The organism is Sphingobacteriales bacterium (genome assembly GCA_016700115.1).
Lineage (GTDB): Bacteria > Bacteroidota > Bacteroidia > Chitinophagales > UBA2359 > UBA2359.
This window is the reverse complement of record CP064999.1, coordinates 1-230686: the sequence shown is the minus strand read 5'-3', so window position 1 is coordinate 230686 and position 230686 is coordinate 1. Positions and strand designations below refer to the sequence as shown.

At 40.6% G+C, this 230686-nt stretch carries 171 protein-coding genes, 7 tRNA genes and 3 pseudogenes (1 of these 181 cut by a window edge); 95 read left to right on the top strand and 86 right to left on the bottom strand.

Annotated features, from left to right (window positions below):
• Positions 1–203, bottom strand: partial view of a hypothetical protein gene (locus IPM47_00905; protein QQS29540.1) — the 5' portion only. 100 nt of this gene lie to the left of the window's left edge; 203 of the gene's 303 nt are visible here — the first part of the coding sequence; its start codon is at positions 201–203; its stop codon lies off the left edge, out of view.
• Between the two features lie 1019 nt (positions 204–1222).
• Here IPM47_00905 and IPM47_00900 point away from each other — a divergent pair.
• The 7 genes from IPM47_00900 to IPM47_00870 all read left to right on the top strand — a co-directional run bounded on the left by IPM47_00900 (position 1223) and on the right by IPM47_00870 (position 8468).
• Complete coding sequence (locus IPM47_00900; GenBank protein ID QQS29539.1) at positions 1223–4237, top strand: CHAT domain-containing protein; 3015 nt, start codon at positions 1223–1225, stop codon at positions 4235–4237.
• A 307-nt stretch (positions 4238–4544) separates the two neighbouring features.
• Positions 4545–4733, top strand: coding sequence for a transposase (locus IPM47_00895; GenBank protein QQS29538.1), 189 nt, complete (start codon positions 4545–4547; stop codon positions 4731–4733).
• Between the two features lie 324 nt (positions 4734–5057).
• Positions 5058–5912, top strand: a complete 855-nt coding sequence (locus IPM47_00890) for a hypothetical protein (GenBank protein QQS29537.1) — start codon at positions 5058–5060, stop codon at positions 5910–5912.
• A 265-nt stretch (positions 5913–6177) separates the two neighbouring features.
• On the top strand, positions 6178–6510 hold the full coding sequence (locus IPM47_00885) for a winged helix-turn-helix transcriptional regulator (GenBank protein ID QQS29536.1): 333 nt from the start codon (positions 6178–6180) through the stop codon (positions 6508–6510).
• Positions 6511–6574: 64 nt separating this feature from the next.
• Positions 6575–7411: an arsenite methyltransferase gene (locus tag IPM47_00880; protein QQS29535.1), complete on the top strand. Its 837-nt coding sequence runs from the start codon at positions 6575–6577 to the stop codon at positions 7409–7411.
• Between the two features lie 8 nt (positions 7412–7419).
• Positions 7420–7833 (top strand): arsenate reductase ArsC, encoded by a 414-nt coding sequence (locus IPM47_00875; GenBank protein ID QQS29534.1) that lies wholly within the window; start codon positions 7420–7422, stop codon positions 7831–7833.
• On the top strand, positions 7830–8468 hold the full coding sequence (locus IPM47_00870; protein QQS29533.1) for an MIP family channel protein: 639 nt from the start codon (positions 7830–7832) through the stop codon (positions 8466–8468). Before IPM47_00875 ends, IPM47_00870 begins: the two co-directional genes overlap by 4 nt.
• Positions 8469–8621: 153 nt before the next feature.
• Here the strand turns inward: IPM47_00870 and IPM47_00865 are convergent, their stop codons facing one another.
• The 4 genes from IPM47_00865 to IPM47_00850 all read right to left on the bottom strand — a co-directional run bounded on the left by IPM47_00865 (position 8622) and on the right by IPM47_00850 (position 15843).
• On the bottom strand, positions 8622–11039 hold the full coding sequence (locus IPM47_00865) for a TonB-dependent receptor (protein QQS29532.1): 2418 nt from the start codon (positions 11037–11039) through the stop codon (positions 8622–8624).
• Between the two features lie 342 nt (positions 11040–11381).
• The gene (ybeY, locus tag IPM47_00860) at positions 11382–11813 is read right to left on the bottom strand and encodes an rRNA maturation RNase YbeY (GenBank protein ID QQS29531.1); all 432 of its coding nucleotides are present in this window, start codon (positions 11811–11813) and stop codon (positions 11382–11384) included.
• 111 nt (positions 11814–11924) lie between these two features.
• Positions 11925–12362: an ATP-binding protein gene (locus IPM47_00855; protein QQS29530.1), complete on the bottom strand. Its 438-nt coding sequence runs from the start codon at positions 12360–12362 to the stop codon at positions 11925–11927.
• Positions 12363–12495: 133 nt separating this feature from the next.
• A complete protein-coding gene (locus tag IPM47_00850; protein QQS29529.1) occupies positions 12496–15843 on the bottom strand; it encodes a DUF4175 domain-containing protein in 3348 nt (1115 codons plus the stop codon).
• Between the two features lie 367 nt (positions 15844–16210).
• Between IPM47_00850 and IPM47_00845 the strand changes: the two genes are divergently transcribed.
• A complete protein-coding gene (locus IPM47_00845; GenBank protein QQS29528.1) occupies positions 16211–16849 on the top strand; it encodes an O-methyltransferase in 639 nt (212 codons plus the stop codon).
• 57 nt (positions 16850–16906) lie between these two features.
• Complete coding sequence (locus IPM47_00840) at positions 16907–17737, top strand: DUF4476 domain-containing protein (GenBank protein ID QQS29527.1); 831 nt, start codon at positions 16907–16909, stop codon at positions 17735–17737.
• Between the two features lie 14 nt (positions 17738–17751).
• Here the strand turns inward: IPM47_00840 and IPM47_00835 are convergent, their stop codons facing one another.
• The 3 genes from IPM47_00835 to IPM47_00825 all read right to left on the bottom strand — a co-directional run bounded on the left by IPM47_00835 (position 17752) and on the right by IPM47_00825 (position 22486).
• Complete coding sequence (locus IPM47_00835; GenBank protein ID QQS29526.1) at positions 17752–18306, bottom strand: PepSY domain-containing protein; 555 nt, start codon at positions 18304–18306, stop codon at positions 17752–17754.
• A 100-nt stretch (positions 18307–18406) separates the two neighbouring features.
• Positions 18407–19663 (bottom strand): 2-oxoglutarate dehydrogenase complex dihydrolipoyllysine-residue succinyltransferase, encoded by a 1257-nt coding sequence (gene odhB / locus IPM47_00830; protein ID QQS29525.1) that lies wholly within the window; start codon positions 19661–19663, stop codon positions 18407–18409.
• A 60-nt stretch (positions 19664–19723) separates the two neighbouring features.
• Entirely contained in the window at positions 19724–22486 is a 2763-nt protein-coding gene (locus tag IPM47_00825) for a 2-oxoglutarate dehydrogenase E1 component (protein ID QQS29524.1), read from the bottom strand.
• A gap of 543 nt (positions 22487–23029) precedes the next feature.
• Between IPM47_00825 and IPM47_00820 the strand changes: the two genes are divergently transcribed.
• From IPM47_00820 to IPM47_00785, 8 genes are all read left to right on the top strand, one after another.
• Entirely contained in the window at positions 23030–23398 is a 369-nt protein-coding gene (locus tag IPM47_00820) for a hypothetical protein (GenBank protein QQS29523.1), read from the top strand.
• Positions 23325–23828, top strand: coding sequence for a transposase (locus IPM47_00815; protein QQS29522.1), 504 nt, complete (start codon positions 23325–23327; stop codon positions 23826–23828). The genes IPM47_00820 and IPM47_00815 overlap by 74 nt, the downstream gene beginning before the upstream one ends.
• A gap of 2 nt (positions 23829–23830) precedes the next feature.
• A complete protein-coding gene (locus tag IPM47_00810; protein QQS29521.1) occupies positions 23831–24373 on the top strand; it encodes a hypothetical protein in 543 nt (180 codons plus the stop codon).
• A 421-nt stretch (positions 24374–24794) separates the two neighbouring features.
• Positions 24795–26912, top strand: coding sequence for a hypothetical protein (locus IPM47_00805; protein ID QQS29520.1), 2118 nt, complete (start codon positions 24795–24797; stop codon positions 26910–26912).
• 89 nt (positions 26913–27001) lie between these two features.
• Complete coding sequence (locus IPM47_00800) at positions 27002–27658, top strand: hypothetical protein (protein ID QQS29519.1); 657 nt, start codon at positions 27002–27004, stop codon at positions 27656–27658.
• A complete protein-coding gene (locus IPM47_00795) occupies positions 27658–28551 on the top strand; it encodes a hypothetical protein (protein ID QQS29518.1) in 894 nt (297 codons plus the stop codon). The genes IPM47_00800 and IPM47_00795 overlap by 1 nt, the downstream gene beginning before the upstream one ends.
• A 90-nt stretch (positions 28552–28641) precedes the next feature.
• A complete protein-coding gene (locus tag IPM47_00790) occupies positions 28642–29286 on the top strand; it encodes a hypothetical protein (protein ID QQS29517.1) in 645 nt (214 codons plus the stop codon).
• 150 nt (positions 29287–29436) lie between these two features.
• On the top strand, positions 29437–30105 hold the full coding sequence (locus tag IPM47_00785) for a hypothetical protein (GenBank protein ID QQS29516.1): 669 nt from the start codon (positions 29437–29439) through the stop codon (positions 30103–30105).
• Positions 30106–30406: 301 nt separating this feature from the next.
• Here the strand turns inward: IPM47_00785 and IPM47_00780 are convergent, their stop codons facing one another.
• On the bottom strand, positions 30407–31075 hold the full coding sequence (locus IPM47_00780; GenBank protein QQS29515.1) for an FMN-binding negative transcriptional regulator: 669 nt from the start codon (positions 31073–31075) through the stop codon (positions 30407–30409).
• A gap of 467 nt (positions 31076–31542) precedes the next feature.
• On the opposite strand from IPM47_00780, the gene IPM47_00775 reads away from it, so the two are divergent.
• The 4 genes from IPM47_00775 (at position 31543) to IPM47_00760 (ending at position 37340) form a co-directional block, all read left to right on the top strand.
• Positions 31543–32211, top strand: a complete 669-nt coding sequence (locus IPM47_00775; protein ID QQS31356.1) for an SAM-dependent DNA methyltransferase — start codon at positions 31543–31545, stop codon at positions 32209–32211.
• Positions 32192–33697: an Eco57I restriction-modification methylase domain-containing protein gene (locus tag IPM47_00770; GenBank protein ID QQS29514.1), complete on the top strand. Its 1506-nt coding sequence runs from the start codon at positions 32192–32194 to the stop codon at positions 33695–33697. Before IPM47_00775 ends, IPM47_00770 begins: the two co-directional genes overlap by 20 nt.
• A gap of 122 nt (positions 33698–33819) precedes the next feature.
• Positions 33820–34818 carry a virulence RhuM family protein gene (locus tag IPM47_00765; GenBank protein QQS29513.1) on the top strand — a complete coding sequence of 333 codons (999 nt, stop codon included), beginning with the start codon at positions 33820–33822 and terminating at the stop codon, positions 34816–34818.
• The gene (locus IPM47_00760) at positions 34815–37340 is read left to right on the top strand and encodes a GIY-YIG nuclease family protein (GenBank protein ID QQS29512.1); all 2526 of its coding nucleotides are present in this window, start codon (positions 34815–34817) and stop codon (positions 37338–37340) included. The genes IPM47_00765 and IPM47_00760 overlap by 4 nt, the downstream gene beginning before the upstream one ends.
• 618 nt (positions 37341–37958) lie before the next feature.
• Here IPM47_00760 and IPM47_00755 read toward each other — a convergent pair.
• The gene (locus tag IPM47_00755) at positions 37959–39185 is read right to left on the bottom strand and encodes a hypothetical protein (GenBank protein QQS29511.1); all 1227 of its coding nucleotides are present in this window, start codon (positions 39183–39185) and stop codon (positions 37959–37961) included.
• Positions 39186–40084: 899 nt separating this feature from the next.
• Here IPM47_00755 and murB point away from each other — a divergent pair.
• On the top strand, positions 40085–41098 hold the full coding sequence (gene murB, locus IPM47_00750; GenBank protein QQS29510.1) for a UDP-N-acetylmuramate dehydrogenase: 1014 nt from the start codon (positions 40085–40087) through the stop codon (positions 41096–41098).
• Between the two features lie 316 nt (positions 41099–41414).
• On the opposite strand, the gene tatC is transcribed toward murB, so the two are convergent.
• On the bottom strand, positions 41415–42263 hold the full coding sequence (gene tatC / locus IPM47_00745; GenBank protein QQS29509.1) for a twin-arginine translocase subunit TatC: 849 nt from the start codon (positions 42261–42263) through the stop codon (positions 41415–41417).
• Between the two features lie 225 nt (positions 42264–42488).
• On the opposite strand from tatC, the gene IPM47_00740 reads away from it, so the two are divergent.
• The 3 genes from IPM47_00740 (at position 42489) to IPM47_00730 (ending at position 46364) form a co-directional block, all read left to right on the top strand.
• Positions 42489–43307: a hypothetical protein gene (locus IPM47_00740; GenBank protein QQS29508.1), complete on the top strand. Its 819-nt coding sequence runs from the start codon at positions 42489–42491 to the stop codon at positions 43305–43307.
• A 133-nt stretch (positions 43308–43440) separates the two neighbouring features.
• Positions 43441–44583, top strand: coding sequence for an acyl-CoA dehydrogenase family protein (locus tag IPM47_00735; protein ID QQS29507.1), 1143 nt, complete (start codon positions 43441–43443; stop codon positions 44581–44583).
• Between the two features lie 86 nt (positions 44584–44669).
• Positions 44670–46364: a T9SS type A sorting domain-containing protein gene (locus IPM47_00730; protein ID QQS29506.1), complete on the top strand. Its 1695-nt coding sequence runs from the start codon at positions 44670–44672 to the stop codon at positions 46362–46364.
• Positions 46365–46447: 83 nt separating this feature from the next.
• Here the strand turns inward: IPM47_00730 and IPM47_00725 are convergent, their stop codons facing one another.
• Positions 46448–47218, bottom strand: a complete 771-nt coding sequence (locus IPM47_00725; protein ID QQS29505.1) for a biotin--[acetyl-CoA-carboxylase] ligase — start codon at positions 47216–47218, stop codon at positions 46448–46450.
• A gap of 109 nt (positions 47219–47327) precedes the next feature.
• Here IPM47_00725 and rsfS point away from each other — a divergent pair, with 109 nt between their 5' ends.
• From rsfS to IPM47_00710, 3 genes are all read left to right on the top strand, one after another.
• On the top strand, positions 47328–47708 hold the full coding sequence (gene rsfS / locus IPM47_00720) for a ribosome silencing factor (GenBank protein QQS31355.1): 381 nt from the start codon (positions 47328–47330) through the stop codon (positions 47706–47708).
• A gap of 14 nt (positions 47709–47722) precedes the next feature.
• Positions 47723–49714: an ATP-dependent zinc metalloprotease FtsH gene (gene ftsH, locus IPM47_00715; GenBank protein QQS29504.1), complete on the top strand. Its 1992-nt coding sequence runs from the start codon at positions 47723–47725 to the stop codon at positions 49712–49714.
• A 271-nt stretch (positions 49715–49985) separates the two neighbouring features.
• The gene (locus IPM47_00710; protein QQS29503.1) at positions 49986–52619 is read left to right on the top strand and encodes an AAA family ATPase; all 2634 of its coding nucleotides are present in this window, start codon (positions 49986–49988) and stop codon (positions 52617–52619) included.
• Between the two features lie 224 nt (positions 52620–52843).
• On the opposite strand, the gene htpG is transcribed toward IPM47_00710, so the two are convergent.
• A complete protein-coding gene (gene htpG, locus IPM47_00705) occupies positions 52844–54748 on the bottom strand; it encodes a molecular chaperone HtpG (GenBank protein QQS29502.1) in 1905 nt (634 codons plus the stop codon).
• A 451-nt stretch (positions 54749–55199) separates the two neighbouring features.
• Here htpG and IPM47_00700 point away from each other — a divergent pair, with 451 nt between their 5' ends.
• On the top strand, positions 55200–56534 hold the full coding sequence (locus IPM47_00700) for a citrate (Si)-synthase (protein QQS29501.1): 1335 nt from the start codon (positions 55200–55202) through the stop codon (positions 56532–56534).
• Positions 56535–56745: 211 nt separating this feature from the next.
• Here IPM47_00700 and IPM47_00695 read toward each other — a convergent pair whose 3' ends face one another.
• The 14 genes from IPM47_00695 to IPM47_00630 form a co-directional block, all read right to left on the bottom strand.
• A complete protein-coding gene (locus tag IPM47_00695; protein ID QQS29500.1) occupies positions 56746–58266 on the bottom strand; it encodes a T9SS type A sorting domain-containing protein in 1521 nt (506 codons plus the stop codon).
• 72 nt (positions 58267–58338) lie between these two features.
• Positions 58339–59301 (bottom strand): T9SS type A sorting domain-containing protein, encoded by a 963-nt coding sequence (locus tag IPM47_00690; protein QQS29499.1) that lies wholly within the window; start codon positions 59299–59301, stop codon positions 58339–58341.
• Entirely contained in the window at positions 59255–59860 is a 606-nt protein-coding gene (locus IPM47_00685; protein QQS29498.1) for a hypothetical protein, read from the bottom strand. Before IPM47_00685 ends, IPM47_00690 begins: the two co-directional genes overlap by 47 nt.
• Before the next feature lie 72 nt (positions 59861–59932).
• A complete protein-coding gene (locus IPM47_00680) occupies positions 59933–61195 on the bottom strand; it encodes a T9SS type A sorting domain-containing protein (protein ID QQS29497.1) in 1263 nt (420 codons plus the stop codon).
• Positions 61192–61479, bottom strand: a complete 288-nt coding sequence (locus IPM47_00675) for a hypothetical protein (protein ID QQS29496.1) — start codon at positions 61477–61479, stop codon at positions 61192–61194. Before IPM47_00675 ends, IPM47_00680 begins: the two co-directional genes overlap by 4 nt.
• A 72-nt stretch (positions 61480–61551) precedes the next feature.
• On the bottom strand, positions 61552–62559 hold the full coding sequence (locus IPM47_00670; GenBank protein ID QQS29495.1) for a T9SS type A sorting domain-containing protein: 1008 nt from the start codon (positions 62557–62559) through the stop codon (positions 61552–61554).
• The gene (locus IPM47_00665; GenBank protein ID QQS29494.1) at positions 62532–63107 is read right to left on the bottom strand and encodes a hypothetical protein; all 576 of its coding nucleotides are present in this window, start codon (positions 63105–63107) and stop codon (positions 62532–62534) included. Before IPM47_00665 ends, IPM47_00670 begins: the two co-directional genes overlap by 28 nt.
• Positions 63108–63175: 68 nt before the next feature.
• Complete coding sequence (locus tag IPM47_00660) at positions 63176–64699, bottom strand: T9SS type A sorting domain-containing protein (protein QQS29493.1); 1524 nt, start codon at positions 64697–64699, stop codon at positions 63176–63178.
• 72 nt (positions 64700–64771) lie between these two features.
• Positions 64772–66331: a T9SS type A sorting domain-containing protein gene (locus IPM47_00655; GenBank protein QQS29492.1), complete on the bottom strand. Its 1560-nt coding sequence runs from the start codon at positions 66329–66331 to the stop codon at positions 64772–64774.
• 69 nt (positions 66332–66400) lie between these two features.
• On the bottom strand, positions 66401–69907 hold the full coding sequence (locus tag IPM47_00650; GenBank protein QQS29491.1) for a T9SS type A sorting domain-containing protein: 3507 nt from the start codon (positions 69905–69907) through the stop codon (positions 66401–66403).
• Between the two features lie 731 nt (positions 69908–70638).
• Positions 70639–72768 carry an elongation factor G gene (locus tag IPM47_00645; GenBank protein QQS29490.1) on the bottom strand — a complete coding sequence of 710 codons (2130 nt, stop codon included), beginning with the start codon at positions 72766–72768 and terminating at the stop codon, positions 70639–70641.
• 226 nt (positions 72769–72994) lie between these two features.
• Positions 72995–73067 (bottom strand) — tRNA-Gly (locus IPM47_00640).
• 23 nt (positions 73068–73090) lie between these two features.
• A tRNA-Leu gene (locus IPM47_00635) sits at positions 73091–73176 on the bottom strand.
• Between the two features lie 41 nt (positions 73177–73217).
• Positions 73218–73290 (bottom strand) — tRNA-Gly (locus IPM47_00630).
• Positions 73291–74212: 922 nt separating this feature from the next.
• Here IPM47_00630 and IPM47_00625 point away from each other — a divergent pair.
• Complete coding sequence (locus IPM47_00625) at positions 74213–74629, top strand: hypothetical protein (GenBank protein ID QQS29489.1); 417 nt, start codon at positions 74213–74215, stop codon at positions 74627–74629.
• Between the two features lie 185 nt (positions 74630–74814).
• Positions 74815–75396 carry a bifunctional (p)ppGpp synthetase/guanosine-3',5'-bis(diphosphate) 3'-pyrophosphohydrolase gene (locus IPM47_00620; GenBank protein ID QQS29488.1) on the top strand — a complete coding sequence of 194 codons (582 nt, stop codon included), beginning with the start codon at positions 74815–74817 and terminating at the stop codon, positions 75394–75396.
• 88 nt (positions 75397–75484) lie between these two features.
• Here the strand turns inward: IPM47_00620 and IPM47_00615 are convergent, their stop codons facing one another.
• Positions 75485–77017 carry a trypsin-like peptidase domain-containing protein gene (locus IPM47_00615; GenBank protein ID QQS29487.1) on the bottom strand — a complete coding sequence of 511 codons (1533 nt, stop codon included), beginning with the start codon at positions 77015–77017 and terminating at the stop codon, positions 75485–75487.
• 522 nt (positions 77018–77539) lie between these two features.
• On the opposite strand from IPM47_00615, the gene IPM47_00610 reads away from it, so the two are divergent.
• The 5 genes and pseudogenes from IPM47_00610 to tnpA all read left to right on the top strand — a co-directional run bounded on the left by IPM47_00610 (position 77540) and on the right by tnpA (position 82763).
• Entirely contained in the window at positions 77540–79774 is a 2235-nt protein-coding gene (locus IPM47_00610) for a bifunctional (p)ppGpp synthetase/guanosine-3',5'-bis(diphosphate) 3'-pyrophosphohydrolase (protein ID QQS29486.1), read from the top strand.
• Positions 79775–79869: 95 nt separating this feature from the next.
• On the top strand, positions 79870–80370 hold the full coding sequence (locus IPM47_00605) for a transcriptional repressor (protein ID QQS29485.1): 501 nt from the start codon (positions 79870–79872) through the stop codon (positions 80368–80370).
• 110 nt (positions 80371–80480) lie between these two features.
• Positions 80481–80837, top strand: a complete 357-nt coding sequence (locus tag IPM47_00600) for an STAS domain-containing protein (protein QQS29484.1) — start codon at positions 80481–80483, stop codon at positions 80835–80837.
• A 37-nt stretch (positions 80838–80874) separates the two neighbouring features.
• Positions 80875–82161 (top strand): adenylosuccinate synthase, encoded by a 1287-nt coding sequence (locus IPM47_00595; protein ID QQS29483.1) that lies wholly within the window; start codon positions 80875–80877, stop codon positions 82159–82161.
• A gap of 164 nt (positions 82162–82325) precedes the next feature.
• A pseudogene (tnpA, locus tag IPM47_00590) lies at positions 82326–82763 on the top strand (IS200/IS605 family transposase).
• Between the two features lie 222 nt (positions 82764–82985).
• Here the strand turns inward: tnpA and IPM47_00585 are convergent.
• Positions 82986–85109 carry a PD40 domain-containing protein gene (locus IPM47_00585; GenBank protein QQS29482.1) on the bottom strand — a complete coding sequence of 708 codons (2124 nt, stop codon included), beginning with the start codon at positions 85107–85109 and terminating at the stop codon, positions 82986–82988.
• Positions 85110–85150: 41 nt separating this feature from the next.
• On the bottom strand, positions 85151–85807 hold the full coding sequence (locus IPM47_00580; protein ID QQS29481.1) for a 7-carboxy-7-deazaguanine synthase QueE: 657 nt from the start codon (positions 85805–85807) through the stop codon (positions 85151–85153).
• 201 nt (positions 85808–86008) lie between these two features.
• Here IPM47_00580 and IPM47_00575 point away from each other — a divergent pair, with 201 nt between their 5' ends.
• Both IPM47_00575 and IPM47_00570 read left to right on the top strand, forming a co-directional pair.
• Positions 86009–87016, top strand: coding sequence for a membrane protease subunit, stomatin/prohibitin (locus IPM47_00575; GenBank protein QQS29480.1), 1008 nt, complete (start codon positions 86009–86011; stop codon positions 87014–87016).
• Positions 87017–87023: 7 nt separating this feature from the next.
• Positions 87024–87974 (top strand): sugar kinase, encoded by a 951-nt coding sequence (locus tag IPM47_00570; GenBank protein ID QQS29479.1) that lies wholly within the window; start codon positions 87024–87026, stop codon positions 87972–87974.
• A gap of 62 nt (positions 87975–88036) precedes the next feature.
• Here IPM47_00570 and IPM47_00565 read toward each other — a convergent pair whose 3' ends face one another.
• The 5 genes from IPM47_00565 to IPM47_00545 form a co-directional block, all read right to left on the bottom strand.
• Positions 88037–89791, bottom strand: a complete 1755-nt coding sequence (locus tag IPM47_00565; protein ID QQS29478.1) for a PKD domain-containing protein — start codon at positions 89789–89791, stop codon at positions 88037–88039.
• A 140-nt stretch (positions 89792–89931) separates the two neighbouring features.
• Positions 89932–90624, bottom strand: a complete 693-nt coding sequence (locus IPM47_00560) for a T9SS type A sorting domain-containing protein (GenBank protein QQS29477.1) — start codon at positions 90622–90624, stop codon at positions 89932–89934.
• A gap of 334 nt (positions 90625–90958) precedes the next feature.
• Positions 90959–92719 (bottom strand): T9SS type A sorting domain-containing protein, encoded by a 1761-nt coding sequence (locus tag IPM47_00555; GenBank protein ID QQS29476.1) that lies wholly within the window; start codon positions 92717–92719, stop codon positions 90959–90961.
• Positions 92720–92791: 72 nt separating this feature from the next.
• A complete protein-coding gene (locus IPM47_00550; GenBank protein QQS29475.1) occupies positions 92792–93487 on the bottom strand; it encodes a T9SS type A sorting domain-containing protein in 696 nt (231 codons plus the stop codon).
• Positions 93488–93815: 328 nt separating this feature from the next.
• Complete coding sequence (locus IPM47_00545) at positions 93816–94202, bottom strand: hypothetical protein (GenBank protein ID QQS29474.1); 387 nt, start codon at positions 94200–94202, stop codon at positions 93816–93818.
• Positions 94203–94428: 226 nt separating this feature from the next.
• Between IPM47_00545 and ruvA the strand changes: the two genes are divergently transcribed.
• A complete protein-coding gene (gene ruvA, locus IPM47_00540; protein QQS29473.1) occupies positions 94429–95022 on the top strand; it encodes a Holliday junction branch migration protein RuvA in 594 nt (197 codons plus the stop codon).
• A 383-nt stretch (positions 95023–95405) separates the two neighbouring features.
• Positions 95406–102944, top strand: a complete 7539-nt coding sequence (sprA, locus tag IPM47_00535) for a cell surface protein SprA (GenBank protein ID QQS29472.1) — start codon at positions 95406–95408, stop codon at positions 102942–102944.
• 203 nt (positions 102945–103147) lie between these two features.
• Here sprA and IPM47_00530 read toward each other — a convergent pair whose 3' ends face one another.
• The 4 genes from IPM47_00530 to IPM47_00515 form a co-directional block, all read right to left on the bottom strand.
• Entirely contained in the window at positions 103148–104131 is a 984-nt protein-coding gene (locus IPM47_00530) for an MBL fold metallo-hydrolase (GenBank protein ID QQS29471.1), read from the bottom strand.
• Between the two features lie 45 nt (positions 104132–104176).
• Entirely contained in the window at positions 104177–104404 is a 228-nt protein-coding gene (locus IPM47_00525; GenBank protein QQS29470.1) for a helix-turn-helix transcriptional regulator, read from the bottom strand.
• Between the two features lie 3 nt (positions 104405–104407).
• Positions 104408–104893 (bottom strand): DUF2975 domain-containing protein, encoded by a 486-nt coding sequence (locus tag IPM47_00520; protein ID QQS29469.1) that lies wholly within the window; start codon positions 104891–104893, stop codon positions 104408–104410.
• Between the two features lie 243 nt (positions 104894–105136).
• A complete protein-coding gene (locus tag IPM47_00515) occupies positions 105137–105775 on the bottom strand; it encodes an MgtC/SapB family protein (GenBank protein QQS29468.1) in 639 nt (212 codons plus the stop codon).
• A gap of 108 nt (positions 105776–105883) precedes the next feature.
• On the opposite strand from IPM47_00515, the gene IPM47_00510 reads away from it, so the two are divergent.
• From IPM47_00510 to IPM47_00495, 4 genes are all read left to right on the top strand, one after another.
• A complete protein-coding gene (locus IPM47_00510; protein QQS29467.1) occupies positions 105884–106663 on the top strand; it encodes an enoyl-CoA hydratase/isomerase family protein in 780 nt (259 codons plus the stop codon).
• Between the two features lie 45 nt (positions 106664–106708).
• On the top strand, positions 106709–107455 hold the full coding sequence (locus tag IPM47_00505) for a shikimate dehydrogenase (GenBank protein ID QQS29466.1): 747 nt from the start codon (positions 106709–106711) through the stop codon (positions 107453–107455).
• Between the two features lie 57 nt (positions 107456–107512).
• The gene (locus tag IPM47_00500) at positions 107513–108619 is read left to right on the top strand and encodes a DNA recombination protein RmuC (protein ID QQS29465.1); all 1107 of its coding nucleotides are present in this window, start codon (positions 107513–107515) and stop codon (positions 108617–108619) included.
• Between the two features lie 157 nt (positions 108620–108776).
• Positions 108777–110003 carry a hypothetical protein gene (locus IPM47_00495; protein QQS29464.1) on the top strand — a complete coding sequence of 409 codons (1227 nt, stop codon included), beginning with the start codon at positions 108777–108779 and terminating at the stop codon, positions 110001–110003.
• Positions 110004–110160: 157 nt separating this feature from the next.
• Here the strand turns inward: IPM47_00495 and IPM47_00490 are convergent, their stop codons facing one another.
• The gene (locus tag IPM47_00490; protein QQS29463.1) at positions 110161–110676 is read right to left on the bottom strand and encodes an RNA polymerase sigma factor; all 516 of its coding nucleotides are present in this window, start codon (positions 110674–110676) and stop codon (positions 110161–110163) included.
• Between the two features lie 667 nt (positions 110677–111343).
• Here IPM47_00490 and IPM47_00485 point away from each other — a divergent pair.
• Entirely contained in the window at positions 111344–112762 is a 1419-nt protein-coding gene (locus tag IPM47_00485; GenBank protein QQS29462.1) for a c-type cytochrome, read from the top strand.
• Positions 112763–113332: 570 nt separating this feature from the next.
• Here the strand turns inward: IPM47_00485 and IPM47_00480 are convergent.
• From IPM47_00480 to IPM47_00470, 3 genes are all read right to left on the bottom strand, one after another.
• Positions 113333–113776 carry a hypothetical protein gene (locus IPM47_00480; protein ID QQS29461.1) on the bottom strand — a complete coding sequence of 148 codons (444 nt, stop codon included), beginning with the start codon at positions 113774–113776 and terminating at the stop codon, positions 113333–113335.
• A gap of 608 nt (positions 113777–114384) precedes the next feature.
• Positions 114385–114768: a VOC family protein gene (locus IPM47_00475; protein QQS29460.1), complete on the bottom strand. Its 384-nt coding sequence runs from the start codon at positions 114766–114768 to the stop codon at positions 114385–114387.
• A 114-nt stretch (positions 114769–114882) separates the two neighbouring features.
• Positions 114883–115419 (bottom strand): hypothetical protein, encoded by a 537-nt coding sequence (locus IPM47_00470; protein QQS29459.1) that lies wholly within the window; start codon positions 115417–115419, stop codon positions 114883–114885.
• Between the two features lie 466 nt (positions 115420–115885).
• Between IPM47_00470 and IPM47_00465 the strand changes: the two genes are divergently transcribed.
• Complete coding sequence (locus IPM47_00465; GenBank protein QQS29458.1) at positions 115886–116830, top strand: T9SS type A sorting domain-containing protein; 945 nt, start codon at positions 115886–115888, stop codon at positions 116828–116830.
• 665 nt (positions 116831–117495) lie between these two features.
• Here IPM47_00465 and IPM47_00460 read toward each other — a convergent pair.
• Together IPM47_00460 and IPM47_00455 are read right to left on the bottom strand one after the other, a co-directional pair.
• Entirely contained in the window at positions 117496–119103 is a 1608-nt protein-coding gene (locus tag IPM47_00460; GenBank protein QQS29457.1) for a T9SS type A sorting domain-containing protein, read from the bottom strand.
• Between the two features lie 256 nt (positions 119104–119359).
• Positions 119360–119433: transfer RNA gene (locus IPM47_00455), tRNA-Ala, on the bottom strand.
• 203 nt (positions 119434–119636) lie between these two features.
• Here IPM47_00455 and IPM47_00450 point away from each other — a divergent pair.
• The 8 genes from IPM47_00450 to IPM47_00415 all read left to right on the top strand — a co-directional run bounded on the left by IPM47_00450 (position 119637) and on the right by IPM47_00415 (position 128289).
• Positions 119637–120692, top strand: coding sequence for a nucleoid-associated protein (locus IPM47_00450; GenBank protein ID QQS29456.1), 1056 nt, complete (start codon positions 119637–119639; stop codon positions 120690–120692).
• A gap of 271 nt (positions 120693–120963) precedes the next feature.
• Positions 120964–121254 carry an integration host factor subunit beta gene (locus tag IPM47_00445; GenBank protein ID QQS29455.1) on the top strand — a complete coding sequence of 97 codons (291 nt, stop codon included), beginning with the start codon at positions 120964–120966 and terminating at the stop codon, positions 121252–121254.
• Positions 121255–121356: 102 nt separating this feature from the next.
• The gene (locus IPM47_00440) at positions 121357–122238 is read left to right on the top strand and encodes a tetratricopeptide repeat protein (GenBank protein QQS29454.1); all 882 of its coding nucleotides are present in this window, start codon (positions 121357–121359) and stop codon (positions 122236–122238) included.
• A gap of 624 nt (positions 122239–122862) precedes the next feature.
• A complete protein-coding gene (locus IPM47_00435; protein ID QQS31354.1) occupies positions 122863–124413 on the top strand; it encodes an Rne/Rng family ribonuclease in 1551 nt (516 codons plus the stop codon).
• A 343-nt stretch (positions 124414–124756) separates the two neighbouring features.
• Positions 124757–126070, top strand: a complete 1314-nt coding sequence (locus IPM47_00430) for a glycosyltransferase (protein ID QQS29453.1) — start codon at positions 124757–124759, stop codon at positions 126068–126070.
• Positions 126071–126138: 68 nt separating this feature from the next.
• Entirely contained in the window at positions 126139–127251 is a 1113-nt protein-coding gene (locus tag IPM47_00425) for an undecaprenyl/decaprenyl-phosphate alpha-N-acetylglucosaminyl 1-phosphate transferase (GenBank protein ID QQS29452.1), read from the top strand.
• Positions 127252–127294: 43 nt separating this feature from the next.
• Positions 127295–127660 carry a fluoride efflux transporter CrcB gene (gene crcB / locus IPM47_00420; GenBank protein ID QQS29451.1) on the top strand — a complete coding sequence of 122 codons (366 nt, stop codon included), beginning with the start codon at positions 127295–127297 and terminating at the stop codon, positions 127658–127660.
• Positions 127661–127668: 8 nt separating this feature from the next.
• Positions 127669–128289, top strand: coding sequence for a hypothetical protein (locus IPM47_00415; GenBank protein QQS29450.1), 621 nt, complete (start codon positions 127669–127671; stop codon positions 128287–128289).
• Between the two features lie 11 nt (positions 128290–128300).
• Here the strand turns inward: IPM47_00415 and IPM47_00410 are convergent, their stop codons facing one another.
• Both IPM47_00410 and IPM47_00405 read right to left on the bottom strand, forming a co-directional pair.
• Positions 128301–128816, bottom strand: a complete 516-nt coding sequence (locus IPM47_00410) for a hypothetical protein (protein ID QQS29449.1) — start codon at positions 128814–128816, stop codon at positions 128301–128303.
• 11 nt (positions 128817–128827) lie between these two features.
• Positions 128828–129574, bottom strand: a complete 747-nt coding sequence (locus tag IPM47_00405; GenBank protein ID QQS29448.1) for a TlpA family protein disulfide reductase — start codon at positions 129572–129574, stop codon at positions 128828–128830.
• 433 nt (positions 129575–130007) lie between these two features.
• Between IPM47_00405 and IPM47_00400 the strand changes: the two genes are divergently transcribed.
• From IPM47_00400 to IPM47_00390, 3 genes are all read left to right on the top strand, one after another.
• Entirely contained in the window at positions 130008–131852 is a 1845-nt protein-coding gene (locus IPM47_00400; protein QQS29447.1) for a 2-oxoacid:acceptor oxidoreductase subunit alpha, read from the top strand.
• An 11-nt stretch (positions 131853–131863) separates the two neighbouring features.
• Complete coding sequence (locus tag IPM47_00395; GenBank protein ID QQS29446.1) at positions 131864–132886, top strand: type IX secretion system membrane protein PorP/SprF; 1023 nt, start codon at positions 131864–131866, stop codon at positions 132884–132886.
• Between the two features lie 118 nt (positions 132887–133004).
• Positions 133005–134354: a hypothetical protein gene (locus IPM47_00390; protein ID QQS29445.1), complete on the top strand. Its 1350-nt coding sequence runs from the start codon at positions 133005–133007 to the stop codon at positions 134352–134354.
• Between the two features lie 65 nt (positions 134355–134419).
• Here the strand turns inward: IPM47_00390 and IPM47_00385 are convergent, their stop codons facing one another.
• Complete coding sequence (locus tag IPM47_00385) at positions 134420–135223, bottom strand: IS4 family transposase (GenBank protein ID QQS29444.1); 804 nt, start codon at positions 135221–135223, stop codon at positions 134420–134422.
• An 11-nt stretch (positions 135224–135234) separates the two neighbouring features.
• Positions 135235–135720, bottom strand: a complete 486-nt coding sequence (locus tag IPM47_00380; GenBank protein QQS29443.1) for a DUF4372 domain-containing protein — start codon at positions 135718–135720, stop codon at positions 135235–135237.
• A 245-nt stretch (positions 135721–135965) separates the two neighbouring features.
• On the opposite strand from IPM47_00380, the gene IPM47_00375 reads away from it, so the two are divergent.
• Positions 135966–136823, top strand: coding sequence for a helix-turn-helix domain-containing protein (locus tag IPM47_00375; GenBank protein QQS29442.1), 858 nt, complete (start codon positions 135966–135968; stop codon positions 136821–136823).
• Positions 136824–137045: 222 nt separating this feature from the next.
• On the opposite strand, the gene IPM47_00370 is transcribed toward IPM47_00375, so the two are convergent.
• A complete protein-coding gene (locus IPM47_00370; protein QQS29441.1) occupies positions 137046–138521 on the bottom strand; it encodes an SUMF1/EgtB/PvdO family nonheme iron enzyme in 1476 nt (491 codons plus the stop codon).
• A 256-nt stretch (positions 138522–138777) separates the two neighbouring features.
• The gene (locus IPM47_00365; protein ID QQS29440.1) at positions 138778–139800 is read right to left on the bottom strand and encodes a PorP/SprF family type IX secretion system membrane protein; all 1023 of its coding nucleotides are present in this window, start codon (positions 139798–139800) and stop codon (positions 138778–138780) included.
• Between the two features lie 192 nt (positions 139801–139992).
• Here IPM47_00365 and porU point away from each other — a divergent pair, with 192 nt between their 5' ends.
• A complete protein-coding gene (porU, locus tag IPM47_00360) occupies positions 139993–143874 on the top strand; it encodes a type IX secretion system sortase PorU (protein ID QQS29439.1) in 3882 nt (1293 codons plus the stop codon).
• 49 nt (positions 143875–143923) lie between these two features.
• Here the strand turns inward: porU and IPM47_00355 are convergent, their stop codons facing one another.
• The 3 genes from IPM47_00355 to IPM47_00345 form a co-directional block, all read right to left on the bottom strand.
• The gene (locus IPM47_00355; GenBank protein QQS29438.1) at positions 143924–145174 is read right to left on the bottom strand and encodes an HlyC/CorC family transporter; all 1251 of its coding nucleotides are present in this window, start codon (positions 145172–145174) and stop codon (positions 143924–143926) included.
• Between the two features lie 1033 nt (positions 145175–146207).
• Positions 146208–146672: a hypothetical protein gene (locus IPM47_00350; protein QQS29437.1), complete on the bottom strand. Its 465-nt coding sequence runs from the start codon at positions 146670–146672 to the stop codon at positions 146208–146210.
• 67 nt (positions 146673–146739) lie between these two features.
• A complete protein-coding gene (locus IPM47_00345) occupies positions 146740–146982 on the bottom strand; it encodes a hypothetical protein (protein QQS29436.1) in 243 nt (80 codons plus the stop codon).
• Between the two features lie 716 nt (positions 146983–147698).
• Here IPM47_00345 and IPM47_00340 point away from each other — a divergent pair.
• The 3 genes from IPM47_00340 to IPM47_00330 all read left to right on the top strand — a co-directional run bounded on the left by IPM47_00340 (position 147699) and on the right by IPM47_00330 (position 151259).
• Positions 147699–149639, top strand: coding sequence for an OmpA family protein (locus IPM47_00340; GenBank protein QQS29435.1), 1941 nt, complete (start codon positions 147699–147701; stop codon positions 149637–149639).
• Positions 149640–149741: 102 nt separating this feature from the next.
• Positions 149742–150566, top strand: coding sequence for a purine-nucleoside phosphorylase (locus IPM47_00335; GenBank protein QQS29434.1), 825 nt, complete (start codon positions 149742–149744; stop codon positions 150564–150566).
• A gap of 117 nt (positions 150567–150683) precedes the next feature.
• Positions 150684–151259, top strand: coding sequence for a rhomboid family intramembrane serine protease (locus tag IPM47_00330; protein QQS29433.1), 576 nt, complete (start codon positions 150684–150686; stop codon positions 151257–151259).
• Positions 151260–151665: 406 nt separating this feature from the next.
• Here IPM47_00330 and IPM47_00325 read toward each other — a convergent pair whose 3' ends face one another.
• The 3 genes from IPM47_00325 to IPM47_00315 are packed head-to-tail and all read right to left on the bottom strand — an operon-like array spanning position 151666 to position 154561.
• Positions 151666–152493, bottom strand: a complete 828-nt coding sequence (locus IPM47_00325) for a hypothetical protein (protein ID QQS29432.1) — start codon at positions 152491–152493, stop codon at positions 151666–151668.
• Positions 152494–152498: 5 nt separating this feature from the next.
• The gene (locus tag IPM47_00320) at positions 152499–153530 is read right to left on the bottom strand and encodes a DUF58 domain-containing protein (protein ID QQS29431.1); all 1032 of its coding nucleotides are present in this window, start codon (positions 153528–153530) and stop codon (positions 152499–152501) included.
• 20 nt (positions 153531–153550) lie between these two features.
• Entirely contained in the window at positions 153551–154561 is a 1011-nt protein-coding gene (locus IPM47_00315; protein ID QQS31353.1) for a MoxR family ATPase, read from the bottom strand.
• Positions 154562–154720: 159 nt separating this feature from the next.
• Here IPM47_00315 and IPM47_00310 point away from each other — a divergent pair, with 159 nt between their 5' ends.
• Positions 154721–156910 carry a peptidase domain-containing ABC transporter gene (locus IPM47_00310; GenBank protein ID QQS29430.1) on the top strand — a complete coding sequence of 730 codons (2190 nt, stop codon included), beginning with the start codon at positions 154721–154723 and terminating at the stop codon, positions 156908–156910.
• A 13-nt stretch (positions 156911–156923) separates the two neighbouring features.
• Here the strand turns inward: IPM47_00310 and IPM47_00305 are convergent, their stop codons facing one another.
• A complete protein-coding gene (locus IPM47_00305) occupies positions 156924–159170 on the bottom strand; it encodes a carbohydrate binding family 9 domain-containing protein (GenBank protein QQS29429.1) in 2247 nt (748 codons plus the stop codon).
• Between the two features lie 124 nt (positions 159171–159294).
• On the opposite strand from IPM47_00305, the gene IPM47_00300 reads away from it, so the two are divergent.
• Positions 159295–159846, top strand: coding sequence for a hypothetical protein (locus IPM47_00300; protein ID QQS29428.1), 552 nt, complete (start codon positions 159295–159297; stop codon positions 159844–159846).
• A 51-nt stretch (positions 159847–159897) separates the two neighbouring features.
• Here the strand turns inward: IPM47_00300 and IPM47_00295 are convergent, their stop codons facing one another.
• Positions 159898–161871 (bottom strand): acetyl-CoA carboxylase biotin carboxylase subunit, encoded by a 1974-nt coding sequence (locus IPM47_00295; protein ID QQS29427.1) that lies wholly within the window; start codon positions 161869–161871, stop codon positions 159898–159900.
• 196 nt (positions 161872–162067) lie between these two features.
• Positions 162068–163105 (bottom strand): hypothetical protein, encoded by a 1038-nt coding sequence (locus tag IPM47_00290; protein QQS29426.1) that lies wholly within the window; start codon positions 163103–163105, stop codon positions 162068–162070.
• Between the two features lie 168 nt (positions 163106–163273).
• On the opposite strand from IPM47_00290, the gene IPM47_00285 reads away from it, so the two are divergent.
• Positions 163274–164296 (top strand): homocysteine S-methyltransferase family protein, encoded by a 1023-nt coding sequence (locus tag IPM47_00285; GenBank protein QQS29425.1) that lies wholly within the window; start codon positions 163274–163276, stop codon positions 164294–164296.
• Between the two features lie 53 nt (positions 164297–164349).
• On the opposite strand, the gene IPM47_00280 is transcribed toward IPM47_00285, so the two are convergent.
• On the bottom strand, positions 164350–168129 hold the full coding sequence (locus IPM47_00280; protein ID QQS29424.1) for a fibronectin type III domain-containing protein: 3780 nt from the start codon (positions 168127–168129) through the stop codon (positions 164350–164352).
• Between the two features lie 377 nt (positions 168130–168506).
• On the opposite strand from IPM47_00280, the gene IPM47_00275 reads away from it, so the two are divergent.
• From IPM47_00275 to IPM47_00255, 5 genes are all read left to right on the top strand, one after another.
• The gene (locus IPM47_00275) at positions 168507–168680 is read left to right on the top strand and encodes a type II toxin-antitoxin system HicB family antitoxin (protein ID QQS29423.1); all 174 of its coding nucleotides are present in this window, start codon (positions 168507–168509) and stop codon (positions 168678–168680) included.
• 80 nt (positions 168681–168760) lie between these two features.
• Positions 168761–169333, top strand: coding sequence for a hypothetical protein (locus IPM47_00270; GenBank protein QQS29422.1), 573 nt, complete (start codon positions 168761–168763; stop codon positions 169331–169333).
• A 158-nt stretch (positions 169334–169491) separates the two neighbouring features.
• Positions 169492–169653: a DUF4372 domain-containing protein gene (locus tag IPM47_00265; protein ID QQS29421.1), complete on the top strand. Its 162-nt coding sequence runs from the start codon at positions 169492–169494 to the stop codon at positions 169651–169653.
• A 78-nt stretch (positions 169654–169731) separates the two neighbouring features.
• Positions 169732–170211 (top strand): transposase, encoded by a 480-nt coding sequence (locus IPM47_00260; GenBank protein ID QQS29420.1) that lies wholly within the window; start codon positions 169732–169734, stop codon positions 170209–170211.
• A gap of 23 nt (positions 170212–170234) precedes the next feature.
• Positions 170235–171134, top strand: a complete 900-nt coding sequence (locus IPM47_00255) for an OmpA family protein (protein ID QQS29419.1) — start codon at positions 170235–170237, stop codon at positions 171132–171134.
• Positions 171135–171150: 16 nt separating this feature from the next.
• Here the strand turns inward: IPM47_00255 and IPM47_00250 are convergent, their stop codons facing one another.
• Entirely contained in the window at positions 171151–171795 is a 645-nt protein-coding gene (locus tag IPM47_00250; protein QQS29418.1) for a hypothetical protein, read from the bottom strand.
• Between the two features lie 161 nt (positions 171796–171956).
• Between IPM47_00250 and IPM47_00245 the strand changes: the two genes are divergently transcribed.
• Together IPM47_00245 and IPM47_00240 are read left to right on the top strand one after the other, a co-directional pair.
• Positions 171957–173330, top strand: coding sequence for an FAD-dependent monooxygenase (locus IPM47_00245; GenBank protein ID QQS29417.1), 1374 nt, complete (start codon positions 171957–171959; stop codon positions 173328–173330).
• Between the two features lie 615 nt (positions 173331–173945).
• Positions 173946–176285 (top strand): hypothetical protein, encoded by a 2340-nt coding sequence (locus IPM47_00240; GenBank protein QQS29416.1) that lies wholly within the window; start codon positions 173946–173948, stop codon positions 176283–176285.
• Between the two features lie 126 nt (positions 176286–176411).
• Here the strand turns inward: IPM47_00240 and IPM47_00235 are convergent.
• Positions 176412–176485 (bottom strand) — tRNA-Leu (locus IPM47_00235).
• Between the two features lie 186 nt (positions 176486–176671).
• Positions 176672–179110 (bottom strand): T9SS type A sorting domain-containing protein, encoded by a 2439-nt coding sequence (locus tag IPM47_00230; GenBank protein ID QQS29415.1) that lies wholly within the window; start codon positions 179108–179110, stop codon positions 176672–176674.
• A 201-nt stretch (positions 179111–179311) separates the two neighbouring features.
• Here IPM47_00230 and IPM47_00225 point away from each other — a divergent pair, with 201 nt between their 5' ends.
• Positions 179312–181312: a glycosyltransferase gene (locus IPM47_00225; protein QQS29414.1), complete on the top strand. Its 2001-nt coding sequence runs from the start codon at positions 179312–179314 to the stop codon at positions 181310–181312.
• Between the two features lie 35 nt (positions 181313–181347).
• Here the strand turns inward: IPM47_00225 and IPM47_00220 are convergent, their stop codons facing one another.
• Positions 181348–182814, bottom strand: a complete 1467-nt coding sequence (locus IPM47_00220) for a hypothetical protein (protein QQS29413.1) — start codon at positions 182812–182814, stop codon at positions 181348–181350.
• Between the two features lie 197 nt (positions 182815–183011).
• On the opposite strand from IPM47_00220, the gene IPM47_00215 reads away from it, so the two are divergent.
• The 4 genes from IPM47_00215 (at position 183012) to IPM47_00200 (ending at position 189511) form a co-directional block, all read left to right on the top strand.
• Complete coding sequence (locus IPM47_00215) at positions 183012–185471, top strand: tail fiber domain-containing protein (GenBank protein QQS29412.1); 2460 nt, start codon at positions 183012–183014, stop codon at positions 185469–185471.
• Positions 185472–185540: 69 nt separating this feature from the next.
• Positions 185541–186407, top strand: a complete 867-nt coding sequence (locus IPM47_00210; protein QQS29411.1) for a hypothetical protein — start codon at positions 185541–185543, stop codon at positions 186405–186407.
• A 230-nt stretch (positions 186408–186637) separates the two neighbouring features.
• Positions 186638–188026, top strand: coding sequence for an aminotransferase class I/II-fold pyridoxal phosphate-dependent enzyme (locus tag IPM47_00205; protein QQS29410.1), 1389 nt, complete (start codon positions 186638–186640; stop codon positions 188024–188026).
• A 102-nt stretch (positions 188027–188128) separates the two neighbouring features.
• Positions 188129–189511 (top strand): aminotransferase class I/II-fold pyridoxal phosphate-dependent enzyme, encoded by a 1383-nt coding sequence (locus IPM47_00200; protein ID QQS29409.1) that lies wholly within the window; start codon positions 188129–188131, stop codon positions 189509–189511.
• 331 nt (positions 189512–189842) lie between these two features.
• Here IPM47_00200 and uvrC read toward each other — a convergent pair whose 3' ends face one another.
• From uvrC to IPM47_00185, 3 genes are all read right to left on the bottom strand, one after another.
• A complete protein-coding gene (uvrC, locus tag IPM47_00195; protein ID QQS31352.1) occupies positions 189843–191636 on the bottom strand; it encodes an excinuclease ABC subunit UvrC in 1794 nt (597 codons plus the stop codon).
• Positions 191637–191719: 83 nt separating this feature from the next.
• The gene (locus IPM47_00190) at positions 191720–192271 is read right to left on the bottom strand and encodes a hypothetical protein (protein ID QQS29408.1); all 552 of its coding nucleotides are present in this window, start codon (positions 192269–192271) and stop codon (positions 191720–191722) included.
• Between the two features lie 207 nt (positions 192272–192478).
• On the bottom strand, positions 192479–194008 hold the full coding sequence (locus IPM47_00185) for a 2,3-bisphosphoglycerate-independent phosphoglycerate mutase (protein QQS31351.1): 1530 nt from the start codon (positions 194006–194008) through the stop codon (positions 192479–192481).
• Between the two features lie 246 nt (positions 194009–194254).
• On the opposite strand from IPM47_00185, the gene IPM47_00180 reads away from it, so the two are divergent.
• The 5 genes from IPM47_00180 (at position 194255) to IPM47_00160 (ending at position 198116) form a co-directional block, all read left to right on the top strand.
• Positions 194255–194638: a DUF4783 domain-containing protein gene (locus IPM47_00180; protein ID QQS29407.1), complete on the top strand. Its 384-nt coding sequence runs from the start codon at positions 194255–194257 to the stop codon at positions 194636–194638.
• Positions 194639–195052: 414 nt separating this feature from the next.
• On the top strand, positions 195053–195730 hold the full coding sequence (locus IPM47_00175; GenBank protein ID QQS29406.1) for a response regulator transcription factor: 678 nt from the start codon (positions 195053–195055) through the stop codon (positions 195728–195730).
• Positions 195727–197013 (top strand): HAMP domain-containing histidine kinase, encoded by a 1287-nt coding sequence (locus tag IPM47_00170; protein QQS29405.1) that lies wholly within the window; start codon positions 195727–195729, stop codon positions 197011–197013. Before IPM47_00175 ends, IPM47_00170 begins: the two co-directional genes overlap by 4 nt.
• 83 nt (positions 197014–197096) lie before the next feature.
• The gene (locus IPM47_00165) at positions 197097–197546 is read left to right on the top strand and encodes a PepSY-like domain-containing protein (protein QQS29404.1); all 450 of its coding nucleotides are present in this window, start codon (positions 197097–197099) and stop codon (positions 197544–197546) included.
• A gap of 129 nt (positions 197547–197675) precedes the next feature.
• Complete coding sequence (locus IPM47_00160) at positions 197676–198116, top strand: PepSY-like domain-containing protein (protein QQS29403.1); 441 nt, start codon at positions 197676–197678, stop codon at positions 198114–198116.
• Positions 198117–198902: 786 nt separating this feature from the next.
• On the opposite strand, the gene IPM47_00155 is transcribed toward IPM47_00160, so the two are convergent.
• The 5 genes from IPM47_00155 to IPM47_00135 form a co-directional block, all read right to left on the bottom strand.
• Positions 198903–199535, bottom strand: a complete 633-nt coding sequence (locus tag IPM47_00155; protein ID QQS29402.1) for a hypothetical protein — start codon at positions 199533–199535, stop codon at positions 198903–198905.
• A 162-nt stretch (positions 199536–199697) separates the two neighbouring features.
• Entirely contained in the window at positions 199698–200798 is a 1101-nt protein-coding gene (locus IPM47_00150; GenBank protein QQS29401.1) for an anhydro-N-acetylmuramic acid kinase, read from the bottom strand.
• A 214-nt stretch (positions 200799–201012) separates the two neighbouring features.
• On the bottom strand, positions 201013–202074 hold the full coding sequence (locus tag IPM47_00145) for an NAD(P)-dependent glycerol-3-phosphate dehydrogenase (protein ID QQS29400.1): 1062 nt from the start codon (positions 202072–202074) through the stop codon (positions 201013–201015).
• 335 nt (positions 202075–202409) lie between these two features.
• Complete coding sequence (gene moaA, locus IPM47_00140) at positions 202410–203390, bottom strand: GTP 3',8-cyclase MoaA (protein ID QQS31350.1); 981 nt, start codon at positions 203388–203390, stop codon at positions 202410–202412.
• Positions 203391–203408: 18 nt separating this feature from the next.
• Entirely contained in the window at positions 203409–204260 is an 852-nt protein-coding gene (locus tag IPM47_00135) for an alpha/beta hydrolase (GenBank protein ID QQS29399.1), read from the bottom strand.
• Between the two features lie 117 nt (positions 204261–204377).
• Here IPM47_00135 and pheS point away from each other — a divergent pair, with 117 nt between their 5' ends.
• From pheS to IPM47_00105, 6 genes are all read left to right on the top strand, one after another.
• On the top strand, positions 204378–205421 hold the full coding sequence (pheS, locus tag IPM47_00130; protein ID QQS29398.1) for a phenylalanine--tRNA ligase subunit alpha: 1044 nt from the start codon (positions 204378–204380) through the stop codon (positions 205419–205421).
• Positions 205422–205468: 47 nt separating this feature from the next.
• The gene (locus IPM47_00125; protein QQS29397.1) at positions 205469–206338 is read left to right on the top strand and encodes a 3-hydroxybutyryl-CoA dehydrogenase; all 870 of its coding nucleotides are present in this window, start codon (positions 205469–205471) and stop codon (positions 206336–206338) included.
• Positions 206339–206406: 68 nt separating this feature from the next.
• Entirely contained in the window at positions 206407–207546 is a 1140-nt protein-coding gene (locus tag IPM47_00120; protein QQS29396.1) for a LegC family aminotransferase, read from the top strand.
• 204 nt (positions 207547–207750) lie between these two features.
• A complete protein-coding gene (gene cysD, locus IPM47_00115) occupies positions 207751–208656 on the top strand; it encodes a sulfate adenylyltransferase subunit CysD (protein ID QQS29395.1) in 906 nt (301 codons plus the stop codon).
• A gap of 125 nt (positions 208657–208781) precedes the next feature.
• On the top strand, positions 208782–210047 hold the full coding sequence (cysN, locus tag IPM47_00110) for a sulfate adenylyltransferase subunit CysN (GenBank protein ID QQS31349.1): 1266 nt from the start codon (positions 208782–208784) through the stop codon (positions 210045–210047).
• 57 nt (positions 210048–210104) lie between these two features.
• Positions 210105–210193 (top strand) — tRNA-Ser (locus IPM47_00105).
• A 236-nt stretch (positions 210194–210429) separates the two neighbouring features.
• Here the strand turns inward: IPM47_00105 and IPM47_00100 are convergent.
• The 11 genes from IPM47_00100 to IPM47_00050 form a co-directional block, all read right to left on the bottom strand.
• The gene (locus IPM47_00100; protein QQS29394.1) at positions 210430–211368 is read right to left on the bottom strand and encodes a T9SS type A sorting domain-containing protein; all 939 of its coding nucleotides are present in this window, start codon (positions 211366–211368) and stop codon (positions 210430–210432) included.
• Positions 211369–211471: 103 nt separating this feature from the next.
• Positions 211472–212353, bottom strand: coding sequence for a helix-turn-helix domain-containing protein (locus IPM47_00095; protein ID QQS29393.1), 882 nt, complete (start codon positions 212351–212353; stop codon positions 211472–211474).
• A gap of 520 nt (positions 212354–212873) precedes the next feature.
• On the bottom strand, positions 212874–213521 hold the full coding sequence (locus IPM47_00090) for a hypothetical protein (GenBank protein ID QQS29392.1): 648 nt from the start codon (positions 213519–213521) through the stop codon (positions 212874–212876).
• Between the two features lie 6 nt (positions 213522–213527).
• Positions 213528–213869 (bottom strand): hypothetical protein, encoded by a 342-nt coding sequence (locus IPM47_00085; protein ID QQS29391.1) that lies wholly within the window; start codon positions 213867–213869, stop codon positions 213528–213530.
• Positions 213866–214591 (bottom strand): TIGR04255 family protein, encoded by a 726-nt coding sequence (locus IPM47_00080; protein QQS29390.1) that lies wholly within the window; start codon positions 214589–214591, stop codon positions 213866–213868. The genes IPM47_00085 and IPM47_00080 overlap by 4 nt, the downstream gene beginning before the upstream one ends.
• A gap of 151 nt (positions 214592–214742) precedes the next feature.
• Positions 214743–215270 (bottom strand): CopD family protein, encoded by a 528-nt coding sequence (locus IPM47_00075; GenBank protein QQS29389.1) that lies wholly within the window; start codon positions 215268–215270, stop codon positions 214743–214745.
• Positions 215271–215288: 18 nt separating this feature from the next.
• Positions 215289–215699: a hypothetical protein gene (locus IPM47_00070; GenBank protein QQS29388.1), complete on the bottom strand. Its 411-nt coding sequence runs from the start codon at positions 215697–215699 to the stop codon at positions 215289–215291.
• A 79-nt stretch (positions 215700–215778) separates the two neighbouring features.
• Positions 215779–215851, bottom strand: a tRNA-Phe gene (locus tag IPM47_00065).
• 219 nt (positions 215852–216070) lie between these two features.
• Complete coding sequence (locus tag IPM47_00060; GenBank protein QQS29387.1) at positions 216071–217729, bottom strand: DUF1501 domain-containing protein; 1659 nt, start codon at positions 217727–217729, stop codon at positions 216071–216073.
• 53 nt (positions 217730–217782) lie between these two features.
• On the bottom strand, positions 217783–218985 hold the full coding sequence (locus tag IPM47_00055) for a DUF1800 domain-containing protein (GenBank protein ID QQS29386.1): 1203 nt from the start codon (positions 218983–218985) through the stop codon (positions 217783–217785).
• The gene (locus IPM47_00050; GenBank protein QQS29385.1) at positions 218967–219131 is read right to left on the bottom strand and encodes a hypothetical protein; all 165 of its coding nucleotides are present in this window, start codon (positions 219129–219131) and stop codon (positions 218967–218969) included. The genes IPM47_00055 and IPM47_00050 overlap by 19 nt, the downstream gene beginning before the upstream one ends.
• 626 nt (positions 219132–219757) lie before the next feature.
• Between IPM47_00050 and IPM47_00045 the strand changes: the two genes are divergently transcribed.
• From IPM47_00045 to IPM47_00025, 5 genes are all read left to right on the top strand, one after another.
• Complete coding sequence (locus IPM47_00045) at positions 219758–221092, top strand: choice-of-anchor J domain-containing protein (GenBank protein QQS29384.1); 1335 nt, start codon at positions 219758–219760, stop codon at positions 221090–221092.
• Positions 221055–223151 (top strand): hypothetical protein, encoded by a 2097-nt coding sequence (locus tag IPM47_00040; protein QQS29383.1) that lies wholly within the window; start codon positions 221055–221057, stop codon positions 223149–223151. Before IPM47_00045 ends, IPM47_00040 begins: the two co-directional genes overlap by 38 nt.
• 218 nt (positions 223152–223369) lie before the next feature.
• Positions 223370–224062, top strand: coding sequence for a hypothetical protein (locus tag IPM47_00035; GenBank protein ID QQS29382.1), 693 nt, complete (start codon positions 223370–223372; stop codon positions 224060–224062).
• 20 nt (positions 224063–224082) lie between these two features.
• Complete coding sequence (locus tag IPM47_00030; GenBank protein ID QQS29381.1) at positions 224083–224535, top strand: hypothetical protein; 453 nt, start codon at positions 224083–224085, stop codon at positions 224533–224535.
• The gene (locus IPM47_00025) at positions 224469–224804 is read left to right on the top strand and encodes a membrane dipeptidase (GenBank protein QQS29380.1); all 336 of its coding nucleotides are present in this window, start codon (positions 224469–224471) and stop codon (positions 224802–224804) included. The genes IPM47_00030 and IPM47_00025 overlap by 67 nt, the downstream gene beginning before the upstream one ends.
• Before the next feature lie 454 nt (positions 224805–225258).
• Here IPM47_00025 and katG read toward each other — a convergent pair.
• Together katG and IPM47_00015 are read right to left on the bottom strand one after the other, a co-directional pair.
• Positions 225259–227213, bottom strand: a pseudogene (gene katG / locus IPM47_00020) (catalase/peroxidase HPI).
• Positions 227214–227965: 752 nt separating this feature from the next.
• Complete coding sequence (locus tag IPM47_00015) at positions 227966–228148, bottom strand: hypothetical protein (GenBank protein QQS29379.1); 183 nt, start codon at positions 228146–228148, stop codon at positions 227966–227968.
• A 761-nt stretch (positions 228149–228909) separates the two neighbouring features.
• Here IPM47_00015 and IPM47_00010 point away from each other — a divergent pair.
• Complete coding sequence (locus IPM47_00010; GenBank protein QQS29378.1) at positions 228910–229179, top strand: DUF559 domain-containing protein; 270 nt, start codon at positions 228910–228912, stop codon at positions 229177–229179.
• A 309-nt stretch (positions 229180–229488) separates the two neighbouring features.
• Positions 229489–230254, top strand: a pseudogene (locus IPM47_00005) (PD-(D/E)XK nuclease family transposase).
• Positions 230255–230686: the final 432 nt, after the last annotated feature.

Below are 230686 nucleotides of genomic sequence, written 5' to 3'. Positions count from 1 at the left end.
ACATCTAAATAACGGAGCTGCTTGGTTATTTTTTTGAGTTTGGGTTTACCGTAATAGGCTTTAATAGCAAAAAAATCATCTAACGTACCTAAGTGCATCACTCTTTCTACAATAAAAGCAGCATGTTTTTCGGGATCAATCGAGTTTTTATCTACATCCCAAAATAATGAGTCTGAAAGAGGAAGTAGGGTTTTTCGGGGCATCAGATATTTATTTGTTATAGTAGTATAGTAATCTTAACATTACAAATGCAAATCTACGATTTTAGCGACTATTATCAGGAAATTAGTTTAAGCCTTAGAAGTAGCGGATTTTCTTAATTGGCTATCTGATACTTTGTTTACTTTATCGTAAATTGTCCCATTATACAAAATGCAAATCAACCCAATACCCTGTTTTCGTCCTGCCAAAATCTTGTTTCACTATTAGCTAACATCTTCAAAGAAAGAAAAAAGCCAAGCCCGAAAGGCCTCAATACGAATAACCACAGGTGCAACCTGTGGACAACATGCACATCAATCCAAACCAACCTGAAGGGAGTTTTCAGGGCTGTAGCTTTTTGATAATGAAAATAACCCTATTGATAAGCAGCATTAAAACAAGCCTATAAAGACGGGTATTTACTGTAGGAAACACTTTTTCTTTTTATGGAAGGTTGGGAAGGGATATATAGTTTTGATTGTATCGTATTGATATGAGAAAGAATATCCCGTAGAGATACAATATCGGAATCAAATCATCAACACAAACCAAGAATCCCGTAAGGTTTCAACAGTGATTGAGGGAAGATATCTAAAACTTTACCGCTAAAGTCATTAAAATAGGTTGAATGTCTATGACATTTTATATGTTTGTTTCGAGTGTGTTACCGATATTTAATACCTACGGTATTATGTTTGTGCATTATAGGCAACTAAGTAATTAAGTCTTTAAAAATTCGTACATGCTTTACATCGGCATTGCCAACAACTTCCGCTTTGTTAACTTAATGCTGTCGGGATAAGTATGAGTTTTAAATAGGAATAGAGAATCTTGCAAAATACAACGACCACAAATAAATTGGAAGATGATTGGTTTAGCGACATTAAATCGCTTTATTCATGATTCCCAAAATGCTAAAGAGAAGATGATACAGAGTAAGGTAAGAAGGCAGAATCTTGACATCAAATTTCAAACTCACTTTTAAAAGTCTAACTTTGCCGGACACAAACAAAAGTCAAAGATGTTTTCTATTCCAAACGAAGAAGAGCAGGTTGAAGTATTAATGAAAGAGGGTAAATATTCCGATGCTATAATAGTATTGGAACAGATACTCCCTCAATTTAAAGCAAACGAAGCATGGGAAGCGTATGTAAAGCACTTAAATCTCTATAGTCAAAGTTTGTGGAGGGACAGGCAATTAGATAAAGCTCTTAAAGAATCGGAAAAGATATTGACAGTTTGTATTTCCCTTTTAGGTGAACAGCACCCGGAAACTGCTCAATGCTATAATAATTTGGGTGCATGTCAGTTTATTTTAGGAAATCTTAAACAAGCAATAAACTATTATGAACAATCCTTAGCCATACGTTTAGTTGTTTTAGAGAAAAACCATTATGATACAGGGGTTAACTATAATAATTTAGGTTTATGTTACAACAATTTTGGAGATTTTAAAAAAGCTATTGCATTTACAGAACAAGCTTTGATCATCTTTTTACAAGCATTGGGCGAAATGCATCCTTATATTGCCGGCTGCTATAGTAATTTGGGAATTTTATACGAAGAACAAGGCAATCATGCCAAAGCAATTGCTTATTTTCAGAAATCTTTAATTATTAAATTAAACATTTTAGGAGAACAACATCCTGATACAGCATTAACTTACAATAATTTAGGAGCTAGTTATAATTCATTAAGAAAATATAAAAATGCAATCTATTTTACTCAAAAAGCATTAAACATTAGATTAAAAATTTTAGGAAAAGATCATACAGATTTAGGATTTAGTTGCAATAATTTAGGCCTATTGTATATCATTACTGGAAATTACAAACAAGCCTTTAACTATTTGCAACAAGCTATATCAATTTATTCTGCTCAACCAGAAAGTTTTCATCCAAAAACAAGTAGCATTTACATAAATTTGGCAGATTGTTATCAACGACAAGGAAACGAAGAACAAGCCTTAGCTTGTTATAAACAAGCTTTAGAAATAGATTTAGCAATTTATGGCGAACAAAACTATTCTACGGCAGTAAGTTATTTAGGTTTTGCAGTTTATTATCAAAGAAACTGCCAAGCTAATCTTGCTTTACAATATTCGCAAAAAGCGCTGCAAGCCTTAGCCTTAATTACACCGGATTTTGACGAATATCTGTTGCCTGAAATTAAAGATTACAATGGAATATTGGAACTGTTAGATATCTTAGTTTATAAAGCCACAGCATTCTTTTTAAAATATCAGCAAACACTTAATCCTAAAAACTTAGCCGCTTCATTAGCTTTTTTTCAATGTGCCGACCAACTGATAGATCAATTTAGACACAGTTTTAAATTCGAAGGTAGTAAACTGATATTGGCCGAGAAAAGTAAGCAGTTTTTGTGTGATAAAGGTTTGGAAACAGTTTGGTCGGCAGAGCAATATTTCCAAAGTAATGGACAAGATATTTACCAAAAAAATGTTGTCTCTTATAACCAATTGCTCAATTACCGATTATTAGACACCCCCATTGAAAAAGCATTTTATTTATCAGAAAAAAGCAAAGGAATGCTTTTGTTCGCTGGCATGAAAGATGTTGAAGCAAGGGGGAATAGTCAACTTCCATTAGAATTGAAAGAGCAAGAATATTGGCTGCGTATTGACTTGACCAATTTGGAGCAAAACATCATAGAGGAAGAGAGTAAGCATAAGGATAATCAAGATAAAGATATGTTGACCGGATGGCAAAATTCATATTTCGATTGTAAAGTCAAATACGATGCTTTGATTGAACAATTAGAAATAAAATATCCGCACTATTATCATTTAAAATACGACCTCAAAGTTGCCGATATTTCCCAAATTCAATCCAAGCTTTCTCCGCAAACAGCGATGATTAGTTATGTGGTGAGCGACAAATATTTATACAGCATCGTCATCACTTCCCAATCTGCTAATTGGTTGCAGCAAAATATACCGGACGATTTCGAAGGTTTGGTAGATGACCTGCTCTTTTCATTCGAGCCTTTCGGTAAGGAGGACTACATCACCTACGCCCACAATATGTACCGCATCTTACTGCAACCTTTGGAGCAAAACGGTTGGTTAGAGGGCATCGGGCGGTTGGTTATCATTCCCGACGGCATATTGTCGCGCATCCCATTCGAGGCATTGCTCACCCAATCAACCTCTGCCGCCACTCCTTACAACCAACTCAATTACCTCCTGCATCAATACGTCATCAGCTACCACTATTCCGCCACCCTTTGGCTCGGTCAGCAAACGATGGATGCGCATTTGCCCGAAAGCGAAACGAGTTTCCTCGGCTTTGCTCCGGTTTACAACGACAACATTCAACCGGCCAAAGAGCACGATATAGATTTATCGTTAGACGTTGAATTGCTTGCGAATCTGGACATTGAATTAGAAGAAGTGAGCCGAAGGACACGATACGCTGAGTCGGAAGGGGTAACAAGGGGAAAGGTAGAAGGAAAAGAGTATGCCGAATTGCACTACACCGAAAAGGAGGTGCAACAAGCCGGACGCGCTTTTGCCGAAAAAGGCCATGCCTCGCGGGTGTTGTTGCATCAATCGGCTACCTTAGACGCTTTTAAGCAATTGGCCGGAAGATATCGCTACCTGTTAATCGCCGCACATGCCGACATGGACGACGAGCATCCCGAACAAACGGGCATTATCTTTTCGCCCAACGAAGAGGACGGCAGGGGCATTTTCTATATGGGAGATGCCTACAACTTACCTCTTCAAGCGGAATTGGTGGTGTTAAGTTGTTGCGAGTCGGGGTTAGGAAAAATCAACAAAGGTGAAGGCACGATGGCGCTCAACCGCGGATTTCTCTATGCGGGCGCAAAAAATGTGATCTTTACTTTATTTAAGGTGTACGACAGGGAGTCGTGCGAACTGACTACGGTGTTTTTTCAACAATTGCTATCAGGTTTAACCTGCGCCGAAGCCCTGCACAGCGCAAAACTGCAACTCGCCGAACGGGGGTTGATGCCGTTGAAGTGGGCGGGATATGTGTTGGTGGGGAAATAGGGGGATTAGTTATGAGTTAGTTGTCGCTTAAGAACATGTTAACGCCTTAAAAATAAGGCAAAAAGTGTCTAAAAAGTTATGAAATAATTGCAAGATTGCGTAAATTTAGAAGTAAAAACTTGCAATTTATGTTGTCCAAAAAGTTAACTCTGGAGAGGGTAACCTATACTTTTCATTGAGAGATATGCTCAATGACCGACAACCTTTGTATGTTTTATCATCTGTTATAAATCGGGAGGTGTTAGAGCGGTAGTTTAGTCCTATATATTCAAATGATATTGGCCGACCTGCCAAACCAATTCGTCTGATGGGCGGACTACTTAAACTTAAACGCAACTTGTCAGACGAATCCGTAGTGGAACAATGGGCTGAATACCTTTACTATCAATATTTTTGTGGGATGAAGGATTTTGAACATAATCCTCCTTGTGAGGCATCAGAATTAGTTTATTTTCGCCATAGGATTGGAGACCTGGGAATAGAGTTGAAAGCATAAGTAGCTAAGACAAACAATTACAAACTGACAAAAAAACTTGACCCCTTACTTTTAAAGGGCTTAGGCTGTTTTTATTTTATTGTTGTTTTGTGTTACATATCGTTTGTTTATCAAAATTTTGTACCTTCGCTGTACCTTGATATGGGTGGAGATGCTAATATTTGCCTTCTTCCAAACATAAGCCATCGGCAAATTACCCAAACCAAATATTTTGATGCTATGAATAGAAGTTCAACCATAAAAACTTTTTTCAACGAAAAACAAGTTCTTGAAATAGATAGTGCAAGCAACTATTCCAGGTCGCCTTTAAAACCAAAGCTGCTAATGGAATATTTAAAAACCAATGAATTGATAAGTTACTTTGAAATAGAGAAAAATTTCATGCCGTTTAGCCATGAAGATTTTCTGATTGCACATCATGGCAATTATGTAGAAGCAATGTTTGCGGGCTTGAAGCCATTTTGTGAATATAATGGGTTAACATGGAGTGAACAGTTTTTAGAAAGTTTGACTTATACCAATTCTTCTCTTTATCACGCAATCAGGCAAAGCATTTTAGAACCTCAGCAAATCACCTTTAGTCCTACCAGCGGATTTCATCACGCCACACCGTCAGGAGGGCGTAGCTTTTGCTCTTTTAGCGGCCAGGTCATTGCCTCTATGAAGATTTATTCTGAATTTGGTTTTAGTGGTGCTTATTTGGATTTAGATGGACATTATGGCAATTCAATTCCTGATAGCTATAGCTATGTAAAAGATTTAGACAAAGCTATTCCGGTTGGTTGTAATGTCAATCTTTATGGTTATGGTAAAAATTATATTACTGATTTAGAACGCAATTTGGAATTTTTAGAGCAGAAAATCTTAAAAGATGAACTTCACTACCTTGTGTTTGCACACGGCGCTGATAGTCATAAAGATGATGATTTAGGAGGTCAGGTAAATACAGAGGAATGGTTAGAATGCTGTCATATTTTTTACAAATGGATAGGGCAACTTGATAAAAAACTAAAACGTCCAATACCCCTGACATTATCTCTGTTTGGAGGCTATCGCAAAGATGATTATGAAAGTGTACTTTCTTTGCACACTTCAGATTTGGTAATCTGTTTAAGCACTTTATGTGGTTCAGATATTCGATATCAATCAAAAGTTAAACCAAAAAATAATTCAATCTGATTGAAACACAAGAGCAGGCAGTAGTATTTAGTGCTTGCAAAAACTACATAGAATCAAACAAGATCTGCCAACGCTTAGGGCGGCAATGGACTGACACACCAAATCTACAAAAAAATGCAGTGCCTTCGTAATAATGTATGTGCCTGATATTCAACGATTTGTGACTAAAAATGTATGAACATGGAAAAATTTTTTTTGTAAACAGGAAAATAAATTTGGTTAGTTTAAAAACCCATCGTAATATTGCGATAATATTCTCAAACCTATGGGTGTAACAAAGTCAGAAGTGTTTTCAGTAAATGATAACAGCGTAGCAAAATACGCGAAGGCCTTGTCGCATCCGGCAAGAGTGGCTATTTTGAAATTGCTCATACAAAAGCAATCATGTATCTGTGGCGATATTGTGGACGAATTGCCGCTGTCTCAGAGTACAATATCCCAGCATTTGAAAGAATTGAAGAAAGCGGGGATAATTAAAGGCGATATAGAAGGTGCTAAAGTTTGTTATTGTATTGATGAAAAAGAGTGGAATTTAGCTCAGTCCAAATTGAATGAATTATTTGTAAGTTTTCATATATCAGCAGCTAAATGTTGCTGATATTTTTTTGCCAAAAATCATCGGCATATTACGATAATATTTTTAAACAAAAAAATCACAAAACATGCAAACAGAAGAACAAACCAAAAAAATGGTAAGACAGAAATACAGTGAGATAGCCTTACAAGACAAGGAAACCAACGAATCATCCTGTTGCGGATCCACTTGTTGCAGTACTGAAGTGTACAATATCATGAGCGATGATTATACCACGTTGAACGGTTACAATCCCGAAGCCGATTTAGGGTTGGGTTGTGGCTTACCCACCCAGTTTGCCAAAATTCAAAAGGGTGATACGGTCATAGACTTAGGCAGCGGAGCAGGAAATGATTGCTTTATTGCCCGGGCAGAAACCGGTGAAGCAGGCAAAGTAATTGGTATTGACTTTACCCCGGCCATGATTGAAAAAGCTATAAGCAATGCAGTGAAATTAAATTTTAATAACGTTGAATTTATATTGGGAGATATTGAAAACATGCCGGTAAATTCAAACGTTGCAGATGTTATAGTAAGCAACTGTGTTTTAAACCTGGTGCCCAACAAAGACAAAGTGTTCAAAGAAATATACAGGGTGTTAAAGCCCGGGGGGCATTTCAGTATTTCAGATGTGGTGTTAATTGGCAACTTACCTGATGTATTGCGCAAAGACGCTGAAATGTATGTTGGATGTGTTTCAGGGGCAATACAAAAAGAAACCTATCTGGAATTGATTGCTGCAAATGGTTTTACTAACGTAACAGTTCAAAATGAAAAGCCGATTATAATACCTGATGATATTTTAAATAACTACCTGAACGAAGAACAGGTTGAAAATTTTAAAACAGGTAACACCGGCATATTCAGCGTAACCGTATATGCAGAAAAACCAAAAAAATGCTGCGGTTCTGATTGTTGCAGCTAAAAATTACCATGAAAAGAGTTTTAGTATTGTGTACAGGCAACAGTTGCCGCAGTCAGATAGCAGAAGGTTATCTGAGATACTTTGCCGGAAACAAAGCAGAGATTTACAGTGCAGGTGTAGAAACGCATGGCGTAAATCCCCGTGCCATAGTCACCATGAAAGAAGATGGCATTGATATTTCAGAGCATACTTCAAATAACCTTGAAGAATACCGGCACATTGATTTTGATTTTGTCATAACAGTTTGCGACAATGCAAAAGAACGTTGCCCCTTCTTTCCATCAAACGCCAAAAAATTCCATTGCAATTTTCCTGACCCGGCCAAAGCACAAGGTACTGAAGAAGAAATTCAATTGCAATTCAGAACAGTCAGGCAAATGATTAAAACGTATTGTAAAACATTTGTTGACGAAAATCTATGAAACAATGTATAGCTGAAGCTATAGGAACTTTTGCCATTGTGTTTTGTGGCACAGGAGCCATAATCATTAACCAGCAATCAAATGGAGAAATCACCCATACAGGGATTGCTATTACGTTTGGTTTAATCGTTATGTCCATGATTTATGCTTTAGGAAATATCTCCGGAGCTCATTTTAACCCGGCGGTAACAATTGCATTTGCCTTTGCCAAAAAATTTGAGGTAAAAAAGTTGATACCATACATCACAAGTCAGATTATCGGAGCAATTACAGCAAGCATCTTACTTCGGTTTCTGTTTCCGGACAACCGGCTATTGGGTGCATCGCTTCCGGCAGGCAGTGAAATGCAATCTTTTATTCTTGAGTTTATTCTCACTTTCTTTTTGATGCTCGTAATACTAAATGTATCTCACGGCTCAAAAGAACAGGGGATGTTTGCAGGATTGGCTATCGGTGCTGTTGTATTATTGGCAGCAATGTTTGCCGGTCCAATATGCGGGGCATCTATGAATCCTGCACGGTCGTTAGCTCCTGCAATAGTTTCAACACATGTGGAACATTTATGGCTCTATTTGTTTGCCCCTGTAACCGGAGCGGCAACGGCCGTTATAATTTGGAAATACCTTAGTAAGTAGTTTGTTTTTTTTCATAAAAGTGGTAAAGCAGATAACTCTTTGCTACCCAAAGGGGATGAGGGTAGCAAAGAGTTATGTTCGAGTTATATTATTTCGGGAATAAATTTCCTTAAACCTGAAAATGAGGTAAGGGGGATTATATGGTTTAACTAATTATTTCACCCGGTTCTTTTCGTCTTCCAGCCCGGTTTTGCGTTGTCCGCCGTTTTTAAGTTGGTTGTTGCCAAACAGGTAACTAAAGTTCAGACGCAATTGTCTGCTTTCCCAACCACCTCTTGCGTCAACATAGAGACCTGCGAAATCGCTGATTCCACGCCAACGCATGGTTTGAAAAATATCGGTCAGGCTGAGTTTCAGATTTCCTCGTTCACTAAACATTTTTTGTTGCCAGCCGATGTCCATTCCCCAAAATCGTCTGTTTCTGAAAGTGCCCCCCCAAATAGAAGGAGAGTTGTAAAAACCTGAAAGTTCAATAGAAGCTTTAGGGGTAATGGTAAAAGTATGTTGCATATAGACTGAAAAGGCGTTGACTTTTTCGTCTATTGTTTTTTCCGAGCCGAAATCGGCCAGGTATCTGTTGGTATAGCCGTTTAGATTTGCAAAACCGCTCCACCATTTAAACAACTCAAAGGGATAGCTGATGTTGGCGCTAAGGGTTTGTAAACTACCCAGATTCCTTGTGGTGATAAAATTTCGGTTGGTTTCGGTAGTATCTGTAATTTCTGTAAAATAGTCTTTTGTGTGATTGTATGACAATGATGTGTTCAGGGTATAGTTAAAAGTATGGTTAACCGATACGCTGTTGGTGTATTGAGGGCGTAAAAATGGATTGCCCTGTTGATAGGTAAGCTCGTCTAATTTGCTTTGAAACGGATTTAAATCCTGATAAGTAGGCCGATCAATTCGGCGGCTATAATTTAGGCTAAGCGAATTTTTCTGATCGAGTTGATACGAAATTCCTCCAGAAGGGAAAAAGTCAATATATTGCCGGTCAACATTGTTGTTGTTGTTGGGTTGAGACGCAGTCAGTTCGCCCTTTGAATTCGTTTGTTCGGTTCTCAATCCAGCTTGCAAATTCCATTTGTCAATTTTCCGGGAATAATTGATATAAAGCGCATTGATGTTTTCGGTATAGATAAAATTATTGCTTCTGTCAGGATTAGGATAAAACACATCGTCATAAATGTCGAAGAAGTTGAAGCCGTTTTTTGTTTTTACCAGCGAAAACTTAGCGCCAATACCCAAAGTGCCTTTCCAAAGAGCTTGCTCATAATCGGTTTTAAAGGTATAGATGTCAATATCCGTTATTGTATTCATCTGATAAAGCCTTTCCGTAAGAATAACCGATTCGTCGGAATTTGTATAATAATTGGGCTGATAGGTTTTGTTACTGTTTCTGAAAAAAGCATAGTCGGCATCTAAACCAAGACTACGACCGGTAGTATCGGCAAAACGGTAGTTGAAATTAAACGAGGCATTGTTGCGCCGGGTGTCGGTTTTGTTTTCTGCTAAAAGTTTTCCAAGTACGATATCTGTGATCATCGGTGAAATATCGGTTATGGCATCACTGTTAAACCGGTTTTTGGTAATAAAAGCAGAGGCAACTGCACCAAGAGTATGGCGTTTGTTGAGATACCAATCAACCCCGGTTTTAAGGTTATGGGTTTGAAGGCTGTCAATCATAACAGATCGCTGATCATAAGTGGTATCAGCTTGTTGTCTGTAGAGATCCATGAAATTTTCGTTTTTGGCAAAGTTATTTCCGTAACTGCTAAAAATATTAAGGTCTTGATTGCGATGATTAAAACTTAACGAATTTTCATTTTTAAAAAACTTGCCATAGCCAACACCGGTATTCAGTGTTAGGTTGGTGCCAAACCGGCGATCTTTTACCAATTTAATATTTATAATACCTGCGTTACCGGCAGCATCAAATCGAGCAGATGGGTTGGTGATGATTTCTATATTTTCAATCTGTGAAGAGGGCAGATTATTGAGCCAAACGGCCAAATCCGGTCCGCTAAGTGGCGAGGGCTTGCCATCAATATAAATTTGTACGCCTTCTTTTCCCTGCAAAATGATGTTGTTGTTGCGGTCAACCACAACCCCCGGTGATTTTCGGAGCAATTCCAGCGCGGTTACCCCTGTTGTGGCAATATTGTCTTGTACATTAAACACTAATTTATCGGGCAACACCTCTATGAGCGGTTTTTTATACACTACTTCAACAGCATTGAGGGTTTGGGTTTGCTGAACAAGGGTAATATCGGGCAACCGGAAGGCAGAGGTTGATTCGGTCAATGAAACGGTTTCGGAGTAAAACTTTTCGTATCCCAGATAACTAACTGTTACACGATAATTGCCGGCAGCAATATCGTTAAATTCAAAAATCCCCTGTAGGTTAGAGATGGCACCTTTTACCATCACCGAATCCGGAAAGGATAACAACACTACGGCCGCTCCTACGGCATCTTCGTTATCTCCCGTTAAAATTTTTCCGCTCAGGTTGTTTTGGGCTTTCAGGGTTGTTAAAAACAGGAGCGCTGAAAGAAAGTAAAGAATGTGTTTCATAGCTATATTGGTTTTTAAGAGAGTGGCGTGGGTATTTATGGTAGATAGTTTTCAGTAAAAAAATGCTCTTACTAAAGAGGGATTATCAAAATCTGTGCAAATTGCTAATTTAGTGGGCATTATTCGGTTTTTATGCAAAAATATTTTGCAAAGGTCGCGCAAATGACACGAACTCTTATCAAAAAGCTGATATTGTGTTTTATAACCTAAGTGGTGTAAAGCCGGCAATAGTGAAGCAAAGTACTTAAGCAGGCAATTAAAAAGGGTAGGGTTGACATAGTAGTTTAAAGGAGTTGACGAAAAAGAAATTTGCCGAATTAGTAGTCCAAACAGGCCAACTTGTTACAAAAGGCTTTTAAAAAGTAACAGACATTCTTCTTCTTTTTGTCGCATCAGCGCTTGTTCTTCGGTTTTTTTGTCTTTAAAACCGAGCAGATGTAAAATGCCATGAGCAACCACTCGTCTTAACTCTTCGTCCGGTGAAACCCCGTATTTTTTTGCATTATCAACAACTCTTTCAATGCTGATAAAGATATCTCCTTCTATGATGCCGGGGTTGTCTGAATTGTCAAATGTAATGATGTCTGTATAAGTATTGTGTTGAAGATATTCCATATTGATTTGATACAGATATTCATCCGAACACAGGATAAAACTGGTTTCGCCTAAAGATTTATGGTGGTTTTCAACGATAGTTTTGATCCAGCGCTTGAGTTTAGCGCGGTCAGAAAGCCGGAATTGTATGGGTGGCATCAAATGGAAACTAACAGCCATAACCTTGACAACAAAGAAAATGCATTTAAATCGAAACAAGCGACTGCCCGTTCCGAAACAGGTAAACCCAATTAATTAAGAAAAATCAGAGAGGGAATATACAAGGAGCAATCAGGCATTTGTGAGGTTAAACCTGATTTCTACTTTTTTACCGTCATCCGAATATTGAAGTTGATCGGAAAGTTGTTTCATTAAAAAAACGCCCCGCCCGTTTGGATTGCAGATACAATCGGGAGTGGTGGGATCGGCAATTTTATCGGGATTAAAACCGCATCCTTCATCAGATACGGTAAAAGAGAGTGAAGATTTGGCAGGTTTGGCCTTTACAACTACCCTTTTGCAGGGGTCAGCCCCATTGCCGTGAAGAATAGAGTTGTTTACCGCTTCGGTCAGTACAAGCAGCATATTGAAGTACACTTCATCGCTCAGGTTATACTGCTTTTTAAGTTGTTGCAAAAACGGTTCTACTTGGGTAATACTATCCGGAACTGAATTGAGTTTTAAGGTAAACCGGCATTTTTGCTGCATGTTGTGTAACAATTGGTGCATGTAATGAATTTAAGTGAAGCAGGATGTTTTAAAAAATTTATCAAGCGGGTATCCACGGCAATATAGTACCGGAGATACCCGATTTTTTGTTTTATGAATTAAATAACGTTTAAAACGTCTTAAAAGTTACATTTTAAAAACTAATTGCTTTAAAATATCGCTCAACCAATGATTTGTAATAAGGTTTCAGTGAAGGCGGCACTGTTTTATACAAATCAATTTCTGATTGTTTCTTTTTTAAGTACTCTTCTACTTCGGGCGGAATTTGCCTGTTTTTTTCTTTTGCGGTTTCGGCAAGACGTTTTTCATCCCAATCTTGTTCCCGTTCGGCATCAGCTGCCCGCAACATCCGGTTCAAAATTTCCTGCTGTCGTTTCAGCATTTCGGCAGTCAGGCGTTTGTTGACCAAATCGGTTTCCGTTTGTTCCATTTGTTTAGGCAGGTCGCCAATGCCGTCTCCTTCTTTTTTTCCGTCTTTACCCCGTTGCTCCTGCATTTGTTCCATTGCTTTGCGAATAGCGGCTTGTTTGGCGGCCAACTCTGCGGCTTCCCGGCTCATTTGTTTGCCATCAGATTTGCCCTCTTTCATACCTTGCTGAAGTTTGGTAATCCGGTCGTTCAGTTGTTTTTGCATCTGACTCATCCCTTTCATTCCTTTAGGGTTATTGCCGGGCTTTTGACACATTTGATTTCCCTGCATCTGCTGCGCCATTTGCTGCTGCATTTGTTGCATAGCTTCGTCCAACATCAATGCCAGATTGTTGACACTTGTCATGATATATTGCTGGTTGGTTGCTGCAGGTGCCGGTTTCCGGTCGGCCAATTGTTCCAAAGCAGTGCCCATATTGCGGTTTATTTCTGTCAGTTCTTTGGTTATAAACGATTCTAACTGGAAAACCCTTCGGCTGAGTGCCATCAGGCTGTCTTCTATCAATCTGGCATCGTCTTTCAGTTTAAACTGATCCCGAACCAACGAAGTATAAAGCGGCGTGTTTACATCTATTTGCTGCATATTTTCCATCACATCTTCCTGATCCATTGACAGTTTTACGAGATTTTCGAGTAACTGCCGGATGGCCTGCATATCTTCTTCCATTTGTTGCTGTTGTTGCTGCATTTGCATTTGCTGCATATTTTGCGCCATTTCCTGCATCTTTTTAGACGCGTTTTTCTGGTTTTTGCTGGCGTTTTGGGATTTTTGTTGCTGCATTTGCTGCATACTTTGCTGCATTTCTTCGCTGATGTCCTGTTGTTGTTTTTCAGTTTCTTTTTGCAACTCCATATTATTATTCAGGTCATCGCTCATTTTTTGAAGTTCTTGCATGTCTTTTTTGACATCTTCAAACTTCTCGTTGATTTCCTCTTGCTTTTCCTGTTGTTTGTCTAAATTGCTGCCTTCGGGCTGTTTTTGAGTTTCTTCGCTGAGTTTTTCCTCTTCTTTGGCCAAGTCGTTGAGTTTGTCAATGGTCTCATTCATTTTTTGCTCAAACTCTAATTGTTTAAACAATTCCAACATCCTGTCCATTTCTTTTTCCAACTGCTCGCTGTTCATTTCAAAGTCTTTGAGTTGGTCTAAAGTCTCCTCTTTGCCCAATTTTTCCATCAACTCCTTCAATTTTTCGAGCATTTCTTTCATCTCGTCTGTCAGAAGTTCGTCCATCAGTTTTTGGAGTTGTTCTTGTTTTTTCTGCATGTCTTCAGAGAAGTTTTTAAACTCTTTCTGATTTTCCATATTTTGTTTAAACTCCTCCTGCATCTCTTTGATTTCTTCCTGCATTTCTGAATGTTTTTGCAGGAGGTTTTCTATCCGCTCCTTGTCTTCCCAGGAGGGTTCTTTTTTCTGCAATATTTTTTCCTGAACTTTTTTAAACTCGTCTTTCAGCTCATTGGCTTTGTTTTTCATTTTTTCCAAATCGCTTTTAATCTCTTTGTTTTTGGTATCGGCTTGAGCATCCATTTCCTCTAAGGTTGGAATTTCAAAACTCATCATTTGAGATCTGGATGATTTACTTCCGTTCACCCCGTCGTTATCCCAAACTTCAAAGAAATAAGTAAGTCGGTCACCGGGTTGAAGCCCTAACAGGTCGGTATCCCACATATAAGTGAAGCTTGCTGCCTTTTTGTCGGTACCCCCAAGATCAACTAATTTGGTGAAATAGCCCGAATCTGAAGAATAATTTTGGTCTTTTGGATCAACTTTAAATTTGAATTCGAGGCGGCGCAATCCGTAATCATCCGCAACATCTCCAAAAAAGTAAAAGTATTTTTCATCAAGGCTGTCCCGTCTTTCATTGGCGCTGATGATGGGGTATAAATCGGGCACCACCGAGATATTATAACTGATGGAATCGCCATTTGGAATTCGGGCGTTTGAGAGATACACCGTATAGGAAGCATCTTTAAACAATCGTTTGGTCAAAGAAAACTGTCCGTTTTGGTTGTTTTTGGCGGCTACAGGCTCGGTACCATCAAATTTGACGGCAATGTCATCAGTGTTCTGAGCTTCAAAATTCCACGTAACGGTAGTACCTGCCGGAACGACCATATCGCCTGAATTGCGAAGTTTTTCAGATTGCTGACCCGTATATGCGGGATATTGCACGTCAGTATAGAAACTGACTATTGCCGGTTTTGGAATAACTTTAAGGGTGTATTCTTTAGATTTAACATTGTTGGCTTCAAAATAGAAGCTGATATCTTTCTGAACTTTGCTGAACCTGTAGCTAAATTCGGTAGCGGAATTTTTTTTGAGTTTGTAGGGGAAATTATTGACCACAATAAACGCTTCGCCGGGCAAAACATCGCCCTGAACGTTGACCACTACATCATAATCGCTGAATTGTACGGTTTCCAATTCGGTAGTAACCAAATTGAATTGAAAAGGAGCCGGTGGTTCGAAGGTTTGGTTGTTGTTAATCAACCTTGTTGCGCTGCTTGGCAATAAATTTGGTGCTCCGATAAGGATGGCCAACAACAGCAAAACCGGAACAACAGCATATTTTGCATACTGGCGGTTGTTGCGAAGATCTATCGCATTGGAAAATGGAACCGGCTTAATTTCTTCAATTTTTTGATTGACACTCGCTTCAATCAGAGAGGCATCGGCTACACCTTTGGATTGCTCTTTGAGTTGTAAAATATTGAGCAACTTGTCTTTTACATCAGAAAAATGGGCCCCGACAATTTGTGCTGCCTGTTCGTGAGAAATAATTTTTCCTAAATGGAAGTAGTTAAGCAGAGGAAGCAAGACCAATTTTACCAAAGAAAAAATGCTTGCTCCAATAAAACCGTAAAGCATCACCTTTCTGAGAGTAGTAGAAAGGTAAAAATAGTATTCCAGAAGATTGATGACTAAAAAAGAAAGCAATATAAATCCGGTGCTGTATAACAGCCCTCTGATGAGTTTATTGACGTAGTACTTTCTGATAAACTGGTCTAACTTGGATATGAGTAGTTGGTAATTGCTCATGTTTCCGGTCATAATATATTTATATATTTATCTTTCTTTAAAAAATGGTAAGGCAATAACAGATTGATATGCCATAAAGTTTGGAGCGACCAAGTTACCTAAATCTTTGATAAGGCGACTTGTTTTACCCCTGATTCGATACTTTTTAACATTCTCTAATCCACTATTATATCTTTACTACACAGAGATGGCTGCAGAAAATTTCGATTGTTAAAACGTATTTTGATTAAATTTGCAGGAGGTCTGTAAAGAGGCACTCAAAGCAACATTTTTTTACACGGTTTTGAAACGGCTAATTTTTAGGTAACGCATACTGAAAGGCATATAGTACATAAACAGAAAAAGATAGCCATCATCCACAAAAACAACCGGAAAATCCATGAATTTTTTATCCGAAGAAATCAGTAAATATGCAGAAGCCCATACTTCCCCGGAATCATCGGTATTGCATAGCCTTAACCGCGAAACACACCTGAAAGTTTTGATGCCTCAAATGTTGTCGGGATATCTGCAAGGTGCATTTTTAAGAATGGTCAGCCAAATGGTTCAGCCTAAATATGTGTTGGAGATAGGCACCTATACCGGATATTCCTCAATTTGTCTTTGTTCGGGGTTGAAGAGTAATGGTCATCTGCACACAATAGATATCAATGAAGAACTCTGCGACATTCAGCAGCATTATTTTAAAGCTGCCGGATTAGAGCAACAAATAACTGCTCATGTCGGAGACGCAATTGACATTATTCCGATGTTGGAAGAAACCTTCGATCTGGTTTTTATTGATGCCGATAAGCTTAATTACAGCAATTACTACCATCTGGTGTTTAACAAAGTGAGAAAAAACGGGTTTATTCTGGCAGACAATGTGCTTTGGAGCGGTAAAGTGCTGCATCCGAACAAAGATAAAGACACACAAGGTATCTGTGAATTTAACGAACTGGTTCAAAACGACAAAAGAGTTGAAAATGTGTTATTGCCGGTCAGGGATGGAATTATGATGATACGTAAACTGGTATAAAGCTTGTTTAAGTTTGGCGTGTTTTCTTTTAAAAACCAGCAGAATAAAGAACCCCCAATGAATGTTTTGCACATATTCTATAAGTCGTTACTTTTTTGTTGCCTGTTCCTATCCATTACTTCTGTTGCTCAGGTCGCCCCTGCTTCATCAGACTTGATTATTTATTCAAAACAGAGCAGTATAAAGTTTCTTGTGGGAGTGAACGGGATTCAATATCATGCAAAACCGGTTTCCGGCATCAGGATAACCGAAGTTCCGGGACCTCTTTGTGTCATTCAACTAACGATTGTTTTTCCCAAAGCCGACACATTAGCCTGCAATATTTATCTCAAAAACAGCGGTAATTACTATTATGCTGTTGATACAGTTTCAAACAATGGCAAATTAGCGGTCTTATACGAAGCCGAGGATCTCGCCCCAAAGCAGATAAAAGGGTTTATCAACAAAACCTTTCTGCCTATTTCTTTAAAACATGTAGTTATTGATACAATTGCCTCTTACAATGTAAGGGGGAATGCCGTTTTTTCAGAAGATTCCAAGCCGGTAGCCATCCGTAAAAGCTGGATGAACAAAGCCAAATGCCATAAACCGGAAAACGACAACCTGAAAGTAACTTCGATTAAAACTAAGCTATCGGAAAGAAGTTTTGAGAGCGATAAAATGAAAATCGCCAAACAACAAATCAGCGCCGGATGTTATACGGCTGCACAAATCAAGGAGTTGTTGTTTCTGTTTGATTTTGAACGGGTTAAACTCGATTTGGCAAAATTCGCTTACCATTATATTTCGGATACAGAAAACTGCGGTCAAATTTCTGATGTGTTTGAGTTCAACCGGAGTATCAAAGAGTGGGAACGTTATATTGCTGAAATACAATCTAAAATGTAAAAGGAAGGAGGGACTTACTTATTTCCTTTTTTTATTCTGATGGGATTGAACCACAAAAAGAAACCGCTCAAAGAAAGCAGCATTAACCCCACTGAAAGGGTAAAAGTATAAACTAACTTAAATTGCTCGTTCTTGGTATTGATGAGAAAGTCAAGTATAGAGGCATCGTGAATTTTTTCGATGATGTCTGAAGTTCGGGTTTTGACCGATAAAACACTGCCTGTTGTACAGTCTAACTGCAATTCGGTAAAATGATCGGCATATACAATTTTTGCAATTCCTTTCCCCGGTCTTATATCAATACGGTCTATACTGCCCGATTTTTTTAAGGTTGATTGGGCATAATTTCCGGCAATTATAACCAAACTGTCCACCGGCAACCATTGTTTGCTGTCGGCACTTATTCCTTTTAAAGTAGGGGGAAGCAAACCGGTATGTTTTTTTAAACCCAAAAGAAACCCTGTTGCTCCAATCAGAAAAAAGAAAACAAGCAATGGAATGGCAACCCATTTATGTAATTTCCGGTAAAATCGGGTGGTTTTTGCTATCCGGCTGCTTGTTATTGACACTATTCTGTTTTTGAATGAATAAATATGTAGTAAACGCTCTCAATATGCAGAGGTTTTTTGATTGCTAAGTCTCTATAAGTTTACCCCCCAAAGAACAAACTTACAAGTTAAGAAACAACTTCATGGGGTCTTCCAATAGTTCTTTAACACGCACTAAAAAACTGACCGCTTCTTTACCGTCAATAATGCGATGGTCATAACTCAGGGCAAGATACATCATAGGGCGGGCAAGAATTTGTCCATTCACAACCATAGGTCGTTCCTGAATTTTATGCATCCCTAATATTGCTGATTGAGGCGGGTTGAGGATGGGAGTTGACAATAGAGAACCAAAAACTCCGCCATTGGTAATGGTAAAAGTGCCACCGGTCATATCTTCCATTGTCAGCAGACCATCGCGGCCTTTGATGGCCAAATCTTTTACGGCAACTTCTATTTCCTTCAGCCCCATTTCCTGAACATTGCGAATAACAGGAACTACCAGACCTTTGGGAGTTGAAACGGCGATAGAGATGTCCACATAATCGTGGTATTCGATAAAATCGTCTATTATATAGGCATTCACCCCGGGAAAATCGAACAGAGCAATGGAACAGGCTTTTGAAAAGAACGACATAAATCCAAGTCCAATTCCGTGTTTTTTTTCAAACACTTCTTTGTAGCGACTTCGAAGCGCCATCACCTCTGTCAGATCCACTTCGTTGAAGGTGGTCAGCATGGCAGTATTGTTCTTTGCTGAAACCAAGCGTTGAGAGATGGTTTTTCGAAGCCGGGTCATTTTTTCGCGGCGGTCATTTCGGTTACCTGCCGATACTGCCGGGGCAATTTCAGTACTAACAACCGGAGGGACCTGGGTTTCCGGACTTTCGTTTGTTTGTTTGGCCGTATTAGTTTTTTGAGCTTCCAAAAAGAGCAGCACGTCTTGTTTCGTGATTCGCCCGTCGGCACCGGTACCTTTGATATCGCCTGATTTTATGTTATTTTCTTCCATTAATTTCAGGGCAGCGGGCGAAGGATGCCCCTTTGCATAACTATTGTCGTCGGCTTCTGTCTGTTCAGAAACAGGTTTCGTACTTATTTTGGGCAATTCGGCAGCGGGCGGGGTTTCCTGTTGTCCGTTGGAAAGGGTGTTTATCGTTCCGATTACGGATCCAACGGCAATATCATCTCCTTCCTTAACATTCAGAGTCAATATTCCGGCAGCTTCGGCACCTACTTCCAAAGTGGCTTTATCCGATTCTAATTCGCAAATCACCTGATCTATGGCGACTGTTTCCCCGTTTTGAACCAATATTTTGCCGATGGTTACTTCAGTTACAGATTCCCCCGGAGATGGTACTTTTATATCAATTATCATGAATATTGTTCTTTATTGTGGAAGAAGTTTAAGCGGTGCAAAAATAACAAAGCAACTTGGTTAAGTCAGGGAAAAAGCCCGGTCAATCAGTTCTTTTTGTTCTTTTTCGTGTTGTTTTTTAAATCCGGTGGCCGGCGAAGCGCTTTCTTTTCTGGCCACATATCCGGCAATGACATCGGGCAGACGATGTTTGATATGCCAAAGCGCACCCATATTTGCAGGTTCTTCCTGTACCCAACATACCTGTGCATTTTTGTATTTTTCCAGAATACCGGCAATTTGGGTGCGGCTTAACGGATAGAGTTGTTCGAGTCGGACAATGGCAATATCGGTAATATTTTCGGTTTGCTGTTTATTTGCCAGATCATAATAGACTTTTCCGCTGCACAGGAGCAGTTTTTTTACCTTTTTGGGGCTTTTAACAAATGGGTCGTCAATGATTTCCCTGAAACAGGTATTTCCGGTGATGTCTGAAACCGGAGATTGCGCAGACCGGAGCAGGGATTTGGGCGACATAATCACCAAAGGTTTACGGAAAGGCCAGGACAACTGACGGCGAAATACATGAAACAAATTGGCAGGTTCGGTAATATTGACCACACATATATTTTGTTCGGCACAAGCCTGCAAAAACCGCTCTAAACGAGCGCTTGAATGTTCAGGACCCTGACCTTCATAACCATGGGGCAGTAACATGACCAAGCCGTTCATCCGTTGCCATTTGCTTTCTGCGGCCGAAACAAACTGGTCAATAACAATTTGAGCACCGTTGACAAAATCGCCAAATTGTGCTTCCCAAAGCACCAAATTTTCGGGAGAAGCCATGGCATATCCATACTCAAATCCTAACACTGCATATTCTGACAACAGAGAATTGTAAATCAGGAACCGCCCTTTTTGATCGGGGATAATATGATTGAGGCGGTTGTAAGATTTGCCTTCCTGTGTTCGGTCATAGACAACGGCATGGCGGTGTGAAAAAGTACTCCGTTTGACATCTTCTCCACTCATCCGCACATGTTTGCCTTCCAGCAATATAGAGCCGTAGCTGAACAACTCTGCAGCACCCCAATCGAGAATTTGTTTTTCTTTAATTCCAAGTGCCCGCTCTTTAATCATTTTTTGCGCCTTCACCGTAGGTTGAAACCCTTCAGGCAATTTGCCAAGCCCTTCTATCAAGAGGTTGACCTGTTCTGTGGAAATACCGGTTACGGGGGATTTTTCAAAATCGGCAGGGGTTGCTTTGCGAAGGGCTTTCCATGCCAGTTCAGGCTCCTGATATTTATAGGCAAGCGGTTTTTGTTTTACCATATCCAACCGCTCCTGAAGCTGAGTCCAGAATGCTTTTTCCATTTGTTCGGCCAAAGCAGCTTCGATTTCCCCTTTTACATTGAGTTGTTGTGAATATATTTTTCTGACACTTGGGTGCTTTTCGATAATTTCGTACATGAATGGTTGGGTAAACTTGGGATCATCTCCTTCATTATGTCCGTATTTTCGATAACAAACCATGTCTATAAATACATCGTTGTTAAACTTATGCCGGTACTCAACCGCCAGAATTGCCGCAAAAACAACCGCTTCCACATCATCTCCATTGACATGAATTACCGGTGCTTTGACCATCGCAGCCAAACTGGTACAATAGTCAGACGAGCGGGCATCGTCAAAGTCGGTGGTAAACCCAACCTGATTGTTGATGACAAAATGGACAGTTCCTCCTGTCTGGTATCCGGCAAGTTTACTCATTTGCAACACCTCATATACCACTCCCTGACCGGCAACTGCGGCATCTCCATGAACAATAACCGGAAGAATTCGGCTATAATCTGAATTGTAGATTACATCGGCTTTGGCACGGGTAAAACCTTCAACAACCGGATTGACTGCTTCGAGATGCGAAGGGTTTGGCGCTAATTTGATATGAAGCTGTTTACCTTCCGGAGTTTTGACCAATGACGAATAACCCAAATGGTACTTCACATCCCCGTCTCCCATAGTCAAATCGTCAGGCAGAGTGTTTTCAAACTCACTGAATATCTGTTCGTATGTTTTTTGCATGATATTGGCCAATACATTCAGCCTTCCTCTATGCGCCATTCCAATCACCACTTCCTCTACCCCAAACCCTCCGGCACTGTTAATAATGGCATCCAAAGCGGGGATCGTTGTTTCGCCCCCTTCGAGCGAAAAACGCTTTTCACCCTGATATTTACGGTGCAGAAACTCCTCAAAAACGGCAGAGTCGTTCAGTTTTTGCAACATCCGCCTTTTTTGGTCAATACTGAAACCAAAATTGTTTTTCATCCCTTCAATCTTGCTTTTTAACCAGGCAAGTTGTTCGGGATTGGTAATATAGGTGTATTCAAAGCCTAAAGAACCGCAATAAACCGTTTTTAAACGTCCGGTAATTTCGCGCAAAGTGGAGTTTGGCAATCCAATCTCACTGCCAACGTAAAAAGTTTTGTCAAGGTCAGCCTCCTGCAATCCAAAATCGGACAATGCTAAATGGGCAAACCGGTTTTTCCGGGGCTTAATCGGATTGGTTTTGGACTCCAAATGTCCTTTGTTCCTAAAAGCAGTTATCAGGGCATACACTTTCAACTCGGTTTGAACATCAACCGATTCGGCAGAAACAGAAACCGGTTGCCCATTGTCTGCACCATTTTGAGAAAGCGCAGAGGAATTTTTCAGCGCATAGTCAAACCCTTCAAAAAACTTTTGCCAGTAGGCATCAACCGTGCCCGTTTGAGAAACATAATCTTTATAAAGGGCTTCAATAAAAGCCGGGTGCGCATTTGAAATGTATGAGTAGGTGCTCATGATGTTTGGAAATAAATAATAATTTACGCTGTATAGATTAAAGGGTTGGAGACAAATGCAAACGTTCAGACCATTCAGGTTTTTACCACTTTAGATAATAGCCTTTGGTTAATACAAAAAAGTTGTGTCATAAGTTTTTAAATCAACCAATATCAGGGATCGCTCTTATAGACCCCGAAATTGGAAGTTTCCCGTTTGGGGCTGCAAATTTCATAAATAAAAATGAATTTTTTGGTGTAATATTGAAGGTTGGAAAACCTAAGCCGGATAATCCGGAATCAAATAGGTTAATATGTGCCCGGCACAATGTTTTTTATTTAACAACAGTTTGGCTGAAAACTTGCCGGTAAGCTACTAATACCGTAGCTTATAAATATCGGTAATCATTAAGATACGGTTGTTGAATTATACCGTAAGTATCATACCGTAAGATTTGGAATTAAATCAGGCTAAATCATAGCAACATGGCTGCCACACATTAAAAAAAAGAAGGGAGGCGATATCTTTGTAATTTTGCGAATTGCAAACCCAAAATCAAAGTATATGCCTCCCAACATTCTGCCTTTAGAGTTATATAAAGACATCCTGTCAGTAGCAAAGATATTACAATTAAGGGATTTTCTGTACTGTTTTATGTGTATTCGATATGGAGTAAGTGTACGGAGTTTATGCCGCTATAGTAACTACTCTGTTCGCACTTGGTTTCGTTTTATGTCAGAGGACTACCTGTGGGAGCGCATTCGTATGAAGTTGTTTTTGAAGTGGGTGTATCAACCGGAGGAGAATTATATTATAGCCATAGACGAAGTGGTAGAAGGGAAAAGTCGGGACAAGACCTATGGTTTGTCGAAGTTTTGGAGCAGCATTCAGAAATGCCCCATATTCGGGATTTGTTTTTTTGTGCTTCTCTGATAGCTGTGGGGAAACGGAAATCATATCCGATGGTGGTAGAGCAAGTCGTACAGACAGAGGGGGACAGGAAGCGGATAGCGGAACAGAAAAAGAAGGCATTAGCTGGCAAGCGACGCAGTGCCGAAGGCAGATGTTTGGTTCGTGGCAGGAAGCAAGGCAGCAAAACCGACCCAAGCAGCCCAATCCTACGGCATCCTTTCGGGCATTCACCGCCTTGTTAAACAAGTTGCTTTCGTGCTTACCGGGCATCAACCTGACCTATATGGTAGCAGACTGTGCTTATGCCTCGGCAGATTATTTCTCTGCGGTAACAAAGACCGGACTTCACCTGATTACCCGTTTGCCTGTAAATGCCGCCCTCGTCTATGCCTACTCAGACCCAGTAGCCCCAAAACATCGGGGAAGACCCAAAAATACGGAGAAAAAGTAGATTTGAACAACCTTGATAACCAAGAACTGAAAGACACCAAAACCGAAAATGGTCTCCTTACTCAGATATGGCAACTGCCCTGTTACAACAAATCCTTAAGCAAAAACCTGTTAAATGTGGGGATAGTAAAAATAACCAATTTGAAAACCCAAAAAGTAGCCTTCTCTAAATTTTGCACCACCGACCCTAACCTCGACTGGCAAACTATGATAGATTATTATAGTTTGCGTTTTCAGATTGAGTTTGACTTTCGGGATGCCAAACAATTTTTCGGACTATCCGATTTCAAAAACTACACCTCGAAAAATCTGACCAATTTTGTTAATCTATGCTTTACCGCTACCTTGACGGCTAAAATTTTGCAGGCACAATATCAGGTTAAATACAATAACCCTAACTTTAGCATTTTAGACCTCAAAATACTCTGTAATACGCGTTTTACGGTCAAAACAGTTATTAAATTGGTACGAAAATCGCCCGATTCAATTTTTAATACTCAATTCGCAGACGGGTTTATGCCAACAGATTTGGTCAATGTCGCTTAAATATCTATAATATAGAAGAAAAAACACGACCGTCTTATCTTATATTTGTGGCAGCCTTGTTGTCATAGGGGTATGATAAAAAAAGTTTGTAAAACTCTGCGTCTTACTTTGTGTTCTTTGCGATAAAAAAAACGTGGTAACAATAGTCAGTTTGTTGCCGTCAGGCACAAAACCAATGCAAAGAAACGCTTAAATACCTTTCTTTTTTTGACTTAACAGCACTTAAGGCTTTGTAAAATAGGTTCCTAATTTCCAACTACACATTGTTTTAATATCTGAAAGTTTCTGAAATGCCTCGTAAATTATATTTAATCCCTCATCACCAAGTTCTGACAGAATAAATATCCAATAAATCTCAAAATAATCATTATTTTTACATCTGTCTTTCCCTTTTGTTTTTAAATCTAAAATCAGTCTGCTTATGAAAACAAAACTGTTTCAAATGATCATTGCCGGTGCATTGCTTATGTTTGGAACATTCGCCTGCAACAAAACAGATGACCTTACTGAAGAACTGCTCAATTCATCGGATGCTGCATCTACCGTAATTATGCGGGGGGGGGGGAACTACCGCTATTCAGATGACGACCGCCCCATTGTGTTAGGCAACCAACTGCTCAACCCATACACAACAGAAGTAATGACCACCGCATACAACCGCTTGTACGAACCCGATGTTGCCGAACTGCCTCCTACCCACCTCTATGTGCGCTGCCTGCCCCGAACTTTGGAAGAAGCCGCCCTGTTAGAAAGCCTGCCCCTCGATTGGTTTGATACCCCCTTAGATTATGAAATTGCACAAATGGGAACCTACTACCAAGACCCTACCGTAAACAACCCGCTATATACCTGGCTCTATACCGTAATACCCGCCGCTTATACCCTGCCCAGCGGCATACATCAGGAAACCCTTGCCGGACTGCTCATTGCACCCTACCGAAGTTTTCTTACCCGCGAAGCTTATAGCTTGGTTGGAGCACCTTATAACGACGACTGGAGTGCTGCCTACAGAATAGGCGATTGCATACCCGAATGTGAGAACTACCCCGACTGCCTGCTCGATGCCAATATACCCTGTAACCCTCAAACTCCGCAACCGCCCGGCAGTAGCCCTACACCTGTAGAACCACCCTGCCATCCGGGTATGCCCAACTGGCCCGATTGCCTCATAATACCTGTTAATGAAGAAACTACACCGGGTGTTACCGCCCCACCACCGGGCAGTTTATGCCAATGCCCCCTTAACAGCAACCCGCGAAAACCCAGCGGCCGGGTGCAGGTGCAAGATACCCAAATTGGCAACAGCGGCTGCATGGCAGGCGTGCGGCAGGTAAAAATACGCATCATGGAAAACCTGTTTCAATGGCAGCATGTTTACACCAACGACCAAGGATGTTTCACTTCGGGCAACTATGTAAGCGGCGGGCTGTTTTTTAAAACCAGAATTTGGGTAATCTTTAAAAACGACCGCGCCGCCGTGCGGGGCTTGCGCAACGCCAACCTCTTAGATTACAGCCACCCCGTAACTGATTTGGTAGGCCAGTTTAGCCATACCGACAACCTAAACAACCTGCAAATTATATACGGCAACTCCACCAATAATTCTACTAAAGCCAAAATGTATTGGGCTGCCGCCCATGCCAACAACGCCGTGCACGAATGGCACGACTACGCAGCCGAAAGCGGCATAGACCCACCGCCCAACGGGTTAAAAATATTGTGTACGCCGTTTGCAAGTGCAGCAGCAGCTCCTATGTTTCATCAAATATTTGGCATTTCGTTGCCTTTTATTGGAGCAGCGGCAGGTAATGCTTTAGCAGCAGCGGGTATTTCCATAGCAGGTTTTATACAATATTTGTTTCCCGAAATTCCGGCTGCATCGGGTCTTATACAGGCGGCAAGCATTACCCTGCCTTTTCTTACTACCTACTTTACTACTTTTTTGCCCGATGTAGTGTTAGCAGTTACAGACAACCCATCAGACAGAGTAAATCGTACCACATACCACGAACTTGCCCATGCCGTACATTACCGAAAAGTGGGAAACGGTTACTGGATTGCAGAAGTAGCCTACACCATAGCCCATTTTGGTTACGGAGATGGAACTGCCCCCGGAGCCGACAGGGTAGAAGTGGTAGAAACATGGGCAAATGAAATGGGCTACTATTTGGCAGACCGGTATTATGGGTTGAATCATAGTAATACTACAACTAGTCAGTTGGATAGATATCGACATTATTATTTGCTAGAAAATGATAAATTCAAATATCACCCACCTGATAATATCATTGATTATATTCCTTGGGCATTATTTCACGATTTGGTTGATGACAATAACTTAAATCCGTTGGGGGTATCAGAGAATCCAACTGTTACCGACAATGTAAAAGACTTAACACATTTACAGTTATACCATGCACTCACCTCAGATGTTACAAGCATACCCACCTTTAGAACCCAGTTGGCTGCCATTGTACCCGGTTTAAATAGCAACACACAAACAGATTTCAATGCATTGTTTAGCAGCTATGGCTACTAAACATGGTTACAAAGGTTTGCAATCAGGTACTGGTAGCAGCGCCTGATTGCAAACCTTTCATTTTTTGTAAAACAATTAAAGTACAAACCATGAAAAGTATAGTTTCTAAAACAGCCATTTTGTTTTTCTTCGTTTTATTGTTTAGCAGTTGCAGGCTTTTTTTTGATATGGATTGCATTAATGGCGATAAAAACAATTACGAATTCTACCTGCCCTTCACCCTCTACCCAGCACAAGACACATTTCATATAAACGACACTATATGGTTACATGCCGATTTTTCTGACGAATTACTTGATTCCAATTCATTAAATTACTACAAAGTAGAAAATCAAACGTTTAGAAGCTCCTTATTTTTTGAGAGAATTGACACTTCCCCACGTCTTGATGCAAATCCCGACTTCCTTCTTCTTAATGATACCGGCTATATTAGTTTTGTTCAATTTCCAACAGCATCTAGTTTTGACATTGCCTATTTATATGTAAACAGTCGTTACAAACTACATGCAGGCTTTGTACCCGGCAAAACCGGTTTATATGCGTTTAATTTGGGGGCTGTCACATATCAGGAAGTAGATTTTCAAAAAAGATGCCCGGGAGAATTAATGAATGTTTTATTTAACTTAAACAGCGGTGCTGAAAATAACTATCCATTTATGGCACTAAGCCCCGATACTTTGATAAACAGTTATCCGTATAATAAATTCACTTATAATGGGTATTATTGTTTTTACGTTGTAGAATAATGTGGTTTCTTTTCGTTCACCCTTTGTTTCCACTGCCCAACGGGTTAAAAATATTGTGTACGCCGTTTGCAAGTGCAGCAGCAGCTCCTATGTTTCACCAGATATTTGGAATTGCGCTGCCTTTTATTGGAGCAGCGGCAGGTAATGCTTTAGCAGCAGCGGGTATTTCCATAGCAGGTTTTATACAATATTTGTTTCCCGAAATTCCGGCAGCATCGGGTCTTATACAAGCGGCAAGCATCACCCTGCCTTTTCTTACTACCTACTTTACTACTTTTTTGCCCGATGTAGTGTTAGCAGTTACAGACAACCCATCAGACAGAGTAAATCGTACCACATACCACGAACTTGCCCATGCCGTACATTACCGAAAAGTGGGAAACGGTTACTGGATTGCAGAAGTAGCCTACACAATTGCCCATTTTGGTTATGGGGATGGAACAGCCCCCGGAGCCGAAAGGGCAGAGGTGGTAGAAACCTGGGGAAATGAAATGGGCTATTATCTGGCAGACCGGTATTATGGGTTGAATCATAGTAATAACTACACCCCATACCCTATAAATCAAACGCCAATGAGGCATTTGTACGGATTGGAAGACCAAAAATATTATGATTCGCCTAATGAGTTCATTCCTGTTGGTTTGTTTAGAGATTTAGTTGATGATAATAGCCAAAACCCGCTATCGGGACCTAACGGATTGGTTGGTGTTTATGAGAACCCAACTGTTACCGACAATGTAAAAGACTTTACACATTTACAGCTATACCACGCGCTGACCTCAGATGTGGAAAGCATACCGGCCTTCAGAAACCAGTTAGCTGCCATAGTACCCGGCTTAACCGGAAACGCACAAACAGATTATAATGCATTGTTTAGCAGCTACGGCTACTAAACATGGTTACAAAAACTTGCAATCAGGTACCGAAAGCAGTACCTGATTGCAAACCTTTCATTTTTTTGTAAAACAATTAAAGTACAAACCATGAAAAGCGTAGTTTCTAAAACAGTCATTTTGTTTTTCTTCGTTTTATTGTTTAGCAATTGCAGGCTTTTTTTTGATATGGATTGCAATGATAATTACGAATTTCACCTTCCTTACACAGTATATCCTGCACAAGACACCTTCCACATTAATGATACACTTACGATATATGCCAATTTTTCGGACATGCTGCTCGATTCTAATTCATTAAATTACTACAAGGTAGAAAACCTTCCGTTATATAACTTTTTATATATGGCAAAGATAGATACTGTTCCTTCTCCGCAGGGATTTCAGAACTTTACTTTAATTGCCGATACGGGTGCTGTTTTTGATAGTTCTGACCCTGGACATGTATTGCGGCATATCGTTTTTTTGTACCAAAATAGCAGATATCAGTTTAGTCTTCGGTTAATTCCACACAAGGTAGGTGTGTATTGGTTAGGTTTGGGCGCAACTCCAAATCAGGAGGTTGATTTCCAAAAACGATGCCCGGGCGAGTTGATGACCCAATATTTTACTACCAACGGAGGCATCAATAATAACTACTACCTGTTAACTTTAAGTCCTGATTCATCATACAACATTATATCGGAAGCGGCATTTAATAAAAGTGGAAGTTTCTGTTTTCGGGTGGTAGAGTAGGGTGTATATTTTATCAAGTCACTTGCGCAAACTATAGCTTCGTGAGTTGAGTAATCTGGCCAAGCTATGGCTCATAAAATCTGAAATGTATGTTTTGTAAAAGGAGCAACCTTGTCTAATTCATTATACGATCCTAACCTTCACACAAGCATGGTCTTACAAGCGGCAAGCATCACCCTTCCCTTTCTTACTACCTACTTTACCACCTTTTTACCCGATGTAGTCTTATCTATTTCAGATAATCCATCAGACATAGTAAATCGTACCACATACCACGAACTTGCCCATGCCGTACATTACCGAAAAGTGGGAAACGGTTACTGGATTGCAGAAGTAGCCTACACCATAGCCCATTTTGGTTACGGAGATGGAACTGCCCCCGGAGCCGACAGGGTAGAAGTGGTAGAAACATGGGCAAATGAAATGGGCTACTATTTGGCAGACCGGTATTATGGGTTGAATCATAGTATTGCCGGCACTAATGCTACTACAGCCGATATAGAAAGATTAAGACATGGTAATTGTTTAGAACCTCATCACTTTAAATATAGCCCTCCCGATGATCCCATTAATTTTATTCCATGGGGTTTAATGCATGATTTAGCTGATGACAACAACTCTAACCCGATTGGCCTTTTGGAACATTCAAGTATTACCGACAATGTAAAAGACTTTACACTTTTACAACTATACCACGCGCTTACCTCAGATGTTACAAGCATACCTACCTTCAGAACTCAATTGGCTGCTATTGTACCCGATTTAAATAGCAACACACAAACAGATTTCAATGCATTGTTTAGCAGCTACGGCTACTAAACATGGTTACAAGGGTTTGCAATCAGGTACTGGTAGCAGCACCTGATTGCAAACCTTTCATTTTTTGTAAAACAATTAAAGTACAAACCATGAAAAGTATAGTTTCTAAAACAGCCATTTTGTTTTTCTTCGTTTTATTGTTTAGCAGTTATGACTTCTGATACTCTTTAATAGGGTAGAGCATATTGCATTTATGTGTATAGGTGCCCTTGAAGCTACTACTAAACGTTTAAAAACAAATTCTCTCAGTTTTATTGTCAAACCTGATTGAATTCATAAAATAAAAAGCCTGTAAATCATCTCAGGATAAGAACTTATTGCTGTCCCATTCCACATCAGGAGGGAAAAGTTTTTCCTTTCGTTTTTTCATTTGTTCTGCAATCAGCGCACTATCTCCGCCCAACTTTTCGAGTTGGGAAATAATGTTCAGGTAGCTATTTTCATCTCTGTTCTGACTGAGTTTGAAAACATTTTCGATTGCCTCTACTTTTATTTCAAAAGCAACTATTGCAGGCAGCATCTTTTTTAAAAACTCAACCGGAAGATTATCATAAATGGTTGGAGAAGTCAGGTTGTTGTTTTCAAACCGCAAGGTTAGTTTTTTCAGGAGGGAAATCAAGGCTTTTTCATCCAAAAAGCGGATATTACCTTTCAGGTGAACGCTCATGTAATTCCATGTTGAACCTATTTGGGGATTTGAATACCAAGAAGCACTCACATAAGCGTTTGGCCCGGTGAATACGGTAAGTGCTTGAGGGTTTTCAATAAACGCTTTATGATGGTCTGTTTGTCGCATAATGTGGCCTTGGAGAATTAAACAATCATCCTGTTCTTCAACGAGTATTGGAATTTGTGTAGCTACTTGTTTTCCGTTTGCAAAGCTGCCTGTAAGAAATGCAAACGGATATTCATTCAGAAACTGTAGCAAGATTTGTTTGTCTTCTTCTTTAAAATACGGAAGGTTATACATTTCGGAATGTTTAAAAGTATTTCAATTTAAGTTTTACCAATCGTTATTTTTTGTTGTTTTTTATTGATGAAAACTGCGTTTTGTTTTCCATATTTGAAACGCAATTCAGTTTGATGTTATTGAAGTGAAAAAAGAAAAGAGCAATGAATAAGTAAAAGCATTAAAATGGTGTTAGAAATCCTTTACTGTTATTTTGGTGAGGGATTTTTTGTGTTAGTTGCTTTAATTATGTTGTATATTAGCGGGTAATTTATTTGGGTTAATGCGGGTTGTTTAGGTGTTTGTGAGCAATTTGTTGTGTTTAAGGTAAATGTTGTGCGTCAGTGTAAAAAGTCCAACCGACCCGAAATCGGCACATTGGGTTTTGCTGACACATGAGCTAACCCTCTGACAGACCAACAGACAGAAAAAACTAAATTTACAGACTGAGAATTTTTGAAAATAAAGTGAAAGAATTGACAGACGAAATAAAGACAGATAAACAAGTAAAATCTAAAAAGCGGGTTGCCGACCACGGTGAAGTGTTTACGAACGAACGTGAAGTAAACGCTATGCTTGATTTGGTAAAGCATGAAACAGAACGAATTGACTCTACCTTCCTTGAACCTGCCTGTGGTAACGGAAATTTCTTAACCGAGATATTAAGAAGAAAGTTAAAAGTTGTTGCCGACAGGTACAAGCATAGCCAAATTGAATTTGAAAGATATGCTTTTCTGGCAGTTAGCAGCATATATGGTATAGACTTATTGTTAGACAACGTTGTTGAGTGCAGACATAGGTTACTGCAAATTTTTTGTCAGTTTTATAACAGCCTCTTTCAGCCCGATGCCAATTCTAAAATTATAAAATCAATTCGATATGTTTTATCGAAAAACATTATTCACGGTGACGCACTAACCCTTAAAACCGCAGGGCTAATTAAAGACTTCATTGTTTTTTCTGAATGGAAACTGATTTCGGGAAACCTTGTAGTAAGACGGGATTTCAAATTTAAATCCTTATTAGAAAACAGACCTTTAGAAACCCCGAATTTGTTTTCTGACCTTGGTGAAGATGCTTTTATACCAACACCCGTACAAACATTTAAGCCAATTAGTTTATATCAAATAGCTACTGATGAACAACTTGAACTATAACCCTGATGTACTTACTTGCCTGGCTAATCTGAGCAATGACGAAGTTTTTACCCCACCCAACTTGGTAAATGATATTTTGGACTTGCTTCCTGCCGAGTTGTGGAGCAACCCAAACGCCAAGTTTTTAGACCCTGTTTCTAAGAGTGGTGTGTTTTTACGGGAAATGGCAAAGCGACTAATGGTAGGTTTGGAAACCCAAATTCCCGACAAACAGGAACGTATAAACCACATTTTTAGCCAACAGTTGTATGGCATTGCCATTACCGATTTAACGGCCTTGCTATCTCGCAGAAGCGTGTATTGCTCCAAAACTGCCAATGGTAAATACTCCATTTGTGACACATTTAATGATGAACAAGGAAACATTCGCTACAAACGAATGAAACATACTTGGCAAAACGGAAAATGCACCTATTGCGGTGCAAATCAAGAATCATATGACCGTGATGATGCCTTAGAAACATACGCTTACAATTTTATTCACACAGACAAACCAGCAAAAATATTCAATATGAAGTTTGACGTTATCGTTGGAAATCCGCCATATCAAATGAGCGATGGTGGTGGTCGTGATTCAGGTGCAATTTCACTTTATCACAAATTTATAGAACAAGCAAAAAAACTAAATCCAAGATACCTTTCAATGATTGTTCCTGCAAGATGGTATTCAGGCGGAAAAGGACTTGATGAATTTAGAGATGAAATGCTGAAAGATAAAAGATTGGCTCAGATACACGATTTTCCAGAAACGTCTGACTGCTTTCCCGGTTTGAATATTCGTGGTGGAGTTTGCTATTTTCTTTGGGATAGAGAAAATAAAGGAGATTGTACAATTACGAATTACAAAAATGGGGCAGTTTTAAGTACTTCAAAAAGACCGTTATTAGAGCCAAAGTCTGACGTCTTTGTAAGATACAATGAAGCCATTGAGATACTTAGAAAAGTGAAAAAGTTTAATGAAAAGACATTTGATGAAAGTGTAAGTGCAAGAAAACCATTCGGACTTGATTCTAATTTTTCAGGTTTCAAAAAGAGTAAAACGGATAAGCATAATATCCTGCTATATAGATTTGGAGATAATGGATTTGTAAGCGAAGAACAAGTGATAAAGAATAAGCATTGGGTTAAAGAAATAAAAGTCTTGGTTTCCAAAGCCAGTCCAGGTGGAGACTCATATCCTCACCAAATAATTAGTAAACCAATTGTTGCTGATAAAATGTCTTGTAGTACAGAGACATATCTAGTTGTTGGAATTTACAAAAACAAAAAAATTGCAGAGAATGTGGCAAAATATATGCAAACGCGTTTTTTCCGATTTATGATGTCGCTAATCAAAAACACACAAAATATTTCTAGGGGAGTATTTGCTTTCGTTCCTATCCAAGATTTCAACGAAGAATGGACTGATGAGAAATTATTTGCAAAATATGGCATCACAGACAGTGAAATTGAGTTCATTGATACCTTAATAAGACCAATGGAATAATATGAGTAAAAAAGAATTCTTTCCACCCCGTCCGTCCACCAATCCCACCATTTATGCTTATGAATTGGTGGGGGTGAGTAATCCTATAAACCAATAAACCCAGTAAATGCTAATGCAGACAAATGAAAGAACAACAAAACATACTCATCTACCAAACCGAAGACGGTAACACCAAGATACAAGTTCAGTTAACCGAAAACACCGTTTGGCTTACCCAGTCAGATATGGTGGAGCTGTTTCAGTCATCCAAATCGAATATTAGCGAACATATCAAACACATTTTTGAAGAAGGCGAATTGCAGGAAAATGCAGTTGTTCGGAAATTCCGAACAACTGCAACAGACGGTAAAAACTACGATATAAACCACTACAACTTAGATGTCATCATATCAGTAGGTTACAGAGTGAAATCGCTTCGGGGCACACAGTTTCGCATTTGGGCCACCGAACGCTTGCGGGAGTATTTAATCAAGGGCTTTACCATGAACGATGACTTGCTCAAACAAGGAGGGGGCTATTTCGAAGAATTGCTCGACCGCATTAGGGACATTCGTTCATCTGAAAAGGTTTTTTACCGAAAAGTGCTTGAAATTTATGCCACCAGTATGGACTACGACCCGCGAGCAGGTATTACTCAACAGTTTTTTCAAACGGTTCAAAACAAATTGCATTGGGCAGCCCACGGGCACACAGCAGCCGAAGTCATTTTTCAACGCGCTAATTCCGCTTTGCCCTTTATGGGCTTAACGGTATTCAAGGGCAAGAAGCCTACAAAGCAAGAGATAGGCGTGGCAAAAAATTATTTGTCGGAAGAAGAGTTGGCTATTCTCAATCGCCTGGTTTCCGCTTATTTGGATATTGCTGAAATCAATGCCATGCAGCGCAAGCCCATGCACATGAAAGATTGGATTGAAGTGTTGGACGGATTCATAAAAATGAGCCGACAAGAAGTACTTAGCCATGCAGGAAAAATCTCGGCAGAAATCGCACAACAAAAAGCTCTGGCAGAATATACGAGCTATAAAAGCAAATCAGCATACGAACTATCCGAAGTGGAGAAACAATTTATAGCGAGTATTGAGCAGGCTGAAAATCAATTGAAAAAACTGAAAAAGAAATGAGTAAAAAAGAATTTTTTCCACCCCGCCCTTCCACCAACCCTACCATTTATGCTTATGAGTTGGTGGGTGTGGCTACGCACAAGGGTTTGCTCAAAATAGGTTATACCGACCGTGATGCACAAACACGTATCAAAGAGCAGTTAGGGACGGCAGCTATTTCCTATAGAATTGTATTTGAAGAATCGGCAATGAAACGTGATGGCAGTTCTTTTACCGACCACGATATTCACCGTCATTTACGAAAGCAATGTTTTGCTAATCCTGAAGGTGAATGGTTCAAATGCACCTTAAACGATTTACGCAAAGCCATTTGGGAAATCAAAACTGGTGGATGCACCGAAGCCAACCGAACGCTTACTTTCGGTATGCGACCCGAGCAGGAAGAAGCGGTCAATAAATCCATTGCCTACTTCAAAAGTTTCAAAAAAGAAAATAAAGACAAAACCCCGCACTTTTTGTGGAATGCCAAAATGCGGTTCGGAAAAACCTTCGCCGCCTATCAGATGGCAAAAAAAATGGGCTGGACAAAAATATTGGTACTGACTTTCAAGCCGGCTGTTGAAAATGCTTGGGAAGAAGACCTAAAAACCCATGTAGATTTTTCCGGTTGGCAGTTCATAACCACTAAAAAAGACGGGCATTTAAACTATACCGATGCCAATATAAGCAAACCCATCGTTTGTTTTGGTTCGTTTCAAGACTATTTAGGCAAAAACACCAGCACAGGCGGAATCAAAACCAAAAACGAATGGGTACACGCCACCAATTGGGATTGTGTAATTTTTGACGAGTACCACTACGGCGCTTGGCGAGAGAACGCCAAAGAGCTTTTTGAAGCCGAGGGCAAAAAAGAATTGGAATTTGGCGAAGGTGAAGGCATAGAATACTTTGACGAAGAAGCCATGCCCATCACTACCCATCATTATTTGTATTTATCAGGTACGCCATTTAAAGCCATTGCTTCGGGTGAGTTTATAGAAGAACAAATCTTCAACTGGACGTATTCGGACGAACAAAGAGCCAAAGCTGAATGGGACGATTCCAAAGGGACTAATCCTTATGCTTCCTTACCCCGAATGGTTATGATGACTTACCAATTGCCCGATTCTATCTGTAAAATTGCAGAATTAGGCGAATTTGATGGGTTTGATTTAAACATATTCTTTTCAGCAGAAGGCGAAGGCTCAAAAGCCCGTTTCAAATACGAAGACGAAGTTCAAAAATGGTTGGATTTGATTCGGGGTTCAATCAGCGAAACCACAGTTGACAACTTGAAAATGGGTGCGAAAAAGCCGCCTTTGCCGTTTTCACACGCTCCATTACTCAATGTATTAAATCATACGTTTTGGTTTCTGCCAACCGTAGCAGCTTGCCACGCAATGGCAAATTTGCTCAAACAGCGCCAAAACAAGTTCTACCACGACTATACCGTAGTGGTTGCAGCAGGTACGCAAGCAGGCATTGGCGTTCAAGCCTTACCACCTGTTTTAGATGCAATGACCGACAATCCATTGGAATCAAAAACCATTACGCTTTCTTGTGGTAAACTCACCACCGGAGTTTCAGTGAAACCGTGGACGGGTATTTTTATGTTGCGCAATTCTTCCAGCCCCGAAACTTATTTTCAGGCAGCTTTCCGAGTGCAAACGCCGTGGGTAATCAAAAACCCAGACAACAAATCGCCCAACAAAGAAGAAATTCTGAAAGAAGAATGTTATGTGTTTGACTTTGCTCCAAACAGAGCATTACGTCAGATAGCTGATTATGCTTGCCGGCTAAATGTCAATGAATCGAATCCCGAAAAGAATGTCGAAGAATTTATCAATTTCCTTCCTGTATTGGCTTATGATGGCAGTTCGATGAAACAAGTAGATGCAGCAGGTATTTTGGACATTGCAATGAGTGGCACAACTGCCACCCTATTGGCAAGACGTTGGGAAAGTGCATTGCTCGTAAACGTGGACAACAACACGCTAGCCCGACTGATGGCAAACGAAGAAGCCATGCAAGCTTTGATGAACATTGAAGGCTTTAGAAACTTGAATCAGGACATTGAAACCATTATCAACAAATCGGAAGCTGTTAAAAAAGCCAAAAAAGAAGCCAACGACCGAGACCTAACTAAAAAAGAGAAAACTGAATTGTCTGACGAAGAAAAGAAATACAAGAGCCTGAGAAAGCAAATCCAAGAAAAGCTAATCAAGTTTGCTACCCGTATTCCAGTATTTATGTACTTAACAGACTACCGAGAGCGAAGCCTAAAAGACGTAATCACACAATTGGAACCGGGACTTTTCAAAAAAGTAACAGGACTTTCTGTAAAGGACTTTGAATTATTGGTAAGTCTTGGCGTGTTCAATTCTGCTTTGATGAACGATGCCGTTTACAAATTCAAACGCTATGAAGATGCAAGTTTGGAATATATTGGAATTAATAAACACGAAGGGCAAGACGTAGGTCTTTACGACACCGTTTTGAGCCGAAAAGACTATGAAGAAAGTTTTGTAAATGAACCCGAATAGACAAATGTCAACGCTCCACAGCCACACACAATGCAAAGTCGCACAAGCCGAACCCCAAGCCAAATCTTGGCAAAGATTATGTCTGTTACAACTCACATCTGACCCATAATCAGGACGAAAGAAGAAAACCGAACGCATAACACGGATAACTGTTGCTCAACCACCCAAAAACCACTAAATACCCGATTTTTAAGAAGTTTGCATAGAATGAATGGCTTTTAGTGAATTGAGGTTTACCCGAGTTTATTAAAGCAAAATAGAACAGCATAGAAATAGCTGTGAAGGTTAAAATACCACTAATAACAGGCATTACAAACAAAATAAATATCATCGGCAAATGACGATATATTAAGTTTGTGTTATTCTATTGAGAGTATTGCGTTCAAACTTTTAAACAATTTTTTACCACTACTTAAAAAAGGAGTTCATTTGTGTAAACCGGTTTTTTCACAGTCCACAGTTTAGCCTTCATTCCAAAAAAAGCCGATAAAAGTTCCATTGGAACAAAGCTATGTTTGAAGACACAGGTTTGAATATGATAATTAATTGCTGTTATATCCCGATTTGCTGTGCATCCCAATTGTTTTTCTTTATCATATCACTTAAACATATTTCCCATTATTCAACCGAATGAATCAGGGAAACAGATCCGGCTATTCCGTTATTCCATTGAACCTCAATGATATTGGTACCTTGCCCCGAAACAATAATACCTCCTTCAACTGTCCACAGGTATGTGCTGCCTGCCATGAACGGTGCTGAGTAAGTTACGGTGTTATCCGTGCAGACATTTGTCTGACCGGTTACTGATGTTATAAAATTACAGGGTGGAGGTGTAGCATTTGAGATAGGTATGTTTTCACATGGAAACACAAAGTTGTCATTTGGGTCAGAATGCAGATTTTGCCAGCTTGTGTACACTTCGTTCACCGTTTTCCATTGAAATTTACCCGTTTCGGCATAAGGTCGAAGTCTTTGCAGCAATTGCCCTGCTTTGGCTGCAAAATCAGGCGAGGTAAAATTTCTGAAATTCATCATAATCTTAAAGCTGAAAAATGCGGTATCGGGCCAGGTGTTGGCGTTGAGGTAGTTTACCAAATTTATGATGCGGTTGCCCAACAAGGTTACGTTGGTTGTGTCTGTCAGCAAAAAATCATCGTTACAACCCCCACCTATGCAGATAAGGGGTTGGGCGGGATTATGAATGCCAAAACCGGCAACGGTAGGAGCTGAGGGTTGCCAAACCCCAAAAGCCTGAAAATCCTGGATATGATTCGGAGAGCCGCCGCCCCAAATAAATTGAGGTTGCCAGTAATAGTTGGTAAATGTGTGGCCGGGTTGTGGTGTTTGCCAGATAGTCCAGTCTTCAGAGATGGGGGGAGTGGTGAAGTTTCGCCAAATGAACCCGCCCATTAATTTTCGTGGAGCAGGCAGACCGCAACTATCTAATAAATGTGCCAAATCTGCATAATTATAGGGGTTGTAACCCAAACCGGTGGTTGGTTTAAAATGATTGTGCGGCTCTACATCAATTTGAGGAGTGGCATCAGCCCATTGCAATATGTCAGTATCAGAGGTAGCGGCATTATCATTGGCAAGGCATCCCAAAATAAAATTGCTTTCAACTTGTAAGACATACCTTGCGTTGTAGGTAATAATCGTATCACATACTGCTTTTACATAATTCCGCATCATAGCAAAATGAACCGGATTGACATAATTTAACCCATGATAGGTGGCATCGTTCATTTCGTTGTGCGAAGCAAAATAGAGATATACAGGAGTTTGTGCCCGGTTTTGAAATCCGGCAAACAACAAAACAAACAACAGTATTATTTTATACATTGGGCGGAGTTGAGTAGTTGAACCCTGATTATATCGAGTTGTTAGACCCTGAACAATCAGGGAATATTCCCAAATTTACAATTTCAATCTTTCGACAAAGATATTCAACGCGCATTTTTTGTTTCGGCAAATTCGCTATTCAGCAACTGTCCTTCTTGTAATTTGTGTTATACCTATCCTTTATATAAAAGGTAAAGATTTTTTGAATTGCAGGTAAACGGTTCGAAAGAGAAAATTGTGTGATAGATTGGATAGCCCTTGTGTGAATTTCTTTGTTTCCAAAAATTTTAAATATAACCTAAAAGCCTCCTCTTAAAAAAGCCACCCTTTTATCGAAAAACAAGGGTGGGTGAGCCAAAAATTGCTGCCCTTGCTTTCATTTTCAACTACCCCCATCAAATTTTTGTTTAAAATTTACAAAAAGAAGGCTAAAAATTTGTTTTTTTTATCAATAAAATGTCAATTTTAGAGATTAAAATTGCTTTTTTAAGGATAAATGAAACAAACTTTGGTTCATTTCTTATTTCCAAAATTTTTAAAAAAGAAATTGGATGGATTTTAATTGAGATTTTAAAGAGGGAAATTTCCTTTTTGGATTTTAAAAAGTATTTAAAAATGAAAAAAATGATGATTTTAACAAAGAAAATGATAATTTAAAAGAAAAAGGAAATAAGAAATGAAGCGTTTCTTATTTCCTTTTTGATTTTATTTGACTTAAAAATTGGTTCTTTTGATGAGGGAACGGTTGATTAGCAGGAATGATGGAGTTTTATTTTTAGCTTTTCTATTTACAAACCCAAGATTTCCGGTTGTTTTTTCTGTTTAGGTGAATTTGTTAAACTGACCTTGTTTTAGATAAGAAGCAGGCTTAATTTTGCCGCTTAATTAACAGAACAAGCATGGTTGATGTCGTTGAAAATTATCTGCTGAAAGATTTTAACACATTCAGGTTGCCGGTAAAAGCGCGATATTTTACCACGCTGACTGATATTGCCGGATTTCAGGACCTTGTGGCTTTGGGAAAGTATGATGAGATGTTGATTTTGGGAGGAGGCAGCAATATTTTGTTTACCAAAGATTTCGACGGGTTAGTGATTCACAACCAACTAAAAGGTATTGAAGTCGTTGACGAAAACGAAGAATTTGTTTGGATAACTGCCAAAGCCGGAGAAGTTTGGCATGACTTGGTTCGTTTTTGTGTCGGAAAAAACTGGGGTGGTATTGAGAACCTTTCTTTAATTCCGGGTTCTGTCGGTGCAGCACCAATACAAAACATTGGGGCTTACGGGGTTGAACTGACAGATGTGTTTGACCATTTGGAAGCAGTTCATATTTCGACCGGAGAACTGCACTTGTTTACCCGTGAAGATTGCCGTTTTGCCTACCGCAGCAGTATTTTTAAGCAGGATTTCAAAGGAAAATATCTGATTTCTTCCGTTACACTGAAACTCAACAAACTACCTTGTTTCCACCTTGAATATGGGGATGTACAACGCAAACTGGAACAATTGGGTTACGACATTCCGACTGTTTCGGCGGTTAGTGAAGCGATATGTCAAATCAGGAATTCCAAGTTGCCCAATCCGGCAGAGTTAGGCAACTGCGGCAGTTTTTTTAAAAACCCCGAAATAAGCCCTGAATTGTTCGGCCAACTTCAAACTGCAAACCCCGGAATTCCCAATTTTTCGGCACCCAACGGGTTAATAAAAATTCCCGCCGCATGGCTGATTGAACAATGCGGTTTTAAGGGGAAAAGTATGGGCAATACGGGCACTTATGTTCACCATGCCTTGGTCATTGTCAACTACGGAAAGGCTTCAGGAGAAGAAATCAGGGATTTTGCCTTGCTCATGCAAAAAACTGTGCAAAACCGGTTTGGTATTTTGTTAGAGCCGGAGGTGAATATACTCTGATTTACAAAATAGGCGCTTGTTTTTTATCAAGAATTTGATGCCTGCAAAAAAACTTTTGAAGTCAGACCTTTGGTTAAATGTCAATAGGCTTGCCGTTAGCCGTTCAAAATTGCATCCAAGCCTTTTGAAACGGGTAATATCGCAGTCAAAGTGTGCAGATGGATTATTCTAATTTCGGGTGCTCTTTTTCACACTTATTGGCAACTTTGTTAGGGAGGTTTTGGAGGATGGTTATCTGTTAATGTCCAAAACAAAGGATACATCAAGCCCGACAAATCGGATGGACTCGGTAATTACACCTCCGACTAAACATAGTTTAATGAACCTTCTCGATTCTTTGGTCTATTTCAGATTCTTCTACTGCCCGTTTTTTTGCTACCCTTGCTGAAATATTGATGCTCAATTCGTAAAGCAGGTACACCGGAAAGGTTACGAGAATTTGCGAAAACACATCGGGAGGGGTTATGACTGCCGCTACTATCAAAATCACCACTAAAGCATGCCGGCGGTAGGCGCGCATGTCTTCGGGCGTGAGCAGCCCCATTTTGCTCAGAAAAAAGACGACCAATGGCAGTTCAAACATGATGCCAGATGCCAGAACGATGGCCAGAATGGTATCTACATAAGATGCAAAAGCAATATTGTTGCCTACTTCTGTGCTGACGGTGTAGGACACTAAAAAATTGATGGAAAACGGGGTGATGATATAATAGCCAAACAGGATTCCCAACAAAAACAATAGAGAACCTGCCCCAACCACTCCTCTCATGGCGTTAATTTCAGACTGGTATAAGCCCGGGCGTACAAAACGCCAGATTTCCCAGAAAATATAGGGAAATGCCACCACCAATCCGGCGATAAAGGAAATTTTAATATGCGCCAGAAACTGCCCCGACATTTCGAGATTGATAACATCGAAAGCAGAAGGTTTGATACACAGGGTTTCTCCCAAACCCAGCCATGCCGAAAGTTTGCAAAAAAAAGTATAGGTCAGAAAACCTTCCGATTTTGGGCCAAATATGATGGTGTCAAACAACACGCCGGGCAACATAAAAACGACAATGGCAATGATGGTTACAGCAAGCAAAGACCGGGCAATATGCCATCTCAGCTCTTCTAAATGCTCTATGAAGGTCAAATCGTCTTTTCCTTTGGGTGCTGCCATATCTGTTGGAAATAAAAAAAACAAAGTCTAAAGGAAGCGGTCAAAGCGCTGTTTAAAAAATACCGTTTCTACTGAGGGGCAAATATCGGGAAAAAAAATCGGCACATCGGATTTTATAGTGCTCGTTTTGGAAAAAACACCCGCAGATGCCTTGGCGGTTTCCCGGATACCGGATATTTCTATTGAATAATTTATTGCTTATCTTTGGGCAAAATAAACAGATTCATGAAATTTTTTTTAACCCTTGCCGCCTTGTTTTTCGGCGTTTCTATGACCGCACAACCCTTTAAAAACCTCAGCAAATTAGAAGCCGTTTATGCCACTTATACAGACGAAAAAGGCAAGCAGGTGAAAGAAGCCGGTTATTTATATTATGTACCTACATTGGGAAAACCGGTCAGCGATAAGGAGCTTGCTCAACTCTACCCCTTTACCAAAGGAAACCTTCCCGATACGTGGTTGGGTATGATCAGGACAAAACTATCCGCTTCAAACCCCACCGAATATCTTGTTGTGTTTGATTGGGGAATGTCGGACGATTTCAATTTTGCGTTTTACAAAATGGAAAAAGACACCCTCTTGCCGCTTCAGACCCTTTCATCCGAGGGGAAAATTACAGATGCCTATATATGGGGGAAGGAGGTTTATCTGCCCGGAAACGGATTTTTTTACACCGCAGGTCATGTCAACAACATGTTTGATCACCGCAGCAAATGGAGTATCAAAAACGACCTGTTGGAAGAAACAAGTCAACCTTTTTATTACGTGGGGCTTGAAACAAAAGCCAAAACAGGTTTCCCCATCTATTCAGACATTCAAATGACTCAAAAAGTGGCAGATATAGCTGCCGGCAATGCCATTACTGTTTTGCTCAATCTTCCGCCCGATTTGGCTCCGGACGAAGCTTTTTCCAAAGACGATCCGATGTTTCAGCAATACGACTACTACCTCATCAAATCGGAGTTCGGGTTAACGGGATGGACAAAAGTTGAACTTTATTCGATGGAAACACCCATAGAAGGGCTGTTTTATGCAGGCGACTAAGACTTGAATTAAATGAGTCGGTTCTGATGTGTCGGTTTGCGGTTCATATTTGAAATCAAGTCATAAAAAAAAGCAGATTTAATCTTATTTTTGCCTTTCCAATTTAATTCAAAATAAACAGAATACTCCGCCCATGAATTTTCAACTTACAGAAGAGCATTTAATGATTCAACAGGCTGCCCGCGATTTTGCCCAAAATGAATGTAAACCCGGTGTGATAGAGCGGGACGAAAAAATGCAGCATCCGACAGATTTGGTCAAAAGAATGGGTGAACTTGGATTTTTAGGCATGATGGTTTCCCCCGAATATGGAGGAAGTGGTTTGGATGCGGTTTCTTATGTTTTGGCAATGGAAGAAATCTCTAAAATTGATGCCTCTTGTTCCGTGATTATGTCGGTCAATAATTCATTGGTATGCTGGGGTTTGGAAACTTATGGCAACGAAGCACAAAAGGCAAAATACCTTCCCGATTTGGCAACCGGTAAAATAATCGGTGCCTTTTGTCTTTCAGAACCTGAAGCAGGTTCGGATGCCACCTCTCAACGCACGACAGCCATAGATATGGGCGATTATTACCTGTTGAACGGCACAAAAAACTGGATTACCAGCGGCGGACATGCCGGAATTTATTTAGTCATAGCCCAAAGCGATGCAGATAAGAAACACCGGGGGATCAACGCCTTAATTGTTGAACGCAATTGGAAAGGGGTTTCTACCGGTGCCAAAGAAAACAAAATGGGTATCCGTGCTTCCGACACACATTCCGTTATGTTTCAGGATGTGATCGTGCCGAAAGAAAACCGTATCGGCGTTGATGGTTTCGGTTTTAAATTTGCCATGAAAACTTTAGACGGCGGAAGAATTGGGATAGCTTCTCAGGCTTTGGGTATTGCTTCAGGTGCTTATGAACTGGCATTGGCCTATTCAAAAGAACGACAAGCATTCGGTAAACCCATTTCTCAACATCAGGCCATACAGTTTAAACTGGCAGATATGGCTACCAGAATAGAAGCTGCACGTTTGCTCTGTCTAAAAGCCGCTTTGCTTAAAGATACCGGACAACCTTATGGAACAGCAGCAGCGATGGCAAAACTTTTTGCCTCAGAAACCGCTATGGAAGTAACTACCGAAGCCGTACAGGTACATGGAGGCTACGGATATGTAAAAGAATATCATGTTGAGCGGTTAATGCGCGATGCCAAAATTACTCAAATTTATGAAGGCACTTCAGAAATACAGCGTTTGGTCATTGCCCGAAGCGTTTTGGAAGGGTAAATAATTTTGCCAAATCACTTTATTATATAGTAGTTACCATCACAAATTTTTTCAAACTTAATCTACTTTATACCCCTTTTTTAACAATGAAACACTCAAACTTACTCTTCTTATTATGCCTGCTTTGGGCAGGTTCTTCTCTTTGGGCACAAGAAGTAGTGCGTTGTCTTAGTCATGAAATGCAACTACATCAGGCAGCACAACACCCGGGATATGCCAAAGCGGTTCAAAAAACCTTTGACGAGGCAAAAACTTTTGCACAAAACAATGAGATTGCCAAAGCAGGAGGAAATGAAATATTGCGTATTCCTGTTGTGGTGCATATTGTTTTTAACACCTCCATTCAAAACGTTCCCGATGAAGCGGTGTTTGAGCAAATAGAGATACTCAATCGCGACTACCGCCGCCAAAATTCAGATACTACCCTTACCCGTGATGAGTTTTTACCGGTTGCCGGTGATGCGGGAATAGAATTTTACCTCGCCGAATTAGACCCTGACGGAAACCCTACCACCGGAATTACCCGGACTCAAACTTCGGTTGCCAACTTTTCCCCCCTTTCCGGAATAGATATTTTTGAAATCATCAACCAAATCCTCGCTTGTGGAATCAATCCCTTAGATTTGTTGACCGGTGCTCCGTTGACCCCTGAACAGGAAGTCTGCCTCAATGCTGTTTTAGCTTCATTAGGTGGATTCGATGCCATGAAATTTGCCGACCAGGGCGGTAAAGATGCCTGGCCTACCGACCGGTATCTGAATATATGGGTTTGTAATATGGATGATGGCAGCGGAGTAGGAACCGTTTTAGGTTTTGCATACCCTCCGGCATCAGCCCCCAATTGGCCTCCCGGATCGGCCGGAACTCTTCAAACGGATGGGGTGGCCGTACATTATCCGGTTTTTGGCGGAACAGCCAACCCCGCACTTTCTGCCGCTTTAGCTGCCGTAGTTGGTGAAGGGAGAACCTGTGTTCACGAAGTAGGACATTATTTAGGGTTGCGCCATATTTGGGGCGATGGAGATTGTACGCAGGATGATGGAATTGCAGACACGCCTTTTTCCGATTCCGCATCTCAACAGGAATGTAATTATTCAAAAAATTCCTGTGTTGATTCCCCGGTCAACTTCCCCGATATGATTGAAAACTATATGGACTATTCAGACGAGGATTGTATGAATATATTTACCTTGCAACAAATCGGCATTATGCGCGCCATGTTGTTGGGACCTCGTTCCGGTTTGCTGGAAGGGCAGCAAATATCGGCACCTGTATGTGATTTTATTGCTTCTTCAACCTCTGTTTCGGTCAATGAACCTGTTCAGTTTACCGACCTCTCAACCGGTGGTATTTCCGAATGGTATTGGGCTTTTGGTAACGGAGATGGGAGCACCATTCAAAACCCGGTGTATGCCTATCCAGAACCCGGACTTTATGCCGTTTCGCTGACTGTAATCAACGATTTGGGGAATGATTTTGAACTCAAAGAAGGGTATATTTTGGTGTCAGAGGCAGTAGGTATTGAAGAAAACGGTTTTGTTTCAGAAATCAAAATCAATCCCAACCCAACCAAAGGATTCCTCAATATTGAGTTTCCTGCTTCACAAAACACTACACCATACCATATTTCGGTGATGAACATTTCAGGACAGGAAGTTTTGAGAATGGAAACAACTTCAAACACTACTTTCGACCTTTCGGCTCAACCCGACGGTGTATATCTGGTAAAAGTTACCCAAGCTGATCAAAGCATGACTCAAAAAGTACTGTTACAACATTAAAAAAAGCCAAGATTTTTAATTTGGTCAAAATATCGGGCCGTCTGTACGAAAAAGCGATAGGCGGCCCGTTTGTTTTTTTACTGTCAGCCCCAAACCAATTCTTTAATATCAAAACTTTGTGAGGTAGCGTCCGGGAAAGTCAGCAGCAACAATCCGTTTTCTGAAACTCCGGTGATACGGGCATAAAAAAACAAATTCTCCATAGATTTTCTGAACCGGCAAATTTCGCCAAAGCGGTAAAGGTTTTGCAAATATTGTCGCTTTAAGTCTGCCAATTTGTCGGGTTGAAGCAAAAAATAGGTTGCTTCTAAATAACTGCATAGTTTTTGTACAGCATCGTAGAGATCAAAATCTTTGCCGGAAAGCAGCTTTATGGAAGTAGCTAAGGGAAGGTCAGGAAAGTGAGTTTGGTTGATATTCAATCCAATACCCACCACAGAAGATTGTAGTGAATTGCCCGAAATGGTGTTTTCAATCAGGATGCCGCCAATTTTTTTACCGTCTGCAAATAAATCGTTCGGCCACTTGATTTTAACGTCGCAATCATTCAGTTCACTCTGTATAAAACGACATACTCCCAAAGCAATCGCCATGCTGAGGTAAAATTGTTGACTGAGGGAAATATGTTTGGGGTAAAGGATGATACTGAGGGCGATGTTTTTCCCTTTTTCAGAATACCAGTTATTGCCTCGCTGACCGCGTCCTTCAAACTGGCCTGAAGAAAAAACTGCCGTTCCCGGTAAAGGAGGAGTTTCAAGCCTGAGCAGGTCTGAGGCATACAAATTAGTAGAATCAATCACCGGAAGTTCTATAAAAACTTTTCCTATAAAGATAGTGTTATTAAGACTCTGCAAAACAATTATTAACTTTGTCGGTTAAACCAATCATCCAATTATATTGAAATCAGCAAAAATTCCAAAAAACGTCCGCAAAACTAATAATAACACTCAACAGTTATTAGACCTGATTGCAGATAGCATCTTAGAAAAAAAAGGAGAAGATGTAATCAGTTTAGACCTGACCCAATTAGACGATGCCATGGCCGATTATTTTGTGATTTGCGAAGGCAGTTCCCCGCCACAGGTCAGAGCAATAGCCGAAAACATCGTGGAAAAGGTAAAAAAAACAGCCAATATTTCCCCTTCCGCTCAGGAAGGCTTTAATTCGATGGAATGGGTTTTATTAGATTACTTGGATATTGTCATTCATATTTTCCATAAAAGCAAACGCCATGTATATCAGTTAGAAGAACTTTGGGGCGATGCTATCAGAACTACCTATAATGCAGACGGAACTAAATACATTAATCAGCAACATAAATCCTTCTTGCCTAAAGCAGAATAATAACCAATAGACCGATGAGTAATAACAATAAAAAATCTGATACCGATTCCCGTCCAAACAAATTCAATCATTATTGGATTTACGGACTTATTTTGCTTGGTATCATTGCTCTAAATCTGATACCCTTTCAAAGCTATGTGAAAGATATTTCCGAACAACAGTTTTTCCGCGAATTTCTTCCATCAGGAGACGTGGAAAAGTTGGTGGTGGTCAACAAAGAACTGGTTGAAGTGTATATCAAACCTGATAGACTCAGCAAATCACAATATGACGAAATCAGAAATAATAAGTTTGGAACTCCCAGCAAAGGGCCTCATTATTATTTTACCATCGGCTCGGCCGATAATTTCAGCAGCACCCTTCAGGCAGCACAAAAAGATACCGTTGCTGAAAACGTGGTAGATGTTCGTCATGAAAGCCGGACAGATTGGAGAAGTGGATTTTTCAGTTACTTGCTGCCTTTTATTATCATCATTGTGATTTGGATTTTCATCATGCGCCGTGTAAGCGGAGGCGTTGGTGGCCCAGGCGGTCAGATTTTCAACATCGGAAAATCAAAAGCTACGCTTTTAGACGGAGATGCAAAAGTAGATCTGACCTTTGATGATGTTGCCGGCTTAGATGAGGCAAAAGAAGAAGTCAGAGAAATCGTTGATTTTCTTAAAAACCCGCAGAAATACACCGCTTTAGGAGGTAAAATACCCAAAGGGGTCTTGTTAATAGGTCCTCCCGGCACCGGTAAAACCATGTTGGCAAAAGCAGTTGCAGGCGAAGCACAAGTGCCGTTTTTTACCATTTCCGGTTCCGATTTTGTCGAACTGTTTGTCGGTGTTGGTGCATCCAGAGTTAGAGACCTGTTCAAACAAGCCCGTGAAAAAGCACCGTGCATTATTTTCATTGATGAAATAGATGCCGTAGGACGTGCAAGAGGCCGAAATATGTTACAAGGAAATGACGAGCGCGAAAACACGCTCAATGCGCTATTGGTAGAAATGGATGGTTTTGCAGGCGATAAAGGGGTTATCATCATGGCAGCCACCAATCGGCCGGATGTTCTCGATTCCGCGCTGTTGCGTCCCGGCAGATTTGACCGCCAAATCAGCATTGACCGTCCCGATTTGGTTGGGCGCGAACAGATTTTTAAAGTGCATCTGAAACCGATCAAAATCTCGGACGATATAGATTCCAAAAAACTGGCCGAATTAACCCCCGGATTTGCCGGCGCAGAAATTGCGAATGTCTGCAACGAAGCCGCCCTGATTGCTGCCCGTTACAATAAAAAAGCAGTTACCATGCAGGATTTCCAAAGCGCTATTGACCGGGTAATTGGCGGTTTGGAAAAGAAAAATAAAATCATCTCGCCCGAAGAAAAAGAAATCATAGCCTATCATGAAGCGGGACACGCCATTATCGGTTGGTTTCTTCGCTACGCTCATCCTTTGTTGAAAGTAACCATCATTCCTCGCGGGGTTGCTGCTTTGGGTTATGCTCAATACATCCCCAAAGAGCAATATCTCTATACCACCGAGCAACTTTTAGACGAAATGAGCATGACCCTTGGAGGACGTGCCGCCGAAGAAATTGTGTTCGGACGTATTTCAACCGGAGCACAAAATGACCTGGAACGCATAACCAAAATGGCGTATGCCATGGTAGCGATTTATGGAATGAACCTGAAAGTTGGGAACGTATCTTTTCACGATGCCGAAAACGAATACAGTTTTCAAAAACCTTATTCTGATGAAACCGCCAGAATGATAGACGAAGAAGTACGGACGATGATCAATACAGCCTATGAAAGAACCAAAGCCCTGCTCATCGAAAAAAGACAACAGTTGGAATTATTGGCCCAGGAGTTGTTAAAAAAAGAAATACTCTTTAAAGACGACCTTGAGCGGCTAATCGGGAAAAGGCCTTACGATGAACATCCCACCGACAAACTGCTGGAGGCTGCCGAAATCAACGATACCAACCATGTTAAGTTGAACGGAGAGTTAAATTTGTAAATATTCGGACACATCACACAATTTATAAGCAACCGTTAATTGTTGTGCAAACATCCGGCAACATTTAACGGTTATTTTTTAAATATACATTTGTGTTCAGTATTCAAAGTATCCGAACTTGTATGATTAACCCTGGTTTTTCATGACATAGCATCGAATAAAAAGTCCGGGAAAGGCATTAAGAATTTGGTGATGTTACCCAATAAGCACTTAATCCTGTAAAGTTTTTAAGGTTGAATCATTTTATCCATAACCTCTTAAACCCTTCACAATGAAGCCCTTTAAATTTAAAGACCTAAAAGTTTATGGTTCCTCAGAATGGTTGGCAAATGGAATGCGCAAATACCGCAGAGTGTTTGACCGTGCTGAAACTACTTTTATCCATGCCGAACTTTCGTTTTACAATAAATATTTTGATGTTCAGGATTGGGAAGCCGAAATCGTGTTGAAAGCCTATGCACTTAAAGATAAAAACCGTCGGGAGTTATGCAATTTGAGTATCTCCAAAATGGTAACCAAAGACATGCCGGTGGTAAATATTTATCAGGCATGGGGCAATAAAAGACCGGGGTTTTTCTGGAAAAAAGGAGAATATGAATGGGCGGCTTACTTAGATGGCAATTTTCTGGGTGCTCAGAAATTTTGGGTCGAAGATGTGGGTTTGGTTACCGAAGAGGAAAACCCTTATTTTACCATTCGCTCAATCAAACTCTACGAAGGTCCTAATGAGCATATCGCGATGGATCAGCGCAAATATTTTAAAGAATTTGACAGCAAAAATACCCGATATGTTTTTGCTGAGTTTACCTTTGAAAATCTGGCTCCGACCCCCTGGAACTGCGAACTGATCTTTAAGTTTTTCAACGATACCCACCAGTTAAAAGGTGAAACTTATGATTTGATTTCAGTCAATACCACCGAAAACAACAATATTGTTACAGTAACTTCGGGATGGGGCAGCAATGATCCCGGAACCTGGTATCATGACCATTACACCCTTCAGGTAGTATTTATGGACAAATTAGTCGCTATTTTACCTTTTGAGGTCAGCGATACATTTGAAGAAGGCTTTAACGAAGCCATTCTGCCCGGAACCAATACACCTTTGCTGATTTCTGACAACAAAGAACAACCGCAGACCTTAGACGAGGTGATGGAAGAACTTGAAGGTTTAATTGGATTGACAACCATTAAAACCCGCATCAGAGAATATGCCGAATATCTCAAGTACATCAAACTGAGATTGGAAAAAGGAATAGAAGACGGACACAATATCAATCTTCACACCATTTTTACCGGCAATCCGGGAACCGGCAAAACTACGGTAGCCAAAATGTTGGGATTGATTTACAAAAATCTGGGTTTGTTGAGCAAAGGGCATGTGCATATTGCAGACCGTGCAGATTTAGTGGGGGAGTATATCGGGCAAACAGCACCCAAAGTTAAGGAAGCCATCAAACAAGCCAGAGGGGGAATTTTATTTATTGACGAGGCTTACGGTTTAGCAAGGGCAAAAGACGATGCCAAAGATTTCGGCCGCGAAGTGCTCGAAATCCTGATCAAGGAAATGTCTGACGGAGAAGGAGATCTTGCAGTTATTGTTGCCGGATATCCTTCCGAAATGAATACGTTTATAGATACCAACCCGGGACTGAAGTCAAGGTTCAGCCAAAGGTTTGAATTTCCGGATTACCAGCCTCAGGAGTTAAGCGATATTGCAGAATATGCTGCCGAAAAGCGCAAAGTGATGATATCTGTTCAGGCGAAAGCATATCTATTTGATAAAATTGTGGATGCCTACAGAACCCGCGACCGGTACTTTGGCAATGCGCGTTTTGTCTATGGCATCATTGATCAGGCAAAAATCAATCTGGGTTTGCGGGTCATGAAATTTGAAAACCCCCGCAAGCTCAACAAAGAAGAACTTTCAACGATTACCATTGAAGATCTGGAATTGGTGTTCAGAAAAAAAGAACGGTTATTACCCGATATTCCGATTGACGAAAACGCCCTGGAAGAGGCTATGAACGAACTGAACAAACTGACCGGATTGTCAGGCGTTAAGCAGGAAATTACCGAACTGGTCAAATTGGTCAGGTTTAATCGGGAAATGAGCAAAAGCGTGCTGAACAGGTTTTCGTTACACTCGGTGTTTGTCGGAAATCCGGGTACCGGTAAAACAACCGTTGCCCGAATTTTAGCCAAACTTTTCAAGGCGTTGGGCATTTTGGAGCGCGGACATCTGGTAGAATGTGACCGGGAAAGTTTAGTGGCAGGTTATATTGGCCAAACCGCTTTAAAAACAGCCGAAAAAATTGATCAGGCCATCGGTGGAGTCTTGTTTATTGACGAGGCTTATGCTTTATCGCAACGCGGTGGCGGTATGGATTACGGACAGGAAGCCTTAGAAACACTTATTAAACGGATGGAAGACCAAAAAGGTGAATTTGCAGTGGTAGTAGCCGGCTATCCCGACAATATGAAACTCTTCCTTGAAGCTAACCCGGGGCTTAAATCCCGTTTCGACCGCACCTTGCAGTTTGAAGATTATACTGTTTCAGAATTGATGACAATTGCCGAACTTGCCCTCAAAAGGGAAGGATACGGGCTTGACGAAGAAGCGCATCAACGTCTTTTGAAATACATGGAGTTGTTATACGACATGAAAGATAAATATTTCGGCAACGGGCGAACAGTATTAAAAACCGTAGAAGAAATCATCAAGCAGCAAAACCTCCGTTTGTCGGCAATACCCATTGACGATAGAACTCCCGAACTGTTGAGAATCATTACCGCCGATGATCTCAAAGACTTTAACGAACAAAAAGCCATCAAAGGAGGCAGAAAACGACTTGGCTTTGGAGGCGGATTGGGGTCTAATGTAGGACCTTCAAGTTTCGGGTAATGGTGAATGTTTTTTTAAACATAACAATAGAATCAATCCACCCTTAAAAAAAACGTTCCGGCTCATCACTGAACCGGAACGTTTTTTTTATTTGAAACTGAATTACAGAATTCCGAATTATACCACTTCACTATCTAAAAGAACCCACTCCTAACCCCTCCGAGGAGGGGAATTTAAAGACGTATGTCAGTAATTGATGGTTCAAAATTAAATCATAGTTGGTATTATTTGCCGTTTTCCTGTTGCAAAAGACTGATGCTTCGGTTGATGAAGCGGGTCAGTTCGGCACCCTTTAGCATGTTTTGCTGCAACAAAGCCAAATCATACAATTGTTGGACAAGATGCTTTTGATGTTCTTCGTCCTGAGTATTGGACAACAAAGACACTAAAGCAGGATGATTGGTATTGAGAACAAGGTTATACATATCGCCAAACATGTTGTCCTGTTTTCCTCCGCTAATGTTTGACATATCTTTCCATCGCCGGATAAATTCGGGTCGGGTTACCAAAACAGGGGCATCGGTTGGCGACATGGGTCGCAACATAATCATAGCTGAATTGGCATCAACCACTTTGTTAAACATTTCTTTTAGTTGTTCTTCTTGCTCAGAAGTCAGTACCGAGCCGGGGGTTTCTTCTTTTTCAATCAAATGCCCCAACGTATCGGCATCTACACGTTTAAAGGTAAGATCGGTTTGTTTGCTTTCTAAATGTCCGATAAAATGGGGGTCGAGTAGCGTATCAAACTTTAGGACATCATACCCGGCAGCTTTTGCAGTTTCTTCATAGCTGTGTTGCTCGCCGGTTCCGTTGGAATAAAGACAGACAATCTTATTGTGTTTGTCGGTTTGTAAGGTTTTTACCTTTTCTTTGTATTCTTCGGGGGTAAAAAACTGACCGTCTATGTTTTCAAAAAGACAATACTTTTGAGCGCGCTCGTTAAATTTTTCATCGCTCAGCATCCCGTATTTTATCAAAACCCCGATATCGCGCCATTTTTGCTCAAACTCCGGCCGGTTGTTTTTAAACATCTCCTCTAATTTTTCAGACACTTTTTTGGAAATGTACTTATTGATAGATCTGACTTCAGGGTCGGTTTGCAAATAACTACGCGAAACATTCAGCGGAATATCGGGTGAATCAATGACCCCATGCAACAACATGAGATAGTCGGGAACAATGTTTTCAACATGGTCGGTTACAAAAACCTGATTGCAGTATAAATGAATCCGGTCTTTTCTGATTTCATAGTTATTCACCACTTTGGGAAAATACAAAATACCCGTTAATTTGAAGGGGTAATCCACATTGAGGTGAATCCAGAATAAAGGGTCTTCGGCAACAGGGTATAGGCTGTGATAGAACGATTTGTATTGTTCAGGGGTAATGTCGGCGGGCTTTTTGGTCCATATCGGGTTGGGGTCGTTAATGATATTGTCCACCACCACTTCTTCGGTTTGGGTTTCAGCATCTTCGACATCTTCGCCGGTAGTTGCTTTAGGCAGGTATTCTGTTCGGGTGCCGAATTTGATTTCTACGGGTAAAAACCGGCAATATTTGGCAAGCATGCTTTGGATGCGGTCATTTTGTAAATATTCGGCATGTTCTTTACCAAGGTGCAAAACAATATCAGTTCCGCGTGTAGTTTTGTCGGTTGTTTCGTCAATTTCGTATTCAGTGCTGCCTTCACAAATCCAATGAACCGCAGGCGAATCTTTTTGATAAGATTTGGTAATGATTTCTACCTTATCTGATACCATAAAAGCCGAATAAAAGCCTAATCCGAAATTTCCGATAATGGCATTGGCATCCTGATGTTTGCTTAAAAATTCTTTGGCACTCGAAAATGCAATTTGTGTGATATAGCGTTCTACTTCATCGTAAGTCATGCCAATCCCTTTATCCCTGATGGTAATGGTTCCGGCATCCTGATTTGCTATCACTTCGATGGTTAAATCTCCCAATTCGCCTTCTGCTTCACCTTTTGAAGACAGCGTTTTTAGTTTTTGAGTCGCATCAACGGCGTTAGACACTAATTCCCGCAAAAAAATTTCCTGCTCTGAGTAAAGGAATTTCTTGATGATGGGAAAAATATTTTCGGTCTGAACACTTATGGTTCCTTTCTGCATAATATTTTAATGATGTAAATGATAAGATATTATTCTTTTACCAAAACCCATGCCATCAGGTTTTTTCTGCCGTTTTGTCGGTTATTAGTTTCACATTGTCAGTTAAACCGGTGGGTTACTGCACAAATTTCCTTTTAGCTTTCGAGGTTATGAACTAAAGTTTGTGCTTGTTTTCTAAACGACAAAAACAGTCCGGTAAACGCCAAACACTCAAAACATTTGCAATTGATATTTGTTATTTGTATAGGTGTTTGTGTTTGATTGTTGAAAGCCTTTTGATTACATCTGGTTTTTATAATTCACGGTTAGTTTCATGGTTTCGCCATTTTTGTACTAAATCTGCATGTAAAAACATATTTTTTCAGAATAAGGGTTTATTTTTGTAGGTTTTTGAAAAACATTCAACCACTTCTAATCTTAGATTCAAATCACTATACATAAACGACAAAATATGTCAGACAGAATTAAAGCCCGTTTTGCCGAAAAAGCCATCCCATTTGGTAAAGAATTGAGAGAGTATGTAAAAGCAAACGGCGATTTTATTATAGATACTGTTTCAATATCGCAACTCTATGGCGGAATGCGCGATGTTCTAAGTTTGATTACCGAAACTTCATTGCTCGATGCCCATAAAGGAATAAGTTTCAGAGGATATTCGATTCCCGAATTAAAAGAATTGTTGCCCAAAGCACCGGGATGTACCGAACCTCTTCCTGAAGGAATTTTTTACTTGATGCTTACCGGAGACCTGCCCACCCACGAAGATGTTGATTTAGTCAGCCAGGAGTGGAGAAACAGAAGCCATGTTCCCGACTATGTATTTGCTACCTTAGATGCGCTTCCAATAACCACGCATCCTATGACCCAGTTCAGTACAGGGGTCATGGCTTTGCAAAACGAATCAGTTTTTGCAAAAGCTTATGAAGAAGGTTTGAACAAGTCCGAATATTGGGATGCTACTTATGAAGACACCATGAACCTCATTGCAAAATTGCCCCGAATTGCAGCCTATATCTTCAGACGTACTTATTACAACAACCAACATATTGCATCAGATGACAGTCTGGATTGGGCAGGGAATTTTGCTCACATGCTGGGATATGACGACCCACAATTCAAAAGTCTGATGCGCTTGTATCTGACCATCCATGTTGACCATGAAGGGGGTAATGCTTCGGCTCATACCACCCACCTGGTTGGCTCTACACTCAGCGATGCCTATCTGTCGTTTGCTGCGGCTATGAATGCGCTTGCCGGCCCCCTGCACGGTTTGGCAAATCAGGAAGTAATCCGGTGGATTTTTGACATGTGCGAACAATTGGGTACCAACCGCCCTTCTTTACAGCAAATTGAAACTTATATACAAAACACGCTGGCATCGGGCAAAGTGGTTCCGGGTTATGGTCATGCGGTGTTGAGGTCGCCCGACCCGCGGTTTATCGCACAAATGGAATTTTGCAAACAACACTTTCCGGACGACCCTATTGTAAATGTTGTGTGGGATGTTTTTGAAGTAGCTCCAAAAGTTTTGGGAAGTATAGGTAAAATTAAAAACCCTTGGCCAAATGTTGATGCACATTCCGGTGCTACGTTAGTACATTTCGGTTTAACCCAATATAATTTCTATACGGTTTTGTTTGGCGTTTCGCGTGCTTTGGGTGTGCTTGCTTCGCTTTGTTGGGACAGGGCTTTGGGATTGCCTATCGAAAGACCCAAATCCATTACCTTTGAATGGATGAAAAATTACGTAGCTCAAAAGCATACTGAGCAAATGAGCGCGAACTGACAAATTTGTTTTCACGGATTTATGGCGAAGCACAAACTTTGAGCGATCGCACTACTCCTTTGTTTCACTACCCCCTTTTCAGGAAGATTCTTCGAAAAGCGAAATAAAACTTGGGAAAAGCACATTGTAAACTTGTAAAAGAGTGATATAGCAAAACAGGCAGAAGTGTATTAGGAATAGCAGTTTCATGGGTTAGGTGCTATATATAACGTTACTCTATAACGAGTTTCGCACTTAGATTCTGATGTCCTTTCAGATGAACAATGTATATTCCTTCGGGAAGAGGCGGGAGGTCTGTCTGTGCCACTCTTTGCCCGGGCAGAAGCGGATGACTGTGTACCCGCTGCCCGTGGATATTGTAAACGTCAATTTGTGCGGGCGTATAGGCAACGGCATTGTTCGGGAGTCGGACGGTGATTTGGGAAGAGGCAGGGTTGGGGTAAACAAGCAGCGCGTCAAGTACCCTGCCTATCCAAACACCCACTGCCGCCTCGTGTGCCGACAACCATATTAAACCTTCGTTGCAACCGGCTTCCATGCAGCCGTCGGCATCGGTTTTGACCAACCATATATCTATTTCGGTTTGGGCTCGGAAAAAGCCGGTTGCCGCTATACCGCCATCGGGAGTTTCTGTAAAATCGTTAAACGACCTGCCTGCGGCGGTGATAGAAGGACCTGGACCTAATGGCGGATGGTAATATTCTCTTTCCCAAAGCAATTCGCCTTGCGGTGAAAACCGAAACAACCAACCTTGGTAATAACCGGCGGCCGGGTTGTTTGTGGTTCCACAGCCAATAATATCGCCATTGGAGGCACGGCGGATGCGATTTATTTTCTTTTGATACGGCGCGGCGAAATAATGCTGCCAAAGCATATTGCCCGCCGTATCCATACCTGCTACAAAGTGGGGAATGCCGTAGTTCTCTCCCCATGCGCCTATCAGCGTGTCGTTGCACCAGGAAACGGCAAGGTTGCCGTTACCGAGATAAACGACCTTACCTATACATTGTCCGTCCGTAACGGGATTAACAGGTATATTGCTTCTGACGTTACCGGCGGTATCGGTATAGGTCAAGTATAAATAATCTATCGGACCTTGCGCCACTTGATAGGAGATGATCCATTCATTTTCGGTTAAACACATATCCACCCCCGACCCCCATGGAAATTCATAAACGATTTTTTCCCATTCTGTTGTATGGGTATCGGTATTCAGTAAAGCAACTACCGGATGGGCATAAAAAGGGGACTCGCCGCGTGTATAAAGTGCAAGATACTCAAACTCGTTTATTTGTAATACCTTGCCTATTGCGCCGGATTTATAGCCAAAAGTTTGATATGATAGGCTGTCTCCGGTTGGGGAAATTTCAAGAATAAAGTTTGCAATACTGTCTTGAGCGTGTGCCCCCCCCAATATTAAATAATTACCCTGAGTATTTACAATGGTGTTTCCCCCTGAAGGCGAAAACCGGAAAGGGATATTGTGAAAAAGCCTTTGCCAAATAATATTCTTGTTCCAATCTACCTTCACTACATCTGTACAACCGATATTGTTGCCTTCACACAAAGAAGCACTTACAACAAGCACCCCGTCCAAATCAGATACTATGCAAACTCCGTTATTACTCCCCTGCCCGGCATCCGTATCAATACTCGTTTCAAAAGTGCCTGTTTGGGCTTGCAGGGCAATATTACAGAATAGAAAAAACAGCATTACTATTTTGTGTTTCATGGGTCGGTTTCTTTAAGGAGCAGGGCAAACATTATCTGTTGCCCGTCTTGTGTAGTTTGGAGATACTTGCCGTTACTCTATGACAAGCTTCGCACTAAGGTTCTGCTGACCTTTAAGGTGTACAATGTATATGCCCTTGGGAAGAGTGGGGAGGTCTATCTGTGCCACTCTTTGCCCGGGCAGAAGCGGATGACTGTGTACCCGCTGCCCGTGGATATTGTAAACGTCAATTTGTGCGGGCGTATAGGCAACGGCATTGTTCGGGAGGCGGACGGTGATTTGGGAAGAGGCAGGGTTGGGGTAAACAAGCAGCGCGTCCAATTCCCTGCCTATCCAAACACCCACTGCCGCCTCGTGTGCCGACAACCATATTAAACCTTCGTTGCAGCCGGCTTCCATGCAGCCGTCGGCATCGGTTTTGACCAACCATATATCTATTTCCAACTGACCGTTTTCGTTTCGCTGGATAACGGGACCCGTAGCCGCTATGCCTCCGTCGGGAGTTTCCGTTAAATCCATAAAAGCAATACCTGCACTATTGCCATATCCGGGCAAATGATGCACATATTCCCTTTGCCACAACAATTCTCCGGCAGCCGTAATTCTGAACATCCATCCGCCGTCGTATTGACCTGCATAGTTAAGCCCCCCGCATCCGATTATATCTCCGTTGGATGCTTTACGCAGGCGGTAAATCTGCTTAATATAGGGCGCGGTAAAGTAATGCTGCCAAAGCATATTGCCCGCCGTATCCATACCGGCTACAAAATGCGGAATGCCGTAGTTTTCTCCCCACGCGCCTATCAGCGTGTCGTTGCACCAGGAAACGGCAAGGTTGCCGTTACCGAGATAAACGACCTTACCTATACATTGTCCGTCCGTAACGGGATTAACAGGTATATTGCTTCTGACGTTACCGGCGGTATCGGTATAGGTCAAGTATAAATAATCTATCGGACCTTGCGCCACTTGATAGGAGATGATCCATTCATTTTCGGTTAAACACATATCCACCCCCGACCCCTGGAAATTCATAAACGATTTTTTCCCATTCTGTTGTATGGGTATCGGTATTCAGTAAAGCAACTACCGGATGGGCATAAAAAGGGGACTCACCGCGTGTATAAAGTGCAAGATACTCAAACTCGTTTATTTGTAATAACTTGCCCGTAGCTCCGGTTTTATACCCAAAAGTTTGGTAAGAAAGGCTGTCTCCGGTCGGGGAAATTTCAAGAATAAAATTTTCTATGCTATCTTGTGTTAGAGTAGCTCCTAATACAACGTAATTACCCTGTGTATTTATTATGGTGTTACCACCAGAGGGTGAAAACCAAAAAGGGGTATTATGGAAAAGCCTTTGCCAGAGAATGTTCTTGTTCCAATCTACCTTTACTACGTCCGTACAACCGACATTGTTGCCTTCACACAAAGAAGCACTTACAACGAACAAACCATCCCAATCAGATACTATGCAAACTCCGTTATTGCTCCCCTGACCGGTATCGGGATCTATACTCGTTTCAAAAGTGCCTGTTTGGGCTTGCAGGGCAAAATTACAGAATAGAAAAAACAGCATTACTATTTTGTGTTTCATGGGTCGGTTTCTTTAAGGAGCAGGGCAAACATTATCTGTTGCCCGTCTTGTGTAGTTTGGAGATACTTGCCGTTACTCTATGACAAGCTTCGCACTAAGGTTCTGCTGACCTTTAAGGTGTACAATGTATATGCCCTTGGGAAGAGTGGGGAGGTCTATTTGTGCCACTCTTTGCCCGGGCAGAAGCGGATGACTGTGTACCCGCTGCCCGTGGATATTGTAAACTTCAATTTGTGCGGGCGTATAGGCAACGGCATTGTTCGGGAGGCGGACGGTGATTTGGGAAGAGGCAGGGTTGGGGTAAACAAGCAGCGCGTCCAATTCCCTGCCTATCCAAACACCCTCTGCCGCCTCGTGTGCCGACAACCATATTAAACCTTCGTTGCAACCGGGTTCCATGCAGCCGTCGGCATCGGTTTTGACCAACCAAATATCTATTTCGGTTTGGGTTTGGAAAAAGCCGGTTGCCGCTATACCGCCATCGGGAGTTTCGGTAAGGTCGTTAAATTGTATTCCCGAAGAACCGATAGAAGCAATTGGTGATTGATGGTAAAACTCCCTTTCCCATAAAAGTTCTCCGTCGGGCTTAAACCTGAAAAGCCATCCGGTATAATAATTGGCAGCAGGATTGTTGGTGCCGCCACAGCCGATAACATCGCCATTGGAGGCACGGCGGATGCGATTTATTTTCTTTTGATACGGCGCGGCGAAATAATGCTGCCAAAGCATATTGCCCGCCGTATCCATACCGGCAACATAATGCGGAATGCCGTAGTTTTCTCCCCACGCGCCTATCAGCGTGTCGTTGCACCAGGAAACGGCAAGGTTGCCGTTGGGAAGCGGCGCAATAAAGGCGGCACATTGATAAACCCAAGTATCGTTTAAAGCAAACTGCCATTTTTGGTTGCCCGCAGTGTCGGCAGCAAAAACATGGGCAAGGGTTTTGTCGTAACCAATATCGGGAGGAGGAAATTGTGTTTCTACCGTAAATAGATAATCGCCGGTGGCAGACCGAGTGAAATGATGTGCTACGCTAAAAGGCAGTGTATCTATATCTGCGGCATATATTTTTTGCCATAAAACATCACCCTGTTTATTTATTTTAGTAAGCATGGTTTTTGCATACACCCAATCTGTTCCGGTGCTGCAATATGCCAATAAATGGTCATTTTCAACCTGTATTATACCGCCAAATCCGCTTTCTTTATTTTCGGTGCCATATTCTCTGTTCCAAATTTCATTTCCTAAACTATCAAAAGTGTACAAAAAAAACTGTCTGTTTTCATCAACAGTTTTTGCTATCATGGCATTAAAGCTTCCGTCAGTATTAATCACACAACTTTCTCTGAAAAACGTAAGATATCTGACGGATCTTCTATGCGTCTGATCCAAAGTATATTTCCTGTCCAATCAGTTTTTACAATATCCAGACAAGGTATGCCGGCAGTACATGAAGACGCTGAACATATTATAAGTCCATCTGTTGTAGCTCTTATTCCAACACCATTATTACTCCCCTGCCCAACATCGGGGTCAATGCTCGTTTCAAATGTGCCGGTTTGGGCTTGCAGGGCAATATTACAGAATAGAAAAAACAGCATTACTATTTTGTGTTTCATGGGTCGGTTTCTTTAAGTAGCAGGGCAAACATTAACTGTTGCCCGTCTTGTGTAGTTTGGAGATACTTGCCGTTACTCTATGACAAGCTTCGCACTAAGGTTCTGATGTCCTTTCAGATGAACGATGTATATGCCTTCGGGAAGGGACGGGAGGTCTATCTGTGCCACTCTTTGCCCGGGAGATAGCGGATGACTGTGTACCCGCTGCCCGTGAATATTGTAAACGTCAATTTGTGCGGGCGTATAGGCAACGGCATTGTTCGGGAGGCGGACGGTGATTTGGGAAGAGGCGGGGTTGGGGTAAACAAGCAGCGCGTCAAGTTCCCTGCCTATCCAAACACCCTCTGCCGCCTCGTGTGCCGACAACCATATTAAACCGTCGTTGCAACCGGCTTCCATGCAGCCGTCGGCATCGGTCTTGACCAACCATATATCTATTTCGGTTTGGGCTCGGAAAAAGCCGGTTGCCGCTATACCGCCATCGGGAGTTTCGGTCAGGTCGTTAAAACTTCTACCGGCAGCAGTAATAGAAGACGGGTTTATTGGGGGGTGATAGTATTCTTTCTCCCAAAGCAACTCGCCTTGTGGCGAAAACCGAAACAACCAACCTTGGTAATAACCGGCGGCTGGGTTGTTTGTGGTTCCGCATCCGATAATATCGCCATTGGAGGCACGGCGAAGCCGGTTTATTTTTTTTTGATAGGGTGCGGAAAAGTAATGCTGCCAAAGCATATTGCCCGCCGTATCCATACCTGCTACAAAGTGGGGAATACCGTAGTTCTCTCCCCATGCGCCTATCAGCGTGTCGTTGCACCAAGATACGGCAAGGTTGCCGTTGGGAAGCGGCGCAATAAAGGCGGCACATTGATAAACCCAAGTATCGTTTAAAGCAAACTGCCATTTTTGGTTGCCCGCAGTGTCGGCAGCAAAAACATGGGCAAGGGTTTTGTCGTAACCAATATCGGGAGGAGGAAATTGTGTTTCTACCGTAAATAGATAATCGCCGGTGGCAGACCGAGTGAAATGATGTGCTACGCTAAAAGGCAGTGTATCTATATCTGCGGCATATATTTTTGCCATAAAACATCACCCTGTTTATTTATTTTAGTAAGCATGGTTTTTGCATACACCCAATCTGTTCCGGTGCTGCAATATGCCAATAAATGGTCATTTTCAACCTGTATTATACCGCCAAATCCGCTTTCTTTATTTTCGGTGCCATATTCTCTGTTCCAAATTTCATTTCCTAAACTATCAAAAGTGTACAAAAAAAACTGTCTGTTTTCATCAACAGTTTTTGCTATCATGGCATTAAAGCTTCCGTCAGTATTAATCACACAACTTTCTTTGAAAAAACGTAAGATATCTGACGGATCTTCTATGCGTCTGATCCAAAGTATATTTCCTGTCCAATCAGTTTTTACAATATCCAGACAAGGTATGCCGGCAGTACATGAAGACGCTGAACATATTATAAGTCCATCTGTTGTAGCTCTTATTCCAACACCATTATTACTCCCCTGCCCAACATCGGGGTCAATGCTCGTTTCAAATGTGCCGGTTTGGGAAAATAAATCAATATTTCCAATAAAGCTGAAAAGAAGTAAAAAGTACAGTATTGGTTTCATTTTATAAGGAATTTAAAATCGGGACAAGAATTGAATTTCTTATCCCGATTAGTTTTGTTGAAAAGCGATTACTCTATAACGAGTTTCGCACTTAGATTTTTATGTCCTGGTAAATGAACTACATAGATACCTTTGGGAAGAGGCGGGAGGTCTATTTGTGCCACTCTTTGCCCGGGAGATAGCGGATGACTGTGTACCCGCTGCCCGTGGATATTGTAAACTTCAATTTGTGCGGGCGTATAGGCAACGGCATTGTTCGGGAGGCGGACGGTGATTTGGGAAGAGGCAGGGTTGGGGTAAACAAGCAGCGCGTCAAGTTCCCTGCCTATCCAAACACCCTCTGCCGCCTCGTGTGCCGACAACCATATTAAACCGTCGTTGCAACCGGCTTCCATGCAGCCGTCGGCATCGGTCTTGACCAACCAAATGTCCACTTCCAACTGCCCGTTTTCGTTTCGCTGGATAACGGGACCCGTAGCCGCTATGCCTCCGTCGGGAGTTTCCGTTAAATCCATAAAAGCAATACCTGCACTATTGCCATATCCGGGCAAATGATGCACATATTCCCTTTGCCACAACAATTCTCCGGCAGCCGTAATTCTGAACATCCATCCGCCGTCGTATTGACCTGCATAGTTAAGCCCCCCGCATCCGATTATATCTCCGTTGGATGCTTTACGCAGGCGGTAAATCTGCTTAATATAGGGTGCGGTAAAGTAATGCTGCCAAAGCATGTTGCCCGCCGTATCCATACCGGCTACAAAATGCGGAATGCCGTAGTTTTCTCCCCACGCGCCTATCAGCGTGTCGTTGCACCATGCAAAAACAAGCTCACCGTTCCCAAGATATTCGACCCGTCCAAGACAATTCCCTTTAGGCACAATGTTTACCGCTATGTTTTTCAGAACATTGCCCATCGAATCTGTTCTGGTAAGATATAACAGATTATCCGATTCCTGAGCTACCTGATAGGCAATTATCCATTCGTTCTCGGTTAGGCACATTCCTACGCCGGAACCCCACGGAAATTCGTAAATAATTTTTTCCCATTCTGTTGTATGGGTATCGGTATTCAGTAAAGCAACTACCGGATGGGCATAAAAAGGGGACTCGCCACGAGTATAAAGTACAAGATACTCAAATCCGTTTACTTGTAATAACTTGCCCGTAGCTCCGGTTTTATACCCAAAAGTTTGGTAAGAAAGGCTGTCTCCGGTTGGGGAAATTTCAAGAATAAAGTTTGCAATGCTGTCTTGTGTAAGAGTAGCTCCTAACACTACATAATCGCCCTGTGTATTTATTATGGTGTTACCACCAGAGGGTGAAAACCAAAAAGGGGTATTATGGAAAAGCCTTTGCCAAAGAATGTTCTTGTTCCAATCTACCTTTACTATGTCCGTACAACCGACATTGTTACCTTCACACAAAGAAGCACTTACAACGAGCAAACCATCCCAATCAGATACTATGCAAACACCGTTATTGCTCCCCTGACCGGTATCGGGATCTATACTCATTTCAAAAGTGCCTGTTTGGGCTTGCAGGGCAATATTAAAGAATAGAAAAAACAGCATTACTATTTTGTGTTTCATGGGTTGGTTTCTTTAAGGAGCAGGGCAAACATTATCTGTTGCCCGTCTTGTGTAGTTTGGAGATACTTGCCGTTACTCTATAACAAGCTTCGCACTTAGATTTTTATGTCCTTTCAGATGAACAATGTATATTCCTTCGGGAAGAGTGGGGAGGTCTATTTGTGCCACTCTTTGCCCGGGCAGAAGCGGATGACTGTGTACCCGCTGCCCGTGGATATTGTAAACGTCAATTTGTGCGGGCGTATAGGCAACGGCATTGTTCGGGAGGCGGACGGTGATTTGGGAAGAGGCAGGGTTGGGGTAAACATGCAGCGCGTTGAGTTCCCTGCCTATCCAAACGCCTTCTGCCGCCTCGTCTGCCGACAACCATATTAAACCGTTGTTACAGCCGGGTTCCATGCAGCCGTCGGCATCGGTTTTGACCAACCATATATCTATTTCCAACTGCCCGTTTTCGTTTCGCTGGATAACGGGCCCCGTAGCCGCTATGCCTCCGTCGGGGGTTTCCGTTAAATCCATGAATGCAATTCCCGCATTGTTTCCGTATCCGGGCAAATGATGCACATATTCCCTTTGCCACAACAATTCTCCGGCAGCCGAAATTCTGAACATCCATCCGCCGTCGTATTGGCCTGCATAGTTAAGCCCCCCGCATCCGATTATGTCTCCGTTGGATGTTTTGCGAAGACGGTAAATCTGCTTAATATACGGTGCGGTAAAGTAATGCTGCCAAAGCATGTTTCCCGCCGTATCCATACCGGCAACATAATGCGGAATGCCGTAGTTTTGCCCCCATGCGCCTATCAGCGTGTCGTTGCACCAGGAAACGGCAAGGTTGCCGTTGGGAAGCGGCGCAATAAAGGCGGCACATTGACCATCCCATGTTTCGTTCAATGCAAACTGCCATTTTTGGTTGCCCGCAGTGTCGGTAGCAAAAACGTGGGCAAGGGTTTTTTTGTAACCAATATCGGGCGGCGGCAGCGGTGTTTCTACGGTAAACAGGTAATCGCCGTTGGCAGAAAGGGCTAAGTGTTTTGCTATTGTAAATGTAAAGGTGTCTATACTATAGACTTTTTGCCATTGCACCTCGCCATTATTATTTATTTTGGTTATCATGGCTTTGGAAAACACCCAATTAGTGCCGCTCGAGCAAAGTGAAAGCATTTTATTGTTTTCGACACTTATTAAACCGCCACTGCCCATTTCGTCAAATTCGCTGCCATATTCTGCATACCAAACATTATTGCCGGCATTATCGAGTACCGAAATTGTAAACTGCCGGTTATCGTTAACCGTTTTCCCCGCCATTAAAAAAACATCTTCGTCATTCACGATAGTTCCCGAGCGGTGTGCCGAAAAAGCATCGGGATAATCTTCAAATTGTACGTGCCAAAGAACATTGCCGCCCCAATCGGTTTTAACAATATCCGAACACGGAACACTGTTGCCAAAACATAATGAAGCGCTTGTAACGATAAGCCCGTCGGACATTACATTTACGTTTATTCCATTATTACTTCCCAGTCCGTCATCGGGGTCTATGCTCGTTTCAAAATTATCGGTTTGCCCATAAACGATAGCGGTATGGCACAAAAAGGCGAAAAGGTATATAAGATGCGGTATTGATTTCATAAGGCAGGAAGTTTAAAATCGGGACAAGCGCTTTTAAGCCCGTCCCGATTGGGTTACAGAGATATGCCGCTATTCAATTACAAGTTTCGCACTCATGTTCTTTTCACCTTTCAGATGTACTATATATATGCCTTTGGGAAGGGACGGCAGGTCTGTCTGTGCCACCCTTTGCCCGGGCAAAAGCGAGTGTTTCCAAACACTGTTGCCCTGCAAATTATACAGTTCCAATTCGGCGGCAATACCGGCAGTGGTTCGCGGAATATATACCGTTATCCGGTTGCGGGCAGGGTTGGGAATGAGTTGCAGGGTTTCCAAATCGGATTGCTTCAACTTTGGAATTTTTCGTACCGGTGTGGATGTTTTGCCCGATACCTCATCGGGCGGGACAGGCAGGCTGAAAGTTTCGCCTTTTAGGAGGGAGAGCAGCGCCTGTGCGTAGGCCGATTGGCTGCTTTGGCTATTGGCTATGGCATAGAGCATGGCTTCCTGCTGGGGTTGCAACGAAAAAGCGGTACTGTCTGCCCGCTGTATGTTTAGCGTTTGCAGGTCTTTAAACCATTGGGCATCTACGGTAGTGGCAGGCAGGCTGTCTAAAATGGCTTGCGCCTGTATGGTATTGCCTTGTTTTAAATACCACCCCACTAAGGCGCGCGCTGCATAAAGGCTGCCATCGGTACGTAAAAGATTTTCTATTTCCGCAATATTTTGTTCGTGGGTATATTGGTCTAAAAGTTTGTGCAGCAGCTCATCTTGTTCAGATTGCCGGTTGTTTATTTTCGCTTCTATAACTTGCCTTGCCGAGAGTTGCTGATAGTAAGAGATAGCGTAGAGCAAGTCGTATATATAGGTAGAAACCTGGTTTTGCGCATATCCCATTACCGCATTGCTCAGGGGGGCGTTGTCTAATAAAATATCGGCGCGTTTCCACTCTGCCATTTGGTTTGCCAGGGCAGTTGCTATAAGAACGGTATCCGACAATAAATTTCCTGCCTGTTTCAGTAGCTGATATGTTTCAAGGGCATCGGGAGCTGTTGCCAGCGTAAACAAGAGATTTTCGGTCTGTCCGGCATCTATCTGTTGTTTCAGTTGAGCAATAGTTTGTTGCAGCGCATCCCAACATTCGCGCGTTATGCACTCTTCGGGCATTGGTGGAATAGTGCCCGGCAAATCCAAACATTCTGAATCGGGGAAGTTCGAAGGTTCTTCCACGTTTATTGCCTCAAAATTATTAACGATGGTGCATCCGTCGTCCAAATCGCATTTGGGTTTTAGCCGGGCATTGGTATTAGGACTTAACAGGGTAGATTGGGGGTAGAAGTAGTTGAACTCGGCTGTAGGGGGAGATCCCGGAAAGCTAAGGGTGTTGATATGCAGTTTCGTGGGGTCGGCAGGGTCGGAAAAAAGATTAAAGCGCGGTTCTGTGCTGCTGCCCTGGTCTAAAAGCACTCCTGCCTGGTCGCCGATAGAGCTGACGAGAATTCCGTTTCTTATGGCATTGAGGTTGTTGTTTCTGACTTGCAGCCCGCTGTTGTTGCCTAAGGCCCAAACGCCGTGTGCAGATGAAAAGCTGTTACATTCGTCAAGTCCGGAACCGGTTCCGGTGTGTTGGGCAAGCACTCCTGTAAGCAGGTTGGCGTCAAATGTGTTGCCTTCTATTCTATAGTTGCCATTACCGCGGATAGCCACCCCTACGTCTGCTGAAATGGAAGTGTTTCCGCTAAAACTATTGCTACTAATTTCGAGATTGTAAGGAGCATTTGCATAAACGCCGACATGGTTGTACTTGAACTCGGAATTGCGAATGGTTACACTGCCGCTAAGAGGCATTGTATTTTGGATTTCGGCGGCATTTATAAAATAATGGAACCAGCAATTATTTTGAATGGTTGCCGTTGCGTCGTGAAGGATAATGGCGCTGCGGTGTTGGTCTGCCGGTATGGGGTTATCGGCCAAAAAACGGCAGGCATCAAACAAAATGCCGTGAGAATCCCAAACCGTTACACCGGAAAACATAGTATTTGGGTCGGGTTCAATAAACCGGCAATTTTTGAACCGGCTGAAATTAGTAAAACTATAAGGTAATATTTCTACGGCACGCCGGTTATTCTTAAACTTGAAATTTTCTGCCACAACAATACCGCCCCAATATTCTGTATTCCATGGGTTCTCCGAATTTTTAGTGGTTATAGCCGGATTGCCTCCATTTTCAATATATGTCCAGGAATTTCCGGGCGAAGGGGCATACAAGATGACCATGCCCGGGTCATTAACGCCTAAAGGTGCGTTGATATAATCGTCAATAGTCAGCGAGTTTGCATTCGGAATGCCTCCAAATAAGGACGAATGTGAAATTGCGCTATTGCCCCAAACTTCTATGTTCCTCCATCGGGTATTTGAGCAAGCGCTTGAAATACTACCCTCATTTAACACGAGTTTCGCTCCTCTCTTTACGACTATTTTACCCCCTTCGGGCATCAGCAAATGACAGCTTATGGTAAGTCTTGCTCCGGGTTCGATAATAATATCTCCATATACTCTAAAGCCAAAATCCCAATCTTCGGACACTGTTATATGGCGGGGAGCATCTAACACACCGCACTCCTTTACATATTTTTGCAAGGCGGAGCCTAAACCTAAATTGCGATGTATGATGCCCATTTGTTGTGGTGTGATATGATGAGAACTATTATTGCCCCCCATGAGATTATCGCTGCAATACTGTCCCGGAACTGAATTGCAGAGTGCAGAATCCCATATTGATGGGGTATGAGGGCATATAGTCGTACAATCTTCTGTTCCGGTGTCTAAGCCAAAAACGTCTGACAGATAGTCTATATTGGCAGGATCGCAAATAGTATCGTCATAAGTGTGCCTTAGTCCGACTATATGTCCTAATTCGTGGGCAAAATTATTGGACACACTGCCTTCAGTTAAAACTTCAACATAATAAGTATCGTCAAACACAAGACCTAAAGGAACAGTAGTGTTGCCAGGAGAAGTTATGTGCGAAACTTTTCCCGATGGTGCAAGATTGAAAGTGCCTAAGACAAATACATTTATAGTATTGTATATGTCTATGCCAATTTCTGATAAAGCATAGTCAATTTCAAAGTTATCCGGCTTGAGTATAGGGTCACTAAAAAAGTCTGTATAATTATCTACAGAAACAAAATGTATGTCTGCCAACTCAAAACGAATTTTGGAATTCGAAATATGGCAATCTCCACAAATACAAGTACGGGGTTCTAATGGGGCATCAACGTCCTCAAAATAGACATAGCTTGTATTGCTAACAAGATTTGAAAGTATTGTTCTATTGGTTTCGGTATCTGAAAAATTTTCGTAGGTTGGGTCGTTGCTATCATTCATCACGATAAACCGAAGCCGCAAGGTTTTTATTCCGGTATTTTCATCGGGCATATAGGTTTCTTTAAATTGGTAATGGTTTTGATAAGCATTCGAAACAGATGAACAACTTGTTTGTGAAGCAGTTTCAATATTTTCAGTATTCAGAGTTTCGGTAAAACATTCAAAAGGGATTTGCCCTTGTAAGGGAATACTCCAAATTTTGAGCAAGCTAAAAACTAAAATAAAAAGATAAACCTTTGTTGTTTGATATTTTCGGGGGGGGGGGGCAGGAATCTACCTTAAAGAGTTTAAATTTCATAGCCATATTCATTTTTAAATGTTAAAAAATACAAACTGCACAAATCTAAGCAATCATATTCAAAAAATCAATGCCTCTATATAAATATTTTAGATTTTTTTAACAAAGGCAAAACGTGTTTCGGAAATATAATGCGAATTGCAAATTCGATTCAGTCTATAAAAATTTCGTGCAAAGTAGGATTATCAGACATTCTAAGATTTTCATTGCAGTAAAATAATACGAATTGCAATATTAAATTAGTCTATTCAAGATAAAGGTTGGTGATTTTTTTGGAACTGAAACAATTTTGTTATCCTTATCCCGTAGGGATAATATATTGGTAGCTACGAAAAACAACCCGTCATCATCATTCCGTAGGAATGTAATAAAGGTTGTAAAAGATGTTATTCTATGTAAATTACATGCCTACGGCATTGAGATTCCTTGTACCGGCTGTTCTACCAATATAATATGCCTACGGCATTGCATTTATCCCAAAACGCCAGATTTTCGGGGTACACAGCACAATTGTATTGGGCTAATATGAAATTGCAAGCCATATCACCCCCATCCCATTCAGGCAAAAAAAAAATCGGGACAAAGTGCTTGATTCTGCAATTGTCCCGATTTTTAAGATATTAAAAACATACAAGAGGTGTTATGCTTCCTGTAGTTCTTTTTGATGTTTATCTATCAGTTGCTGTTGTATATCGCCGGGAACGGGGGTGAACTCGGAAAAATATTGGCTGTGTTTGGCGCGTCCCTGTGTCAGGGAGCGTAGGGTGGAGGAGTATTTATACAACTCCATCAAGGGCACCCGTGCTTTAATTTTTTGGTAATGACCTTCCGATTCGATGCCCATAATCATAGCGCGGCGGGTTTGCAAATCGCCCATCACATCGCCCATTGCGTCTTCGGCTACTAAAACTTCGACATCATATAAGGGTTCGAGAATGAGCGGGTTGGCTTCCTGAAAGGCTTGTTTGAAAGCCATGGTTCCGGCAATTTTAAAAGCCATATCGTTTGAGTCGACCGGGTGCATCTTTCCATCGTAAATACTAACCCGCACGTCGCGAACATAGGAGCCGGTAAGGGGTCCATCTGTCATTTTATCCATGACCCCTTTCATAATTGCGCTCATATATTTTGCATCTATGGCTCCGCCAACTATGCAGTTGTTGAATACTAATTTACCACCCCATTCCAAATTTACCTCTTCGGTGGTTCTGACCGACATTCCCTCCGGGGCAGGCATTCCTTCATAATAAGGTTCTACCAGCATGTGAACCTCACCAAACTGACCGGCACCGCCGCTTTGTTTTTTGTGCCGGTAATTGGAACGAACGGGTTTGCGGATGGTTTCGCGGAACGGGATTTTGGGTTCGATGTATTCAAACTTGATTTTATGAAGGTTTTCGGCTTTCCATTTTGCAACGGCGAGATGCAGTTCACCTTGCCCGCTCAACAAAATCTGACCGAGTTCTTTGGAATGTTCTACAATCAAGGTGGGGTCTTCGGCATGAAGAACGTGCAGGGCATGGCTGAGCTTTTCGACATCTGCCTTGTTGTCAATGCTGACGGCAACCGTAATTCGTGGTGCGGGAAACTGAATTGGGGTGATATGAACCGGACTGCCCTTTTCATACAAAGTGCTGTTGGTGGCGGTATTTTTCAGTTTCACCGTAGCCCCTATATCGCCTGCTTTCAACACATTGACCTGTTCGCGGTTGCGTCCGTTCAGAATAAAGAGTTGATTGAGGCGTTCGGTATTTTCGTTGAGCGAATTGACCAAATCGGCACCGTTTTTAACCTCGCCAGAATAGACTTTGAAAAACGACATATCGCCGAGATGCGGCTCTGAAATGGTTTTAAACACAAACAAACATACCGGCCCGTCGGGCTTGCATTGCAAAGATTTACCACTTTGACGCTGAACCGGAGGCACATCCATAGCCGAAGGTGCAATGTCGTGAATAAAACCCAGAATGCGCCCGGTTCCCATATCGGATTTTGCAGAACAACAAAATACAGGGAAAATATCGTGGTTAATCATGGAGTGCTTCATTCCCTTGGCCATTTCTTCTTCGTCCAGCGTGCCTTTTTCAAAAAACAATTCCATCAGCCCTTCGTCATTCACCGCGATGGCTTCGATCAGGGCGTTGTGCATTTCGTTTGCTTTATCTGTTTCAGAATCGGGAATCGGCTTTTTTTCAGGCTTTCCTCCCTGTGGAGGAAACACGTACATCACCATTTTCAACACATCTATAATGGCATTAAAGCCTGTGCCCTGATTGTAGGGATATTGAACCGGCACTACTTTTTCGCCAAATCTTTGTTTAGCCTGCTCTAAAGTTTTGTCAAAATCGGCTTTTTCGTGATCGGTATGGTTGATGGCAAAAATCATCGGTGTCTGATAGTTTTCGGTATATTCCCAAATCAGTTCGGTACCTACTTCAACACCATTTTGTGCATTTAGCACCATAATTGCGGTATCGGCAACCCGTAGCGAAGAAATCACCTCTCCGACAAAATCATCAAAACCCGGAGTGTCAATCAAGTTGATTTTATTGTCTTTCCATTGAAGGTGGAGCAAGGTGCTGAAAATACTGTTGCCCCTTTGTTTTTCAATATCGTGGTAATCAGATACTGTGTTCCCCTCCTCAACTGTGCCACGACGGTTAATGATGCCGGCTTCAAAGAGCATCGCTTCAACCATCGTGGTTTTCCCGCTTCCGGCATGTCCCAAAATTGCGACGTTTTTAATCTTATTAGAATCGAAAGGCTTCATAAATACTTTATTGGTTATTTAATGAAATAAACCTCGCAATTTAGAAAGATTTTTTTAGCGGCTAAATAAAAAAGAAAAAAAAGATAAAATTCCTTAAATTCAAAAAGAACCAGGCTGTAAAAAGAAGGACAAATCACCGCCGGCTTTACCGGAAAAGCCATAAAAAAATTACACCCTCACTATTGGAAATCCATAATGAGGGTGTCGGACATTTAAACATTAACTGAGCGGAAAACGAGACTCGAACTCGCGACCCTAACCTTGGCAAGGTTATGCTCTACCAACTGAGCTATTTCCGCAGAAAAAGCCTGCTCTTAAACAGTGCCCGGGGCGGGACTCGAACCCGCACGAACTTTTAGGTTCACAGGATTTTAAGTCCTGCGTGTCTACCAATTCCACCACCTGGGCAATTCGTTTTTGTGAACGGCTTTTGTTCAAAGAAGTAACTGAGCGGAAAACGAGACTCGAACTCGCGACCCTAACCTTGGCAAGGTTATGCTCTACCAACTGAGCTATTTCCGCTTATCTGATTTTAAGAAAGCGAAGGCAAAGGTAAGACATTCACTTTAAAAAACGCAAGTGCCGGCAATATTTTTTTCTTTATAACTGTTAACCTTTATTTAAAGTTCCGGGCTAATTTTAATAAAGTGTTGTCCTTTCAATCAAAAATGAGGTGTCTGTTCCAATTTGGTGAACTTTCACACTTTACGGGGAAGTGTCGGGAAGTGTCCCTTTCAGTCATCTAATGTTTCCCGGATTCTCACTTTTTTGCACCTCGTCTATGCCTTAAATCGCCCCTGCAATGGCTTAATGTAACCCTGCAATGACGCATTGCACCCCTGCAATGGTTTGAATCGCCTCTACAATGACTTAATGTGCCTTTGCAATGACTTAAAGCACCTTTGCAATAGCTTGATGTGCATTTGCAATGGCTTAATGTATCCCTGCAATGGCTTAATGTACCCCTGCATTGCTTTAAATCACCCCTGCAATGACTCAATGTACCCCTGCAATGCTTTAAATCACCCCTGCAATGACTTAATGCACCCCTGCAAAGGGCTTAAGTCAACCGTATTTTTTGTCCAAAATTTTGTGTTTTTACAAGATTTGGGTTCGAGCTGCCGGATGTTTTTTGAGGTGAGGCGGGTGTTTTTTGCTCTTTACCCTATGATTTTTAAAAACAGGGTGGTCAGTTTTTGATGAAAGGGCAGGCATTTTTAGGGTATCAATACTTAGGGGTTAAATATAGGATGATAAATGTTTGACTGAAAACAACTATCGTTCGTCAAACCAAGATAAGAGAAGTGAGGAAAATTCTAAGGTTTGCTATTTGGATAAAACATGAACCGGGATATTTAGCCTTCAATGTATGAAACGTGAATCATTCCGTTGAACTTTTAGAACAACTTTTTATGTTATCATTGCAAACACCCGGAAGTTGGCAATGACCAAAATTAAACTCATCGAAACGCCTGTGATTAGTCCGGGCACCACTATTGAAATTTCGTCAAATTTGAAACTGAGTAATGAGGCAGATGAGGAATCACAAGTTGTCGTTCATTGCAATTATATAAACAAATCGTCCGGAGAATCCTATATCAGAATTTGGGAAACCACCTATTTATACGATATGGGTTCAAGCCATATCAGCAAGTTGGTACATGCCGAAAACATTACGATGTTTCCAACCTGGAAGTATATTGCCAGAAATGGAAACGTGGTCTTTACCTTAATTTTTACAGGACTTCCAAAATCATGTACACTTTTCAGCCTGATTGAAAAAGCATACGAACCCGGACGATTTTATATCCCGAACATCACGAGAAATAATACGGATGTCTATTTCGTGGATATTCTCTAAGTATTGATTTGCTGTTTTAAAGAAACAGGAACAACCCTGAATATTGCCAACTATCAGGATGGAAATTCAGAATTAGATTATTGATTCATGATTGACCCAAATCAAATTCCTCCATTTTTAAAGAACATTAGCGTGTTTACAATTTCTGCAAATAAATTTGAAAACTTATATTTAATCGAAAAATTATGATATTTAAAGCCATCCGGTTTGTGGCAGATGCCCATGAAGGGCATTTTCGCAAAGGGACAAACATACCATATATCTCGCATCTGATAAATGTGATGAAGATATTGTGTGAAAACCAATGTAAGGAGGAGGTGATAGTTGCCGGTATTTTGCACGATGTAGTCGAGGATACACCTGTTACCATTGAAGAAGTAGCGAGCAGGTTTGACAAACGGGTTGCCGAATTGGTTGCCGGAGCATCTGAACAGGTAAAGCTAAACAAGACCGAATCGGGTGATACAAGTTGGCGTTCAAGGAAAAAACATACATTAGAACATCTTGAAAACAGCCCGGACATTGATAGCTTGTTGGTATCTTGTGCAGATAAATTAGACAACGCCCAGGCTATAAAACACGATTTACTAAAGGAAGGAGATACATTCTGGAGCAGATTTAATGCCGGGAAAGAGGATCAATACTGGTATTACAAATCTCTGACCGATATTTTGTTAAAGAGAGGTTTAGAAGCCGGTAATCCTTTGTTGTCTATGGCAAGGGAACTGGAAAAGGTGGTTGCAGAAATTTTCCCCAAACCCCTTTAGCTGCAAACTTTGGCTCGGTATGTTTAATCGCCGGTAACCTTTAAGACAAGTCCTGTTTTTCGATCATGCCGGAAGGTTGAAACAACCCTTACTTCATGCTAAAGGCATATAGTTTTTTAGACTTGTCGTTGGGATACATTCCATCAAGCATGATTCCGTCTCCTTTGGAAATTTTCTGGATATGAAGGCTCATATCTTCCAAAGTGCTGACCACTTCATTATTTAATTTTAAGATAATAAAGCCGGGTTTCATAGAGGTAGCAGTATGAAGCAGTCCGTTTTCATGGAGTTGGATAACTTTAATGCCATTTTTTATGCCTAAGCTGCTCATTTCGGCAACGCTTAACTCTTCGAACCTTGCACCTAACAGTTTTTCGAGTTCTTCGATAGGTTTTGCGTTAATTTGGGTGGTTTGAAGTGCGTTTTTAAGCACCATTTTAGTATAGACCATTTTGCCGTCTCTCAGGTAAGTGATGCCTATAATATCACCCGGTCTGAATCGGGCTACTTTTTCTTTAAATTCGGGTAAGGTGTTTACTTTATAGCCGTTTATTTCGGTAATGATATCGTCTTTTTTCAAACCGGCTTCCTCACCCGCTCCTCCTGTGGTTACTTGTTCAATAAAAACGCCGTTCATATTTTTGAGTTTTAACCTCGATGCAATTTCGGGGTTAATGTCGCGCGTATTGATTCCTAAGTATGCGCGTTGAACAGCACCGTAATTTTTAAGGTCTTCAATCACTTTTTTGGCAATATTGACGGGAACAGCAAAAGCATAACCTGCATAAGAACCGGAAGGGGTGGCAATTGCTGTATTGATGCCTATTAAATTGCCCTGAAGATTGACCAATGCGCCTCCGCTATTACCCTGATTGACGGCTGCATCTGTTTGAATAAACGATTCTATGGCGGCTTCTTCCTTCAGAATATTGATATTTCGGCCTTTTGCGCTTACAATACCTGCGGTAACGGTCGAGGCGAGATTAAACGGATTGCCGACGGCCAACACCCATTCTCCGACCTCCAGTTCATCCGAGTTTCCGTACCGGATAAAGGGCAGGTTATTGGAGTTGATTCTAAGCAAAGCAAGATCTGTTGCCGGGTCTGTTCCTACCACTGCGGCAAGAAATGAACGTTTGTCGTAGAGGGTGATTTTTATCTGAGAACTTCCGACAATAACATGGTTGTTGGTAATAATGTATCCGTCCGAAGAAACAATGACCCCTGAACCCGATGAAAGCCCTATATCTGCCCCCCCGGGTTGGTCATACCCAAACCAATCGGTTCCTTTATCTCCAAAAAGATCTCCAAAAGGATTGTTCAAAGTAGCTGCCCCCGATTTTTGTCTCATAGCGCTGATGTTTACCACAGTGGGGTTAGCGATTTTAGCGGCTTCGACAAATCCGCTGATTGGGTTCAAAAAGGCGGATTGCCCCGAAAGACGGCTGCTCAACATGGGTAAATTTATAGAGGAGGTATTTAAAACCACAGACTCGTGTTCTTTCAGACGGTTGTGTATTGCTTTTCTAAACAAATCGGGATTTAAATTGCTGTATAGCCAAACAGACATGAGCGAACTCAAAATGGCAACCCCGAAAGTAAATGAAATTTTTTTAAACATGACCGTATATTTAAGGCAAGTTTGTAAAAAGATAATTGGGCACGAAAGGAAACAGAGCTCATGCCGTTTAGATGAATGTGCAATATTACTATTTTTAAAAGACAAAACACATGCCATTTGGATAAAGCAGGAAAGGCTTGAATAGTAAACATTCATGGACTTTGTAATCAAACATCAACCATAGGTTTCCGACATAAATCCGGTTGTTAAACAATTATACAAACAAGACCGGTGAAATTGTGTGGTAAGAGAGTCAAAGCTGAATGTTGCGGTATTGAGAATGACAGGTCAAAATAAGGAAAGGAAATAGGACAATACCCGTTTTCAGAGTTGCCCATCAGGAGGGCAATTCAGAAAATTTATTTTCTGAGCAGAGATGGGGTAAATCCATACATTTTCAAATCATTTTTAGTTTGCAGATAGTGTAAATTATGCAAAATAGCAGTAATTTTGTTTTAGAGGCAAGCAGTTTTATTTTAGGCTAAAAAGTCGCACAATCCATAAATTCAAACATAGCAGAGAATGGTAACCGCAAATTTGATTCCCTACACCGAGGAAGAATTAATTGATATAAAGCAGAAATATGAGAATATGCTGACGTTTTGTGGAAAAATTAGTGAATTTGATCGCAAGCGCGTAGATGCAGCATTCGAGTTGGCATTAAAAGCACACGAGGGTGTTCGGCGCAAAAGCGGAGAATCCTATATTTACCATCCCATTGCCGTAGCCCGTATAGTATCTGAAGAAATCAGCGGATTAGACATGACCTCTATAATTTGTGCGTTGCTTCATGATGTTGTTGAAGACACACCGGTTACCTTAGAATATATATCCAAAGAGTTTAACCCCACTGTTGCTAAAATCATTGATGGATTGACGAAGATAAAGGGCATGTTTGAGCGGAAAAATCTGGCCAATATAACGGCAGAAAATTTTAAAAAACTGTTGCTTTCATTTGGTGAGGACATCCGCGTAATTATGATAAAACTGGCCGATCGGTTGCACAATATGCGAACTTTAGGCTCTATGTCCGAAATCCGGCAAATGGCGATTGCCTCTGAAACCTTGTATTTGTATGCACCTATTGCCCACCGCCTTGGACTATACCAAATCAAGACAGAGCTCGAAGATTTGAGCATGAAATATACGGACAAAGAGCTTTACAAGGAAATTGCGCAAAAGTTGCAGGAAACCAAAAAATCGAGAGAAGAGTATATAGAAAAGGTCATAGAACCAATAGAATCGGTGTTGACTAAGGCGGGTTATTCAAAATTTAAGGTGTTCGGCCGTTCGAAGCATATCTATTCCATTGCCAATAAGATGAAGAAAAAAGTGATTCCCTTCGAAGAGGTGTACGACCTTTTCGCAATTCGTGTGGTGATGGATGTTGAAGATGAAAAAAACGAAAGAGCCGTATGTTTTAACGTATTAGGGCTGATTACCGATTTATTTACCGGACTGCCGGAAAGATACCGCGAGTGGATCGGCAAGAATAAACGCAGCAATGGCTATGAATCGATACATACCACTGTGTTGGGACCTGACAGCAAATGGGTAGAGGTTCAAATCCGAACAAAACGGATGGACGTTGAAGCGGAGAAAGGAGTAGCTGCCCATTGGAAATACAAAGGCGGACACTCAGACCAAAAAACGGATACCTGGGTGAATCGGGTTAGGGAGCTTTTATCAGAAAAAGCAGAAAACAGCATTGAGCTGCTCAATGAATTCAGACATAACCTTTATGAAAATGAAATCTACATTTATACTCCAAAAGGTGATGTAAAGTATCTTCCCTTAGGGGCTACAGTTCTTGACTTTGCATTTGAAATACATACAGATTTGGGTTGCCAATGTATTGGCGCTAAAATTGAGGGGAAACTTCAGCCCATTTCTTATGTGTTGAAAAGTGGAGATCAGGTCGAAATCATCACTTCAAAAAAACAACACCCATCCGAACAATGGCTAAATTTTACCCATACTGTACGCGCCCGTTCCAAAATAAAATCTTATTTACATAACGAGAAACGCACTACAGCAGATACCGGTAAAGAAATTTTGGAACGCAAGTTAAAAGCACTGAAAATCAATTTTAACAACAATGTCATTACCGAATTGGTCAACCATTTCCGGTATTCAGATCAGCTCGATTTTTTATCTGCCATTGCCAATAACACTTTCGATACCACCCAATTGAAAAAACTAAAATTCAACGGAGATGTGTTGGAGGTTCCAGTTTCTGAAAAAAAACCGGTCCCCCTCGAAGACGGTGAGTTTTTGCTTCGAGGAGAAGAAATAAACCCGGCCGATATCAGTATTTTCGGAGGATATGCCGATAAAGTAGATTACAGCATTGCCAACTGTTGTAAACCGGTGGCAGGGGATGATGTTTTTGGATTTATTACCATCGGAAAAGGCATGAGGGTTCACCGGATTGATTGTCCCAATGCACCTCAACTAAAAGCCGATTATCCCTACAGAGTGGTTACCATCAAGTGGGGCAGGCAAACGTCCGAGCCTTTGTATTTAGTAACCATCAAAATCAATGGCCAGGACGATATCGGTTTGGTCAATAAATTAACCAATATTATTTCATCCGAACTAAAACTAAATATGCGTTCTATCTCTTTAGACGCTAAAGATGGTATCTTTGAGGGGGAAATCAATATTTATGTCAAGGACAGGGATCAGGTAAAATTAGTGGCCAAAAAACTGAAATCTTTGGAAGGCATTTTTTCAATTCATATTACCAATTTCTAACTGTTTTACAACTATGAGGTGCCGTTCTTTGTTTTTTTATTCGGATATTGAAGCCCCGGTTCCAACTTCTTTGAATCTGTATAGTATTTCAACTTATGCCTGATACATCTGCCTATATTCCCGACAAGAAAATTTTGCATGAAGTGAAAGGTATTTTTACCGCCTTTCTCGAAAAAAATCAACAACGGAAAACCCCCGAACGTTATGCCGTATTGGAAGAGATTTATTCGAGAAACGACCATTTTGATGCAGAAACCCTATATATCCAGATGCGAACCAACCAATACAACATAAGCCGTGCAACCGTTTATAATACCCTCGAGTTGCTCGTCGCCTCCGATTTGGTTGCAAAACATCAGTTCGGGCAAAATGTAACCTATTATGAAAAGGCTTACGGCTACAAACAACACGACCATGTTATTTGTATTGACTGTAAAAAGGTGATGGAATTTTGCGACCCAAGAATTCAGCAGACGAAATCCATGATTGGAGAGTTGTTTAACTTTACCATCACACATCATTCTCTGAATCTATATGGAACCTGTCAGGGCAACTGTGAATATAAAAAACAACATCCTGAACTTACAGATTTTTGAAATGAGTTTGCCGTTTTTTTGTAAAAATCAGAATGAGCACTATCTAAAACAATTTTCCTCCCGCAATTTGCAATTTGCTGAAAGGGCAATGCATCGGAATTGTAGCAAACATGAACTTTCAACTCAAGCCGCTCAATAGTTCTACTTCACTCCTTATCCTCCAAGGCAGTTTAATAGAACAGCATACCTTGTTCGATACGTTTCAACAGATTTCGGACATTACAGAACCCGGCAATTTGAATTTTATCATAGATTTGTCCGAAGTTAAGGTCATCAACAGTGCAGGGCTTAATTTGCTGATACACCTGCTTACCAAATCCCGGAACGCAGGAGGGGAGACCATTCTCATCCACCTTTCTGAACAACTGAATAACGTGATGATTATCACCAAACTGAACAGCATTTTCACCCTTGCACCAAATCTTGAAACAGCTTTAAGTATTTTGGAAACACCTGCTAGATTTTAAAACAACTTTTTATATATTTACCACTTAAACATAAAACATGTCTGTTGATGTACTGTTAGGACTCCAATGGGGAGACGAAGGAAAAGGAAAAGTAGTAGATTTTTTGGCAAATCATTATGACATAGTCGCCCGCTTTCAGGGTGGCCCCAATGCAGGGCATACCTTGTATATAGATGGGCAGAAAATAGTGCTTCACCACATCCCTTCGGGCATATTTCACCAACGCCCGGTCAACTTAATCGGCAACGGAGTGGTCATTGACCCGGTTTCACTGAAAAAAGAAATTGAAAAAGTACATGCCGCCGGTGCCGATGTTTTTAACCGGCTCTATATTTCCCGCAAAGCACATCTTATTCTTCCCACCCATAAATTGTTGGATGCAGCTTCGGAAGCATCAAAGGGTAAAGATAAAATAGGTTCGACTCTCAGAGGCATCGGTCCGACCTATATGGATAAAATAGGACGAAACGGACTTAGGATAGGGGATATAGAACTCTACAATTTTGAGATTTACTATCAACAGTTAAAAGCGAAACATGAAACTTTGTTGTGCAACCTGTATGATTTTGAGTATGACCTCGAACCACTGGAAGCCGAATTTTTTGACGGCATCGAAATGCTCCGGAAAATAAAATTGACCGATGCAGAATATATGGTAAATGAGGCCATAAAAAAAGGTCAGAAAGTTTTGGCAGAAGGCGCTCAGGGTTCTATGTTGGATATAGATTTTGGTACTTATCCTTTTGTAACCTCCTCCAATACGGTTACTGCAGGGGTTTGCAGCGGTTTAGGTATCGCACCCTCTACCGTCGGGGAAGTGTTCGGCATTACCAAAGCCTATTGTACCCGTGTGGGCAGCGGCTCTTTCCCAACAGAGCTGTTTGACGAAAACGGAGAAAAAATAAGACAGGCCGGTGGTGAGTTTGGCGCAACAACCGGCAGACCGAGGCGATGCGGTTGGATAGACCTGCCTGCCCTCCGCTACACCGTCATGCTCAACGGCGTAACGCAATTGGTGATGACCAAAGCCGATGTGTTGTCGGTTTTTGATACCATCCAGGCCTGTGTTGCCTACGAACATAACGGGCTGCGAACAACTACACTGCCTTATGACCTGGAGCGGCAATCTATTGTTCCGGTATATAAAGAATTTGAAGGGTGGCCATTTCCGCTTTCAGATATACAAACCTTTGACGAGCTGCCCGCCTCATTTCAACATTATGTGGGGTTTGTCGAAAAATATTTAAACGTTCCGGTAAGCATTATTTCTGTCGGACCTGAACGCGAACAACTTGTTCATAAGAAGGCGGAGATGATGATGTGAGCAGGGAGTTAACTATGGCTGAGTTGCCACACCATAGCTTGTAGTTATGGGTGGGTTTTTTTGAATTTATTGTTCTTAACAGAAGGAGTTTGTATAATTGTGGTGATGATATAGGCGGGATTTTATATTTGCATACTCCCAAACATTTAAAAAGCAATAAAAAAATGCCATTCATAAAAGTCTATATTCATTTTGTTTGGAGTACTAAGAACAGAGAACCATTACTTGATTCACCGGAATTGAGAAAACAAGTTTGGAAACACATCAGAGATAATGGTAAGGAGAAAAATATTTTCATTGACTTTGTCAATGGTTATAAAGATCACTGTCATTGCTTGATTTCATTGGGAGTTGATCAAACTATTCAAAAAGTGATGCAACTTATAAAAGGAGAGACTTCATTTTGGATCAACAAAAGCAATTTAACAAAACAACGATTTTAGTGGCAGGATGAGTATTTTGCTGTTTCAGTATCGGAATCAGCGATTGGCAGAGTAAGGAACTACATAAAAAATCAGGAGGATCACCATAAACACAAAACATATCAACAGGAATATGATGAGTATATCACCAAATATGGGTTTGAGAAATTCAAAGGTTAAATTTTAGGCTAAAGCCGATAACGGAATTGAAATATCTAATCCATACCTCCATCTGAAGCTGGAGGGAAATCATTTTGGGAAAATTCAAAAAATAAATAGGAATGTGGCTTTAGCCCATTCCAACTTTAGTCCATTAAGAAAAAAAACAAGAGACGATATAAAAATTTATAATTCCAACAAAAATAAATATCCGATTTTCGGCAAAAAAAATCCTTTTTCCGGTTACTTAGGCTTGTTTGTTTTCGGAGTTTGTTCTTTGCCTTTTGTATCGGGCAGAATCGCATTTTTAAGCAAATTACCTGTTCCGTTGCTCTTTTTTTCTTCGGGCTTTGTAACCACTGAACTGCCGTTTTGAGATTGACTGATTTGAACATTGCTGATGCCGTCTAAAACAGTAAACTCTGTGCGGCGGTTTGCCGCACGTCCTGTTTCGGTAGTGTTGTCCGCTATAGGTTTGGTATCCCCATATCCTTTGTAAGTCAGTTGTTTAACCGGAATTTTCATGCTCAGCAGATAATCGTAAACTGCTTTGGCGCGGTTGGTCGAAAGTCGTTGGTTGTGTTCTTTGCTGCCGGTGTTGTCGGTATGCCCGCTAATTTCTACTTTCAAGGTTGGGTAGTCTTGCAATAACTTTACTAACCGGTCTAACTCAAGGAAAGAGGTGTTTTTCAGTTCGTAAGAATCGGTTTCAAAAAAAACATTTTTAAGCACGATAGTTTGCCCGATATTCCATACCGGTTTTTCGTCTTTTTGCTCTTTTTTGATGGGTTTCAAAGCAATATTTAGCAAAAAAGGCTTGTCGGTTTGGCGATTTGAAAGGGAAAAGTTTTCCGAAAAAAAGAGATAATCGGGCTTTGAAACATTATACATATATTCTTTACCTGCAGGCAGGGTTACCAAAAACTCACCTGAAACTGCATCAGAAGCTGTTTCGTGCAATACCTTGCCTGTTTCGAGGTCAATCAGTTCGATAGTAGCCGAAATTGGTTTTCGGGTTAAATCATCAATCGTTTTTCCTTTTACATAGGTTACATAGTTGGGTTGCGCCGCTTTAGGCAGGTCGAAATAAAAGATATCTAACCCATATCCTTCTTTGTAGGAAGAATAATAGGCTTTGTCGCCTTTGGCATTAACAACCAATCCGTTTTCGGTACCGGGTGTATTGATGGGATAGCCAATGTTTTCGGGTTTACCCCAATTGCCCGAACTATCGCGGCGCACGACATACAAATCTGCATTGCCCATGCCAACGTGACCGTTAGAAGAAAAGTACAAGGTTTGATTGTCGGGGTGAATAAAAGGCGATTGCTCGTCTTTGGCGGTATTGATGGAGGGGCCTAAATTGACCGGTTCTGTCCAACTGTTGTTTACCAACTGAGTTACCCAGATATCAATTCCACCAAATCCTCCTTTGCGGCGGCTGCAAAAGTAAAGCGTTCGTCCGTCTGCCGAAATAGAGGGTTGCGATTCCCAGGAAGAAGAATTGACCGGTTGCCCAAAATTGTAAGGAACTTTCCAGGAACTACCCGATTTGATACAATAGTAAAGGTCAAAGCCACCTTCGCTGTCCGGTCTGCCGTTGGCGGCAAAAAACAATCGGGAGCCATCGGGTGAAATGCAGATTGCCCCTTCATTTGCCGGCGAATTGATAGGTTGCGCCATTTCGAGAGCAGTTTCCCAGGCACTGGTATCTGAGGGGCGAACACTAAAAAAAAAGTCTTCGTTTATGTCAGCGTTAGAGTTAAAGCGCCGGGTAAATACCAGCATTTGCTCATCGGCGGTTATCATGGGCAAATACTCATCATGGCGAGAATTAATGGCAGCATCCATGCCTATTGGATTAAACGGAACCGGATTTTTGATGGCATGTGCTGCAAACTTAGCATTTTGAAATAACCAATCTGCCTGAATACGGGTATCTTTAAATGCATCTGTCGTTTTAATAGACAAGCAATGTTTCAGTTCGGAAGCAGCTTCTTCAAAGTTGCCCTCCTCCATCCAAAGTTTTCCCACCGAAAAACTTACCATAAACTCGTTTGCCGGAGATGGACTAATACTCAGAATTTTGGTATAGGCTGCTCTCGCCTCATCATATTCTTTTAACCGTCCGTGAACTTCTCCCAGCCGGGCATAGGCTTTTGCATATTTAGGATATTTTTTGACAGTTTTTAAAAGGATTGCCTTTGCATCGGCATATTGGTTGTATAATATATGTTCATTGGCTTTGTTAAACCATTCGACTGCCTTTTTGGGCATGGCGGGTTCGTTACCGTCTGTGTTTTGTGCTTTTAAAACAAACGACATACAACATAGCAGCAACCCTGTGATGATGCCAGATATTCTCATAGGTTTTTTTAGGTATAAGGTGAAATGAAAATTTTGTATAACTATGGAATATTCATGTATTTATGCGTTTGAAGAGAAATGCGCCATTTGGGGTATTGTTTGACATAGTCAACAATCAAAGGTAAAATTATATGACTTTTTCCCCATTCCGGCTGAAGAAAAAGAAGGCAGTCGCTATTAGTCTTTGAGGCATGTTGTTCTGCCCATTCAAAATCTGATTTGTTATATACGACTACTTTCAACTCATTTGCCATTTGTGAGATTTCCGGTAAAGGCGCTTTAAATTTTTTGGGCGACAGGCAAACCCAATCCCAATTACCCGAAAGCGGGTGTGCGCCGGAGGTTTCAAGATGCGTATGTTTGCCGGCATCCTGCAAAGCAAGGCACAAATCATTCAAATTGTGCATCAATGGCTCTCCTCCCGTTATAACGCATATTTCTGAAGGATATTTCAGACTTTCAGTAACAATATCAATTACAGGTATCTTAGGATGACGGTCTGCATCCCATGATTCTTTGACATCACACCAAACACAACCCACATCACAACCGCCTAAACGGATAAATACAGAAGCCTTACCCTGGTGAAAACCCTCGCCCTGAATGGTGTAAAACTGTTCCATTAAAGGCAGGGTTGCCGTTATCAATCGTTCATTGTGATGGCTGTCTTCTGTAAGCAGGGATTTCAAATAAAACATATAACTATATTGAATAGACAAAAATAGCTGATTTTCTTGAAATGTTACGGAATTACCTCTATAATTGCCGTATCTCTTTACAAACAAGGGTAATTTATGTACCTTTCACGCTAAAATTAACTAACATCAAAAAAAGATAGGACACCTGTTTAGCCGGCAGTTTTCATTTTTGTACTACCGACACCTTCAAAATTTACCAATATGCTTGGAATTAAACACGTTAAATTTGACTCCATGACCTATGTAATTCATTTCAGTAACGGTAAAATCGTGAAAGAGGGTCGTGGGTTATCGTTCTTTTATTTTTCTCCCAACAGTTCTATTGCAGCTATCCCGATTGGAAGTAATGACCTGCCTTTTATCTTTAACGAAAGCACTGCCGATTACCAAACAGTTTCTATTCAGGGGCAAATTACTTATAAGGTTAACGGACCTACCACCCTTGCCAATATACTGGACTTTACTTTAGACGATAAAGGGTTTTATAAAAAAAACGATATAGAAAAGCTCCATCAGCGAATCATTAACGAAGCACAAACTGCCACATCTGCCTTTATTTCCGGTTTAGGCTTGAAAGAGGCTATTCGTTCGGCAAAAACAATCGAAAAACAAATTTCAGACGGGCTGCTCAGCTCGCAGGCCATAAGCATTTTGGGCATCGAAATATTGGGAGCAAATATTCTGGCCGTTAGTGCTACTCCTGAAATGAAACGAGCTTTAGAAACTGAAACCCGCGAAAAGCTTCAACAGGAAGCTGACCATGCTATTTACCAACGACGCAATTTTGCTGTTGAACAAGAACGGAAAATTAAAGAAAGCGAGTTGAATACAGAAATTGCGGTGGAAGAAAAGAAAAAACAGATTGCCGAAAAACAGATGGAAGGGAAAGTTCAACAGGCAAACAACGACCGCAAATTAAGGGAAATGGCGGTAGAAGCGGATATTTCTGTCGAAAGTCAGCGCAAAAACCTGATCGAAATGAAAACTGAAAACGACCGATTAGAAGCAACTACCCAGGGATTTGTATTAGACACCCTCCTAAAACCCTACAAAGATGTGGATTGGCGCACTTTAATAGCCTTAAACAATAACCCCGACCCACGTTTCAATATCGCGTTGGCCTTCAGGCAGATCGCTGAAAATGCAGAAAAAATTGGAACCCTTAACATTAGTCCCGACTTGTTAGACAACCTGCTCCAACAACAGTAAGTATCCGATGAGTGTGGAATATGCCATTATTGTTAAAAACAAAACCCGCCTGGAAGCACTGATTGACCGCTTTAACACCAAGGCGCAGGCAAAGTTTTATATTGAACGATCGGGTGGAAATTTTGAAGATTACCAGGCAGAACATGATGCGTTTCATCGTTCGCTTGATACGGTACTGGCAAAGTTGAGTAAGGTGATAAAATATAAGATAGTCGAAAGAATTTATGTGCCGGCATTTATATTTACCGAAAATCACCTGATTGTGGTCATTGGCCAGGATGGATTAGTAGCAAATACTGCCAAATATTCGGAGGGAGCACCCATTGTTGCAGTTAATCCCGACAAAAATCGCTATGACGGGATATTACTTCCTTTCGACACCTCTAATTTTATAGGTGCAGTAGAAAGTGTGATAGAAAATCAACACAAGTTCAGAAGTGTAACGTTTGCCGAAGCAAAACTAAACGACGGACAAAGATTGTTAGGCTTTAACGATTTGTTTATTGGTGCTTCCTCCCATGTTTCGGCCCGTTACCGGATAACTTACCAAAATCAGACAGAAGAACACTCTTCCAGCGGTTTGATTGTTTCAACACCTGCCGGCTCAACCGGTTGGCTGAGCTCTGTTTTTAACATGACCATGGGAATTGGAAAACTTTTCTTCGGATTGCCGATTGACCAAAATAGGCGTAATAAAAAGGAAAGTCATAGTCAACAGCCTTCTTTGTCCCAAAACCAGTTGTTTTTTGCTGTTCGGGAGCCTTTTAAAAGCGTTAAAACGCAGACAAGCATTGTTGCCGGATATATCAGTTCCAAGACAGAGTTGACTCTTGAATCGTTTATGCCGGCAAATGGAGTCATTTTTAGTGATGGGATGGAATCCGACTTCCTTGCTTTTAACAGCGGCGCTATTGCCCGAATTGGTATTGCAAAGGAAACAGCAACTTTGGTTTTGTAGGATGGTTTTGGGGGGGTAGAAACATGAGATGGTCTTGTTTCTAACAACTCAGTTCTCAAACTCTACCGCACCATCGCCACCTTACCCCGCGCCAACACAACACCATCAAATACTTCAAAAACATATACTCCTTCCGGCAAATGCGCTATCGAAATGGTTTTGCTTGTCGTGTTTGTTGAGCCTGTCGAAACAAACTGTGTTTGCAACACCAACTGACCGGTCAGGTTGTAGAGGGTAAAGACAGGCTCGTTTCGACTTCGCTCAACAAGCAGCGGGTCGGAAGCAATAGTGATTTGCAGTGTGTTTTGAGCGGGGTTGGGGTAAACTTGGATGGAGTTCTCACCCTTCAGGGGGTCGGGAGGCAGCCCCACCGCAATACCACTCCCCGAACGTGCATAAACAAGCTGTTGGGTAACACTGGTATCTGAACAAACAATGGCAGTGAGGGTAACGAGGTAGTCGCCTTCTTCGGGATATACGTGGGTGGGGTTTATTTCGTTGCTGACAGCACCGTCGCCAAAATCCCAAATATAATGCCCCCCGTCTATGCTGTCGGGATAGACTTGCAGGCTTTGGTTAAAAAAGGTAAACAATGCCGGCGGTGTTGTATCTTGTACATAAGTAAAATCTGCCTGCGGAAGACTGAGCAGCCCCATGCAGTTGGTTTTGACGACCAGCATATTGGCAGAGCCTACCGGCTCGGTGCGGCCCACGCACAGAAATCCGCCATCTGGGGCAGGGGTGAAATTATAAAAATAATCGTTATTGGGTTCCACGTCAAAGTAACGAACCCATAACGGCTCGCCGTCCGAGCCGCGTACTTTCATCAGAAATGCTTCAATTTTTGCTCCGTTACGTTTGCTGCTTCCTGAACAAACAATATTATCGCCCACTTGAAAAACAGCAGAAGCTTCGTTAAAACCATTACTTAGTTGATAATGTCTGTCCCAAATAGTATTTCCAAGCGTGTCAACTCTTAACAAAAGTACTCGACCACTATAATAATCCATATAACTTGTACCGGCTATTATAAAATTATTATCGTTGAAGCTGTTAAAACGAATGGCTACTGCTTTTTTCCATCCCCAATCATAAATTGTGCTGTGAATAATATCGCCATTAGTGTTTATACGCATAAATAAGGCATCTCCATCAGAACTAGTTATATTGCCGTAATTTACCATTCCAATTGCAAAACATCCTCCGTCTGAGGCTGGCTGTAAGTCCGTAATCTTATTTTTGTTGCTAAAATTGTCATAATACCTGCGCCAAACCATTTCTCCGTCCGTTATTTTGGTCATCATTAAACGGTAGGGTTCGGAGGCAGTGGTTGCTGACTCGCCGCCAAAATAATAAGTATTGGATTCGGGATAATATAAAAGTGCTCTGCCATTTGACAAAATTGGAGGATCGGGAAATTGGTAGAGGTTTAACACCTCGCCTGCGTGGTTGACTTCCATTAAAAAAGGATAACCGGTAGGAGGATAAGTGCCATAAGGATCATTATTTATTTGGCCGCTAAATGCATAGCCAAATGGCGTGATTACTAATCCTTGTAAGATAAATATTCCAAATTCTAAACCGTAATTTAGTTTATTAAAACTGCTTACTTCGCTATCTGAAAAAAACAGAAATGACTTAATATGGGATTCGGTAGTTAAGTGACTTCCTCCCCCGATTATCAGCGTGCTGTCCGACGTATAAAACACTTTTCCTCCAGCTGAAGTAAAAGAATCAAAACCTAACGATTTGATGAAATATTTTTCCTGTGCGTGTACAATTTGTGAAAACAAAAATATAATTATTATGCGAAACATAGTTGTAATTGTTTTTGATGAACGTTAAAGTTTGGGAATGATTTCTGACCTACTTCTTTAAGAAATAAGCAGAGTAAGCCGATAGAATTATATAAACTGCCATGCTCGAATTTGAACATGGCAGTTTATATACAATAATATTACTTTGCGACCAAAATTTTACTGCTGCTTATTATTGCTCCGTTACTGGTAACCCGGCAGAAATATAGCCCGTTTGGCCAATCGCTCATGGCTACTAATGTTTTACCGCTTTCTGTAACTGAAAGGCTGAATGTTAATTTGCCAAAGGCATCATATATGCTAATGTTGGCGGACGTTTTTGAAGGCAGGTTAGCGTAAATTTGTAGATACTCTGATGCCGGATTGGGCGTAATATTGATGTTTGGAGCATCAGCAACACCGGTTTTAAACTGTATGGGCATTCCTTCCGTCAGGTCTTCGGGCATAGGTGGAAGTTCAACCATTATCTCTTCGCCGTAAGCTAAATAGCGTAGTACTTTAGCACTCATTGCCGAGGTTGTCTGACTTTGAGCAATCTGGCTCAAAAGGGCATCTTCTTCAGGGCTGAACTGGGTGTAGCTGCGGTTGTTTTGCGCCATCTCTATCTGCAAAGACAATAACTCACGGAAATATTGATTGTCCAATCCTGTTTGGGGCAGAGTGTTACATATACTGTCTGCCTTGCTATACTGTCCCTCTTGCATAGCCAATGCAACTTTCATGCGTTTTGCGGTTTGGGTATTCACACTTTCCAACAGCGACATGGCTTCAGCAGTATCGGAGGTTTCGGTCATGTAAAATAAAGTTTGGGTGGTGGTAAAAAATAATCGCATCTTCTTAGTTTTATCAATCGGCTAAGACAGGGTTTTGGGTTGCTTTACTTATTTTATTCCTTTTCACAGAAAAAAATCAGCTTAAAATCGCACTTTTTTTCATTTTTTTTGAAAAAAAGTTTTTTTGAGCATCAGATGCCTGCCTTTCTTAACGAAAAATAATTTACCTGGGTTGCCTGAAGCTGTTTAAACATAAAATGTTTCCGAAACATCCTATGTTTTTTCTGATTGCCTGTATTTGTCAATCCTTATAGGTTTGCCAAACCTATAAGGATTTTAAACACTACCACCTTTCAGGGTTTTTCACTTTTCACTTTTAGTTTTTCACTTTTCACTATCTAACCACCGCCACCTTACCCCGCGCCAACACACTGCCCGATTGCTCAACGGAATACAAATACACCCCCTCGGGCAGATGTGCCACCGAAATGGTTTTGTTTGTTTCACCCGCCGCAAGGGTGGTTTGCAATACCATTTGACCGGTGAGGTTGTAGATGCTTACCCCTAAATCCCCCTCTACCCCCCAGCCCCCTGAAGGGGGAGTTAAGCCTTCGGGTAGGGCGAAGGTAAGGGTGTTTTGTGCGGGGTTGGGATAGACGAGGATGGAAGAACCCCCTGACCCCTCCCAAGAGCTATCGGGGATGCCTACCGCAATACCACTCCCCGAACGCGCATATACAAGCTGTTGGGTAACACTGGTATCGGAACAAACTATGGCGGTGAGGGTAACGAGGTAGTGGCCTTCTTCGGGATAGATGTGAGTGGGGTGGGTTGAGTTGCTGACAGCCCCGTCGCCAAATTCCCAGATAAAATGCCCGCCGTCTATGCTGTCGGGATAAACATATTGGCTTTGATTGAAGAAGGTGAACAATGCCGGCGGGGTGGTATCTTGTACGAATGTAAAATCTGCCTGAGGAAGACTGAGCAGCCCCATACAGTTGGTTTTGACAACCAACACATTGGCAGCACCGACCGGCTCGGTGCGGCCCACGCACAGAAAACCTCCATCGGGGGCAGGGGTGAAATCGTAAAAATAATCGTTATTGGGTTCTGCGTCAAAATAGCGCACCCATAACGGCTCGCCGTCCGAGCCGCGCACTTTCATAAGAAACGCTTCTACTTTTCCACCGGTATGCCTTCTGCTTCCTGCACATACAATATTATCGCCCAACTGAAAAGCATTAACAGTTTCATTAAAATTGTTGCCAAATTCATAATGTCTGTCCCACATAATATTCCCTAAAGTGTCAGTTCTTAACAAAAGTGCATTATTATTTTTACTAAATCCGGTAATGATTAAATTATCTTCATTAAACCTGTTCAAACGAAATCCTCCTGCTTTAAGCCAGTTCCATTTAAAAGTTTTGCTAAGAATGAGATTCCCTTCGGGGTTAATTCGCATTAGTAATACTTCTCCTTCATAAATTGAGGCAGAAGAGTAATTTACTACTCCAAGAGCAAAACATCCTCCATCAGAGGTGGGCAATAAATCGAAGATTCTATTTCGTTTCATAAAACTATCGTAATACTTTCGCCAAACAATTTCACCGTCCGTTATTTTGGTCATGACTAAACGATCGGGTTCAGCGGCGGTGGTAAATGCATTCCCGCCCAAATAATAAGTATTGGTTTCGGGGTAATATAACAAAGCACTGCCATTCCCCTCATAAGGAGGATCGGGCAACTGATAGTGATTTATTACCTCGCCTGCATGATTAACCTCCATAATGTACGGGTAGCTGTATATATCCCATGGAAGCGTTTCATAAGGTTCGTTGTTCATCCACCCGCAAAAGGCATATCCAAATGGCGTAGTTATAAGGTCTAATATAACAAATGAGCCAAATTCCTCTCCGTAAGTCAACAGCGTTTGGTTTTCGGCAAATTGGTCGGTGAAGAGTAAATTGACCTTCTCAAGTGTCGTATTGGTTGCAATACTTCCGCAACTAAAAACAATTGATGTGTCGCTTGTGAAATATACTTTGTTTGAACCCTGTACCCAACCCCAACTAATAGATTTTTCGAAATACTTGGGTTGTCCTACTACAATTAACCCATAAACAATTAAGACGACAAAAATGCTAATATTTTTCATAGTCAATATTTTAAATACAGCAATACTGCCCATGTTTTTTACGCATAGGCAGTATCGTTGCAGGTTAGTAAATTAGTGTTGTACCACCATTAGTTTGTTGCTGACCACAGTTTTTCCATTTTGCAATAGACGATAGAAGTATATGCCGTTTGACCAGTTGCTGATATTGAGGTGCAGATTGCCGTTTTCGGATACAGCCTGTCGGTAGATACACTTGCCCAAGGCATTGTAAATTTCAACAGTTGCCTCGGTTTTGGAGGGGAGGTTGTACTGTATTTGCAGGTGCTTGGAGGCGGGATTAGGATATAAGCTGATTAAATCTGAATTTGCTGCGCCGTACTTAAACTGAATGGGCATACCTTCTGAAAGTTCATCGGGCAAGGGTGGTAGTTGCACCAATATCTCTTCGCCATAAGCTAAATAACGCAGTACTTTGGCACTCATTGCCGAGGTAGTCTGACTTTGAGCAATCTGACTTAACAGGGCATCTTCTTCAGGGCTGAATTGTGTGTAGCTGCGGTTGTTTTGTGCCATTTCTATCTGCAAAGTCAACAATTGGCGGAAATGTTGATTGTCCAATCCCGTCTGTGGCAGGGTGTTTCCTATGCTATCTGCTTTACTATACTGCCCCTCCTGCATGGCCAAAGCAATTTTCATGCGTTTTGCGGTTTGGGTGTTAACACTTTCCAACAGCGACAAGGCTTCGACAGTATCGTGGGTTTCGGTCATAAAAAATAAAGTTTGAGTGGTGGAAAAAAATAATCGCATCTTCTTAGTTTTATCTATCGGCTAAGACAGGGTTTTGGGTTGCTTTACTTATATTATTCCTTTTCACACAAAAAAATCAACCCAAAATCGCACTTTTTTTTCATTTTTTTTGAAAAAAAGTTTTTTTGAGCATCAGATGCCTACTTTTCTTAACGAAAAATAATTTACCTGGGTTGCCTGAAACTATTTAAACATAGGATGTTTCAGAAACATCCTATGTTTTTGATAATTGCCTGTATTTGTCAATCCTTATAGGTTTGACAAACCTATAAGGATTTTAAACACTACCACCTTTCAGGGTTTTTCACTTTTAGTTTTTCACTTTTCACTACCTAACCACCGCCACCTTACCCCGCGTCAACACACTCCCCGATTGCTCAACGGAATACAAATACACCCCCTCCGGCAGATGTGCCACCGAAATGGTTTTATTAGTTTCCCCTGCGGCAAGTGTGGTTTGTAGTATGGTTTGACTGGTTAGGGTGAGTAGGGTTATTTCTACTTCGCTGCCTGCTGTTACCCCTAAATCCCAATGCACCCTTAAATCTCTGAAGGGGACTTTGAAACCCGTTGAAAGGTTAGTATATTTTGAGCGGAGTTGGGATAGATAATTAGGGGCATCTCCCCTTTTAGGAAGTAGGAGGGTAAAGTTAATATTAGGGAAGCGTTTTAATAAACATGGGCAAGAAGTGGCAGAGGTACGGAAAATATTCATTGGCGCTAATCGGAGTATGAATCCTGAAGATAATAAATTCCGGTTCCTCATACGAGAGGAGAATAACTGCATAAAAAGTTATTTGTGATTTGACCATCATTATTAAAAAACAAATAAAAAAAGCGAATTGTACAGATATTGAACGGCAATGCCCAAATTGTTTTATTACCTAATTCCCATAATTTTTTTCTACTTTTGCACCCGCAATAACCAACCCTTAAAAAGCATGATAGCCTATATTGTAGGGCAATTCACCCAAAAAACACCGGCTTATGTGGTGATGGAAACCTCTGGTGGGGTGGCTTATCATGTCAATATCAGCTTAAACACCTTTAGCGGTATTCAGCATCTTGAAAAAGGAAAACTCTTTACACATCTGCACATCAAAGAGGATGCCCATACCTTGTATGGATTTTCAGGCGAGGCAGAAAAAGAACTTTTTTTACATCTTATTTCAGTGTCTGGCATTGGGCCTGCAACCGCACAAATCATGCTCTCGTCATTAAATCCACAGGAAATACAGGAAGCCATCATTACCGAAAATGAAAATCTTATCAGAACCATGAAAGGGGTTGGCCCAAAAACAGCTAAAAGGGTTATTTTGGAACTTAAAGACAAGTTGTCAAAACTGCCGGCAACCTTGGTTGTTACCGACACAATTGGCAACACGTCAGCTTTTAAAGAAGAAGCACTGAACGCTTTACTTACCTTGGGAATTGCCAAGCCAATAGCTCAAAAGGCAATAGCTCGGGTATTGAGGGAAAATCCTGCGGTTAGTAATGTGGAAACACTTTTAAAACAAGCACTACAGGCACTTTAACACCATAGTGTGTAAATAATATAAATATCATCAACTCCATAATATTTTGTAACCATTAAAAATTACCTTCTTAATTTCATACTACTAAGCAATGCTATTGCGTTTAAGCAGATTGATTTTATTGAACTTTCCAAAATAGTTAAACAACAGTTTATCCCTTTTAACCATCACACCGGGCAACCCGCGTGGCAATCCATTAACCAATCAGACAATTCTGACAGACAAGCTAAAATATTCAATCATATTCTAAACAGAAAAACCCATCAATCAATTTTCGTTTTTAACGCTATCTGCTATATGATTTTATGACCTGAATTGGTTAGCAATAGTGGTGGTATTTCTGTTGATGTCTGTTTTAACTGATGATTAAAACCCCTTTAAGCGTGCATAGGACGAAGTATTTAATACCCGGTATCGTTATCTTTTTATTGGTTACCACCTTTGCCGCCGTTGTCGGCGAAACAAATGGAGGCATTATTCCTCCACCTCCTTTTGCTATTCCCACTTTGCCGATACCCCTGCCTTCGGATTCACCCAAACCGGAAGAGCCGCTTATTTATCCCCTTCCCGATCGGGAAGGAGACTATCTGACCAACCCATCCAACAATCCGTTTGATTTGGGAACACCCCCTTCCATTCAACAAAATGTTGAATACGATCCGGAATCAAATACCTATATCATTACAGAAACTTATGCCAACGGACAATATTTTAGCCCGCCTACTTATCTGACTTTTGAAGAGTTTTGGAAATACCGGCAGGAACAGATGCAGTCTAATTATTGGTTGCAAAAATCTGAGTCTTCCACTCCGTTGCAAGGAAAAGGACTAATACCTCCCCTTTACAAAGGCGGTGAACTGTTTGACCGGTTGTTTGGCCCGGGCGGCGTGGATATTCGCCCTACCGGAAGCATTGATATGGAATTTGGTTTTCAAACCCAAAGGATAGACAATCCTGCTTTGTTGTCCACTGTACGACGTCAGGGGCCTAATTTCTTTTTTGATATGAATATCAATATGGGGGTAGTCGGTAAGATTGGCGATAAAATGAAAATCAATACCAACTATAATACCCGTGCTATTTTTGACTTTGAAAATCAAATCAAACTCGAATACATTGGCGATGAAGATGAAATTGTTCAGGAGTTACGTGCCGGAAATGTCAATTTCCCTTTGCCGGTAACGCTGATTCCGGGTTCTCAAAATCTTTTTGGAGTTCAAAGCAAACTCAAGTTTGGCAGATTGACCATAAATTCCGTTTTGTCTCAACAACGGTCAAAAACCAGAAACATTACCTTACAAAATGGCGCACAACAACAGCAGTTCAGGATTTCTGCCGAAGAGTATGATGAAGACCGGCACTTTTTCCTTGCACAATATTTCAGGAAAAACTACGAAAAAGCACTGAGAAGTTTGCCTTATGTTAATTCCGAAGTTGTGATCACACGAGTTGATGTATATGTGAGCGACAGCAGAGGAACTCCAAGCGACACACAACGCGATATCGTTGCCTTTTCGGATTTAGGTGAAAACGAACCCTATAACCAAAATACTACTCCAACACCGGGACGAACATTTCCCGACAACCTGACCAATGACTTATACCAAAAATTAGTCGGTAACCCACAGCTTCGCCAGTTAGTAGATGTTGCCCCGATTTTGGAAAATGCTGCCGGAGCCACACAACTGAAAGATGTGGTGGATTTTAAGAAAATGACGGTCCGAAAACTCAACCCGACAGAGTTTAGTTTTGACCCTCAACTCGGATATATTTCACTCAACTCAAGGCTTCCCGACAATGCAGTGCTTGCCGTTGCTTATGAATATACGACTATTTACGGAGGACGCTATCAGGTAGGGGAACTTGCCGAAGAACGTCAGCCTTCAGATATAGAAAACAACCCTACCGTTTTATTTCTGAAAATGCTTCGCAGCATACGCCATGAACCTAAGCACCCGAATTGGGAGCTGATGATGAAAAATGTCTATGCGCTTGGCGCTTATCAAATTCAACCCCAGGATTTCAGACTCGATGTATATTACGAAGTGCCCGGAAAAGGAGACATTCGCTATATCCCGGAAGGAGATGGCATTAAAGGAGTTCCTTTAATTGCCCTGATGAACTTGGATCAGACCAATGCCAGCAATGAGCCGTATGGCAATTGTTGCTTTGACTTTATTGATGCTAAACCGGGTTTTGGAGCAGCCCCGCCCATTCAATCTGCTACCACAACGGGCGGAATGAATACCGGTATGGGCATGCAAACCCAGCAAGGAGGACAGGGCAATATATCCAATAATGCGCTCAGGTTTGGAACTATTAATACCCGAACCGGGAAAGTATATTTTCCGGTATTGGAGCCTTTTGGACAAAACCTCCAGAACAAATTTGAAGAACAGAATGTAAATCCGGAAATCGCTAAAAGATATGTGTATAACTATCTTTATGACTCTACCCGCGTAATTGCGTCCATGTTTCCGGAGTTGAATCGTTATTTTATCAAAGGAACTTACAAATCTTCGGTTACCTCAGAAATTGCTTTGGGCGCATTTAATATCCCAAAAGGATCAGTAAGGGTAACTGCCGGAGGAATGATTTTAACAGAAGGGGTAGATTATGAGGTGAATTACAATCTCGGCAGGTTGATTATCATTAACGATGCCATCATCAATTCCGGTGTGCCAGTCAATGTGAATTTTGAAGATAATGGCACGTTTGGATTACAACAACGCACTTTTCTCGGAACCAGATTAGATTACAAAATTCATCGGGATTTTAATATCGGGGGCACCTTTGTGAGACTGTCAGAAAGGCCGTTTACTCAAAAAGTGGACTATGGCAACGACCCGATTGCCAACTCGATGGTGGGATTAGATGCCAATTATTTTGCACCGGCTCCATGGCTGACCAAGGCACTCGACAAACTCCCGCTATATAGCACCAAAGAACCTTCTTCTATTTCATTTAATGCCGAAGGAGCCGGATTTTTACCCGGCCATGCAAGAGGCATTAATGTGGACGAAAATGGAACAGTTTATGTAGATGATTTTGAAGGAAGCAGAACCCAATATGACCTTAAGTTTCCCTATACTGCCTGGACTTTATCAAGTGCACCAAAGTTTTCTCCGGACCAATCCGGCAATATTCTGTTTCCGGAGGCAGAATATGTTAACGATCTGTCTTACGGCTTTAACCGTGCAAAAATAGCCTGGTATCAGGTAGATAATGTGTTTGGACGAACAACCGGGGGTGTTGACCAGCCTTTTGATTATTATACCTATCCTATCTTAGAAACAGATATTTTTCCAAATACCCAAAGCTTTACCGGACAAGTCGTGATGCGACCGCTCGATATTGCTTTCTTCCCCGAAGAGCGCGGCCCCTATAATTACGAAACTACCGGCAGACCGGGCATTTCTGCGGGAATCGCTCCTGACGGAAAACTGTTGGAGCCTAAAACCCGTTGGGGGGGAATTATGCGCGACAGCCCTTTCAAAAATTTTGAACGGGCAAATGTGGAGTTCATTGAATTTTGGCTTTTAGACCCATTCATTACAGAAAAAACCAATCAGGGTGAGTTGTATTTGCAACTTGGAAATGTATCCGAAGATGTGTTAAAAGATGGAAGGCAGTTTTATGAAAATGCCCTTTTACAGACCGTCAATTTGGATGAAACAAACTGGGGTGTGGTTTCAAAAACCCGTCCTGTTACATTTGCATTTGACAACAACCCCGATGTTAGAGAAACCCAGGATGTTGGATTTGATGGACTGAATGATACTTCCGAAGTAGCTAAGTTTGGCGATTTTTTGGGAGATGTTTCGGCTATTCTGAATCCCGATGCCTATGCAAAATTACTTGCCGACCCGAGCAGCGACAACTTCAGGCATTTCAGGGATACTTACTATGATGTAATTCCAACCAATTCAATAACAGACCGATACAAAGATTTTAACGGACCTGAGGGGAATTCACCGGCACAGGCAGAAACCAGCGGATTTACCAATTCAGGCACCAATTTCCCGGAAATGGAGGACTTGAACCGCGACTATACAATGAATGATTCGGAAGAATATTTTCAGTATCGCATCAATCTGAAGCCTTCCGACCAAATGGTTATCGGTCAGGACTATCTGGTACAATATATTGACACCCGTCTTAGAGATGTTCCGGGTGTTCCGTCTGATACCACAGTAAGATGGTACTATTTCAGAATTCCCATCAATGAGTACACCGAAAAAGTAGGGAGCGTTAATCTTCGCAACATAGAATTTATGCGCTTGTTTCTCACCGGTTTTGAAGAACCGGTCATCTGCCGGATGGCAAGATTTAACATGGTAAGAAATACCTGGCGCCGTTATGAACCCTTGATTGTCGAAGAAGGTGAATATATTCCTAACGACTTAGATCCCTCAACTTTCTTCAATCTGACTTCGGCAAGTATTGAAGAAAATTCGGCACAACAACCTGTTCCTTACCGTATTCCTCCATGTATTAACCGCGAAATTACAGCCGGAACAGCAGTGGCTAACCTGCTTCAAAACGAGCAATCTTCTGTCCTTCAGGTGGGAGATTTGCAGGATGGTTATGCAAGAGGTATATTCAGGGGTATAGATATGGATTTTCGGCAGTTCAAAAGGCTGAAAATGTTTATCCATGCCGAATCTCTCTCCACATTTGGCGCATGTAACCCTATTGAAGATGGTGAAATCAGCGCTTTTATCAGAATTGGGGACGATTTTCAAAATAACTACTATGAGTATGAAATCCCCCTTCAGGTTACATCAAGCGAAAACAGGGATATATTCAGCGCGCTTTACCCGACTCCGACCGAATGTGGGGATTCTGACCGATATTGGATATGGCCGGAAGACAATGAATTAGACCTTAGAATACAGGATTTGGTTGAAGCTAAAATTGAGCGCAACTTTACCCCCAATACCCGGACAGACAAGCCTTGGGTTAAGAAAGTGCCTATTGTCTGGAAAACGAACGGCGATACAGTATGGGCAAAAATAACGGTAGTTGGTAGTCCCGATATTGGACGGGTCAAACAAATTATGTTAGGCGTAAGAAATCCCAAACGCACGATTTTAAATGAAACAACCGACGATGGAATGCCTAAATGTGCCGAAGTCTGGTTTAATGAATTGCGACTTTCAGACTTTGACCAAACTGCAGGTTGGGCAGCCCTGGCACGAATGGATGTAAAACTGGCAGACTTGGGAAATATCACGGTTTCCGGTAGTATGCACACACCTAATTTCGGCACTTTGGAACAAAAGGCAAATGAGCGATATCGCGATTTGCTATATCAATATGATGCCTCAGCCACCCTTGAAATGGGTAAACTTCTTCCAAAAAATGCAGCTATCCGTATTCCGGTTTATGCCGGTATTTCCCAAACCATCAGTACTCCTCAATATGACCCCTATGATACTGACATCTTGACCAAAAGAAATATTCAGGAAATAGAAAACTTATATGGTGCAGATAGTGCTCGCATTGCCCGAAAAAACCGGCAGACCAGCACAGGCATAAAGAGCATCAATGTTACTAATCTGAGAAAAGAACGCACCAACAGCAACCGCGCTCCGATGCCTTATGATGTTGAAAACCTGTCATTTACCTATGCCTATACAGAAACTGAATTGAGCGATCCGGTCATCGAAAGCCAAACCGATAAGCGCCACAGAGGAAGTATCAGTTATGCCTACACTGCCCGCCCCATCTATTGGTCTCCACTCAAAGGACTGATCAAATCAAACAGCAATTATCTGAAGCTGTTCAAAGACTTTAACTTTAATATCATACCAAGCACTGTATCTTTCAGAAATAACATTAACCGGCAGGTAAATATTTTACAACTCAGACCGGTAGTAGGAGAAACCTTGTTGCTGCCTGCCTGTTACGACAAATTGTTTACATGGGATCGAATCTATGGCGTTACTTACAACCCGACACGTTCTATCACTGCCGATTTTACGGCAAACAATACCTCGGTGATTGATGAGCCGCAAATCGGGAAAACACCAAAGGACACCCTTTGGACGAATATTAAAAGGTTGGGACGCACCAGAACTTATAATCAGGCAGCCAATATAAACTATAACCTGCCGTTAGACAAAATTCCATTTTTGAGTTGGACACAGGTGCGTGCCCGATACGGCAGTACCTACTATTGGCAGGCAAGTCCGATAGCCATGGCAGATACTTTAGGCAATATTTTTGGTAACGGAAGAAATATCCAGTTGAACGGAGAACTCAACTTCGTTAAGCTATATTCCAGCATTCCTTTTATTAAGGACATCAATGCTCCTAAAAGCAATACTAAAAAGCCTCAACCCAAATCTGCGCAACCCAAAAGTAATGATAAGTCATCTAAAACTAAAACTGCCTCTTCAGGTGGGGTAAGCAATGCGGCAAGAGTCATACTTCGGCCTTTATTGATGTTGAGGCGGGCATCAATTACTTATAGTGAACGAAACGAAACCGTTGTACCGGGATTTAACCGAATACCCAGAAATCTGGGAATGAATTGGGAAGACGGCCCACGACCAGGATGGGATTTTATATTGGGCGACCAACCTGAATTGAAAAACTGGTTAGAATGGATGGCAGATGATAGCTTATTGGTTGCTAACCGGTATGTGAATGATCAGGTGCGTCAATCTTCAAATAAAACCCTGAATATCAAGGCCAACCTCGAACCCTTTACCGATTTAAGAATTGACTTAAATTTAGACCTCACTCACAACAATCAACATTCCGAGTTTTATAAATTAGATGAAACGAACAATCAGTTCATGCACTTGTCAAAAATATATACCGGCAGCTATACTATTTCTTATTTCACACTGCCCACTATGTTTGACAAAATTCGGAAAAGCGACAGCATAGCTGTTTCTACCACTTTTCTTCAGTTTCAGGAATACAGGGAAATATTTTCACAACGCTTCAAAGAACAGTTTGAAACCTATAATCCGGGTGTAACTCTGGGTCCTTATCGCGATTTATTGAATGATACTACTTTATTAAATTATGCAGAAGGCTACGGGCCATATTCTCAAGATGTATTGTTGCCTGCCTTCCTCGCTGCTTTTTCGGGCAAAGATGCCCGCAAAGCCAATCTTAACGGACTGAACCTGTTACCGCTACCAAACTGGCGGCTTACCTACAACGGTTTGAATAAATTGCCGGCCATGAAAAAGGTATTTGCAACTTTTAACATTACTCATGGCTATACTTCTACGTTGAGCGTAAACAATTACCAAAACAACCTCAATTTTGACGACCGGTATTATTCAGATGCCATGCTGTTGCCCAATGACCAAAACATCGTGGATTATCTTATTTCCGAAAGATTGCGTATAGCGGGTCTAAGCGACCTGGATACACTTACCGGTAACTTCTTCTCTTATTACCGAATTCCGCAGGTGATAATTTCCGAACAGTTATCGCCGCTGATTGGAATAGACGCGACCTGGGTAAATGGTCTTTCTACAAGGTTTGATTACAAACGGTCGCGCATGTTGGGCATGAGTTTTCAGGATTATCAACTTAGCGAACAGCGTTCAGAAGAATTTACTATTGGATTGGGTTACCGATTGAAAGGGCTAAAAATGAAATTCATTAAGTTTAGAGGGAAAGCCCTTGACCTTGAAAACGACCTGGTATTTAATACCGATGTGTCCTATCGCAACAATGTTACGATGAACTATCGCTTAGACCAAAACGTGGGTGAGCCGACAAGCGGAATGAAAACCATCAGAATTGCTCCATCCATAGATTATGTAGTAAGCGAACGGCTTAGAATAACTCTGTTTTACGACCGAACACGAAACATCCCGGCAACCTCTGCCTCTTTCCCGATTACAAATACCAGAGGTGGGATCCGAGTTAGCTTCAATCTGGGACAATAATTATCCCAAAAGGATAGCAGCAAAGCAATTTAGGTAGTTGAGTATATAAATTGCATACAACGGACAACTCAAGGAGGTTGGCGTAGTTATGCTGATTTTTTCAATCTCCTGAGAATGAACAATGATTTTAGTACGATGAACTGAAAAAAAGAAGTTGTGCAAAAGTTATCCAATATGGTGGTTTGCGGTGCTTTCTTCGCAGGTTAAAACACTATTTGTTTTCCAACCTTTACATATCGGTAAGCATCTCCGAACTCCCTCTCAAATTGCGCGATTACCTCATCGCTGCTGTCGTGTCCTCCGACACCTATAAGTTGAATGTTTTGGTCTTTGATCATTTTGATGTTGTCATCTACATCCTTTTGGGTAAGTTGGTCAAATGGCCCATTGCCTGAGCCTATGCGTTGTGCGTCAATAAGACCTCCCATCATTTTAAGCCTGCCTTCCGGAATCGGGAAATGAAGCCCGCCAACTATGGCATAAATAGGTTCGGAGAAAATATCTTTTGTTCGTTTGATAATCTTGGGAATGGTTTGATGACTACAGCCTACAATAAGCAGTATGCCCTTGTCTTTAATGTTAATGGCTAACGCCTGCTCTTCTATTCTGCCGATAATAAGTTCTGCAGGTATGGCACCGATAGTGGCAATTCCCGAATCCAGTAACTGTGGTATTTGAGTATTGATAGGTTGTTGTCCCGGATAGGTCATGTCAATGGGTGTGAAAATTCTTTTATTACCCAATTCAATTTGTGTGTTTCCGAGTGAGAATGTGTTGTTTTTCATCCATTTAATTCCACCTACATGGTCAAAGTGGTTATGCGATATAAAAATCATATCTATGTCATCTATTGACACACCCAATTTTTGCATGTTGTGCATTAATGGGGATGGCTCCTGCTCATCGGGATTATACCCCAGGTCAAATAAAATTGTGCGATTGCCTGCTTTGATTAAATAGCTGACACCCGCCTCTGTTTTTAAATCAGCAGATTCCGCGTGCCAGTCAATGAGTGGGGTAAAGAAAACAGAATCAACAGTTCCCCAGTCAGAAATTTTGGGGGGAGTATAGTTGTTAAACTCGGCATTTGCTTTTGCAATTTCTTTTTGCAGGATATAGTTTTTACGGTAAATAAGTCCGCTTACTATTAGCAGCAGAAATAAGGCGGCAAGTAAAATTTTTTTCATATTATGAATAGTTGAAGTTAGAGATGTGTATTATGGTTTCCAATATTACCGGTTTGTTGTTTTTTCATCCTCACTTACATACTCCAGAATATCCCCCGGTTGGCAGTCTAATGCTTTGCAAATTGATTCTAAAGTGCTGAATCGAATAGCTTTTGCTTTTCCCGTTTTCAAGATGGAAAGATTAGATAAGGTTAAATCCACTTTTTCTGAAAGTTCATTCAGAGAAATTTTACGTTTTGCCATCATCACATCTAAGTTTACTATAATTGGCATCTCTTAAATGGTTAAGTCATTTTCTGATTTCATTTCTACCGCATTTTGTAATATTTTTTCAAACAAGGTTACCATTGTAGCAATGATAAGAGCAATAAAAATCATGAAAAAACCTATCATAACACCACCTGCTATATCCTCTCCCTTATTTGACTGAACTATGAAAAAGTAGGCTTCTGCTCCTAATACAAAGGTAATTAGGGCTATTGCACAGTGCTTAATTGTCCGCAAAGCGCTCAAAGAATTTTGGGTAAATAAGTTGTTTTGTCCGATATAGCGCAGCAGTTTAAATACCTGATACAACCCCCCAAAAAAAGACATTGAAGCGATATACACATAAATCAGAAATGGGTCTTTGAAGTAAATCTCAAAAAGTGTAGAATCAATATTTCTGCCTTCAATATGAGGCTCCCATAGCATAAAGGTTAGGGCGGCGATGCCGGTTATTATGACAACTGCCTGAAGAAAAATTATTGGAATTCTTTTCATAATATAACTTTTGAAGTTTAAATTATGATGCAAACATAGTGCTTATTTATTGATAAACAATAAATATTTTCTGTTTTTTAAAAAAAATAAAAATAATTACCAGTGCAGAACAAACCGATATGTGATTTGACATTTTTTGCAGCAGGCCGATTTGATAAAAAGGAGCGGCTGTTAAAATGACAAATAAGGCGATGGCAATTATAGTATGCTGCCGTTATTTTGATAAAAAACCAAGAAAAAGGGTTAATACTCAAACTCCTTTACACTTTCTTCGTTAATCATATTTTGAACAAAATTGCGGTGGTTTTCCTTTCTGCCTTTGGTTGTAAAGGTCATGACATAAAAATGTTCAAAGCGCTGCAGTTTGTAATCAATCACCTTGATTTTGTGTTTTTGCAGCAAATCGTGGCAGATAATTAAAACTTCATCCGTTTTTTGGCAGGTGATTTTATAGGTATTTGTTTCGGCAGCATTGTCAATAATAATTTCTATATACCAAAATATCAACAGGATAATCATAATCAGCCCAAGTGCTTCAAAGGCTAATAGTATATTACCACTGCCGACGCACATGCCCATTGCAGCCGAAACCCAGATTGTAGCTGCGGTAGTCAGTCCTCCAATTCGGTTATCAGCTTTGAAAATTGCGCCGGCACCTAAAAACCCGATACCGGTAACAATATTTGCGGCTATCCGGTCGGGTACATTGGGTGGACCTATTTTTGAAGACAGAATTGTAAAAAGACAAGAGGCGAAACTGATCAGCGTGATGGTTCTGAATCCAGCCGATTTGTCTTTATACTCGCGCTCGGCTCCAATTGCAGCACCTATGGCAATGGCAATAAACAGCTTGATAACATCTTCTTGTAAAAGTTCTAACATACCCACTTTTGTTTTTTGCAAAGGTGCAAAGATTATTTGCTAAAACAGTTGTTGTCCATCCGGATTTATGTTATTATTGCCGGAATATAAACCCAAAACTGCGAATTTATGACTTTCACCACAATCGAATATCAAGTCGAAAACCGGATAGGATACATCACCTTAAACCGCCCTGAAAAACGAAATGCATTTAGCGCCGAATTAGTGAGCGACTTGAAAGCGGCCTTTACCGAAGCTTCAAATGACACGAATGTAAAGGTAATTGTGCTGAATGCAAAAGGAATGGCTTTTAGCGCAGGTGCAGATTTAGGGGCTTTGCAACAACTGCAAAACAACACTTATGAAGACAATTTTCGGGATTCTTCTGAACTTGCCATCCTATTCGAAATGGTATATACTTTGCCCAAAGTGGTGATTGCACAAGTCGAGGGTCCTGCAATAGCCGGCGGTTGTGGCTTGGCAACTATTTGCGATTTTGTTTTTGCCACCCCAGAATCAGTGTTTGGTTATACAGAGGTAAAGATTGGGTTTTTACCCGCCATAGTGATGATTTTCCTGCTTCGCAAAATTGGAGAAACCAAGGCTAAAGAACTTTTGTTGTCGGGCGAACTTATCCAAGCTGATAAAGCGCTGAAAATCGGGTTAATCAACTACGTTAAACCGGCAGAAGAAATTCATCAGTTGGTCTATGATTTTGCACAATTCCTTTGCTCACAAACTTCAGCAGATTCGCTACGGCTGACCAAACAGATGATAGCACAAGTTCAGGGAATGCAATTGAGGGAAGCGCTCCGCTATGCTGCCGAAATGAATGCCACTGCGAGGGCAACTGATGATTGCAAACGCGGCATTTCAGCTTTTTTGAACAAGCAAAAAATTGAATGGTAAGGCGAATTATTTTTACCTTTTCGGTCTCAATTACTCGCAACCGATATGAACTTATACGGGTTGATTGGTTATCCGCTAACTCACTCTTTTTCGAAAAAGTATTTTACTGAAAAATTTGCAAATACCGGGCTATCTGATTTAGTCCGTTACGAACTGTTTCCGCTCAGAAATATTGAGGAATTCGAGTCTTTGCTGAAACAATACGCGCCAAATTTGAAAGGGTTGAATGTTACCATTCCTTACAAAATAACAGTCATGCCGTTGTTGACTGATTTGGATAAACGTGCCGAAAAAGTTGGTTCGGTCAACACAATTGCGGTGCTATCCGATGGAACAACCAAAGGCTACAATACCGACATAGATGGCTTTCAACAATCGCTTTCTCCTTTAATATTAGCAAATCACAGTCATGCTTTGATTTTAGGTACCGGAGGTGCGGCAAAGGGAGTTGCTTATGTGTTGGATAAAGCCGGAATTGACTACACACTGGTTTCGCGAAAACCTGAAGCAAGCCAACTGTCCTATCAACAACTTGACCGCAAGATCATGGAGCAGCATACATTGGTCATTAATACTACTCCTTTGGGGATGTTTCCCAATATTGAATTATATCCCGATATTCCTTATCAGCATGTAGGAAGCCGTCATTTTTTTTATGATTTGGTGTACAACCCCGCTCAAACCCTATTTCTGCAAAAAGCAGCTATGCAAGGTGCTTCTGTAAAAAATGGCTTGGAAATGCTATATTTGCAGGCGGAACAATCGTGGCGAATCTGGTGTAATCCTACTTAACTTTCCGGATTGTCTGAATAGAATGTTTCTAACCCCTAAACCGTATCAAGCCAAACAATGATTACCACTGCTCAAATCCTAACCTTGTTGGCTGCTGTTATTTTGGTGGCGTTACTGTTTATCATTTATTTGCTTATCCATCAGCGTTCTCAATCTAAAGACACGGGAGCTTTGCAATTGATGCTTAGTCTGTTGAGCGATTTGCGAAATGATGTCAGTACTGCCAATGTTCAAAGCCGTTCAGAAATGCAGGAAAGACTCGATGCCATGATGCGGCAAATGAATACTTATCAACAAAGCACTTCTAACCACTTGATCCGTCAACATGAAAGCAGCGCAGCCCTGATAGGCGATATCAGTGGGAAACTCGGTACTTTAGAAAGCACCAACCGGCAGATTTTGAATTTTGCCGAACAAATGAAAAGTCTTGAAAAAATACTGCAAAACCCCAAACAACGCGGGATTTTAGGTGAGTTTTTTCTCGAAGCCCTGCTTCAAAATCTTCTTCCACCGGCTCAATATAAAATGCAATTTGCCTTTACTAATGGGGAGAAAGTAGATGCAGTCTTATTTTTTAAAGACAAAGTTGTGCCGGTTGATGCCAAATTTTCACTCGAAAATTACAATCGCCTCCTTTCAGCCGACAACACTGCCGAACAACTTCAGATGGATCGTTTGTTTAGGGGAGACCTTAAAAAAAGAATTGACGAAACGGCAAAATACATTCGACCTGAAGAAAATACAACTGATTTTGCGCTGATGTTTATTCCTGCAGAGGGCATTTACTACCACCTGCTAAATCCTCAATCAAGCACGTCGGGCATCAACGCCGTTTTGCCTGATGTGATTCAGTATGCCTTCAGCAAAAAAGTGATTGTTGTTTCTCCGGTTTCTTTTTATGCCTATATCCAGACCATTCTTCAAGGTTTAAAAGCCCTTCAAATAGAGCAATCTATCAAAGAAGTTATGCTCAAGGTCAATGAGTTGGGCAAACAACTTCAACAGTATGAGTTTTATATGGATAAATTGGGCAAATCCATACAGACCACAGCAGATACCCATAGGTATGCGCAAAAAGAATTACAGAAAATTGATAAAACCATTGTCAATATCAATCAAATTGGCAAAGACAATGATGAAGGGCAAGCCAATTTGTTTCAATAAATAGTTTTAGCATTTGCGCTGCTCATCGGGCACCCTTTTTTGGCATTTACTCCAGAACACCGGCAAATTGGCTCATAATTTGTACCGATTACATTTTTTCCTTTTTAGGAAAAGTCAATGCTGTTTTTCAATCCCGACTGCCCAAAAACCTGTATCAATGAATCGCTTGCCAATTGTTTTTTTCTTTATTGGTTTTATGATGTTTTTGGAGGTATCCTGTTCGTTTACCGCTTCAGAAGATGATACGTTTAATAATATGGCTGTTAATCAAATCAGAGCTGACCAATTGCCTTATTATACTTTTGCAAAACAATTAGAGGAAACCATCAATGCCCGCAACCCTGACTTTCTGAACGAAAATTTTCAAGTCGGTCTTTTATTGTCAAGACTTGCCAGAGAATTGGGTTTGTCTTCAAAGGTTGCCGGAGATCTATTATTGGAATTCCAAAACGAAACAGACTTAGGAAGACTGTTTATCAATTCATTGGAAGGAGAGGGGAAATTTCGGTTTGTATCAATGCGAGGGCTACCCCAAAAACCTTCCTTGTTGTTCAGGCTGACGGTTAATGAAGAGTTAAACTATTTCGAAGTATTTCTAACTCCTGCACAAAGTACTGATTTGATAAGAGTTCATGATTTTTGCAACTATAAGGGAGGGTTGACATTTTACGAAACCCTGAAAGCAATTCTGCTCAGAACTTTAAAAAATGAGAGATTGAAAGAAGTGGACGCTAACCTGTTGTCTCAGGCAGATCTGGCAAAGATAGAACATGCCGCTTTTTTAGACGATTTGACGATAGCTGTTCAAAACCAGGCTTTTGGTCAGGCATCGAGAATGATTAAACAGTTGCCGGCAGCATTGAAATTCGACAAAATGATCCTGATGTTAAAACTGAAAACCGGTTACTATTTGAAAAATGAATTGCTTACAGAAGCCCAAACCGAATTCAGAAAAGCATTTCCCGGCAATCCTATTGCTGATTTTTTGATGTTACAACTTTCTGTTACAGAAAATAACCATGCCCTGACTTTGCAATTTGCCGACAGACTTGCCACACAAATTCAGGATAAATATTACCTCAATCTGATAAAAGCAGCGGCTCTTCAACATTCCGGAGATTTTGAAAAGTCGGAGTTGTTGCTGCGAGATGCTTTGGAATTAGAACCGGAACCGATAGAGGCTTACGAAAGATTGTCGGGGTTGTTGTTGGAAGAAGAGCGGTTTGATGTGTTGTTAGTTTTGTTTGACAGGCTAATTAACCATTTAAACCAAACCCCCGAACTCCTTCTGACAGATGTTAAATGTCAGGAGTTTTTTAAGACGGAGTTATACCAAAAATGGTGGAAATCTTACTGCCCGGAACAGTTTCCCGACAGAACTTAAACCTAAAACAACCTGAAAGATACTTTTTAAAGAAGCATCGAATATTGCTTTAGCAAGGGATGGCAGGTAAAAAGGAAAAATCAGGAGTAAAGTGACAGAGGGTTAAAATGCAAAAAACTTCGGGGAGGCAGTTAAGACACTCCCCGAAGGATAAATACTAACCTCCTAAATGTTTATACACATCTAATTCTTTTTTTAGCTCTTTTCTGGCGAAGAAAATTCGGCTTTTGACCGTTCCCAAAGGGAGTTGCAGGTCGTTGGCTATTTCCTGATACTTAAATCCTTCATAGTGCATCATAAAAGGAACTTTATAATCATCGCTCAACTTTTCGATTGCTGAAAAAGCATTTTGCATGACAAACGAAGCTTCAGAACCATTTAGTACAGTTTGTTTGCCAGAATTTAAATAAAATAAATTATCGGTCGAGTCGGCTATTGTGTTTTGTTTGGCCTTCCTGCGATAACTATTGATAAATATATTGCGCATAATGGTAAATAGCCATGCTTTCAGATTAGTCCCTTCAGCATACTTCTCTTTATTCATCAATGCCCGGTAAACGGTTTCCTGAATTAAGTCTTTTGCATCATCAGGGTCTTTTGTAAGATTGATGGCATACGGTTTCAGGTTTTTCGACAACACTACCACTGAACGATTAAACTCAAAACTACCCATAGCCTGTATTTTATTGGTTACGCTGCAAAGATACTGCTTTTTTCATTCATTGTTTAAACTTTGTTAAACTTTTTTAAAAAATTATTAAACAAAGCGTGATTTTCTATCCTGACAAAGATAGTATTACTTTTGCGTTCTAACAAGTTAATGGTTAAACATTATTTGAAAAATTGGTTTTTTAACACTTTTTTAACATCTCAGAAAAAGTTTCAGGGATTTTATAGTTTGAGAATAGCAGAATTCCTATAAAGTATAACCTACAAAAACACTTCGCCTTAACTTTTTTTCGATTGACACAACTTTTAATCTCTTGTAGTAAGTTTTAATCAACCGGATTTAAATCTGTTTCTCCCTATAAATTGCCATAACAATAGCTATTTTTAGAGGCTGAAGAATTTACTTGTCTTTATCAGGATGTTATGTGAACTTTTTTTTAGGCTGATACTTGCGATTTAATTTTTTAGAAAAAAGAAAGCATTAAAAACACATAATAATTTGATACTTTTGTACCAAGTGCATCTTATCGGGAGTACATTGGCATTTTTGCTTTTTAACCAAAACTTAACTCCGTAGAAAAAAGGTGATTATCCAGAAATAAATAAGATGCTCTGATGTTGTTATACTTTCCTCTTTGATTGAATGTAAAACCAAACTAAACTATGCTGCTATGAAGGCTAAACATTTCATTTATCTCGTGTTAGGAGTTTTTTTTGCGGTCATGTTTTCTGTTTCCTGTAATAAGGACAATGACGATGATGACAACATGCCAGAAGATACTTTAGCTGCACATCTGACTTATATTCCGCCTTCGGCACAACGAACAGGAGACCCTGAAGCAGGACGTGATTACCTGATTTATGGCAACTATATAGCCAGTGGTATTCCGTATAGTTTAGTTGGTACTTTGCTGCCCGGTGATGGCAATGCTTTGGGAAGAACCGGGGACAATGCCACTCTTCCCCATGGATTTTCGGCGGTTGATGCGCTCAATGGAGTTAGAGTGGTAGCGCCAAACTGCCTGCAATGCCATGGTGAATTTATCAACGACGAATTTATTATAGGCTTAGGCAACAATACATCGGATTATACTGCCAGCCAATCGGGTTTAATCACCATTGCAGATTTGCTGATAACCAATGTTTATGGTCAATCTTCGCCTCAATGGGAGGCTTACCTGCCCTTTAGAAGATCTACCCAAAAAATAGCTTCAATTTTACACGCCGAAGTCAGGGGCATCAATTTAGCCAATAATGTGTTTGCCATTTTAGCGGCATACCGCAATCCGGATAATCTAGTATGGACAGATGAACCTGTAATGCCGGTGCTCGACAAAATGGGTCCTGTTGATGTGCCGGCTTGGTGGCATACTAAAAAGAAAAACGCTTTATACTGTAATGGGTTGGGAGAAGGTGATTTTGCGCGATTGATTATGGCGGCCAACCTGCTGACAGTTTCAGATACCTCCGAAGCACGCGTGGTAGATAATCATTTTCCCGATGTAGTGGCGTATCTGAAAACTTTAGAACCACCTCCATATCCGCAATCTATTGACCAAACCCTGGCAGCCGAAGGCAAACTGGTATTTACTGCCAACTGTGCCCGATGTCATGGGTCCTACGGTCCGGGAGGAACTTACCCTAATTTACTGGTAGATTTGGAAACCGTTCAGACTGATCCGCTTTTGGCAGAGGGTTATTATGCAGAAGCATCAAGCTATGTGAACTGGCATACTGAAAGCTGGTTTACAGAAGACCCATATAGTGCGCAGTTAGTGCCAAAACTTGGATATATGGCCCCACCTTTGGATGGTATCTGGGCAACCGCTCCGTATTTTCACAATGGTTCGGTCCCAACAGTAGAAGATGTGCTGAACAGCGCAAACCGCCCTGCTTATTGGAAACGCACCTTTGACAACAGCGATTATAATTACGAAAAATTAGGATGGAATTATACCGTCGAAACTGCCGGAAACTCACAAACCTATAACACCACCCTTGAAGGATATGGCAATGGAGGGCATACTTTTGGCGACAAACTGACCACTCAGGAAAGAACCGCCCTATTGGAATACCTGAAAACCCTATAGTCTTAATACGGATTGTAATATTAAAATAGTCCATTCAAGAGAATGGCAATTGATATTTTTGGGAACTGTAGCAATCTTATTATCCTTATCCCGTAGGGATAATATATTGGTAGCAACGAAAAAAAAACCCGTCATCATCATTCCGTAGGAATGTAACAAAGGCTGTAAAAAAATTTGTTCCATGTATATTACATGCCTACGGCATTGAGATCCCTTGGTTTGGCAGTTCTACCAATATTATATGCCTACGGCATTGGATTTGTCCCAAAACGCCAAATTTTCGGGGTGAACAGCACAATTGGATTGGACTAAAATGAATTTACAATCCTTATAACTTATCATAAACCCAATGAAAGTTCGTCCAAATTTTCTCTTTGGTATAAACCGATTAACTTGTGCGACCTAAACAATATTGAATAGAAAACCCGCTATATGTTTTTTGAAAGATATTGCAGAAGAGCGACATTTTAATACATCGCGCAAATAACTAAAGTTGAATTGGTGGGCTTTAAATTTACCAAAACCAATTCGCTTCTATTTGCGTACTTAAAAAAGTGCGTTTATAGAACCTCAGAAAGTGAAATTCATAATCTTTTTCCCTTTTTGGCTTAGTCCTGTTTCATAATTAAAAAAATTAGTTTCAGGTAAAGGATTTAAAATCTGTTTCTTCTTGAAAAATGGAATCAGAAATGGCTGATTTCTTGTTTTAAAAAAAGAAAATGAAATAAGAAACGGTTCATTTCCAACTTCAATTTTTTGAAATGAAACAAGAAACGGTTCATTTCTTATTTTAAAAATTAGCATTGAAATATGAAACGGTTCATTTCTTACTTTAAAAGTTAGCATGGAAACAAGAAACGGTTCATTTCTTACTTCATTCAATAAAAAAGAAACAAGAAATAGATTGTTTCTTTTTTCAAAAACTATAAATGAAGTAAGAAACGGATTAAAACCAATTTCAAAAATGCCCGGAAAGTCAATTTTATTCCATTTCAAGTCAATTAAAATTGCCAAAATTGCTTTTATTCTACCTGTTTCCTTTCATTATATTACCAAATTGTCATCATTACTTACAGAAATGCCTTTTACCAAAAGATTTTTCAATACTATTCTGTGGATTTTTAAAGTTTACCTTCTCTATTAACATTTTGAAAAGTGTAAAATATTGAATTAGCCCCATTACCCCATATTTTTCGCAAATTGGTTTAATTTATCATTCGCAGCGAATATTCATACGGATTGTAATATTAAAATAGTCCATTCAAGAGAATGGCAATTGATATTTTTGGGAACTGTAGCAATCTTATTATCCTTATCCCGAAGGGATAATATATTGGTAGCAACGAAAGAAAACCGTCATCATCATTTCGTAATGTAACAAAGGCTGTAAAAAAATTTGTTCCATGTAAATTACATGCCTACGGCATTGAGATTCCTTGGTTTGGCAGTTCTACCAATATTATATGCCTACGGCATTGGATTTATCCCAAAACGCCAAATTTTCGGGGTGAACAACACAATTGGATTGGACTAAAATGAATTTACAATCCTTATAAGACATCAGAAAATGTCTTTTTAAAGATTAGTCAGCTACTTACATTCTTTTTGGATACCGAAGTAGTTTACACCCTCGAATGTAAAGCAATGCGATTGCCTTCGGTATCCATGATTACCGCCATATACCCATAATCTTCGGCAATATGAGTGCGGGGTACTACTATGGAACCTCCTGCTGCCTCTACCCTCGAAAGTTCGACATTCAGGTCTCCTGCTCTCGAGGTGAAATAAACCAAGGTTCCATTAGCCGAAGGGGTGTAAAAGTCTTTATGGCAAACAAGGCTTCCTGGAGAACCCGTTCCATTTTCTACCCATGGAAACCAGGACATGTCTAACTCTCCCATTGGATGTCGCCCTAAAGTAAAACCGAAAACGGTTTCATAAAATTTGACCGCTCTTTCCATATCGGTAACCGGAATTTCGACCCATCCTATTGCATTTTGATTCATAGTTTAACATTTAAAAGGTTTGAAAAACAAAAAAACGACCTAAAGGTAACTTGAAAACTATAGATTGTTAAAAAGAGTAAAGACAATTTGTGGCAAAATGATCAATTGTGAATACTACTTCACTGTTTTATGTTTTTGGGCAAGTTCGTATAGGTCCTGCAGTTTTTCGTTCGCTTGTTTTACTAAAAAGACAATAGCTTGTTGGGTCATAGCCCCTGAAGTTTCAAAGGTTAAGGTGCGGGTAGAGTTAATGATGGTTAACCTTATGAGAAAATCGTTAATGATGGTTTCATTGCTTGAAATGCCTCTTTCGATTGAAAAGAAAGCATAAGTTTTTGTCGGTGAAACGCTTCTCAGCTCTTTATTTACAAAAGCGAAATCAGAGAACCTGTAGTTATTATCAAATGCTAGTTTGATGTTGGCATTGTTCAGGCTGTCTTCTTTGGCGAGCTTATCGGCTTCTTTTGGTTTGTTGTATTTTTGTAGTAATTGAATATTAGCGCTGTTGTCTTCCAAAAGAACATAAAGCGTAGAGTCTTTCAGGTTGTCGGCCAGTTCGTATCGGTAGAGTTGGATGATGCCTACAGGCTTACAAGCTATCCAATACATCAACAATATTCCGGCAATAATAATCAGCATTTTTGTCTTCATAATAACGTTTTAACCTACCTGAACATCACATTGGTGAAAAGTAAGCGATATTTGACCCGTGTTGTTTGTCAGTATAGATTTCAATATTGATAGTCGCTATTGAAAATCGCAATTTCAATCTAATCGAAGTACAAATAAGTCCGACCATTTCTGTTATTCTGCGAATAAATACGGGATGCAAATTTAACGGTTTTATTAGGCTTTTACAGTTTTGCCCGATTTGTTTGGAGTATTTGACGAAAACAAGAATTAATTTTTTCGATACGGACGTTTCCTGATAAACACCTATTTATGTTTTCACATAAAACTGATTTATATCCACGAGTTAATTTTTTAACAGAGCCAACGCATAGTAATTTGATTTCGTTTAATCTGTATCCGGATGCTCATCCGTAATTCTTCACTCTTTCATTAAACCACTATGAAACTGACAAAAGTACTGTTTGTGTTCCTTTTAACCAGTCAAATGATCTTTGCACAAGACTGGCCGCCTAATCTATGTTCTCTTCAATTTGCAGATGAGTGCAACTTTTTAGTAGATTTTGAAACCCCCGAACCTTATCTGAGTTTGGATACTGTAGCAGTTTCTGATAATATCTGGCAAGTAGGCACACCCTCCAAGGTATTGCTCAACAATACATTTTCGGGCAATCATGCAATCGTAACTGATTCATTAAATCCCTATCCAATCAACAACCATTCTTATTTTGACTTGTATATTGGGGGTTTCAATATTTGTGGCTACCCGAGTAGTATTTTTGTCGAAATGTACCATCAATTCGATACAGATACTTTACAGGATGGTGGATACATTACTGTCTCTTTTGACAAAGGAGAAACATGGAAAAATATAATCGGAGATTTTTCCAATGAATTGGAATCGGGTTTAGGCCCACCTTGGGAATCAAAAAATATTTATTCGACAGAAGATGTGTTATACAACGGTGAATATGGTTTTTCGGGCAGGTCGGAGGGGTTGGTGCATACTGCTTTTGCATGGTATGTACTTGGAGTCGGTAATAGTCGCTCTTCGATTGCAGATACTGCTATTTTGCGGTTTAATTTTATCAGCGACAGCCTCCAAAACAACCGAGAGGGTTGGCTGATAGATCATATCAAAATTTATTCCTGTGAAATCGAGAGCAATGTTCAAGATTTGCAATACGACTCCGGTTTGTTTATCCTGCACCCCAATCCTGCACAAACAATTGCTAATGTAAAAATGAACAAGATTTACAGTCAAATAGAAATTCAGATTTCTGATATATTGGGAAATACCGTGTCAAAGTCCGAACTGAAACAAACAGCCGAATTCCCAATAAATATAAGCGATTTGGATACAGGCTTGTATTTCGTCCGTTTAATTGCAGACCATCAAAAAACAGCTACAAGTAAACTGATTGTAAGATAACCGGTTTGCCGAGAATACTGGGCATGTTTAGTAATCCGCCTGTTTGATATTCGCTTTTTACCGTTTTTATTCCGACCTCTCGGTTTCAGTAAAAAAGAATTCCGGATAAGCTCCGGCAAAAGCACTATGTTACATCTGTTAAGAGGTCTGATATGAAATTCAAAAATTTCTAACGGTCAAATTCCACCTGGAGACGGTCAATTTCCACCCTGAAACGTTTCATTTCCACCTGGAAACGGTCAGTTTCCAACCTGAAAAAGTGTTCGCTGTCATAGCAGAAGAAAAAGAAAAGGGCTCTTTCGACCCAAGAACCATATAGTTTATATTATAACTGATTAGATCAGGAAGGTTTTTATTGGTTCTCAATAATACAGGTTGTAAAATCAAAAAAGTCCAAACAATCCGGGAGGATGTTAACAGTATAGCGCAATTTGTAAGGTAGTGGTTTAAAAATAGTTGGGTTTCCAACAGTCATTAACTGTTAGTTCCGATTCTTGTTACGGACTATATTGAAAAAGCATTTCAAGTAACTCAGCTTCCCCAATGATGGCATTGTACGAAAAACAAATTTATATTGGCCGCACAGTAATTATGCAGAGGCTTGTGTTTGTAACTTACTGCGTTATTATTTTAGACTAAAGTGAATATGTAAAGCGAATGAGTGTTTATTGCTTAATTACTATTTTTTGAGTAGTACGCTCGGTAGGGGTATCTATAGTTAACAATAATACTCCATTTAAGTCTGAGTTTTTTAATTTGAACTGATACGAATTGACCCCTGTTTTCAGGTTTGTTAGTTTAGTTTCATCAATCTTTCTGCCGTCATTACTATAAACCAACAACTTTATGTCCACAACTTTATCTAAATAAAATTGAATTTCAAAGTTGCCATCATTAGGATTTGGAAAGACTTGAAGATTTAAAGTACTGATACTATTTCCATTCAGTTCGTGAAATCCTACTGTAGTATTTTTAATTACAAATACTTTATAAATCTGACTGCTGGCACTGCTTTGGCTTCCTGTATTGGTGAAAAAAATATTAGGAGCAGTACTACTGATACCCCCATAAATATAACCTATTAAAGTAGTATCATTTGAAAGATTATCCAGATTAATAACATGATTATCATAGTGAGGCGCTGAAACTAAAGGGATAAACTCTGCACCGGCACCCAAATAGGCTGGCATTTCTGCCGGTAATTTATACTCAGTCATGATGCCGTTTTCATCCCGTATTACACAGGCTATGGTGTTAACAAACGGAACATTATCGTCTTGTATCAGAACCCCGGAGTTGACATAAAATTGAGCGATACCTCCGAAAAATACATTATACATTTGATTGTTTAGAATTGAAAAAAGCGGCAACACCGCACAGTGATAATGGTTGTAGTGTTGCTCAAAAGTATTATTAACTTCGTAAGCAGTGCTGTCAATATTTACACAATTCAAAAAGGGCAAATTAACAGTAGGTTGAAATACACCTGAAAAGGCGGTTAAGCCTTCTGAGCCGTTTGGCATTATTTGCGGTATAACATTGAAATCTCTTCTATGAAGATTTACGGCATCGGTAATTTCAGGCAAATGAGTTACTATGATTTGAGTGCCGTTGTCTGTCAAATTAAACTTTCGGATAGCATTAGTATAGACCTGAGTAAAAGATGAATTCCCCATCGGATGATAGTCACCATCAAACCTATGCCCTCCCACAAGATAAAACGTGTTATTTATTTTTTTTAAATGCCCTCCCGTTACTGCAAACTGAGGGTCAGTGATTTGTCTGAAATAAGGTGTCAGAGACGCACCTGTAATTATTGAATTGATTACAGCCGGAACATCTATAGCTGTGATAAAGTCAAATGTTTTTTTAGAAGCCGAAGCTGCATGATACCCATATCCGCCAACTACATATAAATAGTTTTCATTTTGGTAGAATTCCATATTGGTAGAACTAAGCTGCTCTTTCAAATCGGTGGAAAGAGAAGTTAATGGTGCAGACCACTTTTGCAGAGTTGTGGGGTCAACTACAATCAATTGATTGTTGTTGCCGGCAATATCAAAGGCAGCAAAGGGTTGTCTTCGGTGTAACCCATCAAGTCTTCCGCCAATAATTAACCATTTACCATTGTGCTGTCCGAATGCATAAGATTGAAGTCCGCCCAAGCCCGAAACAGCGATAGGTTCGATATGTATTTCAAAGGGAATTGATTGGGCGTAGATGAAAACATGAAAGATCAGCAAGCAGGTAAGCGTTAAAAGTTTTTTGTACATTTTATTTGACTTTAATAGTTGTACAAAATTACAAATACAGCTTACAAGGCTTTGTAAACAATGTTACATAAGCCGGTTAATCTTCAGTTCCTAATAACAATTGCTGCCATTTTCGAAACCCGGTAACTTCACCAACCCCCAAATTTGCTGAAAGAAAACTTCTTTAAAAAGTTTAGAAAAAATACAATGCTGAAGTATAACTTTAAATTGCAAGAAATAAAAAAACCCTTACAGAGTAAGGGTTTGCGTGAAGTAGTGGAGAATATCGGAGTCGAACCGATGACCTCTTGCATGCCATGCAAGCGCTCTAGCCAGCTGAGCTAATCCCCCCGATAACTAAAAAAAACAGGCATTTCAAAAAAAACGTTCAAATGTGGCGCAAAATTAAAAACTTTACCTGATTTTTAAACTATGTGGCACGATTTTTTAAGCTATATTTAATGCCTCCGTAAAACTCTGATAAGGTTTAGGCCGAACTTATCAAACTTATGATATCTTTGCACCTCCAATCACCTAAAAAATAAGTCTGCTATATGCCTGATTTTGCGCAACTAACTTTTAAAAAATTAGCAATACACCGGGTGGGGAACAAGCTCCGCAGTGAAGGTGTGTTGAGCGCAGCAGAAACATATCCGCTTTCAGACGAACATTTGCGAAATACATTATTAGATTACTTTCTTCCACCATTTACCAGGTATAACGATTATTACAAGTTTACCCACAACTCAAACCTTAATCTTAATGAACTTTTCGCGTTTTGCCGCCATATTTTTGAAAAAAATGGTGAGTTTTTAGACGAATCAATTAATATCGCCAAACACCTGTACAATCAATCTATTCACCCTCAAATCAAAGGTGGTGAATTGTTCGTCGCCTATTTTTCTGATTGCATGATTGAAGATGAACTAACCGATGCTATAGGCATTTTTAAATCGGAAGAAAAGGACACTTTTTTCAAAACAGATGAAAAAGAAAACTCCATCTTATTGCATATTGAAAAAGGGATTAACCTGAAAAGGTTAGACAAAGGCTGCATGATTTTTAATACTTTTCAAAATGATGGTTATCGTGTTATAATTATTGACAAACTAAGCAAAAGTGATAGTGAAGCCCGTTACTGGAAAAACGATTTTCTAAATATTATCAGGGTCGAAGACAATGGGTTGGCAACAGAGCTGTACCTAAGTATGTGCAATGAATTTGGTGAAGACACCTTTGGTACTGAGCAGGGCAAAAGCGAACAGGTTTTGTTTATGAACAAATCGTTGCAATATTTTTCTGACCATGAACTTTTTGATGTGTCTGATTTTGCCGATCAGATTTTTGAAGATAAACCCGAGCATGCTCAACGGTTCAGGGAGTATAAGCAGCGATACGAATCCGAAAATAACCTCTTGGCCGGCAATGATTTTGTTATATCTCAGCCTATGGTTAAAATCATGAAACGTAAATTTCGCAGTCTAATAAAATTAGATACAAATATTGATATCAGACTACATTCCGAAACAACAGAAAAATATATTGAAAGAGGCTATGACGAAGACAAACAAATGAGTTTTTACAAAATTTATTTTCGGGAAGAAGAATAAGGATTCGCTTCTTTGAAGGGAATTGGATTATTAGTTGGGTGAAAAAAAGTTTTGTTGCACCGCCTCATTTATCTAATTTCACTATACAATGCCGGTTTATTAGGCAGTATAGCACATCACAATTCTATAACTCACATTTATCAGTATTCTCCCAATAAAATTCTGCTAACTTTGCCGTGTTTAGAAAGAATTCGGGTTCCTGCATTGTTTAATCGTTAAGTCGTTTAGTTGATCAAATACAATCATTGTAAGATTTTATAGTTTGACAGGTATGAGAAAATTAGATGTTGTTGCCAAAATAGCTCAAAAAACCGGAATTGATAAAATTGATGTGTTGGTTACATTGGAGGCTTTTTTTAAAGAAATCAAAGATGTTCTGTCTGATGGAGAAACAATCAGTATCAGAGGCTTTGGCAGTTTTACAGTGAAGAAAAGAGCCAGAAAAATTGGCCGCAATATCCGAAAAAACGAGGCTGTTGAAATACCTGAAGCCAATGTTGCGACATTCAAGCCATCGAAAGCCTTAAACGAGGCTGTTAACAGAGGAACAAAACGCAAATAGAATTTTTATAATTTTCCACCTCCTTTAATTATTATCTGATTTAGCTTACGCACCGACCTATACTGCGCAGGCATTATTCCTTTTCACTTGCTTACGTACAAAATGACATTTACAAAATCACAATTGGCATTGGTATTGGCTTGTATTGCCTTGGTTGCCCTTTTATACATTTTTGGACAACGGAGATCATTAGATTCGCCTGTTTCAGATCAAATGACATCCGGTATGGTTATGCCGAAAATGAATGACGATAAAGAGTTGTTAAAAACACAAATTGATATATCAGCCTTGTCCGAAAGGCTTAAGGCTAAAATTAATCCAACAACTGCAGACAGTATTACATATTGGGAACAACAATTTCAGCAAAGCGAGGATACAGCTAAACAAATTCAAACGCTCAAACAAATTGCCCGTTTATGGGAAAAAGAAGGGTACCTTGAATTAGGAGCAAACTATTATCGTCAGATAGCACGTTCTGATTCAACGCAATCAAATTGGAAGGAAGCGGCAGACAAACTGGCGGATGCTTTTCAGTTAGCCGGTGATTCAACAATGAGGTTGTTTTTAATCGAAAATGCAATTGATGCCTATCAAAAGACTTTAAAATTTGACACTTCTCAATTAGAAATAAAAGTAAATATCGCTAATTGCTATTTTGATGCATATTCTGATAACCCTCAAATGGTAATGGCAGGAGTTATGCTCCTTCGAGGAGTTACGAATGTAGATTCTACCCATATTCCTGCCAATTTATCGTTGGGCCGAATGTCAATTGTCTCCGGGCAATTTGATAAAGCAGTATTGAGATTTCAGACAATAATCAGGAAAGACCCAAGCAATGCAGAAGCCTATTATTATTTAGGGGAGTCTTATGCGGCTTTGGGGCAAAAAGAAAAAGCGAAGGAAGCATTTGAAAATTGTAAAAAACTGATAAAAAACCCTAACTTTGCCGCCGAACTGGATAAATATATTCAACAATTGTAAACAATTAAATATCAAGCAAATATGCCTTGCGGAAAAAAAAGAAAAAGACATAAAATAGCCACGCACAAACGCAAAAAACGTCTCCGAAAAAACAGGCACAAAAAAAAGAAATAGGTTTTCATAATTAGCCTGCTTTTGGCATTTCTTTTAGAATTGGCTAAATATTTCTGGCAAACATAAGGTTAAAATATTGATACTTTTGTCTGTTGTATTCTTTGATGCAGCAGACAAAAGTTTCTTTTTTTGGATGTTTTTGCTTTCGTTAGTGATTGCCTGCAATTATCCTGACTTTCATGCGGTTTTTCCAATTCTGTTGTAAAAGCAAATTCGTAATAGCATCATAATAGTGTTGTGCTAAAAATTGCGCTGCCTTTAAGGGATAATTTTTCTGTTTAAAAACAGTATTTCAAACAGGCCGGTTATTTGTTTCAATTTTACAAAGACATTTTTAGCGGCATTTCCTTAAATTTGCAGGGGATTGAGCAAAGTTGAGCAAAACCTGTAAAACTTGGCCTGAAATTAGCAGCTATTCCATAAGCTAATTTAACCGATCCGGCAAAAGTGATGACTAAGCAACCAATCAATACCTCAATCATTTCCGCGTATGAAGAAAACCGTTACACTTTGAATAAGGATTTGATTTTAGATGTTACTTCTTCCGGGATAGAAATAGCCCTGTTAGAGGATGACCGTTTAGTCGAACTACATCAGGAGAAATACGACAATCAGTTTGGTGTAGGCGATATTTTTGTGGCCCGAATTAAGAAAACCGTAGCCGGATTAAATGCTGCATTCGTTGACATAGGCTTTGGAAAAGATGCCTTTTTGCATTATTCTGATCTAAGCCCTCAAATGTTGTCGGTAAAAAAATATGCAGAACAGGTCATCAGTGGAAAACACAATTCTCATCTTTTAAGTAATTTTGAAGTTGAGCCTGAAATCTTAAAAACGGGTAAAATATCGGATGTACTTACCAAGCGGGATTTGCTGTTGGTTCAGGTGCTGAAAGAATCCATTTCAACAAAAGGGCCAAGGTTAAGTTGCGAAATTACGCTTGCCGGAAGGTTTATGGTCTTAAACCCTTTCAATAATAATGTATCTGTTTCCCGCAAAATCAAACAACCTGAAGAGCGGTTAAGATTGCAGCGGTTGGCTGAAAGTATTAAACCTCAAAATTTCGGACTTATCGTCCGTACCGCAGCTGAAAACAGAAAGGTAGCAGAACTTCATGAAGATATAGAATCCTTGTTATCCAAGTGGCAACTACTCTATCAGGAGCTTAGGTCGGCCAATCCTCCTCAAAAAATAATGAGTGAGGTCAATAAGGCTTCCGGAATTTTGCGCGACTTACTCAATCCGACGTTTTCGCGAGTTGTGGTAAATGATAAGTCAGTTGCTGCCGAAGTGAGCAGTTTTGTCAGCGAAATTGAACCCGGCGCGGAAAAAATAGTATCGTATTATAGTGGTAAAACACCGGTGTTTGATTACTACAAAGTAACCAAACAGATTAAATCTGCTTTTGGCAAAAATGTTAACTTGCCGAGCGGTGCCTATTTAGTGGTTGAACACACTGAAGCACTCCATGTGATTGACGTGAATAGCGGGCACAAAATGTCATCAAACAGCAATCAGGATTCAAACGCATTGGCGGTTAACTTAGAAGCGGTTACAGAAATTGCCCGGCAATTGAGGCTCAGAGATTTAGGCGGCATCATCATTATTGATTTTATAGACCAGAAATCGTCTGAAAGTAAAAAGATTTTGCAGCGGCGAATGGAAGAAGCGATGCAAGCCGATCGGGCAAGGCATACTATTTTACCCCTAAGCCAGTTTGGCATCATGCAAATCACGCGTGAACGGGTAAGACCCGAATTACAAATTGCAACAGCCGAAGTTTGCCCTACTTGTCGGGGAACAGGAAGAGTCAAAGCAACCATACTTCTGATAGATGAAATAGAAAATAATCTGAGTTATTTATTGAATGAATTAGATTATCAGCAGTTGAAACTGTCCGTTCACCCGTTTGTAGAAGCCTATATAAAAAAGGGCATCATTTCACGACAATGGAAATGGTTTTGGAAACATAAAAAATGGGTATCCGTGATATTAAATACGCAGTACTCTCTGACCGAATATAGTTTTTTTGATAGTCAAAACGAGGAAATCAAACTTTAGGAGCTATAGCTCTTTTAAATTTGCTGAGGCGGTATTCAGGACAAAAATCTGATAAAAAAAATTAGTAGTCCACAACATTATTTACGACTTAAAAATTTAAAAATAAATCTGCTTCTTTGATTTAAATCCTTGTTTTTAAAGCATTAAAGCATTATGTTTTTATGGAAAGAATGGTTTTTTAAGAAAAACAAATCAGAGGTCTAACGATATTTTTTTTAAACAATAGATACGAAATTGATTGTTTTACGTACATTTGTTTGTTGAATAAAGACTTTTCGATGGCAATTGCTATTTGCCGCTAAAACAAGTAGAAGAGACTTAGAAAAAGATAAAAATCAACTACATGCCGAGAGTTCTACGAATAATAAACAGGTTGAATTTAGGAGGCCCTACATTTAATGCGGCACTGTTAACAAAACACCTTGCGCCTGAATATGAAACGATGTTGGTGGCAGGTATGAAAGAAGATGTAGAAGAAAGTTCTGAGTTTATTTTAAATGACTTAGGTATAGAGCCGGTCTATATTTCTGATATGTTTCGTTCAATAAATCCGCTTCGCGATTTACCGGCATACAGACAACTCAAAAAAATCATCCGTCAGTTTAAGCCGGATATTGTACATACACATGCGGCCAAAGCAGGAGCATTAGGTCGCCTTGCTGCGATTGATTGCGGAGTTCCTGTGGTGGTTCATACTTTTCACGGACATGTTTTTCATTCTTATTTCGGGGCTCTAAAAACTCGTTTTTATATCGAGATCGAGCGTTGGTTAGCCAAAAACAGTTCTAAAATCATAGCCATCAGCCCATCACAAAAAAATGAACTTAGTCAAACCTATAATATTTGTTCTGATAATGAAATCGAAGTAATACCATTAGGTTTTGATTTGAATCGTTTTCAAACTAACCAAACCGAAAAACGCGATAATTTCAGAACCAAGTACCAGATTGCAGAAGACGAGATAGCAATTGGAATCATCGGGCGGTTAGTTCAAATAAAAAATCACGGATTGTTTTTAAGGAGTTTAAAAGAAATACTTGCCCAATCTTCGCAAAAAATAAGAGCTTTTATCGTGGGAAATGGCGAAGAATACCACCATCTTATTCAATTGGCCCGAGAGTTAGAAATTCCCTTCTCAACACCAAATTTCAACAACCAACAACAAACCCCGCTAACTTTTACCTCCTGGATAAAAAATGTTGATGAGGTGTATGCCGGTATTGATATTGTAGCCCTGAGTTCATTGAACGAAGGAACTCCTGTTAGTCTGATAGAAGCACAAGCAGCCAACAAGCCAATCGTAAGTACAAATGTAGGTGGTGTTTGTGATGTGGTTTTGCCGGGTAAAACTGCGCTGATTTCTCCCAGCAATAACAGACCACAGTTTACACAGCAATTGCTGAAGTTGGTCGAAAATGAATCCCTGAGATTCAAGTTAGGTAAAAACGGGCATTATTTTGTCAACAAAAAATATCACTATTCCAGATTGGTTAATGACGTAGATCAACTTTATCAAAATCTACTGACCCAAAAAGCTCCCGCCAAGTTAAAACCACAGGTTCAACCATTACCACAGCCTATCCATCTAACACCTGCTATCGCAAATGCCAAGAAATTGGCAGCAGTTTCTATGGTAAGTAACTTTGCACAAAAGTAAGTGCTGGAAAGAATGGTTTTCACCCGATTTAAAAAGTTATAACCCATGCAGTTGGGCCGAGAAGCATCATGCAGTCAGAAATTTCTAGCCTTCCTTTAATAGTATATGCTGCATTTGGCATAATCGCAACTGCATTCGCAGTCATCGTCAACTACCTTTTTTTGCGCTCAATCAAAAATATCGGCCATCATAATAAAAACGCAAATGGTCACGATAATTTAGTTCGATGGGCGGCTAATACCAAACCTATTATAGGTGGGTTCTCAATGTTTATCGTCTTTCTCCTATCTGTAAGTTCTTATTATTTACTTCCCTTTAAAAATACAGAACTGCCACCTCGCGAACTATTTGCTTTGTTAAGCAGTGTTTCGATGGGTTTCATTATAGGTTTGGTGGACGATTCTTTTCACATGTTACCTGCTTTTAAATTCGTGGGACAAATTGTTTGCGCCTTGCTTATGATTAGCATGGGGGTTTATATTTCTATTGCCGATAGTTATATTCTGAATGTAGCATTTACCATATTTTGGGTGGTTGGGATAATGAATGCCATCAACATGATTGACAATATGGATGGAATTGCCACGATTGTTTCGTTGGGAATTCTGGCTTGTTTTATTACAATCATGTACCTGACCGGGGGATTTACAGATTTCTATACCATCATTTTTGTGGGTGCTATGTCTGCTTTGCTTGGGTTTTTATATTTTAACTGGCATCCTTCTAAAATGTTTATGGGCGATTCGGGCAGTCAGTTTCTCGGTGCTTTATTAGCTTTTGCCGGAATTGTGCTAACCTGGCAATTCAAATCAGAAGATAGTTCTTCCTTATATTTTCCACAATTTATCCTTCCGGCAATTGTCTTTGCCTTACCTATTATTGACACAACAACCGTGTTTATTTACCGTCTTGCCAGAAAACAGTCGCCTTTTGTTGGCGGTCGGGACCACACCACGCATCATTTGGCTTATTGCGGGTTTTCTGATAAATCAGTAGCACTAATTTTTGCAATTTTTGCCCTGTTTTCGGTCGTTGCCGCCTGTTTTTTGACACAAAACTTTGTTAATAAACCCTACCACCTTCCTGTAATCGCAGTTATCTATTTAGTAGTCCTTTTTATTGGAATACAAATTTCATATCGCATCGGCAAAGCACGGCATCTTAAAAAACTTAAAGAATAGATTATCTTATCCTGAAGCAGGCAGCAGAAAATTAAATCAAAAGATGACTGATTATTTATTGGTTTTTTTGGGTGGGGGATTGGGCAGTATGTTACGATTAGGGCTTTCTAAGTATAACACAGTAAGTGCAACAATTTTACCACTTGGAACTATTACCGCCAATATATTGAGCAGCCTTGCTTTCGGAGCTTTAATCGGATGGGTAAGCAACCGCACAAATATACCTCCTTCATTCCGCATTTTTTTTGGAATAGGCTTTTGTGGAGGGTTCAGTACTTTTTCTACGTTTAGTTTCGAAACGTTTTATTTTCTTAAAACAGGACAACCTATTTACGCATTTCTTAATGTGGGGTTAAGTTTGGTTGGTTGTTTACTGGGTATTTATGCAGGGTATAGTTTAACCAAATAAACCTAACGATGTATAGGGTATTACTGACCGGCTTCAATGCATTTGGCGAGTTTAAAGAAAATCCCACGCAAACTATAATACAGGAATTTGAAACCTTTAATAGGGATGTTATTCTGTATAAATCTGTTTTAGAAGTTGATTTTAAAGCCACATCTCAGCAGTATCACGAAGTGTTAAATTCTGTAATGCCTCATTTTATCATTAACTTGGGATTATCTGCCGAATCACCGGTTATACAAGTTGAAAAAACAGCGCTCAATCTTGGATTTGACCGGTATAATGAAGCCCTTCATTTTAGTCTCCACCCTAACGGGCCCATAGCCTATTTCAGCAATTTGCCGGTTGAGAATATAGTCCGACATCTTTTGTCGAAAAATATTCCGGTGATGCAGTCAAACCATGCAGGCTCCTATTTGTGCAATATGGTCTATTACCAATCTTTATCATGGTGCGAAGAACAACAATATTGCAAAGCTTTGTTTGTTCATATTCCCTTGACTACAAAACTGGCAGCGCAATATTGCAGGGAAAAACACAAAGGGTTTCCTTCATTGCCCAAGACGCTTGTAGTTAAAATGCTTAATCAAGTCATCAATTACTGCTTACCAGATTTATCAACAAAAGAATAAAAGCAACAAGATTAGTACCCTGCTTTTTTTCTGTTTAATTCTTCTCTGATGAATCGGCTTTCTTCCAACAGTTGCAGCAATTCTGCATTTAATTTATCCATCCGCTCTTCTATTTTTTTTAACTGTTCTTCTAATCCGGCGATTTCATTTTTGCGAATGGTTTCTTGAATAAGGGCCTGATTATCTATTGCTGTATTATTTGTTGGCGTAGTATTTTGCCAATTGTTGTTATTATCGGCGGGTGGTGGTTTGAAAATGATTTTTTGGCCAGCATTCTCTGAATTGGAGGGTAGGGAAGAGGGCATTTGTTTGTCAGGAGTAGCCGGATCATTTTTTTGCCAATTTGGATTAGCTTCTTTATAGCTTTTGGGAGGAACAAAAACGGGGGGATTTGTACTTGGAACAGGCTGTTGAGGCTGACGCAAATCTGAATGTGCAGGAGCGGGTGTAAACGGCAATTCATCAATGCTTCTGCTGGTATAATAGGAAGGATTATTTTCATAGTCATTCCTGTCCTGAACTGCCAATTCAGGATCAATCAGATTATTTCTATAGGTAACAATTTGTGCTTGATGGTAACCGGCTCAATTGCATGATCCCGTGCATAAAGCGCATCATCATAGTTGTAATAGGTGCCTAAATAAGAAGCAATGGTGGTGGTGTTATTTTTTTCTTTATAGATTTGACCCAAATGGGATATATGAGTGTATTGGTGAAAGATTTCTGAATTGATGGGGAAAATAGCCAGAAAAACGCGATAAAACATTTCTTCAACCATTTGATTGCTTTCTAACAACTGGTCAATATCAGAGAAGGACAAATTCTTTCCAAGAAAACGATTGCCGGGGCCCAAGAGAAATCGGGTAATTGGAGCAGTAACGCCATAGTCTTTCACAACTTTTGCTTCATACATCTGAGGCAACATCGTTTCATACCGAACACCCCCTCCATATTTGGAAATCGCTTGTCGCACAACATTATCATCATTTTCGAGCGAAATATTGATTACTTCAAACCCATTTGCATTAGTAAATTCTTTTGAACTATATTTCCTTTCTAATGCGATTAGTTGTGGATGTACGGTGATATACTCAGGGCAATTAGGTTGAGCGAAATTCACTAAAACATATTTATCTTTCATATTGCTTAATCTGATCAAATCACCTTCCATACCAAAAAGTTGGAAATCGGGCATTTCCTGACCAATTTCTTGTCCTTTGACAGTGGAAAAAGAAATAAAAAGAATAGCAAGTGTGGTTAGATAAAATTTGTTAAAGTATTGCATATTAAATATCGTTTGCCAAATTCAAAAAACTTTGGCGAAGAACTATTTTAAGTTTAATAGAAAAAAACACCTTTTAAGCAAAAATAACAGTGAAATTGTATGCTTAAATAAGTTGATTTACAAGTCGTAAAAGTAATCAATAAATAAGATTGTTAGATATTATTTTGTTCTTTTTATACTCTTTTACTTTGCAATGACATTTTTTTGTCTGTATCAAGCGAAGGTGTTACTTGAGACAAATTGGTTTCTCAAATCAATTCCTGCAAAATTCCGACTAATTTCCTCATATTGATTAACTTTGCCTGCTTTCCAAACAGAAGATTCCTTTATGCGCAAAACAGATAGAAATTGACGTTCCTGCGCAATTAAATTAAAGGGCAGTTGGTTGGATGTTAAAATTAGTTGTTTATCCTTTTTATTCCCTTTTTAAAACATGGCAAATATAAACACTGAGCAATTGCTGGAAGTAACCATTAAGTTTGCGGGCGATTCCGGAGACGGAATGCAGTTAACCGGAACTGAATTTACGACCAATACGGCATTAACCGGAAGCGACCTTGCTACTTTTCCCGATTTTCCTGCTGAAATCCGTGCACCCCAAGGCACATTGCCCGGTGTTTCGGGGTATCAGTTGCATTTTGGAAGCAAATTGATTTTTACACCCGGAGACACATGCGATGTGTTGGTTGCCATGAATGTTGCAGCATTAAAAGCTAACCTCAGCACGTTAAAAAAGGGAGGCATCATCATTGCCGATATTGCAGGTTTTGACTCCAAAAATCAAAGACTTGCCAAAAGCGCAACCAATCCTTTGGAAGATAACAGCCTGAACGAATACCGGATTATTCAAATGGACATAACCAAGCTGACAAGAGATTGTCTGAAAGATTTGCAACTTGGCACCAAAGAAAAAGACCGTTCTAAAAACATGTTTGTTTTAGGATTTTTGTATTGGATGTATAACCGAACGATGGATAGCACCCTCTTTTTTTTAGAGAACAAGTTTAAAAAACAACCTGATATTTTAGAGGCTAATCTTCGTGCGCTGAAAGCAGGGTATTATTTTGGCGATACGACCGAAACTTTTACTTCTCGTTATGAAATAAAAGCCGCCCCGATGGCATCCGGCCGATACCGGAGTATTATGGGCAATCAGGCTTTGGTTATCGGATTGATTACAGCTGCACGCAAAGCAAATTTAACAATGTTTTATGGATCTTATCCAATAACTCCGGCATCCGACATTTTGCACGGGCTGGCACAATATAAGCATTACGGAGTAACTACGTTTCAGGCCGAAGATGAGATAGCAGCGATTTGTTCAGCAATCGGGGCGGCTTATGGTGGCAGTTTAGCTGTTACAGGCACTTCAGGACCCGGTATGGCCCTGAAAGCAGAAGGAATGGGCCTGGCAGTTATGCTCGAATTGCCTTTGGTTATTTGTAATATCCAACGCGGAGGACCTTCGACGGGATTGCCTACCAAAACTGAACAGGCGGATTTACTTCAAGCACTGTATGGCAGGAATGGTGAATGTCCGATGCCTGTTTTAGCCGCAAAATCTCCATCAGATTGCTTTTATGTAGCCATTGAAGCCTGCAGAATTGCTATTGAATACATGACTCCGGTTATTTTGTTAAGTGATGGGTATATTGCCAATGGTGCCGAACCCTGGCTTTTTCCGAATTCTGAAGATATCCCACCCATCCAACCCCATTTTAAAAAAGAATTAGAGGAGAATGAAGTATTTATGCCCTATAAACGCGATGAAAACCATGTACGCCCCTGGGCAATTCCGGGTATAAAAGGGTTGCAACACCGCGTCGGTGGGTTAGAAAAAGAAGAAAACACCGGAAATATCTCTTACGGTCCGGCTAATCATGAGTATATGGTTAAAATACGAGAAGCGAAAGTAGAAAAAATTGCAGATTTTCTGCCGCTTCAAACCATAGATTCGGGTCCCTCTTCCGGAAAATTATTGGTGTTAGGTTGGGGGTCAACTTATGGCGCTATAAAATCTGCGGTAACAGAATTGAACGAACAAGGCTTTGAAGTGGCTCATGCTCATTTGCGATACATACGTCCGTTGCCGAAAAATTTAGGTGAAATTTTAAGAAATTACGAAAAAGTGCTCATCCCTGAGATTAATGCCGGTCAGTTGGTAAAAATTATACGCGATCAGTATTTAATTCCGGCTTATCGGTTCAACAAAATCCAAGGTCTGCCGTTGTTTAAATACGAACTCATCAACGCAATACGGGATCTTTTAGAAAGTTAAATAAAAATGGGATGAATTATTACCAAAAGTTCTTTTTAGTTGTTTCGGTTATTTTCGCTTTATTTAGTGTCAATACCCAAATTTTTGCACAACAACAAGCAGGCAATTTATTTAATCGGGTAATCTATTCTAATGATTATTATTTTGCCCTGCCAATGTATAACCCTGCAGCAGCAGGAGATGCCAATCAGCCTTCTATCGGAGTCTCAGGCAGTTTTGGAAAAGTTCCGCCGGATTCCAAACCTCTGAATACCAATTTTTTTGTTCATGGTGCGATACCCTCTTTAAAAAGTGGAATCGGACTAACCATGCAGTATCATAAATTTGATGATACATATCTTGTGGGTGCAGGAGCTTCACAACAAACATTTCCGACCAACAAGCGTTTGCTGAATCTGGGATTGATATACAGCTATATGTTTGAGGTAGGTGAAATCTCGAAACTCAAAATCGGGTTAGGCGCATCATTACTGCATTTTAAAACCGATCAAATTCAAACTTTCCAGGGTCCTTCTTCGCAACCTGTATTAGCGGCAAATGAACGTTTTTTTAAACCGAGTTTTGATATTGGACTTTCTGCCACTATATTGGATTTTTATGCCGGTCTTGCCGTGAAGTATTTTAACCAGCCCAGTTTCAAGTTTTATGAACCCGGGATGGAAAATATTTTTTACCGAAGTGCCTATATTTATGCAGGATATAGATGGGGAATTTTGGAAGATAAACTTGTTTTGCGTCCTGCTGTAATGGTGAATCCGTTAGCCAGAAATACCGGTGGATTTGGCGCAGGCAGTGATCCTTATGTAGATCTGTCATTATTGGTCAGCTATAACGATATTGTATTCGCCGGAACTTCTTACAAAATAAATGACGACCCTTTTTTCTTGTCTTTGATAGTTGGCACAAGATTGGGCAAAGTTTTTCAGACAACATTCTCTTACCATCTTCCAAAGAAAAACACAGTTGATGGGTTTTCCCGTTTAGAGGCCAGTTTGGGTTTCTTTTTACAATCACAAGACTCTAACGATTGGTAAAGATTGATAGATTATATTTTAGCCGACAATTGTATCTTATACACCTAAAACCGCTATTCAAGTCAGCGGTTTTTTTTATCTTTGAATACATGATTGTCAAATAAAACTAATCTGCTTTATGAACCGGTTAAATTTTGCCAACTTATCGTCCTTTGTAAATCCACCTGAACTTAACGAATATCACATTTATTCTTTCAATTTGTTCCACGCGCATTTTTCAAAACAACGCATTCAGGGGTTTTTTTTATGTTTGGCTTGTAGTTTTTTGCTATTTACTACACAACCTTTAAACGCACAGCCCAATACCCCGCCCATTACTCCGGATATTGAATTGTGCTCTGTGGCTTCTGAATCAGTGTCGTTTCAACTTAGCACTATTGTTACTGACGAACAAGGGAACTTTATTGTTTATAATATTCAACAGTTGCCAACCGGTGGAATTGTTATGTTTGACTCGACAGGAGATTTTGCTTATACGCCTCAGGCAATCGGATTTCAGGACTACTTTATTTATACCGCCTGTGATATTTATGGTGCCTGTAGCAGTGGAACAGTATTCATTCATCTGGCAGAAATGGAATCACTGCCTCCGATAGAACCTATTATTCAAAATTTATCTACCCAATCAGGACTCTCGGTTGATATTTGTGATGGCAATATTGGCTGGGCTTGGGCAAACAATTGTTTCCCTAATCTTTACACGGTGTGCATCACCCATAATGAAAGTTTAGGTCAAATTTACTATATCAATGATAATTGTGTTTACTACCAACCCGCAGGAACAACCGGCACCGATACGATAAAAGTTGTTGGTTGTGGAGATGTGCCTCCTCCAATGATTTATACCTGCAACGGATGGGAACAGATGGATATATGCAGCCATCAATACTATATTATTACAATTGAACCGGTAAATATTGACTTTACCGAAATTCATGAAATTTCTTGCGACTCAATCATTTATATCGGAGATTTAGGATACCCTACCTGGGTAACTCCGACTATTATTGACCCACCTTCAAACGGCAACGCAACTATAGTTCCGGATGGATTATGGAGCGCATTGGTTTATAATCCGTATCAGGGTTTTATTGGATCTGATACGGTGATTGTAGAATGTGCCGAAGCCACTCAGATTACCTGTCAGACCGGAATGTATATTTTCAATGTGGATTGTACGAATAACCAATCTTCGGCTTTTTCAAATCCTGTAGTTCCAAAATTGTTTTATGACAGTTCTTCAAACAACTTAAACATTCAGATTCAGCATCAGCAATTCGGACAGATTGGGCTGACTCTATTTAGTCTTTCGGGCAGTGTAGCGGTTACTGCTCAAACAACAAGTATAACACCAACTGCTTATGCTTTCTCATTACCATCCTTACCTAATGGAATATATTTGGCTATGCTGCATTTTAACGGAAGGCAATATGTAGAAAAAATTTGGATTGGCAGATCAACAAAATAAGCACCAGTATCTACTGCCGACAAGCTAACAGGGTATAAAAATTAACACTATTAAACGGGTAATCTTTAAAAAACGGCAAAAAACAATTGTAAGCCCTTTATTTTCAAGGAATTTTTCCAAGCCTTCAAAAACCTACCCCCCTCTATTTTAGAATAAATCAATTTGGATACTAGGCGATTTGTTTCGTTTTTGAGCTTGCTGTAAGCTCTTCGGCTGTTTTGCACCATCCAAAATATTTCAAGATAACTGATTAGATGAATTCTAATGAGTGCTGCAATGGTTGAAAAGGCTTTTTTGCTCTCTGATTTTACCCGAAGCACTTGCAGTAAAAGTTGTGCAATCAGGGTACACCAGATTTGAGTTTTGATGCCGTTCTCTGTTTCGGAATAAAAGTAATGCAGCTGAAAATTCTGCTTGAGCTTCTTGAAAAGCAACTCAATGTTCCATCGCAGCTTGTATAGATAGGCGACTTCTTCATGGCTTATCTCAAAATTATTGGTGATAAAGTCATACATACGCCCTTTTTCATCCCTGTAAGTTACCTTTCGAAGGCGCAAAGTCTTTTCTTGTTTATCTTCTTTGTATGCAAGTAAGATGCGTTCTTCCGACAAAACACCCGCTTGGTTCTTTGCCGGCTCTGCTGTAAATAAAACTTCCTGTGTCTGATAAACAGCATTCTTTTTCAAACGGCATACAAAATTGATTTGTCGTTCTGTCCATTGAGCAAATTGAAGATAATGGTTGTAAGCCCTGTCAAACACAACCATGCTGTGAGGCGACAGATGCAAATATTGCAGAAAATTCTTGTCATGCTGTTTAGCTTCACTGATTTTTACAAACTCTGGCGTATCACTGTGGGCATCAATCATCATATGAACTTTCAGTCCGCCTTTTTCTTCCCTTCATTCTTGAGATTGCGACCAACTCCTTTCATAATGTTCGAAAATAGGCGTATCGTACTTGAATCGAAAATGAAAAGTTTGGAAAAGGAGACATTCCCAATCCGGCTGACCGACAAAATAGGCTTAAAATGCTCGAGTAACATAAAATAAACGGCTTGGTAAAATTCATTGTCTCGACCTCTAAGACCATCGCCTGCCGTACTCTTTGCCGGTGATTTATCCATGCCCAAATGATTGAGTTTGCCTGTTAAACCCTGCATACCATCACAGATTTCTCCCATAGAATCACATCGACTCAATATCCCGAATAGCATCGTAACAAGTTGTGTCCACGAATCATAGGTCTTGTAATAATGATCTGATTGGTACTTATTAACAAGCAAATCAAATTTGTTGCGTGGAACAAATTCTAATAACTGTTTGAATATCGGCTGACCGACTAAATGCTTATCTTTGTCTCTCATATTTTTAGTTTGTAGTAGAACCAAAATATGAAAAAAGGAGCTTGCCCCGATGGGCAGCTCCTTAATTTATTTTTTGTCGGTTAGTAGTGAAAAATTAAGACAATTCAATGCCCTTTAACTTCTCTTAAACAAGAGGAAAAAAAAATTTTTTAAAAAACTAAAAATATTTGCAAAAATATTTGGTGGTCTGCAAATAATATTGGTACTTTGTGGAGAATTATTTTATTCATTAAAATTAGACAGCCATGAAAATTGCAAATGCCAATTTTAAGTACATTAGAACAGAAAAGTTTGATTTGAATCAGGCAGATTTCGGGGCTATGCTTGGTATTAAACGCGGTGCCGTTGGTTCTTATGAAGAAGGACGCGCAGATGTTCAAATGGATGTTATGTTAAAGTTAGTGAAACTTTACAACTCCACTTTTTTCCCAAAGATTAACTTAGATGTTTTGGTCAACCATGATTTGCGTCAGGGAGATTTGTTTGATACTTCAACAAATCAATACACTCAGCCCGGAGCGGCAGATTTAAAAGGGAAAAATCTGGATGTCAGAACCCTGACTATTTCAACAGATGAGGCGGGAAAAGAAAATATTGAGTATGTTGATGCAGAAAGTGCTCAGGCAAGTGCCGGTTACTTAAATGGGTATGCAGATACAGAATTTATCTCTTCGCTGCCAAAGTTCAGGCTGCCCTTTTTGCCGGATAACTCTACCTACCGGGCTTTTAAAATCAAAGGAGACTCTATGCTTCCTCTGCCATCAGGTTCTATTGTTATTGGTGAATATACACAGGATTGGGAATCGCTCAAAAGCGGGGATACTTACATAATCATTTCTCAAAACGAAGGCATAGTTTATAAACGAGTTACCAATTTGTTGCAAAAAAGAGGGGTTTTATTGCTTTCTTCCGATAACCCTACTTACGAACCTTATGTAATCAACGCATTAGAAATTGTCGAGGTTTGGAAAGCTAAAGCGTTTATTATCAACGATACTTATATCGGAGATTCACTTTGGGAAAAATTGTTTGCAGAAATTGCTGCACTTAGAGCAGAAGTTAAAAGATTGAAAGGCAACGATAATTACGATTTGCCCAACTAAGATGTAAAACCTGTTTTTCCTTGTTGTTTAATCCTTCATGTTAATCAACCGTTTTAAAAACTTTTAAAAAAAAACCCTTGCCTTATTCGAAAGTGCGAGGGTTTTTTTTGAGTCTGTTTTTATTTAATGAATCAAAAAAGCGGTACCGCAGAGAAATCTGACGGGCACCGCTTTTTTAATATAAAGGCAGAACTGTTTAGGTTAATCAGTTCCTACTCATTTTTAATAAGTTTTTACCTTTTTTGTTTTGGCTTTTATTTTTTTACCGTCAGGGCTTCCCATACGAATCATGGCGCAACGGAAACCGACCGTAGAAGAACCCTGGTCTTCATCCATATAGCGACGGGTTCCGGGAGACAACCAATAGGCTAAATCTGCCCAGGAGCCGCCTTTCACAACACGCGCTTTATCGCTGATAAGTGTTGTTTTATCGCTGTCATAAACAGACATAGACATTTCGTCACCATCACGGTAGTTTTTCACATCTGATTTTCTGAAGTTTGTGCGGTTGCCGATTTCATCTTCTGTCAACTGACGATATTGAATACGACCTAAACTGTCTTTAGGGGCAGCGTTGCCTTGTGCATCAGTTACACGGGTGGTGAAAACATTACCCCGGTGAGGGTTAAAGTCATCAGCATCTAAAGAGGTCATCGGACGATAAACATCTAAACACCATTCGCTCACGTTGCCCCCCATATTGTACAGACCAAAATCGTTGGGAGCATAGCTTCTGACAGGGGCGGTAATTTCCGCGTTGTCGTTAAGATTACCTGCAATACCCATATAGTCACCGGCTCCCCGTTTGAAGTTGGCCATCATATCGCCATGCCATTTACCATGTTTGGCATAACGGACAGTTTCGCCTTTCCAAGGATAGATTTTGCGGTCGGTAAAGCGTTCTTCTTTGTCAGATTCACTGGTAATAGCTAAAGCAGCATATTCCCATTCAGCTTCAGTTGGCAAACGATAATCAGGCAAAAGAATTCCATCGTCAAAGCGAACACGGCGGGTTTCAGCTCCGTTGGGATCGAGGTTTTTCATACCTTTCTTTTCAACACCTTCATATTGGCCCAACAAGTAGGCTTCTGTATTAAAATGTTCTGCTCCGTATTGGTTGGGGTCAAGCTCTAATATGCCTTCTTTGACCATTAGGCCTTCGTTAACACGGTCTGTACGCCATCGGCAGAACTCATTTGCCTGAAGCCAGGTGATACCTACTACGGGATATTCATTGTAAGAAGGCATTCTGAAATAGTTTCTTACATAAGGTTCGTTGTAAGCAAGCTCGCTCAACCAGACTAAGGTATCGGGAATGGCTTTTCTGACAAGTTCTGGATATTGTTCGCCAAAAATCCTGTTAAGCCAATACAAGTACTCACGATAAGCGATGTTGGATACTTCGGTTTCGTCCATATAAAAAGACGAAACAGTTACCCTTCTGGCTACATTGTCATAATCGTAAGTGATATCTTGTTCTACTGCACCCATGGTAAAAGTACCACCGGGAATCAGCACCAAGCCTGGACCGGTTTTTTGATCTTTTTCTTTGGGTGCTTCAAACCCACCCCATTCGGGATCGTTGTAATTCCATCCCGTAGCTGATGAAGTAGGATGTTTTTTGTTACAGGAAGCAATGGTCATAACCACAAGGGCAAACGCCATTAACTGCAAAGGAAATTTAAGCAAGTTTTTCATCTTTTCCTAAGTTTATGATTGTTTTTTTTATTCGTTATGTAGTATTTGCTGTTGAGTAATGCTGTTTTTAATTCTCCTTATGCAACCTAATCAATATAAAATTTCGTCTTTATTAAAATCGCCTGTAAATATAAGGAGATATTTTTGGTATTTAAAAACTTCGGCAAAATTGTTGCAATCGGAGCGACAAAAGTACGGCATTCGGTTCGAAATAACTGCTATTACCTGATTGCCTAACGATGTTTATTGTTATTTATTATCTCGGTGAAAAAATTTCAGGACATTCAGCCGCTTTTTTTCTTCTTATTTTGTCGTTAGCCCCCTTTTTTTGGCCAAAATCAATGATTGCAGCTACTTCATGCGCACCTGCTCCGGTTGATAAGGGTCCAATATTGATGTCATAACTATACCCAAACCTCACAATTCCTGCTTTTATGCCGGCTAATAAGATTAACGCATCCATGTTGCGGATAGTATGTCGCATGAAGATTCCGCCAAAAAAAATTCCTTTTCCCAAATATGAACCGGCATTAACCTGAAAATGTCTGCCCTGATTGATAAACATTAAGTTAGGACTGATATAAAACTGGGTTTCACCGACTACTTTTTGGCCGAGATAAAACACTCTGCCGGCATGAACAGAGGCACGTACTTTGAGATCATTATCTTCGTCGTTGCTGTTGGTAAAAGCCAACGAAGGTGTTGTAACATGCTTGGCCGATGCCCCGATATAAAACTTGCTGTTATAAGCCACAATTCCGCCACCTATATCCAGCCGGTGGATTGAAGTTTGTTCGGGTGTCAGTTCAGAAGTGGTTCCCCCGGTTGAGCCATTTGTAGGATCAATCATATCGGTAAAAACAAGTTTGCTCCAATCCAAAGATTGATTGAAATACCCGATTTGTGCTCCTACTTTTACCTGAAGATCTGAAGAAAATCTCAGTTGATAGGCATATAGTCCGTTCACCTGATAGGTGTTATAAATACCGCCTTCTCCGGCGCGGTCTGCCATGACTGATAAACCGAAGCTGCTGTTCAGATTATCGAAATGTTGGTCATAAGAAGCGGCAAAGGTCAGATACGCATTGCCAAACTGAGGATATTGGTGCCTATAATTTAAAGCAATACGAGGATCCCATGAAAAACCAATCATGGAAGGATTTAAATGTGCAGGTGCTGCATAAAATTGACTGAATTCAGGATCTTGTGCCCAACCTTTTGATGGGAAAATACAACTAAGGGAAAGTAAAACAATTAAAAAACACCATTTCAACTTCATAAAACCGTATTGCTTGTTTTACGGCAAACCAAATAAGTATTTTTGCCGTTTAATCAAAACTATTGTATCTGTTTAAAATCTTTGTAAAAAATTTTTCCTGCCATACTTTGAGAAACCTAACTTCTTTTTCAACATCCTCACATTTTTTTCAATTCGGCAGCCCCTGTTTTCTCAATTTTAAATGTGCTTCCTATGTATAAGAACCCGATTGCTCTTTTGCTTTGTCTTTTGGTGTCTCCTTTTATTTTCTCACAACAAACACAACTTCTGACTGGGTTTGAAATTGAGTGGAGTAAAAACACAATCGCCGTTCCTTCGGCTGATGGGTTAAAACAAGTTGAAACTCCTTATTTTAAAGATGCTGTTTATGATTACCAATTGCACGCTTTGCCTTTTTGGTCTAAAAAAATTGGGTTCATTCAGGGGGCACAAGTTACTGCAAAAATACGGAATGCCAGATATGAGCCGCTCGGTTTTGCTAATTTACCCGACTTTAACGACTTGTTATCCCATGATATTGCCGTAGAAGCAGTAGTGGGTTATGAAAAAAAACAGGCCAATGCACTTTTTTCGTTACTCCCTTTTCGTTTAAACCCTCTCACTTCTGAAACTGAAAGATTAGTGGGCTTTGATCTTGAACTAAAAACTCAGGGAAGTTCAGGACAAAATCTTGCAAAAAGCAACCGCTCTTATACTACAAATTCGGTCTTGAATCAAGGCACTTTTTACCAATTTAGAACGGATAAAAACGGGATTTACAAAATTGATTTCTCCTTTTTACAGTCATTGGGGATCAGTTCAACCGTTAATTTGTCGAATCTGAGAATTTATGGAAATGGTGGCGGGATGCTTTCTGAACTTGCCGGTAGCGAAAAACCGGACGACCTCGTAGAAATTCCGGTTCAGGTAGTTGACCTAAACAGCAATAATGTGTTTGATGCAGGAGATTATGTTTTGTTTTATGCTGAAGGTCCCGACAAATGGCAATACAACAGTACACAGGGAAGATATATTTTTCAGAAACACATTTACAGCGATTATGCAGCTTATTTTTTGAATTTTGATATTGGTACGGGCCTTCGAATTGGTTCCCAATTACAATCAACCTCTTACAACACCGAAGTTACTTCATTTGCAGATTATGCCATTCACCAGAAAGATTTATTTCAACCTATTAAAAGTGGCAGACTTTGGCTGGGAGAAGAATTTAATGTTGAATTATCCCAGAATTTTAGTTTTAGCTTTCCCAATCTTGACACGGAAACACCTGTTCAGATAAAAACTCAGGTTGCTTCAAGATATGTAACCGGAAACAGTTCCGGTTCACTTACTAATTTTTATGTTAAAGCCAACGGAACTCAGATTCAAAATGTCAGCATCACTTCTGTAACCGGAAGCTACGAAGGATGGTATGCCCGACTTGCGTCGGGAACTTCTCAATTTACAGCCAACAGCTCAGATTTAACCATCAACTTAACCTATAACAGACCGGCAGTCAGTGCAATCGGATGGTTGGATTTTATCGAACTGAATGCGCGCAGGCATTTGATTTTTACCGGTCCTCAAATGATTTTTTCAGACCCGAAGTCTGTCGGAACTAATAAACAATCGAAGTTCATCATTCAGTCTAACACATCAAATATCCGGGTTTGGGAAGTAACTAAGCTAAATGAAGCAGTTCAATGGGATTTAACTGCCGAAGCAGGCAACCAATATGTGTTTTATGTTCCGACTCCAACATTGAGGCAGTTTATTGTTTTTGATGGTTCACAGTTTTATACACCTGAGGCAACAGGTATATTAACTCAGCAAAATTTACATGCAGAAGAAACTCCCGATTTAATCATTGTGTCTTATCCCGACTTTTTACCTGCGGCCGAAAGGTTGGCAAATTTCCGCCGGACACACGACAACCTTGAAGTAAAGGTGGTTACTCCGCAACAAATTTACTATGAGTTTTCTTCGGGAATTCCAGATATGGCAGCTATCAGAGATTATGTGAAAATGTATTACGACAGAGCCGGAACAAATACCGATTTGATGCCACATTATTTACTGTTGTTTGGCGATGCTTCTTTTGATTACAAAGGAATAGAATTTAAAGTGGGTAATAACCACAATTTTGTTCCAACTTATGAAAGTACGGAATCGCTTAATGCGGTAGAAACTTATTGTACCGATGATTTTTTTGGGCTTTTAGATGACGACGAAGGTCAGAATATCAATACGACCAATCAATTTTTAGATATTGCAATTGGACGCATTCCGGTAGCCACCCTTGAAGAAGCCGAAAAAGTGGTTGATAAAATCATTCACTATGACGAAAGTGCTTCGCTGGGAGAGTGGAGAAACAACATCACCTTTATTGCTGACGATGAAGATGGCAATCTTCACCTCGATGATGCACAAATTCACGTAGCAAATGTTGAAGAAAACAATCCGGTTTACAATATTGACAAAATATATCTCGATGCGTATCCACAAATTTCGACAGCAGGAGGAAACTTATACCCTGATGTCAACACAGCCATCAACAACAAAATTTTTTCCGGCACATTTATTATGAATTATGTCGGACATGGCGGAGAGTCAGGGTGGGCACATGAACGAATTTTAAAAACAGAAGACATCAGAAGTTGGAGCAACCTTAATCAGATGCCTTTGTTTATCACAGCAACCTGTAGTTTCAGCAGGTACGACAACCCCGAAAAAGTTTCGGCAGGAGAAATGCTGATGACAAAGTCAGATGGGGGTGGGATAGCATTGATGACCACCGTCAGGTTAGTATATGCCACTGCCAATCAGAGATTGAATACCGCATTTATTAACCGGCTATTTCAGGTCGAAAACGACAAGCATCTTTCATTGGGTGAAATTGCGAGGAGGTCTAAAAATGATGCAACATTATTGACAAGTTCCATCAATAACCGGAAATTTGTTTTGCTTGGAGATCCATCACTGATACTCAATTATCCGAAACATCAGGCAGTCATTACTTCAGTCAACAACCATCCGATACCTTCGGGCATTGAAGCTGCTGATACGCTCAAAGCGTTATCACAGGTTACTATGACCGGTGAAATCAGAAACAAAAACGGCGAGAAACTCACCGATTTTAACGGAATCGTATATTCAACAGTTTTTGACAAATCTGTACAAGTACATACAATGGTCAATGATGTTTATAGTGAACACGATACTTTTAACCTGCGAAAGAATATCATTTTTAAAGGCAAAGCTACCGTTACAAACGGGGAATTTTCATTCACATTTATTACTCCCAAAGACATTTCCTACCAGTTTGGAGCAGGAAGAGTAAGTCTGTATGCCGACAATGGTGTAAACACAGATGCACATGGATTTACCGAACAAATCATCATTGGCGGTGTAGCAGAAGATGTTCAGGCAGATGCCCAGGGTCCTGAAATCAAACTGTTTATGAACGACGAAAAATTTGTTTTTGGAGGCATGACAAATACAAACCCGGTGTTGATAGCCAAACTTGCAGACGAAAACGGAATCAATACGGTCGGCAATGGAATAGGGAGAAACATTTCGGCCATTCTGAACGACGATAATAAAAACTCTATCGTGCTGAACCAATACTACAAAGCCTCATTAGACAATTACAAAGAAGGGGAAATCCGTTATCCATTATCCGACCTTCCGGAAGGGTTACATCAATTGACAGTCAATGCCTGGGATACCCATAACAATGCCGGCAAAGGATATACGGAGTTTATCGTAGCCCAATCGGCAGAGCTGGCACTGAAGCATGTGTTGAATTATCCCAATCCTTTTACCGATAATACCGCTTTTTGGTTCGAACACAACCGCCCTAACGATCAGTTGTTAATAACCGTTCAAATCTTTACCCTTTCGGGAAGGGTGGTTAAAACATTACAGCAATCTTTAGTCGCCGAAGGATTCAGAGTCGATTCTATGACCTGGGACGGGAGAGATGATTTTGGAAACAAAATAGGAAGAGGTACTTATGTATATAAACTATCGGTGAGAAGTCTGACCGATCATAAAGTTGCACATAAAGTTCAGAAATTAGTCCTCCTCAAATAGTTTTGAAAACAATTTCCTGACAGGCACAAATTTGGCATGGAGTAGCCGGTTATTCTTCTATCAGCTTCATACGGACTGTTTTGACAGTAGTATTGCTGACTTCGGAAATGGTAAACCGAAATTCGTCAATATACAAGACTTCTCCTTCGTCCGGAATATCTTCGTTTCGGGCTATGATATAACCTGACAGGGTTTCGTAGTCGCCGGGAGGAATCTTAAAACCATATTTGTCGTTGAGATAATCTATTTCGAGGCGCGCCGACAATAAGTATTCATCCGCATCTTCTAAAAAAGCTTCGACAAAATCATCATTGTCAAATTCGTCATGAATTTCACCAAAGATTTCTTCCATAATATCCTCTAAGGTGATGATGCCGGCTGTTCCTCCAAATTCATCTTTTACCAATGCAATACTTTTGTTCTCTTTTATAAAAAGATTGAGCAGATTGGTGGCCGGCATAGCTTCTGGAACAGTTATTATAGGCCATATTTTATAGGTGTTTTTCAAAATATCCTGATGATGGATATAACCGACCACATCATCAATACTGTTTTGATAGGCAATGATTTTTGAATGTTTCGTTTCGATAAACAATTTCCTTACCTCCTCAATTTGACTGTCTTTATTGATGGCAGCAATTTCAAGTCGAGGCACCATACATGCCCTTGCTTTGACAGATGGCAGTTCCAAAGCTCTCTGGAACAATAGCGTATCTACCTTGTAATCTTCATCCGGATTTTGTTTATTGGAATGAACATAATGCTGTAAATCAATAAGGCTTAGGGTAGGTTGTGGCACTTTTTGATAGTCAATGCCCCAAACCAGTTTAATTATGTTCTCTGCCAGCCATACACTGAACCTGACAAAAGGAAACAGCAAAATATATACGATCCATACCGGAAAGGCAAAAATGTTTAAAAATGCGTTTGGGTTAATCCGGAAAATGTTTTTAGGAACAAATTCTCCAAATATAAGAATGACAACTGTTGAAATAAAAGTAACAATTGCAATGGTTAAGGCCTTCGACTGTGTGATAATATCCGGTAATGGCTGATGAAGCATGGCTTCAAACAAGGTACTGTAAATGACGAGCATCACCGTGTTGCCAATTAATAAAGTCCCTAAAAACTGGGTTGGATTGTTGTAAAAAACGGTTAATGCTTTAGAAGTCATACTGCCCTTTTGTTTTTGAATTTCCAAAGAAATTTTATTGGCAGTGATGAAAGCAAGCTCAATGCCTGAAAACAAGGCAGAACCAATGACAACCAACACTAAATAGTATATGTCTGGAACGGGCATTTTTAAAAAGGGGTATCTACTGAAAGTTAAATGCCTGATGTAAATTTAAAGTTTAGGCACGACCTGCAAAGGTACTATTACTTATTCAAATTGTTAAGCTTAGTTGCAAACAGGTAACATCACTAAGCCATTTCTTTAAAAAAATAAAATCAATGACGAATGAATGACTTTTTATTGTAGATAATTTTCAAACAATGCAAAATTTGTTGTTTAAAATTAACAAATCAGGGATTAGAATAACTTTTTAAAACAAGCACATGAACGTTTTAATTAATTTTATTTCTCTTAAGCAGCCCATTAGTTTTATTTGTACTCCTAAATTGGGAATGATATTCAAAAATGAAACAAGAAATGCGCCGTTTCCTATTTTAAAAAAAAGAAAAGAAATAAGAAATGCCCAGTTTCTTGTTTCAAAATATTAAAATGAAACAGGAAATGCTCCGTTTCCAACTTTAAAAACTTTGAAAGAAATAAGAAATGCCCCGTTTCTTACTTCAAAACAGATAATTGAAACAGGAAATGCTCCGTTTCCAACTTTAAAAACTTTGAAAGAAATAAGAAATGCCCCGTTTCTTACTTCAAAACAGAAAATTGAAACAGGAAATGCCTCGTTTCTTGTTTCAAAAAAGATAAAAATATCCTTTTAAATCTTAGTTGAGTTGAATATTACCGGCAAGATGTCAACTTATTGCCTGGAATAGTGGCAAACTTTGGTAAAAACAGACTAAGCCTTCTAAGGAATCTGGATTTTACTTGACAGAATTTGCGAAATGCCTCCCGATTTTTTGGAATAAATTCTGTTATATGGGTATTCTGGAAGAATTTTTAAAACAAGACAATCAAACATTCGTGAAATGAAAAGCCCTTCAGAAAATTCACCTTTATGAACTTAAAGGTAAAATTTCGAAGGGCTTTTGATAAATTTTTTAAAATTTTTGAAAGAACAGCAAAAAAATAAAAAAACAGAATGTAATGGAAACCTTGAGTGGGAAAAAAAACGGAAGTTCTAAATAATTATAAGTGGGAAATTGGGTTACTTGTTATCCTCTTTTTTAGTAGCATTTCCTCTTACATTTTTCATACGCTCTTCTACTTCTTTGGGAGTCAATATAACTTCTTTTTTAGGTTCATTTGTTTTGGTTGCGTTACCCCTGACATCTTTCATTTTCTCGTCAATGGTTTTAGGTTTGGTATCGGTCGTTGTTGTCGGGGTTGTTTTAGGAGTAGTTTTAGGTTTAGTTCCTGATTTAGGAGTGCCGGCTTTTGCAGATTCAGCAGCGGCAAGCAAAGAATCGACCCTCGATGTAAGCATGGCATCAAATTGCATATTGCATGCGCTATCTAATTCTGCTCTTAGGGTATTGAGTTGAGTTGCAACCTGAATATCAATTTCTTCCTGTTGCTGAGCTTTCAGTTTTTCAAGTTCAGCGGCATTGTTACAGGAAAAAACAAATAATACTACTGATATAACTATGATGGAAAAAAGAAACTTTTTCATGTTGAATGTTTTTTTAGAGAAATTTAAAATTTGATTGTTAAAGAATACAGTTTGCAGAAAAAAGTACTTACTTCCCGCTTGCTTTGGCACTCACGATAGAATCGGCTTTTACAGCCAAATGAGTTTGAATATGTAACTGGCAGGCAGCATTTGCAGAATCTCTGATAGCGACTGATTGTACCTGTACAATTGAGTCAACTTTAGTTTTCACTTGTGTGGGGTCTAAACTAACGCCGGTGTTGTTACAGGAACTCCATATTGCCAAAGAGCAAAACAGAAGAATTATGGCAACTGATTTAAATCGTTTCATGTTTTTCGGTTTAAGTTATTTGAATTAAAATTTGTTTAAGGTATTGATTAAAGACAGAATTTCCGGGAGATTCCTTATTTATATAGAGAGCGGTTTGAAATTTTTGTTGTTGGATTGATTTTGGCTTACTTTTTGGGAGAAATAGTTATTAATTTAGTGTAAAACAGTTACTTTTTGTTGCGGTATTTAAAAATTGTATCTAAAAAGATGCTCTATTTTAATTTGCAGGTGTCTGAAATCAAATAAAAAGTCAAAAAATATCTTTTAGGGTGTTTAAACAATTTGAATTTCCAACTTTGTTGTATCTTGCCCCGCAAATAAACAGGATTGAAGCCATCATTAATTTGAAATTAATGCCGACGCAGTTAAAATATAGTTATTTAAGATAGGATATAATGGGGATGGTTTAAAAAGATGCCCCAAAAGTGGGGCAGTTTTCTAAGGCAAAAAAAAATTTTTTGCGGCAAAACAATTAACAAATATAGCCGTTTTTGTTAGCTTTGCAACTTGAATTGAATAAAAAGGAAGATTTGAAGTAAAAAACTTTTAAAAAAGTAGCAAATAAATTTGTTTATCAAATGGAGCAACATATATTTGCGTACTATTCAGCTACGAAACATTGGCATCAATGTCAGTCAGCACAAGGTTTTTAGAGGATTTGAACATTAAAGACTGAAACTGAAAATTTAAAATATAACGGACTAAAACTACACCTTATGATGTTAGGTAAGAAACACTGGCTTCTTGCTTTCTTCATTTTGTTTGCAAGCTCAGTGAGTTTGTTTGCCCAAGAAGAAGGTAACACCGAGAGCGAAGAAGGAACTTCTACAGAAGCAGAAGAAGAAAAATCTTCGGACGAGTACCCTTATCCTTCTTTTAGAAGTGAAGAGTACAAAGATTTTGTACCCAAAAGAAGGCAAGACCAACAAGACAAGTTTTTGGATAGAAAATATAACTATCCTGCCAAACCACGCGATAAGTGGGAAATTGGTATTGATGCTGGTTTGCTGATGGTGAGCGGTGATGTTAAAACCGGATTTACCGATTGGAAGGCCGGCGATAAATTTCATACAAAACTTGGCTTCGGCGGTCATATTCGTCGTTCATTCGGCTATGTTTTCTCGTTGAGAGGTAATTTCATGATGGGTTCAACATGGGGTAGAAACTGGCAGGCTGCTCAAGGATGGTCTTACAGCAGTATTGATCCTACTTACCACCCGAACGGAGCCTTAGGCGGAAGTTCTCTCTATGATGAATATAATGAAGACGGACCAACCCCCAACTATTTAGACCCCGTTACAAATACGGGACGTCAAGTGTTCTATAATTACAAAACCAATATCCGTGAGTTAAGTATTTCCGGTGTGTTTAACATACACAATATCCGTTTCCACAAACGCGAAACAAAAATCGGGCTTTATGGTCTTGCCGGTATTGGTGGGGTTGCTTATCGCACTTTTATGGACCAATTGGATGCTGAAGGAAATACCTATGCCGACAGATATGAGGCCTTAGTTGCTTCTGACATTTACACCGGCAACTACGATATGCGCAAAGATGTATTGGACCAATTGGATAGTTTTGTTGACGGTGAATTTGAATCTCAGGCAGAGCGTCATTTTGATGATTACTCTCCTTTTGATAATTATTCATACAAACCTACAGCTCATGCCGGTGTTGGTCTAGCGTTTAAATTGGGCCGTGTTGTGAATCTGGCTTTGGAAAGTCGCGTTACTTATACTAACGATGACTTGTTGGATGGTCAACGATGGCAAGAATGGGGTGCTTTAACCCGCGACTATGATACGTATGTTTTTACAGGCTTAGGACTTAACTTCAATTTGGGTTCTAAAAATTCTGTTGAGCCGCTTTGGTGGATGAATCCTTTGGATTATACTTACGAAGAATTAGCCGAAGCTCCTTGCTGCGAAAATCTCGATTTGCCCGACTTAACTGATGACGACAAAGACGGTGTGCCTAATGCATGGGATGAAGAACCCGATTCTCGTGAAAACTGTCCGGTTGATACTCGTGGAAGAATGTTAGACAGCGACCGCGACGGCGTTTTGGATTGCGATGACCGCGAACCTCATACCCGATATGACGCAATTGATTTAGTTGACCAATACGGTGTTGCTCCTAAAGTCAAAATCAAATGTGATGATATCGAAGGTTTCTGCGATTGCGTTAAAAAATGTTCACCTCCGGTTGCAAAAGCTGATCCCTGTGCCAATCCTTTATTACCCAGTATCTTGTTCGACCTGAACAAATACTCAATCAAACCTGCTTTTGATGCTCAGTTGGCAGAGGTTGCCCGTTTCTTGCGCGATTGCCCCAACACCACTTTGTGTGTTATCGGCCATACAGACGTAAGACATTCAAATCCGTACAACGATGTATTGTCTTACAAACGCGCCAAAGAAGTAGTTGAAAAATTAGTGAAAGATTATGGTATCGCACGCAGCCGCTTGGTTATCCAGTATCGCGGTGAATTAGAGCCCGTTGTATCAGGATTGTCTGACTCACCGGTTCGCAAAGCAATTGATGCCGATCATGCCTTGAACCGTCGTGTTGAGTTCCGCGTTTGTCCTCCTCAAAATGACATGCCGAAACCTTCAGGACCAGCCGATGCAGGTTCAAGAATACCAAAACCCTAATTAGTACAGATTTTAAAAACTAATTAGAACCATTAGCCCCCGACACCTCGAAGTGTCGGGGGCTTTTGCTATTTTAGCGGTCTTAAATAAGCTTCTTAAGAAATGGAAAATTTAATTCTTAAATTAGAAGAAACAACCAGGTTTATTCAGGGCAGGATGCCGTTTGAACCGGAAATTGGAATAATTTTGGGTACAGGCTTAGGCAATCTGGCTGAAGAAATTGATATTCGGAAAGAGATACCTTATCAGGAAATTCCAAATTTTCCGTTATCAACCGTTGAAAGTCATAGCGGAAAATTGTTGTTCGGCAATTTGTCCGGAAAACCGGTAGTTGCAATGCAAGGGCGTTTTCATTATTACGAAGGCTATTCTTTGCAGCAGGTTACTTTTCCGGTTAGAGTCATGAAACGCTTAGGAGTTCAGAAACTATTTATTTCTAATGCCGCAGGAGGCATGGGTAAACATTTGGAGAAAGGAGATTTATTGATAATTGACGATCATATCAACCTTCATCCCGATAACCCTTTAAGAGGCAAAAATTATGACGAACTCGGACCCCGTTTTCCCGATATGAGCAGAGCTTATGACAAAGACCTGATCTCTTGGGCAATAGAAATTGGTCGGAAACATCATATCAGATGCCATACGGGAGTTTATGCCAGTGTAACGGGGCCAAATCTTGAAACAAAAGCAGAGTATGCCTATCTATATCGTATAGGAGCAGATGCAGTGGGGATGTCAACAGTTCCGGAGGTTATTGTAGCAGCTCATTGTGGGTTATCAGTTTTTGCGGTTTCAGTAATTACCGATATCGGGTTTCCACCTGAAAGGGTAGAGGTGGTTAGTGTAGAAGATGTCATTGCTGTTGCTAAAGCTGCTGAACCCAACATGACTTTTTTAATTAAAAAACTGATAGAGCGGTTGTAACCCTTTTTTTTAAAATAGAATTAATCTGTTTCAGGAAAAAATTAAGGGATTTTTTGAAAATCAACAGACAATTGAAACTTAGTGAGAATTTATTATGTTTGCAGTTAAAACAAAGCTATGAAAATTACATACAATTCACCTGTGGTGCTGAGTTTTACTTTGATTTGTACCATTATCATGTCATTAGATAGTTTTTCTTTTGAAGGACTGACCCGTGGTCTATTTACGGTTTATCCCGATATGGACATTGCCGATCCCCTGACTTATTTCCGGTTGGCTTCTCATTCTATAGGCCATGCTGATTGGGGGCATTTGGTCAGTAATCTGACTTTAATTTTATTGCTCGGACCTATGTTGGAGGAAAAATACGGCTCTAAAATGTTGATGATAATGATGCTGATCACCACACTTATTACCGGAATTTTAAGTGCAGCGGTTTTTTCATCGGGCTTGTTGGGTGCAAGCGGTATCGTGTTTATGTTTATTTTGCTCAGTTCCCTCACCAATTTTAAAAGCGGTCATATTCCACTTACCTTTTTGCTGGTAATGATTTTATTTTTAGGAAACGAAGTGATTTCTTCCTTTCAGGAAGACAATATTGCGCAGTTTGCGCATATTATCGGCGGTGTTTGTGGTGGAATTTTTGGGTATCGCTTCGGGAAATCAGAAAATTATCCGCAGCGGGTAGATTAGCGGTTTTCTATTTCTTCATATTCTATATAGTCCCCGCCTCTGTAAGAAACCTGGTTATTTTGGGAGTCGGGCGAATGGTTCGATGATTTATTTGAGGTGAACTGTTGTTGTTGCTTCTGAATTTTTTTAGCTGCCATATAAATGGGCAGTAAAATGCCGGCAACAAACCGGACCGAGTAATATACCACAACACAAATGATCACAATCTTCAGTAGCAAACCCATATCAAAGCAGTAAAAAGGGTATTAAATTCAAAGAATCGGACAGCAAAAAATGGAAAGTAATGATTCAAAATTAGATAACTTGAATGTCGTTACTTTTTTACTGTCAGGTTTCTTTGCAGTTTTATTAAACCAATAGAAAATATAACGCAGATAAGTGCCTTTGAGTTCTAAACCCGGTGTAGTTATTGATTGTTGCGCAGCGTATTTTCAACAAATTGTATAATTTTAATGGCTTCTTCGTTTACCTGAACCGGAATAGTCCGGTAATATCCTGACGGATATTTAAGAGTTACCGTAAAATTCTGCACATATAAATTGGGAGATTCCTTTCCGGGAGAATTGTCTAAATAAATTTTTGCCAACATGTATTTTGACAAACGGTTTCGTTCGTCATTATCCATTGCATAATATTCTTTGGTTTCTGTATTTTCAAAAATACCCTCCATTTGGTAAAGCGATTTAAGCTCTTCAGGTTGTGTTTGGAATACTTTGTTGTCTTTGGATTGAGTAAATAAAGATTCGGTATCATAAGCGGTAAACTCAATCGCAATTTCAAAGGTTTTTGGAGTATATAATTTACTGAGGGCTTCGTTTTCTTTAGCTTCCGATTCATATTCGGCATTGCCTTTTTCCGGTACAATTATTACCGGTTCCTTATAAATGACATAAAAGTTTGAAATCCGCTCAGCTACTATCCAGTTTTTATAGTTATTGGCCTCCAGATGTTTTTTAAGCAAGCTGTATAATTCGTATTTAGTAACCGGAGTATTCGACTTGAAGGGAGGAAAAGATTCCTCGATAGTTGGTTGAGTGGCCTCAACTTTGACTTCCAGCCCTGTATTGTTTTGGTTTTGATCGTTCTTAATCGGTTTTATTGATACGGCAGATTGAGCCGGTTTTTCGTTGATTCCATACTTAGTTTCTTTATTAGAAACATTGGATTCACTGCTTTGTGCATAAGCACTAATCAAATACAGGAAGTAACAAAAAAGTAGTGTGGTTTTTTTCATGATGATTAAGCCCCTCTTTTTTTAAAAAAACTAATAAGATGTTTTACATAGTCATCTTTGGTTGAAATATTCAATAAATCGGAACTGCTTTTGGCAAAAGATGTTTTGCAATAGTTAACTTTTCGTTGAAAAGCGGTAAACTGGCTTTTGCGTATATTTTTATCAGTGGTATCTAACCATTGTGCTTGTCCGGTTTCTGCATCAATAACCCGTATCATTCCGACATTGGGCAATACTTGTTCATGGATATCGTAAACATGAATTCCAACAACATCGTGTTTTTGAGCTGCAAGGCGCAATGCTTTTTCATACCCTTCTGCCAAAAAATCGGAAAGCAGGAATGCAATGCTCCGGCGTTTGATGACATTGGTAAAATAGCTCAAAGCATGTTCAATATTAGTTGTGGGTATTTGAAGTTGAGATTCACCTATTGAAACGTTATTTTGATTTCGTTTATTTCGGGGACTTAATCTGAACAGGTTTTCGAGCATTCCTTTCCTTTGCTGCCACCATTGATTTTTTTTTGCTTCTGCAAGTTGAAGCCGCTTATCTTCTGCTTCCTGTGCTTTTGCACCATAAGCAAAATCCAGCAATTCGCGTATGATGCGAAGCACATGGGTTTTTCCTTTTTTGGGAGGGATGAATTTTTCTATTTCCTGACCGAAAAAAATTACCCCAACTTTATCGTTGTTGTTGATGGCTGAAAAGGCAAGTACTGCACAGATTTCGGTGATCAATTCGCTTTTTAATTGTCTGAAAGTTCCAAAAAAGGAGGATGGACTGATGTCAACCAGCAGCATCAGCGTTAACTCGCGCTCTTCCTCAAATATTTTCACATAAGGGCTTCTTAAGCGGGCGCTGACATTCCAATCTATAAATTTAACTTCGTCTCCATATTGATATTCGCGAACTTCGCTAAAAGACATTCCCCGCCCTTTGAAAGCAGTATGGTATTCACCCGAAAAAATATGGTTGGACAACCCCCGGCTTTTAATTTCTATTTTTCTTACCTTTTTGAGCAGTTCTGTGCTATCCATGTGTTAAAATTCGGTTGAGATTATGGCACTTCTACTGTGTTGAGGATTTCCCGGATAATGTCTTCCGAAGTCATATTATCGGCTTCTGCTTCATAGGTAATTCCAATTCTATGACGAAGTACATCGTAACAAATAGCCCGAACATCTTCGGGAATGACAAACCCCCTGCGTTTGATAAAGGCATAAGCTTTCGAAGCCAAAGCGAGATTGATGCTGGCTCGGGGTGAACCTCCATAATTTATATAAGGCGCAATTTTGTCTAATTTGTACTGTTTCGGATTGCGGCTTGCAAAAACTATATCCAAAATATAGCGCTCTATTTTTTCGTCCATATAAACTTCGCGAACAACATTTCGGGCGCGGTGCAGAATTTCCGTTTTCAAAACAGGCTCAACCTTTCCAAAAGTATTGTTGACATTCATCCGCATGATTTTTTGTTCATCTTCCTTTTCAGGATATGAAATGATGACCTTGAGCATAAAACGGTCTAACTGCGCTTCCGGCAGGGGATAGGTGCCTTCTTGTTCAAGGGGGTTTTGTGTTGCCAATACTAAAAATGGCTCTTCTAATTTGTAAGTATTTTCGCCAATAGTTACCTGTTTCTCCTGCATTGCCTGAAGCAAGGCACTCTGAACTTTACCGGGAGCGCGATTGATTTCGTCTGCCAACACAAAATTGGCAAATATAGGACCCTTTTTGACCGTAAACTTATGTTCGTTTTGGTTAAATATCATAGTCCCGATTAAGTCGGCCGGTAATAAATCAGGGGTAAACTGAATTCGGCTAAATTTGGCATGAACTGCCTCAGACAAGGTTTTGATGGCCAGAGTTTTTGCCAATCCCGGGACCCCTTCCAGCAAAATGTGTCCTTCCGACAACAAACCAATCAGCAGCCTTTCTACCATTTGTTGCTGACCGACGATTACCTTTCCCAGTTCTTGTTCTAATAGTTCGATAAATGCACTTTCATGTTGTATGCGTTCATTGAGCAGCAATAAATCTGCGCCCGAAGAAGTCGTATGTATATCCATATCGGTTGTTTGTGATGTTTTTTGACTTTGAAGCGCAAATTTAAACATATTATACGGGTTCAATGGCTAAAAAAGGTTAAATTACTTTCTGCAATCTGCTACATTTGCAAAGTCATCAAAATGTAAAAAAATACGAAAACACTCTATTAACCCCTGACCATGCCCCGATTTCCGTTTTACCAACAATTGGATTCTATGGATTGCGGAGTTGCCTGTCTGCGTATGATAGCTAAATTTTACGGCAGACATTACACTGCACAGTCACTTCGCGAACTCAGTTACTCAGACAGACAGGGCGCTACACTTCTGAGTATTCGTGATGCAGCGGAAAGTATCGGAATGTCTGCCGTAGGAGTCCAGATTGATGTCGAACAACTCAAAACAACTATGCCCTTGCCTTGTATTGTTCATTGGCAACAACGACATTTTGTGGTAGTTTACGGTATTCAAGCTAACAAGTTTTATGTGGCAGACCCCGCCTTTGGAAAAACTGTTTACACGGAACCGGAGTTTACAAAAAACTGGACAGGCGATGCCAAATCTGACAATGCGGTCGGAATTGCGCTTGCCCTTGAACCTACAGAAGCTTTTTTCAAAAACACCGGTGATGAAGAAAAAAAAGCCGGATTGGGTTTTATTATCCCATATCTAAAGGGACATGAAAAGTCTGTTGTTTGGATGGTTTTATCCATTTTTTTTGCCGGTCTGATTCAGTTTGCTTTTCCGTTTTTGACCCAGATGTTGATTGACAAGGGCATTGGTCAAAATAATTTGCATTTCGTTTATCTGGTTTTATTGGCGCAGCTCCTGCTGTTGTCCGGAAAAACCCTGTTCGAGTTTGTCAGAAGCCGGATTGCTTTGCGGGTAGGGAATTCCGTTAACCGCGCGATTTTATCCGGTTTTTTGGCAAAACTCATGCAATTGCCGCTTAGTTTTTTTGAGGTAAAGCTTACGGGCGATTTATTGCAAAGGACAGGTGACCATCAACGGATTGAGCGGTTTCTAACCAATGCCTCGCTCAATGTTACTTATTCTGTTTTTACCCTGATTGTGTTTGGCATCGTATTGGCAATGTATAGTTTTCCGGTTTTCGGCGTGTTTACAGCCGGCAGCGCGCTTTATATCATTTGGATTTTGCTGTTTTCGGAACGGCGCAAAAGACTGGATTTTGAAAAGTTCGACAGGTTATCCGAACAACAAAATTTGCTGGTTCAGATGATTGGCGGAATGACGGAAATTAAACTCAACCAATATGAAAACTTAAGCAGGGAAAAATGGGAACTATTACAGGAATCTATATACCGGATTAACCTGCGCGCTATGTCAGTTGGAGAATATCAACAATTAGGCGCTTTGTTTTTTAATGAGTTTAAAAACATAATAATCGTTTTTCTGGCAGCATGGCAAGTTATTGATGGTAACATGAGTCTGGGAATGATGTTGGCTGTTTCTTATATTGTCGGACAATTGAACGCTCCTGTTGCCGACCTTGTCCGGTTTTTACAATCGGCTCAGGATGCGAGGTTAAGCATAGAAAGACTGAACGAAATACATACAAAGCCGGGTGAGGCTTCGGCAGAACAAGGGCTAATGCCTCCTCCGGAAGAAATAGATTTTATACGGCTGAATGGGGTAACCTTTTCTTATGGAGGTCCTCATGCCGAAAAAGTATTGAAAAATATCAACCTTGAAATTCCAAACGGAAAAACAACGGCTATTGTCGGGGCAAGCGGTAGCGGAAAAACAACGTTGTTAAAATTGCTCTTAAAATTTTACGAACCACAGGAAGGTGAAATTTTGCTGGGAGATATTCCACTCACCTCAACAGACCCTAAACAATGGAGAAACTTATGCGGGGTGGTGATGCAACACGGATATATTTTTTCAGCAACCATTGCCGAAAATATTGCGATGGGACATCTCCCTCCTGATTTACAACAACTCAATTCTGTTGCAGCTATTGTAAACATAGATTCATTTGTCAATGAATTGCCTTTGAAATATGACACTAAAATAGGGCAGGAAGGAATAGGACTTAGTGGAGGGCAGATACAGAGGATTTTGATAGCAAGAGCGATTTACAAGAATCCGAAATTTTTGTTGTTTGATGAAGCTACCAATGCGCTGGATGCAAAAAATGAACAATTGATTACCAATAATTTACGAACAGTGTTTAAAGGGAAAACGGTCGTTGTAGTGGCTCACCGGTTAAGCACCGTTCAACATGCCGATCAGATAGTGGTATTGGAAAAAGGCAGAATTACAGAAACAGGCACCCATGAGCAACTGTCTGCTCAAAAAGGAGTTTATTACGAACTCATACGAAATCAGTTGGAGTTTGGTGATTGATAAGACAGAACCTTTACAAGGTAAACCAATAGTTTATTTTTAATACCACTCCCCAGTCTTTTTGAGAAAAATTGTCGGAATCCATATTATCTGTAAATACCAGAAAAACATCAGACATTGGGGCAAATCTCCATTGAAGCCGGTTGTTGATGTTGAAGTTTTCGGTTTGTGTATTATATTGCAAAAAGGTGGTAAAAAACAGACTTCGGGTAAAAGTAAACTCTATCCGAGGGCTAATGAGCAGAAGCCGGCTGTTTCCAAATCCCTCCGGAAACGCGATATCATTATAAGCAATATTGAGTGCCAGATTAGCAACGGGCTGAATCCGTAAAGTCGCATCTGCACTCAGGGAGAGTTTGCTGCCGTTGTAAAAGCCACCATAAAAGGCTCTGAATTTTCCATAAAGTTTGTTGCGCGGCGCAGATTCATATTCTAACCCATAATCAGTATAGTTATAGTTGCCGGGCATCAGCAAAGAGTCCATTTGTCCGGTAATATTGGTCGGAAACAAAACTTGAGTAGCATAATTATCCACCACAAGTCGTGCAATACTGTTATCTTTAAAAAAGGAAGAGAGCTTAAACCCGGTCCAACGTTCTACTTTTTCCGGCGTGTAATAGTAAAAAACCCTGTTGCCTAATTCAGGACCCCAATATCGAACAGCATCCAACTTTTCAGGATAAAACTTATACCCTAAATAATGGTACGAAGTTAAATAAGGAGCTGCTATTGTTGTATTTTCCTGATCATTTCTGTGGTAGAGGTCTTGTAAAAAACCGCTGTCGGCGATATAGTCCTGTCCGGCATGTTCCAATGAGGCAAAGGCATAAACATGCCTGCCGTCATAGTTGACACTTCCAATTAAACCCGCTCGGTTGATAAGTTTTGGTGAAAAAGTTTCGGTATCATATTGGGTAAAAGATTGATGATAGAGCAAATCAGAGCCCCATTTGTTATTTGCTGAGCGAAACCGAAGTTCAACACCTGCCACTCTGTTAAAGTCGTCTTTGTCGGGTTTAAAGTTGGTAAAAGATTGTCGGTTAATTAAAAAACCGGTGATATTGCTTCGGGCTAAAACTTTGCGCTGCAGGGCAGCCACAGAAAAATTTTGACTCTGTATGCCGTTAGGAACACCTTCTGTCTGAGCAGTCAGTAATCCTACCCTCCAGTTTTCATTGAGGTTTCCGGTGAGCCGGGCTCCGAATAAGATAGGAACTTCAAGCCCTATTTGGCGTGAAAAAAATGGTCGCATAGAAGCAGTACCAAATTGAAATAAATCGCTGTTTTCGATAAAAAACTGCCGCCTTTCGGGGAAAAACAGGTTGAACCTTTCTAAGTTGGTTACCTGTCTGTCCACTTCTACCTGCGAAAAATCCGGATTGATGGTGAGGTCTAAATTCAACGAACTGGTCAGGGCAATTTTAGCATCCATTCCGCCTTGAGGGTAATCAATTTCCGGTTTATCCTGTGTTTTATAGTTTCGGTGTGCGCTGGATCGAAGGTAGGGAATCAGAGAAACATTGCCACCTGCTTTTTTGGGTGGATGATCCCAGATTAGTTTTCCGGTAAAGGCTAACGAAGCCACATTAAATTGAGTAGGCACCGGACTCCAGGTCGAGGTTTCTATCCGTTTCAGGTCGTTGCGAGAAAAATTCACGTTCCATACCGGACGGTTTTCATCATATCGTATGGTTTTAAAAGGAATAGCCATTTCAACAGTCCATTTTCCTGTTTCAGCATATACAGCGGAAAACCAACGATTGTCCCAACTTGTGGTAACTCCAAAAATCCCCCCATATTCCAGCAATCCTTCCCGTTCTACCCCTAAAGGGCTGGCTGCAAAACTAAAGCCGGTGGTTTGATTGCCGAATGGATCAAAAAACACTACAAAAGCATCTGTAACGGGATAGGAAAAATCCCGCTTGAGGGATTGAATAACATAATTGCCCGGAATTTCGTCATAACAAACCGCAGCAACATAGATATATTGATGGTCGTAGGTCAGGCGGACCTCTGTTTTTGAACGGGCAAAATCCATATCATCAGGCAGTGTTTGGTAAAAATCTTTTGCAATTTGAGCTTCCCCCCAATCAGGTTCATTTAATATGCCATCTAATTTTATGCTTTGTTTTGCCCTTTTGATGTTGATTTCATAAGTCATTCCTGTTTTGAGGTGCGGTTGCTGCGCCAGAACTAAATGAAAAAGCAGCAGGCATATTAAGATAGATATATAGTGAATGGGGCGCATAAGTTTTTGCATAAATTGACCGGCTTTCGGGCTAAAATACCACGAGTTTGCAAATATACCCTGACTTAATTAAAATCAGTTATCAGTTTTTGGCTATTTTTACTTATTTTGCAACTTATTTTAAAACAATATTATAATGGGCAAAATAGCTGCGGTAGAAAGTACATTGGGAAAAGTTAAAGATAAAACCGCTATTATCGAACCATATTCAAGAGTAAAAGAAATAGCAGAGTTAGCAGAATATTTACATGTAAGGCATGAAGGATGGAAGGAATTTTATTTATTCAGGAAGTTGAAATCGGGAAAGCATCATTTTATACGTCTGGGTAATAAATTTGTTGAAATCAGGATGAATAAAAATATTGGTGCTTTGTTGGGTTACTTAGACCTCAAACATCCTGGATGGAACAGGTTTGTAATTGTAGAAGACCGTTATGAAAAAAGGCCGTATAAAGATTGTTTAACAGGGATGTTGATAAAGCAAGGGGCGGTTAGCACAAGCATCAATGCAACCAATAAATTGAGATTAGTTGTTGAATTGACAGATACGCATATCGTGGTAAACGAAGAAGAGGAAGCGACTTTAATCAGATACGAATTTGCAAAAAGAGGCAAACAAACTCTGGAAATTATCTGTGAAGATTTTGATGCAGGGTCGTTTAATTCAATTTTTGGGGAGGCCGGCTAATTGGCAGAAAGAAAGTATTTATGATATCAGCCGGCAATATTTTTTATTGTTCTACTCTTTCATTTTCAACAATACAGAATCAGCAGCTACTGTTGTTTTTTCAGCAACATATACTTCTTCTACAGTTCCATCTTCGTAAGCTTCGATGGTATTTTCCATCTTCATACTGGTTAGGACAATCAGCGTATCGCCGGCTTTAACCTTGTCTCCGGACTTTACCATGACTTTTACCACTTCACCGGGCATTGGCGAGATATAAGCCCCTTGGTTTTGCATTACTTGTTTCTCTGGAAAAGGGGAAACCTTTTGCAGAGCAATACTGCCCCAATCTGTTTGATGGAGGTAAATATTTTGAGGGGTTTCTGCAAGGGTAAACCGGAGGTTATGCCGGTTAATGAGACAGGTCAGATAAGGAAAGTTTAGTTCGAGCAATTTTACTTCAAAGCGGGAACCGGCAATGGTTATTTCAAATTGCAGACTTTCGGACACGCTGTAATCAAGTTCGATTTCCGTACTTCCCCAATTAAATACTTCGGTTTGAGGTTGGTAGTAGTTGTTTCTCCAACCCGATGGAATATGCTGAAGAACTTGCTGCACCCCACGGCGGGATTGCCATTGAAATAACAAAGCAGCTATGGCAAAACAATTGATTTTATAGTCGGTAAAATGCTGGGGTTGATAGGTAAAAGATTTACCCAAAAAATGGGTGTCAAAATGACCGTTTATAAATTGTTGATTTTGCAGAATTTGGATGAGAAAGTCCTTATTGGTGGTCAGTCCCAGTACAGCTAATTCCTGAAGGGCACGGCACATTTTTCTGATGCAATCATAACGGTTTGGCGCATAAGCAATAACCTTTGCTATCATGGGGTCGTAATAAATATCTATGACCGAATTGGTTTCGACCCCTGTATCATATCTCATACCTCCGGTTTTTCCGGTTAGCCAAAGATGAATGGTTCCGGTAGTGGGCAAGAAATTGTTGGACGCATCTTCGGCATACAGCCGACATTCAATTGCATGACCGGTTTGTTTCAGTTCTTCTTGTGAAATTGGCAAGTGAAAACCTTGTGCTACTTCGATTTGCATTTGAACCAAATCTAATCCGGTTACTAATTCGGTAACGGGATGTTCTACCTGAAGCCGGGTATTGACTTCGAGAAAGTAAAACCGGTTTTCGGGAGTTAAAATAAACTCCACAGTTCCGGCATTATCATAGCCGATGGCTTTTGCTGCGGTAACTGCGGCGTTTCCCATTTCTTGCCGTAAATGAGGAGTAAGCGCAGGGGAGGGCGATTCTTCAATAATTTTTTGATAACGTCGTTGGATGGAACATTCTCTTTCAAAACAGTGGATGGCGTTTCCATGTTTATCACCAAAAATCTGAAACTCGATATGCCTTGCCGAATCGAAGTATTTTTCGATGAGCAGGGTATCGTCCCCAAAAGCTGCGAGGGCTTCTCGCTTTGCCGCTGCGATGTAATTTTTCAGGTCTTCGGGGTTGCGGACTATTCTCATGCCTTTTCCTCCTCCGCCTGCCGAGGCTTTCAACAACAGGGGAAATCCAATCCGTAGTGCTTGTTCGCATAAGTTTTGAACTGATTGGTCTTCGCCATTATAGCCCGGAATGGTCGGAACTCCTCGCTGTTGCATGATGGTTTTTGCCCCGATTTTAGATCCCATAGCTGAGATTGCTTTTGGGTTTGGTCCGATAAAAATAAACCCTTCGTCGGCACAACGTTGGGCAAAACCGGCATTTTCTGAAAGAAAACCATAGCCCGGATGAATGGCATCGGCTTGAGTTAAACGTGCAGCTTCTATGATTTTATGTTGGTCTAAATATGACTCCGAGGCTTGTTTCCCTCCAATACATACAGCTTCATCTGCCTGCCTGACAAACATAGCCTCATCATCTGCATCAGAATAGATAGCTACAGTAGCAATTCCCATTTGGGAACAGGTTCTCATAATTCTAAGGGCAATCTCGCCTCTGTTGGCAATCAGTATTTTCCGGATTAGATTCATGTCGTTTTTTATTGCCCCAAAAATAGTATAAGCAGTATTATTTTCATAAAAAACGAGAACACTCAAACAAACTCCTTCAGTTTTTTAAGTTGTTTGTGGGGACACAAACAACTTAAAAAGAGGTTGTCTAAAAGAGGCAGCCTGTTTAAATTCCAGACTGAAAGAATCCGGTTATCCTTAAAACAAGCGACTCATTCTATCTCCCCGGTTTATATTTAGAACGTTTCAGGAGTTCCTGCCCGTCGGTTAAAAGCATCAGTTCTTCCGGTTCGACATCGGGGTTTTGCTGCATAAACTTGCGTACAATCTGCCAACCCAACCAAATTCCGGTTTGGCCGGGAGCTTCGGGAGGCATTCCGGCAGTATTTGGGGCCTCGTTGATATACTTCAGGTATTCCATAGATTTGGTGCTGTACAATAAGTCTTTTTCAATAAAATAAGACCACATTTCTTTTTCGTTATCTATACACCATTGCAAACTATTGGCAGAGTATCCGATTTTGAGTGAATCGGGAATATCAGGCAGTGTCAGGTCTAAAAAGTAGAGGGTTTTTCCCTCTTCCACCATCCGGTCAATGAGTTTGACCTCTGTTGTTTTAGGTTCAAAGATCGCTTTAGACCATGCTTTCATAGCGTTAGGGACAATGTATTCAGGACGTAGGCGATAGGTCATGAATTTAGGCAGACCGATAGAAGCATAATAAACAAAATCTTTTCCCAGAAACATGTCTAAACTTATGGCCAAGGTGGTACTGTCGAATGTGGCAGCAGCAGGGCCAAATTCCGAAATATGAGTGATAATTACAGGAACAGGTTTTTCCGGGAAATAGTATTTATAGTATTTAAAGGCGGTGGTAAAATCGTTTTTCATTCCGTCTAAATCGGGATATTTTAGCATAACTGTATCGAACAATGCCCTGAGGTTGCTGTTGGCTATAAAATCTCTCAGTTTCGATTCATACAATCTGCCTGTGTCACGAGGGCTGCGAATAGCCAGCAAATTGTTGATATAAAGCGGGTAAAAGTGGGGATATTTTTGTTCTAAATTTGCAAAACAGGGTTGATAGTCCGTTGTGTCGCAAGAGAATAAGTCTGTTTCAAAACGCTGAATGTTCAAGCTCAAATCTATATGCCGGATATCCGGTTTGCTTTTTTCTGAAGTTTGACAGCCCGACTGAACGGTCATATAAATTAAGCCTGACAGGATTATTCCAAACCAAACTGATTTTTGCATACGATATAACTTTTTGATTGACTAAACGAAGATGATAAAACTTTTGTTTTAGGGTTATATTTTTGTTGGTAAACGTTTTTTATCAAGCATTAACCGGATAGAAGGATGTAGAACGTTTCGGGCAGATTTGTTATTATTAAGGCAACAATTTAAACATTATTTTTTAGTATGACGACAAAAAACAACAGTCTCAGGGAGGCATTACAGGAACGCATTTTAGTGATTGATGGTGCTATGGGCACAATGATACAACACTATCAGCTTACTGAGTCCGATTTCAGGGGAACCCGTTTTGCCTTGCACCCAAAAGACCTTAAAGGCAACAATGATTTATTGTGCCTGACAAGGCCGGATATCATCGGCGACATTCACCGCGCTTATTTGTCAGCAGGAGCCGACATTATCGAAACCAATACTTTTAACAGCACTTCAATTTCACAAGCCGATTACGGGCTGTCAGAACTGGCGTATGAACTGAATGTAGAAGCCGCCCGTATTGCCCGTCATGCTGCAGACGAATTTACCCGGCTATTTCCGGATAAGCCCCGTTTTGTAGCAGGAGCTATCGGTCCCACCAACCAAACCTCCTCGATTTCTCCCGATGTAAACCGTCCGGCTTTTCGTGCCATAACATTTGACCAACTGAAAGAGGCTTATTATGTACAGGCCAAAGGATTGTTAGACGGTGGAGCAGATGCCCTTTTAGTCGAAACCGTTTTTGACACCCTCAACTGCAAGGCAGCGTTGTATGCCATTTTAGATTTGTTTGAACACACCGGGCAAGAATTGCCCATCATGGTTTCTTTTACCATTACCGACCAAAGCGGCCGAACTCTTAGCGGACAAACTACCGAAGCATTTTACAATTCGGTCAGTCACGTTCCTTTATTGAGCATAGGGCTAAACTGTGCTTTGGGGGCTACTGAAATGCGTCCTTATCTGGCAGAATTGGCACGAATTGCGTCCTGCTATATCAGTTGTTATCCTAATGCAGGGTTGCCAAATGCCTTTGGTACCTACGACCAAACTCCTCAGGAAATGTGCGAGATTATTGAAGAGTTTGCCAAAAGCGGATTGGTGAATATTGTAGGGGGTTGTTGCGGCACTACGCCCGAACATATCCGGCATATCGTCAATCACGTTCAGGGTATCACTCCAAGGCAGTTGCCATTGGTTTTGTCTCATATTTAGTCTATACAGGAAAGGTCTGATTTCCGGAAAGTAATTGGCAGCAGGAATCAACTTTATCGCACAACAACTAATTTATGAACGGCAATGGATTGATTGTTTTGAACTAATGCGCAATAATAAACGCCCGGCGTGAGATCATTTACCGGCATTGTTATAGTTTGGTTGTTAACTACCGGAACAGAAGGCAGAACCTCTTGACCCATGATATTGAAAATCCTGATGTCGGCAGGTATTTGACTATCCGGTAAAAACACATTGAGTTGAATGGATTCTGAGGCTGGATTGGGGAATAGAACAATCTGCGGAACTAAAATTTCTGATTTCCCGCCACCCGGCACAATTTCTATAATATAGTCCTCGACTTCCCCCAAATCAAAAACATCACAGGGCAACACATTTCCATCTGTACTTAACGAAACACGCATTCGGGTAAAACCTAAAGGTGCTGTTTCCGGTATATTGACATAACCGGTTGTTGTCAAAGGGGTGGAAGAAAAAATAGAAGATAATGCCGGATTGACCGCACTAAAGACCAACTCTCCGGCATCAAACGCCAAGTTCTGATCATAGTCAATCCATACTTTCCAATGGGTGTCTGTAAGTTTTCGGGGGGTTCCTTCGGTCAAAGAAACAGGTACTTTTTGTTCTTGACCCAGAACTATTGATCCCAGGCTATAGGGATAATAACCGCTATTGTTTCCGCTTTCATGGTAAAAGTCATCGAACGATACAGCATCAATCCATAAATTTCCGGTGCTCATTCCCGAAGATGTACAATATCCGGTACAAAAAGTGGAAAAAAAGTAGGACGGGCTAAATCCAGATACATCGGTACAAGTTGGGGAAAAACCTCCACAGGAAGATTGAACCTGAAACTCGTAATTGGTACAGGGAACTAAACCGTTAAGGGTAAAATAGATACCTGAATGAACAAAGTTTGTCCAACTACTGCTGCCCACAATCCGGTAGCGCACATTGTATTTTTCGGATTCTGCCTGTGCGCCCCAAACTAAAATAGCACTCGAATCGGTTTCACCAACAACGGTCAGCCCAGAAGGGGTGTTACAGGCCGGCGCAGTTTCCATCAGAACGGTATAACTGTAATCGCTGTTGATTCCTCCCGCACAGGTACTTCTTACGCGTATTTCGTAGAAAGCTGCGGGGTTAAGAGCCGGAATATTATAGAACAGACTACTGACAAAGGTGCCGCTTCCCCAGGAAGTAGCACCATAAGGACGGTGTTCTACCCGATAAGATACTGCATCATCTTCAAGTTCCCAATTTATCTTGGCACAGGCAGCAGTGGCATCTGCAACTACCAGCCCGTTGGGGGGCATACAGCTTGCGGCTGTTGTAAACTGAACCGAAGGACTAAAAATGGGGCTTGTACTTCCACCAATGCAAACCGTTTTTACCCGAACTGTATAAGTAACACTGAGCAGCAATTCAGTCAGGTTGATTTCATCTTCATAGGTAATCAGCATGGTTTCTGCTGTGGGACTCGAAGTCGGAGCATAATAAACAAGAAAAGCGGAGGCGTTATCGCCTCCGTCCCATTTGATAACGGCGCTGTATTTTTCAATTTGATCTACTGTCAGTTCAACCGGAGGCGGACAGGATGTATAGGTTGTAGTAAATGTGGTTGTGATAAAAGTACTGTTATACCCGTTAGAACAAGCGTTCTGGAGAAAAACTTCATAAGTTGTTCCTACAGTCAGTTGTTGCAATGCGATTGAAGTGCCGCTATAAAAATAGATTTCATTACTCCATGTTTCGCTGCCAACGGGCCGGTATTTGATGTTAAACAGGGCTCCGGTTTGGGTACTTGTCCAGTTTAGATTGACGGTGTTGTAACTTACGCCGCTTGCTGTAAGGCCGGAAGGTGGGAAGCATAAAATTTCTTCGGTTCCGGAAATATTGACATTGTCCACATAAAGACGATTGCCATTGAGGCATTTATTGGTAAACCCGATGATGAGGTCATCACCGGCATAATCGGAGAGATTTATGCTCTCAGACTGCCAATGACTGCAATTTGAGGGTGTCCAGGAGGAAGAAACGGGAGAAACAGTGGCTAATTGTTGCCCTTGTTTAAAATAAAGGGTTTTGAAACTCTGCCCGCAATCGTTGGAAACCACCAACCGCAGTTGGTCGCTGGGGTTGGTATTATACATGGCATAAGATACATCAAAACTGATGGTTGCTGTGGTATAATTAAACAAACTAACCGCAGTAAAAACCCAGTCGTTTTGTCCAAGCGAGCCGTAGGTTCTGTTGTCAATCCGCATGGCTTTTGTTCCGTTAGCCGTACAACCGCCAACTGTGGCTTGTTGCCAGGTAATGCCGTTGTCGGGGTTTACCATCAACCAATTATTGTTGATAGATGAAGCCAGTTCAAAGTTTTCGGTAAAAGGCAGGCTGTTATTGGCTATTTTGTGAAAGGTTTTGGAAGCACTGTCATTCGATGGATTTTGATCCGCCCACATATCGGGCAAAGAGGTGTAGGCGGTAAATGTATAGGTGCCATTTGTCAAACTCAATCCTGAATCAATCAACACATTGGTTTCCTTTCCGGGCTGAAGTGTTCCCGACCAATTATACAGATACAGGTTGCCATTTACCTGATAATTGATTTTGGTGGTATTGATCACAGTATTGCCGAAGTTTTTAAGCGTAACTGTAGCCTGTCCGTTGCAGGTAAATTTATCAGGGGTTACAATAGCAGTAATTCCAACATCCTTGGTGAAATTAGTGTTGCAACCATTAGATTCCAATAAGGTTCCGCGGATTGCAGTAAGGGAAATTCGCATCCGGTCTTTTTGCCCCAGAGTAAAAACAGTTTGACAATACCGGTTGCCATAGTCCATATAGTTTTCTATCATATCGTTTTGGTCGCCTATTCCGCCCATATTAACCGGACGAAACGGGTTGCGACTGTTAACATCATGTGGGTCGGTCGTACAACTGTTAATGGCATTACAAAATGAACCGTTCGACAGTGCATCCGGAGGAGTATCGCATACAAAGTCACCCTGATAGCGACAATCGAAGTTGGTACAACCCATATTGAACGTATGAAACAGGTTGAGATAATGTCCTATTTCGTGAATTAATACTTTTGAATTGTCAGAACCGGTACCGAAATAGTCCTGCCGCATGACTACACCATCGCGGTTGGTTCCATGCCAACCGGCAGGAGGAGCATATCCTGCATAGGAATATACATTGTTCTGCACATCAGCGATAGTATGTGGCAACCATATATTGCAATAGTTGTAGCGGTTCCAACCGGTGGTAAATTTCATGATGCTGTCGTTCACCGGAAAATCGAGATAGGTGAAAGCAACCGACCCGTAACGGGTGATTCCGGTCGTTGTATTACCAAAAGGATTAGTGGTGGCCAGGCAAAACTCAATGTCTATATCTTCACCGGTTGCCGGGTCATAAACCCCTGTATTGCTAAAACTCTCATTTAAATAATTTATAGCAGCATACACCTGAGAATCGGGTATATTGGTAATTTTGCCAACACTGCTGTCAGGGTGATGTATAATATGAACCACAACCGGTATGGTATAAACTTTTGTGCCGGTACCTGACTTATTTAACTCTCCTGCCGCGCGTTTGTCCCAAAGTTTCTGTGTGGCATTGGCAATGATTTCATTTTGTTCGGCAAAACGGGCAGCATATCCGGCATCGGTTGCAAGCCATTGGCTTTGCATTAAATCGTTTGCACAGGGTACAGTTTGTGCATGTAAAGAATAAGAGAACAGAGTAAACAGTAAAACAAAACAAGAGTAACTTATTTTGCGAAAAAACAACGGAAATTTCATGTATGCCGTTTTTGATCGTGCAGAGGTGCCGGTTTTTGGTGCAATTAATGTTATAGAAGGGAGAGATCAGCAAAAACACCACAAATGTAAGAACTGATAAGATATAATGTTGCACCTCCACAAAACTTGTTCCAAATTTTGACCCTTTTTTGAACAGGAATCAGCGGCCGTATGATTTTACGCATATTGCAGTCAGATGAATAACATTAACAACAAATCCGGGCATGGTATAGAAACGCGGCAGGCAAGAACAGATTTATTGTTTTTTGGAATAAAAAAACGGAGAATCGGGCATAAATGACTAAATTTGCCGTGTTTGCTACAAACCGACATAACGTTAATAGTGGAAAGTACATAAAATCAAATTTTATCTCGGAATGAAAATAAAAGTAGTGGTTCACGAGGCCGAAGAAGGCGGTTTTTGGGCGGAGGTTCCTGCCATACCCGGTTGCATGACGCAAGGAGATACTTACGATGAACTTTTGCAGAATTTATACGAAGCCATAGAAGGGTGTTTGTTGACAGATGGGGGGCTTTGGGTTTTGTGCTGATTTTTTTGTTTGCAAACCTTATAGGTTTGGCAAACCTATAAGGTTTTAAAAGCATAATTTTCACAACAAACTAAATAATCATGCCTCCCTATCGCGATAGTTTTAGTCCGAACAATTACTATCATGTGTGGAATCATGCCGTGGGCAGCGACTTCTTGTTCCGGTCTGACGATAACTATCGTTTTTTTCTGACAAAGTATTCGCACTACGTTGCTCAAGTTGTAGATACCCATGCCTATTGTTTAATGCCCAATCATTTTCACTTCCTGATATATGTACCCGAAGAAAAGCGGTTGTGCCGTTATGCCGAAGCCGTAAATATAACCTTTTCCGGTACGCATCAACTCGTGATGCAACGTTTTTCCAATTTATGCAACAGTTATGTGAAGGCGTTTAACAAACAGCGCGGGCGACGAGGCGCATTGCTCGAAGATTATATTAAACGGCAAGTCGTACCCATAGACGAGTACTATGCCAACCTGATGCCCTATATTCATAACAACCCCGTAAAAGACGGCTTTGTAAAACACCCCGAAGAGTGGATTTACAGTTCTTTTAATGCTGTTTTGTCTGAAAAACCTTCTCTGTTAAACCGCGATGAAGTATTGAAATGGTTTGGCGCAAAAGAACACTTTTTGAAATCACATTTTTGAAAACCTTATTTACAAACCTTATAGGTTTGGCAAACCTATAAGGTTTGTACGATATTTAATATAAACTATCTCTAATAACCGACAAAAAATAAATTAAGGAGCTACCCTTCAGGGTAAGTTCCTTTTTTCATATTTTGGTTCTACTACAAACTAAAGATATGAGAAACAAAGATAAGCATTTAGTCGGTCAGCCGATATTCAAACAGTTATTAGAATTTGTTCCACGCAACAAATTTGATTTGCTTGTTAATAAATACCAATCAGATCATTATTACAAGACCTATGATTCGTGGACACAACTTGTTACGATGTTATTCTGAATATTGAGTTGATGCGATTCTATGGGTGAAATCTGTGATGGTATGCAGGGTTTATCAGGCAAACTCAATCATTTGGGCATGGATAAATCACCGGCAAAGAGTACGGCAGGCGATGGTCTTAGAGGTCGAGACAATGAATTTTACCAAGCCGTTTATTTTATGTTACTCGAGCATTTTAAGCCTATTTTGTCGGTCAGCCGGATTGGGAATGTCTCCTTTTCCAAACTTTTCATTTTCGATTCAAGTACGATACGCCTTTTTTCGAACATTATGAAAGGAGTTGGTCGCAATCTCAAGAATGAAGGGAAGAAAAAAGGCGGACTGAAGGTTTATATGATGATTGATGCCCACAGTGATACGCCAGAGTTTGTAAAAATCAGTGAAGCCAAACAGCATGACAAGAATTTTCTGCAATATTTGCATCTGTCGCCTCACAGCATGGTTGTTTTTGACAGGGCTTACAACCATTATCTTCAAATTGTCGTATTGGACAAAACAAATCTGATAAAAAGTATTATTTCCAGCATTTGTGGAGCAATATTTGGTTTCAATATTTAGTTTTGCAATTAAAAATTAACACAATGAAAAAAATACTAATTATTACTCTGGCATTGCTAACCCTATCTGCATGTGCGGGGAAGAAAAAGGTGAAAACAGCCCAACAAAAAACACAAGAGGTTAAAGCTTTGCTTGACAGAGCAAAGTCCGACCTGAACGACTGTGAGACAAAAACCATCACTTTGCAGGCTAATCTGAAAGCCAAAGAAGCACAATTGCAGGCCAAAGATGATGAGTTGCAGAACAGAATGAATCGCATCAACGATTTACAGGCCGAGATTGACTACCTGAAAAAAACCAATACCAATTTATTGGACAGATTGTCTGATTTATCGGTCATCAGCAAATCAGGTGCCGAAAGCATTCGCCGGTCTTTAGATGCCATTAACGACCAAAGCCGCTACATCAAAAACCTGAACGACAATATTCAGCGAAAAGATTCTCTCAACATTGCTTTGGTAACCAACCTCAAACGATCTTTGGGAAATATCTATGATGAAGATGTTACTATTGAAGTCAAAAAAGGGGTAGTTTATGTGTCTTTATCCGACAAACTTTTATTCAGGTCAGGCAGTGCTGAAATATCTACTGCTGCCGAAGCAGTTTTGGGTAAGATTGCAAAAATTGTAAACGACTATCAGCAACTCGATATTTTGGTGGAAGGGCATACAGACAGTGTTCCTATCAATACCTCGTGCATGGCAGATAATTGGGATCTTAGCGTTAAGCGTTCTGTTGCGGTGATCCGTATGTTGCAAAACAGATTTGGAGTAGCGCCCTACCGAATGACTGCAGGCGGCCGCTCTGAGTTTGTACCAAAAACCACGAACGACACTGCGGACGGCCGGAAACTGAACCGCAGGACAGAAATCATCATTACTCCTAAGTTGGACGAGTTTTTCGAACTTTCTGTTCCGAAGTAATAACCGGATTTTTAGATCAGGACAAACTTTGAATCTCCCGAAGCATGTTTTCACGGGCCTGTGCCTCAAACCTGTTAAGAAAGGGAGGTGTGTAGTACAAAGCAGGTTTTGAAAGCAACTGCTCTAAAACTTTTTTTCGACCGGGGCGATACATGAAATCCGGGATGAACCGGTATTCTTTACGGATAGCATTTGAGTATTGGTCGTATTTTTCGGGTTTTGCTCCCAAAATGGCAAGGTCAGCATCTAAAAAGTAAAGAAAATCGGGCAATGAGCCGGCTGGAGCGATATGGGTTTGAGTGGCTACAATTAACTGTTCAGTAAGCAAAATCAGGTCTTCCTGAATTTTGAGTTGCTGCATCATTTTTCGGGCATACTTTGCGCTGCGGTGCTCATTGTCTTTACGCAGTGGATTATAGACTATATCGTGATAAAATACAGCCCAATATACCGCTTCGGGAGCAGTTAGTTTTTCGGCTACTTTTTCCAGCAGTAAAAACAATTGACAAAGGTGTTTAGCTGTGTGGTAAAATCGTCCTTTTTGGGCATATCTTTTTAAGATGTCGTTAAAAATGGGGCGATGTTCCTCCAAAGTGGTTTCGCATTTTTGCATTAACTTTGACCAATTATTCCCTAAAACATCTTCAATTTGATTGTTCATGTTCAACAAATAGTCCTTGTTTTTAAATCAATAACCTGTTTTTTGCTCAGAAGTATCAGATATCTTTCCATCGTATATCTGCCATCGGCAAAACACAGCAATTATGTTTCCCCGATTTTTAACCTCATAATAACAGTTCACCTTTACAAATTGTCCTATCCATGGAAAATATTTCAATAGCCGGGGCCGGCCTGGTTGGGTCTTTGTTAGCCATGTACCTTGCAAAACGAGGTATGAATGTAGATGTTTATGAACGCCGTCCGGACATGCGCAAACAAGTTGTTGACGGAGGAAGATCCATCAACCTTGCTTTGAGCGACAGAGGATGGAACGCCCTCGAAGAAGTGGGGGTTGCCGATACCATTCGTAAAATTGCAATTCCCATGTTTGGCAGAATGGTTCACAACACAGACGGCAGTCTGTCTTTTCAACCCTATGGTAAACAAGGGCAATCCATCTTTTCCGTTTCAAGAGGAGAGCTAAACAAAACCTTGATGGATTGTGCAGATTCTTTTGACCATGTAAAGTTTCATTTTAACCAACGTTGTACCAAATTAGACCTGAACACAACAACCATGTATATGCAAAATCAAGATACAGGTCAAACCGTCAAAGTAGAATCCGATTTGATATTTGGGGCTGATGGTGCTTTTTCGGCAGTGAGAGGAAGTATGCAATATACCGACCGTTTCGATTATGCTCAAGATTATATTGACCATGGTTACAAGGAGTTAACCATCCCTCCGGGTCCTAACGGAACCTGGCTTTTGGAAAAAAACGCTTTGCATATCTGGCCAAGAAAAACCTTTATGCTCATTGCCCTGCCTAATACGGATGGTAGTTTTACCTGTACGCTTTTCCTTGAGTTTGTAGGAGAGCCGGGTTTCGACGACCTCAACACTGAAGATGAGGTAAACGCTTTTTTTGACCATTATTTTCCCGATGCCAAAGCGCTCATGCCCACTTTAATAGAAGATTTTTTTCAAAACCCCACCTCGTCTTTGGTGCTCATCCGTTGTAATCCGTGGGTTTACGGCAGCAAAGTGGCACTGATTGGAGATGCTGCCCACGCTTTAGTACCTTTTTACGGACAGGGTATGAACTGCGGGTTTGAAGATTGTAGCGTGTTAAATGGCATTCTCGACCAACAAACGCAAAATGGCGGGCAAATCAGTTGGCCATCTGCTTTGTCGCAGTATCAAAAATCACGAATTCCCGATGCCAATGCTATTGCAGAGTTAGCCCTTCGAAATTTTGTAGAAATGCGGGATCTGGTAGCCGACCATGATTTTTTACTCCGCAAACAAATAGAAAAACGCTTGAATGAGCAATATGAAGACCGATACATTCCTTTGTATTCGATGGTTACTTTCAGTCGTCATCTTCGCTACTCAGATGCTCTGAGAATTGGCAAACTTCAAGACCAACTGTTTGCCAAAATTATGGCAATTCCCAATGTAGAAGAACAATGGGATAAGGGGATGCTCAATGAGACCCTGAATCAATATGTGGATGAATATTTTAGGCAGGTGTGAGCGCATTCTGAGTTTCAGACCTTTTCTTGTCTATTGCCCGAATCTCGCATTTGTTGGATGACAGATTGCACAGATTTTAGTATAAGAATCATCCAAATATCCTTCAAATCTTTACATCAGTATAATCCGTGATACAGAAAAAGACAAAAAAAGCAAGCATTTGTATTATTGATTGATATATTTTTTGTAGGTTTGCTTTCCAAACAATAATATATTAATAGCCATAGATGAAATGCCTCTTTAATGATAGCTGTATCCTCCTTAAACAAGTTAATGGTACTTTTTGCTGTCTTGTTCTTTGCAAAAGCCTAAAATGTTTTTGCCAAACAACTTAATACTGCCTCATTTTGGAGACCCAATGAACGGTTGGAGATGGATATGCTATTTGCAAAAAAAAGGAGCGATATATAAGGAACGGAAGTGCAGATTTGGAAAATACCCAATTTGATTGTACTGGAGAGTTTTTACCATGATAGTCCCGAATAAGTGGCTTTGCCCTAAATCGTATCAATAGCATCACATGTTTGACAAAATATATGCCGACTAACCTAAAAACTAAGTAATTTATTCCCGATTCCTTCACCACTTTTTTTTTTAACTATAAAACATTGTTTTATGAAAAAAGGAATGTTGTTTTTTGTGGTAGCGACAGTTAGTTTATTGTTGTTGTTTAACCGATGTATGTTTGATGATGCGGAATCTTTGTATGACGGACCTGCCTATATTTCCTCGTTAAAGGTTTATGGCCTTGTGAACGACAAAGACGGCAACCCTATCGGCGATGTGCTTATTAAAACCGAAAACGCTGCAGGTCAGTACATCTATACCTATACCGATACCCTGGGTGCGTTTTACTTTGAGCATGTTCGTGCCAAAAACAACCGCATTGTTTTAGAGGCAGACAAGGAAGGTTATTTTCACAAATCGTTTGCCGCTACTTATGCAAATAAAGACGCTAAAGTACGTTTTGTGATGAATGACAAATCAAAAACTTCATTCATGTCTGATGTGGATAATGCAATAGCAATTTCGGATAAAGCATCTGTCTATTTTGAAGCGAACAGTTTTGTAACCCAAGCAGGAACACCTTATAACGGGGAGGTTCAAATAGCTTATACCTATGCCGACCCCCAAAGTCCTTTTTTTAGTTTGGTCATGCAGGGCGGCGATTTAAGAGGGATTGACGATAACGGGCAGGTGCAGCACCTGATTTCTTACGGAGCTTTGGCTGTAGAAATTAGCAGCAATGCCGGCGTTCCCTTAACCTTGGCAGAAGGGAAAACCGCCACTATCGAGATGATTGCCCCCGAAGATCAAATGGCAAATGCCCCAGCCACAATCCCTCTGTGGTATTTCGACGACATAAAAAATGTTTGGGTCGAAGAGGGTTATGCCGTTCTTCAGGGCAACAAATACGTCGGACAGGTAAGTCATTTTTCTTGGTGGAATTGCGACGACCCGGTTTCTCCCAACACCTTTGTAACTGGAAAAGTGTTTGACTGTTCCAATAACCCGTTGGCAGGAATTGCGGTACGTGTCGGCCCGGTTACCGCCTACACCGATTCTGATGGAATTTACAAATCCAATGTAGCAAGCGGATTAACATTTAGTGTTTCTATAGATTCGATCCTTAGCGGAGGTTTAACTTCTCCGATTATAACAGCCCCCGCAGTTCCTGCCGGAACAACCAAAACACTCGAAAGCATAACAACTGTCTGTCCTGCAACGGTAAGCGGAAATATCAATATTTGCGCGGGTAGCTCTGTTTATGTTTATATCTCAACACCTGGCGGTTTTTGGACGGATTTAAAACCGGTTTCATTGCCCCTTAATTTGCCGGTCATTGGGGGCACTGCTTATAATATGGAGTTTAGAGTCAACACGACTCATTATACTTCTGTGTATAATTATGCCATTCCGCCTTTAAGTTCGGGACAAAATTACAACCTGCCTTCCAACATAGAGGCGGGATGTCCGGTTAATGTATCGGGTAAGTTGGTTGATTGCATGAACAATCCGGTTGCCGGTCATGTAAAGGCATTATTTTCGGGCAATCAATCCGATGTTAACGTAGGTTCTGACGGGTTATTCGAATTCTATGTACCGGCAGATGCTTTTATTGACATCACGGCGACCCGCACATTTCCCAATTCTTTTACAGAAACAGTTACCGCCTCGGTTCAAACCTCATCTGATGCAGATAGTTATGTCGTACCTCCTTTCCAGGTTAGTTGCCCTTCCACACTTAACGGGTCGGTTGTTACCTGTTCAGGTACGCTTGTTGCAAGTACGGTTAAGTTTTCGTGGGCAGGTCAGAACAAGTTTGTATCAGCTCCTGGCGGTTACTTTTCGATTCAGGTTCCGGGGGGCAAAATGATTGACGTTAGCGTGCAAGAGTTTATTGTTACAGGCTTCTTTAGTGACCAAACTACGGTCTATACCATTGACAATCAAGCAACGGATATTTCTTTGCAGTTGTGCGAAGAGGTTGATTGTCCGGTTGCAGGATTGCAATATACGGCAAACAGCAACACAACCGAACTTCCCGGCCTCTCTACTTTCAATACTGCTACCACGTTAACCCTGCCCCTTACTACTCAAATTCAGGGTGTGCACAACATGACTCCTTATGATGTACCTTCCGGCTATACTGTTGTAAATGTTACCGACGGACCTTACAGTTTCTCTCTGATGCTGCCTCAACCCATCCAAACCGGCACTTACGATATAGCAAGCTACCCCGAAGTTGCTTTCGGCCATCCTATCGGTGTCATGTTGGTCAATAATACTACTCCCACGTTTATTTTAACGCAAGGCCAGATTTATATCACTCAGGCTTCGGGAAATTCTTTGTCCGGTAATTTTATCGGCTCAATCGGTTCTCTCGTAGGAGTTTCTCAAGTGGCAACGCCTGCCGTTTTGGTTTTAACCGGTAATTTCTGTGTGTCCAACTAATCCGATTCTATCGCTTAGTGTCGGGGAAATCTTCTGACGACAAACCGGATATCTCTATAACAAGAGGGGGGCAACTCCCTCTTGTTTTATGATGCCAATACATCGTGAAACGATAAAAACTGTTTGTGCTTCGGGCGGGAGTCGAACCCGCACTGGTATGCTCCTGAAACATATGCCTCTGCCAGTTGGGCTACCGAAGCCTGAGTTAGGTTAATAATTACGAAAGGCAAATATAGCTTTTCCTGTTAAAAAGACCTATCGTTCGAAAAATTTTTCTTTGTATTTAGTACCGCGTTGACCGTAATCCTTTTCAGCACCATACAGGTTTGTGGTGTTAACATTTTCTATCAAACAAGAACCTCAATATCTTAGTTCCCTTCTTTTTGTTACTGCGATACGAGTTTGCCGGTATGAATCGTTTTTCCATCCATCAAGCGATACAGATATATACCCGAGGGCAATTGAGATAAATCTATCTCTATATTTGACGCTGTAATATTATTACAGGTTTTTACCACCTTCCCGTCAATCCCGCTGATTTGCAGGGTAAACGAATGTTGCGCAGTGTTGGTAAAATAAAGCATTGTTGTTTTTGAAAATGGATTAGGCAATATCTTTACATTACCTGGCTGAACATTCGTATCAGGAGTTATATCTGTCAGTAAAAAGGCAGGAAGGCAGGGGTTTACTACTTCCACTACAGTTTCTTCGTAATTGTCGTTGATCATGCCTGTAACACTCAGACAAACCTGTTCTTCCGTAACAGCGCTGTAATAAACGCGCAGGAACGGCATGAATTCTAAATAACGGTCAATTCTTGACTCGGTAACCGATACCCCTAAAATAGTGCCCTCAGGGTTAAATAAAATATCTGCATTATAGAGAGGGTCTTCTAAAATAGGAATAACTCCGGCAATCTGAAGTCCGCTGATTTGCAACTGATAGGCAACCAGATAGTTTACAGGCGACATCACATAAATGTCAACATAGTTTTCTTCGGAGTTGATGTTTTCCAACTTAACCGATACCAAACCAAAAGGGTTAATGATCTGAGGAGTTGGGAAATTGCAATGATTATGAGCAGTTCCTCCACCCGGATGTGTATGTGTGCCGTTGTTTTGCAAAAAACAGGATAGCAATAAAGCGGCATCTGCAATATTGATTTGAGCATCTCCATTGAGGTCGTTGCAAGCAGATGCCGTTAAGTCATCGCTCACAATTCCGGTCATGTAGGCGAACACGTCGTTGGTATGGTAGATGCCGTCCGGTTCAAGGTCGCCAATCAGTTTTTGTCCGCCACAGTTGCCTTCACAGTCAATCTGCGCTGTTCCGTAAATTTCACCCAAGCAATCGGTATAAGGCTCACAATCGGTTACCTGAGTTACCGACACGATATTACCTTCATCGTCACGGGTCAGTTCAATACAAACCTGCGCCCAGTTGTTGTAATGATCGAGTTCTATACGTCCAAGTGCATCGGGGCTTTGGTCCCAGTTTACCCGTACCACCAATGTATAAATACCGGAGGAGAGATTGGTGATATCAACCCATTGACAACCTAAAGAGGAGTGGTAAATATCTCCGCATCCTGCACTGATTCCCTGATTGCCACAGTTATATTTATAAGTTCCACCATCAGAACACTCTAAATCCATCACACAAAAACCGTTTTTAAATCCGACCGGAATTTCCTGCCCATTGGCATCATACACCATATATTCTGCGTAGCCTTCATAGTGCCAATGGCTATGGCAAGGGTCCCATTCCCACTGTTCGTCGCTGCCGGAAGGTGAAGCAGGCGGTACACCGATATAGTAATCCTGATTGCCTATATTTTTGATATGGGTGGTAAACCGCAATAAATCTCTGACCCCATAGCCCGACATACAACCTTCTTCGATATAACAACCATCGGTATTGTTCAGGGTTGAATAGCTAAGGGAACTTTCCAGTTCAGATTGTACAACTATTAAATCGGGACCATTTGGACAGGCCGGGTCTCCGGGATATAAACACGATCCCTCAATATTAACCGTTGCAACCGGGTCGTAATTACAAGCCAATGGATCGGTACAACCACTAATCGGCCCATCATATTCAATATCCCAATAAATTGGATTGCCAATACAACTGCCGCTGATATCGCCAATACGCAAATAATACACTTCGTCTTTTTGCAGGTTTGCCATGAGGCTTGCATGGGGGTCGCATCCTTCGGTTGAATAATAAATACTCGCTTCCATATTGTTTGCCCAAGGCAGATTGTCGCAATAATCATACATCCATATACCGGTATTGCAGGCAAACAGGGTATTGCAGGTTGTGATTAAAAAGCGGCCGGAAGTATCGGGAACAAACCTGTACCAGGTATTGGGCGCTACGGCATAATAGGAGTTTCCGGAAAAGATATCAATAGGAAAATGACAAGAGTATCCATCGGGACATTCTCCAAAATCGTAGCTGGCAAAATATCCGAAATTGTCCCCTGAAGTAACAAGATTGCCGTCAAAAAACACCTGATACCCCCCTTCATTGATAAGACCATCACCATAAGTATCGTAAATATTAAACGTCAAACAGGCCTCTTCGAGGGTAGTGCAAAAACTCCCGCCTTCGTCGGTTCCGCTTATTACCGGTATGCCGGCTGTGTTAAGAACTTCCCAACTTGTTTCGGACGAAGCCCATGAATCGGGTACAATCTCTACCAAAATTTCGTACTCGCCATCCGGGCAGGAGCTTTGAGCCACAACATTATTCGGATAAAGCATCACTAACAAAATAACAGAGCAAAACAGAGAGGCAATTTTGTATATACTTTGGTACATTTGGCAGACAGGTAAATTTGTTTAGAATATGATTGGTTTTACCGCAGTGATGGTGCAGAATTCACACAAATTTACCGTTTAATTTGTTTTACCTGCTTTTAAAGATGTTATATTTGCGCAAATACGACATTTCCCCAATTTTTAAGCCTGTTCAAACAATCATCTGCAAGTTTTCCTGATGTTTCCCACCCCGCTTTAATTATGGTAAAACTATCGGTGATTATTGTCAACTACAACGTCAAATACTTTATCGAGCAAGCCCTGCTTTCTGTTCGAAAAGCATCGGCAGGCTTGTTAGTTGAAGTCATTGTAATTGACAATAACTCGGTTGATGGTTCTGTTGAACTGATTGAGCAAAAATTTCCGGAAGTCATACTAATTGCCAACAAAAAGAATGTTGGGTTTTCGTCCGCCAACAATCAGGGAATCAGTATAGCAACAGGGGAATATGTATTGTTGTTGAACCCAGATACGGTGGTCGAGGAAGATACCTTTACCAAAACCCTTGCCTTTATGGATGAACACCCCGATGCAGGCGGGTTGGGGGTTAAAATGTATGATGGCAAAGGTGGTTACCTTCCCGAATCAAAAAGAGGGCTGCCAACTCCGGCAACGGCATTTTACAAAATGACAGGATTATCTGCCTTGTTCCCCCGTTCAAAAGTCTTTAACCATTATTATCTCGGACATCTGAACAACGATGAAACCAATGAGATAGAAATACTTTCCGGTGCTTTTATGTTAATTCGCAAATCCGTTTTGGATAAAACAGGATTATTAGACGAAACCTTTTTTATGTATGGTGAAGACATTGACCTGTCCTACCGGATACTAAAAGCCGGATATAAAAACTACTATTTCCCCCATACCCGCATCATACACTATAAAGGTGAAAGCACTAAAAAAGGCAGCCTGAACTATGTTCGGCTTTTTTACAACGCCATGATCATTTTTGCCCGAAAACATTTTTCTGCCTCCGGGGCAAGATATTATGTTTTAAGCATTCAATTGGCAATATACCTGAAAGCCCTGCTGACGGTAGCCGAAAGATTTGTGCGGCAGCTTTTGCTACCCCTGACCGATGCAGCCATTATTTACGGGGGGATGTACCTCATTAAAGATTTTTGGCAGGAAAATGTGAAAGTAGCCGAAGGAACAACCTATGCGCCGGAGTATATGCTCATCAACGTGCCGCTTTATATTCTGATTTGGCTGCTTACTGTTTTTTTGAGCGGGGGCTATGATGTCCCGTTGCGGCTAAGCCGGATTGTGCGCGGAATATTGGCAGGAACTGTGCTGATTTCGGCAGTTTATGGTTTTTTACCCGAATCCCTTCGTTTTTCAAGAGGGATGATTTTATTGGGCATGGCTTGGGCGGCATTTGCCCTAAGTGGTTGGAGAATGTTATTGCATTTTATCCATTACAGAAATCTCAATCTCGAAACTGAGCGACAGACCAAAAGAGCGTTGATTGTCGGAAGTCTTCATGAATGTTTGCGGGTTCGCAACATGTTATATGAATCGGGAGTGAATATTGATTTGGCAGGATACGTTATCCCGGAAATCACAACAACTGCCGGCAAACCGGAACAGGAAAATCAAAATATTCTTGGCACTACCCGTCAATTAGAAGAAATCACAGGTATTTATAAGGTAAATGAGATTATCTTTTGTGCGCTCGACTTGCCTTCACAGCAAATCTTGCAGTTTATGATTGACATCGGGCAACAGCTCGATTACAAAATTGTACCCCCCGAAAGTCTGAGTATCATAGGAAGCAATTCAAAAAATACTGCCGGCGACCTTTATACCATTGATATCAACCTCAACCTTAGTCAGTCGCGATACCGGCGCAACAAACGGTTGTTTGACCTCTGCACCTGTCTGGCAATGCTTGTTTTGCTCCCTCTTATGCTGCTGCTGATTCGCAGTAGAATGCGTTTTTTGTACAATTGGTGGCAGGTATTGAACGGCAGCCGCACCTGGATAGGTTTTGCGCCCGTACAAAAAGACGATCATACAACGATTACCCTTCCCCGCCTCAAAAAAGGAATACTCTCCCCTTTAGACGAACTGCCCGGGAGGGAATATGATTCCATAACCAAACAAAGGCTAAACCTGCTGTATGCCAAAAACTATCACCCCTATACCGATTTGGATATATTGTGGAAAGGTTTTGCCGATCTGGGCCGTAAATCCTGACAAAAAGAAGGCTTTTAACAGCAAATTCATCTAAACTATTTGTTTCTATAGGCTGCTTCAATGAGATTGAATTTTTCAAACAACCAATCTTTATGAATAACCTGAACAGACAGGAGTTTTTCCTTCAGACGATTCAATCGTTTCCGGCTGCCCTGATGATGCAGATTCATCAGTCTTCGCAACAAAACGACAAAATGAATTTGTGAATTTATCTGCGCTTTTGAAGTATTGCCCCGGTTTTTCACCAGATACTGTCGCATTGATTCCAATTGTGGCTCCAACAATAACCATTCGTTCAGTTCATAGTATAACCTGGCTCGCAGCATAGCAGTCAGCATGTAAAAAAAATCGGCTTCGCCAACTTGAATCTCATGAAGGCTATCGTACACTTTATCGTATTGTTTTCGGCAAAAGGCCAATTGACCTTTGGCATAATGATAAGCGCTGTTCCGGTATTTATCCCACACTAATTCGCGGTATTGGTTAATATAATCATCGGCAGAGTTCAAATGATTCAAACGGATGCAATGTTTTACAAAGTTGATATAATGACCCGGTTCGATTGCCTGTTGTTTGTTGATGGGAATTAAATAGGCATTTACCGAAATTGCCTTTTCCGTTACTTCGAGATATTGTTCCGAGTAGCTGCTATTTCTGGAACTGTTTGCATTGCAATAGTTCAGTAAGGTGGTAAACATATTGTATTTTACAACATTGCTAACTTCTATGTTAGCGTGAAATACCACTTCCCTGAAAGCAAAAAAATCTTCGTCCCGCTGATAATGCACTAATTTTAAACGCAAAAACTCAAGAGTAACAAACGGATGTACCCGTTCTTTGAGAGATTCGTAGAGCTTTTCGACATAAGAGATATGGTATGGATAAGGAAGCTCGGCATTGTAATCCTTTCTGATTCTGTAAAATGAAGCGATATAGTTAATCAGGTTGACCAAATACAAATTGCCTGCATGGTCAACAGAATGCCAGGTTTCAATATTGGGTACTATTTTTTTGCGCTTGTATAAATGATGATGTTGCATTTTCATCTCCCTGCCTTTTTCAAAAATCCAATGGGCGTAAAAATACTCGACCCCCAGTTCCATTTTGTCCACCTTTTTTTCAATAGCCGGCAATAATGTTTGGAACAAGCTCCCTCGTTTGTCCCTGACGAACAGATAATTGAGTAGAAGTAATTCTTGCTGAATTGAAGTTTGATACATGCAATGGGCTGCAAATGATTTTGCAAGCTCAAACAACTTATTGCTTAGGTTGTACAATACCTGCAAATTGCTGTATTGTTTGCCTTTATAGATGGTTCTGAAAATCTTCAGTTTATCAACAGCTTCCTGGTTAAAAGCCGGGTAGGACTTAACAAGCAACTTGTATAATTCGATCACTTTAGTACTGCTATTGTACAAAGGACATTCCACATAATGTCCGAACTGTTTGAGTTCTTCAGGCGAAAATGTTTTCAGCAACAAAATTAACCTGTTTTTGTACATAATTCTCCGGCTTTAAATTTAGTATAACTTATTGATAATCAATGGTTTATTTCCAAAACCGTTTAAATCGGTTGTTAGAAGTCCCAAAAATACTACTTTTTTATGGATAAGGGGCGGGATAATTTTGTAGCATCAGACAAAGAAAAAAAGTTTGACCACAAAAAGACAACTACAATTTATTAAAAACATTCATAGCCATGAAAAATTATTTCTGCCTCCTTGCTTTATGTTTACTGTTCATGAGTTTCCTTACTCAGGCTCAAACACCACAAAAGTTCAGTTACCAAGCCGTTGCCAGAGATGCAACAGGTAGCCCGATTGTCAATTCAGATATTTCCATCCTCATTAGTATTAATCAAGCAGCGCCAATGGGAATAACTGTTTACAGCGAAAGACACGATGTTTCCACCAATCAGTTCGGATTATTCAACCTTGAAATCGGAACAGGTACTGTCCTTAGCGGTACATTTACTTCTGTTGCTTGGGGTAATGGAGATAAATATATAAGTGTTGCTATGGATACTGATGGGGCAAACAACGGTTACACTTATATAGAAATGGGAACAACGCAGTTGCTTAGTGTACCCTACGCACTTTATTCCGCTGAAAGCGGGAACAGTTGGAAATTAACCGGTAATGGAGGCACAAACCCCAATTCAAACTACATTGGCACAAGCGACGCTCAACCGCTAATGTTCAAAGTGGCAGGAGTAAAGGCAGGTGAAATCAATTCGTTGACCTATAACACTTCTTGGGGAGGGTCGTCCATGCGATTTAATACTACCGGTCTGGGAAACACTTCTCTCGGTTATCAATCCCTTTACAATAATACAACCGGCTCGGACAATATTGCTATCGGGCCATACAGCTTGTTCGGAAATGTAGCCAACGGTAGAAGTATTGCCATAGGATATAATTCGATGGCAAATGCTGATAATAGCAGTTCAGGACAATACACTTATAATACAGCTATTGGTTATGAAACTTTGAAGGGAAGTATCACTCTTTCCAATAATACGGGCAAATTTAATACAGCTATAGGAACAAAAGCAATGTTCGAAAATTCTACCGGTAACGGCAATGTTGCAATCGGTGTATATACTTTAGAAACCAACAGCACAGGGTTTAACAATGTCGCAATCGGACGGCAATCGCTTCAATCAAACATCACAGGATATTCAAATACCGCCATCGGCGCATATTCCCTAAATTTTAACAACACCGGGGAAAATAATACCGCCATCGGTCAATCTTCAATGAACAATAATAGTTCCGGCGATTTTAATTCTGCTCTTGGGTATCAGTCGCTTCGAGACAATTCTACTGGAACTTATAACATAGCAATAGGCTCGAATAGTCTTGTAAATAATAAAGCCAATAACCGAAGTATTGCTATTGGATTCAATGCTATGTATTATGCCGATAACCGCACTACCGGACGGGAAACTTACAATATTGCCATGGGCTACGAAGCACTGGAAGGTAGCAGTAGCCCCGCAAACAACACCGGAAGATACAATACTGCCATCGGAGACAATGCAATGAACAACAATACTGCGGGCGATAGCAACAGTGCACTTGGTATTCGAACCTTGTTTTCCAATACCACCGGCAGCAATAATACTGCAAGCGGATATGAGGCACTTTACATCAACACTTCCGGAAACTTCAACAGCGCTTTTGGCTACAGTGCTTTACACAATTCGACTACCGGGAGCAATAATACTGCAATAGGCCGAAGCGCTTTGTTTTACAATACTACCGGATACTCAAATGTTGCCGTTGGTGTGCAGGCACTTATGAACAGCCAAACCCAAAACAACCTCGTAGCTGTTGGCGACAGCGCACTTTATAACAACGGTCTTGGTGCTTTGAATACCACACATGCTTCATCAAATACAGCAGTAGGCAGCAAATCTTTATTGTCAAATAATATCGGATATCACAATACCGGAATAGGATCAAGTTCACTTTCGACAAACAATCAGGGCTACTCAAATACAGCAGTAGGCAGTCGCTCACTCCTAACCAACACTACAGGCAATTACAATACTGCTCTCGGATACAATGCCTATCCAATTAATTCAACCTTAAACAACTATACCGGATTGGGATTTGGAGTTGGGACAAGTAACAGTGTCAGTAATACAGTTGAAATTGGAAACAGCAGTGTTTCTGCCGTTAAAATGCAGGTGTTACCTACAACCTACAGCGATGCACGGATAAAAGACGATGTTGCCGAAGATGTTCCCGGAATTGCCTTTATATCAAAGTTACGACCGGTTACCTATCACCTCAATATTCATCGCCAAAACGAGATGCTATACGGCAAAGAAAAACCCGACACGCTTGATTGGGAGGGCAAATACGATGTGGAAAAAATCAAAATGACCGGTTTCATTGCCCAGGAAGTACATCAGGCTGCCAAAGACAGCAACTATGATTTCAGTGGAATTTACCAGCCAAAAAACGCCAACGACTTGTATGGGTTGAGTTATAGCGCATTTGTCATGCCTTTGGTAAAAGCAGTACAGGAACAACAAGTCATCATCGAACAGCTTCAGCAACAAACCCAAATCCTGCAAACCAAAGCAGATCAGTTTGACCTTTTACTAAAAGAAATTAATCAACTCAAAAAAGCCTTAGCTAAAGAATAGCCAAACGCTATTAACCTGAAAGCCATGTTAAAACCCAATTTTCTTAACCCTGTTTTCATTCTAATATACATGAAACATCTGCACGTCACACTCCTGTTTTTTCTTTTCTCCATCTATATCAACGCTCAATCTATCAGTAATCAGGTCATTGCAAACGGGGGCACATTTTACCAAACCAACACAGGCTCTATTGCTTATACCATAGCCGAACCTGTCAGCACCACTCTGACTTCCGGGGGTAAAACCCTAACTCAGGGTTTTCATCAGGTTTACAGAAACCCGCTACAAATCAAGTTATTTCTGGAAGGCCCTTATATAGGAAATGCGATGACCACACATCTGCAAAACGGAACGAGTGTAATGCCATTGCACCAACCCTACAACACCGCTCCGTGGAACTATCAGGGTGCTGAAAAAATAACCTCAATTCCTGCGAATGTAACCGATTGGATATTGGTAGAAGTTAGAAATGGAATCAATAATCCTGAGATAGTAGAACAAGCAGCAGCATTCTTGATGTCGGATGGAACTGTTCAGGACATTGACGGAAATCCCGGAATTAAATTTGACAACCTCAAAGCGGGAACTCCCTATCACTTTGTTATCCGCCACCGCAACCATCTGGCAATCCTGAGCGATGAATACATCACTTTTCCATATAACGGACTATATGATTTTTCTATCAGTTCTTATCAGGCTTATGGACCGAATCAATTAAAACAATTGAATGATGAAGTTTTCGTCCTTTTTGCCGGAGACTTCAACGCAGACGGTGCCATCACCGTTGCCGATTTCAACTTCTACGCTGCCGAAGTTTCCGCCATCAACCAATATACTGATGCCGATGCCAACCTTGACAAACAAGTAACCGTAGCCGACTTTAACCTTTACCAACCCAATGCCAGTAAAATCGGAGTGCCACAGGTAAGGTATTGAGTTAGGCATAAGGCATAAGACGTATAGGGTTAGCATTTTTGGTGAAAAGTGTATGATTGCTCTTGAAATTGCTTTACAAGATATTGTACAAGAGGTTGGAGATTGCGAGCAAGTCCGCAATAACGCGTTAAAGGGGTGAATTCACACTTCAACATTCAACATTCGCCATTCAAAATTCACTATTCACTAACCATAACTAAAAACCAAAACCAAAACTAAAAAACTAAAACATGAAAAACTTCAACTTCACAGACGAAACCGGAAACCAATCAATCAGTTTCAAACTTAGCCATCATGGTCAGATTGACAGTAAGGAATATTCCTTGCTCGAAACCTTATATGACCAACAATTGCATCAGCTTAGTTTTGAGCAGCGCATCGAGATTTTGAACAGTTATATCACCGATGCTAAAACTACCAACCATTATTCGTTCAGACGACAGGTACAATCGGGTTGCAAAACAACCACCAAAATCATGGAATCCGGAACTATGGAAGAAAAAGTCATGATTAACCTGTCTTCCAATGACTACCTAAATTTGTCGCAACATCAGCAGGTAAAAGATGCTGTTACCCTTGCGGTTCAACACTATGGGTTAGGCTCGGGAAGTTCTCCAATGTTTACCGGAACTACGAATGTGCACCGTCAATTGGAACAAAAAATTGCTCAGTTTAAAGGTACAGAGGATGCCATGCTGTTTTCTTCGGGTTATGGAGCAAACTTCGGCACAATCCGGGCACTGCTTACCAACAACGATGCTGCTATTTGCGATATGTATGCCCATGCAAGCCTGATGGATGGATGTACAAATACCAACAAGTTTTATTTCAGACACAACGATATTGACTCGCTTGCACAGGCTCTCCAAAAAGCAAGCAAATACAAAAACAAACTTGTGATTATTGATGGGGTTTATTCGATGGATGGAGATATTGCGCCGCTGGAACAAATCATTCAAACTGCCCGCAACTACGGTGCCTGGGTGATGGTGGATGATGCTCATGCTACCGGGGTCATTGGTAAAAATGGCAGAGGAACTGCCGACCACTTCGGGCTGACCGGAAAAGTAGATTTGATTTCCGGTACTTTCAGCAAAGCTTTGGGTGCTGTCGGTGGTTTTGTCGCCGGAAGCAAAGCACTGATAGCCTACCTCCGAATTGCTTGTCGTGCCTATATGTTTTCAACAGCTCCGGCTGTTCCGGTGATGGCCGGGGTCATTGAGGCCTTTAACATTTTAGACCAGGAGCCTTACAGGATCAGACAACTTCATCAAAACATCAACTATTGCCGCACTCAACTGCTAAGTATGGGTTTTAACATAGGCAACTCCCGGACTGCCATCCTTCCTCTCATTATCGGCAACGATTACAAGGTTAAAGAAATGACCTACCGTTTAGAACAAGCAGGAATACTCGTCAATGCCGTTCCCTATCCCGCAGTTCCCAAAAAACTGACCCGTGTTCGTCTGACACTTACTGCCGGCCTCGCAAGATACCAACTCGACTATGCACTACAGGAAATAGAAAGAATAGCATCTGACCTCCAGATCATCAACAATACTTATCTATTCACCCAACAACAAAACAAAATTCAGCAAGACCAACTTGCTTTCGCATAAGGATCTGCTTTTTGATACAGTATTGAAGATGGCGACCATTCAAAAAAAATTTGTGCTACCCAGTTCGATTTACTTCATATTTCATAACTCATCACTAAAAAAATGAAAACCTATCTTTACACAGACGAATCCGGCAAGGAACAAACCCTTGCTTTCCAACTCAGTCCACACGGCTCAATTTGCAGCAAAGAATACTCATTATTCGAAACCTTGCACGACCACAAATTGCAGTACCTGAACCTGCAACAACGCATTGATATTTTGTGCAGTTACCTGACCGATATTCACAACTGCGGGCACTATTCCTACAAACGGGTGTTAAATACCGGTTGTAAGGTGATGTCAGAGGTTAAACCCGATAACTATGCCGATGAGACCCCCATGCTCAATCTGTCTTCCAACGATTACCTCAACTTTTCGCAACATCTGCAAATCATAGCTGCCGCAGCCAAAAGCCTTTATCAGTACGGGTTAGGTTCAGGAAGTACGCCCATGTTTACCGGTACGACCCCATTGCACAGCCAATTAGAACAAAAAATTGCACAATTCAAAGGAACAGAAAAAGCCATGTTGTTTTCATCCGGATATGGAGCAAATTTCAGCACTATTCGCGCTTTGCTAACAGAAAAAGATGCTGCTATTTGTGATATGTATGCCCACGCCAGTCTGATGGATGGATGTACCAATACCAACCGCTACTACTTTAAGCACAACGATATGCAATCGCTCAGTATCGCCCTGCAAAAAGCTGCCAAACATAAAAACAAACTTGTCATTATTGATGGGGTGTATTCTATGGATGGCGATATTGCCCATTTAGACCAAATTATTGACATAGCTCATCAAAATGGGGCATGGGTGATGGTGGATGATGCTCATGCTACCGGGGTCATTGGTAAAAATGGCAGAGGAACTGCCGACCACTTCGGGCTGACCGGAAAAGTAGATCTGATTTCGGGTACTTTCAGCAAAGCACTTGGAGCAGTGGGTGGTTTTATTGCAGGAAAAGCTGATCTGATAGACTATCTTCAGATTGCCAGCCGTGCTTACATGTTTTCTACTACTCCCGCAGTTCCTGTAATGGCAGGAATTTTAGAAGCACTCAACATCTTAGACCGGGAACCTCATATCATCGAACAACTTCACCAAAACATCACCTACTTCAGAACTGAAATGCAAATGATGGGCTTCAATGTCGGGCATACTCAAACCGCCATTATTCCGCTCATTATCGGCAACGATTATAAAGTTAAATTGATGACCCAACTACTGCATCAGGCAGGAATTTTGGTCAATGCTGTGCCTTACCCTGCTGTTCCTAAAAAACTGACCCGCCTGAGAATAACCATCACTGCCGGACTTAACAAACAACAACTCGACTACGCCCTTCAACAAATTGAAAAAATTGGATCCCAACTCCAAATAATCAACCAAATCCAATTTAAACACCAACCTTCATATCATCATCACTTAATGCCGGCATGAAAAACCACTCCAATCTTTTCATTTTTTGAGTAAATTAAGGCAGGGTTGAAACCATGAACCCTTAAACACCTCCCTCTTTGTCGGAAAGGCAGCGACAAAGAGGGTTTTTTATGTATTGGCAGGGTTAACTTGCCGTTGTTTTGATAGTTTTCAGACAATCCGACGGAAGTCATGTGGTTGGTTAAGAGAGCGTGAAACCTGTCAGCTTTTGGAACATTGAACGTGTTCAGAACGAATTTTAGTTTTGTCTAAAATACCACACTCAATTTAGCTTTTTTACACTACCTGCGTAGTTTTAATTTCATGGAGTTTCTGACCTTAACCCAAATCTTTATTCGTCCATAGCATCAAAATAGACTTTCAGGGCTTGAATTTGTTTGATGTTCAAAATTTTTTTCAAATCTTCGTCTCCGGCTTTTTTGATGTTTTCGATAGACTTAAAATTTGTGAGCAGTTTTTCGGTGGTTTTAGCGCCAATGCCGGGAATGTTTTCCAAACCGGATTGGAAGGTGCCTTTGGCCCGCAACTGCCGGTGGAAGGTGATGGCAAACCGGTGTGCTTCGTTGCGGATATGCTGAATGAGTTTCAGGCTTGGTGAACGCTTGTCAATATGGAGAGGGTAGGAGTCGTTTGGCACATAGATTTCTTCTAATTTTTTGGCAATACCTACCACCGCTACTTTCTCATAAATCCCTACCTCCCGAAGACTTTCGACTGCTGCACTCAGTTGCCCTTTGCCCCCGTCTATTACTATGAGTTGCGGGAGCGTTTTATGTTCTTCTATCAGCCTTTTGTATCGCCGGCGCACAATTTCGGTCATCGAAGCAAAATCATTGGGACCTTCTACGGTTTTGATCTTATAGTGCCGGTATTCTTTGTTTGCCGGCTTGCCGTCTTTGAAAACGACCATAGAAGCAACCGGAAAACTGCCTCCAAGGTTTGAATTGTCAAAGCACTCTATATGTTGAGGTAATTCGGTCAACCGGAGGTCTTTTTTAAGTTGGTTGAGCACTTCAAATCGCTGCTCTTCCGGTCGTTTTCGTTGCCGGTCTTTAATTTCAAATTGTTTGCGGTAGTAAAAGGCATTTTTTTTGGCGAGTTCTAAGAGTTTGCGCTTGTCGCCGATTTGAGGAATCGTAATTTTAAGACTTTTGTCGGGATAATCCGGGTCAAAGGGCAGGATGAGTTCATTGGAGTTGCTGTTAAATTGATGCCTCATTTCTGCTATTCCAAAGGTGAGCAGTTCTTCGGGTGTTTCGTCCAATTTTTTTACCAGTTCTATCACTTTGGTTTGAATAATGGAGCCATTGACCACCTTGAAAAAACTGATATAAGCGCGTTTTTCATTTTCTTCAATATTAAATACATCCACATCGTTGATCGCGGGATTTACCACCATGGATTTGCTTTGGTAGTGTTGCAGGCTGTCGAGTTTTATTTTAACTGCTTGCGCCTTTTCAAAATCAAACGATTCGGCATATTCCAGCATTTTGTCTTTTAAAAACTTAATCACCGAAGCAATATTGCCTTTCAGGATTTTGCGGATCTGGCGGATGTTTTCATTGTATTCATCTGCCGGCTGTTTGCCTTCACAAGGGCCTTTACAATTGCCCAAATGAAACTCTAAACAAACCTTAAACCTGTTTTCAGCGATGTTTTTGGCAGTTAGTGACAAAGCACAGGTGCGAAGCTGGAACAAATGATGCACCATTTCAATGATGTTGCGCGCCTGAACAACAGAGGGATATGGTCCAAAGTATTCAGCCCCGTCTTTTTCAAGCTGTCTTGTGAGGAAAACCCTGGGAAACGGCTCTTTTTTAACACAGATATAGGGGTAGGTTTTATCGTCTTTGAGCAGAATATTGTAACGGGGTTGCAGCTCTTTTATCAATACATTTTCCAGCAAAAGGGCATCTTGTTCAGATTCGACTACGGTAAATTCTATTCTGGCAATTTTACCGACCAAAATCCGGGTTTTACCATTTTCATGCGCCTTGACAAAATAACTGCTTACCCGTTTGCGCAGGTCTTTGGCTTTACCGACATATAATATTGTTCCCTCCTCATCAAAGTATTTATAGATACCCGGGTTGTTGGGGATCGTGGGTAAAATTTCGGTTTTTATGCGCTCTGAAGTAGTCAAATCTTGTTTTGCGGTTTAAAAAGTTAGACATAAGGCTTTAGAGGCAAAAAATTAACCATGCAGGCCTACTTAAACCTTGCCTCAATATTAAAAGTTTGCGGAGACATGAGGATGACTTTTTGGGTGGTTTGTATTTGGTAGCCGGAATTGCTTTGATAGGTCAGGTTTTCTGAAAGCTGGTAAACAAAATTGTCGGCATGATTGAAAATGGTGATGGATTTAGGGGTTGTTGTGTTATGGTCAAAAACGAGATTAATAGACTGGGTGCGCATTTCTGTATCTGTAGCGGTATAGGTAACCGTGGTTTGTTGCCCTTGAACAGAAGTATCGGCAGCGTATTTATCCCGCCATGCAGGTTTATTGATATCTGACAATGAAAAAATTGCCAGCTCTTTTTCCCAGTCAACGCTTTGCAGGGTTTGATTTTCGGTTTTACCATTCAACGAAGCCTTTTTGTCAAGCGTTGTCTTCTGTTTCGACAGCCGGTCAATTTCGGAAGTAAAATAAGTTTCAAGGTTAAAGTACGGGGTTCTTTTACTGATAAGGTCAGTCTCGTTTGACGAACCAAGGCAGCCGGAAACTCCGGTTAAAATCAACAGTGATAAACCGATTGCCAAAAACAAAGAGCTTGTTTTCGGGAATAACGCTGGAAAGATGATGGGGGTAGCAGGTCGCAATGAATTTATTAATTTTGATTACTGATAACAGATGAAAGGCTGCAAAGATGCGCAAATTAGCAAAAAAGAATACCCCACAATTCCAACGACATCACTCTTTAAAGAGGGGGACCACCCACTTATTACTTAACTACTAACCATTATCCACTAAAAAAGCAACACTTCCCCGGTCATTTCCGGCGGTATAGGCAGTTGCATAATGGTTAAAATAGTGGGTGCAATATCGGCAAGTTTACCGTTCTTCAGTCTGCCTTTAACATGGTTACCCACCAAAAAGACGGGAACCGGGTTGGTGGTATGGGCAGTATGGGGGGTGCCGTCAGGTTCAATCATGATATCGGCGTTGCCATGGTCGGCAATGATCACGACAGCATAACCATGTTGCATAGCTGCTTCAACAATACGTTTGGTGCAACTGTCAACGGTTTCAACCGCCCTGACCGCTGCGGCAAACACACCGGTATGACCGACCATATCGGCATTTGCAAAGTTCAGGCAAATAAAGTCGGCCTTTTTTTCCGAAATTTTTTCGAGAATGGCATCCGTAATGGCAAAAGCACTCATTTCGGGTTGCAGGTCGTAGGTGGCCACTTTGGGAGAAGGAATCATGATACGTTCTTCGCCCTCAAACGGAGCTTCGCGTCCGCCGGAGAAGAAAAAAGTTACATGAGGGTATTTTTCGGTTTCCGCAATCCGAATTTGACGCTTACCATTTTCCGATAATACCTCGCCAAGGGTATGATTCAGATGTTCTTTTTCAAAGATAATGCCTATATCGGTAAAGGTGTCATCATACCGGGACATGGTGATATAGTGCAGGGGTAAAGTGTACATTCCAAATTCCGGAAAATCCTGTTGGGTTAATGCGGCGGTAATTTCGCGGCACCGGTCGGTTCTGAAATTAAAACTGATTACCACATCTCCTTCCCTGATACAGCCCAAAGGTTGCCCGTTTTCGTCTAAGGCAACGATGGGTTTTAAAAATTCGTCTGTAATACCCTGTTCATAAGATTGTTGAATAGCATCAGTCAGGTTTTGAGCCGGAAATCCCGAACCCAGGGTAAGCAGGTCGTAAGCTATTTTTATTCGCTCCCAACGTTTGTCCCGGTCCATGGCATAATAACGTCCGACAATCGAGGCTATTTGCCCGTCTGAATGTTGCAGATAAGCTTGAAGGTCTTCGATATAGCCTTTTGCTGAGGTGGGGGAAACATCCCGACCGTCTGTAAAAGCATGGATAAATACTTTTGGGATTTGACCTTGTTTGAAAATATCGCACAATCCTTTCAGGTGGTTGATATGCGAATGAACGCCTCCGTCAGACACTAAGCCGATGAGGTGAATAGGTTTGCTTTTTTTTAGTGCATAGTCCATGGCAGCTTTCAACACTTTGTTGTTGGCAAGAGAGCCGTCATCAATGGCAGCCTGAATGCGCTGAAGTTCCTGATAAACTATTCTTCCGGCACCGATATTGAGATGACCTACTTCTGAATTTCCCATTTGACCTTCAGGCAATCCGACTGCCGGTCCGTGGGTAATCAGTTCGGCATTTGGACAGGTTTTGTACAAGTTGTCAATAAACGGGGTATCAGCTTGTGCGATGGCACTGACTTCAGGGATTAAACCATGCCCCCAACCGTCTAAAATAAGCAGTATGACTTTATCGTTATGAAACATGTATTTTACTTCAATTAATTTTTCGGGCAAATTTACCATTTTAACGAAATCACCGGCCAACAAAAAGTCTGATTTTTACAAAACCTGTCCTTACCGGTAAAAGTTACCCCTGTCTTTTGCATTGGCCTGAAAATTGTTGTTAAAAATTTAACCTTTGAAAAGTAACTATCGGCAACTTGCCTCGTCAATATACCTGTAAGTGTATTAAAAACGTTCTATACGGATATCAAAACTTAAACCATCAAAATGAAAACCATCCAATTATTTAGTATTATTTTATTGCTCACAGCCTTTTTATATGTTCCTGTCAACGGGCAAGGCAGTACTATGGAGAATATTAAAAGTGCGCTCAAATCTGGAAATGCCACTGCATTATCCCCGTTTTTTGCGTCAAAAATAGACCTGATTTTGCCGGACGATGAAGACCATGTAACCCCAACAGTTGCGACAAAAAAGTTGAGCGAATTTTTTTCTCAATACCAACCTACAGGATTTAACCAAAAACACGAAACTGTTGCCCCCAACGGTGCAAAATGCCTGATTGGGATATTAAACACCTCCGGCGGCAATTTCAGAACCACCGTACTGGTGATGAACGGCAAAATCGAAGAAATCGTCATAGAAAATTAGATTAGCCCATGGATTTGGCTGTTTAACCCCTGTTTCCAATTTTTGAATGAAACCGGTTTTTTCCCCTTTTAATCAGGTTTTCAACAAGATATATTAATTGCTATTGATGGTTTGGTAGAAGTAGTACATCAAGCAGTTTAGGATGAAAACCTTGGTAAATTATCTTTTTTCAGATTTATTAGTTGTTTTCTGCAAATTGTTTTGGTCAGATTATCATTATGTCTGTGTATTTTGCCCAAACACAGATTAGTTACCTACTACAAACAGCTACCTGGGCATAATAATTATGTTAATATTGTAGGGTAAACTGAGTTTACATTCTGTCTAAACTAATTCTGGCAATTAGATTGGTCAGTTAAGGAAGTTGTACATATTCCAGAATCTTTCCAAAATTCTATCGTATTCATTGCGCTTATGAAAATACTAATCGTTGAAGATGAAAGAGAATTGTTAAAAACACTTTCTGATTCCTTATCAAAGGAACATTTTGTGATTGAAACAGCAAGCGACTTTCATTCAGCGGTCGAAAAAATTGCAATTTATGACTACGACTGCATTTTGCTTGATATTATGCTTCCAGGCGGTAGTGGTTTTCAATTATTGGGTCAATTGAAACAATCAGACAAATCGGCTAATGTTATCATTATTTCCGCCAAAGATTCGCTGGACGATAAGCTGAAAGGGCTTGATATAGGGGCAGATGATTATCTGACAAAGCCATTTCATATAGCAGAACTCAATGCGAGGGTAAAAGCTGTTTTGCGACGAAAACTGAATGGCGGAAAAAATACTATAGAAATTGGCAACCTTGTTTTGGATATAAATGAGCGAAGCCTGATGGTGAATAACAAAAATTTAGCACTGAACAGAAAAGAATTCGACATTCTTAACTATTTCATGCTCAACAATAACAGGTTAGTAACAAAAACAGCCCTTGCCGAGCATGTTTGGGGAGATAATATAGATCAAGCCGATAACTTTGACTTTATCTATTACCAGATAAAAAACCTTCGCAAAAAGTTACAATCGGCCGAAGCATCCATTGAAATCGAATCAATTTATGGTATCGGGTACAAAATGAGTGAGAAATGAAACTGTTCACCCAATCAATAATTTACGTTTCAATTTCAATTTTTTTGATTATTGGCATTTGGGCTTTTGGCTTCTATTACAATATGCTCGACGAAATAAAAGAAAGTATTGATGAGGGTTTAGAGCACTATAAGCGCCAAATCATTTACAATGCGCTCGAAGATAGCATGTTGTTGAAGAAGAATAAGTTTGACGAAGGGTTTTTTGCCATTCAGGAAGTCAGTAAAATCCAAGCCATGTCAGCAAAAGACAGATATATAGATACCATTTTGCTAATGCAGGACGAAGACGATGAAGATTTGGAAGAAGAACCTGTACGAATGCTCTCGACTGCTTTTGAAAATAACGGTCAATATTACGAACTCAAGGTATTTAATTCGATGGTCGAAGAAGGAGATTTGATCAACGAGTTGTTTTGGAAATCAATCTGGTTATACCTCATTCTGCTTGCCGGCATAGTTATTATCAACCAAATAGTGGTACAGCGTTTATGGAATCCTTTTTACCATTTTCTGAATCAACTGAAAAAATACCGGCTCGGAAGCAGCAAAAAACTGCCGGAGGTAAAAACATCAACCCAAGAGTTTCAAGACCTTCAAAATGCAGTGATCTACTTTTTGAAACAAAACCTCTCTACTTATGAACAACAAAAACAGTTTATTGGAAATGTTACGCACGAGTTGCAAACACCCTTAGCTATTGCTACCAATAAGTTGGAAATGATGGTTGAAAAAGGTGGGTTGGAGGAAGTTCAGGTAACAGAAATTGACGACATATTGAACATCATTGATAGATTGGTGAGACTGAATAAATCATTGCTCCTTTTGACCAAAATTGAAAATCATCAATTCCATCAACATCAAACCATTTCGGTCAATAATATTGTGAGGCAATGTATAGACGATCTGAATGAATATGTTGATTTTAAAAACATCAAAATCTCAATTCAGGAAACAGCAGAATTGTCAGTTTCAATGGATCCTGCTCTTGCTCAAATAGTTGTTTCCAATTTAATTAGAAATGCGGTTTTTCATAACATCGAAAATGGGTTGTCCGAAATTAAAATTACGGCTAACAAATTCAGTGTATGTAATAGCGGAATACCCGAACCATTAGACGAAGCAAAAATCTTTACAAGGTTTTTTAAATCCGGCACTGCTTCAGCAGGCACTGGACTGGGATTGGCCATTGTCAAAGCAATATGTAGTTTGTATGAATTTACACCTTCCTATCATTTCGAAAACCAACAACATTGCTTTTCCATCCGGTTCAACAATTTCTAAAAAACATCGAAACTCCCTTTGTTTTCCAAATTGTTTCCAGAATCGGGTTCTTACTTTGCGGCATCACCCAAAATATTCAAGTTATGAAGTCAGTATTTTTTTTAGCTGTTACCTTGATGCTATTCAACCTTTGTGCTATTCAGGCCCAAAATATCATGCAAAGCCAAATCCCCTCATTGGTGATTAATGGATTTCAACAGATGTTTCCTAAAGCTTATGATATAGAATGGGAAATGGACGGCGACAAGTATAAAGTAGAATTTGAAACAGGCATTCTGAGAACCGAACACGAAGGATGGTTTGACAATGCAGGTAAACTGGCAAGGCATGAAGAAGAAATCTCAAAATTCGATTTACCGCAAACAATTCAAACTAAAATTAACTCCGATTTTGGCGGCTACCGGATTGACGATTCTGAAAAAGTTACGGAAGGAGATAAAGTCAATTATATCGTTGAGCTAAAAGCCTTCAAAGAAAAGTGGAAAGTCGCTTATGATGCCGCGGGCAATATTCTAAGCAGAATAGCCGATTAAGCAGACTTCCTTTTTTTATGTTTTACATGGATTTGGCATTTTTAGCAGCTCGACTGCCTACTAAAGCAATTGACTTTTAGACATCAAAAATTCACAAAAAAATTATAATTCACCACAGAACAATCAATTATGAAAGCGTACAAATTATTTTTAGGGATGGCATTGGCCGCCGGTTCTCTGTCTTTTTCGGGTTGCGACAAAGAGTCTATAGTTTCAGCCTCTGATTTGCCTTCACAAATTCAAGATTATGTAACAGCTCATTTTCCGAACAACAACATTCTTCAAGTAACTAAGGATCGTGAGGGGTTTAAACATAACTATGAATTGATTTTAGATGAAAGCATTACTCTTGAATTTAACAAGAAACATGAAATTGTGGACATAGACGGGATTTCAAAACTACCTGACAGTGTTGTACCTGAAAAGCTTCTGCTTTATATTTCTACCAACTTTACTGAAAACTATATTATCGGTTGGGAAAAAGAGGACAAAAATCAGGAGATTAAACTCGACAACGACATGGACCTTGTTTTTAATATGAATGGTGATTTTTTAAAAATTGACGATTAACGCAACGATTGAAGGTTCTAACTATTATAATTTGATGGATTGCCCAAGTTCTTACAAAACAAAAGTGAAACTCATGGGTACCTGTCGAAACCACTAAGCTTGAGTCGATTTTTGGTAAAGCCTGATGTCTTGGTTTCAAATTTTGAGGCGGCTAATTTGCAGGGGGGTATCCTCCAGCCGATTAGCCGCCTGTTTTTTATAACTTTCAGTGTCCTGTTTTATAGCCCGATATACGTAGATTCGCTAATTGCATCTCGCTAAGTTTGTTGTTTAGCAACAGACTCTGCGTTTCCAAAATAGGCTGTTGTATAGAAATTGACGATTTTTTGCAGGATTATTCAAACCTCAAACCATCATGCCATATTGTCAGTCATAAACATCCCGGCGAAAACTTGGTTTACCTTTGCAATGCTACAAATCAGCCCTGAATCACTTTAAATCGCCTCTGCAAAGACTTATTGCACCCCTGCAATGACATCATTTGCCTCTGCAAAGACTTATTGCACCCTTACAATGCTTTAAATCGCCTCTGCATTGGCTTATTGCAACTATGCAATAACTTGAAGTACCCCTGCATTAACCGGAAGTACCTCTTCAATAGCTTAATGCACCTCTGCATTAGAAGGATGTACCCCTGCAAAGACTTATTGCACCCCTGCATTAACTTGAAGTACCCCTGCAATAAAGCTATGTCAACCGTCTTTTTTAAGCTAAATTCGGTTTTTTTCAATAATTTATGGGGTGATTGGGAAGAAACAGGCGGGAAAACTTCCCTTAAACCGACAACTACATTTCGGCCATTTCACCAAGCGGCATTGCTTTGGCAGCCGTTTTTAACAACTCAGTATCATTTTGTTTTTTAGCAGTCATGGTAATAAAAAAGCGCTCACCAACTCCAATCACCAACTGAGCTTCTTTGTTTTTTTTGCCGTAAGTTTCCATAGCACCAACTCCGTCAATTCCTAAATTGAGTGTTTTGACCGATTGCTCGTCGTTTTCATAGGTCATTTTTGATTTGAGCATCATGGTAGCCATGCCATACAATTGCGGCAGTCCGTTGTAGTCATGCAAAATAATATTAAGTTCACTACCGTCGGGAGATTTATATTCCTGCTCTGTGGTAGAAAAGGAGTAAGCCTGCATGGTCATACTTTGCCCTTTTGGGTCGCCATCAGGGGTAAAATCTCTGATTGCTTTGGGTAAAAATTCTTTCAATTTGTCGTAGTGCATAGGCAGGGTATCGCCTTTTGCCCTTCTTGCTTCCATTTTGTTTTTACCCTCTTCCAATCCCTTTTCCATTTCCTCACCCATTTTCTGGAGTTCGCTTCCGAGCTTAATGGCTTCTTTGGTTTCATTTGCTTGTTTACAACCTATTACTACAACACTGAACACGGTTAACAACAACAATAAATTTTTCATTGGTCATGATTTTATGTGTAATTGGGAATAAAAATTGATTGTGAGCAAAGGCATTTTTCAAAATATGTATCCAAAGGTAATAATTTTATCCAACAAGTAGTAGTTCACATATTTCGTCAGCATCAGGCAAGCGGCATACGACCTTTAGCGGGCACTCAAAACTTATTGCGAAGCATAATAAACACATCCGCCCACTGTGTTATGTGTTGCGCCGGTAACAGAACTCAGGCAGTTGGGTTGGCATTGTAACCTTAAAACAGCCATAAAAGCCATAGCAAGTGCTTCTTTGTAGTTAATAGTGAGGCTGTCCGGAACAATTATGTTACAGCCGGAAAATGTGGCGATGCGGCTAATCAGAAAAGTGTTGAAAGCACCGCCTCCGGTAATCAGCATGGAGTTTTGAGTTTGAGGGTCAATGCTTTCCTGTTGGTTAATCAGCGTTGTCTGAAGGCCGGTTTGTATGGCGATATGTTCTACAATGGTTCTCAGTTTATCCTGAACAGGCAACCGGAAGTTGAGCAAAAGGGGCATCAGTATTTGTGGGACAAATCTGGCATCGAGCGATTTTGGGTAGGGTTGCCGGTAATATGGCAATCCGTTGAGTGCATCGAGTAATCCTGAATCTATATTTCCGGCAGCAGCCAAATTACCCCCGTTGTCATAAGGATAACCGAGTTGATGGGCGAGGTTGTTTAAAATCAGGTTATTCGGGCAAATATCATAACCTATGATCCGGTTGCCGGTCAATTTGCAGGAAATATTGGCTATGCCTCCCAGATTAAGACAAAAGCGATGTTTTAGGAACAAGTGGAGGTCGGTAAAAGGCACTACCGGAGCACCCTGTCCACCGGCAGCAATATCGTTTGCACGAAGGTTGCAGATAACGGGCAATTTGGTGGTTTCGGCAATAGCCGCCCCGTTGCCAATTTGAGCTGAAAAATGCAGGTCGGGGCGGTGAATGATGGTCTGACCATGGGATGCAATGATCTGAATTTTTCCGGCAAGGTTATGCGCTTCAATAAACTGATTGACTAAGGTGCCGAGGTAAACTCCATATTCGGCATCGGTGGCCAGATAGGTGGTCAGGTCTTTGTCAATTAGCGTGGCGAGTCGTTCCCGCCATTCGTCTGAATATTCAATACAGGTTGCGTGATGAATCCGGTATCGCCAACGCTTCCGGTAGTAGCTGAAGGTGCAATCGGCAATATCTAATCCATCGAGTGATGTGCCGGACATCAGTCCTATTATCCGGTAGGTTTTCATTTTAACAGAAAATGGTTAAAGGTCAAGGAAAGAGGAAGTCATTTTTACTATGCGTTGTAGTTTTAGCCCGTAGTTTAACAATTTATTTTTCAACCATTTTCCCGTAGGTTTCATATATGGCTATTCACCTTCAACCCTTTCAGGGTTTTTTGTAATTGACAATTCACATTCACCCTTTTAGGTTTTCTTGGTTTCACTTTTCACTTTTAGTTTTTCACTTTTCACTTAAAAAGTCTGCATCTTTGTCAAAAGCATAGTTCATCAGGTAGTTCAGGCTTTTTTCTATGGATTGGTTGTTGTAAAGGGTTTGGTACAGAGCTTCTACAATAGGGGTTTCGAGATTATAATATAAACTAACCCCTTTAGCCAATTTTACCGTATTGATTCCTTCGGCGACTTCGCTCATTGTCGCCAATATATCGGCTAAGTTTTCTCCTGAAGCAAGGCGATATCCGACTGTAAAGTTCCGGCTCAGATTGCTGGAACAGGTTGCCACCAAATCGCCAATGCCGGCTATTCCAAAAAAAGATGAAGAATCCGCTCCTAAAGCCTTTCCAATTTTAATCATTTCGCCCAAACCCCGCGAAATTAACATGGCCTTTGCATTTTCACCCAAACCTAAACCGTTCAAAATACCGGATGCAATGGCCATAATGTTTTTTAAAACTCCGGCACATTCCACGCCGGTAACATCATAACTTCCATAAACCTTAAACCTCGGACTTTTTAGTGCTTCCCGTCCCTGTTCAATTACCTCGGCAAACCGGCTTGCAATCACTGTTGCGGCGGGTTGCCCTTGTGCAATTTCTTTGGCAAGATTGGGTCCCGAAATACATCCCACACGCAATACTACGGTTTCTTGTAGAATAATTTCGGTCATCGTATGAATATATTCGCGAGGAACAGGCTGATTTACCGGTAAGTCATCACTTTCGGGTGTATGGAGATTAAAACCTTTAGTGCCGTGAATAAGGATATGATGGGGTTGTAAATAAGGGGCAAACTGTTTCATCAGAATCCTAAATCCACTTGAAGGGACAACCGGAAAAATCAGCCGGCATTGTTCGCAAAACTGAGCAATGTCGGTAATCGGCTCGACATTGTCGTGCATGGTTTGGTTTCGGTTAGTTCTAAGTCTTTTAATATCCTCGAAAACGCTTTGCTGACGGGTAAACAGCAAAACTTTTCCATTTTCGGCTAAGATATTAGATACAGCGGTGCCAAAACTTCCTGCACCGATAACACCGTAATGGAACTCGTGTGGATTAATTCTCATCGTATTTTCGGTTATGAAGAATGAATTTTTTAACTTTTTCCAAGGGTTCACATGATTTATTCCGTAGGTTTCACACACGGTTATATATATTCTACCTTTATTCCACAGGTTTCACACACGGTTATATATATTCTACCTTTATTCCACAGGTTTCACAAACGGTTATTTATATTCTACCTTTATTCCGTAGGTTTCACATACGGTTATTTATATTCTACCTTTATTCCGTAGGTTTCACATACGGTTATTCATATTCAACCCTTTCAGGGTTTCACTTTATTCCGTAGATTCCACATATTTTTCACTTTTCACTTTTCACTTTTAACTTTTAACTTTCAACCTCCTATATTTATCATGCTCCTGTTGGTCATCAATCCTGCATCTAAAAGTTCAAAAGTGGCGTTAAATTGCCCGCCGCGTTCTGCTTCTTTCTCCGACAGACATTGCCTGATAATGGGAACGATATCTTCGCCTTTTCGCAATGCACCCAATATGTCGGCCTCCGATTTAGAAAACAAACAGTTCTTCATTTTCCCGTCAGCCGTCAGACGCATCCGGTTGCAGTTGGCACAAAAAGGTTGGGTAATGGTGCTGATTACTGCAAATGTCCCTTTATGATGCGGAACTTTAAATTTTTTTGCAGTATCGTTTGGGTGGTTATTCAGCGGAACAAACGGATAATATTGACCGATAAGTTCGAGCATTTGTGCGAAGGTAAACACCTTATGCCCCATCCATTGATTGCCGCTAAATGGCATAAACTCAATAAAACGGACATGGACAGGCAATTCTTCTGTCCATGCAACAAAACGGGGTATTTCAATATCGTTTACACCATTCATCACTACCATATTCACCTTAACGTGAAACCCTTCATCAAGGAGCAAGTAAATATTGTCTAAAACTCTTTCAAACTCATTTCTTCTGGTCAGTAAAAAAAACCGGTCTTTGTCTAAGGTGTCAAGACTGACATTGACCGACCGGATTCCTGCGTGTTTGAACGTTTCGATAAATTGATCCACTCTTGTACCGTTGGTTGTTATCGTCAACTCGGTGTTAAGTTTTGCGATGTCGGCTATAATGTTGGCTGCATCTTTTCTTACCAACGGCTCACCTCCGGTAAACCTGATTTTCTTTACTCCCAACTCCACAAAAACCTTGGCAATCTGTTCTATTTCACCTCGCTGCATCAGATGTGCTGCCGGCATAAACTGCATATTTTCCTGCGGCATACAATAAGTGCATCTGAAATTGCAATTATCTGTAAGCGAAATACGCAGGTAATCGTGAGTCCGGTGATACGAATCGGTGAGCAAAAGGTCTGACATATTCGGTTAAAGCGTAAAATCGAGAATCAATTGATTTACCTTGTCGGGATGTTCGTGTTGCACCCAATGACTGCAATTGGGAATATATTCCATCTTTAGAATACCGCTGCAATAATGTTGCGTGTTGTAAGTCAGTTCCTTTCCAAGTGCTTTGTCGTCTTCACCAAAGATGAGCAGGGTAGGAGCAGAAACTTTGACAGGTTTACGCCCGTTTGCCCTGACAGGATACCTGGCTCCGGCGCGATAATAGTTGATAGGTGCGGTAAAGTCTGATGGAAGCGGGAAAGCCTTGACATATTGGTCAATATCGTCGTTGGAGAATGCTTCTTTGTTGATACTCCAACCCCGCAACGCCTGTTTGAAAAACTTTTTAGGATTGCGGCTCAGATATTGTTCAGGTAAATAAGGCAGTTGAAAGAAAAAAACATACCAGCTTTTTTTGAGTTGGGTAAAATTTCGCCACAACTGTTTTTTCATTTCTGCCGGATGTGGCATATTGAGCACAATCAGCTTTTCGGTCATTTCAGGATACAACGAAGCAAACCACCAGGCTACGGCACCTCCCCAGTCATGTCCGACTATGATAGCCTTTTCCTGACCAAAAGCTTTAATAAGGTCCCGCACATCATTTACCAGTGCTTCCGGCCGGTAATGATATACCCCTTTGGGTTTGTCGCTCCGGTGATAGCCCCGCATATCGGGAGCAACCACTTTAAAATGTTGAGCAAGTACCGGAATCTGCTTTCTCCAGGAATACCAGAATTCGGGAAAACCGTGCAGTAATATCATCAATTTACCGGCTCCTTCAGTCATGCAATGAAGGGTAATGCCATTAACTTGTATTTGTTTACTTTCCATAAATTGACGGAAATGAATAAAGATTGTGTAATAGTAACTAATTTTACCGCCCGAACAAAAATTAAAGCACAAAGGAACAATAATACAGGGTTAAACTTACAGATAATTTGATGATTTATGGAACAGAAAGGAGATATTTTTAGCTATATAGCCCAATTGCTGGAAGAGATTAAGTCTGTGAACATAACGACAGCCGATGAAGCAGAAAAGTTCAGAATAACTTTTCTCGGGTCAAAAGGAAAAGTAAAAAGCCTGATGGGCAGTATAAAGGATGTACCTAATGACCTCAAACGGGATTTTGGTCAGGCTGCCAATAATGTAAAACAAGCCGCTGAAGAAAAGTGGGAAGCAATGAAAGACGCATTGGCAAATACTACAACTACTCATGCTGAAAAGACCCAAGACCTGACCCGTCCTGCTATTCAGTTCCCTTTAGGCGGTCGTCATCCATTATCATTGATGCGCAATGAAATTAACCGAATCTTCGAGCGAATCGGATTTGTTATTGCCGAAGGCCCCGAAATAGAAGACGATTGGCACAACTTTACCGCACTCAACACGCCTGATGACCACCCGTCCCGGGATATGCAGGACACCTTTTACATACAAACCAATCCATCCGTCTTGTTGAGAAGCCAAACCAGCACGGTTCAGGTTCGGGTGATGGAAAACCAACAACCCCCCATCAGAATAATTTCACCGGGAAGGGTTTACCGGAACGAAACCATTTCGGCGCGGGCGCATTGCCAGTTTCATCAGGTAGAAGGACTGTATATTGACGAAAATGTGTCATTTGCAGACCTAAAACAAACCCTTATCTATTTTGCCCGCGAACTGTTCGGACAAGACACCAGCATCCGCCTTCGCCCGTCTTATTTCCCGTTTACCGAACCTTCTGCTGAGATGGATATATCCTGTTTTATATGCAAAGGCTCGGGCTGTAATATCTGCAAACACAGCGGATGGGTAGAGATTTTGGGTTGTGGAATGGTGGACCCGGCAGTGTTGGATATGTGTGGCATTGATAGCAAACGCTATACAGGATTTGCCTTTGGCATGGGAATAGAACGCATTACGATGCTTAAATACCAAATCAACGATATCCGGTTGTTTTTTGAAAACGATTTGCGGTTTTTGCGTCAGTTCAACGCTGCCTGGTAAATTTGATTCAACCCTGATAATTAATTTAACCCCACGCATACTTCTTCATGCAAATGAACAATATTAAGAAAATAGCTGTGATTGGTGCCGGAGTAATGGGCAGTGGTATTGCGCAGATTTGTGCAGCAGCAGGCTACCAAACTATCTTGTTTGATGTCGAACCTTCTGCCCTTCCAAGAGCAATAGATGCCATTGAAAAAAACATGGCCGGTACTGTTAAACGCGGTAAGCTCAGTGAAACTGCAAAATCCGAAATTCTGAAAAGAATACAAACCAGCAGCTATTTTGCCGACCTGAAAGCCGATTTTATTATTGAAGCCATTGTAGAAGACCTCAATATCAAGTTAGAAGCCTTGTTACAGGTAGCCGACCAGAATACTCCCAATACCATTCTCGCTTCCAATACTTCATCCATCCCTATTACTCGGCTTGCTGCTAAACTACCCCATCCTCAAAGGATTGTGGGAATGCACTTTTTCAACCCAGCCCATTTAATGAAGCTGGTTGAAGTAGTTTCGGGAATTGAAACTTCTCCGGAGGTGGTATCCGTTACGCGGGATCTTGCTGTTCAGTTGGGTAAAACCCCGGTGATGGCTAAGGACTCTCCCGGTTTTATTGTCAACCGTGTTGCCCGACATTATTATGTCGAAGCCCTGAAAATTCTGGAGGAAAACGCAGCCGATTTGACTACCATTGACGACCTCTGTGAGGCTTCGGGATTTAAGATGGGACCTTTCAGATTGATGGATTTGATTGGAGTAGATACCAATTATGCGGTAACCAAATCTATGTTTGAGTCATTTCATTACGATGGCAAATTCCGGCCAAGTCGTATTCAACAACAAAAAGTCGAGGCCGGGCATTGGGGCAGAAAAAAAGGAAAAGGGTTTTACGACTATTCTGACGAAAACCAATAATCTCACCCGGTTATTGGTTCAATCTATGTTTTTACAGATCTCTTCTAAACAATTAAAAAAGCCAAACCATGATCCCATTATGCATTCCCAACCTTGGAGGCAATGAATGGAAGTATATCAAAGATTGTTTAGATACCAACTGGGTGTCCTCTGCCGGTAGCTATGTCAATCGTTTTGAACAGGAGTTTGCAGCTTATGTTGGCGCTCCTTTTGCAGTCAGTATGTCAAGCGGTACCTCTGCGCTGCATATTGCTTTAATCTTAACCGGCATAGAGCGCAACGATTTGATCATTGTTCCCAATATTACCTTTGCAGCAACCCTGAACAGCATCGTCTATACGGGAGCAGAGCCTTTACTGATAGATGTAGATGCCGATACCTGGCAAATGGACACTGCTCTTTTAGAAACATTTCTAAAGGAACAAACCGAAATCAGACAACTAAACTGCTTCCACAAACCAACCGGACAACGAATCAAAGCCATCATGCCCGTACATGTTTTGGGGAATATGGTCAATATGGAGCATCTGCTTCGGTTGGCGGCAACCTATCATCTCACCATCATTGAAGACAGTACTGAAGCGTTGGGAAGTTATTACAGCGGGCAACACGCCGGCACTTTCGGCAAGGTCGGATGTTTCAGTTTCAATGGCAATAAAATTATGACTACTGGGGGAGGGGGGATGTTGGTTACCTCAGATCCCGGGCTGGCAAAACGGGCCAAACATATCAGTACACAAGCCAAAACCGACCCGGTGGAATATATCCACGATGAAACAGGTTATAATTACCGGTTGGTAAACCTTCTCGCAGCTATGGGACTTGCGCAATTAGAACAAATGCCGGTATTTATTGCCCGAAAAAAAGAAATAGCCAACTTATACAATCAGGCTTTTAAATCTTCACCGGAAATTATATCCCAATCGGTTACTAAAAACACAGTTCCCAACAATTGGCTTTACACCATAAAAGTCCCTGACCGCCGCAAGTTGCTGGATTACCTGAAGACCCAAAATATTGAAACCCGCCCTTTGTGGACACCCATGAACCGGTTAGTGATGTTTGCCAAAAATTTATACATAACAACCGAAGACATTTCCGGACAACTATTTGAGCAATGCCTTAGCCTGCCGTGTTCTACCAACCTGAGCAAAGATGACCAGGACAAAGTTATCGTTCAGGTTTTGAATTTTTTTTCATTTTCCTGAACCGGATTTGAATAATAACCGGAGCATAGTTTCATCTTATCTATTCAAAAACCGCAGCCTAAATCATTGCAAAAAGAGGTTGTCTGCCCATTCAAAGAACCGGTGATACTACTGATTTAGTGTTTAGCACACTTGGCATATACAAAACCCTTATCTTTGCACCCCAAAATGCGCAAAACTACTTTTCACCAAGATTCAAGCTCAATGCCTGTTTATAAAATTAACCACCTCAAAGAATTAGAATCCGAATCTATCTACGTACTTCGCGAGGTGGCGGCACAATTTGCCAAACCTGCGCTGTTGTTTTCCGGCGGTAAAGATTCTATCGTGATGACCCATCTTGCCCGAAAAGCTTTTTATCCGGCGCGCATCCCATTCCCGCTAATCCATATAGATACCGGCCACAACTTTCCCGAAACGCTTGCATTTCGCGATAAGTTGATTGAAAAATTAGGGGTAAAACTCATTATCGGCAGTGTTCAGGAATCTATTCTGAAAGGAAGTGCCAAAGAGGAAACCGGACTGAGTGCCAGCCGGATAAGACTTCAGACGGTTACTTTATTGGAAACTATAGAAAAATATGGATTTGATGCCGCCCTTGGCGGTGCAAGACGCGATGAAGAAAAAGCCCGTACCAAAGAACGTTTCTTTTCACACAGGGACGAGTTCGGACAGTGGGACCCTAAAAATCAACGCCCCGAATTGTGGAACCTCTTTAACAGCAGAAAAAACGAAGGGGAACATTTCAGAGTGTTTCCTCTGAGCAACTGGACAGAACTGGATATTTGGCAATATATCTGGCGGGAACAAATTGACATTCCTAACCTGTATTTCTCTCATAAAAGGCTTTGCGTTAAACGTCAGGGGGTGTTACTTTCTGCATCGCCTTACTTGCCAATCATAGAAGGAGAAAAACCGGTAGAAAAAATCGTCCGGTTCAGAACCATCGGCGATATGACCAGCACAGGAGCAATAGAATCCATTGCCACCACACTGGAAGAAATTATTGCTGAAATCGCTACTGCCCGAATCACTGAACGAGGAGGAAGAGCTGACGACAAACGCTCCGAAACCTCAATGGAAGACCGTAAACGCGAAGGATATTTTTAAATTAAGAAAGTTAAATGCAGGATGAGTGATAACTCAATGTCTGTTGCCCAATCTATTTGCTCCGGTTTCACACAGTGCTAAACCGGGTTTTTATTTTGTATCTAACTTTTAATATCGAAACACGAATGGACCTGACTAATTATATCAATTTAGATTTACTGCGGTTTACTACTGCGGGCAGTGTGGACGACGGTAAAAGCACCCTTATAGGGCGGTTGTTGTTTGACAGTAAACTCATCCTTGACGACCAATATGAAGCCATCAAAAAAACGAGCGAACTAAGAGGAGAAGAATATGTAAATCTTGCCTTATTGACAGACGGGCTTAAAGCAGAACGCGAACAGGGCATTACCATAGATGTTGCTTATCGTTACTTTTCAACTTCCAAACGAAAGTTTATCATAGCTGATACTCCCGGCCATATACAATATACCCGAAATATGGTTACCGGAGCTTCGACCGCAAATTTGGCCATTGTGCTTGCCGATGCCCGGCATGGAATGGTCGAACAAAGCCGCCGTCATTTGTTTATTGCTTCCCTGCTCCGCATCCCACACATCATAGTTTGTGTCAATAAAATGGATTTGGTCAACTTTAGTCAGGAAGTTTTTTCAAATATCCGTACTGAGTTTGAAAACTTTTCTACCAAACTGCAAACAACCGATATTCAGTATATCCCAATCAGCGCACTGAAAGGCGACAATATCGTGGATCGTTCAAAAAATATGCCATGGTACGAAGGCCCCACATTGCTCTATCAGTTGGAAAACGTACATATTGCCGGTGATTTCAACCGTATTGATTGCCGTTTTCCGGTGCAATATGTAATTCGTCCTAATTCTGATGCCTACCACGACTACCGCGGATATGCAGGCCGGATTGCCGGAGGTATTTTTAAACCCGGCGACGAAGTCATGGTACTCCCTTCCGGTTTTACTTCCATAATTACCTCAATAGACACCTTGGACGGCGAATTAGAAGAAGCCTTCGCCCCAATGTCGGTAACAATCCGCGTTCAGGATGATATTGATATCAGCAGGGGTGATATGCTTGTGCGGTCAAACAACGTTCCAAACGTTGGTCAGGATATTGAACTGATGATTTGCTGGCTGAGTAAAAAACCATTGGTGTTGAACGGCAAATATTCTTTAAAACATACCACCAAAGATGCCCGGTGTGTTGTTAAAGAAATCAGGTATAAGGTAAACATCAACACCCTCCACCGGATTGAAAACGTGGATGAAATCGGCATGAACGACATCGCCCGCATTGCTATCCGCACCACACAACCTCTTTTTTATGACAGTTACCGGCGCAACAGAACCACCGGCAGCCTCATATTGATTGACGAATCCACCAACGAAACAGTAGCTGCAGGGATGATTATTTAAAAAACCTGTCTTGTCTTTAACTTTGGCAAATGTTTAGTTATTTTGCACGAATATTTTGGAAAGGTGCCGGAGTGGTTGAACGGTCCTGACTCGAAATCAGGTGTACTTAGTAATAGGTACCGGGGGTTCGAATCCCCCTCTTTCCGCTGATAAACATCGCCTTTTTATGCTTAGGGGTTTATGAGCCTGAATTTGTATTTATAAGCTCCGCAACAATTTTTTAGGCTGCTTAAACCGCTTTGTTTCGCTTTTTACCGATGCAATGCCATGATATTAGCTTGCTAAATGCAACGTGGAAAAGGCACTGCCTGTCAATCCACATACTATTTGTTTGGTTACAAGTCAATAGTTGTTTGATTTGTATTCATTACCAAACCATGTTTTAGTTGCCTTTTACCAATCTGAAACTTACCGTTTCATTTGGGTTGCCTGTAACCAACTGCAAAATGTAAATGCCTGCCGCAAGTTGATGGTTCTCTATCAATGTTTGCTGTCCTTGCGTGGGAAAGTCTTTAATATGTTGCCCATCTAAGCTATACAGACGAAGGATATCTTGGTTGGTTGGATTGGTTCCTATATCAATGAGCCAAAAATCATTAGAGGGGTTGGGCATAATACGGATAGCCAAACCGGTATTTGATGTCAGGCTATTGTTATCTGACGGCGTATCAGACAAAATAGCATCATCGCAGTAATAATTTCCCCATAGTGCAACGTTCCAGAGTATTTCTCCCTTTAATTTGTGGCAAAGCAGGGTAGAATACCATGGATAAGGGACATAGTTAAACACCGGAAGCGAGTCGCAGCCTAACCCTTCAATCCACGAATAAGCATACGTGCTTGGGTCTTCGGGGGTAGCTTGCCGGGTAAGGAAAAAATGTCTGTACCATAAACCATTTTGAAGTTGCACTTGCCCAATCGAGTCAATTATATGGGGATATGTAATTACGGTGTTATCCCAACTTTCTACAGCTAAGTCAAAACTGTCGCCCTGATTCAGGCTAAAATCATATATAAGCAGTTCGGCTTGCAAATTGAGCGAGTAGCGATAAACCCTTCGGGTATTCACATCTTCCCTAATATACAGTTGGTTACTTGGTCCGTCCCATTCATAATTTTGGGTTACGATTTTATACAATTGCCCGTCTATGCTTGTATCTTGCGAAGTTACTTGAATATCAGACATAAAAATGCCGCATGAAAACTCCCCGATGCGCCAAAAGGCATCGCTATTCAGCATTGGTTGATAGGCATTGCTTTGCGACAGCGCTGTTTTAAACAACAAAACTGCCATTAGCCCTGTAAAAAGTAGTGATTTCATTTTGCAATTAATTTTTAGTGTGTCAATCAATCTCTCCTCATTGCAAAGGTAGATTAGACTTAGCGTGCTATCAATGCACAAAACACGGTAAAAGTGGTACTTTTTACCTAATTGCTGATGATTGCCGGTATTCGGCGGGCGAAACATGAGTATGTTTCTTAAAAAAGCGGGAAAAATAAGAAGTATCTGCAAAATTGAGTTTGTAAGCTATGGACTTTATAGATAACTCACTATAACACAATAGTCGTTTTGCTTCGAGTAAGACACGATCTTGAATCAATTGGTGGGCGGTTTTACCTGTTTGTCTTTTGCAAAGTTCGCCAAGGTAATTGGCAGATAATTGCAATTTTAAGGCATATTGTTCCAAATTAAGATGTTCTGCAAAATGGAGGTCAATGAGTTGTACAAATTGGTGCACTAAGTTATCCTGTGGTTTTTGAACTGGGGGTTGAGGCAGTGCTTGATAAGCCTTTCCAATAATCAGAAATATTACCTGACAATAAGCCCGAATTAACTCGATAGATGAACGGGGTTGAGGTTCAGGTGTAGCTGATTCTGTTTTAATATTTGCTAAAATGGGCTTTATTTGTTCAAATGTCTCCTTGTCAAGTTGCACTAGGGGATGGGCAGGTATTTGAAAAAACGGGATTTGCTGCAGGTCGGCATTTTGCCGAATGTTATGTAAAAAATCTTCGAAAAACAACAGGCTGCAACCTTGCGCAAAGTCTGTTCGGTCTATAAGGTGTACTTGTGCCGATTTTACAAAATGAACAGAATATGTTTGTAACGGGTAATCATAAAAATCAATTTCATGCCTTCCGCCACCTTCAAGAATAAAGATTAACTCATTAAACGAATGGCGGTGGGGAGTGTGTATTACTTTGCGGGGGCCGCCCCAATCTACCATCATAAAGGTTGTTTGAGATGTCTGTTCCTGTTTTTCAGTTTCGAACGTATGTGTAGGAATTGGAGGAGTTTTTTTCACTGTAAGCAAGGGTTTTGAATGAGCTTTGCCATTTCTAAGCTTATTCTATTCGGCTAAACAATCAGGGTAGAACTACGAAATAGGCAAAAAGCATTTCAGTATTGAGTGGTAAATAGCATAAAAGTATAAGAAATCAATATATTTTTGATTTGACAAATTGCATACCAAAAAAATGTACTTAATGCAATACGGTGAGTAATAGATGTTCGATGTTACACAAGTTTTGACAAAGTCGAAAAACGGACATAATTAAAAAGCAATTATTTCACCACTATCTGAATCCTCCTTTAGAAAACTGATATTATTTCATACGTGGTCATTCTGAATTTTGAATTGGAGGTTATACGAGGTAATTACAAACTTATATACATAAATTAACGATTTTTTTTAAAAAAGTTAGCTTAAAAAAACCTTGCTCGACAATTCTACTATAGGTTAGGAAGTGTAAATCTTAACATGGACAGGTTTATCGTTACATTCCCTGTACCTGTCTACCTTATCTTTTACACGTTCCTTATACCTAAATAAGGACTTCTCTGTCACACTGTTCAGGCAAACGGCAAAGGTGATAGGACAACTTCAATATAAAAAGATAGTACCCAAAATGGCTAAGTGATGTAATTCTATTTTCCTGAATATTATCAATATATGAGTTTAGCTCATTCGCTGGAAACCAAAATAAATTGTCGAGAATGACAACAAATTCTTTTTGGTCATCATGAAACAGTGGTAGATAAAAAAGATTGGTTACTAACTGCGCCTTGACTGATTGGATGAATTGATCCAATTTGTCCTTTTCATAGCCCGAAGCAGTTAAATCATGAATGTATTCGTTAAAATCAATCAGAGGAGCAAATAAGCACTGTTTAGAATTTATATTGTGTTTGTTTCCAAAACTAATATCACAGGTATTTGATATAATAATGGCATCAGGATAGGCCTTTTCAAAAACAGAACTTTCTTCATTCCAAAATGACATTCTGATTTCTTTGACTAAATCTGATTGCATAAAATATGCATGTCCATAGGTTTTATAGAAATCGGTATAGTCAATTTCTTTGCCTTTTTTATCAACTGTAAACTGCTTTAAAGCATCTCTTAATCGAGCTTTCTCCTCGTTAACTAGATAATTGGGAAGTATTAAATCAAATTCAACGCCAAATTCCATTAGAAATCATTTTCTACCCAATAGGGTTGGTTTTTCTTTTGTTAATCGTTTGAAAGTTTGGTTGAGAACAACACTTTCAAAATTTCCTAATGGCTCTGACTGGGAGAACATTTCAGTAGCAAAATGGATGACTGAACTTTGATTTTTACCGAATGTAACAGGAGTAAAATCAACACGCCCATAGACAAAATTAAAACTGTTAATCGTTTCATTACGAGGGTAAACAGTAATCATATAGTCTAATATTTCGATAGCGTCTAATTTCACGGCAATTTCATTTTTTAATGAAACACAATCAAACATACTCTTATTGTATTCAGGAATATCGGTTAAAAACGGTGGTATCATAACTCTTCCCTTAGAGTTTTAGTTATTATGGCTTCAAAAAAAGACAATATTGGCTCATGCGTTTGACTTGCTTGATAACTCCAATCGTCGCTATTCATACACTCTTCGTTTACACATACTGCCCCACATTCTAAATTTATATTCTTCGTTTTATCAACAACTTGTGAGTTTAACTTTGCAATTAAAAGATTTTTTTCGTTTGAAACTACTCTCTGAACGGAACTAATTATTTCTATACCAAAGCTTTGCTCTAAAGGACTAATAATTGTCAAATAGTCAGATAAAGTTTCGTCGGCACTTTTGGTAAATTTATTCAAGTAAACTACGCTGCATTGTCGCTTACCATTACCCAATCCTATTGATTTATAATGTTCAGAAAAAGGTATAATAAAATCGTTCAAAAAAACATCCCACCTTTGATACCCTCTGACACAGTGAAATGAAACTCTGCCTTTGCCAATAAGAATGGCTAACCCTTTTTCATTGTTTCTAAAAATAACTTGGTCTTCAATTTGAGAAGTTGCAAAAGGCAACTTTTGGGAATCAGCCAAAAGCCCGTTAAACGTAATTTGAACGCCCTTCCTTTCTTCTCTGTCCTTGAAACCTGAATTTCTTATTTTCTCGTAATACTGACCAAAAAAAGTGCTATCCCAGACAACAGTTTCCTCAGGAAATTGAAACCCGCAATAGACTTCTGCCAAATGATTATTAGAATATTTCACAGTCAATATTATTGAAAACAGGGCAAATTTACACCTTCTTTACAAAAAGAACACCCTTTGTGTAAAATAGTTGCACGTTAAGGTTAAATGCGCTTTGACTGGATGCATTTTTCAACCTGAAATTTGATCTTTACAAACACCACACTTCCTTTTACCTCTCCTTACGCAAAATCTTATACACTTTAATAGCAATCATCAACACTACAATCAACAAAACCAGTCCAAGCACCCCCCAAACAACGCTTAAACTCTGTTTAACAACAACCAAAAACACAATTGCAATTAAAAAGATGGTAGCAATTTCATTCCAAATCCGAAGTTGATAAGAAGTAAAGGGGTATTCGTGTCGCTGGTGCAGACGGTAAATGTAGTGCAAAGTGAAATGGTAGAGATACAACCCGGTTACAAAACCCAACTTTACCCAAAGCCACAAAGGTGTAGCAGCATACAACCAAAAAATCCAGCCTCCCAGAATTAAAGTTATGATTGCTGAGGGCCAGGTTATGCCGAACCATAGCCGTTTTGCCATGAGGTCAAATTGCTGCAAAAGGATTTCTCTTTCCGGGCTTACTTTTTGATTGGCTTCAGCCTGATAGACAAACAGGCGGACAATGTAGAACAATCCGGCAAACCAGGTAACTACAAAAATGATGTGCAGGGCTTTAATATATAAGTACATAACTAATGGTAAAAGCACTTAGTTCTTACTGGAAGAAATAGTTTGACGATGCAATATCCAACCACCTAAAAACAAGATAAGGCCGATAATAGCAAAGACTGTTTGTAAGAAGAAGTATTGCCGGATGGAGATTATTTGAACAAACAACCAAAAAAAGACAGCAGCTCCCTGAGCAGCGGTTAGCAGGTAGGCATATTCATACTTTTTTATGAGAAGGGTAGCGATGACGAGGCTGCCAACTCCCAAAATACAAAGTAAGGCCAACCCCGGTATCAGGTAGTTGCCGAAAATGGTGTCGGTTATCCATTGCGAAGGAAGTTGAATGGCGTTTCCACTCGGGTCAAAGGTGAGCAAAAGTCCGCCATAGATAGCTGATACGCCCAACAAGAACAGCAATACTAGAACAAGAAGGTGCCAAAGCTTTTTCATAAATAGAATGAATTGTGATTTGGGGAGGCATTAAAAACAAAACCCCATAAAGGCTTTAACCATTATGGGGTTTTTAGGGTGGTGTGGGGCGGGGTCGAACCGCCGACACATGGATTTTCAGTCCATTGCTCTACCGACTGAGCTACCGCACCATCCGCTTTTTAAAAAAGCAGGGCAAAGATACATCGTTTTCTGATGTTTTACTATTTCCGCTTTAAAAAGTTTAATGATAAAGTAAAAAATGCTCCAATTAGTTCCATAAAGCCTTGTTATAGTAGTTGATAAGTATTGAAATTATCAATCGGATAATGATAAATTCCAACTAACTAAAGACGACAAATCCATGAACCGTTACTATGATAGCTAACGATTTAGCTCAGCACCCTGATTTTTCTGCTATAAGCTTTTCCACCTGTTTCGAGTCGGTAGAGATATTCTCCGGTCGGCAGGCCATAGTCAGATGCTTTAAAGGGGAAAGTGTAACTATTGGGTTCCAAAGAAGTATTGACCAAAGTTGCTTTTACCTGCCCTGCTGTGTTGAGTATTTGTAGTCTTACTTGTCCTCGTTTCAAAATAGCATATTTGATCAAGATGGTATTAGCCTGAGTTAATGACGGATTATGTCCTAACAAAACTGCCAAATCGTTTGAGCCTAAACTCGGGGTACATTCGGGCAATAAATCGGGAACGGTATCAAAATGTCGCCCCATAATGGCATCAACAATAATGGGCTGAATACAAAACCAATCTTTAAGGATAGTGGCATACACCGAACGGAAATCGGTGGTATAGGCTTGGTCGTAATAGCTGACAGGAGAAATTTCGCCAAACTGACCTTTAAACCCGCCATTCACATTTCCGCCAAAGACTAATAAGGGGGCAGCTTGTCCGTGGTCGGTGCCTATTGAGCCATTTTCGCCGGAAGTTCGGCCGAACTCGGAAAAAGTAATGGTGAGGACATCCTGATTATATCCGGCTTCTGTGAGGTCATTATAAAAAGCGCTAACTGCCGTTGCAATCTCGTTCATTAATCCGGGGTGGTAGATGTTTTGGTTGGCATGGGTGTCAAAACCGCCAATCTCAACCATATAAACTCTTGTTCCTAATCTGCCTTTGATTAACCTGCCAACCAACGCTAACTGATAAGCTAAGTAGTTGTTGGGATATGCACCATAAAAACTGGCGTTGTCGTAAGCATCTTTGATAGACTGCGCATATCGAACTGTATTATTTGCGGTTTGGCGCATGAACAACAATTCCTGTCCGTAAGAACATTCATCGTTGATATTGGTATCGTAAAGCTCTCCGGTCAAAGCAATCTGGTAAAACTCTGTCAGGTTATTAATGGTCAACCCCATTTGAAAATCAGAACCTGAAAACAAGAGGCTCGACTGATAACCTACCTGCAAACCAACCGGAAAATTGGCCGGTGTTGTGCCAAACGCAGGATATTCCTGATCGAGAAATCTCCCTACCCAACCGGTGTTGAGATATTCGTCGGAGTTGCTTCCCGACATCCAGATATCGGTGCTTCTAAAATGTGAGTAGTCTTGCGAAGGGTAGGCTACACTATGAACAACCGCCATATTTCCGTCCTGCCACATTGGGTCGAGGCTTAACATGGTGTTTGGCATCCCAAATTCAGGGCTAAGCGCGAACATTTGCGCTTCCTGTATTGCTATATTGGGGCGAAGGCTATAATAAGTATCATTGAAACGGGGTACAATCGTATTAAGACCATCGTTTCCGCCTCCCAAATTAATAATGACTAAAATGCGCTCGTTATCAGCAGCATTAATCGCACTGAACATCGGGGATTTTGCCAACGCCTGAAGGCGGGAGTTGCCAAACATAAGGGCGGAACCCGCTGTAAACAAGCCCGAAGTAAGTAAAAAGTTGCGCCGGCTCCATTTGGCATGGTCTAATTTATGCTCTTCACCATGCTCCAAACATTTTCCGCGACGGTTGACAGCATTGTCTTCGCTGCTGAGATGATCCTTATCTGGGTGATCGTTATGATTATCGCACATATAATTTTGAGATTGAGATGTTGGTAAAGACATTTATTTTACAACCGACTCTGCTAAGTCAGTTGGAAAGTAGGAAGTTTGATGAGGTAAATAATCAAATTTCGAACCTGATCGAGGGCTTCTTCCCAATCGAGGTTCCACGAACCATCGTCGAAGTAGTTTTGAGGAATACTTCCTTTTAACACATCGGTCGCGGTTGCATACTCATCGGGGGTTTCTAATCCATTTGGCAACAAAAAGTCTGCAATGGCAGCAGCAATCACCGCCGGATTGTTGGAGTTTGAGGTCAGATCTTTGGCTAACTGTACCCACGAATTGAGGGTAGCATCATCAACATAATAGGCATAATAACTGCCCGAATCCCAACGACGGGTAAGATTGTTTTCGTTGATCCAGGTTCGTTGTCCCGGCCATCCTGCAACATTCACCGGTTCAAACAGCTCTTGTGCCATACTTGCACAATCGTAATAAATACCGTTCAGGCGGTTATTATCATAAGGTATTTGCAATGTATGGTGCAATCCTACTGCAAATTCAATCGGGCTTTTGATGAGGTGACCGATATTGGCATCGTCAAAGAAATGTTCGCTTTTAAACAATTGCCGGATAACCGGTGCTATTTCAAAGTTATTGGTTTTGAAAGTTGTGGCCAATGCTGCAATGATTGTATCGTCTGGGTCGGGTGCGACAAAATGTTTATACAGTTTGGTACAGATATAGGTAGCGGCCTGATCTTGCCGGTAGGTGAAAATAAGATTTACAACATTTTCCGGGTTTGCAGGATTGGCATCATTTCGCCAGTTTCCTGTTTGTCCGAATATTGTTTTTGGAGTATTATCAAACAACGGTGCGTAAAAAAATGAATCGGCACAAGTGTAGGCATATATTTCTGTGCTATAAGGCACTTTCCATCCGGTGAGCGCGCGTGCCATCTCCTGAACATCTTCTTCGGTATAACCATTGTTTTGACCCATCGTAAACAACTCCATCAACTCTCGGGCATAGTTTTGATTAGGATTACCCACTTCGTTTTGGTTGCCGTTCAGATATAGCAACATTGCGGGAGTAGTCCCCATATAATGGGCAAACAATTTAAAATTTCCCAAAGCATACTGTTGCAATAATTTGTGGTACTGATACAGATAGGAAGAACAAGTATAACTTTCCCATTCTGTTACAAAATGATTGTGCCAAAAAAGGGCCATTTTTTCTCTGAAGCCGTTGGCGATCATACTTGTCAGCCAGATTCTACCCATTCTTCGCGATGGTCATAAATATCTTCGCCATATTCTTCATAATCATCAACCGGAAATCGAGTCCAATCATACCAGACCGGAGGGGTCGGTAGTGGGAGTGCAACTGCCTGATTGACAATTTGGTCAACCAATGCAGTAGGCGACATGGCAACCCCCGTTATTTGCTGATTAGTCGCTCCAAAACCCATACGGCGATAAAGATGGGCAACCCTTTTTCGATTCCAGGAACATTGACAGAAGGAGTGTATGGAGCAATAGTACCGGTAGCGCAACTCATAAGTAAATGTATTTATGCGGACTGAAAAACAATTGACCGGAAAACAGTTTCCAATTAAATCAGTATTTCGATATGCTTGTTTTTTTAAAAAAATTAGCGGTTAAAATAGTTTTATCCCGGAAAACGGAATTTGCTAAACCAGCAAAAAATTAACGAAAAACCAGTTTTCGCTATCCATGCAAAACCTTGTATTTTTACGGAATAAACTTTAAAAAGTTGAAATACAGGGTAAAGTTCGTTTTTTTATGCAAAATGATAACGCATCTGTTCATATTTTTTTTTAACGGTAACTTGCACATATAAATCAATAAAGCAGTTATATTTACCCCTTGATTAGGAAAGTCCCTCTAATGGAATGACTACCTAATTCTTTACATATTTTGAAGACAAAATAAAGACCTTGAATCTGGTTTTATATATTGATAACAGTGCCGGAAGTCATCTCAAATTGGGTTCATAAATTTTTTACCACCATTTTTTCTAAATCACTAAGCTATGAAGTTTAGTTCTGCCCACCCTACTTATTGCTTGTATGTTTTGCTTGTGGCTTTGTTTTTAAACTTGCAAGTAGCCAATTCTCAAACACCTGTACAAGCACCTCCAATTATTGAAGAAGACTTTAATGACTGTATATTACCAACAGGATGGACAACCAACCTGATTGGCTATCAGGGTGCTACATGGGGCATTGGTATTCCCGATAATCCGGCATCCGGCGGCTCAAGTATTGATGGTACGTGTATGGTGTATTTTGACGACGACATAACCGGTAATTCCACCGGTGCCTGGACTGCACAAATCACCTCGCCTGCTTTTGACGGGACAGGTGCTGCCGGTACTCAACTAATATTGGAAGCAGATGTACATTTCAGAAACTGGAATGGTTCTGATGCATTTAGAATTCTGGTATCTCAAAACGGTACAACAAATTGGATTCCTGTCGCAGTCTATCAGGGGCAAAACTATTGGGGCAATTATTACGACCAATATATACCTGCATTGATAGACATTTCTGCTTATGCAGGGGCTAATATGCGCGTACGATTTGAATATGAAGATGGTAATGTATGGAATTGGTGGGCTGCGTTTGATAATTTTAAAGTAAGCCGGTCTTTGTTGAATGAAAATTTTGACGGATGTGCTCTTCCGGCAGGTTGGATCAATTATATTGACAGCGGCGATACCGGATGGCAAATCGGTCAAGACACTGTTTGGTCTTATGATATGAACGGGACTTGCATGGCCTATTTTAATGACGATGCCATCGGGCAGGATGCCGATCCTTCTACAGTGGTATTGCTTTCACCCACTTTCGATGCTACCTTATTTGCCAATATTATCCTGGATGTAGATGTTCATTTCAGAGCCTATCAGAATTCGTTCTTAGCAATAGCCGTTTTTTATAACAACGAACTAATTCCCGTCAGGGTTTTTTCAGGCGAAAATTTTGAAGGTTACAGTTATCAGGACTTTGGACATGTAACAATTGACATATCTGCATACCGGTCTCAGGATTTAAGGGTAGCATTTGCCTATGGTGATGGCGGTTCCTGGGCATGGTGGGCCAGTTTTGACAATGTAAAAGTGAGTGGATGGGGGGAAATAAATGACCTTTGCACCCGCGCAGAGGCGGTAACCGTGAATGGGCCCTGTGTGGAGGCATCTAATGTGAATGCCATTTTTGACGGGCCTGCCGATGCCTGCGTTGACAGCACCAAAGCCGGAATTTGGTTTTCATTTGTTGCACCTGCCGGCGGTGTAGTTACCATCAACAGCGATTCTGATTTTAACGATGTCATTTCCGTTTTCTCCGGAAATTGCAACTCCTGACCCCGTGATTTGCCATAACCGCGATGAATTTGGATTTACCGGTGAAAATGTCAGGGTAACCGGACTAATTGCCGGACAAACCTATTTTGTGCGTGTCAGCGGCCGCGTCGGAACTTTTGGAGCGACAAACGGCACGACCTGTGTTAGCATTTCGTCAGGCGGCATAGTTCCTCCTGCTCCTGTAAACGACAACTGCAGCGCATCTATTCTTTTAAACATTGATGCCAATTGCGTTTCTGGAAATAACCGCAACGCAACCCTTGAGGTGAACGAACCTGTTCCGAGCCTGAACAACCGCTCCCGTTCTTCCGTTTGGTATCGTTTTGTTGCTCCTGCTTCTGGAAAAGTAGAAATTGACAGCGGGGCAGATTTTGCCGATGTTATTACAGTTTACAGCGGCAATTGCGGCTCGCTCTCCGAAGTAAGCGGCACCGATTACGGACACAGTATCACCCTAAACGGGTTGACCGCCGGACAAACCTACCGCGTTCAAATTACCGGTTATTTTGCTACGATTGAAGGCAATGTTTGTATGGCGTTGAAAACACCACCACAAGCACCTGTGAACGATATTTGTACTGATGCCATTAACCTTTCAGTTGGTGATGATTGTACCGTAGCTAATAATAATGCCGCAACTTTTTATGGGCCATTGGTTGATTTACAAGTACCCTTTACCGAACATACCGCTTCGACTGCCAATAGCTCAAATTATTATTACCGTCCTAATCAAGGCAACACATGCTCAATCAGTACCGTTTATGTGCGGTACGACTATTTTACTTTTACTGTCAGTACTACAGGCAATTACACCGTACAAAGTTATTACCCGCAAATGGACGGCTACCTGCATGTTTACCATACAAGTTTCAATCCCAATAATCCTTGTGCCACCTATGTTGCCGGTAACGACGATTTTAACGGAATACAACAGTCGCAGGTTAATGTTTCCCTGACTGCCGGAGTTACTTATTATGTCGTAACAAGTGCTTATGGCGAATCGCAATCCGGTCAATATACCACAACTATTACTACCGCTATTCCTAATGCGACAGTTTATACGATGCTGAACGATGTGAATCTGAACGGTGCTCCGACAAGTTGTGATGTTAACCCAACTGCTGCAATATGGTTTACCTTCACCGCTCCCGCTTCAGGCAAAATCTATTTAAGTACTTCCGGCGAATTTGTTCATGTCGCATCCATCTACTCCGGTGTTTGCGGAAACTTAACACAAGTGTATTGTGTTGCCAACCCATCCCGTTGCGCCGATCCGGTAATTGTAAATAACCTAACTCCCGACAACCAGTATTTCCTTCAGATTGCTTCGGCAAGCACCCCGTTCGGATACAACTACGGCGAAGTTTGTGTAAGCATTAAGGATGCCGTTTATGAACCGGTAAAAGCAAAGGTGAAAGTGTTTTTGCAGGGTCCCTACTTAGGAGACGGACTGATGAGCACCACCCTGAAACAGTACAATCTTATTCCCACCGAACAGCCCTTTAACCAACCGCCCTGGAATTATAACGGTTCAGAATGTGCCGATGAATTGCCTGCTAATATGGTAGATTGGGTCTTGCTTGAATTAAGGGACGCTGCCAACTTTGACAATATTGTTGACCAAAAAGCCGCCTTACTGCTCAACAATGGAAACATAGTGGATAAAGGAAAAGATGCTGTACGGTTTTACAATATACCTGCTAACGAAAGCTTTTATATAGTCGTTCGCCACAGAAATCATTTAGCCCAAATGAGTGCAGTTACAGTTCCGTTTCCTAATATGAATCCATATACTTTTAACGCAAGCGCAAGCTATGTGATGGGCGGAGATACTCAATCCGTAGTTATGCCGGATGGCAATCTTGCGATGATAGCGGGTGATTTTAATGCCGACGGCGTTGTCAGTGTAGCCGATTTTAACCATTACCAAAGTCAGGCATCTATGATTAACCAATATCTGAATGGCGATTGCAATTTAGACAGAACTGTCAGTGTGGCCGACTTTAACCTCTATATGCCTAATGCCAGCGTCATCGGTATTCAACAAATACGCTATTAATGTTTTACATTGGCTTTAATTCTTAGGAAAAAAGGGATAACAGCGAACTTTAAGTCCTGTTATCCCTTTTTTATGATATTCTGTTGCTCTCCTATAACCCAACCAACATTTTTATTCTTAAAGAAAGGGCTTCCTCTCTGTATAGAACTCACTCCATTCCAAATGCAAACCATTTTATTCAATTTTAGAATTTATTAAATTGAGAAAATAGTTTTGCAATGAACATCCGCATTATTTCATTTTTATTCTTTGTTTTTTTTACATTTTTAAATGTATGGGGACAAAATCACAGTATTGATTCACTATATCATATTGACATTCATGCCCACATTTCACTTAAGCCTTATAACAGAGCTTATGGTCAGCTTAATCCCCAACCCGAACTTTGGACGGAACAGACAACGTGTGCGCATGGAGTTTATAAGTTTCCAAATCTAATTGGCGCTTACCAAAAAGTGCCCCCTGTTTCATGCAGCAATTTTAACAATTTAGTAAAAGGAGATGTGAAAGTGGTATTTGCCTCTGTCTGCCCTATTCAAAGAGAATTTACCCATAACCGTTTTTTTACCAAAGCATTTTTTTGGAATCGCGAAAAATTGGCAGCTACAATGGCTTTTTTTGCAGGTGCAAGTACTGAAAAAATACTCGACCTTCAGGATAATGATGTTGATTATTTTGTAGAAGCCAAAAACGAGATGAACCTCTTTTTGGACATGAATGCGGCAAATGAACCTTATGGCCGCTATAAATATGAAGTAGTCAACGATTTTAAAGAAATTAAAACGGTTTTAGCACAAAAACCCAATACAGTAGCAGTGGTCATGAATATAGAGGGCGGTCATGTCTTAGGTACCGGTATTCCTAAAACCCTGAGACTGGAAAAAAGCAACCTCTGCAACTCAAAACATTAGTTTCTGCCAACATTTTAGAATTGAAACAAAATTATCCATTATTTTCAATTACACTTGCCAATCATTTTTGGAATCAACTTTGCGGGCAAACCCGTACAAGTAAAGGACTAATCAGTGCTATGGTTAACGAGAGGATGGGGCAAATGGAAGGAATTACACCCTTAGGCTATCATGCCATTGAGCAACTGCTTTCGACTGAAAATGGCAAACGTATTCTGATAGATATTAAACACATGAGTTTGACAAGCCGACTGCAATATTACCAACTGCTTGAAGAAAAATATCACAATCAAATCCCGATTTTTTACAGTCATGGCGGGGTAAATGGCATCCAAAGCTCTGATATTGCTTTTAAAAAAATGAACAAATTCAGACGCGACAAGCCCAAACAAATAAAAAACAATATTTGCATCAATGGAGTTTTAACCTTTATGATGATGAAATCATCAAAATCCACCAATCAAACGGGCTGATTGGCATTATGCTCGAAGACACCAGATTAGGAGGAAAAGAGGCTGTAAAATCCATAAAAAAATCAATCAACGGGTCGCAACAACATAAAGACGAATACATTAAATTGTTTTTAGCCAGCCCTTTGCATATCGCAAAAGTAGTTGGACAAGCGTCTGCGTGGGATATTATAGCACTTGGCTCAGACTTCGATGGTGCAATCAATCCGATGGACAGCTACAAAGATGCCTCCCGGATGCAGGAAACTCGAAGCGATATTATTGATTTTTAAATCGGGTGAACGATAATAGCCTGATTATAGATAAAGACAAATACCTGTTCAACAATGAGGAAATTATCGCACTGCTTTCAACATAGAACCCGAAATAATTGCAGACAAAATTCTCCGTAGCAATGCACTTAGGTTTTTATCCGTAAACTTTTAACGGCAAGTATCAAACGGGAACAAACTCGAGAACACGGTTTGTAATTTCAAATTAGTCTAATCTTATTGCGCTGCACTGTTTAAAAGTCAAACACTCCCCGTTATTTTTGGATAATGTGTTGCTGTTTTGTATATCAGTTATGTTGTTCTTTACAATTAGGCTATGTGAGACATACAATTTGTATAGTATGATACCACAAGAAATCAGGCTAAAACAAAGAAAGGTGGACTGTTTCCAGTCCACCTTTTTCGTTTTAATAAGATACCAATTTAATAATACGATCCAATCTGCTGCCTGTTGTTAATGCAAATCAAAGCGGTCGAGGTTCATCACCTTGTTCCAGGCTTTGACAAAGTCGTTCACAAATTTTTCTCCTGAAACGGGACGGGAGGTAAAAACGCCGTGTTTCGATTGGTTGTAGTTGGCATTTAGCACCCGCATCCCTCCAAGCAAAACCGTCATTTCGGGAGCAGTTAAGGTCAACAACTGCGCTTTGTCTATCAAAAGGGCTTCGGTTGAGATGGTTAACTTTGATTTCAGGTAATTTCGAAAACTATCGGCAACCGGTTCCAGAACAGAAAAAGAGTCAATATCGGTTTGTTCTTGTGAAGCATCCATCCGGCCGGGGGTAAAGGGTACTTTAACCTCGTAGCCGGCATTTTTGGCTGCTTTTTCAATAGCTGCACAACCTCCTAAAACAATGAGATCGGCAAGTGAAACTTTGGTATTGGTCAAAGGTGTGCTGTTAAAATCTTTTGGATTTTTTCGAGTGCGTCCAACACAACAGCCAACTGTTCAGGCTGATTGACTTTCCAGAATTTTGAGGCATAAGCCGGATTCTCGCTCCGTTAGCCCCCGCCACGTTTGTCCGAAACCGCGGAAAGTTGATGCCGAAGCCCATGCGGTAGAAACTAATTGAGAAACCGATAATCCGGTCTCTAAAATTTTTGCTTTTCAAGGCTTCAATATCATGCTCATCAATCAAATCATGATTAACTGCCGGAATTGGGTCTTGCCAAATCAATACTTCTTTCGGAACTTAGGTCCTAAATAGCGCGAAGTGAATTTCAATCGCGATGGGTTAGTTTGAACCATGCGCGGGCAAAAGCCTCTGCAAACTGATCAGGGTTTTCCAAAAACCGCTTAGAGATTTTTTCACACACCGGGTCATAGCGCAACGAAAGGTCTGTGGTGAGCATTGTTGGCGAATGTTTTTTGCCAGGGTCGTGCGCATCGGGAATAGTGCCTGCTCCGGCTCCGTTTTTGCCACCCATTGCTGAGCACCGGCAGGACTTTTTGTAAGCTCCCATTCATAAGCAAACAGGTTTTCAAAAAATTGTTTCCCATCGGATAGGGGTAGTAGTCCAGGTAACTTCCGGTCCACCGGTAATGGTATCACCGCCTTTTGCCCGTACCATATTTGCTGTTCCAGCCCAAACCCCTGCTCTTCTATTCCGGCGCTTCCGGTTCGGGACCCAGCAAACTGGGATCACCTGCTCCATGAGCCTTGCCAAATGTGTGTCCGCCGGCAATCAGGGCTACTGTTTCTTCATCGTTCATAGCCATGCGGGAAAAAGTTTCGCGAATATCTTTTGCTGCGGCTATCGGGTCAGGGTTTCCGTTTGGCCCTTCGGGGTTTACATAAATCAAACCCATTTGAACGGCTGCCAAAGGATTTTCGAGATTGCGTTCGCCCGAATAGCGTTTATCGTCCAACCAGGTAGTTTCAGAGCCCCAATACACATCTTCTTCCGGCTCCCAAACATCTTCCCGACCACCCGCAAATCCAAAAGTCTTAAATCCCATGGACTCTAAGGCAACGTTACCGGTCAAAATCATCAAATCAGCCCAGGAAATTTTACTGCCATATTTTTGTTTAATAGGCCAGAGCAACCGGCGAGCTTTGTCGAGGTTGGTATTATCCGGCCAACTGTTGAGAGGTGAAACCTGGGTTGACCGGCACTGGCACCGCCTCTTCCGTCACCGGTGCGATAGGTGCCCGCACTATGCCAGGACATTCTGAATGAAAAAAGGTCCGTAATGGCCCAAAATCGGCAGCCACCAGTCCTGGGAATCGGTCATCAATTGGTGAAGATCTTGCTTGACCGCTTTTAAATCTAAACTGTTAAAGGCTTCGGCATAGTTGAAATTTTCGCCCATCGGATTTGATAAGGACGAGCGTTGACGAAGCAGGTTAACTTTAACTGATTGGGCCACCAATCCCGGTTGCCTGTCCCACCTCCGGCAATACTCATTTTGTGTGAAAGCCTTGGTAACAGGGCACTTGCCGCTTTCGTTAGCTTTGTTTTCCATTTAAAATTTTTTTGTTGTGGTTAAATTTCGTATTAAAAATAGTTGTCAATCATTCAGTGAAACATCTATGTTTTTACTGCTTTATAAAATCTATTCTGCAAAATTAAACATATTTACCTACTCCGGCAACCGTTTTTTTGTAAAACATATAGATTATACTTGCTTTAAAACCGAAAAGCGAAACATGGTTTTAACCTACTTTTTAAAGGTAAGAACATTTACAGGTAAAACAAGTTCAGAACTTTACCGCACTCATTGTCTAAAATTGGGATTTCCGGTTCAGGTTCTTGCTAATTTCTTTGAAACTCATTTGTGCGGTCTAATCCTGAAACAAACAAACAGGTATTCAGTTTTAAAGCGGGTACATGAAGCATATAGTCCGACGGTTTGCCGGTGTCCGTTTTGTTTTTTTGTAAAAAACAAATCCCACTCTCAAAAATTGGGAGAGGGATTTGATTTATGAGACCTGCAAATACTTGTCTTCTAATGTATGAAAATCAGTTGTGCGGGTCACCCAATTACCTTTACCTTTCCGTTAATACATCTCACCTGTACCCAAATACTTCTTCCAAGAGTCAGACCGGAGATAATCATTTTGGTTTTTGTAGATCCGGGCAGATAAATCCAATCCGCATTTTCGCTAAATTCACCTTCCGTGTAACGACATTCATACATCAGGGTAAATTGGCTTTATTTACCTTACCACAACTGTGCCGCTGATTTTGCCATAACTGAGACGAAGGTTTTCGATATTGCCTGTATCGCTACAAACTTTTCGGACCCCGTAAATATAAAAACCGGTATCGGCTAATTTTGCAGCATCATTACCGCCCGTATCTTCAATATTGCTTGCCAACAATCGCAAAGCATCAATCAAAGCAGCCTTTTTTTGGTCTCTGATGAGTTTTAAGGGGCGAAGTCTAATTTGATTTTAAATCTGACATGATTTAGATTTTAAATAGTTAATAAGAAATGAAGCTTTGGGTGAAGAAGTGATTCTGATTTGTTCAAGTCATCTTCTTAATTGTTTGAAAAACAACTAAATCACAAATTAGTTCAACTTTGGGCTAAATATTTTTGCATTTTTTGGTTTTAACACTAAATTAAATTCGGTTTTAGCTCCTAATGTCTTAAATATAAAGGACTTTGTTTGTTTTTTACCTCACAGGTCTTGCAAATATATTTTGCAAACAATTGAACAACAAGGAAGAACCGGCTAAAAATGGTTGACTTTTGAAAATTCCTTTAGGAAAAAATATTTTTCCTCTTAGAAAAAATATTTTCTTCTATGAAAAATTTTATTTCCTCTAAGTAAAATTAGTTTTCTTTTAGAAAAGGAGCTATTCCTCAAAGAAAATTTATTTTTCCTGTAAGAAAAATCACAAACCCTCTAAGAGAATATTTTTTATTCCAGACAAAATTTTTTACCCTAAAAGAAAATTAGTTTACTTGTAAGAAAAACATTTAAACCTCTAAGAAAAATTAGTTTTCCTTTAGGAAAGGAGCTTTTTCCTCTAAGAAAAATTAGTTATCCTCAAGGAAAAAAGTTTTTTCCTCTAAGAAAAATATTTTTCTTACTTGGAATCTGCACAATTTAAAAGTTAGCAGAGGATTGTTGGCAGTACCTATGAAAAACCAATGTTGTGGGGGTCAATTTCAGAAGACAAGACCCTTTTTGTATTTTATTGCCGATTTTATTGCCATCAGGCAGGTTTGGTTGTTGAAATTGACGGTTCCATCCACCAAATTAAAGAACAGTACCAATACGATGTTGCTCGTACTGTAGAACTGGAACAACTCGGAATTAAAGTCATACGTTTTACAAACGAAGCGGTTAAAGCAGATACAAAAGCAGTGTTTGAATCAATAAAACAGATTGTACAAAACCGTTTATTCTTTACCCCTTAACCCACAACTTCCCCTACGAAGCAAGTAAAAAGTCCCCTGTAGGGGATTTAGGGGTAACAAGGCTTGCCCATTCAAAAACTAAGCCCTATTTTTGAAGCATCGGTAGGGGTAGAGGCGAATAACTATCAGTACAACGGCATTGAGTTGGTAGAAGATTTTGGGTTGCATGTCAATCATGCCCCTATTTCGCACGCTTGACCCTCAAACAGGGCAGTGGTGATTAACTCAAAAATCGGGGTAGGTAACCTCCGGCAAAAAGGGAAAATCACAACAAGCAAAAAACGTATCTTTGTCTGATAATCAATAGAAATGAACGAATTTAGAGAAAGATACGTCAACCCTTTCACCGACTTTGGGTTCAAAAGTTGTTTGGAGAAGAACCCAACAAGGACTTGCTGTTGGATTTTCTGAACGAGTTGTTGCGCGAACAAGTAGGCAAAATAAAGGAACTGACCTACCTAAAACGGAATACCTCGGCAGGCGTAACAGACCGAAGGGCTATTTTTGATCTGTATTGCGAGAACGAACGAGGTGAAAAGTTCATCGTTGAGCTACAAAAATCGAAGCAGAATTTCTTCAAAGACAGGACTTTGTACTATGCCACCTTCCCTATACAAGAGCAAGCCAAACGAGCAGATTGGAACTATGAGTTAAAGGCGGTTTATACAGTGGCAATATTAGATTTTGTATTTGAGGAGGATAAAGCAGAACGTAACAAATACCGCTATGATGTAAAACGCAGATATAGAAACCTGCAAAGTGTTCTACGACAAGTTGACGTTTATCTACTTGAGAGATGCCAAAATTCGATAAGCAGGTAGAAGAGTTAGACACTCGATTTGAGAAATGGCTATACGTGCTAAAAACTTAAACCGTCTGGAACGAGTTCCCTGACCGATTGCGGAGCGCATCTTTGAGCGATTGTTTGAGGTGGCGGAAGGCCAAATTCACGAGAGAGGAGTTGCAGTCTTATGAAGACAGTTTGAAGTATTACCGCGATTTGAAAAACTCATTAGATACGGCATTTGATGAAGGAAAGGAGCAAGGTGAGAGGAAGGAAAGAAAGAAGGGTTAAGAGAAGTGATTAGAAAGGTGCGGGAGCAGGAGTAGATGTGAAAACATTGGCAAATCTGACCGGATTATCAGAAGATGAAGTGAGCCGGATCATCAAAGAGGGCTAAAACACATTACTACCCATTTGGTTTGCCCATCCAAGAATTATCCACTACCTTCGATTGGGTTGGGAATAATTATCAATACAACCGCATTGAGTTGGTAGAAGATTTTGTATGCACATCAATCATGCCCTGTTTCGCACGCTTGACCCTTTTTTACCCCTAAATCCCCTGCAGGGGATATAAGGGTATTAATTTCTCCTAATTTTGAAATGCAGATGGGATTTAGGGAAATAACTACCAATACACTTTAGGGACTTGTGTTATTGCCAAGAATATTAAGACTAAAAGCCAAAGTTTTGATTTAATAGGTGTCAAAGGTTAGTTTTCAG

Coding starts and splice junctions, on each gene's coding strand:
- IPM47_00245 (QQS29417.1), top strand. CDS start 171,957: ATGGAAAATATTTCAATAGCCGGGGCCGGCCTGGTTGGGTCTTTGTTA.
- IPM47_00085 (QQS29391.1), bottom strand. CDS start 213,869: ATGATACCACCGTTTTTAACCGATATTCCTGAATACAATAAGAGTATG.
- IPM47_00895 (QQS29538.1), top strand. CDS start 4,545: ATGGGCGGACTACTTAAACTTAAACGCAACTTGTCAGACGAATCCGTA.
- IPM47_00040 (QQS29383.1), top strand. CDS start 221,055: ATGTCATTTCCGTTTTCTCCGGAAATTGCAACTCCTGACCCCGTGATT.
- IPM47_00380 (QQS29443.1), bottom strand. CDS start 135,720: ATGAGAGACAAAGATAAGCATTTAGTCGGTCAGCCGATATTCAAACAG.
- IPM47_00100 (QQS29394.1), bottom strand. CDS start 211,368: ATGAAATCACTACTTTTTACAGGGCTAATGGCAGTTTTGTTGTTTAAA.
- IPM47_00370 (QQS29441.1), bottom strand. CDS start 138,521: ATGAAAAACTTGCTTAAATTTCCTTTGCAGTTAATGGCGTTTGCCCTT.
- IPM47_00585 (QQS29482.1), bottom strand. CDS start 85,109: ATGAGAATATCTGGCATCATCACAGGGTTGCTGCTATGTTGTATGTCG.
- IPM47_00780 (QQS29515.1), bottom strand. CDS start 31,075: ATGTATAACCTTCCGTATTTTAAAGAAGAAGACAAACAAATCTTGCTA.
- IPM47_00210 (QQS29411.1), top strand. CDS start 185,541: ATGAAACATCTGCACGTCACACTCCTGTTTTTTCTTTTCTCCATCTAT.
- ruvA (QQS29473.1), top strand. CDS start 94,429: ATGATAGCCTATATTGTAGGGCAATTCACCCAAAAAACACCGGCTTAT.
- IPM47_00820 (QQS29523.1), top strand. CDS start 23,030: ATGCCTCCCAACATTCTGCCTTTAGAGTTATATAAAGACATCCTGTCA.
- IPM47_00790 (QQS29517.1), top strand. CDS start 28,642: ATGAAAAGCGTAGTTTCTAAAACAGTCATTTTGTTTTTCTTCGTTTTA.
- IPM47_00340 (QQS29435.1), top strand. CDS start 147,699: ATGATGTTAGGTAAGAAACACTGGCTTCTTGCTTTCTTCATTTTGTTT.
- IPM47_00760 (QQS29512.1), top strand. CDS start 34,815: ATGAGTAAAAAAGAATTTTTTCCACCCCGCCCTTCCACCAACCCTACC.
- IPM47_00325 (QQS29432.1), bottom strand. CDS start 152,493: ATGAAAAAAACCACACTACTTTTTTGTTACTTCCTGTATTTGATTAGT.
- IPM47_00260 (QQS29420.1), top strand. CDS start 169,732: ATGGATAAATCACCGGCAAAGAGTACGGCAGGCGATGGTCTTAGAGGT.
- IPM47_00580 (QQS29481.1), bottom strand. CDS start 85,807: ATGTTTTATTTGAAATCCCTGCTTACAGAAGACAGCCATCACAATGAA.
- IPM47_00610 (QQS29486.1), top strand. CDS start 77,540: ATGGTAACCGCAAATTTGATTCCCTACACCGAGGAAGAATTAATTGAT.
- IPM47_00735 (QQS29507.1), top strand. CDS start 43,441: ATGAATTTTCAACTTACAGAAGAGCATTTAATGATTCAACAGGCTGCC.
- IPM47_00225 (QQS29414.1), top strand. CDS start 179,312: ATGGTAAAACTATCGGTGATTATTGTCAACTACAACGTCAAATACTTT.
- IPM47_00230 (QQS29415.1), bottom strand. CDS start 179,110: ATGTACCAAAGTATATACAAAATTGCCTCTCTGTTTTGCTCTGTTATT.
- crcB (QQS29451.1), top strand. CDS start 127,295: ATGACTGATTATTTATTGGTTTTTTTGGGTGGGGGATTGGGCAGTATG.
- IPM47_00825 (QQS29524.1), bottom strand. CDS start 22,486: ATGAGCACCTACTCATACATTTCAAATGCGCACCCGGCTTTTATTGAA.
- IPM47_00555 (QQS29476.1), bottom strand. CDS start 92,719: ATGAAAAATATTAGCATTTTTGTCGTCTTAATTGTTTATGGGTTAATT.
- IPM47_00475 (QQS29460.1), bottom strand. CDS start 114,768: ATGAATCAAAATGCAATAGGATGGGTCGAAATTCCGGTTACCGATATG.
- IPM47_00150 (QQS29401.1), bottom strand. CDS start 200,798: ATGAAAACCTACCGGATAATAGGACTGATGTCCGGCACATCACTCGAT.
- cysN (QQS31349.1), top strand. CDS start 208,782: ATGGACCTGACTAATTATATCAATTTAGATTTACTGCGGTTTACTACT.
- IPM47_00180 (QQS29407.1), top strand. CDS start 194,255: ATGAAAACCATCCAATTATTTAGTATTATTTTATTGCTCACAGCCTTT.
- IPM47_00305 (QQS29429.1), bottom strand. CDS start 159,170: ATGCAAAAACTTATGCGCCCCATTCACTATATATCTATCTTAATATGC.
- porU (QQS29439.1), top strand. CDS start 139,993: ATGTATAAGAACCCGATTGCTCTTTTGCTTTGTCTTTTGGTGTCTCCT.
- IPM47_00565 (QQS29478.1), bottom strand. CDS start 89,791: ATGTTTCGCATAATAATTATATTTTTGTTTTCACAAATTGTACACGCA.
- IPM47_00280 (QQS29424.1), bottom strand. CDS start 168,129: ATGAAATTTCCGTTGTTTTTTCGCAAAATAAGTTACTCTTGTTTTGTT.
- IPM47_00805 (QQS29520.1), top strand. CDS start 24,795: ATGAAAACAAAACTGTTTCAAATGATCATTGCCGGTGCATTGCTTATG.
- IPM47_00275 (QQS29423.1), top strand. CDS start 168,507: ATGAAAATAAAAGTAGTGGTTCACGAGGCCGAAGAAGGCGGTTTTTGG.
- IPM47_00345 (QQS29436.1), bottom strand. CDS start 146,982: ATGAAACGATTTAAATCAGTTGCCATAATTCTTCTGTTTTGCTCTTTG.
- IPM47_00525 (QQS29470.1), bottom strand. CDS start 104,404: ATGCCAATTATAGTAAACTTAGATGTGATGATGGCAAAACGTAAAATT.
- IPM47_00490 (QQS29463.1), bottom strand. CDS start 110,676: ATGGGTAGTTTTGAGTTTAATCGTTCAGTGGTAGTGTTGTCGAAAAAC.
- IPM47_00135 (QQS29399.1), bottom strand. CDS start 204,260: ATGGAAAGTAAACAAATACAAGTTAATGGCATTACCCTTCATTGCATG.
- IPM47_00215 (QQS29412.1), top strand. CDS start 183,012: ATGAAAAATTATTTCTGCCTCCTTGCTTTATGTTTACTGTTCATGAGT.
- IPM47_00850 (QQS29529.1), bottom strand. CDS start 15,843: ATGACCGGAAACATGAGCAATTACCAACTACTCATATCCAAGTTAGAC.
- IPM47_00770 (QQS29514.1), top strand. CDS start 32,192: ATGAACAACTTGAACTATAACCCTGATGTACTTACTTGCCTGGCTAAT.
- IPM47_00240 (QQS29416.1), top strand. CDS start 173,946: ATGAAAAAAGGAATGTTGTTTTTTGTGGTAGCGACAGTTAGTTTATTG.
- IPM47_00675 (QQS29496.1), bottom strand. CDS start 61,479: ATGAAACACAAAATAGTAATGCTGTTTTTTCTATTCTGTAATATTGCC.
- IPM47_00570 (QQS29479.1), top strand. CDS start 87,024: ATGAGTGTGGAATATGCCATTATTGTTAAAAACAAAACCCGCCTGGAA.
- IPM47_00560 (QQS29477.1), bottom strand. CDS start 90,624: ATGCGATTATTTTTTACCACCACCCAAACTTTATTTTACATGACCGAA.
- IPM47_00660 (QQS29493.1), bottom strand. CDS start 64,699: ATGAAACACAAAATAGTAATGCTGTTTTTTCTATTCTTTAATATTGCC.
- IPM47_00855 (QQS29530.1), bottom strand. CDS start 12,362: ATGCACCAATTGTTACACAACATGCAGCAAAAATGCCGGTTTACCTTA.
- ybeY (QQS29531.1), bottom strand. CDS start 11,813: ATGGCTGTTAGTTTCCATTTGATGCCACCCATACAATTCCGGCTTTCT.
- IPM47_00330 (QQS29433.1), top strand. CDS start 150,684: ATGAAAATTACATACAATTCACCTGTGGTGCTGAGTTTTACTTTGATT.
- IPM47_00670 (QQS29495.1), bottom strand. CDS start 62,559: ATGGCAAAAATATATGCCGCAGATATAGATACACTGCCTTTTAGCGTA.
- IPM47_00695 (QQS29500.1), bottom strand. CDS start 58,266: ATGAAACACAAAATAGTAATGCTGTTTTTTCTATTCTGTAATATTGCC.
- IPM47_00690 (QQS29499.1), bottom strand. CDS start 59,301: ATGAATTTCCAGGGGTCGGGGGTGGATATGTGTTTAACCGAAAATGAA.
- IPM47_00315 (QQS31353.1), bottom strand. CDS start 154,561: ATGGATATACATACGACTTCTTCGGGCGCAGATTTATTGCTGCTCAAT.
- IPM47_00365 (QQS29440.1), bottom strand. CDS start 139,800: ATGAAGTTGAAATGGTGTTTTTTAATTGTTTTACTTTCCCTTAGTTGT.
- tatC (QQS29509.1), bottom strand. CDS start 42,263: ATGGCAGCACCCAAAGGAAAAGACGATTTGACCTTCATAGAGCATTTA.
- IPM47_00430 (QQS29453.1), top strand. CDS start 124,757: ATGCCGAGAGTTCTACGAATAATAAACAGGTTGAATTTAGGAGGCCCT.
- IPM47_00900 (QQS29539.1), top strand. CDS start 1,223: ATGTTTTCTATTCCAAACGAAGAAGAGCAGGTTGAAGTATTAATGAAA.
- IPM47_00405 (QQS29448.1), bottom strand. CDS start 129,574: ATGCAATACTTTAACAAATTTTATCTAACCACACTTGCTATTCTTTTT.
- IPM47_00875 (QQS29534.1), top strand. CDS start 7,420: ATGAAAAGAGTTTTAGTATTGTGTACAGGCAACAGTTGCCGCAGTCAG.
- IPM47_00510 (QQS29467.1), top strand. CDS start 105,884: ATGACTTTCACCACAATCGAATATCAAGTCGAAAACCGGATAGGATAC.
- IPM47_00350 (QQS29437.1), bottom strand. CDS start 146,672: ATGAAAAAGTTTCTTTTTTCCATCATAGTTATATCAGTAGTATTATTT.
- IPM47_00485 (QQS29462.1), top strand. CDS start 111,344: ATGAAGGCTAAACATTTCATTTATCTCGTGTTAGGAGTTTTTTTTGCG.
- IPM47_00390 (QQS29445.1), top strand. CDS start 133,005: ATGAACCGGTTAAATTTTGCCAACTTATCGTCCTTTGTAAATCCACCT.
- IPM47_00685 (QQS29498.1), bottom strand. CDS start 59,860: ATGAAACACAAAATAGTAATGCTGTTTTTTCTATTCTGTAATTTTGCC.
- IPM47_00505 (QQS29466.1), top strand. CDS start 106,709: ATGAACTTATACGGGTTGATTGGTTATCCGCTAACTCACTCTTTTTCG.
- IPM47_00160 (QQS29403.1), top strand. CDS start 197,676: ATGAAAGCGTACAAATTATTTTTAGGGATGGCATTGGCCGCCGGTTCT.
- IPM47_00845 (QQS29528.1), top strand. CDS start 16,211: ATGAATTTTTTATCCGAAGAAATCAGTAAATATGCAGAAGCCCATACT.
- odhB (QQS29525.1), bottom strand. CDS start 19,663: ATGATAATTGATATAAAAGTACCATCTCCGGGGGAATCTGTAACTGAA.
- IPM47_00515 (QQS29468.1), bottom strand. CDS start 105,775: ATGTTAGAACTTTTACAAGAAGATGTTATCAAGCTGTTTATTGCCATT.
- murB (QQS29510.1), top strand. CDS start 40,085: ATGGTTGATGTCGTTGAAAATTATCTGCTGAAAGATTTTAACACATTC.
- IPM47_00460 (QQS29457.1), bottom strand. CDS start 119,103: ATGTACAAAAAACTTTTAACGCTTACCTGCTTGCTGATCTTTCATGTT.
- IPM47_00250 (QQS29418.1), bottom strand. CDS start 171,795: ATGAACAATCAAATTGAAGATGTTTTAGGGAATAATTGGTCAAAGTTA.
- ftsH (QQS29504.1), top strand. CDS start 47,723: ATGAGTAATAACAATAAAAAATCTGATACCGATTCCCGTCCAAACAAA.
- IPM47_00070 (QQS29388.1), bottom strand. CDS start 215,699: ATGAAAAAGCTTTGGCACCTTCTTGTTCTAGTATTGCTGTTCTTGTTG.
- IPM47_00060 (QQS29387.1), bottom strand. CDS start 217,729: ATGTGCGATAATCATAACGATCACCCAGATAAGGATCATCTCAGCAGC.
- pheS (QQS29398.1), top strand. CDS start 204,378: ATGGAACAGAAAGGAGATATTTTTAGCTATATAGCCCAATTGCTGGAA.
- IPM47_00465 (QQS29458.1), top strand. CDS start 115,886: ATGATCTTTGCACAAGACTGGCCGCCTAATCTATGTTCTCTTCAATTT.
- IPM47_00765 (QQS29513.1), top strand. CDS start 33,820: ATGAAAGAACAACAAAACATACTCATCTACCAAACCGAAGACGGTAAC.
- IPM47_00175 (QQS29406.1), top strand. CDS start 195,053: ATGAAAATACTAATCGTTGAAGATGAAAGAGAATTGTTAAAAACACTT.
- IPM47_00120 (QQS29396.1), top strand. CDS start 206,407: ATGATCCCATTATGCATTCCCAACCTTGGAGGCAATGAATGGAAGTAT.
- IPM47_00795 (QQS29518.1), top strand. CDS start 27,658: ATGTGGTTTCTTTTCGTTCACCCTTTGTTTCCACTGCCCAACGGGTTA.
- IPM47_00445 (QQS29455.1), top strand. CDS start 120,964: ATGAGAAAATTAGATGTTGTTGCCAAAATAGCTCAAAAAACCGGAATT.
- IPM47_00090 (QQS29392.1), bottom strand. CDS start 213,521: ATGGAATTTGGCGTTGAATTTGATTTAATACTTCCCAATTATCTAGTT.
- IPM47_00075 (QQS29389.1), bottom strand. CDS start 215,270: ATGTACTTATATATTAAAGCCCTGCACATCATTTTTGTAGTTACCTGG.
- IPM47_00575 (QQS29480.1), top strand. CDS start 86,009: ATGCTTGGAATTAAACACGTTAAATTTGACTCCATGACCTATGTAATT.
- IPM47_00035 (QQS29382.1), top strand. CDS start 223,370: ATGAACATCCGCATTATTTCATTTTTATTCTTTGTTTTTTTTACATTT.
- IPM47_00600 (QQS29484.1), top strand. CDS start 80,481: ATGAACTTTCAACTCAAGCCGCTCAATAGTTCTACTTCACTCCTTATC.
- IPM47_00785 (QQS29516.1), top strand. CDS start 29,437: ATGGTCTTACAAGCGGCAAGCATCACCCTTCCCTTTCTTACTACCTAC.
- IPM47_00495 (QQS29464.1), top strand. CDS start 108,777: ATGAATCGCTTGCCAATTGTTTTTTTCTTTATTGGTTTTATGATGTTT.
- IPM47_00270 (QQS29422.1), top strand. CDS start 168,761: ATGCCTCCCTATCGCGATAGTTTTAGTCCGAACAATTACTATCATGTG.
- IPM47_00285 (QQS29425.1), top strand. CDS start 163,274: ATGACGACAAAAAACAACAGTCTCAGGGAGGCATTACAGGAACGCATT.
- IPM47_00755 (QQS29511.1), bottom strand. CDS start 39,185: ATGTATAAAATAATACTGTTGTTTGTTTTGTTGTTTGCCGGATTTCAA.
- IPM47_00865 (QQS29532.1), bottom strand. CDS start 11,039: ATGAAACACATTCTTTACTTTCTTTCAGCGCTCCTGTTTTTAACAACC.
- IPM47_00395 (QQS29446.1), top strand. CDS start 131,864: ATGAATTATTACCAAAAGTTCTTTTTAGTTGTTTCGGTTATTTTCGCT.
- IPM47_00625 (QQS29489.1), top strand. CDS start 74,213: ATGACCAAAATTAAACTCATCGAAACGCCTGTGATTAGTCCGGGCACC.
- IPM47_00645 (QQS29490.1), bottom strand. CDS start 72,768: ATGAAGCCTTTCGATTCTAATAAGATTAAAAACGTCGCAATTTTGGGA.
- IPM47_00800 (QQS29519.1), top strand. CDS start 27,002: ATGAAAAGTATAGTTTCTAAAACAGCCATTTTGTTTTTCTTCGTTTTA.
- IPM47_00310 (QQS29430.1), top strand. CDS start 154,721: ATGCCCCGATTTCCGTTTTACCAACAATTGGATTCTATGGATTGCGGA.
- IPM47_00290 (QQS29426.1), bottom strand. CDS start 163,105: ATGCAAAAATCAGTTTGGTTTGGAATAATCCTGTCAGGCTTAATTTAT.
- IPM47_00185 (QQS31351.1), bottom strand. CDS start 194,008: ATGTTTCATAACGATAAAGTCATACTGCTTATTTTAGACGGTTGGGGG.
- IPM47_00655 (QQS29492.1), bottom strand. CDS start 66,331: ATGAAATCAATACCGCATCTTATATACCTTTTCGCCTTTTTGTGCCAT.
- IPM47_00300 (QQS29428.1), top strand. CDS start 159,295: ATGGGCAAAATAGCTGCGGTAGAAAGTACATTGGGAAAAGTTAAAGAT.
- IPM47_00220 (QQS29413.1), bottom strand. CDS start 182,814: ATGTACAAAAACAGGTTAATTTTGTTGCTGAAAACATTTTCGCCTGAA.
- IPM47_00255 (QQS29419.1), top strand. CDS start 170,235: ATGAAAAAAATACTAATTATTACTCTGGCATTGCTAACCCTATCTGCA.
- IPM47_00545 (QQS29474.1), bottom strand. CDS start 94,202: ATGAATATTTTCCGTACCTCTGCCACTTCTTGCCCATGTTTATTAAAA.
- IPM47_00740 (QQS29508.1), top strand. CDS start 42,489: ATGAAATTTTTTTTAACCCTTGCCGCCTTGTTTTTCGGCGTTTCTATG.
- IPM47_00550 (QQS29475.1), bottom strand. CDS start 93,487: ATGCGATTATTTTTTTCCACCACTCAAACTTTATTTTTTATGACCGAA.
- cysD (QQS29395.1), top strand. CDS start 207,751: ATGCCTGTTTATAAAATTAACCACCTCAAAGAATTAGAATCCGAATCT.
- IPM47_00125 (QQS29397.1), top strand. CDS start 205,469: ATGCAAATGAACAATATTAAGAAAATAGCTGTGATTGGTGCCGGAGTA.
- IPM47_00620 (QQS29488.1), top strand. CDS start 74,815: ATGATATTTAAAGCCATCCGGTTTGTGGCAGATGCCCATGAAGGGCAT.
- IPM47_00840 (QQS29527.1), top strand. CDS start 16,907: ATGAATGTTTTGCACATATTCTATAAGTCGTTACTTTTTTGTTGCCTG.
- IPM47_00145 (QQS29400.1), bottom strand. CDS start 202,074: ATGAGAATTAATCCACACGAGTTCCATTACGGTGTTATCGGTGCAGGA.
- IPM47_00205 (QQS29410.1), top strand. CDS start 186,638: ATGAAAAACTTCAACTTCACAGACGAAACCGGAAACCAATCAATCAGT.
- IPM47_00045 (QQS29384.1), top strand. CDS start 219,758: ATGAAGTTTAGTTCTGCCCACCCTACTTATTGCTTGTATGTTTTGCTT.
- IPM47_00530 (QQS29471.1), bottom strand. CDS start 104,131: ATGAAAAAAATTTTACTTGCCGCCTTATTTCTGCTGCTAATAGTAAGC.
- IPM47_00010 (QQS29378.1), top strand. CDS start 228,910: ATGTTGTGGGGGTCAATTTCAGAAGACAAGACCCTTTTTGTATTTTAT.
- IPM47_00335 (QQS29434.1), top strand. CDS start 149,742: ATGGAAAATTTAATTCTTAAATTAGAAGAAACAACCAGGTTTATTCAG.
- IPM47_00265 (QQS29421.1), top strand. CDS start 169,492: ATGAGAAACAAAGATAAGCATTTAGTCGGTCAGCCGATATTCAAACAG.
- IPM47_00415 (QQS29450.1), top strand. CDS start 127,669: ATGTATAGGGTATTACTGACCGGCTTCAATGCATTTGGCGAGTTTAAA.
- IPM47_00385 (QQS29444.1), bottom strand. CDS start 135,223: ATGATTGATGCCCACAGTGATACGCCAGAGTTTGTAAAAATCAGTGAA.
- IPM47_00170 (QQS29405.1), top strand. CDS start 195,727: ATGAAACTGTTCACCCAATCAATAATTTACGTTTCAATTTCAATTTTT.
- IPM47_00665 (QQS29494.1), bottom strand. CDS start 63,107: ATGAAACCAATACTGTACTTTTTACTTCTTTTCAGCTTTATTGGAAAT.
- IPM47_00425 (QQS29452.1), top strand. CDS start 126,139: ATGCAGTCAGAAATTTCTAGCCTTCCTTTAATAGTATATGCTGCATTT.
- IPM47_00450 (QQS29456.1), top strand. CDS start 119,637: ATGCCTGATTTTGCGCAACTAACTTTTAAAAAATTAGCAATACACCGG.
- IPM47_00605 (QQS29485.1), top strand. CDS start 79,870: ATGCCTGATACATCTGCCTATATTCCCGACAAGAAAATTTTGCATGAA.
- IPM47_00500 (QQS29465.1), top strand. CDS start 107,513: ATGATTACCACTGCTCAAATCCTAACCTTGTTGGCTGCTGTTATTTTG.
- IPM47_00320 (QQS29431.1), bottom strand. CDS start 153,530: ATGGATAGCACAGAACTGCTCAAAAAGGTAAGAAAAATAGAAATTAAA.
- IPM47_00295 (QQS29427.1), bottom strand. CDS start 161,871: ATGAATCTAATCCGGAAAATACTGATTGCCAACAGAGGCGAGATTGCC.
- IPM47_00375 (QQS29442.1), top strand. CDS start 135,966: ATGAAAATTGCAAATGCCAATTTTAAGTACATTAGAACAGAAAAGTTT.
- IPM47_00595 (QQS29483.1), top strand. CDS start 80,875: ATGTCTGTTGATGTACTGTTAGGACTCCAATGGGGAGACGAAGGAAAA.
- IPM47_00355 (QQS29438.1), bottom strand. CDS start 145,174: ATGCCCGTTCCAGACATATACTATTTAGTGTTGGTTGTCATTGGTTCT.
- IPM47_00815 (QQS29522.1), top strand. CDS start 23,325: ATGGTTTGTCGAAGTTTTGGAGCAGCATTCAGAAATGCCCCATATTCG.
- IPM47_00880 (QQS29535.1), top strand. CDS start 6,575: ATGCAAACAGAAGAACAAACCAAAAAAATGGTAAGACAGAAATACAGT.
- IPM47_00440 (QQS29454.1), top strand. CDS start 121,357: ATGACATTTACAAAATCACAATTGGCATTGGTATTGGCTTGTATTGCC.
- IPM47_00165 (QQS29404.1), top strand. CDS start 197,097: ATGAAGTCAGTATTTTTTTTAGCTGTTACCTTGATGCTATTCAACCTT.
- IPM47_00470 (QQS29459.1), bottom strand. CDS start 115,419: ATGAAGACAAAAATGCTGATTATTATTGCCGGAATATTGTTGATGTAT.
- htpG (QQS29502.1), bottom strand. CDS start 54,748: ATGCAGAAAGGAACCATAAGTGTTCAGACCGAAAATATTTTTCCCATC.
- IPM47_00200 (QQS29409.1), top strand. CDS start 188,129: ATGAAAACCTATCTTTACACAGACGAATCCGGCAAGGAACAAACCCTT.
- IPM47_00730 (QQS29506.1), top strand. CDS start 44,670: ATGAAACACTCAAACTTACTCTTCTTATTATGCCTGCTTTGGGCAGGT.
- IPM47_00615 (QQS29487.1), bottom strand. CDS start 77,017: ATGTTTAAAAAAATTTCATTTACTTTCGGGGTTGCCATTTTGAGTTCG.
- IPM47_00400 (QQS29447.1), top strand. CDS start 130,008: ATGGCAAATATAAACACTGAGCAATTGCTGGAAGTAACCATTAAGTTT.
- IPM47_00700 (QQS29501.1), top strand. CDS start 55,200: ATGTCAGACAGAATTAAAGCCCGTTTTGCCGAAAAAGCCATCCCATTT.
- IPM47_00055 (QQS29386.1), bottom strand. CDS start 218,985: ATGGGTAGAATCTGGCTGACAAGTATGATCGCCAACGGCTTCAGAGAA.
- IPM47_00885 (QQS29536.1), top strand. CDS start 6,178: ATGGGTGTAACAAAGTCAGAAGTGTTTTCAGTAAATGATAACAGCGTA.
- IPM47_00520 (QQS29469.1), bottom strand. CDS start 104,893: ATGAAAAGAATTCCAATAATTTTTCTTCAGGCAGTTGTCATAATAACC.
- IPM47_00890 (QQS29537.1), top strand. CDS start 5,058: ATGGAATATTTAAAAACCAATGAATTGATAAGTTACTTTGAAATAGAG.
- IPM47_00050 (QQS29385.1), bottom strand. CDS start 219,131: ATGTCGCCTACTGCATTGGTTGACCAAATTGTCAATCAGGCAGTTGCA.
- IPM47_00155 (QQS29402.1), bottom strand. CDS start 199,535: ATGAAAAATTTATTGTTGTTGTTAACCGTGTTCAGTGTTGTAGTAATA.
- IPM47_00710 (QQS29503.1), top strand. CDS start 49,986: ATGAAGCCCTTTAAATTTAAAGACCTAAAAGTTTATGGTTCCTCAGAA.
- IPM47_00870 (QQS29533.1), top strand. CDS start 7,830: ATGAAACAATGTATAGCTGAAGCTATAGGAACTTTTGCCATTGTGTTT.